Below are 224993 nucleotides of genomic sequence, written 5' to 3' on the forward strand. Positions count from 1 at the left end.
GGAGTTGATCTGGTCGGTCCGCGACGCGGCCTTCGCCTGCGGCGGGGTGAAGGCTGCCTCCTCGTAGAGCCGCGCCGAGAAGCCGTCCGGCAGCGACCCCGGGTCCCAGTGGACGAGCCCGGCGGCGTGCCGGAAGGCGACGGCGCGGTCGTGGTCGTCGGCGACCCGGACCATCCCCTCGGCCAGCTCCAGACGCTCCGGCTCGACCTCGAGCAGGACCGACGCCGCCACCTTGATCGTCTCGGCGATCCGGTCGGCGGCCTCGAGCAGCGCGCTGGTGAGCAGGGGGGCGAAGCGCGAGGAGTAGCTGCCCGAGCTGATCGTCCAGGGCGTGGTCGCGGTGTCGAGCTCGACCCGGGGCCGGACGTGCTCGACCGGGAGACCCAGGTGGGCGGCGACGAGGTCGCGCGCGACGGTGGCGTGACCCTGGCCCTGAGGAACCGTGCCGAGCAGGACCGAGACGATGCCCTGCGGGTCGACGGTGACGCGGACGTGCTCGGTCGACCCCGACTTCCCGCGCCGGGCGGTGCGGTCCTGCACCGGGGTGGCGAGCCCGACGTACCCGATGTTGGTGGCCGACGGGTCGACGATGGTGGCGATGCCGATGCCCATCCACTCGCCGCTCTCCCGCGCGACGGCCTGCTCCTCGCGGAGCCGCTCGTAGTCGGTGTTGGCCAGGGCCAGCTCGAGCGCCCGGTGGTAGTCACCGGAGTCGTAGATGCCGCCGCTGGGCGTGGCGTAGGGGAAGTCGTCGGACCGGACCATGTTGCGACGGCGCACCTCGGCGGGGTCGAGGCCGCGCTCCCGGGCGATGTCGTCGATGAGCCGCTCGAGACCGAAGTAGAGCTGCTGCCCGCCGAAGCCGCGGTTGAGACCGGTCGGCGCCTTGTTGCTGACCACGGCGCGGGCCCGGATGCCGACGGCGTCGATCGCGTAGGCGCCGGTGATGTTGCCGAAGCAGCGGTAGAGCGTGCTCGGCTCGGGGGGTCGCAGGTAGCCGCCCACGTTGTCGACCAGGTCGACGCGCAGGGCGCTGACCACGCCGTCGTCGTCGACGGCCGCCTCGAAGGTCATCAGCCGGTCGGAGCCCGACGAACTGGCGAGGAGGTGCTCGAGCCGGTCCTCGGTCCAGCGGACCGGTCGGCCGGCGTGCTTGCTCGCCAGCGCCATGAGCGAGATGTAGGGGTAGACGGCCGACTTGATGCCGAAGCTGCCGCCGATGTCGGCCGGCACCACCAGCCGCAAGGACGACGTCGGGATCCCCAGCGAGCCGGCGACCACGGGAGCCATCGAGAAGGGGCCGTGGAAGTTGGCGTGCGCCGTGATCTCCGGGCCCTCGACCCCGTCGCGCCAGTCCGCGACGACGACGTAGCACTCCATCGGGGTCGAGGAGTAGCGCGGGAAGGAGTAGCTGCGGCTGACGACGTGGCGGGCGCGGGCGAAGGCCTCGTCGACCTCCCCGAAGACGAAGGTCCGGTCGGTGGCGACGTTGCTCTCGGACTCGTCGTGGAGCAGCGGTGCGTCGGGCTCCATCGCGAGGTCGGTGCGGACGACGGCCGGCAGCGGCTCGTAGTCGATCTCGACCAGCTCGGCCGCGTCCTCGGCGAGGTAGCGGTCGGTCGCGACCACGACGGCCACGGGCTCGCCGACGAAGCGGGTCTTGTCGGTGGCGGTCGGGTAGTAGGGATGCGGCGTCCTCACCGACAGCGGGAAGGGCTTCAGCGTGGCCAGCACCTCCTCGGGGCCGATCACGGCGGCCACGCCGGGCATGCGGCGGGCCCGCTCGAGGTCGGCTCCGCGGATCCGGGCGTGCGCGTGGGGACTGCGCACGACCGCCGCGACCAGGGTGCCGGGCAGCGGGTCCAGGTCGTCGAGGAAGCGGCCCTGACCGGTGAGGAGGGCGGCGTCCTCGACACGAGCGAGATCGGTCATGACGTGGCTCCGTCCTCGGAGTCGGCGAGCACCTCGAACTCGCCGGCCGTCAGGCGGCGGCGCAGGATCTTGCCGACGGCCGACTTGGGGATGTGGTCGACGGCGACGTACCGCTTGGGACGCTTCAGCGAGGGCAGCCCCGCCTCGTCGCGGGCGTAGGCCGCGACCTTGGCCAGGGTCTCCTCGGGGGTGTCGCCGGGCCGGCCGACGACGAAGGCGGTGACGGCGTGGCCCCACCGCTCGTGCGGGCTGCCGGCGACGATGACCTCGTCGAGGTCGGGGCACGCGGCGAGCGCGTGCTCGATCTCCTCGGGGTAGAGGTTCTCCCCGCCGGAGTTGATCATGTCGTCGACGCGACCGGAGACCCACAGGTCGCCGTCCTCGTCGGCCACGGCCAGGTCGTTGGTGTAGTACCAGCCGTCGCGGATCGCCTTGGCGTCGGCGTCGGGACGGTTCCAGTAGCCGGCGAAGGCCTCGGGGCTCCCCAGCGACGCGATCACCTGACCCCGCTCGCCGTCGGCCACGACCTGGTCGGGGGTGGCGTCGGGATCGGGGTCGATCAGCCGGATCCGGGAGAAGATGCCGGCCCGCCCGGCGCACCCGGGCTTGGTGATGTTGTCGGGGCCGATCGTGAAGGTGTAGATCTCCGTGCTCCCGTAGTGGTTGACGAAGCGCTCGGGGTGGATCGCGTCGTTGAGCCGCTGCGCGAGGGTCGGGGTCATGGCGGCACCGGCGTACGCGATGGTGCGCAGCGAGCCGCCGGCCTCCGACAGGCGGCCGGTCTGCAGCAGGGACCAGTAGATCGTCGGGACGAGGTAGAGCGCGCTGATCTGCTCCTCACGGATGAGGTCGAGGGCCTCCTCGGCGTCGAACCGCGGCTGCGGCACCCACACACCGGCCGAGAGCACGCTCGCGAGCAGGCTGCGCAGGCCCATGGTGTGGAAGAGCGGCATCACGCCGAGGGTCGCCTCACCGGGCGCGTGTCCCGTCTGGACCAGGTGGGCCAGCGCCGCGTGGTGCTCGGCGGAGTGGGTCCGCGGGACGCCCTTGGGCTTCCCGGTCGTGCCCGAGGTGTAGAGCATGACGCTGACGTCGTCACCGCTCGGCGCGGCCGGCACGACGGTGCCGGGGGCGCCAGCTGCGGTCCGCGCCACCGACGGCATGGCCGTGGGCCCGAGGTCGGGGTGCCCCGCCCAGACGACCGGAGGGGGCTCCTCCACCAGCGCGATCGCGCGCCTCACGAGGTCGTGGGTGTGCTCGTCGACGGCGATGAGCGCGGGGGCGCAGTCGGCGATGCAGTACGCCAGCTCCTCGGTGCCGAACCGGGTCGACAGCGGCAGCGACGTGACGCGGGCCTTCTGGGCGGCGAGGTGGAGGGTGGCCAGCGGCTCCCCGCCCTGGAGCATGAAGATCGCGCGGCTGCCCTCGTGGGCTCCCAGGGCGTGCAGGGCGTGCGCGTAGCGCTCGGTGCGGGTGTCCCACTCGGCGTACGTCAGAGGGGCAGGTCCGCCGACCGCGCGACGGTGCGGGTACCGCTCGGTCGTCCACCGCAGTGCGCTGGCCAGGTCCATGCCGACTCCTACCATATGATTCAGATCATCTGTTTCAGATGGTGCTGAACCTTACGGTACGCTTCGGACCGTGTCAATCGCACGACTGACCCCGACCTCGTACGTCGTCCTGGGGATGGTCTCGATGCGCGGCCCGTCCACGTCGTACGACCTCAAGCGCGCGGTCGAGAACTCGGTCGGCTACTTCTGGCCCTTCCCCCACGCGCAGCTCTACTCCGAGCCCAAGCGGCTCGTGGAGCTCGGCCTGCTCGAGGTCCAGGCGGAGGAGGACGGCCGGCGTCGGCAGACCTACACCGCCACCGAGGCCGGCCTGGCGGCGCTGAGGTCCTGGCTGGCCGAGCCCACCGAGGAGCAGCTGCAGGTGCGCGACGTCGCCGAGCTCAAGCTCTTCTTCGCGGAGTTCGCCCGGGCCGACGACATCCTCAACCTCGCCCGCGAGCAGATCGAGCAGCACCGCGAGCGCATCGGCGTCTACGAGGCGATGCAGGAGCGCTTCCGCGACCGCGAGGACATCGCCGACCGGCTGGTGCCGCTGCGCCTCGGCCTGGCCATGGAGTACGCCGCGCTCGACTTCTGGGAGAAGCTCGAGAAGGAGCGCAGCTGACCCCGCGGCCCACCGCCGCCCCTGCGCCCGACCCTTGACACCCCTCGGGGACCGCTCTAGGTTTCAATGATCCAAATCAGACGGTCTGAAACAAACCGTGCGCCAGCATCCCCGGAGTGACCCATGAGCACCCCCACCCCCGACCCGACCCGACCGGTCGAGGCCGCGACCGTCACCACCGATCGCGCCCTCGTCGAGACCGGACCCGGCTTCCGGTCGGGGCTCCGCGACCTCCGGCGTCATCTCGGGGTCGCTCCCGTCGCCGCCGGACTCGTCGCCGCGATCTTTGGCTGCACCGGGCCCGCGCTGATCATCATCAACGGCGCCAACGAGGCCGGCCTGCCGCCCGAGGTGACGACCTCGTGGATCTTCGGCATCTACGTCCTCGGCGGGCTGATCTCGCTGCTGCTCGGCCTCTACTACAAGATGCCGATCACCGGCGCCTGGAGCATCCCCGGCGCGGTGCTCGTGGTGGGTGGGCTCACGAGCTTCGAGTTCAGCGACATGGTCGGGGCCTTCCTGGTGGCCGGCCTGCTCGTGCTGGGGCTCGGGCTCACCGGACTGATCAAGCGGGTCGCCGCCTGGCTCCCGGTGCCGATCGTCATGGCGATGATCGCCGGCGCCCTGATCCGGTTCGGCACCGGCGTGGTCGACGCCGGCGTCAGCGCCCCGGTCATCGTCCTGGCCGCGGTCGCGGGCTACCTGGTGCTCACGCGCTTCGTCAGGGCAGTGCCGGGCGTCGTCGGCGCGCTGGTCTTCGGCGTCACCGCCGCCCTCGTCACCGGCGCCTTCGGCTCCGCCGGGGCCGACTTCGCCCTCTCGGCCCCCCAGCTCGTCGCCCCCACCTTCGACGTCAACGCGATCCTCGCCATCGGGCTGCCGCTGGCCGTGCTGGTCATCGGGGCGGAGAACGCCCAGGCGACCGGCGTCCTGATGGCCGAGGGCTACCGACCGCCGGTCAACGCGATGACCCTGATCAGCGGGGTCGGCGGCGTGCTGGCCTCGGTCTTCGGCGGGCACAACGCCAACATCGCCGGACCCATGACGGCGATCTGCTCCGCGCCGGAGGCCGGCGAGGACCGCGAGGGCCGCTACGTCGCCACGCTGGTCAACGGCGTGCTCTTCATGCTCTTCGGCATCTTCGCCGGCGCCGCGGTGGTCCTGGTGTCCACGCTGCCCGCGACGCTGATCGCCGCCGTGGCCGGGCTGGCCATGATCGGGGTCCTCATCTCGGCCTTCCGCGGAGCCTTCGGCGCGACCGGCTTCCAATCCGGTGCGCTGGCCGCGCTGGTCATCGCGATGAGCGGGGTCACGATCCTCGACATCTCCAGCCCCTTCTGGGCGCTGCTCGGCGGCGTGCTGGTCTCGCTCGTCGTCGAGTCGAAGGACTTCAAGACCGACGCGGCGGCGCGCGCAGCTCGCTGACGCGACGTGGCTCAGAGCACCTCCAGGGACTGCGGCTCGCGGGGCGACCCCAGCAGCTCGGCCATGTCGTGCACGTCGAAGTTGCTGACGCCCCAGTGGCGGACCAGGCCCAGCCGGACCAGCTCCTGGATCGCGCGCACCGTCTCCTCGAGCGGCACCGGGCCGCGCCAGTGCAGCAGGTAGAGGTCGAGCCGCTCGGTGCCCAGGCGCCTCAGGCTGCGGCGGCACGCCTCGATGGTGTCGGCGTACGTCGCGTGCGACGGGAGCACCTTGCTGACCAGGAACACCTCGTCGCGGCGTCCGGCGATCGCCTCGCCGACCAGCACCTCGGACGCGCCGTCGCCGTACATCTCGGCGGTGTCGAGCAGCGTGAGCCCGTGGTCGAGGCCTGCGCGCAGGGCGGCGAGCTCCGACTCGCGCCGGGCGGGGTCCTCGCCCAGGTACCAGGTGCCCAGGCCCATCGCGGGGATCGACTCCCCCGCGGGCAGGCGCACCGTCGGGACGGTCTCGAGCGACATCGGGGTGCTCCGTGGTGTCGGGAACGGGTGGCGAGACCGCCACGCTCGCACCTCGCACCGGCCCGCGGCATCCCGTGTCCGTGGGATCCGCGTCGTCCGCGGTGTCCGGGCCCGGAGACGGACGAACCCCCCGCGGACAGGGTCCGCGGGGGGTTCGCACGCTGGTGCGCGAGGGGGGAGTTGAACCCCCACGCCCTTTCGGGCACACGGACCTGAACCGTGCGCGTCTGCCTATTCCGCCACTCGCGCCAGAAGCGGGGCAACGGTATCCCACCCCGACGGCACCGCCCAAACCGGTGCCGCGCCACGCACGGAGCGGCCCGACCCCCCGGTTGTGGACGAGGCGCCCGCTACGATCCTGACAGCGCCAGCAGTGGTGGGCGAGAGCCTGCCGTGGGGCGCTTCCAGGACCGGACAGAGACGTCAGCGAGAGGAGGCGCCGTGAGTGCGTTGCAGCGCTTCGAGAACAAGCTCGAGCAGCTGATCTCCGGTGTCTTCGCGCGCACCTTTCGCAGCGCCGTCCAGCCGGTCGAGATCTCCTCGGCGCTGGCGCGCGAGGCCGACAACTCCGCGCAGGTCCTCAGCCGCGACCGGCGCCTGGTGCCCAACGACTTCCACGTCGAGCTCTCCCCCGGTGACCACGAGCGGCTGGAGGGTCTCGGCCCGCAGCTCAACCGCGAGCTCGTCGAGCTGCTGCGTGAGCACGCCGCCGGCCAGTCCTACGTCTTCACCGGCCCCGTCCACGTGCACCTCGAGCCGAGCGACGACCTGACCACCGGGCGCTTCCGGGTGCGCAGCAAGTCGCAGTCGAGCTCCAGCCTCGCGGGGGGCGATCCCACCGAGACCGCCGTACGCCGTGCCACCGCGGCGCTGGTGGTCGGTGGCGAGGCCCTCCCCCTGAGCCCGCCCGGCATCGTGATCGGCCGCGGCAACGACGCCGACCTGCGCATCGACGACCCCGGCGTGAGCCGGCGCCACGTCGAGATCCGGGTCGAGGAGGCGCAGGCCCCCGGCGACCCGCCCCGGGTCTCGGTGCGCGACCTCGGGTCGACCAACGGCGTCGCCGTCAACGGCAAGCGCGTCGAGGAGGCCCGGCTCTCCGACGGTGCCGAGGTCAAGGTCGGCACCACCGTGATGACCCTGCGGCTGAGGCGAGGCTGACGTGTCCGAGCTGACCCTGGTGCTGATCCGCTTCGCCTACCTGGCGATCCTGTGGATCCTGGTGCTCTCGTGCATCTCGGTGATTCGCTCCGACATGTTCGGCGCCCGGGTGCCGCGCGAGGCCGGCCGCAGCGACCGGCGCAGCGACCGGCGCAGCGAGCGACGCAGCGACAAGCGCAAGCAGGCCAAGGGCGGCCGCCCCAAGCGCGGTGCCCCCACCGCGGTGGCCATCGTCGAGGGCGCCCAGGCCGGCGAGACCGTGTCGCTGGAGCAGGCACCGCTGCTGATCGGCCGCGGCCACGACGCCGCGATCCGCCTCGACGACGACTACGTCTCCACCCGCCACGCCCGCATCGGCGTCTCCGGCGACCAGTGGTACGTCGAGGACCTCGGCTCCACCAACGGCACCTACGTCGGCAGCAGCCGGATCACCCAGCCCACCGCGCTGCAGCTCGGCACCCGGGTCCGCATCGGCAAGACCGTGCTGGAGCTGCGCAAGTGAGCCAGCAGGTGACGGCCCCGTGAGGCTGAGCTACTCCGCGCTCTCCGACGTCGGCCGGGTGCGCCGCGACAACCAGGACTCCGGGTACGCCGGACCCCACCTGCTGGTCATCGCCGACGGCGTCGGCGGCTCCGCGCGCGGCGACGTGGCGAGCAGCCAGACCGTCGAGGTGCTGCGCCGGCTCGACGAGCCGCCCGGCGAGGACCCCGTGGGCAGCCTCGCCGGGGCGATCCACCTGTGCCACGACCGGATCGCCGAGCTGGTCGCGGCCCAGCCCGAGCTCGACGGCACCAGCACCACGGTGACGGCGCTGGTCTTCGACGGCGCCCGCGTGGCCGTCGGCCACGTCGGCGACAGCCGGGGCTACCTGCTGCGCGAGGGCGTGCTCTCGCAGCTGACCACCGACCACACCTTCGTGCAGAGCCTCATCGACGAGGGCCGCATCACCGAGGACGAGGCGCGGGTGCACCCCCACCGCAACCTGATCCTCCGCGCCGTCGACGGCGTGCACGAGCCCGAGCCCGACGTCTTCACCCTCGACGTCGCCGCCGGCGACCGCATCCTGCTGTGCTCCGACGGCGCGTCCGGCGTGCTCTCGCACGACGACCTGGCGCGGCTGCTGGGCGACGGCACCGTCGACCACGCCACGGTCACGCTGGTCAGCTCCGCGCTCGACGCCGGCTCCTCCGACAACGTCACCGTCGTGGTCGCCGACGTCGTGGCCGACGACGGCGCGGCCGACGACGCCGACACCTCCGCGGCTGCCGCGACCGGTGCGATGCTCGTGGGCGCCGCGGCCGAGAGCGCCCGCGGCCGGCTGCCCGGCCTGCCCATCAGCCCCGACACCGGCCAGCTGCCCGCCGTCACCGACGGCGCGCCCGGCCGCGGTGGCCAGGGCGGGTCCGGGGACGCCGACGACCCCGAGGAGCGGCGCTACGCCCCGAGGCCCCCGCGCCGCTTCCTGTGGCTGCGCCGGGTCGCCGTGCTCGTGGTGCTCGCGCTCGCGCTCGGCGTCATCGGCACCGCCGCCTACCGCTGGACCCAGGGCCAGTACTACGTCGGCACCGACGGCGAGGCCGTGGCCGTCTTCCGCGGCGTCGAGGCCGAGGTGCCGGGCCTGACCCTGCGCCACGTGGAGGAGACCAGCGAGCTCCGCGTGCAGGACCTGCCCGAGGCCTACGCCCGTCAGGTCGAGTCGGGCATCGGCGCCAGCAGCCTCGAGGACGCCCGCGACATCGTCACCCGGCTCGAGCGCCGCGTGGAGTGCCCCGAGCCGGAGCCCGAGCCCGAGCCGACCCGCTCGCCCTCCGCCGGGGCCACGCGCTCGCCCTCCGCCGACCCGACCCGCTCGCCCACGACCCGCGGGTCGGCCTCGCCGGAGGCCAGCTCCACCGAGGAGCCGCAGCCCACCGAGACCCCGGCGCTGTGCACGGAGGCCGGATGAGCAGCCAGTCCGCTCCCGCCTCGCGCGGCTTCGTGCACCGGCGCCGGCGCGGCGCCGAGCTCGCGCTGCTCCTGCTGAGCCTGGCCGTCGGCATCGGCGCCTACCTCGCGGTCGGGCTCGGGGTCGACGGCACCGTGCCCGTCGACCTGCTCACCTACGGCGCCTGGCTGGCGCTGCTGGTGATCGCCTGCCACGTGGTGATCCGCCTTGTCGCGCCGTACGCCGACCCGGTGCTGCTCCCGGTGGTCTCCTCCCTCAACGGCCTGGGCCTGGCCGTGATCCACCGCATCGACCTGGCCAACGAGGCCAAGGGCAGCGGCTTCGGGCCCTTCGCCGGCACCCAGCTGACCTGGATGACGCTCGGCGCCGGGCTCTTCGTGGCCGTCCTGCTGCTGCTGCGCGACCACCGCCGGCTGCAGTCGCTTACCTACACCGCCGGCCTGGCCGCCATCGTGCTGCTGCTGATGCCGCTCGTGCCCGGGCTCGGCCGCACCATCAACGGCTCGCGGATCTGGATCGGCGTCGGGCCCTTCAGCTTCCAGCCCGGCGAGGTAGCCAAGGTGCTGCTGGTGGTCGCCTTCGCCGGCTACCTCGTGGTCCACCGCGACGCGCTGGCGCTGGCCGGACGCCGCTTCCTCTTCGTCGACCTGCCGCGCGGGCGCGACCTCGGCCCGATCGTGGCGATGTGGCTGATCTCGCTCGGCATCCTGGTCTTCCAGCGCGACCTTGGCTCCTCGCTGCTCTTCTTCGGCCTCTTCCTGGTGATGCTCTACATCGCCACCGAGCGCCCGGGGTGGCTCGTGGTCGGCGGCGCACTCTTCGTCGGCGGGGCGTACGCCGGCTGGCTCGCGCTCTCCCACGTGCAGGCCCGGGTGGCGGCGTGGCTCGACCCCTTCGGCTCCGACGTCGACGCCTACCAGCTGGTGCAGGGCCTCTACGGCATGGCGTGGGGCGGGCTGGTGGGCCGCGGCCTCGGCCAGGGCCGCCCCGACATCACCCCGCTGAGCTGGTCCGACTTCATCGTCACCGCGATCGGCGAGGAGCTCGGGCTCACCGGCGTCATGGCCGTGATCCTGCTCTACGGCATCCTCGTCGAGCGGGCGCTGCGCACCGCGCTGATCTGCCGCGACAACTTCGGCAAGCTGATGGCCGCGGGCCTCGGCGTGGTCGTGGCGCTGCAGGTCTTCGTGGTGATCGGCGGCGTCACCCGGCTGATCCCCCTCACCGGCCTGACCACCCCCTTCCTCTCCCAGGGCGGCTCGAGCCTGATCGCCAACTGGGTGATCGTGGCGCTGCTGGTGCGCATCTCCGACCAGGCCAGGCGCCCCCCGCCCCAGCTGCTCTCGAGCGACGACGACGACGCCGACGCCACCCAAGTGGTGAGGATGCGGTGATCCTGCGATGAACAAGCCGATCCGCACGATGGCGGTCGTCTGCCTGACCCTGTTCCTGGCGCTGCTGCTCAACGTCACCTACGTGCAGTACTGGCAGGCCGAGAGCCTCAGCTCGCTCTCCGAGCACCCCGACAACGTCCGCGTGCGCGACGCCGAGTTCTCCCGCGAGCGGGGCTCGATCCTGGTGCGCGGCCAGGCCGTCGCCGAGAGCGTGCCCTCCGACGACGCCTACCAGTTCCAGCGGCAGTACCCCCGACCCCTGCAGTTCGCCCACCTCGCGGGCTTCTTCAGCCGCGACTCCGGCCTCGGCGGGGTCGAGGCGTCGCAGAACTCCATCCTCTCCGGGAGCGACTCCCGGCTCTTCGGCTACCGCGTGGTCGACCTCGCCGACAACGAGCAGCCCCGTGGCGGCAGCGTGACGCTGACGATCGACCCGGCCGCGCAGCGGGCGGCGTACGAGGGCCTGGCCGCGCTCGGCGACGACGTGCAGGGCGCCGTGGTGGCGCTGGAGCCGAGCACCGGCAAGGTGCTGGCGATGGTCTCCAGCCCCCGCTTCGACCCCAACCGGCTCTCCAGCCACGACTTCTCCGCCGCCAGCGACTACCGCAACCAGCTGCTCGACGCGCCGCGGCGTCCGCTCGACAACCGCGCCATCGAGGAGGCGCTGCCGCCCGGCTCGGTCTTCAAGCTCGTCACCGCCGCGGCGGCCCTGGAGTCCGGCGACTACGAACCCGACACCCAGGTCGACGGCCGCGCCAGCCTCGACCTGCCCCAGACCAGCACCACGCTGCCCAACCTCGGTGGCGGCAGCTGCGGCGGCGACACCGTCTCGCTGACCCGCGCGCTCGAGGTGTCGTGCAACGTCGCCTTCGGCTCCATCGGGCTCGACCTCGGGGCCGAGGCGCTGCGCGAGCAGTCGCAGAAGTTCGGCTTCGACACCCGCACCTTCGAGGACCTCGACGACGCCCTGACCCGCCAGGCGGTCAGCACCATCGGCGACCCCGACGAGCCGCAGACGGCGCTCTCGGCGATCGGGCAGAGCAACGTCGTGGCCACCCCGCTGCAGATGGCCATGGTCGCCGCCGGCATCGCCAACGACGGCGTCGTGCGCCGCCCCTACCTGGTCGACGAGATCCTCTCGCCCAAGCTGGAGACCCTCGAGCGCACCGACCCCGAGGACATGCCCGACCAGCCGGCGATGAGCCCGGAGAACGCCCGCGACCTGCGCGAGATGATGGTCTCGGTCGTCGACAACGGCACCGGCACCACCGCCCAGATCGACGGCGTCGACGTGGGCGGCAAGACCGGCACCGCGCAGAGCGCGCCCGACCGGCCGCCGTACGCCTGGTTCGTCTCCTTCGCGCCCGCCGACACCCCCTCGGTGGCCGTGGCGGTGCTCGTGCAGGACGCCGGCGTCGAGCGCAACCAGATCTCGGGCAGCGGTCTGGCCGCCCCGATCGCCCGCGCGGTGATGCAGGCGGTGATCGGCTGATGACGACCCAGGAGGGCAGCCCATGAGTGACCCCCACCTGATCGGTGGCCGCTACGAGGTCGGCGAGATGCTCGGCCGCGGCGGCATGGCGGAGGTGCGCAAGGGCCGCGACGTACGCCTCGGACGCACCGTGGCGATCAAGCGGCTGCGCACCGACCTGGCCAGCGACTCCACCTTCCAGGCGCGCTTCCGGCGGGAGGCGCAGTCGGCCGCGTCGCTCAACGACCCCTCGATCGTGTCGGTCTACGACACCGGCGAGGAGATGTCCACCGACGGCAGCAACGTCGCCCAGCCCTACATCGTCATGGAGTACGTCGCCGGGCGCACCCTGCGCGAGGTGCTCCGCGAGGGCGGCGACCGCAAGATCCTGCCCGAGCGGGCCCTGGAGATCACCTCCGGCGTGCTGCGCGCGCTCGACTACAGCCACCGCGCCGGCATCATCCACCGCGACATCAAGCCCGGCAACGTCATGCTCACCCCGGCCGGCAACGTCAAGGTGATGGACTTCGGCATCGCCCGGGCCGTCTCCGACGCCTCGAGCACGATGACCCAGACCGCCGCGGTCGTCGGCACCGCCCAGTACCTCTCCCCCGAGCAGGCCCGCGGCGAGACCGTCGACTCGCGCTCCGACGTCTACTCCACCGGCTGCCTGCTCTACGAGCTGCTCACCGGCCGGCCCCCTTTCGTGGGCGACAGCCCGGTGGCCGTGGCCTACCAGCACGTGCGCGAGGTGCCGCAGCCGCCGTCGAGCCTCGACGAGGACCTCACCCCCGAGATCGACGCCATCGTCATGAAGGCCCTGGCCAAGGACGTCGGCGACCGCTACCCGAGCGCCGCGGCGATGAAGGACGACATCGACCGCTACCTCGCCGGGCGTCCGATCGAGGCGCCCGCGGTCGCGGCGGCGGGTGCGACGGGCGTGCTGCCCGCGGCCGACGCCACCCGGGTCGCGCAGGTCGCCGACACCCCCGGCGACGACGAGGAGGAGCCGCGCAAGAAGCGCTGGCCGCTGCTGCTGCTCCTGCTGCTGCTCCTGGCGGGCGTCGTGGCCGCGCTCGTCTTCGGCCCCCGGCTGCTCGAGCCCGACGCCGAGCCGGTCTCGGTGCCCACCATCACCGGCATGACGCAGGAGGTCGCCGAGCGCACCCTGCAGACCCGTGGTCTCGAGGTCGGCGAGGTCACCGAGGTCGAGAGCGAGCAGGTCGCCGCCGGCCGGGTGGTCTCGCAGAGCCCCGGGGAGGGCGAGTCGCTCGCCCCCGGCAGCGAGGTCGACTTCGAGGTCTCGCTCGGCCCGCCGCAGATCGAGGTCCCCGACCTGGTGGGCGACAACCGCTTCGACGCCGAGTCCGAGCTGCAGGGGCTCGACCTCCGGGTGCGCTTCGAGGAGCGTGCCTCCGACGAGCCGACCGACCAGGTGCTGGAGATGAATCCCGCACCCGGCACCGAGGTGGCCGAGAACGCCCAGATCACGCTGATCTGGTCCTCCGGACCCAACGAGGTGCCCGACGTCGTCGGCGAGACCGAGGAGCGGGCCCGTGAGCTGATCGAGGAGGCCGGCTTCGAGGTCTTCGTCACCGAGGACACCACCACCGAGGCCGAGGCCGGCACGGTGCTGCAGCAGAACCCGGGTGCCGGTCAGCAGCAGGACCAGGGCAGCAGCGTCACGATCGTGGTCTCCCGCTACGAGCCGCCCGAGACCGAGACGCCCACCCCCACGCCCGACCCCGCCGAGCCCACCCAGCCGACGGCCGAGCCGGCCCCGGCGGAGCCCGGCGATCCGCCGGACGACGGCGAGGGCGGGGGTCGCGACTCCGGGCCCGGGAACGGCAACGGCCCGGGGAACGGCAACGGCAACGGCCGCGGGGGGCCGGGCAGCGACTAGCCGCGGTCGGAGTCCTCGGTCAGGACGGGCGTGGCGTGGCGCAGCTCGGCCGCGCCGGAGTAGCCGGGCAGGGTCACCTCGTCCTGCACGCTGACGCGGTAGCCGAGATCGTAGGCCTCGACATAGGTGCGGTAGCCCGCGATGTACTCCGAGTCCTCCAGCGAGTCGAGCAGCCGCGAGGGGTCGCCGACGGCGGTGATGACGTACGGCGGGGCGTAGGGCACGCCGTGGAGCACCACGGTGTTGCCCACGCACTTGATCCCGGTGGTGCTCACGACCCGCTGCTCCTGCAGCGTCATCGCCTCGGCACCGCCCGCCCACAGCGCGTTGGCGACGGCCTGGATGTCCTGCTGGTGCACCACGAGCTGGTCGGCGGTGACCTCGCCGCTGCCGACCGCCTCGTCGATGCGCTCCGAGGGGGCGTCCTCCAGCGTGACGGTGACGGCGGGTCCCCTCACCGCCGCGAAGCCCGCCGGCGCTCGCAGGGTCTCGACCTCCCGGCGCAGCCGGCGCACCTCGGCGTCGCCCACACCCGCGCCGAGCCGGTCGACCTCGGCGTTGAGGGTCTCGACCCGCTGCTGCAGCCCGTCGGTGCGCTCGCGCTCCTGCCGCACCACGGTGTCGAGGTCCGAGACGCTCGAGGCCCGCAGGTCGAGGCCGTCGGCGTCGAGGGAGCTGGTCACGAAGAGCGCGCCCGCGGCCACGAAGACCCCCACCGCGGCGAGCCGCCACGGCGGTGGACCGGAGCGTCGCAGCCGCTGCAGCGGGCTCTCGGGTCGCGGGCTCACGGCTCTCCTCCTCGCACGTCGGCTCGGGTCCGGGCCGGTGCACCACTACGCTAACGGACCAGGTCGCAGCCAGCCGGGCCCCGACCTGCCTTCCCCAGACCGACCGAGGAGCACCGTGGCCAAGCGCAGCGCCCCCGAGCAGAAGATCACCACGAGCGGCTACGAGACCTCCGTGGTCCGCACCACGGTGGCCGTGCTGCTCGTCGTCGCCGGCATCGTGTGGATGGCCGTCTACATCAACCTGGCCAAGGACGCGGCGACGTACGTCGAGATCCCCGGCGCCGAGGGCGACGCACCCGGCAACCCGCTGCCGTGGATGGCGAACCTGGAGCGCTACAACTACCTGATCGGCTTCCTGGCCATCTACGTCGGGCTGATCGTGGCCGCGCACAAGAAGACCCCGCTCGGCCGCGGCCGGGGCGTGGTGGTCGGCATGCTCGGCTGCTTCCTCTTCGGGCTGGTCTGGATCGTGCTCTTCTACTTCATCGGCTCCGGCGGCCCGATCCCCGTCATGAAGGACCTCGACCAGTACAACCTGCTGGTCGGCGTCGGCTTCATGGCCGTGGGCTTCAGCTTCGCCACCAAGTGGGAGTAGCCCCGACCGGCGCCCGCGGTTGTCCACACCTGGGGACAACCCTGTGGAGAACTACACCGGTGTAAGTCCACCCGGCCGGGCCCGGTCTCAGGCCAGGGCGACGATGCGCGCCGCGATGGCGAGCAGCGCGAGCAGCACCACCACGACGACGGCCGACCACTGCACCAGGGCGCGGCGACGGCGGGGGGCGTAGACCATGGCGGCGCCGAGCACGGCACCGACCACGAGACCGCCGAGGTGGCCCTGCCAGGAGATGCCGGGGATCGTGAAGGTGATCACCAGGTTGATGCCGATCCACAGCAGGATCTGCTGCGCCTGGCCCTGCACCTTCAGCGAGAGCACGGCGAGCGCCCCCATCAGGCCGAAGATCGCGCCGGACGCACCGAGGGTCGTGACGTTGGGCGCGGAGAAGAGCATCACCGCGGCCGAGCCGCCCAGCAGCGAGGCGCCGTAGACGGCCAGGAAGCGCGCCCGCCCGAGCACGCTCTCCAGCGTGGGCCCCAGGACGTAGAGCGCGAGCATGTTGAAGCCGATGTGGAGCAGCTGCACGTGGGTGAAGCCCGAGGTGAGCAGCTGCCAGTAGGCGCCGTCGGCCACCCCCTGCACCACCACCGGCAGGCCGTCACGCCCGCGGCTGAGCGCGGAGTCCGGCAGCAGCGCCAGGTAGTCGACCAGCCGGCTCCGGCCGCGGCCGGTGGCCTGGATGGCGAGGAAGACCGCGGCGTTGAGGGCGATCAGCACGAAGCTGGTCAGCCGCGGGTCGGCGACGCGGCGGCCGCCGTACGGCGTGAGGTGCTGGCGGGTCGAGCGGTTGCCCTCGCGCACGCACTCGGGGCACTGGAAGCCCACCGAGGCGGGGTTCATGCAGTCCGGGCAGATCGGCCGCTCGCACCGCTGGCAGCGGATGTACGTCTCGCGGTCCGTGTGCCGGAAGCACACCGGCGGCGCCTGCCGCTGCTCGCGGCTGCCGGCGCCGCCGGGTTCGCTCACGCCCGGTCGACGGTGACCGACTCGATCACCACGGGCTCGACGGGACGGTCGGAGCGGTCGGTGGCCGTCGCGGCGATCGCGTCGACGACGTCGCGGCTGGCCTGGTCGGCCACCTCGCCGAAGATCGTGTGGCGACGGTTGAGGTGGGGCGTGGCACCGACGGTGATGAAGAACTGCGAGCCGTTGGTGCCCGGGCCGGCGTTGGCCATCGCGAGCAGGTAGGGCCGGTCGAAGACGAGCTCGGGGTGGAACTCGTCCTTGAACTTGTAGCCCGGGCCGCCGGTGCCGGTGCCGAGGGGGCACCCGCCCTGGATCATGAAGCCCTCGATGACGCGGTGGAAGACAAGCCCGTCGTAGAACTTCTCCCCGCTGCGCCCGGCGTCGTCGCGGTAGTCCTTGCTCCCCTCGGCCAGGGAGGTGAAGTTCTCCACCGTCGCGGGCGCGTGGTCGGGCAGCAGGTTGAGCACGATGTCGCCGCGGTTGGTCGACAAGGTGGCCTTGAGGTCGGACATGGGTGCCTTTCGCAGGGTGTGGATCGTCGGGACGATCCTGCCACGCGCGTGCGCGCGCGGCGCCGGGAGCGGGTCAGACCCCCGTGCCTGGGTACACGCTCGTGTGGTTGGCTGGACGTGGCTGCGCGCCCGGACCCCGGCCGGCCGACACCGACACGTGCCACCGCAGGAGAGGGAAGATCCCAGAGATGTTCAAGAAGAGCCGCAAGGACAAGATCGTCGAGCAGGCGCAGGAGCTCGCGCAGGACATCTCCGAGGCCCTGGCCCCGCACGTGCAGAAGGTGCGCGACGAGCTCGCCGACGCCCGCGAGGAGCTCGGCCCCAAGCTCGCCGAGGCGCGCGACCAGGCCGCTGCCGCCGCGACCACCGCCGCCTCCGACGCCCGCGGGGCGCTCGCCCCGAAGGTGGCCGAGCTGCGCGACCAGTTCGACAAGGAGGTCGCGCCCCGCCTGGAGAGCACCCGCGACCAGGTCGCCGCCACGGCCACCCAGACGCTGCAGGACGCCCGCAGCCAGGCAGCCGTGCTCGCCGCCGAGGCGCAGAGCCGCGGCGCGGCCGCGACCGCCGCCCTCAAGGGCGAGGAGCCGCAGCCCACCACGAGCCGGAAGAAGAAGCTGCTGCTCGTCGCTGCGCTCGCCGGCGTCGGCGCCCTGGTGGCCCGCAAGCTCGCCGGTGGCAACCAGGACAACTGGCAGTCCTCCTACACCCCCTCGCCTGCGCCGGCCCCCACCCCGGCCCCCACCCCGGCCGCCGCGCCCACGGGCTCGCAGCCCGGCGAGTCGATCGCCGACTCCGCCGAGGAGCCCCACCCCGTCACGACCCCCGACGACCCGGCCGAGACGGTCGCGATCGACGACGACAAGAAGGCCTGAGCCTCCGGCTCAGCCCTGCTGCCGCCGGTGCGCCCGCACCGGCGGCAGGTCGACCGGCCGGTGCTCGGTGATCCAGTCGTCGATGTGGTCCCACCAGCCGTAGAGCCACTCGATCTGCGCCTCGCGGTCGGTCGGGATCTCCTCCCGCGGCACCCGCCACCACGCCATCAGCAGGCGCTTGTCCATCGGCAGCGCCCGCCACACGTCACCGACGGTGTGCACGTGGTCGAGCCCGGTGTGCGCGACGAGCAGCACGTCGGCGTCGGGCGCGCTCTCCAGCGCGGCCAGCACGCCCCCCGGCCGGGGCGCCAGCACGTGGATCATCTCCGCGGCCCGCTCGGCCATCGCGTGCAGTCCCAGGCGGTGCAGCCGGGCGATCGCCCGCTCCCGCCGCTCGGGGGTGAAGTTGCCGCCCTCGGGGAAGATCACGAAGGCGTCGTCGCGGTCGAGGCCGCGCGCCAGCGCCCCGATCTCGGCCTCGACGTCGCGCCCGGGGCCCGGGTTGGCGTCGATGAAGCGGCTGGGCACGCGCCGCAGCAGCACCCCGACCATGGGGTCCCAGGCGATCACCTCCTTGAGGACCACCCGTGGCTCGCGACCGAACCAGTGCATCAGCGCGTACATCAGGGTGAAGGAGTCGCCGGGTCCCGCGTGCCGTGAGAGCACCAGCAGCGGCTCGCCGGGGTGGGCGTCGGGGGTCGGCCCGACCGTGCGGATCTGCAGCCGCAGCACCCGGCGGGCCTCGCGGAAGAAGATCCGCAGGTAGAGCTGGGCGAGGTCGTAGTGCACCCGCTCGAACCACGGTCGGCGCAGCAGCAGACCGAAGCCCGAGGCGATCCACAGCCCGAGCATCTCCACCAGCGCGACCGTCTCGAGGCTCAGGTGCACCACCAGCAGCCACAGCAGACGCAGCGGCCGCAGCCAGCCGTCGGCGAAGGGCGAGAGCAGCGCGGCACCCAGCAGCCACAGCGGCAGGCCCGTCCAGAGCAGCACGGTCAGGCCGACCACCGCGGGCGCGACGACCAGGCGCTGGACCGTCCAGATCACCCAGCGCGGCACGTCACAGTCCCTGCTCGTCGAGGTAGGCCCGGCCCAGGTCGTACGCCGTGCGGATCCGCGACGCGACCGCCCCGGCGTCGCGGTAGGACAGGGGCGAGTCGTCGGCGGCACCGCCGCCGGCCGGCAGCACGTGCGCCTCGACGTGCGGGGGCAGCTCGGCCAGCTCGCGCACGAAGCGGTGACGGCGCGCGATCTCGAAGGAGACCCGCGCGACCTCCCACGGGCGGCGCGGCACGGTGAGGGGCCGGTCGAGCCGCCCGACCTGCAGCACGAAGACCCGCGTGGCGCCGAGCTCGACGGCCTTGCCCAGCGGCACGGAGTTGACGATGCCGCCGTCGAGGAAGTGCTCGCCGCCGACCTCGGCCGGGGGCAGCAGGCCGGGCACGGCGGCGCTCGCCAGCACCGCGGGCACGACCGGGCCGGCGTCGAACCAGTGCTCGGCCGAGCGCTCGATGCACGAGGCCACGCAGCGGAACTCGCAGGCCAGGTCGGCGAAGGTCGTCTCGGCGTACTCCGCCTCCAGGCGCTGGCGCAGCGCGTCGGGCGAGTGCAGGTGGGTGCCGGTGCGGACGGCGCGGCGTACCTGCCGCAGCGCCCCGTCGGCGTAGACCGCGTTGGACTCCGCCACGTCGCGCCAGAGCTCGCGCAGCCGGGTCACCGCCCCCAGGGTCGGGTCGGCGGCCACGACGAGCCCGTTGAGGGCGCCGACGGAGGTGCCGAGCACCAGGTCGGGCACCAGGTCGCGCTCGAGCAGGGCGCGCAGCATGCCGACCTCGGCGGCGCCCAGCAGCCCGCCGCCCCCCAGCACGAAGGCGGTCCTCACGGTCGTCCTCTCAGGACGTGGCCGGCGCCACGGCGTGCTCCTCGAGCACGCGTCGGCTGGCCCGGCGCTCGGCCCAGAAGCTGAGCAGCGGCACCGTGCCGCAGACCAGGGTGACCAGCGTGAAGCCCATCGGCCAGGCGGCACGGCGGGAGAGCCAGAAGGCCATGAAGAGGAAGACCATGTAGAGCCAGCCGTGCGCCACCCCGAGGTACTCCGTGATCAGCTCGCCCCAGTGGTGCGGCGAGCTGCCGACCGTGACCCAGGCCGGCGTGGAGTCGAAGACGCCCCACATGGGGGTGCCGTCGAAGTTGGCCAGCGGCACCCCGACCAGGCAGAGCACGACGAGCAGCACGCCGACGACGTTGGCCATCACCCGGTAGCCGCGGTAGGGGGTCGCGAGGTCGGGGGGAAGCGCAGCTGTCACGCGCCCGAACCTACCGGCTCGTCCTCGGGCTCCTGCCGCGTCTCCGCCCGGGCCGCGGCGTCGGCGACCTCGAGCTGGTCGCGGCACCAGCGCTGCCAGATGTAGACCGCGAAGAGCCCGAAGACCCACCACTGGATCGCGTAGAGCAGGTTCTTCAGCGAGGTGACCGGCGAGACCCGCGGGATCTCCGCAGGCGTGACGGAGGCCAGCCCCGCGGCGCCGTCGCTGCTGCTGGCCACCACGAAGGCGCTGTAGAGGTCGCGGTCGACGTGCTCGGTGACGCTCGCGACCCGCATCTCGGGGATGACGTCGTCGGTGCGGTCGTCGTCGGGGAGGTTGGACCCCTCGGAGGGCTGCAGCCAGCCGACCAGCTCGGTGGTGCCGTCGACCGCAGGCGCCTGCGGCGTCGGTGACCAGCCGCGGACGACGGGCATGGCGCTCCCCGAGCCGTCGACCACCACCGGCGTCATCACCCAGTAGCCGGTCTCACCGTCACGCCGCCGGTCGGCGACGTAGAGCGTGCTCTCGTCGAGCCAGCGGCCGGTCAGGCTCACGGGCTGGCCGACGTACTGCCCGGGGAAGGGGTCGTCGCCCCCCATCACGTCGACCAGCGGCTGGGCGGGCTGCTCGCTGAGGTCCTGCGCCTCGGCGGCTCGCGCCGCCTCCCACGCCGAGAGCTGCCACAGGCCCAGCCAGACCGTCGCCGCCACCGCCGCGACCACGAGCAGGTGCGCACCGAGGGCGCGCGGAGCCACGAGGACGCGGAGGGTGGGCACCACCCCAGGGTACGAAGCGGGCCCTCGTGAGCGGGCTCACGGTGCGCGTCCCCTCGCGCTCGCGTAGGGTGGCCGGAGCCGAGAGGGAGTAGTCCCCAACAGCCGCATCGACACACTGACCCAGCTCCACCGGGTCCGGTGCGGCAGGCCACCTGAGACATCGCGTGGCGGACGAGACTTTCGACCAGTAGTGCCGTTCTGTCTTCCACGAACGCACCTGGTCGAGGGTGCGTCCAGCAGCCGCGAGCCAGGTGCAGAGAGGCCCCACCTCATGTATGCCTTCCTGCTGTCGACCGCGGTGATCTTCGTCGCCGAGCTGGGCGACAAGTCCCAGCTGATGGCGATGACCTTCGCCACGCGCTACCGCACCCGCGACGTGCTCATCGGCATCACCGCCGCCACGGCGATCGTCCACCTCGCCTCCGTCGCCATCGGCTTCTGGATCGGCGACGCCTTCGCCGACTACCAGGGCGCCATCGCGATCGTCGCCGGCCTGGCGTTCCTGGCCTTCGCGGCCTGGACGCTGCGCGGCGACGAGCTCACCGAGGAGGAGGCGAGCAAGGCCAAGAACGCCACCGGCGCCGCGATCCTCGCCGTGGGTGTCGCCTTCTTCCTCGCCGAGCTCGGCGACAAGACGATGCTGGCCACGATCACGCTGGCGGTGCAGGAGAACTGGTTCGGCGTCTGGATCGGCTCGACGCTCGGCATGGTCGCCGCCGACGCCCTGGCCATCGCCGTCGGTGCCGTGCTGGGCAAGAAGCTGCCCGAGAAGACCATCAAGTACGGCGCCGCCGCCCTCTTCGCGCTCTTCGGCGTGCTGCTGATCGCCGAGGGCGCGGGGCTCTTCAGCTCTCCGATCTGACCTCGCGACGCATCCACTGGTGCGGGATGCCGTCCTCGACGTAGCCCTCGCCGACGGACTCGAAGCCGAGGCCGGCGTAGAAGCCGACCAGGTGGGCCTGCCCGCCCAGCTCGACCGCCCGGCCCGGCCACTCCCGCTCGCAGATCGCCAGCGCCTCGGTCATCAGCCGGCGGGCGAGCCCGGCGCCGCGGGCGGCCGGGGCCACCACGACCCGGCCGATCCGCGGGGCGTCGTACGACGCGTCGGGCGGGAGCACCCGGGCGTACGCCGCCAGCGCACCCTCGTCGTCGCGCCCCAGCAGGTGGCGCACCCCGGGGCCGAGGTCGGTGCCGTCGGGGTCGGCGTACGCACACTCCTGCTCGACCACGAAGACCGCCGCCCGCAGCACCAGGGCGTCGTACAGGCTGGCGGCGTCGAGGTCGGCGGCCGCGACGTCGCTCCAGGTGAGCTCCATGGGGTCAGCGTGCCAGGACCTCAGGAGGGTCGGGTCGCAGACCTCGCCCACGCCACCAGCACGGGCTGGCCGAGCAGCCGCAGCGCCCGCTTGCGGTCGGTGTCGAGGCCGAAGCCGTCCTTGCCCTCGCGCCACTGCGCCACGTTGCCGGGGAAGATCGCGACGAAGAAGGCCGCGGCGACCTTGCCGACCCGCCCCCGCGCCGGCTGCCTCCACGTCGTGAGGAGGGCGGCCCCGAGGCCGATCTCGACGACGCCGGAGCCGAGCACGACGAGGTCGTCGTCGAGCGGCACCCAGGAGGGCACCTGGGCCTGGAACTCCTCGCGCGCGACGGTCAGGTGGCCGGTGCCGGCGAGCACGAGCACGGAGCCGAGGCCGATCTGGGCGAGGTCACGGAGACGGGACATGCGAGTCCCGTGCCCCATCGAGGGGTACCCGACCCCCATGGCACTCGTTGACAGCTCCGGCTACGCCCACGTCCGTCTCACGGTCACCGACATCGCGCGCTCCAAGGCGTTCTACGACCAGGTCTTCGGCTGGCCGCTGGCGGTCGACCAGTCCGAGGCCACCGACCCGGAGGTGCGCTCCGACCAGGAGCGCTTCTACGGCGGCTGCGTCTACCAGACCCCGGCGGGCCAGCTCTTCGGCCTCCGTCCGGTCGGCTCCGAGCCCTTCGACCCCGACACCACCGGGCTCGACCACCTGAGCTTCACCGTCGGCTCGCGCGACGACCTCGTGGCGGCGGCGTCCGCCTTCGACGAGGCCGGCATCACCCACGGGGAGATCGTGGATCTCACCGACGCCGGCATCGCCTTCCTGTCCTTCCAGGACCCCGACGACATCAACGTCGAGCTCACCGCCCCGCTCGCCTGAGCGAGCGGCTCAGGCCCGCAGCGGGAGCCAGATCTCGAAGCGGGCACCGGGCCGGTCCTTGGGCGCCAGGCCGACCGAGCCGTGGTGGGCGACCGCGATCGCCTGCACGATCGCGAGGCCCAGCCCGGCGCCGGTGTGGTCACCAGGGGCCTCGAGCCGCTGGAAGCGCTGGAAGATCCGCTCCGCCTCGTTCTCCGGCACCCCCGACCCGGCGTCGTCGACCCACAGGCACGCCCGGCCGTCGCGCCGTGCGACCCCCAGGGCGATGGCGTCGTGGTCGGCGGTGTGCTTGACCGCGTTGTCAGCCAGCTGCAGCAGCGCCTGGGTCAGCCGGTGGCGGTCGGCCAGCACCGGCACGTCGTCGTCCACCTCCAGGACCCACTCGCGGTCGGCGAGCGCCGTGGCCTTGCGGTAGGTCTCCCGCACCACCTCGGCGGCGTCGACGGGCCGCAGCGTGACGAAGTCGGGCTGCTCGGTGCGGGCGAGGGTGAAGAGCCCGTCGACGATGGTCGACATCCGGTCGACCTCGTCGGTGATGAGGGCGACCGTCTCGGCCCGGCCCTCCGGGCTGTCGTCGATCTCGAGCAGCTCGGCGTGGCCCCGCACCACCGTCAGCGGCGTCCGCAGCTCGTGGCTGGCCTCGTCGAGGAAGCGTCGCTGGTTGCCCAGCGCCTGCTCGAGCCGCGTCAGCATGTCGTTGAAGGTGGCGGCGATGCGTGAGGCCTCGTCGCGGCCGGAGACGGGGATGCGGCGTGACAGGTCGGTCTCGGAGATGTCCTGCGCGGTGACGGCCAGGTCCCGCAGCGGCCGCAGCACGCGACCAGCCAGCACCAGCCCGAGCCCGGCCACGACGAGCAGCGTCAGCAGCTCGATCAGCAGCCGCAGCCGCACCGCCTCGTCGATCTCACGAGCCTCGAAGAGCGGGAAGTTGGCGACGACGAAGTGTCCCGGGGTGCCGTCGGCAGCCTCCAGGGGGCGGACGACGTACTGCGCCGTACCCAGTGCCGTCTCGATGCTGCCCGTGCGGTCCTGCTCCAGCGAGAGCCAGTAGGCGATCGGCTCGTCGAGCTCGTCGGCCGCAGCGCCGTCCTGCGCGCGCCGGGAGTCGTGCAGCTCCCCGTCGACGAAGGCCAGCAGGCTCTCCCCCTCGTCGGGCACCTCGCGCGAGAAGTAGACGTCGAAGAGCGACTCGAGGTCGGCGAAGGGCTGCCCGGTGGCCGGGTCGGTGCCGCCCTCGAGCAGCTCGAACTCCGCCGCCTCCTGCTGCAGGTCGGCGATGATCTCCTCGTCCAGCCGGTCGAGCAGCACCGCCCGCAGCAGCAGGCTCGACCCCAGCGTCGAGAGCAGCACCAGCCCGACCACGACGGCCAGGATCCGCACGCGCATGCTGCGCGGCGTCGGGATCGTCGGCCAGCGCTTCATGGTCGCAGCATGACCGACGGTGCCTCGTGGTGGAGCCTAGGGGACTCGAACCCCTAACCCCCTGCTTGCAAAGCAGGTGCGCTACCAATTGCGCCAAGGCCCCTGGTGGGTCTGGTCAGGCCTTCTGGACCGGATCCGTGGCCTCGCGCCAGAGGTCCTGCTCGTGCCTGGTGTCGTCGATCTTCTTCTTCGCCACGACGGCGCCCACAGCGGCGAGCGCGAGCAGCACGATCTTCTTCATCCCTGCCTCCTGCGACGAGTACGACGGCCGAGCCTACCGCCGGCGTCAGGCCACCGGCAGGTCAGGTCGGCACCCGCTCGAGGCTCCACCGCTCCAGGACCGACCACTCGATCCTCGGTGGCGGGGTCGGTGGACGGGGACGGTGGGAGCGGTAGGTGTGGCCGGTCGGCGTCGTGGTGACGACGGACCCGTCGAGCGTCGGGTGCTGCTGCAGCCGGGCATGCTCCTTGGCCTGGTTGCAGGCCTCGCACAGGCCCTGGGCGTTGTCGGCCCGGGTGAGACCGCCGTCGCGAGCGCAGCGCACGTGGTCGACGTGGCGCACGGGGGCGTCGCACCACGGCGTGCGGCACTGCTGGTCGCGCAGCACCAGGAAGCGGCGGAGCGACCCGTCGAAGAGGCGGCTCCGGGAGTCCATCGCCACGAGCTCGCCGGTGGCGGGGTCCTGGTGAAGCCGGCGCAGCCAGACCCGGGCGGCGTCGCGCACGACGCCGCGGGCCTCGTCGGCAGGGACCGTGCCGTGGAGGCCGCTCGCGGAGTGCACCTCGGCGGGACGGTGGTGCTCCTCGGGGTCGTCGCTGCCGAGCAGCGCGGCGTCAGTCATGACCAGGCACACCTCGACGTCGCCCGCCGTGCGAGCGTCGCCGGCTTGGGCGACGACGCGGCCAACCAGCTCGTCGGCCATCACCGCACCCCGCGACCGGTCGTCACCCGACGCCCGGGCGGACTCGGCGGCTCGCTGGAGGGTGGCGTACGTCGCGACCCCTTCGACGAGGGGCAGGGTGGCGCACAGGCGGCTCATCCCGTCGGGGGCGGGTCGCAGCGAGACGCGGCGGGCCTTGGCGGCACGGGAGCGCCGACGTACAGCGCCGGCGGGGTCGAGGCGCTGCCCGATCGCCCGCGAGACCGACTCCGCGGTCCGGTCACCGAGGGCGCCGATGCCGCCCGGTCGGCTGGCGAGCTCGGCGTCGACCGCGGCGCGGTGCTCCAGCGAGAGGTGCGCGGTCTCCTTCGTCACCAGGAAGGCGCGGTACTCGCTCGTCACCCCGTCGGCGAGCGCGTCGTAGGTGTGCGGCAGCTCGCGCAGCGCGTGCGCCATGCCCACGAACCGCCTCGCCCGGGCGGGCGAGGTGCGCATCGCCAGCCCCACCTGGATGGCCACCCCACGCCCCTGCGCCTCGGGTCGGACCCCGCGCGCCGCGTCCGCCGCGCGCTGGCCGTCGTCGAAGGCCGCCACCACCCGGACCTGGGTCGCTGCCACCGCGCCCTTGACCCGCTCGAGCAGGGCAAGCGCGTCGATCTGCGCCTCGGCGTCGAGCGCCTGGGCGTCGAGCGAGGCCAGCCGACGGACCAGACCGTCCAGCTCTGCCGCGCTCACTCCATCGATCATGTGTTCGATTCTAGATGGGGCCTCCGACAACCGCGCGAGAGCGGGCCGCCTCGGTGATCTGGTGCGGACGTCACCTCGGACGGGCAGAATGCTCCTCGTGCCGTCGCCCGACACCCACGCAGCAACGTCCCCACCGGACATCGCGGCCGCCCGCCCGAGTGCCCAGCGCCGGTACGGCCCCACGTTCCTGCTGCCGGTGCTCGCGATCGTGCTCGGCGACGGGATCTGGAGCGACGGGCAGCCAACGGGAGCGACGTACCTGGCGGTCGCGGCGCTCACCGTGGCCGCCGGTGCGGTCTGGCAGCTGCTCGCCCGTCGGGACCTGGTCGACCGGTTGACGCACGTCGCGGCGCTCTACGTCGCTCTCGCCGTCCTGCTCGCGACGTCGTGGGGCTCGGCTGTCTCCGTCAGTGGTTCGGGGGTCGGGCTCGGTGGAGTCCTGACCGGCCTGGTCATTGCCGAGCAATGGCTTCGGCACCGCGACTGGCGTCGAGCCCGTCGATCCTCGGCGAGCGACGCCACCGACGCGCCGAGTACGCGCTGACCCCCGAGCGGCGCACCCAGCCTGGCTAGGCCGGGCTGCAACGCGCTCGGGAGGACCTGGTCCGGGGTGAGGCGCGCGCGGCCCGTGACCGGCTCAGGTCGCTGGTCGATCTCCGACCTGACGACCTGGAGGTGCGAGCACTGCTGGCTCAGGCCTACCGGCAGGACAGGCAGTGGCCGGAGGCCGGGCGCTGGGGGTACCTCGTCGAGTCGGCGGCCTCGCCGCGAGAGCGGGAGATGTTCGAGAAGCACGCCTCCCGAGGCCACCGACGGCTCACGGAGGCACGCCTGCGGCACCTGCTCCGCACGCCGCGGCTCGCGGAGATCGCTGACAACTCTGGACGAGCGCTGCTCCGAGGCCTGCCGGCGCGCACGTATGCGCACAGCCGTGGCGGCCTGGTGATCTGGACGCGGTGTCGCGTGGCAGCCGCGCTCGCGTGGTGGCGGTGGCGGTAGGCCGCTGCGGAATGCACTCAGCCCCCGACCGAGTGGTCAGGGGCTGTGGCGTGCAGCTGCGAGTGTGGGCCTAAGAGGACTTGAACCTCTGACCTCTTCCTTATCAGGGAAGCGCTCTAACCGTCTGAGCTATAGGCCCGAGTGGTCCGGCTGAGGGATCGCCTCGGCTGGACCGACAGGGAAGGTTACCCGACGCCCGACAGCGTCGACAAAACGGCTCAGCTGTCCTCGGCCAGGGTGACCTCGACGCCGCCCAGGAGCGCTGCGGAGAGGTTGTAGAGGAAGGCGCCGAGGGTGGCGATCGCGGTGATCAGGATGACGTCGACGACGGCGACGATCATCGCGAAGCCGAGCACCCGCGAGGTGCCGACGTACTGCGTGACGTCGAAGGCGGGGCCGTCCTCGCTGCCGACCGCCTGCTGCACGATCGAGTTGATCGACTCCCACACGCCGGCGGCGCCCAGCACCGCCCAGATGATGGCGACGGCGACCACCAGCACGATGCCCAGCGCGATGGAGAGCAGGAACGACGTCTTCATCACCGACCAGGCGTCGACCTGCACCAGCCGCAGCTGCGCCTTGCGCGTACGCCGTGGCGCCGCCGTGGCCTTGCCCCGCCCCGACGTCGCAGCCGCCGCCGGCACCGCCGGCTGCTGCGCGGTGCGCTCCGCCGGACGCTCCTGCGAGGCCCGCTCCCGCTCCGCGGCCGCCCGCTCGGCAGCGGCGCGGTCGGCAGCCGCCTTGTCAGCAGCCACCTTCTGGGCCTGCGCTTCCTTCTGGGCGGCCTTCTGCTCCGCCTTCTGGGTGGCCTTGAGGTCTCTGGCCTGCTGCTTCTCCGCCCGGACACGCTCGCGCTCGGCCTCCCGGGCGGCCGCGGCCTCCTCGGCCTGGGTCAGCGCCGCCGGGGGTGGCGGAAGGACCGGTCGGTCGTCGGTGCGGCTCGTCGGCTTCTCGCCCTCGGCCATCAGCCCTCCTCGGGCTCGTCGCCAGCATCGGTCTCGTCGGCGATTGTGTCACCCTGCTCCTCAGCGGCCGGGTCGGCGAGCTCCTCGGCAGCGGGAGCGGCCGACTCCCCAGAGTCGGCCTCGGCCTCGACCGCGGCCTCGACGGCCTCCTCGACCTCGGCGTCGCGCTCGACGCTGCGGGCGACCACGGCCACCTCGTCGCCGGCCTTGGGCGACACGAACTTCACGCCCATGGTGGACCTGCCGGTGGGGCGGAACTGGTCGTCGATCGGGCTGCGGACGACCTGCCCGCCGGAGGTGATCGAGAGGATCTCGTCGCCGTCGACCACGATGAAGGCGCCCACCAGACCACCGCGGTCCTCGTTGCTCAGCGACATCGCCTTGATGCCGAGGCCACCGCGCGACTGGGTGCGGTAGTCGGAGATGCGGCTGCGCTTGGCGAAGCCGCCGTCGGTCATGGTGAAGACGTACTGCGGGTTGAGGTCGGGGTCGCCCTCCTCCGAGCGCACGACCTCGGCGCGGATCACCGACATCGACAGCAGGGAGTCGCCCTCGCGGAACTTCATGCCCGTGACGCCCGAGGTCGCCCGGCCCATCGGCCGCAGCTGGCTGTCGTCGGCGGGGAAGCGGATCGCCTGGCCCTTGCGGGAGACCAGCAGGATCTCGTCGCCCTCGGAGACCAGCTCGGCGCCGATCAGGGCGTCGTCGTCCTCGCGGAAGTTGATCGCGATGACCCCGGCCTGGCGCGGGCTGTTGTAGTCGCCGAGCCGGGTCTTCTTGACCAGGCCGTTGCGGGTCGCGAGCACGAGGTACGGCGCCTGCTCGTAGTCGCGGATCGCCAGGACCTGCGCGATCTCCTCGTCGGGCTGGAAGCTCAGCAGCCCGGCGACGTGACCGCCCCGGGCGTCGCGGGACGCCTCGGGCAGGTTGTAGGCCTTGGTGCGGTAGACCCGCCCGGCGGTGGTGAAGAAGAGCAGCCAGTGGTGGTTGGAGGTCGCCATGAAGTGCTGGACGACGTCGTCGCCGCGCAGCTGCGCCCCGCGCACGCCCTTGCCGCCGCGCCGCTGGGTGCGGTAGTTGCTCGCCAGGGTCCGCTTGGCGTAGCCGCCGCGGGTGATGGTGACGACGAGGTCCTCGTCGGGGATCAGGTCCTCCATCGACATGTCGCCCTCGGCCGCCACGATCTGGCTGCGACGGTCGTCGCCGTACTTGTCGACGATCGCGGCGAGCTCGTCGCCGATGATCTGCCGCTGCCGCTCGGGCTTGGCCAGGATGTCCTCGAGGTCGGCGATGAGCAGCTCGAGCTCGTTCAGCTGGTCGATGATCTTCTGCCGCTCCAGGGCCGCCAGTCGCCGCAGCTGCATGTCGAGGATGGCGTTGGCCTGCAGCTCGTCGATGTCGAGCAGCTCGATCAGGCCCTGGCGGGCGTCGTCGACCTCGGGGCTGCGACGGATCAGCGCGATCACGTCGTCGAGCATGTCGAGCGCCTTGACCAGGCCGCGGAAGATGTGGGCCCGCTCCTCGGCCTGGCGCAGCCGGAAGCGGGTGCGCCGCTGGATGACGTCGACCTGGTGGGCCACCCAGCTGCTGACGAACTGGTCGATGGTCAGGGTGCGCGGCACACCGTCGACCAGCGCGAGCATGTTGGCGCTGAAGTTGGTCTGCAGCTCGGTGTGCTTGAGCAGGTTGTTGAGCACCACCCGCGCCACCGCGTCGCGCTTGAGCACGACCACCAGGCGCTGGCCGGTGCGGCCCGAGGAGTCGTCCTGCACGTTGGCGATGCCCTGCACGCGGCCGGAGTCGGCGAGCTCGGCGATCTTCAGCGCGAGGTTGTCGGGGTTGACCATGTAGGGAAGCTCGGTGATGACCAGGATGGTGCGGCCCGAGCGGTCCTCGTCGACCTCGATCACGGCGCGCTGGGTGATCGACCCGCGGCCGGTGCGGTAGGCCTGCTCGATCCCGGTGTGGCCGACGATGGTCGCGCCGTTGGGGAAGTCCGGGCCCTTGATCCGCTCGACGAGGGCGTCCTGGAGCTCCTCGCGGGAGGCATCGGGATGGTCCAGGGCCCACTGGGCGCCGGCCGCCACCTCGCGCAGGTTGTGCGGCGGGATGTTGGTGGCCATGCCGACCGCGATGCCCGCCGAGCCGTTGACGAGCAGGTTGGGGTAGCGCGACGGCAGCACCGTCGGCTCCTGCGAGCGGCCGTCGTAGTTGGGCTGGAAGTCGACGGTGTCCTGCTCGATGTCGCGCACCATCTCCAGTGCGAGCGGGTCCATGCGGCACTCGGTGTACCGCATCGCCGCGGCGGCGTCGTTGCCCGGCGACCCGAAGTTGCCCTGCCCCTGGATCAGCGGCGCCCGCATCACCCAGGGCTGCGCCAGCCGGACCAGGGTGTCGTAGATCGCGGAGTCGCCGTGGGGGTGGTACTGGCCCATGACGTCGCCGACGACGCGGCTGCACTTGGAGTAGCCGCGGTCGGGGCGGTAGCCGCCGTCGTACATCGCGTAGAGCACCCGGCGGTGCACCGGCTTGAGGCCGTCGCGCACGTCGGGCAGCGCCCGCCCGACGATGACCGCCATCGCGTAGTCGATGTAGGAGCGCTGCATCGAGGTCTGCAGCTCGATGGGCTCGATGCGGCCACCGCCGCCGTCGCCCCCGCCGTCGCCGCCGAGGTTGCTGGTCGTCTCAGTCATGTGGTCTCAGAGGTCCTAGATGTCGAGGAAGCGGACGTCTTTGGCATTGCGCTGGATGAAGCTGCGCCGCTGCTCGACGTCCTCGCCCATGAGGATCGAGAAAATCTCGTCGGCGTGGGCGGCGTCGTCCAGGGTCACCTGGAGCATCAGCCGACCCTCGGGGTTCATCGTGGTCTCCCACAGCTCGTCGGCGTTCATCTCGCCGAGCCCCTTGTAGCGCTGCACGGGGTTCTCCTTGGGCAGCTTCTTGCCCTGGGCGAGGCCGTCGGCCATCAGCGCGTCGCGCTCGGCGTCGGAGTAGACGAACTCGTGCTCGGCCGGCTTGTTCCAGCGCAACCGGTAGAGCGGCGGCTGCGCCATGTAGACGTAGCCGTGCTCGATGAGCGGCTTCATGAAGCGGAACAGCAGGGTGAGCAGCAGCGTGTTGATGTGGTGGCCGTCGACGTCGGCGTCGGCCATCAGCACGATCTTGTGGTAGCGCAGCTTGGCCAGGTCGAATTCCTCGTGCACGCCGGTGCCGAGCGCGGAGATGATCGCCTGGACCTCGGTGTTGGCCAGCACCTTGTCGATGCGGGCCTTCTCGACGTTGAGGATCTTGCCCCGGATCGGCAGGATCGCCTGGATCCGCGGGTCGCGGCCCTGACGGGCGGAGCCACCGGCCGAGTCGCCCTCGACGATGAAGACCTCGCACTCCTCGGGGTTGCGCGACTGGCAGTCGCTCAGCTTGCCGGGGAGGCCGCCGCCGCCGAGCAGGCCCTTGCGGTTGCGGGCGAGGTCGCGGGCCTTGCGCGCCGCCACCCGCGCCTGCGCCGCCGCCTGCGCCTTGCGGACGATGTCCTTGCCCTCGGCGGGGTTCTTCTCCATCCAGTCGCCGAGCTGGTCGTTGACGATGCGCTGGACGAAGCCCTTGGCCTCGGTGTTGCCGAGCTTGGTCTTGGTCTGGCCCTCGAACTGGGGCTCGCCCAGCTTGATCGAGATGATCGCGGTCAGGCCCTCGCGGATGTCGTCACCCTTGACGCGGTCCTCGGGCTTCTTCATCAGGCCCCAGGTCTCGCCCCAGTTGTTGACCAGCGAGGTGAGCGCCGCCCGGAAGCCCTCCTCGTGGGTGCCGCCCTCGTGGGTGTTGATGGTGTTGGCGAAGGTGTGGACGGACTCGTTGTAGGAGGTGTTCCACTGCATCGCGAGCTCGAGGCTCATGTGGTTCTCGGAGGTCTCGGCGGTCTCGGCCTCGAAGCTGATGATGCTGGGCGTGGCCACCTGCTTGCGCCTGTTGAGGTGCTCGACGAAGTCGACGAGGCCGCGCTGGTAGCAGAAGCGACGCTCCATGCCGCCGGCCTCGCTCGCCCGGACCGCGTCGTCCTCGGCCTGGTCGACCTCGTTGTCGACGGTGCCGTCCTGGACCGCCTCCACGATGCTGGCCGCCTCCGGACGCTCGTCGCGGACGACGATCTCGAGGCCCTTGTTGAGGAAGGCGTACTCGCGGATCCGCGCGGTGATCGTCTCCAGCGAGTGCTGCGTCGTCTCGAAGATGTCGGGCGAGGGGTAGTAGGTGATCGTGGTGCCGGTGCTCTCGCCGGGCTCCAGGGCGCGCACCTCCTCCAGCGGCCCCTCGGGCACGCCGACGGCGAAGGACTGGCGCCACAGGTGCCCTCGATTCTTCACCTCGGCGACCAACCGGGACGACAGCGCGTTGACGACCGACACGCCCACGCCGTGCAGGCCGCCGGAGACCTTGTAGCCGCCCCCGCCGAACTTGCCGCCGGCGTGCAGCACCGTCAGCGCGAGGGTCAGGGCCGGCAGCTCCTGCCCGGCCGCGGTGTCGGTCGGGATGCCGCGGCCGTTGTCCTCGACCCTCACGCCGCCGTCGGCGAGCAGGGTGAGCACGATCCGGTCGCAGTGGCCGGCCAGCGCCTCGTCCACCGCGTTGTCGACGATCTCCCAGATCAGGTGGTGCAGGCCGCGCTCGCCCGTCGAGCCGATGTACATGCCGGGTCGCTTGCGTACCGCCTCCAGGCCCTCGAGGACCTGGATGGCGCTGGCGTCGTAGCTGCCGTCGGCGACGGAGTGGCCCTCGATGATCGAGGCCGGGACGACCTCCGGGGCTGCGGGGTGGTCGGCGGGGATCTCGCCGGGCACGGGGGTCGGGTCGACGGGAAGGTCGGACACGGAGGGAGGTCCTCTTCTCTGCTCGAGACAGCACGATGGTCGCCTCACACAGCGGTCGGCGACCTCGTGACAGCCTACCTCCCGGGACGCCCCGGATCACGTCGGAGGAGCCCTGTGGACAGGCTTTCTGGCGCCTGGCGGCTCTCGACGCAAGGTCGGGTACGGCCGTCGGGCTCCCAGTGGCTCCTGGGAGCTTTTCAGCCGTAGGTGTCGCGGGGCCCCCGGCCCTTGACCCGGAGCCGCCCGCGGGTCCAGCTCGGCGAGCGCGGGCCGCGCACGTCGATCACCTCCACGGTGCCGTCGCCCAGCACCTCGTTGAGGCGGCGCACGATGTCGGGGGCGAGCAGGCGCATCTGGGTGGCCCACGCCGTCGACTCGGTGCGGCAGGTGAGCCGGCCGTCGGCGAAGGACTCCGGGCGCACGTGCTGGCCGACCTCCCGGCCGACGATGCCCTCCCACCGGGCGAAGACGCCGTGCACGCGCAGCTCGGTCTCCCAGCCCTGGTCGGAGACGAGCCGGCCGAGCGAGTCATCCAGCGGCTGGGGCTCGCGGTCGTCGGCGGTGGCGCCCTGGCCCTCCGTACGCCGCGCCGACAGCTGGCGGCCCGGGCGCCGCCGCCGCTCCCCGGTGCGTCCCGCCAGGCCGCGCGCCACCTGCTTGGCGAGGTCGAGCCCGGCCTCGTCGTGGGGCTCGTCGTGCGACTCGTCCGGGGTCTCGACAGGCTCGACCGCCGGACGCCCGCGGGGCTCCTCCTCACCCATCGGGCGTCACCTGCCCGTCGGCGACGGTGAGGCGGCGTCCGCGCAGCGCCTCGGGCACGTCGTCGGCCACCGCGGCCGTGACCAGCACCTGCTCGGCGCCGGCCACGAGCTCGGCCAGCTGCTCGCGGCGGGTCGCGTCGAGCTCGGCGAAGACGTCGTCGAGCACCAGGATCGGGTCGTCGCCCGGCTGGCGCAGCAGCTCGTACGACGCCAGTCGCAGCGCCAGCGCGAAGGACCAGCCCTCGCCGTGGCTCGCGTAGCCCTTCACCGGGAGCTCGCCCAGCGTGCAGAGCAGGTCGTCGCGGTGCGGACCCACCAGGGTCACGCCGCGGTCGATCTCGTCCTGCCGCCGCCGCGCGACCTCCGCCAGCAGCGCCTGCTCGACGTCGGCGACCACGGTCAGGTCGGCGATCTCGAAGCTGGGGCGGTAGGTCACGACGGCGTCGTCGCGCCGGGCTCCCCGCGCGACGGCCTCGTAGGCCTTGCCCAGCAGCGGCACCAGCTGCTCGACGGCCGCGGCCCGGGTGACCATGATCTCCGCGCCCAGCGCCGCGAGCCGCTCGTCCCAGACCTCGAGGGTCGCGAGCATCCCCTGGGCGGCGGACCCGCCCCGCGTGCGGGCGGTGCGCAGCAGCGAGCTGCGCTGCTTGAGCACACGGTCGTAGTCGGCGCGGGTGCCGGCGTACCGGGGCGTCAGCAGCACCTGCAGGTCGTCGGCGAAGCGCCGGCGCTCGCTCGGGTCGCCCTTGACCAGGGCGAGGTCGTCGGGGGCGAAGACGACCGTGCGCACCAGGCCGACGAGGTCGCGGGCGCGTGGCAGCGCCGCGCGGTTGACCCGCGCCCGGTTGCTCCGGCCCGGGTTGATCTCCACCTCGAGGGTCGCGCTGCGGCCCTCCCGCGTCACCGCGGCCCGGACGACGGCGCGCTCGGCGCCCTGCCGCACCAGCGGCTGGTCGCCCGAGACGCGGTGCGAGCTCAGCCGGGAGAGGTAGTCGACCGCCTCCACCACGTTGGTCTTGCCCTGGCCGTTGCGGCCGAGCAGGGAGGTGACGCCCGGCTCCAGGCCCAGCTCGAGGGTGTCGTAGGAGCGGAAGTCGTGCAGCGAGAGGTGCGAGACGTGCACGGGCCCGTGTGGCTAGTGGTCGGCCGGCGAGTCGAGGTCGGCGGTGCTCGGAGGCGCCTCCGCCCTCGTGGCGTGACCGCCGAACTGGTTGCGCATCGCGGCCACCGCCTTCATCGCCGGGCTGTCGTCCTGGCGGCTCTGGAAGCGCGCGAAGAGCGACGCGGCGATGACGTGCATCGGCACGGCGTGGTCGATGGCGGCCTCGACGGTCCAGCGACCCTCGCCGGAGTCCTCGGCGTAGCCGCGGATCTGCTCGAGGTGCGTGTCGTCGTGGAGCGCCGCGCACAGCAGGTCGAGCAGCCAGGAGCGGATCACGGTGCCCTCGCGCCAGGAGTCGAAGACGTGCGGGACGTCCTCGACGAGGTCGGTGGCCTCGAGCAGCTCCCAGCCCTCGGCGTAGGCCTGCATCATCGCGTACTCGATGCCGTTGTGGACCATCTTGGCGAAGTGGCCGGCGCCCGGCTTGCGGCCGGCGTGCACCATGCCGTAGTCGCCCTCGGGCTTGAGCGTCAGCAGCGCGGGCTTGACCTTCTCGACGTCGCTCTCGGCGCCGCCGTACATCAGGGCGTAGCCGTTCTCGGCACCCCAGACGCCCCCGGAGACGCCGCAGTCGACGAAGCCGATGCCGTGCTCGGCGAGCAGCTCGGCGTTGACCGCGTCGTCGGTGTACTTCGAGTTGCCCCCGTCGACCACGAGGTCGCCCTCGCCCATCAGCCCGGCCAGCTCGCGGATCGTCTGGCGGGTGGGCTCGCCCGAGGGGACCATCACCCAGACCACGCGGGGCGTCGGCAGCGCCTCGACCATCGCGGTGAGGCTGTCGACGTCGGCCAGGTCGGGGTTGCGGTCGTAGCCGACCACGGTGTGGCCGCCGTCGCGCAGGCGGGCGCGCATGTTGCCGCCCATCCTGCCGAGGCCGATCAGTCCGATGTGCATGCAGGGGCTCCTCGTCTGTCGGTGCGGGGGCGGTGAGGAGGCTCTAGGACAGCAGCCGGCGCGGCATCAGCAGGTAGCGGAAGCTGTCGTCGGCCTGGCCGTCCAGAGAGTCCACGCCCGAGAGTACGACGGGCTTGCTCGACTGGGTGAAGGCCAGCTCCACCACCGGCTGCTCGAGGGCGGTGAGGCCGTCGAGCAGGTAGCCGGGGTTGAAGCCCGTGGTGAGGTCCTCGCCGGTGACGTGGGCCTCGAGCGACTCGCTGGCCATCGCCTCCTCGCCGGACCCGGCGTCGAGGGTGAGCACGCCGTCGGAGAAGGCGAGCTGCACGGCGGTGTTGCGCTCGGCCACGAGGGCCACGCGCTTGACCGAGTCGACCAGGGCGCTGCGGTCGACCCGGGCGACGGTGAGGTGCTCGGTCGGGAAGAGCGACCTGACCTTGGGGAACTCGCCGTCGAGCAACCGCGTCGTCGTACGCCGCGTGCCGCCGGACCCCGCCGACCCCTCGAACCCGATGATGCCCTCCCCGGCACCACCGGAGCCGGGGGACGACAGGGCGATCGAGACCTCGGAGCCGCCGGTCAGCGCCTTGGCGGTGTCGGAGAGCACCTTGGCCGGCACGAGGGCGGCCGCCTCGACGTCGGGGGTGCCCGGCGACCAGGTCAGCTCGCGCTGGGAGAGCCGGAAGCGGTCGGTGGCGAGCATCGCGATCGACTCGCCCTCCAGCTCGACGCGCACGCCGGTGAGCACCGGGAGCATGTCGTCGCGGCCGGCGGCGGTGACGGCCTGGTTGACGGCCTGGGCGAAGACCGTGCTCGGCACGGTGCCGCGGGCCTGCGGCATCTCGGGCAGCGTGGGGTAGTCCTCGACCGGCATCGTCTGCAGGCTGAAGCGCGCCGAGCCGCAGACCAGCGTCACCTTGGCGCCGTCGACGCTCACGTCGACCGGCTTGTCGGGCAGGCTGCGGCAGATGTCGGAGAGCAGCCGCCCGGAGACGAGCACCGTGCCCTCCTCGCCCACCTCGGCCGGCAGCGTCGCCCGGGCGGAGGTCTCGTAGTCGAACGTGGAGAGCCGCAGCCCGTCGCCCTGGTCGTCGTCGAGCGGCCCCGCCTCGATCAGCAGCCCCGCCAGCACGGGCGCACTCGGACGGACGGGCAGCGCACGAGCCGTCCAGGCGACGGCGTCGGCCAGGACGTCACGGGGAACGCGGAACTTCACAGGTGTCCTCGCAGGAGTGCGTCGTTGGTGGTCGGGGGCAGCATCCTGCCACGGCGTCGTCGCGGCCCGGTACGCCTCACCCGCAGTCCACAGCCCAGGGCCGGTCTGACGGTTGGGCTACGAGGGATGCTCTGGATGTCAGTCGTCGTAGTAGGCGCGGTGGATTCTGTGGACGACGCCCGTCGTCGCAGGTCAGCGCCGATGCCCGTCGGTGGACGACGTGTGGACGACGGCGTGGGCGAACCACACGTTCCTGTGGTTCGGCGACGGGCCTGTGCGTCGGGCGACCCGGTTGTCCACAGCCCGTCCGCAACCGGCTCCACGGACGCGCCCGGTGAACCACACATCTTGCAGCGTTGTAGTTCGGCTCCGCGGCCGAGGCCGCCACGGGTGGTCGAGGAGGTTGCGCAGCAACCGTCTCGAGACCCGGTGAGGTGGCCGAGGTCCGTCCCCACGGTCGGCGCTGGGCGTACGGGGTCTCGAGACAGGCGCTGCGCGCCTTCCTCGACCACCCGGGACAGGCGCCGCGCGCCTTCCTCGACCACCCGAGGCGGGGTGGGTGGTCGAGGAGGTTGCGCAGCAACCGTCTCGAGACCCGGTGAGGTCTCCGCGGTACGTGCCCACGGTGGGCGTTCGGCGTACGGGGTCTCGAGACGCGTCACCCGGCTCCTCCTTCGTCGGGTCCGGGTCGACGCTCCTCGACCTTTCGCGCTGCTCGCGGGTTCGTGCCTCACCCGCGGCGCTCAAACTTGTTTTGCCTGCTGCTTGATGCGCGTGGTCAGCTCGGTGACCTGGTGGAAGGTGGTACGCCGCTCGGCGAGGTCCTTGCGGATGCGGCGGTCGGCGTTCATCACCGTGGTGTGGTCGCGGCCACCGAACTGCTGGCCGATCTTGGGCAGCGAGAGCTCGGTGAGCTCGCGGCACAGGTACATTGCGATCTGACGGGCCGTGACCAGGGCGCGGGTGCGGCTGGGGCCGCAGAGGTCCTCGATCGGGAAGCCGAAGTACGACGCCGTCTGGGCGATGATCAGCCCGGCGGTGACCTCGGGCTCGCCGCCCTCGGGGATGAGGTCGCGCAGCACGATCTCGGCCAGTGAGAGGTCGACCTCCTGCTGGTTGATGCTGGCGAAGGCGGTGACGCGGATCAGCGCGCCCTCGAGCTCGCGGATGTTGGTCTGGATCCGCGAGGCGATGAACTCCAGCACGTCGGCCGGCGCGGAGAGCCGGTCGGCGGCGGCCTTCTTGCGCAGGATCGCGATGCGGGTCTCGAGGTCGGGCGGCTGCACGTCGGTGAGCAGGCCCCACTCGAAGCGGTTGCGCAGCCGGTCCTCGAGCTGGATCAGCCGCTTGGGCGGCCGGTCGGAGCTGATGACGATCTGCTTGTTGGCGTTGTGCAGCGTGTTGAAGGTGTGGAAGAACTCCTCCTGCGTCTGCTGCTTGCCCTCGAGGAACTGGATGTCGTCGACCAGGAGCACGTCGACGTCGCGGTAGCGCCGCTGCAGCGCCGCGGTGTTGGCGTCCTTGATGGCGTTGATGACGTCGTTGGTGAAGGCCTCGGAGGAGACGTAGCGGATCTTGGCGCCGGTCCACAGGTTGCGGACGTAGTGCCCGATCGCGTGCAGCAGGTGGGTCTTGCCCAGCCCGGAGTCGCCGTAGACGAGCAGCGGGTTGTAGGCCTTGCCGGGCGCCTCGGCCACCGCCACCGCCGCGGCGTGGGCGAAGCGGTTGGACGACCCGATCACGAAGGTCTCGAAGGAGTAGCGCGGGTTGAGCGGGCTGTCGGGGATCCCCGTGGTGAGCGACGCCGAGCTCCGTGTCGACAAATCGCTAGGTCGAGAAGTCGACTTGTCGGCGTACGGCGAGACGTGGTGGGCGCCGCGGGTCAGCTCGCTGATGGTGCCCGCGCGCTCGGCGTGGTGCTGTTCGTCGGGGGCCGGGGCCGCGGCGCCGTCGCGCGTGCCCGTCGCGCCGTCGGCGGGCGGCGGGGCGGCGACGTCCTGCAGCGCGGTGTCGACGCTGACCACGAGCCGGACCGGGCGCTCGAGCCGGTCGGTGAGCGCGTCCTCGATCCGGGTGCGCAGCCGGCCCTCGAGCTGGTTGCGGGTGAACTCGTTGGGCACCGCGACGACCGCGGTGTTCTCCGCGAGCATCAGCGGGCGGCTCGAGGTGAGCCACATCCGCTGGTTGGGCGGGAGGTTGTCGACGATCCCCGGCCACAGGGAGTGCAGCTGGCCGGTCTGGCTGCCGTCGCTGCCGGCCTCGGTGTCGTGCCCGTCCACGCTTCGCGGTGCTCCGTCCCTTGGTCCGGCCACGGCACGCCGATCTGGGTGCCGATCTGAGTGCCGGTCTGGACGCGGGGTGGAGTTGTCCACACCTTTGTCCACAGCTTGTGCAATGCCGTCGGGCCTGCGCCGGACGCCTCCGGTCCCGCGCTCGGCCCGAAGGGTGGACGCTAACAACCGTCGTCCTCCCGCAGCAACACGCGGTCCACGGGGGTGTACCAGTGGGTCACTCCGGCCAGGAGCGCTCCGAGCCACGGCCGGCTGCGGGGATTTGCCCGTGGCGGAGCCCACCGCGTACCGTTGGGCGGTCGGCCGTGATCGACCGGTGCCGCCTGCCACGCTCGTTGCGTGGCTGCGTCGCACGCGACCCACGAGCCCCGCCCGCAGACCGTACGCCAGCACCCCGAGTGGAGTGACACGAGTTGAGCAAGCGCACCTACCAGCCGAACAACCGCCGCCGGCACAAGACCCACGGATTCCGGCTGCGCATGCGCACGCGTGCCGGCCGCGCGATCCTGTCCTCGCGCCGTCGCAAGGGCCGCAAGAGCCTCGCGGTCTGAGGGCGACCGGACCCAGGAGTTGCTTCCTGCCCCGCATCGCCTGACCACGCCCGTCCAGTTCCGCACCGTCGTGCGGCGCGGTCGTCGGCGGGGTTCGTCGACCCTGGTCGTGCACCTGCTGACCGGTGGCGAGGGGGATGCTCCGCCGCGCGCGGGCTTCGTGGTCTCCAAGGCGGTCGGGGGTGCCGTGGTGCGCAACCGCGTGAAGCGCCGCCTGCGTCACCTGGTGGTGCCGCACCTGGCCGCCCTCCCCGCCGGCACGATGCTGGTGGTCCGGGCGCTTCCCCCCGCGGCCCTGGCCGACTTCTCGCTGCTCGGGCGCGACCTGGAGCGCAGCCTCGAGGCGCTCACGGCGCCCCGCCCCGCCGAGGTCGGCGCGTGAAGCACGTCCTGGTGCTGCTGCTCAAGGGCTACCGGCTGCTCATCAGCCCGCTCTACGGCCAGGTCTGCCGCTTCCACCCCAGCTGCTCGGCCTACGCCTTGGAAGCGGTGCAGACGCACGGCAGTCTGAAGGGGAGCTGGCTCGCCGTACGTCGGCTGAGCCACTGCCACCCCTGGAACTACGGGGGCTATGACCCGGTTCCTCCCAAGAAGTCGGCACGTGCCACCCGTCCCACCATGACGCGAGAGGTCTGACGTGGAGTTCTTCAAGTCGATCGGCGGCTTCATCATGACGCCGCTGTACTTCGTCATCACCGCGGTGCTGCTGGGGTGGCACGAGGTGTGGAGCCTGGTCTTCGACCAGGACTCCGGCTGGGCCTGGGCGCTGTCGATCGTCGGGCTGACCGTGGTGATCCGTGCGCTGCTGATCCCGCTCTTCGTCAAGCAGATCAAGTCCAGCCGCAACATGCAGCTGCTGCAGCCGCAGCTCAAGGCGCTGCGCGAGAAGTACGGCCACGACCGGGAGCGCTTCGCCCAGGAGCAGATGAAGCTCTTCAAGGACACGAAGACCAACCCGCTCTCCTCGTGCCTGCCGATCCTGATCCAGATGCCGATCTTCTTCGCGCTCTTCCGCGTGCTCGACCGGGCCGCCAAGGAGACCGAGGTCACCCGCGGTCTGATGACCGTGCAGGACAACATCGACTTCGGCGAGGCCACCCTGCTCGGGGCCAAGCTCTCCGACACCTTCATCGGCACCGAGGACATCAGCGTCCGGATCCTCGCGGCGGTGCTGGTGCTCACCATGACGGCGACCACCTTCTTGACCCAGCGCCAGCTGATGAGCAAGAACATGCCGGCCGACGCGCTGACCGGCCCTTACGCCCAGCAGCAGAAGCTCCTCCTCTACGTGCTCCCCGTGGTCTTCGCGGTCGGCGGCATCGCCTTCCCGATCGGCGTGATCCTCTACTGGACCACCTCGAACCTGTGGACGATGGGCCAGCAGTTCTACGTGATCCGCAACAACCCCGCGCCCAACACCGAGGCCGCCGCGGCCAAGGAGGAGCGCGACAAGGCCAAGCGGGCCAAGAAGGGCCTCCCCCCGCTCGAGGACGAGAGCCCGACCCGCACCGCCGTGGCCACCGACGAGGCGCCCCGCCCCTCGTCACGGCAGCAGCCGCGGAACGTCTCGCGCGCCCAGCGCAAGAAGCAGGGCGGCAAGCAGCCGCAGCGACCGCGCACCCAGTCCGACCCGCGGCCCGAGAGTGGCACCGGCCCTTCGGGCTCCGGTGACCTCGGTGCCGGCACCACCGACCCAGGAGGCTCCTCGTGAGTGACCAGCTGACCGATCCCCACAACGACGCCGAGCAGCAGACCACGCAGGCTCCCGACGCCACCTCGGCCGACGAGGCTGCGGACGGCGCCGAGGCCCCCGAGAGCCCTTCCAAGCGGGCCCAGAAGCTCGAGCAGGAGGGCGAGATCGCGGCCGACTACCTCGAGGAGCTGCTCGAGATCGCGGACCTCGACGGTGACCTCGACATGGACGTTGAGGGCGACCGCGCCACGGTGTCGATCGTGGGGGCGGAGCTGCCGGAGCTCGTCGGCGAGGACGGCGAGGTGCTGGACGCACTGCAGGAGCTGACCCGGCTCGCGGTCTACCGCGAGACCGGCGAGCGATCCCGGCTGATGCTCGACGTCAGTGGCCACCGTGCCGACCGTCGCGCCGACCTGGAGCGCACCGCGGAGTCGGTCATCGCGCAGGTGCGTGAGTCCGGCGAGCGCGCCGAGCTCGACCCGATGACCCCCTTCGAGCGCAAGGTGGTGCACGACGCCGTCGCCGCCGCCGGGCTCCGCTCGGAGTCCGAGGGGGTCGAGCCGCGCCGTTACGTCGTGGTGCTGCCCGCGTGAGCGACGACGCTCCCGTTTCACGTGAAACACCCCCCGTGCCGGACTCGGCGCGGGGGGTGTTCGCTGACCGGCTCCCCCTCGCGACGGCGTACGCCGAGCTGCTCGCGGTCGAGGCGACGGTCCGGGGGCTGATCGGTCCCCGCGAGGTGCCCCGCCTGTGGGAGCGGCACCTGCTCAACTGCGCCGTGGTCACCGAGCTCGTGCCCGACGGTGCCCGCGTGGTCGACGTCGGCAGTGGGGCCGGGCTGCCCGGTCTGGTGCTGGCGATCCGGCGCCCGGACCTCGAGGTGACGCTGGTCGAGCCGCTGCTGCGCCGCACCACCTTCCTCGAGCTCGCCGTCGAGCAGCTGGGTCTCGCCGGCCAGGTCACGGTGCAGCGGGCACGCGCCGAGCAGGTCGAGGCGACGTACGACGTGGTGACCTCGCGCGCCGTGGCACCGCTCGACCGGCTGGCGCGCTGGTGCCTCCCGCTCGTCGGTCCCGGGGGCACGATGCTGGCGATGAAGGGGTCGTCGGCCCCGGACGAGGTGGCCGAGTCCGCCACGCGCTGGGGCAGGCTCGGATTCGACCAGCCGGTCGTGCACCGGGTCGGGGGCCACCTCGTCGACCCGCCGGTCACCCTGGTCGAGGTACGCCGCGCGCGCTGACCAGGAGGTTATCCACTGGTCGGAAGCGCGCTCCTGAGCGTGAACGGGCTCGGTTGTCCACAGGGACCACCGGCTTTTCCACAGGCAGCCGATGTGAGTTGTCGGTCATCTGGGTGGCCCTGGCGTGTCGGCACGCGCTGTTTCACGTGAAACGCGCACGCTTGGTGCATGAGCCCGTCCGTCCCCCCCACCGCTGCCGACCTCGCCGCCTCGCGGCCCCGCTTCGACGACACCACCCCCATGGCTCGGGCGGTGGAGCGGCAGCTGCTGGTGCGGCAGGGACGGCGCTACGGCGATCCCCTGCCGCGTCCCGACCACACCCGCGTCATGGTCGTGGCCAACCAGAAGGGCGGCGTCGGCAAGACCACGACCGCCGTCAACCTCGCCGCGGCCCTGGCCCAGGGCGGCCTCCGGGTGCTGGTCATCGACCTCGACCCGCAGGGCAACGCCTCCACCGCTCTCGACATCGAGCACACTCGCGGCACGCCGTCGACGTACGACGTGCTGGTCGACGAGGTGCCGCTGGAGCAGGTGGTGCGCCCGCACGCCCGTCTCGACGCGCTCTGGTGCGTGCCCGCGACGATCGACCTCGCCGGTGCCGAGATCGAGCTGGTCTCGGCCGAGGGCCGCGAGCAGCGGCTGCGCCGGGCCCTCGCCGACCACCCGCGGGTGGGCACCGCCGCGGAGGCCGGTGACGAGCGCTTCGACTACGTGCTCATCGACTGCCCGCCCTCGCTGGGACTTCTCACGCTCAACGCCCTGGTGGCCGGCCGCGAGATGCTGATCCCCATCCAGGCGGAGTACTACGCCCTGGAGGGCCTGGGGCAGCTGACCGAGACCATCGAGATGGTGCGTGCGCACCTCAACCACGGCCTCGACGTCAGCACCATCCTGCTCACCATGTACGACGCCCGCACCAACCTCGCGGCCGGCGTGGCCGCCGAGGTGCGTGGCCACTTCGGGTCGCGGGTGCTGCGCACCGCCATCCCGCGCTCGGTGCGGGTCTCCGAGGCTCCGAGCTACGGCCAGAGCGTGATCGCCTACGATCCGGGCTCACCGGGCGCGCTGTCCTACCTGGAGGCGGCTCGCGAGCTCGCCGACCGGGGCGCCGCCCGCCGCGACACGGCGTCGAGCACGTCCACCACCCCCGAGGGAGCACGATGAGCACGCACCAGCCGGTCCGACGAGGCCTCGGACGCGGGCTCGGCTCGCTCATCCCGACCGCGCCGCCGGAGCAGCCCTCGGCGCCGTCCGTCGAGCGGGACCACGGGCACGACCACCGGCCGTCCTCCGCGCCCCCCACGGGCGAGTCGGCTTCGCTGAGCGTGCCGCCGGCCCCCGTGGCGGGCGCCCACTTCGCCGAGCTGCCCGTCACCGCGATCGTCCCCAACCCCCGCCAGCCGCGGCAGGTCTTCGACGAGGACGCCATGGGCGAGCTGGTGCACTCGGTGCGCGAGATCGGGCTGCTCCAGCCCGTCGTCGTGCGCCGCACCGGCGAGGCGTCGTACGAGCTGGTGATGGGCGAGCGTCGCTGGCGGGCCACCCAGGCCGCCGGTCACGACACCATCCCCGCCATCGTGCGCGACACCAGCGACGACGACCTGCTGCGCGACGCCCTGCTGGAGAACCTGCACCGGGCGCAGCTCAACCCGCTGGAGGAGGCGGCGGCGTACCGCCAGCTGCTCGACGACTTCGGCTGCACCCACGACGAGCTCGCCGGCCGGATCGGCCGGAGCCGGCCTCAGATCAGCAACACGCTGCGGCTGCTCAACCTCTCACCCGCGGTGCAGCGCCGCGTCGCAGCCGGCGTGCTGTCGGCCGGTCACGCCCGGGCGCTGCTGGGCGTCGACGACGCCTCGGCGCAGGACCGGCTCGCGGGCCGTGTCGTCGCCGAGGGCATCTCGGTGCGCGGGCTCGAGGAGATGGTCTCGGTCGGGGTCGACGAGGGGGAGTCGGGCCCGGCGGTCCGTGCTGCCCGCCCCACCGCACCCGGTCTCACCGAGATCTCCGACCGGCTCGGCGACCGGCTCGACACCCGTGTCAAGGTCAGCCTGGGCCGGTCGAAGGGCAAGATCACCATCGACTTCGCCTCGCTGGCCGACCTGGAGCGCATCGTCACCGTGATCGACCCCCGCAACCGCCACGACCGCCCCATCTGAGGTCGAGCCTTCTGTCGGTCGAGCCTTCTGTCGGTCGAGCCTTCTGTCGGTCGAGCCTTCTGTCGGTCGAGCTTGTCGAGACCACAAAACGTCATGTCGACAAAGCAACACATCGACCTGACGACACGTCGACTGTTCGACGTGAAACCTCAGCCCTGGTCGCGCGCGGCGCGACGGGCGGCGCGACGGGCCCTCTCCTCCTCGTCGAGCTCGAGGGCTCGCTCGGGGGTGGGGGCGGAGCCGCCCCGGGAGGCGGGCAGCCACCAGCTGCCGGGGGGCTGCTCGTTCGCGGGGTAGGCGTCGATGGCGGCGTCGACCAGGCCCACGACGCGCTCGCGCAGCTCGAGCGTCTCCTTGACGGGGTCCTCTCCGGTGGGGTGCATCGGCTCGCCGACCCGGATGCCGATGGTCTTGCCCCGCGAGAGGTCGCGCGGGTGGTCCTTGGTGAGGATGCGCTGCGTGCCCCACAGCGCGACCGGCACGAGCGGGACGCCGGCCTCCGCGGCGATGCGCACCGCGCCGGTCTTGAACTCCTTGGGCTCGAAGGAGCGCGAGATGGTCGCCTCGGGGAAGATCCCGACGGCCTCGCCCGACTGCAGGTAGCGCAGCGCGTCGTCGAGCGACTGGGCGCCCTCGGCGCGGTCGACCGAGATGTGGTGCATCGAGCGCATCACCGGCCCGCCGACGGGGTGGTCGAAGACCTCGCGCTTGGCCATGAAGCGCACCAGGCGGCGTGAGGGATGGGCGGCGAACCCGCCCAGCACGAAGTCGACGTAGCCGATGTGGTTGAAGGCGAGCAGCACGCCGCCCTCGCGAGGCACGTGCTCGGTGCCGTCGAGCTGGAAGCGCAGGCCCATGGCGCGGAAGAGCGTCTTGGCCGTCACGATGACGGGCGGGTAGGTCAGGTCGCGCATGGCGCGCATCGTCGCACGCCGGGACGCGCGGCCGACAGACACGGCTCGGTCGCGCGACCGGCCGGCGTCACACCTGGAAGACTGGTCCCATGCGCCCGATCGTCCAGAGCCGCAAGCTGCAGCACGTCCGGTACGACGTCCGGGGTCCGATCCTGGTCGAGGCCCAGCGGCTCGAGGCCGAGGGCCACAAGATCCTCAAGCTCAACATCGGCAACCCCGCGCCCTTCGGCTTCGAGGCGCCCGAGGCGATCGTGGCCGACATCGTGCACAACCTGCCCGAGGCGCAGGGTTACTCCGACAGCCGCGGGATCTACTCCGCGCGCACGGCGGTGGCGCAGTACTACCAGGCCCGGGGCCTGCGCGAGACCGCCAACGACGACGTCTACATCGGCAACGGCGTCTCCGAGCTGATCTCGATGGTGCTGCAGGCCTTCCTCGACGACGGCAACGAGGTGCTGGTGCCCGCCCCCGACTACCCGCTGTGGACCGGCGCGGTCTCGCTGTGCGGCGGCACGCCGGTGCACTACCGCTGCGACGAGGACAACGGCTGGGACCCCGACCTGGAGGACATCGAGCGCAAGATCACCCCGGCGACCCAGGCGCTGGTCATCATCAACCCCAACAACCCCACCGGCGCCGTCTACAGCGAGGAGACCGTCAAGGGGCTGGTCGACATCGCGCGGCGCCACGAGCTCGTGGTCTTCAGCGACGAGATCTACGAGAAGATCCTCTTCGACGACGCCGTGCACCACCACACCGCGGCGTACGCCGGCGACGACGTGCTGTGCCTGACCTTCAGCGGGCTCTCCAAGGCCTACCGCGTCTGCGGCTACCGCGCCGGCTGGGTGATGGTCTCGGGACCCAAGCACCTCGCGCAGGACTTCCTCGAGGGCCTCACCCTGCTGGCCAACATGCGGATGTGCGCCAACGTGCCCGCGCAGCACGCGATCCAGACCGCGCTGGGCGGCTACCAGTCGATCGAGGAGTACATCCACCCCGGCGGCCGCTTCTACGAGCAGTCGAAGACCGCCGCGAAGCTGCTCAACGAGATCGAGGGCGTCAGCTGCGTGGAGCCCCGGGGGGCGCTCTACTGCTTCCCCCGGCTCGACCCCGACGTCTACCCGATCAAGGACGACGAGCAGTTCGTGATCGACCTGCTGCGGGCCAAGAAGATCCTGGTCACCCACGGCACCGGCTTCAACTGGTTCGAGCCCGACCACTTCCGGCTGGTGACCCTGCCCGACCTCGACACGCTGACCGAGGCGATCGGCCGGATCAGCGACTTCCTGGCCACCCAGCGCTGAGACCCCGATGAGTGCACCGTGACCCGCCGGACCGAGCGCCTCACCCTCGACCACCTGCCGCTGCTCCCGGCAGGCTCCGACTGCGTCTTCTGGGAGCTCGATCCCGTACGCCGCCGCGAGGTGCGCGGGCACGAGGCCGAGGAGAAGGCGGCGTGGGTCTCCACGGTGCTGCGCGAGTGGGGCTCGTGCGGCCGGGTCCTGCTGGTCGACGGCGAGGTCGTCGGGCACGCGCTGTGGGCGCCCCCGGTGCACGTGCCCGGGGCCGACGGCTTCGCGACCGCGCCCGTGAGCGGCGACGCGGTGGTGCTCACCGAGATGTACGTCGCCCCCGAGCACCGCGGGGGCGGGCTCGGCCGGGTGCTGGTGCAGGGCATGGCCAAGGACCTGGTGCGCTCGGGGACCGTCCGCGCGGTCGAGGCCTTCGGGCACTCCGGGCCCAGCGACCACGACACCTGCACCGTGCCCACCCAGTTCCTGCTCGCGGTGGGCTTCCGCACCCACCGGGCCCACCCGGTGCACCCCCGGATGCGGATGGACCTCAAGACCACGGTCAGCCTGCGGCAGGAGCTCGAGCGCGGGCTCGACCGGCTGCTGGCGCCGGTCAAGCGCCAGCCACGACCGGTCCGCCCGGTGCCGCGCGACGGTGCACAGCGCGGGTCTCGAACACGTTCAACCCGCCCTGACCTGCGGTTCTAGGAGACCGCGGCGACGATCTCAGGGTCGGAGCAGGCGGCCGCAAAGGCCGCTACGCGCGCCCGGATCTCCCGGCCGAGCAGCCAGACGCCGAGGCGGTCGGCGACGGGGGAGAGCCAGCCGGGGCGGGTCGCGAAGGTGTACTTCCACACGGCACGGGTGCCGTCGACCCCCTCCTGCTGCTGGGGCGTGAAGCGCCACCCTCCGCCGAAGGAGGCGAAGAACCACGGCCCCGTCTCCATCGTCATGCCGACCGAGGTGGGCGGCCGGTAGGAGACGTAGCGGCTCACCATCCGCGGCCCCACCCGGGCCCGGGTGTAGGTGCGCACCCCGACGTCGGGAGCGGCGGCGCCGTCGAGGAGGTGCTGCCGGCGGATGAAGGGGTCCCAGCGCAGCCGCAGCTCACCGGTGGTCTGGCTGACGGCGAAGGCCTGCGCCGGCGGCAGGGGGACCCACGCCTCGGCGCTCACCTGGGGCACGGCCACGCCCTCACGGCGTGTAGGCGGCGCGGAGCTCGGAGTAGCTCAGCACGCCGGTGTGCGCGTCGACGTCGGGAGTGAGGTAGAAGCGCTGCACCGCCACCACGAGGGCCTCGGCGAGCTGGTCGCGGAAGTCGGGGTCCTCCAGGCGTGCTCGGTCGCTGGTGTTGGTGAGGTAGCCGGCGTCGAGGCGCACCGCGGGCATCTCGGTGCGGCGCAGCAGCTCGAAGGCCTTGGCGTGGCTGCGCAGGTCGAGCAGGTCGGTGCGCGCGACGATCTCGCGCTGCACCAGGCCGGCGAAGCGCTCCCCGGCGGAGGACCAGGAGGCCGGGTCGGTGCCCCCGAAGAAGTAGGTGGAGCAGCCCTTGGCCTGGGGATTCTCCGAGGTGTCGAGCGCCAGGGAGAGGAAGAGGTCGGCGCGGGTGCGGTTGGCGAAGGCCGCACGCTCCGCGTCGTCGCGGGGGACGGCGCCGCGCGGGGCGGAGAGGTAGGCCTGCACGCCGATGGCCACCAGTCGCCCCTCCACGCGCCCGGCGAGGTCGTGCAGGATCGCGTCGTGCTCGTCGGCGAGGTCGGCGGGCAGGTGGTCGGTGCGGCCCACGTCGACCACCACGGTGCGGCCGGTGAGGTTGGGCCCCACGTCGCGGATGTGCTCCGCGTCGCGCAGGGCCCCCGGTGCCCCGCCGCGCACGATGGGGGCGAGGCGCGCGAGCGCCTTGAGCGTCGCGGGGCCGCAGGTGCCGTCCGGGGGGAGCCCGGTGTTGCGCTGGAACTCCCGCACGGCGTCCTCGGTCTGCGGCCCGAAGTAGCCGTCGACGCGCAGCACGCCGAAGCCCAGGTCGAGCAGTCGGCGCTGCAGCACGGAGACGTCGTCCCCGACCATGAGGTCGCCGGGCAGGTGGGTCAGGATCCGGTCACCGAGGTCCCAGCGAGCCTCCTCGAGGCGCCGGTAGGTGTCGGGACCCACCACCCCGTCGACGCTGAGCCCGCGCTGCTGCTGGAAGTCGCGCACGGCGAGCTCGACACGCTCGTCGAAGCCGTGCGTGACGGCCTCGACCTCGAGCAGCCCGAGACGACCGAGCAGGGCCGTCACCCTCGTGACGGCCGGCCCGGTGTCACCGCGGCGGCAGACGACGTCCATCGCGCCGACCCTAGGGCATCCGGCCCGGAGGCCGGCCACCCCTCAGGGGGCTCAGGCGATGAACTCGTCGAGCTCCTTGAGCAGCGCAGCCTTGGGGCGGGCGCCGACGATCTGCTTGACGACCTCGCCGCCCTGGTAGACGTTGAGCGTCGGGATGCCGGTGACCCGGTAGGTCGACGGCGTCACGGGGTTCTCGTCGACGTTCATCGCGACGAAGGAGATCTTCTCGCCGTGCGCGGCGTTGAGCTCGTCGAGGATCGGGCTCACCTGACGGCACGGACCGCACCACTCGGCCCAGAAGTCGACGAGCACGGGCTTGTCGGACTTCAGCACCTCGGTGTCGAAGGTGTCGTCGGTGACGGCCGGAAGGTTGGACATGTGGTGCTCCTCAGCGGGTTGCGTGGCTGGTGGATGGTGCTGGGGGGTCAACGTCTCGACGCCGCGGGGCTATTCCGTGGCGCACGAGACAATCAGCCCGCGGCGCCGACGGTGGCCGCACCCGCCGGCGTGGTGAGCGCGAAGTCGAGGTCGGCGAGGTAGCGCTCGGCGTCGAGGGCGGCGGCGCAGCCCGTGCCCGCCGCGGTGATCGCCTGGCGGTAGTGGTGGTCGACCAGGTCGCCACAGGCGAAGACGCCCGGCAGGTCGGTCTTCGTCGACGGGTGGTCGACCAGGACGTAGCCCTCCTCGTCGAGCCGCACCTGGCCCTTGACGAGCTCGGAGCGCGGGTCGTGCCCGATGGCGATGAAGAGCCCCGTGGCGTCGAGCTGCCGCTCCTCGCCGGTGACCGTGTCGCGCAGCGTCACGCCCGTGAGCTTGTCGTCGCCGTGGATCTCGGCGACCTCGGAGTTCCACGCGAAGTCGATCTTGTCGTCGGCGAAGGCCCGCTCCTGCATGATCTTGGAGGCGCGGAGCTCGTCACGACGGTGGATCAGGGTCACCTTGGAGCCGAAGCGGGACAAGAAGGTGGCCTCCTCGACCGCGGAGTCGCCGCCGCCGACGACGGCGATGTGCTGCTCGCGGAAGAAGAAGCCGTCGCAGGTCGCGCACCAGCTGACGCCGTGGCCGGAGAGCCGGTCCTCGTCGGGCAGGTCGAGCTTGCGGTAGCCCGAGCCCATGGCCAGGATCACGGCGCGGGCGGTGAACTCGCCCTCGGCGGTGCGGACCACCTTGGTCTCGCCGGTGAGGTCCATGCCGGTGACGTCGTCGGGGACCAGCTCGGCGCCGAAGCGCTCGGCCTGCGCCCGCATCTCGTCCATCAGGGCCGGGCCCTGGATCCCGTCACGGAAGCCCGGGAAGTTCTCGACCTCGGTGGTGTTCATCAGCGCGCCACCGGCGGTGACGGAGCCCTCGAAGATCAGCGGGCGGAGGTTGGCCCGCGCGGCGTAGACCGCGGCGGTGTAGCCCGCCGGGCCGGACCCCACGATGATGAGCTCACGGGTCTCGGACTGGTCGGTCACTGCTGCTCCTGCGGCGGTAGGGATTCTGGTCAGGCGTCTCAACGCATCCTAGGCAGGCGTTGTTCCAGCCGCCGGGGCCAGCCCGGCACGACCATCCCCGACTCAGCCCAGGGCGACCAGGTCCTGCACGTCGTCGGTGGGCAGGTCGCCCTCGACGGTCGCGTCGACGGACATCGAGGTCAGGTCGGCGCGGCCCGACTGCACCGTCAGGAAGGCCGTGTCGGAGGCGTCGCGGCCGGTCGCCACCCGCACCAGGCTCTGCCGCGGCGCCAGCGTCGTCGCGTCGACCACCTGCCAGGCCCCGTCGATGGCGGCCTCGACGACGGCGTGGAAGTCCATCGGGGTGAGCCCCGGGGCGTAGACCGAGACCAGGCGGGCCGGCACGTTGCGCGCCCGCAGCATCGCGATCACCAGGTGGGCGAAGTCGCGGCAGACCCCCTGCCGGGCCAGCAGGGTCTGCGTGGCGCCGTCGGTGGGCCGGCTGGAGCCGCTGACGTAGTAGAGCTGGGTGCCGACCCACGAGCTCACCGCGTCGAGCAGGTCCTTGCCCTCGAGGCGAGCAAACTCCGCCCACGCCGTGGGGCCCAGCTCGTCGGACTCGGCGTAGCGGCTCGGGCGGCGGTAGACGATGTCGTCGACCGGGTCGACCAGCGCGGCCTCGGCGCGCCCGGAGAGCGTCGCGTCGTAGGCCAGCGAGAGCCGTCCGGGAGGAGCGGTGCACACGTGGAGCCGCGCACCGTCGCTCACCACCTGCTCACGCACCTGCACCGGCTCGCCGTCGACGGTCACGGAGAGCACCTCGGACTCGCGGGGCACGCCGTCGGCCACCGCGACCGACCAGACCAGCTCGGCGGTCTCGCGCACGTCGAGCTCGATGCGGGCACGGACGGTACGGCGCGGCGTCGGCGCGGCGGGGTCGGTCACCCCCTCAGTCTCACCGACCGGCGGCGTCGGCTGGCACCTGGCCCCGCGCGACGGTGCTGCCGTCGGCGCAGGCCAGCGCCTCGACGGCGCGCTCGCCACCCTCGACCGGACCGACGAGCAGCACGGCCGGGTCGCCGTCGAGGGCGACGAAGGTGGCGTCGCCGCGTGCCGGGTCGGGCACCACGCAGCCCGAGCCCTGCAGCCGGTCGCGCTCGGCGGCGTCGACCATGGCGTCGCCGGCACCGGCGATCTCACCCGCGGCGAGCAGCTGCTCGGTGTCGGTGGTCAGGCTGCGGGCCGACAGGGCGGGCATCTCGACGACGCGGGTGTCGCCGCTGCTGCCGGAGCCCTCGGACTCCTCGGGCCCGCCGGACTCCTCGGATCCACCGGCGTCGGCCGACGCGGCCGGCTCGCGGGTCTCGTCCTGCGAGGTCTCGTCGGGTGAGGCCGACGGCTGCTGCTGCGCCGTGGATCCCTCGGCCGAGCTCGTGTCAGCGCTGCTCGACGCCCCGCCGGCGGCGCTGTCGCCGTCGCCGTCGCCCGAGGTGAGCGCGGCGGTGCCGAGCCCGCCCACGACCACCACGGCCGCGGCGGCCGCGAGCCACGGGGCCACGCGGCGTCGCAGCGGCACCACGGCGGCCGGGGTCGCGGGTGCCGCGGACCCCGACCCCGACCCCGCCTCGGCGGCCAGGGCAGCGTCAAGGCGGGCCGTGACGTCGGGGGGAGCGGCGGGCGGGTCGACCTGGTCGGTGTGGGCCAGGTCGCGGAGGAGGCGGCGGACGCGCTCCTGCTCACCGGGCGTGCTCACGGTCGGTCGGCCTCCTTCCGGGGCTGGGGGTCACGGGAGTCTGACGTGCCGGGGCGCGTGGTGGTTCCGCCGGGGTGCTCCTCGCCGCCCTCCGAGGCGGGGGAGAGGTCGGCCAGCAGCGTGGCGAGCCTGGCACGCCCCCGGTGGCAGCGGCTCTTCACCGTGCCCGGGGGCACCTCGAGCCGCGCGGCGGCCTCGGCGACCGACCAGCCCTCCAGGTCGACGAGGACCAGGCAGAGCCGCTGCTCCTCCGGCAGCTCGCGCAGCGCGGCGTGGACCCGCTCACGGAGGTCGGCGTCGAGCACCCGCTGCAGCGGCTCGTCGACGTCGGTCGGGTCGGGGAGCAGGTCGTGACGCTCGTCGAGGTCGTCGGGCAGCGGCTCCGCGCGGCGTACCCGGGCGCGCCGCAGCCGGTCGAGACAGGCGTTGACCACGATCCGGTGCAGCCAGGTGGTGACCTGCGCGTCGCCGCGGAAGGACCCGGCGCGACGGTAGGCCGCCACCAGGGCGTCCTGCAGCGCGTCGGCGGCCTCCTCGGGGTGTCCGGTGGTGCGCAGCGCCACGGCCCAGAGCCGGTCGCGGTGGCGCAGGACCAACGCGCCGAAGGCGTCGGGGTCGCCCTCGACGTGGGCGCGCAGCAGCGCGGCGTCGTCGCGCTGCTCACCGGAGGTGGCGGTCACGGGGACAGCATCGCCTACGAGCGCACGTTGACCTCGGCCACCTCGCCGCGGTAGCCGCCGGGAGCGGCCGGGAGCTCGGTGAGCCAGAGCAGCAGGTAGCGCGTCGTGGGCGCGGGGTCGAGCTGCACCGTGGTGCGCCGTGGGGCGCCGTCCTGGCCGCCGACCTCCTGGAGCTGGTCGAGCGAGGTGGGGGCGTCGGCGGTGCCCTCGGGGGCGGCGTACAGCCGGAAGCTGGTGGGTGCGGTGCCGAAGCGCACGGTGACCTCGCCGACCTCCTGGTCCTCGCCGAGGTCGAGCAGCACGCCCACGCCGCTCTTGAGGCCGCCGAGGTCGGGCCGGTTGTAGTAGGTGACCGTCGACCACGTGGTGGCGGGGTCGCCGTCGAAGACGTTGGCGGCCTGGTCGGGGTTCTCGCTCTGGTCGCCCTCGGGGTCGAAGTCGCTGGCGCCGGCGATGGAGAGCGACTGCGGCCGCGGCGAGGCGGTCTCGCTCGGGTCGTCGTCACCACCGCCACCCACCAGGGGGAGGCCGGAGCCGCGGCCGAGGCTGAAGGCCGCGATCATCGCGATGACGGTGGCGAGCAGGACCCCGACGACCACGGCGGTGCGCAGCCAGCCGCGGCCCTCGTGGCCGTTGCCCGGGGCAGCCGGCGGCTCGTCGCCCTCGAAGGGCCAGTACGGCGAGGGCTCCGCGGCGGGGGCCGGTGCCGGAGGGCGGACGGTGGGGCTCGCCTGGGTCGCGGTCGCGGCGCGCGCGGCGGCCGGCACGCGGCGCTCGGTGGTCGCGAAGAGCGGCCGCTCGGGGGAGTCCTCGAAGGGCGGCGGGGGCGGCACGCGGTCGGGGGCGCGCAGCGGCGCCTGCGAGTCGGGGCCTTCCACCGGCTCCCGGTGCAGCGCGGTCGACTCCATGGCCGGCACGGTGGGCAGCGCCCCCATCTCGCCGGTCGCGTCGGGGTCGTCGTCGTGGGTGACGGGCGCGACCGCCTGCGTGGCCTCGACCGCCTGGGCGGCCTCGACCGCCTGGGTGGCCTGGACCGCCTGGGTGGGCTCGACGGGCTCCTCGGGCTGCGAGCGCCGGCGGGCCTCCTCCGCGAGGGCGGCGCGGGAGAGCACGCTCGTCGGCTCGTCGTGCGCCGCGGTCACCGGGAGCGCGCCGTACGCCGGCTCGCCGGTGAAGTCGGCCAGCGCGGCGGCGATCTCCTCGGCGGTCTCGATGGGCAGCTCGTGGCGTGATCCCTCGCGGTGGAGCACCCGCTCGCAGATCGCGTCGAGGGCGCGGGGCACGCCGGCCCGCACCTGGCGCGGCCGCAGCGGCCGGCGACCCTCCAGCGGCGCGGCCGGCACGGAGGACTCCGCGACGCCGGGCCACCGGCCGGTGAGAGCGGCGTAGAGCACGGCGGCGACGTCGATCACGTCGGCCTCGCGGGCGTCGAGCTCGCCGTAGACCGGGCTGACCGGGGGGGCGCGGTGCAGCGAGGCGTCGACGACGTAGCCGATCAGCTTCACCGCCCCGGAGTGGGTGACGAGCACGGCCTCGGGGTTGAGGCGTCCGTGGCTGACGCCGCTGGCGTGGCCGGCCGCGATCGCCTGGGCCACCTCCTTGGCCAGCCAGGCGGCCCGCGACGGCGCCAGCGGACCCCGCTGCAGCATCAGGTCGAGCGAGAGCCCCTCGCCCCACTCCTGGACGACCCAGCAGACGCCGTCGGCGTCGTCGCAGTCGAGCACCCGCAGCAGGTGCTGGTCGTTGACCGTCGCGGAGAGCCGCGCCGCCTCCAGCAGGTCCTCGGCGCGGTCGTCGTCGCTGCGCACGGCGTGCACCGCCACCGAGCGCGCCAGCACCGTGTCGGTGGCGCGCCAGAAGCGGGCGCCGTCGCTGTCGGTGAGCAGGTCCTCGAGCCGGTAGCGACCGGCGAGCAGCGTGCCGGGGCCGATGGGTGCCGACGTCGGGCTGCTCACGGTGCTCCCCTCACGCTCGTCCGCTCTGGTGGGCTGGCCCGCGCCACCCCACCGGCTGGGCGTGCCGGCCCGACGGGGGGTGGGGCGCACTCGGACGTGGGCCACTCTACTGGCCGCTGGTCGGCAGCAGGTCGGATCCGGCGATCGTCCGCGGCGGCGCGAGCCGCTGCGTCAGCGTCCTCGGCGGAGCCGGCCGCCGACGAGTGCGACGACCTCCTGCACCTCGCTCAGCCGCAGCAGCCGCGCCGCCAGCAGGTACGCCGCGGCGAAGCCGGCGCCCACGACGAGCAGCTCGGCCAGCGCCGCCGCCTTGCTCGCGTCGGCGACCCAGGGCAGCGCGTGCAGCCCCGTGCGGAGCCCGAGACCGACGGCTCCCGCGACGGCCACCGCGAGCACCAGGCGCACCCCGAAGCGCAGCAGGGTGCGGCCGGCGAGGTCGCCGACGGTGCGCCGCAGCACGAGCAGCGAGAGCACCGCGCCCACGCCGTAGGCGCTGGCGTAGGCGAGCACCAGGCGGGGCGCGGTCTCGACCGGAGGAGCCCCGAGGACCAGGAGCAGCGCCACGGCGATGTTGGTGGCCGCGACGACGCACTGCACCCAGAAGACCAGCCGGGTCCGCTCCAGGGCGTAGAAGCCCCGCAGCGCGACGTAGTGCGTGGTGAAGAGGACGAGACCGAGGCCGAAGAGCGCCATCGAGGGGGCGAAGCTGGCGTAGCTGTCGGCCCCGCTGCCCCAGCCGAAGGCGAGCTGGGCCACCGCCAGCGAGGTCAGCGCGAGCAGGGTGGCAGCCGGGGCGATCAGCGCCAGCGCCGAGCGGAGCGTGCGGCTGACCTGCCGGCCGAGCGAGCCGAGGTCGCCGTCGGCGGCGTACGACGAGAGCAGCGGCAGCGCCGCCGTGGCCAGCGAGACCGTGACCACCGAGTGGGGGACCATCGTGATCAGGAAGGCGTTGGAGTAGACGGTGTAGCCGGTGCCCTCGGCCTGTCCCGGGGGCACGGCCGTGCCGCTGCTCGCCAGCCGCACCACCACGGTGTAGGCGACCTGGTTGACCACGACGAAGAGCACCGTCCACACGCCGAGCCGCAGGGTGTGGCCGAGTCCGGTGCCGCGGAAGTCGAAGCGCGGGCGGTAGCGCACCCCGGCCGCCCGCAGGTAGGGCAGCAGCACCAGCAGCTGCACCACGATGCCGAAGGTGGAGCCCAGGCCCAGCAGCGCCTCCTGGCCGGGGGTGAAGCCGCCCTCGAGCTCGGGCCCGAGGGCGGGGCCGTGCACCAGCAGGTACGCCGCCAGCACGGCCACGGAGATCACGTTGTTGGCGATGGGGGCCCACATCATCGGCCCGAAGCGCCGGTGGGCGTTGAGGATCTGCCCGACCAGCACGAACATGCCGTAGAAGAAGACCTGCGGCAGGCAGTAGCGCGCGAAGGCGATCACCGAGTCGAGCTGCTCCTCGCGCCCGGGGTCGAAGAAGCCGTCGGCGAGGAAGAGCCGCATCAGCCACGGCGCGCCCACCACGAGCAGCACGGTGACCCCGCCGAGGAAGAGCGCGGCGAGCGTCACGATGCGGTTGGTGTAGGCCTCGCCGCCGTCGGGGTGGTGCTTGATGCCCCGCACCAGCTGCGGCACGAGCACGGCGTTGACCACGCCGCCCACCATGAGGATGTAGAGCATGTTGGGCACGGTGTTGGCGATGGTGAAGATGTCGGCGTGCAGGCCCGCACCCAGCGCGGCCACCAGCATCAGGCCGCGCACGAAGCCGCTCAGGCGCGAGACCACGGTGCCCGCCGCCATCACGGCGCTGCTGCCGAGCAGCGAGCGGTGCTGCTCGTCGTCCCCGCTCACGCGTCGCTCCCCTCGCGCACGGGCTGCCGTCGCGAGCGCCCCTCCCGCCACCGCTGCCGCACCCGGCGCAGCAGCGCGAAGAGGAAGAGCGCGCTGGCCCCGGCCATGACGTACCAGATGGTGCGCCCGACCTGGCTGGTGCGGAGCACGAAGTCGTACGACGCCCCCGCGACGACGCCGGACGACGTGACCGGCACGATCGAGACGTCGTGCACGCCCTCGTCGCTGGTCACCGGCACGGGCAGCGTCACGCGCTGCTCGGGCCCGAGCTCGACCGGCTCGACCGGCTCGACGCGCACCTCGCCGTCGGAGCGGACGTCGAGGCCGACGGTGACCGGCTGCTGCAGGTCGTTGACCACGCTCACCGTCAGGGTGCCGCTGCCGCCGGAGAGCGTGACGAAGTCGGTGCCGAAGACGCCGACCTGCTCGAGGTCGGCGGTCAGGCTGCGGCGCAGGCCGTCGGCCGCGGCCACGCCGTCGCCGGGCCGGTCGCGCACGTGGTACGACACGGCGCCGAGCGCGGCCCCGGTGACCCGGTCGAGCACGTCGTTGACGTTGGCCAGCAGCTCGTCGAGCGCGACCCCCTGGCGGACCAGGCGCCGGGCGGCGACGATGTTGGCCGGCCCGAGCTCGCGCGCCTCAGAGGCCTCCTCGTAGGCCAGCCCGCCCTCCAGCTCACCCACCGCGGGTGGCAGGTCGTCGAGCTGCAGCCAGGGCACCTCGAGGGCGTCGAAGAAGTCGGCCTCGGCCCAGGCGGCCCCGGGGTCCCAGGAGGGCGGCAGCGTGAGCACCACCGGGCGGGGCGACTGCCCGGTGGCGTCGGCCCTGCCGGCCTCCAGCAGCGTCTCGGCCAGCAGCCGCTGCCGCAGCGCCAGCGGGTCGGCGGCACGCACCGGCGCCGGGCCCCCGGCCCCCACACGGGCGTCGCTGAGCACGACGTCGTGCCCCTCGAGCGTCGCGCCGGGCGGGAGCGCGAGCCGCCCGCGGTCGGAGAGCAGCAGGTCGACGTCGTCGGCCAGCTCGTCGAGGAGCGCCGGCTCGACCTGGCCGTCGGGCGGCGAGACCACGGGGTCGGCGTCGAGGTCGCGCGCCTCGAAGGTGGCGCGCGCGAGCCGGAGGGCACGGGCGAGCAGGGTGGGTCGCTCGCGGAGCAGCGCGACGGCGTCGGCGTCGGCGTACGGCAGTCCGAGCACGTCGGCCGACCCGAGCTGCCCGTCGAGCCGCCGCAGCAGCCCGCGGGCGGTCGACGCCTCGGCGGTGTCGGGCACCCCGGCCTCCTCGGGCTCGGGCTCGGCCTCCTCCGACGGCGTGGGTGAGGGCTCGGGCTCCTCCGCGGGCTCGCTCGGCTCGGCGTCCGGGTCGGGCACCCGCTCGGGCGGGCCCAGTGACAGCGGCGGGTTGCCGCGGCCGAGGTCGTCGAGCGCCTCGAGCACGGCCGGGTCGACGAGCCAGGTGAGCGGGCTGTCGCCGGCGGTGAGGGCGAAGCGCGAGATCCGGTCGAGCCGGCCCTCCTCGCCGATCAGGTCGACCCACCCCTCGGGGTCGGCCAGGCTGCCGTCGGCGCCGCGGGTGGTCTCCGCGCGCAGCGGGAGCACCAGGCTCACGGGCACCTCGCTGTCGGGCAGGTCGCCGCGGTCGACGACGGGCACGAAGGTGCGGGCGCGCCCGTCGGCCACCGCGTCGCGACCCTCGGCGTTGGTGCCCAGGGCGTGCACGCCGATCCAGTAGACGCCGGGTGCCGACGCCGGCGGGAGCTCGTCGGCGGGCACCCGCACGGTGAAGCCGGCCCGCTCGCCGGGCTCGAGGTCGCCGAGCCCCTGGAAGGCCCCCGGGGCGTCGATGCGGTCGCCGACGGCGGTCTCCTCCGGGGTGAGCGCCGCGAGGTCGAGCTCGTCGCGCGTGGTCAGGGGCGCGTCACCGAGGAAGGGCAGCACGTTGACGTCGGTCCAGGCCTCCTCGGAGGTGTTGCTCACCGTGCCGGTCATCACGACCGGTCCGCGCCGTGGCACGACCCCGGGGGAGAGCGAGGTCAGCCGCACCTTCAGCGGCGTGGCGACGGCGACCGCCTCCTCCTCGTCGGGCTCGCCCGTGGGGGTGCCCGTCGGAGTGCCCGTGGGGGTGCCCGTGGGGGTGCCCGTGGGCGTGGCGCCGGGCGTCGTCTCGGCGGCGTACGACGGGGCGCCCTGGAGGGCGACACCGAGGGGCGCGACCACCAGCGACAGCAGCAGCCCCGTCGCCCCGGCGCGGGTCCTGCGGCCGGGGCGGGTCACGCCGGGGATGCTACCGAGCAGCCCCGCTGCGACGTCCCTAGACTGTGCTCCCGTGTCCGACGAGCCGCTGCTGATCACCGACGTGCAGGCCCGGGTCAGCGCCGAGCTGGAGCGGCTCTCGCCCGTGCTCGACGAGCTGGGCGCGCGCTTCGCGGCGGCGGGCGAGGAGCTCGCCCTGGTGGGCGGTCCGGTGCGCGACGCGATGCTGGGGCGGCTGCAGCAGGACCTCGACTTCACCACCTCCGCGAGGCCCGAGGTGACGGAGCGGCTGCTGGTCGGCTTCGCCGAGGCGACCTGGGACATCGGCCGTGCCTTCGGCACCATCGGGTGCCGGTGGGGCCAGTGGACCATCGAGATCACGACCTACCGCTCCGAGGCCTACGACCCCACGAGCCGCAAGCCCGAGGTGGCCTACGGCGACTCCCTGGTCGGCGACCTGGCGCGGCGCGACTTCACCGTCAACTCCATGGCGCTCTCGCTGCCCTCCCAGCGGCTCGAGGACCCCTTCGGCGGCGTCGTCGACCTCGCCGAGCGCCGGCTGCGCACCCCGGGCACGCCGGAGGCGTCCTTCTCCGACGACCCGCTGCGGATGCTGCGCGCGGCCCGCTTCGCCGCCCAGCTCGGCTTCACCGTCGACGCCGACGTCGTGGCGGCGATGACCGACATGGCCGAGCGCATCTCGATCGTCTCCGCGGAGCGCGTGCGCGAGGAGCTGGTCAAGCTGCTCATGGCGCCCGACCCGGTGCGCGGCCTGCGGCTGCTCGTCGAGACCGGGCTGGCCGCCCAGGTGCTGCCCGAGCTACCGGCGCTGGCGCTGGAGCGCGACGAGCACCACCGCCACAAGGACGTCTACGAGCACAGCCTGACCGTGCTGGAGCAGTCGATCGACCTCGAGCACCGCCTCGGTGGCCCCGACTTCGTCTCCCGCTTCGCCGCGCTGATGCACGACGTGGGCAAGCCGCGCACCCGCCGCTTCCTCGACGACGGCAGCGTCACCTTCCACCACCACGACGTCGTGGGCGCCAAGCTCACGCGCAAGCGGATGCAGGCGCTGCGCTTCTCCAAGGAGCAGATCCAGGCGGTCACGACCCTGGTCGAGCTGCACCTGCGCTTCCACGGCTACGGCGACGGCGAGTGGACCGACTCTGCCGTACGCCGCTACGTGCGCGACGCCGGCGACCAGCTGGCCCGGCTGCACGTGCTCACCCGGGCCGACTGCACCACCCGCAACCGCCGCAAGGCCGAGCGGCTGCGCCGCGCCTACGACGACCTGGAGACCCGCATCGAGCGGCTCGAGGCCGAGGAGGAGCTCGCCGCGATCCGCCCCGACCTCGACGGCAACCAGATCATGGAGGTGCTCGGGGTGGGGCCGGGCCGCGAGGTGGGCGAGGCCTACCGCTTCCTGCTGGAGCTGCGCCTCGACCGGGGCCCGCTGGAGCACGACGAGGCCGCCGAGGCGCTCCGCACCTGGTGGGCCGCGCGCACGGCCTGACCTGCTCCGACCCGGCTGTGACGGGCGCCACGCCGACGTAACGCGCCGCCGGCCCGCACCGTTGGAGCACCCGTACGCCGCCCACCCACCGAGGAGACCCGCATGACCGAGACCGCCGTCGCCCCGCTCGAGGCCGAGATCGAGATCGCGGCTCCGCCGGCCCGGGTGTGGGAGCTGCTCAGCGACCTGCGGCAGATGCCGCGGTGGAGCGACCAGACCTGGAAGGTCTTCGCGCGCGGCGAGATCACCGAGGGCACCTCGATGCTCAACCTCAACCGGCTGGGCTGGCGGGTGTGGCCGACCAGCGCCCGCGTCGTCGACTTCGAGCCCGAGCGCCGGGTGGCCTTCCGGGTGCGCGAGAACCGCACCGTCTGGTCCTTCGACCTCACCCCCACCGCGTCGGGGACCCGGGTGGTGCACCGTCGGGAGGCGCCCCAGGGCATCTCGGGGATCTCCACCGGCCTGACCAAGGTCGCGCTGGGCGGGGTCCCCGCGTTCACCCGCGCGCTGCAGCAGGGCATGCGGCAGACGCTCTCCCGCGTGAAGGCTGACGCCGAGGGCTGAGCCTCCTAGGCTCGGCCCATGCGCAGCGACCTCTTCGACCAGGGCAACCTCGAGCGGGAGGGGGTCGGCCGCTTCGCGCTGCAGAACCCCCAGCTGCTGCGGGTCGCGCTGGGCGACGACGTGCTCGCGGTCAAGGGCGCGATGGTGGCCTACCAGGGTCGCGTGGAGTTCGTGCACGAGAAGTCCGGCAGCGTCGGGCGGATGCTCAAGAAGATCGTCTCGAGCGAGGACCTGCCGCTGATGCGGGTGCGCGGCGAGGGCGAGGTCTTCTTCGCCCACGAGGCCGGCTACGTCTACCTGATCGCCCTCGACGGCAGCGACGCGCTCTCGGTGGGCTCGGCCAACCTGCTCGCCTTCGACGCGACCCTGCAGTGGGACATCAACCGGGTCAAGGGTGCGGGCGTGATGGCCGGCGGCCTCTTCAACACCACCCTCTCCGGGTCCGGCACCGTCGCGCTGTGCACCGTCGGCTCACCGGTCGTGCTCGACTGCAGCCGGCAGCCGACCTACGTCGACGTCCAGGCCGCCGTCGCCTGGTCCGCGGGCCTGACCCCGCAGGTGGTCTCGAGCATGAAGGTCGGCTCGCTGCTGCGCGGCGGCTCCGGCGAGGCCTTCCAGTACGCCTTCCACGGCGCCGGCTTCGTCGTCGTCCAGCCCTACGAGCACAAGCCCACCTCCTCGGGCTCCGGCAGCGGCGGCATCTCCAGCATGTTCGACGGCTGAGGTCCTCCCCGATCAGGCCTTGGCAGGTGCGACCGGCTGCTGGTGCAGCCGGCGGAAGGTGTAGCCGCCGGCGAGCAGCGCGATCGGCAGCGCGGCGAGCAGGCCCACGCCGCACAGGATCGCCCCGGCGATGACCACCAGGATCACCAGGACGTAGTAGACGAGCGTGTCGCCGAGGTTGCTGGTGACGAAGGAGAAGCTCGCCTTGATCGCCTCCACGGGGGCCATCCCCTGGTCGACGACGAAGTAGAGCGTGAACATCGCGAGGTAGCCGACCACCAGGCCCGGCAGCACGCACAGGGCGGTGCCGATCGAGGTCATCACCGAGACCAGGATCCCGGCGACGGCGATGTCGGCGTACTTCAGCCCGCTCCACATCTGCCCGACCGAGATCGGGCGGCCGTCGACCTGGGCCAGCGACCCCTTGATCAGCCCGGCGTAGAGGATCTGCCCGACGATCCCGACCAGGAGCGAGACCACGAGGTTGTACAGGAAGCCCTCGACCAGGCCGCGCTCGAGCGGGCCGCCGAAGAGGGCGGAGGCGAAGAGGCTGGCCACGATGCCGACGACGAGCGAGACCGCCACGACGATCAGCGCGCCGAGCAGCAGCGGGGTGGGGTTGGCGAAGAAGCTGCTCCAGCCGTAGCCGATGGAGTCCGGAGCGCTGTAGGGCCGGGCGTTGGGGTCGGTGGACCCCGGCGGGGGCGGCGGCGCGGCGGCGTACCCACCCTCGGGCGGCGGCGGCGGCGGTGGTGGCGGGCCGCCGGGGGCTGCGGCGCCGTACGGCGACGACTCGGGTGGCGGCGGCTGCCCGCCGCCGGTGCCCTCGGGCGGTGGGTCCTGCGGCGGGGGGTTCTGGCCGTCGGTCATGGCTTCGAAGGTAGGGACGCCGCCGACGGCTGTCGAGCGTCCCGACCCGCTGGACTACTGCGGGTGCACGACGACGGACGCCCCGCGAGTCCCGCCCGGCCCTGGGGCACGGGTGGGGCTCACGGGGCGCCCGTGGTGCTCAGCTGTCGATGTCGCCGCGGATGAAGGCCTCGACGGAGTCGCGACCGGTGTCGTCGTCGCGCTGCTCCGGCGGGCTCTTCATCAGGTACGACGAGGCGGAGAGCACGGGGCCGCCGATGCCGCGGTCCTTGGCGATCTTGGCCGCGCGCACGGCGTCGATGATGATGCCGGCCGAGTTGGGGGAGTCCCAGACCTCGAGCTTGTACTCCAGGTTGAGCGGCACGTCGCCGAAGGCGCGACCCTCGAGGCGCACGTAGGCCCACTTGCGGTCGTCGAGCCACTGCACGTAGTCGGACGGGCCGATGTGCACGTTCTTGTCGTGCACCTTGCCGGCCAGGCTGCCCTGCAGGTTGGAGGTGACGGCCTGGGTCTTGGAGACCTTCTTGGACTCCAGCCGGTCGCGCTCCAGCATGTTCTTGAAGTCCATGTTGCCGCCGACGTTGAGCTGGTAGGTGCGGTCGAGCGTGACGCCGCGGTCCTCGAACAGCTTGGCCATCACGCGGTGGGTGATGGTGGCGCCCACCTGGCTCTTGATGTCGTCGCCGACGATCGGCACGCCCGCGGCGCGGAACTTCTCGGCCCACTCGGGGTCGGAGGCGATGAAGACCGGCAGCGCGTTGACGAAGGCGACGCCCGCGTCGATGGCGCACTGCGCGTAGAACTTGTCGGCGTCCTCGGAGCCCACCGGCAGGTAGGAGACCATCACGTCGACCTCGGCGTCGCGCAGCGCCTGCACGACGTCGACCGGCTCCTCCGGCGACTCCTCGATGGTCTCGCGGTAGTAGCGGCCGAGCCCGTCGTGGGTCGGGCCGCGGAGCACCGCGACGCCGGTCGGCGGGACGTCGGCGATCTTGATGGTGTTGTTCTCGGAGGTGTTGATCGCCTCGGCCAGGTCGAAGCCGACCTTCTTGGCGTCGACGTCGAACGCCGCGACGAACTCGACGTCGGAGACGTGGTAGTCGCCGAACTTGACGTGCATCAGGCCGGGCACCTTGGCCTCGGGGTCGGCGTCCTTGTAGTACTCGACGCCCTGGACGAGGGAGCTGGCGCAGTTGCCGACTCCGACGATGGCCACGCGGATCTTCGCCATGGGAACTCCTTGCTTGCTCATGCGGTGGGTCGCGGATCGGGGGTGGGGCTGGTCGGGGGTGGGTCGGGGGCCGGTGACGGCTCCGTGTGGCCGACGCTCGGACCCTCGCGGGCGGAGTGCTCGGCCTCGATCAGGTCGGTCAGCCAGCGCAGCTCGCGCTCGACGGACTCGATGGAGTGGCGCCGCAGCTCGTCGACGTAGCGGTCGACGGGCCCGGTGGGCGGCCGGCTGCTGCGGGCGCGGTCGAGCCGCTCCTGCAGCCGGCTGCGGCGGCCCTCCAGCACGCGCAGCCGCACGTCGGCGTCGGTGCGCGAGAAGAACGCGAAGCGGGTGGTGAAGCCCTCGTCGTCCCAGGCGGCGGGGCCGACCTCGGTGATGCGGCCCGCAAAGAACTGCTCACCCGCCGGCGTGAGCCGGTAGACGATGCGCTGGCGGCGGGTGACGGCCGGGTCGAGGTTGGTGGCCTCGGTCACCATGCCGCGGCGGAGCAGCCGCTTGAGCGCGGGGTACAGCGAACCGTAGGAGAGCAGCCGGTTCCAGCCCAGCAGCAGGTTGAGCCGCTTGCGCAGCTCGTAGCCGTGCAGCGGTGACTCGTGGAGCAGGCCCAGCACGGCGAGCTCGAGGGTGGCTGACTTGCTGGTCATCCGCACCTCCTCGCCGCTCGGCTGCTCGTGGGCGTCCCGGGAGAACGCGTTACATCGGTAGAACGTATCGCAATGATATATCCACCGGCCGCGCGGCCCCGGCGTGTCGACTTTCACGCTGGTCCGGCGGCGATCACCCCGTACGCTCGTCGGTCGGGCGCCCGGTGCTGCCCTCCCCCCGCACGACCCCTGTCCTTCCCCCGCCGTCCCGACCGACCCACGCCCAGGAGGCGCCCGTGAGCAAGTCCGCGATGCCGCCCGGAAAGCGCCCCGCCGGGTCGTCCCGCGCCGGCACCGGTCGGTCCGCGGCGGCGAAGAAGGCCCCGGCGAAGAAGGGCCCGGCGGCGAAGGCCCCCGCGGGCAGGGCCACGGCCACGAAGCGTCCGGGTCGGGTACGCCGCGCGATGACGTGGCTGCTGGTGACCGGGCTGGTGCTCGTGCTGGTGGCGACCGGCGTCTTCTACTTCAGCTACCGCAACACCGAGATCCCCACCGCCAACGCGGCCTTCGAGGCGCAGGCGAGCTACGTCTACTACTCCGGCGGCGAGGAGCGGATCGGCACCTTCGCCGAGCAGAACAGGGAGTCGGTGCCGCTGGCGGAGATCCCCCAGTCGATGCAGGACGCCGCGATCGCGGCCGAGGACCGCACCTTCTACAGCAACCGCGGCATCGACCCGCGCGGCATCGTCCGCGCGGCCTTCTCCAACGCCCAGGGCAACGCCACGCAGGGTGCCTCGACGATCACCCAGCAGTACGTGAAGCTGCTCTACCTCAACCAGGAGCGCACCCTGGGCCGCAAGGCCAAGGAGGCCTTCCTCTCGCTCAAGGTGCACGAGGAGACCTCCAAGGAGGAGATCCTCGAGGGCTACCTCAACACCATCTACTTCGGTCGCGGGGCGTACGGCGTCCAGGCGGCGTCGCGGGCCTTCTTCGGGGTGCCGGCCAACCAGCTCAACGTGCGGCAGTCGGCGATGCTCGCGGCCGTGCTCAACAACCCCAGCTCGCTCTCCCCGGACGGCGGTCGCGAGGCACGGCAGCGTCTGCTCGGCCGCTACCAGTACGTGCTCGACGGCATGGTCGAGATGGACGCGCTCGACGCGACCCGGGCCGAGCGCGCCCGCGAGCGGCTGCCCAAGATCGTCCAGCGCAACACCGCCAACAGCTACGGCGAGCAGCGCGGCTTCATGCTGACCATGATCAAGGACGAGCTGGAGAGCCTGGGCTTCGATGAGCAGGACATCGAGTCCGGCGGGCTGCGGGTCGAGACCACGCTCACCAAGCGCGCCATGGCCGCCAACCGCGAGGGCGTCGAGGAGCAGCGGCCCGAGGGGCTCAAGGGACTGCACGTCGCGAGCGCCTCGGTCGACAACCGCACCGGCGCGCTGCTGGGCTTCTTCGCCGGGCAGAACTACCTCGACAGCCAGCTCAACTGGGCGCGGCTCGGCGGGTCGCCGGGCTCGTCCTTCAAGACCTTCGCCCTCGCCGCCGGGCTGCAATCCGGCTTCTCGCTGCGCGACACCTTCGACGGCAACGCGCCCTACACCTTCGACGACGGCGGCGAGGTCGGCAACCAGGGCGAGGGCACCGGCACCAACTTCGGCTCCGCGATCAGCCTGCTGAGCGCGACGCAGAACTCCGTCAACACGGCGTACGCCGACCTCACCGACGCCCTGCCCAACGGGCCGGAGGACGTGCTCGAGATGGCCGTCAAGATGGGCATCCCCCGCAACGCGCCCGGGCTGGAGCCCAACAACGCGATCTCGCTCGGCTCGGCCACCATCAGCCCGATCGCGATGGCCAGCGCCTACTCCACGGTCGCCCGCGGCGGGGTGCACCGCGACGTGCACCTGATCCGCAAGGTGTCGCGCGCGAGCGACGGCAAGGCGCTCTACCAGGTCAACGACACCAGCGAGCGGGCCTTCTCCGAGGACATCGCGGCCGACGTCAGCTACGCCCTGCAGCAGGTGGTCAGCGCGGGCACGGGCTTCAACGCGCTCAACCTGGGTCGGCCGGCGGCGGGCAAGACCGGCACGGCCACCAACGACGACGGCGACGTCTCGTCGTCGTGGTTCGTCGGCTACACCCCGCAGGTGAGCACCGCGGTGATGTACGTGCGCGGCAAGGGCAACCAGGCGCTCAACGGCTTCCTGCCCACCTTCTACGGCGGGGAGTACCCCGCGCGCACCTGGACCGCGATCATGGCGCGGCTGATGGAGGGCCGGGAGGTGGAGTCCTTCCCGCCGCCGGTCTTCCTCGACGGCACCGCGCCCGAGGAGGGTCACGAGCCCTACACCCCGCCGCCGGAGCCGGAGCCCGCACCGCCCGAGGACGACGAGGAGGAGCAGTCGCCCGCGCCCGAGGACTCGGCGTCGGTCGAGCCCGAGCCCGAGCCGGAGCCCGAGCCGTCCGTGGAGCCGACCCAGCCCAGCGAGCCCGCCGAGCCGTCGCAGCCCGAGCCCGAGCCGGGCGGCGACCAGGGCGGCGACCAGGGCGGCAACCAGGGGGGCCGCGGCGACGACGTCCTGCCCGTCGAGCCATGACCCCGGGGGGCGCCCCGGCACCTGAGGGAGCCGTCGCGCCCACGCGCACCGACCCCGTGGCGGTCGCCCTCGCCGACGTCGCGGGCGGGCCCGTCGGCCGGCACGGCCGGCCGCACCGCTGGTGGACGCCGCTGCGCGTGCTCCTCGCGCTCTACACCGTGGTGCTGACCCTGTCGGTGGTGCACCACGTCCCCTGCCTGGCGGGGGGCTGGGGTGACGACCAGGCGCGCTACGGCAAGGGCTGCTACTCCGACGTGCCCTACCTCTACACCGGCCGCGGCCTCGCCGAGGGCTGGTGGCCCTACGCCGACGACGGCGGTCGCTACCAGGCCATGGAGTACCCCGTCGGCATCTCCTACCTGGCGTACGCCGCCGGCGAGCTCACCCGGGCCGTGGCCCACGACGGCCCCGCGGAGGCCGAGCGCCGCGCGGCGGCGCCGGGCGAGGTCTGGGGCCTGCCGGGTATGGCGGAGGAGACCGACAGCTACTTCCTCGTCACCGCGGTGCTGCTCGGCCTGGCCGGCTTCGGGGCGGTGTGGTTCCTCGCCCGGGCGCACCGTCATCGCCCCTGGGACGCGCTGCCCTTCGTGCTGGCCCCCTCGCTGCTGCTGACCGGACTGGTCAACTGGGACCTGCTGGCCGTGCTCTGCGTCGCCGCCACGCTCTGGGCCTGGGAGCGCGGGCGCGGGGTGACGGCCGGGGTGATGGTCGGCCTGGGCACCGCCGCCAAGCTCTACCCGCTCTTCCTGCTCGGACCCATGCTGGTGCTGGCCGTGCGCCGGCGCGACCCGCGCCTCTTCCTGCACCCGCTCGCGGCCGCGGTGGTGACGTGGCTGCTGGTCAACGCGCCGGCGTACCTCGGCTCGGCGCAGCGGTGGGAGGTCTTCTGGACCTTCAACGCCGACCGCGGTGCCGACCTGGGCTCGGTCTGGCTGGCCCTCACGCACGCGGGCGCGAGCTTCACCCCCGAGACCATCAACGCCTGGTCGTGGGTGCTCTTCGGCGGCGCCTGCGTGGCGGTCGCGGTGCTCGGCCTGGTGGCGCCGGAGGAGCCGCGGCTGGCCCAGCTCGGGCTGCTCGTGGTCGCGGCGTTCCTGCTGGTCAACAAGGTCTACTCGCCGCAGTACGTGCTCTGGCTGCTGCCCCTCGCCGTGCTCGCCCACCCCCGGTGGCGCACGCTGCTGGTGTGGCAGGCCGGCGAGGTCCTCTACTTCTGGATGGTGTGGGCCTACCTCGCGGGCTACCTGGAGTCGGGGAGCGGTGGCACGCCGACCTACGACGCCGCCATCTGGGTGCGGCTCGCGGCCCAGCTGGTCCTCGTCGCCGTCGTCGTCCGCGAGGTGCTCCGCCCGGAGCACGACGTGGTGCGCACCGACCCGGTCTGGCCCCCTACCGTGCGCGCGGTGAGCGTCTAGGAGACCTCGACCCGGTCGAAGGCCGTGGTCGTGTAGCGCAGCCGCACGTCGATCTCCTCGCCGACCTCGGGCACCGGGGCGCCGAGCGGCAGGAAGAGCATGCTGACCTGCATGTGGGGCGGCTCGGCGAAGAGCCGGTGCTTGCCGCCGACGACGTACGGCGAGCGCACGAAGCCCGCGGCGTCGAGGCTGCCGCGCGCCAGCGTCGCCGCGCGGGCCTTCAGGGTGCCCTGGCCGGTGGGCGCCTCGAGGCCGACGCCGTGGGAGGTGCCGCCCGAGACCACCAGCACGGTGCCGCGTCGCGGCGCGGAGCGCTGCCGGTAGCCGTAGGTGTCGCCGCGCTGCACGGCGTGGGCGTCGAGCACGGTCGCGGTGACCCGGAGCGCCGTCCGCTCGCCGAGCCACAGCGAGGTGCCGACGCGCGGGCGCCAGCTCAGCCCGGGGTGTCGCAGCGCCAGCGTCTCCAGCTCGGCGTCGTCGAGGTGGGAGACCCAGACGCGGGCACGCTCGGTGGTGGCGAGCACGGCCTGCAGCCCGGGACCGGCGAGCAGCCGCTCGACCTCGTGCACGTGCGACGGCGCCGCGTGCCCCGGACGGGCGGGCGGGAGCGGCAGGTGCAGCGCCACCCCCTCGAGGCGGACGCCGCCCTGCCGCACGGTGGCGGCGGCCTCGGCGAGCTCGTCGTCGGTCATGCCGTGGCGCAGCATCGAGGTGACCCGCTCGAGCACGACCCGCGGGCGGTGGCCGTCGGCGCGGCCGCGCTCGGCGAGGGCGAGGAGGTCGGCGAGCCGGCCGACGGAGTGCACCACGCGGCGCTCGTCGACGCCGAGCCCAGCGGGTGCGGCGGAGTGGGGACGCCACGGCGAGAGCACCAGCAGGTCGCCGTCGAAGCGCTGGTGCACGTGCGGCAGCTCCTCGTAGAGGCCGACCGCGACCGTGTCGACGCCGAGCCACTGGGCGCGCCGGGCGAGCCGGGGGAGCCCGAAGCCGTAGCCGTTGCCCTTGGCCACGGGCACCAGCCCGGGCAGCCGGTCGGCGGTGCCGCGCAGGTGGGCGCGCCAGCGGGGGCCGTCGACGCGCAGCACCAGCGACATCAGCCACGCCTCCGCAGGTAGAGCTCGAAGGCGGCGTACAGCGGCTTGGAGAGGGGCAGGTCCCACTCGCCGGCGTACTCGACGGCCTCGCCGCCCGTGCCGACCTTGAACTGCACCAGCCCGACGTGGCTGTCGTCGGAGGCGAGGGTGTCGGTGATGCCGCGCAGGTCGTAGACGCGGGCGCCGGCGGCGAGCGCGTCGCGGATCATCTGCCACTGCACCGCGTTGGAGCCGCGCACCTCGCGCTTGTGGGTGGAGGAGGCGCCGTAGGAGTACCAGGCGTGGGCGCCGACCCGGATCCACAGCGTGGCGGCGACGAGGTCGCCCTCGTGGCGGGCGAGGTAGAGCCGCAGCCGGTCGGGCTGATCGGCGTTGAGCGCCCCGGCCATGGTGGTGAAGTACGACGCCGCGCGCGGGGTGAAGTGGTCGCGCTCCGCGGTGTGCACGTAGAGCTCGTGGAAGGCGCGCAGCTCGGGGCTGTCGGCCCCGGGCGAGACCACCTCGACCTCGACGCCCTCCTTGGCGGCCTTCTTGATGTTGCGCCGCCACAGCTGGTTCATCCCCTTGAGCACCGACTCCTCGGTGCGCGGGGTGCCGTCGGGCTCGGCGAGCGGGACCTGGAAGTTGTACTGCGGCTGCCCCATCGCGAAGCCGCCCGCCACCGCCTGCGAGCGCCAGCCGAGGGCGCGGAGCTGCTCGACGACGCGGAGCCCGGTCTCGTGGGTGGCGGTCGGGGTGAGGCTGGTCAGCGAGGTGACCTCGGGGTCGGCGATGCCCTCCTTGACCTGCTGGGCGCTCCAGCGGCGGGTCACGACGGGCGGGCCGATCCGCACGCCGAAGGCACCCTGGGCCTTCAGGTGCGCCGCCAGCGGCCCGAGCCACGCCCCGAGGTCGGGCGCCGCCGCGTCCCAGTCGAGCAGCGGGCCCTCGGGGAGGTAGGCCAGGTAGCGCTTGAGCCGGGGCAGCTGCCGGTAGAGCACCAGGGCCGCGCCGCGCAGCTCGCCGCCGTCGAGGAAGCCGACGGACTCCGGTCGCCACTCGGGCTTGACCGCCGCCCAGCCGGGCGTCTGGAGGAAGCTCGCGGCGCCGCCGGCCGCGGTCAGGCGGTCGACGTACGCGCGGTGCTCCTCGGCACCGATCGTCCTGACCTCGACCACCCGTGAACCCTAGGACACGCCTGCGCGGGCCGCCTCACCGAGCAGCCGCTCGACGGTCTGCCACGACGCGGCCCGGGGGCTGACCACGGTGAAGTGGTCGCCGTCGACCTCGACGAGCTCGGCCTGCGCCCCGGCGGCGGTCACGGACCGGACGTAGGAGCGGCTCTGCGAGAGCGGCACCACCTGGTCGGCGACCGCGTGCACCGCCCACACCGGGCAGGCCGGGGGGAGCAGCGCCGGGTCGGCGACGGCGTACGCCGCGGGGACGGTCTCGGGCGTGCCGCCCACGAAGGCCTGCACCGGACTGCTCGAGCCGGGGGCGCCGGCGGCGGCGGTCAGGTCGAGCACGCCGGAGAGCGAGATCGCCCCGGCGAGGGGGAGCCGCGGGGCGCCGCCGGGCAGGTCGCCGCTCCGGGACGCCGCCCAGGCGGCGAGGTGGCCACCGGCGGAGTGGCCGAGCGCGACCAGGGTGTCGGGCACGTCGAGGGGCGCGAGCGCGTCGATCGCCGCGGCGACGTCCTCGAGGGTGGCCGGCACGCCGCCGCCGTCGCCGGTGCGGCGGTACTCGAGGTTGGCGGTGACGTAGCCGCCCTCGGTCAGCAGCTCGGCGACCTCGTCGAGCTGGTCGAGACCGTAGGCGGGCTGCCAGTAGCCACCGTGGATCAGCACCACCGTCGCGGCGGCCTCGCGACCCGCGGCGCCCGAGGGCACCCGCAGGTCGAGCACCTGCGACGGGTCGTCGCCGTACGTGACACGACGGGTGCCGCGCGGCGCCGCGGGGACCTCCGCCTCCCGGGCCTCGTCGCCGCCGCACCCGGCCAGCAGCAGGCCGGCGCCGCCCACGCCACCCGCGAGCAGGGCGCGGCGCGAGAGCCGCGGCCGGCTCAGACGCCGTGCTCGCGCAGCCACGCGAAGTCGGCCCGGTGCTCCTCGGGCCCGCCGGGGGTCTCGCAGACGACGGGCGCGCCCGCCTCGCGCACGATCGCGGCGAACTCGGTCTCGTCGAGCTGCCCGTGGCCGAAGTTGGCGTGCCGGTCGGCCCCGGAGTCGAAGCCGTCACGGCTGTCGTTGGCGTGCACCAGGTCGATCCGGCCGGTGATCGCGCGCACCTTCTCCACCGCGGTGGCCAGCTCGATGCCGCCGGCCCAGGCGTGGCAGGTGTCGAGGCAGAAGCCGACCTGCTCGGCCCCCTCCGCCCGCTGCACGGCGTCCCACACCCCGGCGATCCGGTCGAGCCGCCGCGCCAAGGCGTTGTCGCCGCCCGCGGTGTTCTCGATGAGCAGCGGGATCCGCAGCTCGGTGGCCTCGATGGCCTTGCGCCAGTTGTCGAAGCCCTTGGCCGGGTCGTCGGAGGCGTTGACGTGGCCGCCGTGGACGATCAGCCCCTTCGCGCCGATCTCGGCGGCGGCGTCCATGTGCTGCTGCAGCAGCTTGCGGCTGGGGATCCGGATGCGGTTGTTGGTCGTCGCGACGTTGACGATGTAGGGGGCGTGCACGTAGAGGTCGACGCCGGCCGCCTCGGCCGCCGCGCGCAGCGCCGCGGCGCCTCCCTCGTAGCGGATCTCGGGTCCCTTGTAGCCCTGCGGGTCGCCGAGGAAGAACTGCACCAGCGTGGTGCCGCGCGCCTGGGCCTCCGCGACCGGGTCGGTCTGCTCGACGTGGGCTCCGATGGCGATCTGCGACATGACGCCACCCTACGAGCGCTGGCCGACAGCGGCGCCGCGCGCTAGGGTTTGAACGTGTTCAAAGACAAGCACGGGGACGTGCGGCCATGAGTGCCGAGGAGACCCGCCGGCGGATCGTCGACGCGGCGCTGCGCCTCTTCGAGACGCAGGGGTACGCCGGCACCACGATGCGGGCGGTCGCGGCGGAGGCGGGGGTGGCGCCCAGCCACGCCTACTACTTCTTCGCCGGCAAGGACCAGCTGGTCCAGGAGCTCTACGAGCGCATCCAGCGCGACCACCGGACGCGGGCCGCCGCCGTGCTGGTCCCCGGGGGCTCGCTCGCCGAGCGTCTCCTGGCCGTGGAGCGCGCCTACCTGGAGGTGGTGGCGCCGTACCACTCCTTCGGCCAGGCCTTCGTCAGCACGGCGCTGGTGCCCGGGGCCGCCGCGAGCCCGCTGAGCGAGGAGTCCGGTCCGGCGCGCGAGCTCTCCCGGGCGATCCACGCCGAGGTGGTCGCGGGGGCCGAGCCGCGCGTCCCCCGCCGGCTGGCGGCGGTGCTGCCCGACCTGCTCTGGCTCTCCCACCTGCTGCTGACACTGCACTGGGTGGCCGACGAGACGCCCGGCCAGCGGCGCACCCACCTGCTCGTGGAGCGCTCGGTCGCGCTGCTGGCCCAGGCCGTGCGGGTCTCGCGCCTGCCCGGCGCGGCCGGCCTGGTCGACCGGGTGGCCGGCGTGCTCGACGTGGTGGTGCCGGGGCGGTGAGCGCCGGGTGACGATCGACGACCTCTCCCGGGCCTACCTCGACAGCGCCGTCGCCGCGGTGGTGACCGGTGCGGCGGCGGGGCTGCTCGCGGCGCTCCCGCTGGTCGCCGTCGCGGGACCGCTCGGCGCCGTGGCGGGCCTGGTCGTCGGCGTCTTCTGCGGCCCGCTCGTGGCCCTGCCGCCCCAGCTGCTGGCGCACCTGCTGGCGCACCTGCTGGCCCACCTGCTGGGTCGGCGCGCTCGTGCCCAGGCGTGGCGCGCGCTGCTCGCGGGCCTGCTGGTCGCGGCCGTCGTCGCGCTGCTCCTGGCCGCCACCGGCGCGGACCCGTGGCCGTCGGTGCCCGGGGCCGTCGTCGCGGCGGGAGCGTGCGGGGTGCTCGGCGGCCTGGTGGCTCGCGCCGTGGTGCCGCCCGACGATTTCCACCGCGGGGGACGACCGGGGTAGCCTGGCTCGTCGCGTCCCCGACGGGGGCGCAGTCATGCACCAGCCCTCCTGCCACGGACACGCCGTGGCCGCTTCCAGTCCGAAGGAGGTGACGCACTCCCGTGCGTACCTACGAACTGATGGTCATCCTCGACCCCAACCTCGAGGAGAGGACCGTCCAGCCCTCGCTCGACACCTACCTCAACGTCGTGCGCAACGACGGTGGCAGCGTCGACAACGTCGACGTCTGGGGTCGTCGTCGTCTCGCCTACGAGATCGACAAGTTCGCCGAGGGGATCTACGCCGTCGTCTCGCTGCAGGCCGAGCCCGCCACGGTCAAGGAGCTCGACCGCCAGCTCGGGCTCAACGAGTCGGTGCTGCGCACCAAGGTCCTCCGCCCCGACGCGCACTGAGCCCGGCCGCCGTCCACAGGCCCGGTCACGACCGCTGACACCGTCGGCGTCGTCACCTAGCCTCAGGGCCCAGTCCGAGCACCCGCCCCGTACGTCGTTCCCAGGAGTCCCCCACATGGCAGGCGAGACAGTCATCACCGTCGTCGGCAACCTCGTCGATGACCCCGAGCTCCGGTTCACCCCCTCGGGTGCCGCCGTGGCCAACTTCCGCGTCGCCTCGACGCCGCGCACCTTCGACCGCCAGACCAACGAGTGGAAGGACGGCGAGGCGCTGTTCCTCTCCTGCTCGGTCTGGCGGCAGGCCGCGGAGAACGTCGCGGAGTCGCTGACCAAGGGCATGCGGGTGGTGGTGCAGGGCCGGCTCAAGCAGCGCTCCTACGAGGACCGCGAGGGCCAGCGCCGCACCGTCGTCGAGCTCGAGGTCGAGGAGGTCGGGCCGTCGCTGAAGTACGCCACCGCCAAGGTCGCCCGGGTGCAGCGTGGCGGCGGGGGCGGCGGCTACGGCAGCAGCCAGGCCGCCGACGACCCGTGGGCCAGCAACCCCCAGCAGGGCGGCCAGTCCGCGCCCCAGGGCGGCGGCCAGGGTGGCGGCCAGTCCGCTCCCCAGGGCGGCGGCTGGGGCGGCCAGCAGGGCGGCGGCAACCAGGGCGGCAACCAGGGCGGACAGCAGGCCGACCCCTGGGCCGGCGGCTCCGACGAGCCCCCCTTCTGATCCACCTCTCAACCCATCCATCACCCACCATTCCGGCAGCAGCCGGGCTCTGAACGAAGGAGAGCACCACAATGGCCAAGGCAGTGATGCGCAAGCCGAAGAAGAAGGTTTGCCAGTTCTGCAAGGAGAAGGCGACGTCCGTCGACTACAAGGACACGACCCTGCTCCGCAAGTTCATCTCCGACCGCGGCAAGATCCGCGCGCGTCGGGTCACCGGCAACTGCGTGCAGCACCAGCGGGACGTCGCCACGGCGGTCAAGAACGCTCGTGAGGTCGCCCTGCTGCCCTACACCTCCACGGCTCGCTGAGGAAGGGGCAGACGATGAAGCTGATCCTCACCCAGGAGGTCTCGGGTCTCGGCGCCGCCGGCGACGTGGTCGAGGTCAAGGACGGCTACGGCCGCAACTACCTGATCCCGCGCGGCTTCGGCATCCGCTGGACCCGCGGCGGCCAGAAGACCATCGACTCGATCAAGGCGGCCCGCAAGGCCCGCTCGGTGCGCGACGCCGACCACGCGGTCGAGATCAAGTCGCAGCTCGAGGCAACGACGTACCACGTCAAGGTCCGTGCGGGCGAGGGCGGTCGCCTCTTCGGCGCCGTCACCGCCGCCGACATCGCCGAGGCGATCACCGAGGCCGGTGGCACGGTCGACAAGCGCACGATCGTGGTCACCAACCCGATCAAGTCGCTCGGCGCCCACACCGTCACGGTGCGCGTGCACGACGAGGTCGAGGCGCAGGTCGACCTCAACGTCGTCTCCGCCTGACGCTCCGCACGACCCAGCCGGAGGGCCGCTCCCCGCACGGGGGGCGGCCCTCTGCTGTCTCGACGCGGGCAGCGTCTACGCGGCCGGGGTGCGGGGCACGGCCGGCGCGACCGAGACCAGCAGGAAGCACAGCCAGAGCACGGCCGCGACGGCCGCGAAGGCGAGCGGGCCGACCACTGCGGTCAGGCCGCCGCCCAGCACGACCACGGGCAGCAGGGCGACGACGGCGTTGGTGACGCCGGCGGCGCGGAGGATGCCCTGCTGGTCGGGCAGCAGCGCGGCGAGGCGCAGCGCCAGCAGCACGCAGAAGACGGCCTGGGGCAGCGAGAGCGCCCACGCGAGCGAGGTGTCGTCGACGCGCAGCAGCCCCGGCACCCAGCCGAGGGCGGCGACCACCAGCGACACCGCCGCCGCCACGGCCGGGCCGGAGCCGAGCCGAGCCCGGAGCGCGAGCACCGCGCCGAGGGCGAGCAGCCAGCCGACCCAGTCGGCCAGCACGTCGTAGCCACCCGCGTAGACGTCGAGCACGACCAGCACCAGACCGGCGGCGACCCACTGGAGCGGCAGCACCCGCACAGCCTAGGGTGCGCTCATGGGACGTCCTCTGACGGTCGGGCTCGCGCCTGGGGTGTGGCGCATCCGGCTGATCGGCGACTACACCAACGGCTTCGCCTTCCGCGACGACGACGGCCAGGTGACCCTGCTCGACATGGGCATCGCCCGGTCGGGTCCCAGGGTGATGCGGGCGCTGGAGGAGATCGGGGCCGGTCCCGGTGACGTGACCCGGCTGCTGCTCACCCACTGCCACCCCGACCACGCCGGCGGCACGGCTCATGTGGCGGAGGCCACCGGTCGCGCGGTCGACGTGCACGCCGACGACGCGGCGTACGTGCGCGACGGCACCCAGCCCCTCAACGACGGCTCGTCACGGCTGGGGCGCCTCTTCCGGCGGCTGCCGCAGCCGGCCATGCCCGGCGTCCCGATCGGCGAGGAGCTGCACGACGGGCAGCTGCTCGACGTCGCCGGCGGTCTGCGCGTGGTCCACACACCGGGCCACAGCCCCGGCCACGCGTCGTACCTGCACGAGCCGACCGGCGTGCTGGTCACCGGCGACGCCATCTTCAACGTGCTGGGTCTGCGCTGGCCGCTGCGGATGCTGTGCAGCGACTTCGCGATGACCCAGCGCACCGCGCACCGGCTCGCCGAGCTCGACTACCGGGTCGCGGCCTTCACCCACGGCCCGGAGATCCGGGAGCGGCCCCGGGAGGCCATCCGGCGCTTCCTGGCGCGGCAGGACTGACCGACCGGCGACGCCGAGGGGATGCTCGGCGCGCGCTGGGCACCCCACGGGCATGGAGCTGGACGGAGCCAGGGTGCTGGTGTGCGGGGCGTCGGGCGCGCTGGGCGGGGCGCTGGCGACGGCGCTGCGAGACGAGGGTGCCCGGGTGGTCCCCGCGGGGCGGTCGCCCCAGGACCTGGCGGACCTCGCGGACCGGCTGGGCACCGAGGCGCTGGGCTTCGACGTGGTCGACGTCGCGTCGTGCGGTCGCGTCGTGGCCGGTGCCGTGGAGCAGCTGGGCGGCCTCGACGCACTCGTCGTGACCGTCGGCGTCGCGGGCTTCGGGCGTGCGGTCGAGCTCGACGACGCGGTGGCCGAGGAGCTCTTCGCGGTCAACGCGCTCGGCCCGATGGCGCTGGTGCGGGCCGCCGCGCCGCACCTGGAGGGTGGCGCGGCGGTCGTCGTGAGCGCGGTGCTGGCCGACCTGCCCACCGCGCAGATGGCCGACTACTCGGCCGCCAAGGGCGCGCTGTCGACCTGGCTCGGCGTCGTGCGCCGCGAGGAGCGCCGCCGGATGCGGGTGCTCGACGTGCGTCCTCCCCACCTCGACACCGGGCTGGAGACGCGGGCGCTGGCCGGGGAGCCGCCTCGGCTCCCGGCCCCGGCGTCGTCCGGGGCGGTCGTGAGCGCGGTCGTGGCCGCGATGCGGCAGGACGCCAGGGAGATCGTGGTCGACCCGGGCAGCGGCGAGCTCGTCACCCGCTGAGCGCCTCGGGTCAGGCGCCGAGCCGCATCCAGCGGTCGCCGTGGGCACGGGCGATCAGGGTCACGGCCCGGGTGCCCATGAAGCACACGCCGAAGGCGACCCAGAGCCAGGTGAGTCCGAGCTGCTGCTGGCCGAGCCACCACGCCGTGGGGGCGAAGAGGGCGATCGAGGCCGCCTGGGCCCAGGCGAGGTAGACGGCGTCGCCCGCACCGATGAGCACCCCGTCGAGGACGAAGACGATGCCGGCGACCGGCTGGGTGACCGCGGCCACGAGCAGCACCGGCAGCAGCAGGTCGAGCACGGCGGGGTCGCTGGTGAAGAGGTGCCCCACCACCGGGGCCGCGGCGGCCACGAGCAGCCCCGTCACCAGGCCGCTGCCCCAGCCCCACTGCTCCATGCGCCGGGTCACGGCTCGGGTGCCGTCGACGTCGGCCGCGCCGAGGTAGCGGCCGGTCAGCGCCTGGGCGGCGATGGCCACGGCGTCGAGCACGAAGGCCAGGAAGGTCCACAGGGTCAGCGCGAGCTGCATCGTCGCCAGCTCGGCGTCGCCGGAGCGCGCGGCGGCGTACGTCATCACCAGCAGGGAGGCCCGCAGCAGCAGGGTGCGCACGATGAGCGGTACGCCGGCGCGGCCGGCCTGCACGATGCCGCGCCGGTCCGGTCGCATCGGGGCCTGCTCGAGCCTGGCACTCCGCACCACGACGCCGACCAGGGCGGCGGCGGCGGCGAGCTGGGCCACCAGGGTGCCGACGGCGGAGCCGACCAGGCCGAGACCGTCCCACGCACCGACGCCGTAGACGAGCACCAGGTTGAGCGCCACGTTGAGCAGGTTGGCCGCGACGGCGACCACGAGCGGGGTGCGGGTGTCCTGGAGGCCGCGCAGCACGCCGGTGGCGGCGAGCATCAGCAGCAGCGGCACCGCGCCGAGGAGCGCCACCTGCAGGTAGTCGACGGCCAGGTCCTCCACCTGCGGCCCGGGCCCGAGGAGCCGCACCAGGGGCCGGCACACGGGCACCGTCGCCGCGGTCACCACCACGCCGATGCCGGTCGCGAGCCACAGCCCGTCGACGCCCTGGGTGAGCGCCTCGCGGGTCCTGCCCGCGCCCAGCTGGCGTGCGACCGACGCCGTGGTGCCGTAGGCGAGGAAGACGCACAGGCTCACCAGCGTGCCCATCACGGCCGAGGCGACGCCGACCGCGGCGAGCTCCGGGGTGCCGAGGTGGCCGACGATCGCGGCGTCCGCCAGCAGGAACATCGGCTCCGCGACCAGGCCCAAGAAGGCGGGGACGGCCAGGCGGAGGATCTCCCGGTCCTGCTCCCGGTCCTGCAGTCGCCGCTCCCGGTCCCGCAGGCGGCGTCCCCTCACCGCGTCGACGCTACGCAACGCCGACCGCGGTTAGCACGACCGGGGTGCCCGGCGCCAGACCCGGCGGGGCCAACCTCAAGCTGTGCATAACTCGCCGAACCTGTGGGTTCATCGGCTCCCATCACGCAATGTCGACAAAGTCACGCCGTCGTTCCACATGACGAACAGGTGAACAACTGCTGGCCGACAATTCTTCGTCCACACCCCCATGACCACGGAATCCGCAGGTCAGCGCCCGATCAGGCCGACTCTCCCCGACGTTGTCCACAGCGTCGTCACCAGGCGGTGCACATGCCTGGCGGCGTGTTCCACACGATGCACAGACTTGTCCACAGGTTGCTGTGGATTCCGGGCTTGGCGCGTGGCGCGACCGGAGCCTATGGTCCGACTCTCGGGTCCCGATCGGGACTGGTGGGCGGGCGGCCGAGGGCCGCGAGCCCGAGGTGCCGACGCTCCCACGTCCGGTCGCGCGAGGCTGTCGGTGGGCGGCCCTAGCGTGCGCGTGAGGACACCGGTTCGGCACGGCGTGACGCAGGCAGGAGGGAGCGCGGTGAGCACCACCGAGAGCTGGGAGCGGCAGGACCTCTCGTCCTACTCGGGCTTCGGCGACCCGACCGGTGGGCAGGGCGGCGACCAGGAGCACTGGTCCGGCCGGATGCCCCCGCAGGACCTCGAGGCCGAGCAGAGCGTGCTGGGCTCGATGCTGATGAGCAAGGACGCCATCGGCGACGTCAACGAGGTCGTCAACGGCGCCGACTTCTACAAGCCGGCGCACGAGATGGTCTACGACGCCATCACCGACCTCTACGGCCGGGGCGAGCCCGCCGACCCCGTCACGGTGAAGGCCGAGCTGGAGCGCCGCGGGCAGCTCGAGCGCATCGGCGGGGCGCCGTACCTCTTCACGCTCCACAGCGGCGTGCCGATCGCGGCCAACGCCTCCTTCTACGCCGAGATCGTGCGAGAGAAGTCGATCCTCCGCAAGCTCGTCGACGCCGGCACCCGGATCGCCCAGATGGGCTACGCCGGCGAGGGCGAGGTCGACCACGTGGTCGACGTCGCGCAGCAGGAGGTCTACGCGATCGGCGAGAAGCGGGCCACCGAGGACTACCTGCCGCTCTCGGCGATCATGGAGCCCACGCTCGACGAGATCGAGGCGATCTCCAACCACGACGGCAGCGTCAACGGCGTGCCCACCGGCTTCGCCGACCTCGACGACCTGATCAACGGCTTCCAGCCCGGGCAGATGGTGATCGTCGCGGCCCGTCCCGCCATGGGCAAGTCGACCCTCGGGCTCGACTTCTGCCGCGCCGCGTCGATCCACAACAACATGACCAGCGTCATCTTCAGCCTGGAGATGTCGAAGAGCGAGATCACCATGCGGCTGCTCTCGGCCGAGGCGGCGGTGCCGCTCAACCACCTCCGCAAGGGCCCGATGAGCGACGACGACTGGGCCAAGCTGGGGCCCAAGATGGGGCAGGTGTCGGGGGCGCCGATGTTCATCGACGACAGCCCCAACATGACGATGATGGAGATCCGGGCCAAGGCGCGGCGGCTCAAGCAGCGCCACGGCCTGCGGCTCATCGTCATCGACTACCTGCAGCTGATGACCTCGGGCAAGAAGGTCGAGTCGCGCCAGGTCGAGGTCTCGGAGTTCTCCCGGCAGATCAAGCTGCTCGCCAAGGAGCTCGAGGTGCCGGTGATCGCGCTCTCGCAGCTCAACCGTGGCCCCGAGCAGCGCTCCGACAAGCGGCCGATGATGTCGGACCTGCGCGAGTCCGGCTCGATCGAGCAGGACGCCGACATCGTGATGCTGCTGCACCGCGAGGACGCCTACGAGCGGGAGTCCCCGCGCGCCGGCGAGGCCGACATCATCGTGGCCAAGCACCGCAACGGCCCCACCCGCGACGTCGTCGTCGCCTTCCAGGGCCACCTCTCCCGCTTCGCCGACGTCGCGCACTACTGAGCCCGACGGCCAGGGCGACGGGGATCGTGATGCTGGCGCTGACCGCGGTCGACGGTCGGTCGGCCCTCACCCTGCGGCGCACCGCGCGCTGAGCCCGAGGTGGCCGCACCCCTAGGGTGAGCGCACTCGAGCAGGGAGGTCACCGTGGAGGTCGTCCACACCGCCGTCGCGATCGTGATCGTGGTCGGCCTGATCATCTGGGTCAAGGTCGACCCGGTGATCTCGCTGGTCATCGCGTGCCTCTACCTCGGGCTCGCGGCCGGGGTCGGCTTCGCCGACACGCTGGCGGCGATCACCGGGGGCTTCGGCTCGATCATGGCCGAGGTGGGGCTGCTCATCGGCTTCGGCGTGCTCATCGGCGCGCTGCTGCACTCGCTGGGCACCTTCCGCAAGCTGGTGCGCGCGCTGCTGCGGGTCGTCGGCGCCCACCGGCTGCCCTACGCGCTGACCGCGGCGCTCTCGACGGTCTTCCCCTCGATCTACGTCGACGTGCAGGTGGTGCTGGCCTCGCCGATCGCGCGGTCGTCGGCGCCGCACATGGGCCCGCGCGGCCTGGCGCAGCTCGCCGGCGCCATCGGCACGGGCATCTTCTCCGGCTACGTCTTCGTGATCCCCGGCCTGGCCGCGGTGTCGATCGCCGGCCTGCTCGACGTGCCGCTCGGCACCTGGCTGCTGTACGGCGTGGTGCTCGGCCCGCTGACCGCGCTGGTGACGACCTACCTCTTCACGCTGCTGCTGCGCACCCGCTACTGGGACCCCGCCAAGGACGAGGACCCGGACGACCCGATGCACCTCGAGGAGGCCACTGAGGTGGGGACTGCGGGCACCGGCCCCGGCGAGGCCGCCAACCGCGACGACGTCGACGTGCCCCTGCTGGTCTCGCTGCTGCCGATCCTGGTCCCGCTGCTCATGATCGCCTTCGGTGCCTTCGCCGAGCTGCTCGACTTCTCCAACGGGCTCATCGCCTTCCTTGGCGACGCCAACGTGGCGCTCTTCGTCGGCCTGCTCGGCGCCTACGTGCTCGCCCGCGCCGCGAGCGGTCGCGAGCGCACCGACGACGCCCTGTCCACCGGCTTCCACACCACGGGCGAGATCCTGCTCATCACCGGCATCGGCGGCTCGCTGGGCGCGGTGATCGAGGCCACCGGCATGGACGCCACGCTCGCCGGGCTCTTCTCCGCCAGCGAGGGCGCGGCGGTGGTCACCAGCGTGCTGCTCGCGTGGTTCATCGCCGCGGTGCTGCACCTGGCCATCGGCTCGGTGTCGGTCGCGGCGATCACCGCGGCGGGCATCATCGGACCGGTGCTGGGCTCCATCGACGTGGCACCGATCGCCATCGGCCTGGCGATCGCCTCGGGCGCGATGTTCGCCCTGACGGTCAACAGCAACTTCTTCTGGATGTTCAAGTCGCTGCTCGGCCTGACCACCTCGGGCGCGCTGAAGTCGATGACGATGGTGACCAGCATCGCCTCGGTGGTCTCGCTGCCGATGGTCCTGCTGATCGCCTTCCTTGCCTAGCTCACGGCCTAGCTCGTCGGTCTAGGTGCCCCGGAGGGTGGCGAGGTCGCGACGGGCGTAGCGCAGGTGGTCGACGTGCTCGCGCTGCATCACGCCGAAGCACTGGGCGACCGTCGCAGTCTCCTCGCCCCACACCGGCGGGGCGATCGCGATGGTGCGCGACTCGGCGAGCTGCTCGTCGGTCAGGGACGCGAGCTCGGCGCGGACGTCGTGCTGCCGGCCGCGGAGGACCTCGACCGCCTCCTCCCAGGTCGGGTCGGCGGCGGGGTCGAGGCCGATGGTGGTCCAGTGCTCGGCCGGGAAGTCGGTGGGTGGGATGCCGGCCGGGTGGTAGGCCTGCTCGGTGCCGCGCAGCATCCGCCCGAGCCAGCCGTCGACGGCGAAGACGAGGTGGCGGACCGTCTCGACCAGCGACCACTCGCCGGCCACCCGCGTGCGGCGCACGTCGTCGGGGAGCCGCTCGGCCTCGGCGTAGAGCTCCTCCCACAGCCGCTCGACCGTGGCCCACATCGCCCGGTGGTCGTCGGCGGTGCGCACGGCGCGCAGCTGCACCCGCTCGGGGTGGCGCTGGTCGAGGACGTCGGAGACGAGCTGCCAGACCCCCACCCCCTCGACCACCACCTCGGCGGGGTCCCCGGCGAAGGAGGAGATCTCGATCCGCCCCAGCACGCTCCCGACGATGCGCAGGCCGTCGAGGTAGGACTCCCGGACCGTGACGCCGCGCAGGTCGCTCCCGGTGACGGTGGCGCCGCCGAGGTCGGAGGCGTCGATCGTGGCGCCCTTGAGCTCGGCGCTGCGGTGGAGGTGGCGTGGCTCGCTCATGGCCGCACGCTAGACACCGCCACCGACAGCCCGGTGGCGCGACGTCTGGCGCGGTACAGCACCCTGGTGCGGTGACCACCGCAACCGCACCCGACGTCCGTGCCGCGCGGGACGCCGTCGGCGTGACCTTCTTCCTCAACGGGCTGCTCTTCGCCACCTGGGTCTCGCGCATCCCGCAGGCCCGCGACTCGCTCGAGCTGACCAACTCCCAGCTCGGCGTGCTCCTGCTCGCCCTCGCGGCCGGCTCCATCCTGGCGATGCCCGCGGCCGGCACGGTGATCGCCCGCTTCGGCACCCGTGCGGTCACGCGGGTCTCGGGCCTGGCCCTGCTCGTCGGCCAGGTCGCCGTGGCCTTCGCGATGGTCGCCGAGCAGGTGCCGCTGGCGGCCCTCGCCCTCTTCGTCGCGGGTGCCGGCACCGGCCTCTGGGACGTCGCGATGAACGTCGAGGGCGCGCAGGTCGAGCGCGAGCTGGGCCGCACGGTGATGCCGCGCTTCCACGCCGCCTTCAGCTTCGGCACCGTGGCCGGCTCCGGTCTCGGCGCCGCGGCCATCGCGGTCGGCGTCCCGGTGCTCGGTCACCTGCCGGTGCTGTCGGTGCTCGCCGTGGCGACGCTGCTCTGGGTCACCCGCGCCTTCCTGCCCGACGTGCCCCCCGTGGAGGACGACGGCCCCCGGCCGTCGGCGTGGAGCGCCTGGACCGAGCCCCGCACCCTGCTGATCGGGCTGATGGTGCTGGCCCTGGCCCTCACCGAGGGCACCGCCAACGACTGGCTCGCGCTCGCGCTGGTCGACGGCTACGACGTGGAGCACTGGGTGGGGGTCGCCGGCTTCGCCGTCTTCGTCACCGCGATGACGGCTGGCCGTCTCCTGGGCCCGCTGCTGCTCGACCGCTGGGGCCGGGTGCCGGTGCTGTGGTCGACGATGGCCGCGGCCGGCGGCGGCGTCCTGCTGATCGTGTACGGCGGCCACCCCGCGCTCGTCGTCGCCGGCATCCTGCTCTGGGGCGTGGGCGCCTCGCTGGGCTTCCCGGTCGGCATGAGCGCCGCCGCCGACGACCCCCGCCGGGCCGCGGCCCGGGTCAGCGTCGTCTCCACGATCGGGTACGCCGCCTTCCTCGCGGGCCCGCCGCTGCTGGGGTTCGTCGCCGACCACGTCGGCACGCTGCGGGCGCTGCTCGTCGTCGCGCTGGTGCTGGTCCCGAGCGCGCTGGTCGTGCCGAGCGCCCGCGAGCCGCGGCGTCCCGCCTGAGCGGGCTGGGCCCCGGCTGAGAGGATCGGGCGCGTGACCGACGAGCCCCGCGCCTCCCTGCCCCAGGACCTGGCGCAGTGGGCGGCCGCCACCCTGGTCTTCGGCTCCAACGCGGCGGTGCTCGTGGTGGAGCTGGTGGCGCTGCGGCTGCTGGCGCCCTACCTGGGGCTGACGTTGGAGACCAACACCATCGTGATCGGCACGGCCCTGGCCGCGATCGCGCTCGGCTCCTGGCTGGGCGGCCGCGCGGCCGACGTGGTCGACCCGCGCCGCACGCTGGCGCCGCTGCTCGCGGTCTCGGGAGCGGTGGCCGCGCTGACGCCGATGGCGGTGCGGCTGGCCGGGGCCACCGGCGACGGGTCGGTGCTCTTCCTCGTCGCGGGCCTGACGATCGTGGTGCCGGGCGCGCTGCTCTCGGCCGTCACCCCCATGGTGACCAAGCTGATGCTGAGCAGCCTCGCCGAGACCGGCACGGTGGTTGGCCGGCTCTCCGGACTCGGCACCGCCGGCGCGATCTTCGGCACCGTGGTCACCGGCTTCGTGCTGATCAGCCGGGTGCCGGTCACCGGCATCATGGTCGGGCTCGGCCTGGCGCTGCTGGTCGCGGCCGTGGTCACCGAGCTCGGCATCCGCCGTCGCTTCCCGCTCGCGGCGTCCGCCGTGGTGCTGGGTGCCTCCCTCGTCGGGGTGCTCGCGCCGAGCGACTGCGACGCCGAGACCACCTACCACTGCGCGTCGGTGGTCGCCGACCCCGTGCGGGAGGGCGGGCGCACGCTCGTGCTCGACACGCTGCGCCACTCCTACGTCGACCTCGACGACCCCACCCACCTGGAGTTCTCCTACGTCAAGGCGCTGGCCGGCGTCACCGAGGCGAGCTTCCCGGCGGGCGAGCCGCTGGCGGCGTACCACCTGGGCGGCGGGGGCCTCACCTTCCCGCGCTACCTCGCGACGACCCGGCCCGGCACCACCAGCGTGGTCTCCGAGATCGACGGTGGCGTGGTCGCCGTCGACCGGGAGCGACTCGGGCTGGAGACCGGCCCGGAGCTGGAGGTGCGGGTCGAGGACGGCCGCACCGGCATCGCCGCGGTGGCCACCGACAGCCGTGACCTCGTGGTCGGCGACGCCTTCGGCGGCGTCAGCGTGCCCTGGCACCTGACCACGCGCGAGGCCGTCGGTGAGGTACGCCGCGTGCTCACCGACGACGGCGTCTACGCCGCCAACCTGATCGACTACGACCCCCTCGGCTTCGCCCGTGCCGAGCTCGCGACCCTGCGCCAGGTCTTCGACCACGTGGCGCTGGCGGCCGACCCCTACACCCTCGACCGGGGGCCGGGCGGGGGCGGCAACCTCGTGGCCGTCGCCTCCGACGCGCCGCTCGACCTGGCGGCGGTCGAGGCGGGCTTCGAGGACCAGGGGGTGCCGTGGCGGATCATCGACGGCGAGGCGCTGACGGCGTGGATCGACGGCGCGCAGGTGCTCACCGACGACTACGCCCCGGTCGACCAGCTGCTGACGCCCAGCCCGGCGTGAGCCCGGGGCGGCCCCACCCGTAGGTTGCCCGCGTGGAGACGCGTGCGCTCGTGCTCGGTGGCGGCGGCATCACCGGCATCGCCTGGATGCTCGGCCTGCTCAAGGGACTGCAGGAGGCCGGGGTCGACCTGGTCGGGGCCGACACGGTCGTCGGCACCAGCGCCGGCTCGGTCGTCGGGGCGCAGGTGACCTCGGGGCTGAGCGTCGAGGAGCTGTACGCCGCGCAGCTCGAGCCCGCCGACCGGGAGATCGGGGCGTCGCTCTCGCGGCTGACGCTGCTGCGGATGCTGCCGCCCCTGCTGCTGCCCGGCTCCGGCGCCCGCAAGCGGGCCCGCGTGGGCCGGCTGGCGATGCGGGCGCACCCGCCGGGCGACGACCGCCGGGTCGAGGTGATCCGCTCGCGCATCGGGCTGGGCGACTGGCCCGAGCGCGACCTGCGGGTGACGGCCGTCGACGCCGAGTCGGGGGAGCCGGTCAGCTTCGAGCCCGGCGGCCCGGCCGACCTGGTGCACGCCGTCGCGGCGAGCTGCGCCGTCCCGCTCGTGTGGCCGCCGGTCACCATCGGCGGCCGCCACTACGTCGACGGCGGGGTGCGCTCCACCGCCAACGCCGACCTCGCCAAGGGCGCCGACCGCGTCGTCGTCCTGGCGCCGCTGCCGCAGGCGCTGACCAAGCGCTCCTCGATCCCGGCCCAGCTGGCGCGCACCGGGGCGCGGCACACCGCCGTGGTCAGCCCCGACGCGCAGGCGCTGGCCGACATCGGAAAGAACGTGCTCGACCCGGCGAAGCGCGCGGACGCCGCCCGAGCGGGCCTGCGCCAGGCGGCCGACGAGGTCGACGCCGTGCGTGACGCCTGGGGCTGATCCCGCCCCACCTCCGGGGTCAGCCGAGCTGCTTGCGCCGGCTCCCCGTCAGGGCCTCGGCGGTGCCGACCAGCAGCACCGAGGCGACGACGGCCAGGACGAAGCCGAGGATGTTGAGCTCCCAGATGGACCCGGTGCCGAGCACCCAGGCGATGGTGCCGCCGATGATCGAGCCGACCATCCCCAGCCCCATGGTCGCCAGGATCCCGAGGTCCTGCCTGCCGGACTTGAAGAGCCTCGCGAGCGCTCCGATGACCAGCCCCGCGATGATGAAACCGAACATGGTGACCTCCCTCGTCGTGCTGCCACGCTAGCCGAGCGGTGGTCGCCCCTCGGGCCGCCGCGAGCGGCTTGGAGGACTCCGGAGACTGGCGGCATGCCCGCCCGTCCGCCCGCCCGCCGAGCCGTGCCGGTGCTGCCGGTCGTCGCGGTCGTCCTCGCCGCCGGCCTGGTCGCCGGCCTGCTGGTGGCGCTGCAGCGGCCCGAGCTGCTGAGTCGCGCGGTGCCGGGGGTGCCCGACTGCACGGTGCGCGTCGGCGACACCGAGGTCGGCCTCGACGCCGACCAGGCCGAGCGCGCGGCCTCCGTCGCCGCCCGCTCGATGCGGCTCGACCTGCCGCAGCGCACCACCACGGCCGCCTTCACCGGTGAGCTGGAGCTCGACGAGGACGACGCCGCGGCCGTCGCCGCCGCGCTCAAGGGGGCTCGACCGGGCTCGCTGACCTGCCTGGCCGGCGGGGCCGACGAGCCGGAGCCCGACGGGCTCGACGAGCGCGGCCTGACCGGTCGCGCCGCCGCCGTGCGCGCCGACGTCCTCGAGGCCTTCGGCGACCAGCAGCTCGGCGGCTTCGCGCCCGGCGGGGTCAGCGACGGCCACATGCCGGGCTCCGCGCACTACGACGGCCGTGCCGTCGACATCTTCTACCGCCCCGTCGACGAGGCCAACCTGCGGCGCGGCTGGGCCACCGCGCACTACCTCGTCGCCCACGCCGACCGGCTGGCGGTCGAGACGGTGATCTTCGACGGCCGGATCTGGACCGCCCGCCGCGCGGTGCAGGGCTGGCGCGACTACACCCCCGACACCTCCGGCCGCTCGCCCGAGGTGGCCGCCATCCTGGAGCACCGCGACCACGTGCACGTCGACGTGGCCGACTGAGGCAGCCTCCGCAGCCGGCCCCTCAGCTGGCCCCTCAGCCGCCCCGCAGCCGCGCCAACCGCTCCCGGAGGCGCTCGACGCGGTGGGCGTTGTCGGGCAGGGCGACGTAGTCCTCGCCGTGGGAGAGCAGCAGGGCGTCGTCGAGGCGGCGTACGGCGCCGGGCGGGTAGCGGTAGTCCATCCGGGCGGCGATCTCGTCGTCGTCGACCGAGCGCAGCGTCTCGCCGAGGGTGCTCAGCGAGGTGATGCCCAGGCCGCGCAGCAGGTCGGCCATCCAGGCGTAGTGGTCGGTGCGCGACCAGCCGGCGTCGTCGTACTGGCCGGCGAGGAAGGCGGCGAGCTCGCGGGGCTCGATGCTGTCGGGGTGCGCCGCCGGCGGCGGGGGTACGGCGCGCAGCGTGCGGCGGATGGTGGCGAACTCCTGGTCGGCGAGCTCGAGCAGGCCGGCCGCGAGGGTGAAGCGCCGGTCGAAGTCGCGGGCGTGCTCGGGCGGCACCGTGCCCTTGTAGCGGATGTCGTGCTCGAACTCGGCCCAGGCGTGCTGCAGGACGGTGCGGATCTGCACCTGCGCGATCAGCCCCTCGGTGGCCTCGTCGTCGTCGAAGGCCAGCAGCAGGTGGCGGCTGGCGTAGCCGAAGCGGCCCTCGCCCGCAGTCTCGCGCCCCCAGTCGCGGTCCTCGAGCACCCGCGCCTGGTCGTGCAGCAGCTCGGCGACGGCGGCGACGTCGGCGTGCACGTAGGTGATCACGCGCAGCCCGACCTGGTCGGTGATCCGGGTCATCGGGTCGGGGTAGAGCCGCTCCCCCTCGGGGCCGCGGCGCTGCGCCTTCTCGGCGAAGGACGCCACGGTCTTGGTCCGGCTGGTCACCGAGAGGTAGTTGATGCCGCCGTCGTCGAGCACGTCGGTCACCCGGGCCGCGAGGACCGGCTCGGCGGCCAGCAGCCTGGGTCGGCGCCGGGCGTACTCCGCCACCGCCTCCAGCGGGTCGGTCGGCGAGGAGACCGGCTCGCGGTCGCCGCGGGGCGTCGGCTCGAGGTCCGGGGGGAGCGTCGGCGTCACGATGACGCCGGTGTCGGGCGTGCCGTACGCCGTCACGTCGTCGGGGCGGCGGGTGGCGAAGAGCGCGACGTAGGCGCAGACCACGGCGTCGACCTGGTCCTCGACCACGCGCAGGTCGGCCTTGCGGGTCGCCTGCTCGGCGGCGGTGCGCAGCGCCTGCCAGCCGGTGCCCTGCAGCTGCAGCGCGGGCTCGGCGTCCGAGAGCCCCTCGACGAAGCCCATCAGCGCGAGCAGCTCGCCGCGCAGCAGCTCCAGGTCGCGGCCGGTCTTCTGCTTGTACTTCAGGGTGCGGCCGAGGCCGAAGAGCGCGATCGTGGCGGCGTGGGGGTAGACCTCGAGGGCGTGGCTGGCACCCCGCGCCGGGTCGAGCGAGAGCCCGAGCCGCGCCGCGAGACGACCGCCCCGGGTGCCGTCGGCGAACTCCGGCTTGGCGGTGTTGCTCGGGTGGGCGCCGGCGTCGAAGCGGGCGAAGTCGGCGTTGAGCTCCCGCTCCGCGGGCCGGTTGCCGGTCGGGTTGGTCACGATCAGCGGTGCGTCCACCGCCACGACGCAGGGGCCGCTGGCGTAGGGCGAGACCAGCGCCAGGATCTCCTCGTCGGTGCGCACGGAGGCGACCTCGACGAGCCGCCCGGCGTCGTCGAGGACGGCGACCCCCGTGGGGCGCCGGTAGCCCCAGGCCAGGTCGAGGCCGACGAACCGGGTGCCGTCGCCTGCGGGTGCGCTCATGCCCCCACCATGCCGTGCACGGCCAGGGGGTGGTGCAGCTCGGTCTCCTCGTAGCGCAGGTGCGAGAGCAGCGTGTCGGTGAGGCGGTCGACCTCGCTCGAGAGCGCCTCCAGGGCGGCGGAGGCGTCGCGCGGGGCCGCGGAGACCAGCGCGACCAGCCGCTGGTCGACCCGCTCGAGCACGTCGTGGATCACGTGGTGCTCGGCCTCGAGCCGCTCCACCACCGGCACCGACGCGGGGTCGCGGGAGGCGAGGTGAGGCAGCATCGAGCGGTCCTCCAGGGTGTGGTGGCCGGTCACGATCCGGCAGTAGGACTCGCAGTAGGCACCGAGGGTCCAGTTGTTCTGCCGCATCGTCATGGTGTTGATCGTGGAGCGCGCCTGCCCCACCTGCAGCAGCCCGCGGCGTACCTGGTCGACCACGTCGCGCAGCTGGTCGAGCTCGGCCCGCAGCGCGTCGTGCACCTCGACCAGGTGGCGCGCGGTGGCCAGCCCCTGGGGGGTGTACGTCGCTCCCGGCGGCACCGGGTAGCGCGGCCGCGTCGACTCGTCCCAGGCCCCGTCGTTTGCCCCGTCGTCGGCCGCGGGGCGGGTCTCGACGAGCTCGACCGGCAGTGGTGGCTCGACCGGCGGTGCTGCGGCGCCCGACCGCAGCGCCCGCTCGGCCTCGACCTGCTCGCGGACGGCGGGGGCGACCTCGGTGGCGAAGCGCCGGACGTCGTCGGGGGAGTCGGTGCCGAGCACGAAGGTGCCGATGCCCTCGTCGAGGGCGAGCCCGGCGAGCTGCTCGGCCCAGTCGGCCGGCGTGCCCTGCAGGAAGTCGCGACCGGTGCCGAAGCGGCCGACGACGTTGTACATCCGCCGCACCGCCTGGGGGCCGCGGCCGTTGGCGGTGGCCCGCTCGTCGATGCGTGCGTTGAGGTCGCCGAGCGCCGGCGGGTCGGTGTACCCCATCGAGGGGATCCAGGCGTCGGCGACGTCGGCGGTCACCCGCAGCATCCGTGGGCCGTAGGCCCCGAGCCAGAGGGGAAGCGGGCGCGAGGGCACCGGGCCCGCCCGCAGCCCGCGGACGGCGTAGTGGTCGCCGTCGAGCCGCACGCTGCCCCCCGCCCAGCACGCCCGGATGACCGCGACCGCCTCGACCAGCGCGTCGACCGCCTCGCCGGGGGTGCGCCGCGGTCCGCCCGCGGCGACGATCGCGTCCCAGAAGGCGCCCGCTCCCAGGCCGAGCTCGACCCGGCCGCCGGTCAGCAGGTCGAGCGAGGCGGCCCAGCCGGCGAGCACGACGGGCGGGCGCAGCGGGAGGCTGGCCACGTCGGGCGCCACCGTGATGGTCGTGGTGCGGGCCCCGATGACCGAGAGCAGCGTCAGCGCGTCGAGGTGGGCGGCCTGGTAGGGGTGGTCCTGCACCGCGACGAGGTCGAGGCCGGAGACCTCGGCGAGCTGCGCCAGCTCGAGCACGTGGTCGGGCGCCGAGGCGGCGGGAGTGGGGAAGAGCCCGAAGCGGAGGTCGTGGCCGTAGTCAGGCACGGGGCCACCCTAGGGCGTCCCCGGTGCCGGCGAGCGTGGCAGCATCGCCGCATGCGAGCTCTGGTCGTGACCCGGTTCGGCGAGCCCGACGTCCTGGAGCTGCGCGACCTCCCGGACCCCGCACCCGGGCGGGGTGAGGTGCTGGTCGCCGTCGCCGCGGCCGGGGTCAACTACATCGACGTCTACCAGCGTCGCGGCGTCTACCCGCTCGAGCCCCCCTTCGTCGCCGGCTCGGAGGGCGCGGGCACGGTCGTCGCGGTGGGCGACGACGTCGCGTCGCCCGCGGTCGGCGACCGGGTCGCCTGGCTGATGGTGCCGGGTGCCGGCTACGCCGAGCGCGTCGTGGTGCCCGCGGAGCGCTGCGTGCCGGTGCCCGACGACATCGACGACGAGACCGCGGCCGCGGTGATGCTGCAGGGGATCACCGCGGAGTACCTGACGCACGCGACCCACCGCGTGCAGGCCGGCGACCACGTGCTGGTGCACGCCGCGGCCGGAGGGGTGGGGCAGCTGCTCACCCGCGCCTGCGTCGCGCTCGGCGCCACCGTGATCGGCACCGTCTCGACCGCCGAGAAGGCCGCCGTCGCGCGCGCCGCCGGTGCCCGGCACACCGTCGACTACATCAGGGAGGACGTCGCCGAGACGGTCGCCCGCCTGACCGACGGCCGCGGCGTGCGGGTCGCCTACGACGGGGTCGGGGCCCCGACCCAGCAGGCGAGCCTCGACAGCCTCGGACGACGGGGCACCTACGTCGTCTTCGGCCAGGCCGGGGGCGCGCCGGCGCCGGTGGAGGCCAAGACGCTCAGCGCACGCGGCTCGCTCTTCTTCACCCGACCGACGGTCGTCGACCACGTCGTCGAGCGGGAGGAGCTCCTCGACCGGGCCGGCCGGGTCTTCGGCTGGCTGCGCGACGGGACCCTGTCGGTCGCGATCAGCGCCCGGTACCCCCTCGCCGACGCGGCGCGGGCCCAGGCCGACCTCGAGGGACGCCGGACCGTGGGCAAGCTCCTCGTCATCCCCTGACCCCTGATCCTGAGCCCACCGCTCCTGGCTACGGCGCGACGACGCCGGCCTCCTCGAGCACCGCGTCGCGCAGCGCGAAGGCGGGGTCGCGCTCCTCGGTCTCCTCGACGTTGCACAGCGCCACGACGGTGAGGTCGCGGTCGGGCCAGTGGTTGACCACCGCGCTGACGCCCGGGTCGCCGCCGCCGTGCCCGAAGCGTCCGTCGGGGTGGAGGACCAGCCCGTAGCCGTAGGCGAAGCCGTCGCCGAGGTCGGCGTGACGCTGCAGCGCCGCCGCGGTCAGGTCACCGAGCAGGCTGCCGTCGGCGATCGCCCGGCACAGCCGCACCAGGTCGAGGGCGGGGTGCACGCAGCCCCCGTCGCCGCCGCCGACGACCGGCACGCTGTGCACGTTGGTGCGCCCCGAGGGCAGGTAGTGGAGTGCGGCGTCGGGGCGGGGGTCGTCGGAGCGGTCGAAGCCGCTCGCGGTCGTGCCGGCCCGCCGGAGCACCCGCTCGCTGACCACCTCGGTGCAGGGACGGCCCGTCAGCTGCTCGAGCAGCTCGCCGAGCAGCACGTAGCCGGCGTTGGAGTAGCGCCACGTCTCACCGGGCGGGCCGTACGCCGGGAGGTCGGCGTACAGCGGCAGGAAGTCGACGGGGCGCTCGACGCTGCCGGGTGGGGTGGTGCGCCACAGCGCGCCGTAGTCGGTGCCGGCGTTGGGGAGCTCCTCGTCCTCCTCGAAGTAGTCGGCGATCCCCGAGGTGTGGCTGAGCAGGTGGTGCACGGTGACCCGGCGGTCGAGGTCGCGCGGGGCGCGGTCGGCCGGCACCACCTCGTGCACCGGGGTGTCGAGGCCGACCCGGCCGTGCCCGACCTGGTCGAGCACGGCGGCGGCGGTGAGCATCTTGGTGACCGAGGCGGTCTGGAAGCGGGTGCGGGGGGTGACGGGCAGGCCGTTGGCCCGGTCGGCGAGGCCCAGGCAGTGCTGCACCACCGGGCTCCCGGCCTCCGCGAGCAGCACCGTGCCGGAGACACCGTCGGCGGCGAGCGCCTCGAGACGGTCGCTCAGCCGGGCACGTGCGTCGTCGTCGAGCATGCGACCAGCATGTGGGGGCTACGGCTGGGGCAGCAACGCATTAAGCGCGTCGAGCACGGGCCGCAGCGTCAGGCCGTCGGCGACGGTGACGTCGACCCCGGCGTAGCGCAGCCCCACCAGCGTCGCGGTGATGAGGGCGAGCACCAGCGCGGCAGCCGAGCTGGCCCCACCGGCGACACCGGGGCGGCTGGCCTTGGCCAGGCCCACGACCGAGAGCACCAGCGCGACGCCGCCGAGCAGGACCGCCAGGCCGAGCCCGTCGGTCCAGAGCGTGCTCAGCGCGCTCGTGACGGCGCAGACGAGGCCGAGCGTGGCCGGCACCGTGGTGCGCGCCGGCACCTGCGGGGAGGCCTCGAACAGCTCGGTGATCGCGTCGCGCTCCAGCCCCCGTGTCGTCATGGGAGCAGGCTAGGGACGCACGGGCCCCACGCCCGGACGGCGCGCCGCCGGGCGGGGGGTGTGAGTGGGGCCGGGCGTGGGACCGGTCCGGGGTCAGCCCGCGGGCACCCACTGGTGGCGCACCGGGCGGGGCTCCTTGCCGCGGAAGGTGGCGGCGAACCAGCTCGAGGTCCACGGCACGGCGCGGGTGACGCGCTTGCCGCTGCCGGGGGCGTGCACCATGCGGATCTTGCCGCCGCTGCGGCCCAGGTAGATCGCGGCGTGGTAGACGCGGCCGCCGGAGTGGAAGAACATCACGTCTCCCCGGCGGAGCTTGGACTTGCTGATCTTGCGGGCCGCGCCGGCCTGCGCCGCGGAGGTGCGGGGGATCTTGATGCCGGCCTTGCGGAAGCTGTACTGCAGCAGGCCCGAGCAGTCGAAGGCGTCGGGACCGGTGCCGCCCCACCGGTAGGGGTCGCCCAGCTGCTTGAGAGCCACGCCGGCGGCCCGGTCGGCCGCCCCGCGCTTGGCTGCGTGGGCGTCGCCGACGGGGCTGAGGAGGACGAGGCCGACGGCGAGGAGGAGGACGAGCAGCAGGCGTGCGGGGACGCGGACGTGCGAGGACATGGGTGCCTTTCCCACGCCTGCGAGGTGAGCTGTCGGGTTGGAGCCGGGAAAGTGCTCCGCCGCTGCTCGCGCAGCGACTTCACCCCTAGCGACGCGCGCCCGGAGCTGGCCGGACCTCTGCGTCGCGGTGGAACCGTGGTTCCCCCACTCCTGCCCCGTCGTGTGTCGGACGGACCCCCGGCACCGGCGGGCAGGACTCGGCGTACCGGACGGGGGGGTGCGCTCTGCGCCCGAGAAGCGTAGGCGGTGTCGTCGCAGGGGGTCCAGGGAACCCCGTAACTGGGACATCGCGGGCGCGCACCCTGGTCGTTCGGACAGGTGCGGGTGCTCCGGGGCGCGCCTAGCCTGGGGTCGACCCGGAGGCGCAGGACCGGGGCGAGTTGGCCTGCCCGGCGCTCGACCTGCCTTCTGCCAACCTCCGGTCGCTACTGTGCGCCGGACCAGCGAGAGGACGCCGCCGTGAGCACTCCCACCACCCTGCACCCGGGTGGTGTGGCGCGCCGGCGTGGGTCGCCGGCCGCCGGCGTGCGCCGCGCGACCGCCAGGCGCCTCTCCGAGGTCGTGCCCCCCGTCGCGCCCCCCGTCGTGCCCCTGACCGACGAGCTGGTGCTGGGCGGGCTCCCCGGCGCCGACGACGCGGAGGCCGACCTCACGCTCGCGTCGGTGGTCAAGTTCCACGCCCCCGAGGTCGTCTTCGGCCTGGGCGCGCTCGACGAGGCGGGCTTCGCCGCGGCGCGGCTGGGGGCACGGCGCCCGCTCGTGGTCACCGACCCGGGTCTGCTGGAGGCCGGCTGGGTCTCGGTGCTCCTCGACCGGCTCCACGAGGCCCGGCTGTCGCCGCAGGTGTGGTCGGCGGTGACCCCCAACCCCAAGGACCACGAGGTCCGCGCGGCGTACGACTTCTACGCCGGGCAGGAGTGCGACGTCATCATCGCCATCGGCGGGGGCTCGTGCATCGACGCCGCCAAGGGCGTGGCGATCCTCTCCAGCAACCTCGGCGACATCCTCGACTACGCCGGCGTCGACCAGGTGACCAAGCCGATCCCGCCGCTGCTGATGATCCCGAGCACCTCCGGCACGGGCGCCGACGTCTCGCAGTTCTGCATCGTGACCGACACCGAGCGCTCGGTGAAGATCACCATCATGGGCCGGGCGCTGGTGCCCGACATCTCGCTCACCGACCCCCGGCTGCTCACGACGATGCCCGACGCGCTCAACGCCGCGACCGGCCTCGACGCGCTCACCCACGGCATCGAGTCCTACGTCTCGCTCGCGCACAACCCGCTCGCCGACATCCACGCGCTGAGCTCGGTGCGGCTGGTCTGCGGCCACCTCCGCACCACCATCGACGACCCCACCGAGGAGCGCGCGCGGGCCAAGATGGCGCAGGCCAGCCTGCAGGCGGGGCTCGCCTTCAGCAACGCCATCCTCGGCGCCACCCACGCGATGAGCCACCAGGTGGGCGGCCTGCTCGACGCCCCCCACGGCGTGGTCAACGGGGTGCTGCTGCCCCACGTGATCCGCTACAACGCGCAGGCCACGCCCGACCGCTTCGTCTCGCTGGCCACGGCGGTCGGCCTCGAGGTCGGCGCGATGCCGGGCGCCGAGGCCGCCGAGCTGCTGGCCGACCACGTACGCCGCCTCGCCGACGACGTCGGCGTCCCGCGGGGCCTGCGCGACCTGGGCGTGACGGAGGCCGACGTGCAGCAGATGGCCCACACCACGCTCGACGACGCCTGCCTCACCACCAACCCGCGGGAGGTCGACGAGGCGGACGTGAGGCGGCTCTTCCTGGGCGCCCTGTGAGCGGACCTGTGAGCGGACCTGTGAGCGGACCTGTGCGTGACCCCGGGGGCAGGACACGATGAGCCCGCGCTCCCTCGACCCGCGCCCGGAGCTCGCCCGGCTCACCGGGATCCGGTCGGGCAAGCGCTCCTACTACCGCGCCTACGTCGCCTCCGACGAGCGGATGCAGCGCGCGGTCACGGCGATGGACTCCATCTCGCGGGCGCTGGTGCGCACCGTCGAGGGCCCCCGCGGCCTGCTCGAGGAGGTGGTGCGGGCGGCGTCCGCGCACCTGGAGGCCGACTGGACCCTGCTCGCGCTGGAGGACCGCCAGCTGACCGGCGCCCGCCCGCGCTTCGTCGCCGTCGACCCTGGCGGGCGGGTGCACGACGCGGAGACCTCGCTGCCCGCGTCGGTGCGCCAGGTGCTGGCGGCGGTCCGCTCGGGGCGCCACGCCGAGGTCGCCCGGCCCAGCTGGGTGACGGTCCCGATGATGCTCGAGGGACGCCGCATCGGCAGCCTGGTCGCCCACCACGGCCTCGCCGACGAGCCCGAGCCCGGCGACCTGGCGGTGGTGCGCATCCTGGCCAACCAGGCCGCGGTGTCGCTGCACACCTCCGAGCAGTACCAGGCGGGGCTGTCGCTGCACCGGCGCGCCCAGCGGCTCTACGACGAGGCGACGGCGCAGTCGCACGACCTGGCGGCGCGGACCCGCGAGCTGCGCGAGGTGGAGCAGCGGCTGCAGCTGGCGCACCAGCGCGAGCTGCTCGACGGGGAGCGGCACCGGATCGCCCGCGAGCTGCACGACAGCGTCACGCAGTACGTGCTCTCGGCGGGCATGGCGGTCGAGGTGGCCCGGGGCGACGCCGAGGCGCTCGGGGCGACGTCGGTGGTGCGCGAGCTGGTCACCGCCAAGCAGCTCTCCGGCGAGGCGGTCGAGCAGCTGCGGCGGGCGATCTTCGCGCTGCACCAGCCGCACGGCGACCAGGTCGCCTCGCTGCCCGACCTGGTGCGCGAGGTGGCGGCCCACCACGAGGGCCGGCTCGACGTGCGGGTGCGCCTGCACGGGCGGCCCCGCGCGCTGGCCGACGCCGGTGACCACGAGGTCGCCCGCGCCGTGGGCGAGTCGCTCTTCAACGTCGTGGTCCACGCCGGCGCGAGCCGCGCCTCGGTGCTGCTGCGCTACCGCGACGACGAGCTGCTGGTGAGCATCTCCGACGACGGACGGGGCGACCCCGCCGCGCTGCGCCGCCTGCTCGAGCTCGAGCGTCGCGGCACCGCCGACGGCCGGCACCGCGGCCTGGCCAACATCGAGTCGCGGATCGTCGACCTCGGCGGGGCGGTGGCCTTCCGCCGCGCCCGCCTCGGCGGCGTCCGCGTGGAGCTCCGGCTGCCGCTCGGCGCCGTGTCCGAACCCGTCCCCGACCGGGAGGTCCCGTGATCGACACCCCTGTGCGCCCCCACCGGAGCGCCGACCAGAGCACCGCGCGTCGTCCCGAGGAGGGTGACGGCGGCACCGCGACCATCGACATCATGCTGGTCGACGACCACGCGATCGTGCGGCAGGGACTCTCCAGCATCCTGCAGCGCGAGCCCGACCTGCGGGTCGTGGCGGAGGCCGCGTCGGCGCCCGAGGCGATGACCGAGGTCGAGCGGGCCAGGCCCGACATCGTGCTGATGGACCTCAAGCTCTCGGCCGCCTCCGACAGCGAGGGCATCGACCTGTGCGCCGACCTCACCGCCGCCCATCCGGGCCTGGGCGTGCTGGTGCTGACGACCTTCCTCGACGACCAGCTGGTGCTGCGGGCGATCCGCAGCGGCGCCAAGGGCTACGTCGTCAAGGACGTCGACACCTCCCACCTGGTCCGCGCGATCCGTGACGTCTCGCGCGGCGAGAGCGCCTTCGACGCCCGCTCCGCGGCGGCGATGGTGCGCGGCCTCAACGCGCCCGCCCCCGACCGCAGCGCCCGGCTGACCGCCCGCGAGCTCGAGGTGCTGCGGCTGCTCGCCCACGGCATGTCCAACCGCGACATCGGCAAGGAGCTCTTCGTCTCCGAGACCACCGCGAAGTTCCACGTCGGCAACATCCTGCGCAAGCTCAGTGTGTCCTCGCGCGCCGAGGCGGTCTACGAGGCGTCGAAGCTGGGGTTGCTGACGTAGTGCAGGGTGGGGCGATGGGCACCGACACCATCACCGTCCGACTGGCCTACGGCGAGACCGGCCTCGAGGTCGACCTGCCCGCTGACCGCACCACCGTGGTGGAGCCGACGTACGTCGCCGCGCCCGACGACCAGGTCGGCCTGCTGCGCCGGGCGCTGCGCGAGCCGGTGACCGGCCGGCCGCTGCGCGAGCTGGTCTCGCCCGGGCAGACCGTGGCGATCTCGATGTGCGACGGCACCCGCCCGCAGCCGCGCCACCTGATGATCCCGGCGGTGCTCGAGGAGCTCGACGGCATCGTGCCACTCAGCGACGTGGTGGTGCTCGTGGCCACCGGCACCCACCGCGGCAACAGCGAGGCCGAGCTGCGGCGCATGCTCGGCGACGAGGTCTACGACGCGGTCGAGGTGGTCAACCACGACGCGCGCGACGACGCCTCCCTGGTCTGGCTCGGCCGGCACGGGCGCGACGTGCCCGTCCACCTCAACCGCCGCTGGGTCGAGGCCGACGTGCGCGTCACCACCGGCTTCGTCGAGCCGCACTTCTTCGCCGGCTTCTCCGGCGGGCCCAAGCTGGTCGCGCCGGGTCTCGCGGGCCTCGAGACCGTGCTGACGCTCCACGACGCCGCCCGCATCGGCGACCCCCGGGCCACGTGGGCGATCTGCGAGGGCAACCCGGTGCACGACGACATCCGTGCCGTCGTCGAGGCGGTCGGGCGGGTCGACTTCGCCCTCGACGTCGTGCTCAACCGCGACCAGCAGGTCGTCGAGGCCTTCGGCGGACCCACCTCCGCGATGCACGCCGCGGCCCGGGAGGCCTCGCAGCGCCTGGCGATGCAGCCCGTGCCCACGGCGTACGACGTGGTGGTGACGACCAACTCCGGCTACCCGCTCGACCAGAACCTCTACCAGGCGGTCAAGGGCATGTCGGCCGCGATGACGGTCGTGCGCCAGGGCGGCACCATCGTGTGCGCCGCCGAGTGCCGCGACGGCTTCCCCGACCACGGCTCCTACCGCGAGGTGCTGGCCTCCGAGAGCTCGCCCGAGGCGCTGCTCGCCGCGATCGCCGCCCGCACCGAGACCGTGCCCGACCAGTGGCAGGTGCAGGTGCAGGCCAAGGTGCAGACCCACGCCGACGTGGTGGTGCGCTCCGACCACCTCGACGCCGCCGCGCTCGCCACCGCCCACCTCGGCCACACCGACGACGTCGCCGAGACCGTCCTCCGCGCCCTCCACGACGCCGGCCCCGACTCCCGCGTCTGCGTGCTCCCCGAGGGCCCCCAGACCATCCCGTACGTCGACGCCTGAGGCGGGTGGTGGGGCGGGACGCCTTGTAACGCGGTGTTATCGCATGTGAACAAGGCCTGTGCGGGCGGATCGACGCAGCAGCACCGCGGCAGATGAGGAGATGTGCGTGAGCGCGGCGGACTTCTGGAACGAGCAGGCGGCGGGCTTCGACGACGAGCCCGACCATGGCCTCGCCGACCCCCGCGTACGCCGGGCCTGGCGCGAGCTGCTGCGGGCGCACCTGCCGGCCGCGCCTTCGGACGTCGTCGACCTCGGCTGCGGCACCGGCTCGCTCGCGGTGCTGGTCGCCGAGCTCGGCCACCACGTGCGGGGCCTCGACGTGGCCGACCGCATGGTCGCCGCCGCGCGGCGCAAGGTGGCCGCCGCCGGCGTCGAGGTCGAGCTGGTCGTCGGCGACGCCGCCCGGCCGCCGTACGCCGCCGCCTCGGTCGACGTCGTGCTCTGCCGGCACGTGCTCTGGGCCGTGCCCGACCCCGTCGAGGCGCTGACGAGGTGGGCGGGGCTGCTGCGGCCCGGCGGCCGGATGGTGCTGGTCGAGGGCCGCTGGCACACCGGGGCCGGCCTCGCCGCGGCCGAGGTGAGCCAGGCGCTCACGGCGATCGGGCGCCGTCCCGCGGTGCGGGTGCTCGACGACCCGGCGTACTGGGGTGGCCCGGTCGAGGACGAGCGCTACGTCGTCCTCGCCTGACGCATCTGCCGCGGTGCTGTGCACCGGAGGGGCCTGCACAGCCCTTGTTCACATGCCATGACACCGCGTTACATGCGCGTGCGCCTCAAGCCCGCAGCTACACGTCGAGCACCAGCCAGCCGCCGTGGTGCTCGTGGACGGTGTACGCCGCGCCGCTCGCGGCACCGGCGGCGTGGAGGTCGTCGAGGCCGACGGTGCGGACGTGGCCCCAGGTCTCGTCGGCGACCTCCTCCAGCGGCACGGCGACGATCACGCGGCGGCGGGCCAGGCGGAGGGCCTCGGCGAGGATGCGGTCGCCGGTGGCGGCGTCGACGTGCTCGAGCAGGTGCACCGCCAGCACGGTGTCGGCGGAGCGGTCCGGCGCGGGGAAGCGAGCGGCGTCCGCGGCCACCGTGCGGAGGTCGCGGCCGAGCGCCGGGGCGACCGCGCCGAGCAGCCGCATCGTGGCGGGGGTGACGTCGGAGGCGGTGACGGCGTGACCGTGGCCGGCCAGCCGCAGCGCGAGGAAGCCGAAGCAGCTGCCCAGCTCGAGCACGCTCCCGGGGCCCACGAGCGACTCGGCGTGGCGGTAGACCGGCGCGTAGCCGGCGATGCCGCCGTGACCAGTCACCAGGGAGGGGGCCGGGGAGGGGGCCTGGGAAGGGGACGTCGCCGAGGCGTCGAGGCGCAGCAGGGTGTTGCGGTAGAAGTGCAGCCACCCGACCAGCGGGTCGGGGTGCAGGCTGCGCACCAGGCCGGTGAAGACCCGCTCGAAGAGCTCGGAGCCGCGCAGCCAGCCAGGGCTGAACAGCTCCTCCGCGAGCAGGCCGCCCAGGTCGTCGTCGACCTGGGTGGGGATGAGCCGGTGCTCGACGTGCACCCGGTCGCCCACGTGGCGCAGGTCGAAGTGGCGGGTGCGCACGGTGTCGCGGGTGCGCCGGCCGAGCCCGTCGGAGGCGCGCACGTGCACCAGGGCGTCGACGTACGACGTGCCGACCAGCGGCCCGAGGGGGTCGATCGGCGGTGGGTCCGCCGTCGCCGGGCCCACGGGGTGGGTGGTCACCGCCGGCCCGCCCCGGCGCCCTCGGCCAGCGAGGTGGTGACCCGCTCGAGCCCGTGCAGGTTGCGCACCACCTGCACCCGCGAGCAGTGCTCGGCGTACTGCGGCAGGTCGCAGGAGCCGAGCGTCCAGGAGTAGCGCGGCTCGGGGGTGAGCCAGATGGTGTCGCGGGCGCGGCGGGTGATCTCCTCGAAGACGCCGAGCCGCGGGTCGTGGGTGTTGCCGCGGCCGTCGCCGAGCACCACCACCGTCGTACGCCGGTTGATGGCGGAGCCGAACTGGTCGAGGAACTCGCTGAAGGCGTGGCCGTAGTCGGAGTCGGCGTCGACGTCGAGCACGCCGCCGGCGGGCAGCCCCGACATCACCAGCGACAGCGCCTCGTCGATGCGGTGCTCGCTGAAGAGGTCGGTGATCTCCACGACGTCCTTGACGAAGGCGAAGGTGCGCACCGAGCTGGCCACCGACTGCAGGCTGTGCACCAGGTGGAGGGTGAACTTGGAGGTGGCCCGCACCGAGAGCGACACGTCGCAGAGCACCATCAGCCGCGGCCGGTCCTCGACCTTGCTGACGGTGACGGGGCGGAAGGGCACCCCGTCGTAGCGCATGTTGGAGCGCATCGTGCGGCGGCCGTCGACCACGCCGCGGGAGGCGACCTTGCGGCGGGGTCGCGGGGCGCCGTGCAGCGAGCGCAGCAGCCGGCGCAGGCCCTCCTCGAGCTCGGCGCGGGCCTGCTCGTCGACGACCTCGGCCTGCGCCGCCTGCACCTCGCGGGTCTCCACCTCGCGCTCGAGCTGCAGCAGCCGCTCGAGGTGGTCCTTGAGCCGCTGCGGCAGCTGGTCGAGCCAGGGGGCGAGGGCGGCGCGCAGCCGGGCGAGGTCGTCGGAGGCGTCGCCCTGCGCGGCGTCGTCGTCCTCGTCGGGCAGCTTGTCGTCGAGCCACGCCAGCAGCGCCATCTCCTCGGCCACGGTGAGCTCGGTGTCGAGCTGCAGGCCGGGCGCGGCGACGAGGTCGCCGGGGGCGCCGGGGTTGTGCATCCGCGACGTCGAGATCTGCACCCGCGCGGCCTCGCCCATGCCCGGGTCGCTCTCGTTGGAGAGCACGATCTCGTCGGTCATGCCGGCCATGTCGAGGCGGTTGGCCTCCTGGTGCAGGTTGTACTGCTGCGCCATGTCCTCGGGGTCGAAGTACTGCCGGATGTCCTCCGGCTTGCCGTGGGAGTGGCCCTGCTGGGGGTTGTCGCCGGGGTTCTCCGAGAGCGTGAACTCCTCGAGCCGCCCGTCGTCGGCGAGGTCGTCGTGGGCGTGCGAGTGCCCCTCCTCGACCTGCTCCACCACCGCGCGCAGCCCGAAGAAGCGGTCGAAGACCCGGTCGTAGGTGGCGAGGTCGCGCCGGTCCTTGACCAGGGTCACCGCCAGAGCCGACCTCAGCACCTCGCGGTCGGCCAGCACCCCGGGTTGGGCCGCGGCCTCGAAGGCGTCGACCACCTCGGCCACGCTGACGCGCAGGCCGTGCAGTCGCAGCAGCCGCACGAAGCGGTGCAGCGCGCTCTCCATGCCGCCCTCCCTGCTCCGCGCGCCTCAGACGGGGCGCTTGCGGGCGCCCTTGCCCCGGGCGAAGGAGCGGCTGCCCTGGCTCGGGCTGACCGCCCCGGGCGCCGGTCCCTTGCCCGGGGCGCCGTAGTAGGCGTCGTCGTGACGGCCCGGGGTGTCCTTCGACGCCCGCAGCTCGCGGCCGTCGACGTCGGCGTCGTCGTGGTCGTGACCGCCGTGCCCGTGGCCGTGGCCGTGCCCGTGGCCGTGCCCGCCGAGCGAGGTGGGCACCTGCGCGTTGGGGTCGACCAGGTTGGGCAGGGTCTGCAGCGCGCGCTCGAGGTCGCGCTCGTACTTGATGACGACGTTGAGCGTCGAGGCGAGCACGTCGGCCTTGAGCTCGGAGACGCCGAGCACCGCGAGGGTGCGGGCCCAGTCGATCGTCTCGGAGATGCTCGGCGCCTTGCGCAGCTCGAGCTCGCGCAGCCCTCGCACGATCTCCACCAGCCGCGTGGCGAGCTCCTCGGTCAGGCCGGTGTCCTTGCTGCGCAGGATGTCGAGCTCGCGCTGCGCGGTGGGGTAGTCGAGGAAGAGGTGCAGGCAGCGCCGCTTGAGCGCCGCGGAGAGGTCGCGGGTGTTGTTGGAGGTGAGCACGACGTACGGCAGGTGCTTGGCGCGCACGGTGCCGATCTCCGGGATCGAGATCTGGTATTCCGAGAGCAGCTCCAGCAGCACCGCCTCCAGCGCCTCGTCGGCCCGGTCGACCTCGTCGATCAGCAGCACGACCGGCTCCTCGGAGGTGATCGCCTCCAGCAGCGGCCGGGGCGCCAGGAAGCGGTCGGAGAAGAAGACGCTGTCCTGGGCGGCGATCCGCTCGACGGCCTCGCCGATGGTGGAGGTGTCCTCGACGATCTGCCCGATTTTCTCGCGCAGGATCTGGGTGTAGAGCAGCTGCTTGCCGTAGTCCCACTCGTAGAGCGCCTTGGTCTCGTCCTGGCCCTCGTAGCACTGCAGCCGCAGCAGCCGGCGCCCGGTGACGGCGGCCAGGCTCTGCGCCAGCTGCGTCTTGCCCACCCCCGCCGGCCCCTCCAGCAGCACCGGCTTGTCGAGCCGGGCGAGCAGGAAGACGGTGGTGGCCAGCCGCTCGTCGGTGAGGTACCCGTGGTCGCGGAAGCGCTGTGCCACGTCCTCGACGTCGGCGAAGGCGGACGGGTCGGGCAACGGTTCGTTCACGGCGTGCACCGGGGTTCCTTCCGGGGAGGTGGATGACGGGGCGGTGGATGACGGGGCGGTGGATGACGGGGCGGTGGGTGCCCCAGCTCTGCCTGGGACACCCACCGCCGGGGGGACGGACCTCAGCCGAGCAGGTCGTCCAGGTCGCCGGTCATGCAGTGCTCGACGACGGGGCGGACCGTCTCGAACGTGCACTCCTTGGCGTTGCCCGGGGTGCAGGCGTCGCCGAGGACGTGGTTGGTGATGCGGTCGACGTCGGCGTCGTCGCCCGTGATGACCTTCGCGTTCTCGTAGAAGGCGGTGGGGCCCTGGCCCAGCCGGTTCTTGGAGTAGGTGTCGGCGGTGACGTCGACGAAGCGCTCGGTGATGCCGACGTCGCGCAGCAGCCGGATCGCGGCCTCCAGCGCGGCGTCCGCCGCCTGCACGTCGGTCATGCCGTGGGTGTCGACGCCCATCGCCCGCGCGATGTCGGCGAAGCGCTTGTACTGCGTGGGCATGTTGAAGGCCCACACCCGCGGCAGCGCGATGGCGTTGTTGAGGCCGTGGTGGGTGTCGTAGAAGGCCGACACCGCGTGGCTGATGGAGTGGATGATGCCGAGCCCGCCGGAGTTGAAGGCCTGGGCGGCGATGTACTGCGCGTACATCATCCCCTCGCGACCGGCCAGGTCCTGGCCGTTCCAGACCGCCTGGCGCAGGTGGTCGTTGGTCAGCTTGATCGCGCGGATCGCGTTGCCGAGCGACGGCTCGAAGTTGAGCCGCGAGACGTACGGCTCACTGGCGTGGGCGAGCACGTCGAAGCCGCACTGGGCGGTGTAGTCGACCGGGCAGTCGTAGTAGAGCACCGGGTCGTCGATCGCCAGGGTGGCCACGGACGCGTCGTCGAAGGCGACGTACTTGTGCGGGTTGTCGGGATCGGTCGTGGTGTCGGTGATGACGTAGGCCCACGAGGTCTCCGAGCCGGTGCCGGCGGTGGTGGAGACGGCGATGTGCGGCGGGTTCTTCGGGTTCTCGGACATGTTGAAGCCCTCGAACTCGTTGACGTTGCGGCCGTCGTGCGCCACCGAGACCCGCGCCCCCTTGCAGGCGTCGTGCGAGGAGCCGCCGCCGATGGAGACGAAGGAGTCGCACTGGTTCTCCTGGTAGAGCGCGACGGCGTCCATGACGTTGTAGTCCTTGGGGTTGGACTCCACCTTGTCGTAGACCACGACGTCGAGGCCGTGGTACTTCATCGACTCCGCGACGTTGTTGACGATGTCGGTGCCGCGCAGGCCCGAGGTCATGATGAGCGTCTTCTTGAAGCCGAGCTTGAGGGCCTCGGGACCGATCATCTCGTGCGCCCCCGGGCCCATCAGCGCACGCGGGAACGGGTGGAACTCCTTGATCGGGAAGGGCTTGAGCAGCTGGTCGACCTGCATGGGGCGTGCCTCCTGGTGTGGTGCGCGGGGGTCCGTCCCGGGGGTCGGTCCGGGGCTCTGCCCGCCGTCGTGTCTCTGTCGGTGACGCTAGGGACGGCGTGACCCGGGGCACAGTCCAGACTCCGAAGACCCGCCCTCCGCCCGGTGCCCACCTGCCCGGTCGGGCAGGTGACCGGAGCGTCGTGACTCTGGGTACCGTCCGTCGGTGACGAGTCGGAGCCGCGCGGAGCAGATGCGCTACCTGGGGCGCCGGGTCGACCCGGTGCGCGTGGTCGACCAGGTGCAGATCGTGAAGACCGCCGTGGCCGGCGGGCTGGCGTGGTGGCTGGCGACCGACGTGGGTCACCTCGACCAGGCCTTCCTCGCACCGTGGGCGGCGGTGCTGGTGGTGCACTCGACGGTCTACAAGACCGTCTCGCGCGGCACCCAGCAGGTCGCGGCCACCTTCTTCGCGGTCTTCCTCGCCTTCAGCGCCGGCACCCTCTTCGGCATCGAGCCCTGGAGCCTCGGTCTGGTGATCCTGGTCGGCTTCATGATCGGGCAGCTGCCCTGGGTCAAGGAGGAGGCCGGGACGATCGCCACCACCGGGCTGGTGACGCTGGCCACCGGCTCCACGGACCAGATGGACCTGCTCTCCAGCCGGCTGGTCGACACCGCTGTCGGCGTCCTGGTCGGTCTCGCGGTCAACCTGCTGGTCTGGCCGCCGCTGCGCGACCGGGCCGCCTGGTCGCACGCCGAGCAGCTCCCGCGGCAGCTGGCCAGGGTGCTGCGCGCCATGGCCGACGGCGCGGGCGACGGGCTCACCAGCGAGGAGACCGACGGCTGGGTGCGCGACCTCCGGCGGGTCGACCTGCACATCGACCAGGCGTGGCGGCTGCTGTGGCAGGCGCGCGAGAGCGGCCGCTTCAACCCCCGCCGCTCCCGGCCCACCGGCTGGGGTGAGCTCAAGCAGCTGCTGCACGAGCTCGAGCAGGGGGTGGCCGAGACCCTGAGCATCGCGCGCACGATGCGGCGCAGCGTCGAGGAGCGCACGCCGTGGGACCCCGACTTCCGCGAGCGCTGGTGCCGGCTGGCCGCCGAGGTGGCCGAGCGCTCGGTCGCCGACGACGTCGAGGGTCTGCTGCGGCTCACCGGCGAGCTCGACCAGCTGGCCCACGAGCTGGCGCAGGCCTCGCTCCCGCCCGAGCGCTGGCGGCAGTACGGCGCGCTGGTGATGAACCTGGCCAACGTGCACGAGTCGCTGAGCCGGGCGACCCGGGCGGCCGTGGAGGCGACGCCCGACCGGCGCCGGAGCAGGCGCTACCCGCTCCCGGGCGAGCAGCGGGAGGCCCGGTTGTCGCGCGGTGGCGCGGGTACGGACGGGGCATGAGGCTCGAGCGCACCGTCGAGACGTCCGCACCGCCCGAGAGGGTCTTCGCCTACCTCTCCGACTTCACCAACACGGTGGAGTGGGACCCGGGCACGGTCAGCACGACGCGGCGCAGCGGCGACGGTGGCGTCGGCACGGTCTACGACAACGTCTCGGAGTTCAACGGCCGCGAGACCGAGCTCGTCTACGAGGTGGTGCGGTACGAGCCCCCGCGCCTGGTGCAGCTGCGCGGGGAGAACAAGACCGTCACGGCCGTCGACACCGTCGAGGTGCGTCCGCTCGGCGAGGGGTCGAGCGTCACCTACACCGCCGACTTCACCTTCAAGGGCCTCGCCAGGCTGGCGGTCCCCTTCCTCGGCAGGGCCTTCGCCCGGCTCGGCGACGAGGCCGAGACCGGTCTGCGCGAGGCCCTGGCCAAGCTCTAGGAGCCCGCATGGCCCGGCAGACCACGCGCTGGCTCTTCGGGGACCAGCTCGGCGACCACTTCACCGACGACCACGACGGCGACTTCCTGCTCGTGGAGAGCAAGCGGGTCTTCGCCCGGCGCCGCTTCCACCGGCAGAAGGCGCACCTGGTGCTCTCGGCGATGCGGCACCGCGCCGCCGAGCTGGGCGAGCGCGCGTCGTACCGCCGCGCCGAGACCTACGTCGACGGGCTGGGACGCCGCACCCGCGACCTGCAGGTGGTGCACCCCACGTCGTGGGCGGCGGTGCGCTTCGTGCGCCGGCTCGCCGAGGAGCGGGAGATCGAGCGGCTCCCGGCCCGGGGCTTCGTCACCAGCATGGACGACTTCGCCGCCTGGGCCGGGGGACGGGGCAGCAGGGGCTTGCTGATGGAGGACTTCTACCGCGACGCGCGGCGCCGCCACGAGGTGCTCATGGACGGCGCCGACCCGGTCGGCGGGCGGTGGAACCTCGACCACGACAACCGCGAGCCGCCGCCGAAGGACGCCGACTCGCTGGGGCTCGACCCCCCGCCGTGGCCGGAGGAGGACGAGATCGACGCGGAGGTGCGGCGCGACCTCGACCGCTGGGAGGCCGACGGCGAGGTCTCCTTCCTCGGCCGTGACGGACCCCGGCTCTTCGCCGCCACCCGGGCCGAGGCGCAGGCGGTGCTCGACCACTTCGTGCAGCACCGGCTCCCCGCCTTCGGCCCCCACGAGGACGCCGTGCTGGAGGGCGACGACTGGATGGCGCACTCGCTGCTCTCGGCACCCATGAACCTCGGGCTGCTCGACCCGCTGGAGGTCGTGCGCCGCGCGGAGGCGGCGTACGTCGCCGGCGAGGCGCCGCTCAACAGCGTGGAGGGCTTCTGCCGCCAGGTGATGGGCTGGCGCGACTACGTGTGGCACCTCTACTGGCACCTCGGCGAGGACTACCGCCGCAGCAACAAGCTGCAGCAGCGCCGCTCGATCCCCGACTGGTGGCAGGAGCTCGACGGCTCCGCGACCCGCGCCCGCTGTCTCTCCCACACCCTCGACGGCGTGGCCGAGCACGGCTGGGTGCACCACATCCCGCGGCTGATGGTGCTCGGCTCCTACGCGCTGCAGCGGGGCTGGGCCCCCGACCAGCTGACCGACTGGTTCCACCGCGCCTTCGTCGACGGCTACGACTGGGTGATGGTGCCCAACGTCGTCGGGATGAGCCAGCACGCCGACGGCGGGGTGATGGCGACCAAGCCCTACACCAGCGGCGGCGCGTACCTGAAGAGGATGACCGACCACTGCGGCTCCTGCGAGCTGCGGCCGGACGTCCGGGTGGGCGAGGACGCCTGCCCCTTCACCGCGGGCTACTGGTGGTTCCTGCACCGCCAGCGCGAGCGGCTGCAGGGCAACCACCGCATGGGGCGCCCGCTGCAGGGGCTCGACCGGCTCTCCGACCTCGCCGCCCTCGTCGAGCAGGAGGAGTCGCGGGGCTCCGACCCGCCCTGAGCGGGCCCGGGTGACTCAGAAGGCGGCGACGTCGCGGCGCACCGGGCTGTGCGCGACACGATTGAGCGCGAGCGGGGCTAGCAGCGCCACCGTCGCGGCCGCCAGGGCCGCGATCGCGACCAGGTCGGAGGGCGGCTCGTCGGCGAGGCGGCCGTAGGCGATCCAGCCGAGGCCCCACGCGAGGGCGGCGGCCACCGAGAGCCGGGCGCCGAGCCGGTAGGCGTAGAGCACCGACACCGCCGCCACGACCGCGAGGACCGCGACGGCGGCCGCGGGGCCGGGGGCGCTGCCGCTGTCGGTCGCCGCGGCGAAGACGTTGGCGCAGGTGGCCACGCTGACCCAGCCGAGGTAGAGCCCGAAGGTGCCGTCGAGGACCACCCGCTCGACCACGCCGCGAGGGCCGACGCCGGTGAGGCGGCGCACCAGCTCGACGAGCGTCGCCAGCAGGGCGACGATCACCACGACGCTGCCCCAGATCCAGCCCTGCTGGGTCACCAGCAGCCAGGTGGCGTTGAGCACCATCGAGGCGGCGGCCAGCCAGCCCGTCGACCGCACCCGCGGGTCGGTGGCGCGGGAGGGCAGCCACTGCCACACCGTGTACGCCGCCAGGCCGGCGTACACGACCGACCAGATGGAGAAAGCCGGACCGGCGGGGGCCAGCAACGTGGCGTCGGCCGCCAGCGCACCGCCCGAGGTGCGGTCGACCTCGGTGCCCAGCACGCCCACCCCGACCAGCGTGCCGATGACGCAGAAGACCTCGGCCACGGTGACGGTGACCTGGCGCACCCGGTCGGTGGTGGTGGCGGACATGCCCCAGGGGTACCACGGAGCCATGAGCCCACTCCCCGTGCCGCTGGCCCGCGGCCTCGACACCCTGCTCGACCGGGCGGTCGTCCCCGGTTTCACCCGGATCGGCCCCGCCGTCCGCCGCCGGCTGCCGACCTGGCCCGCCGACCCGGTGCCGGGCGCGCTGGCCGGCCGCACCGCGGCCGTGACCGGGGCCAGCTCGGGGCTCGGCATCGCGGCGGCGGAGGGGATGGCCAGGCTCGGCGCCTCGCTGCTGCTCGTGGTGCGCGACACCGAGAAGGGCGAGCGCGTGCGTCGCGAGCTGCTCGCGCGGGTGCCGGGCGCCGACGCCACGGTGCTGCGCTGCGACGTCGGCGACCTCGACGACGTGCGCCGCTTCGCCGCCGAGCTCCCGGTCGAGCGCCTCGACGTGCTGGTGCACAACGCCGGGGCGCTGCCCGCCGAGCGCACCGAGTCGGCCCAGGGGCACGAGCTGACCATGGCGCTGCACGTGCTCGGACCGGTGCTGATGACCGACCTGCTGCTGCCGCGGCTCTCCGGCCACGACGCCCGGGTGGTCTTCGTGACCAGCGGCGGCATGTACGGCCAGCGGCTGCGGCCCGACGACCCGGAGTACCGGCGCGGCGACTACTCCGGCACCACGGCGTACGCCCGGAGCAAGCGAGCCCAGGTCGAGCTGATGCCGTTGCTCGACGCGCGGTGGGCGCCGCACCGGCTGGGCGTCTACGCCACCCACCCGGGCTGGGCGGACACCCCAGGGGTCGCCGACTCGCTGCCCGGCTTCGACAAGGTCATGGGACCGCTGCTGCGCACCCCGGACTCGGGGGCAGAGACCACCGTCTGGCTGGCCGCCGTCGACCCGCGCCCGGCCTCGGGCGGGCTGTGGCACGACCGCCGCGAGCGGCCCGAGCACCTGCTGCGCCGGACGCGCTCCCGCCCGGGTGACCCCGAGCGGATGCTGCAGTGGGTGCGCGAGCAGACCGGGCTCGAGTGACGCCCTGACCGGCCGGCGTCAGACCTCGACGCCGTGCGGGCGGCCTGGGTCGTCGTCGGCGGGCTCGGGGCGCCCGGCGCGGATCGCCTCGAGCTGGGCGCAGACGGCGGCGCCGTAGAAGAGGGCGATCGCCGACATCAGCGACCACACCAGCAGCGCCACGACCCCGGCGAGCGGGCCGTAGACGTCGCCGAAGGCGGGGCTGGCGCGCACGTAGATCGTCAGTCCGGCCGTGGCGAGCGCCGAGAGCACCACGGCGAGGCCGGCGCCGAGAGCGAGCCAGCTCAAGCCCGGCTGCCGCCGGCGCGGCGCGTGGTCGAGCACCACGGAGATCGCCGTGACCAGCAGCGCGACGCCGACCGGCCAGCGCAGCACCTCGAACCACCTCACCGTGGAGCGCTCCCAGCCATAGAGCTCGACCAGCCCGTCGGCGACCGCACCGCCGCCGACCAGGAGCACGAAGCCGACCCCCACGGGCACGGCGAGCACCACGGTCATCACGGCGGCCCGGCCGTACTTCCACAGGGCCGGGCGGTCCCGACGGATGCCGTAGATTCGGTTGGTGCCCCGCTCGATCTGTGCCACGGCGGTGGTCATCGAGGCCAGGGCCAGGGCGAGGCCGAGGGCCAGGGCGATCTCCCCCGCGTCCTCGCTGCCCTCGCCGCCGGAGTCGAGCGCCGAGGCCAGTGCGTCGCCGTCGCCCGAGCCCGGCGAGAGCGCGTCGACGACCAGCGCCAGCATCCGCGCGGGCTTCTCGGCGTCGAGGTCGAAGGCCAGGCCGGTGAGCGCGAGCACGAAGGGCAGCACCGAGAGGCAGCCCTGGATCGCCAGCGCCCGCGAGCTGGAGAAGCCGTCGCCGTAGCGGAAGCGCACGAAGGAGTCGACCAGCAGCTGACGCAGCCCCACGCGGCGTACGACGTGCCAGGCGTCCTCGGCGTCGAGCTCCTCGCCGTCCATCTCGGTGGTCACCGGGACGAGACGGGCGGTGGTCACGGCGTGAGCATAGGCAACCCCGGACGGTGGGCGTCGGCGGTCGCGGCCTCGGCCTACTTGACCGGTACAGCAGTGTCTGACACTGTACCGGTACAGCCCACATCCACCGGAGGAACCCATGACCGGCTTCGACCCCCTCGCCGCCGCCCTCGCCAAGGAGGTGAGCGGCGACCTCGCCCTCAGCGCGCTGCCGGACGCCCCCGTGGTGCCCGACCGCCTCCCCCGGGTACGCCGGGTGCCCCGCGCGCGGCTGCGCCTCGCCGCGGCGCTGCACCGCGTGGCCACGGCCGTGGAGCCAGCCCCGCCGGCGCCGCGGTGCCGCCCGGCGCACTGACCACACCGGCCGCCCGGCCCGGACCCGGCGCTATCGTCGGCGACGACACGGTGGGTCCCGGAGGTCCAGGCACGAGCGGCGTGGGAGGTGCGGTGGCGCGGGTCACGTTGCAGACGATCGCCGACCGCGTCGGCGTCAGCCGGATGACCGTGTCCAACGCCTTCTCGCGACCCGACCAGCTCTCCGCCGAGCTGCGGGCGCGGGTGCTCGCCGCTGCCGAGGAGCTCGGCTACACCGGCCCCGACCCCCGCGCCCGCTCGCTGGCCACCGGCAGCAGCGGCTCGATCGGGGTGCTCCTCTTCGACTCGCTGCGCGTCGCCTTCACCGACGACGTGGCCATCGCCTTCATCGGCGCCATCGCCGACGGCCTCAACGACACCGGCCGCGCGCTCACGCTGCTCACCTCGACCGACGTCGACCGGGCTCCCGGCGCCGGCATCCCCGCCCGCGACGTCCCCCTCGACGCCGCGATCGTCTACTCCTGCGACCCCGACGCCCCCGGCACGCACTGGCTGCTCAAGCGGCGGCTGCCGCTGGTGATGGTCGACCAGGTGCACCGCGAGGGCCACGCGCACGTCAACATCGACGACCGTGGCGGGGCGCGGGCCGCCGCGCAGCACCTGGTCGACCTCGGGCACCGCCGCATCGCGTTGGTCTCCTTCGCCGTGACGGGCGAGGGCGGGCCGCGCGACGTCGCCGAGCTCTCCGCGGGCTACGTCTCGCGCGAGCGCGTGCTGGGCTGGACCGACGCCCTGACACCCGCCGGCATCGACCCGCTCGTCGTCCAGCACCTCGAGCGGGGTCCGGTCCTCGAGGAGGGGCTGGTGCCCGCGCTGCTCGACCGGGACGACCCGCCGACCGCCGTGCTCTGCTACTCCGACGCGGTCGCCGCCGCGCTGGTGACGGCCCTGGCCGACCGCGGCGTCCGCGTGCCCGACGACGTCTCCGTCGTGGGCTACGACGACAGCCCGCTCGCCGTGCGCGTGCGCCCGGCGCTGACCACCGTGCGGCAGGACGTCGTCGCCAAGGGCCGCGCGGCCGTCGCCGCCCTGCTGGCCCAGCTCGACGACCCCGACTCCCTGCCCGCCGACGTGGTGCTCCCCACCGAGCTCGTCGTCCGCGACAGCACCGCACCGCCACCGCGCTGACCCCCTGGCGTGCGCGGAGGGCCGAGTCGGGTCAGGCGACCTTGCGGGCGACGACCTCGCTGACGCGGTAGCGCACGAAGGCGGGGAAGGCGACGGCGGCGGTGACGGTCAGCAGCACCACGAGCACGCCACCCCCGCCGGCCGCGACCGCGGTGCCGACGGAGACCGCGACCGCGCCGTGGAGCACGTCGGCCACCCGTGGTCCGCCCACGACCACCACGGTGAAGACGCCCTGCAGCCGCCCGCGCACGGCGTCGGCGGCCGCGGTCTGCAGCATCGAGGTGCGGAAGGCGGCGGAGACCATGTCGGCGGCCCCGCCGACGACGAGCATCAGCACGGCGAGGGTGAGCATCGCCGCGGGTGCGACCGGGGCGAGCAGCACGGCGAGACCGAAGCCGGTCATCGCGAGCCCCCAGACCACGATCGCGCTGATCACCGCCAGGCCGTGGCGGTCGACCCGCGAGACCCAGCCGGAGAAGACCCCGCCGAGGACCGCACCGATCGGGATCCCGGCGAAGAGCAGCGCGAAGGCCAGCCCGCCGCTCTCGGGACCGCCGAAGTCGACGTGCGCGATCTCGGGGAAGAGCGCCCGCGGCATGCCGAAGACCATCGCGATGATGTCGACGACGAAGCTCATCAGGAGCACGGGCTGGGAGCGCAGGTAGCCGAACCCGTCGATGACCCCCTTGAGCCCGATGCTGCCGACCTGCCCCTCGATGGGGAGGGCGGGCAGGGCGACCACGGCCAGCAGCGTGGGCAGCAGCGAGACCGTGTCGATCAGGTAGAGCCAGGCGAAGCCGGTGAAGGGGATCAGCACGCCCGCCACGAGCGGCCCGGCGATGGCGCCAGCCTGCATCACGGTCATGCTCAGCGCGTTGGCCGAGGGCAGCAGCTCGGCCGGCAGCAGCCGGGGGAGCACGGCCGCCCTGGTCGGCTGGTTGACCGCGAAGAAGGCCTGCTGCACCGAGAAGAGCGAGAGCAGCAGCCACACGTTCTGCGAGCCCGTCACCGCGAAGACCCAGAAGAGCGCCGCGGTCACGATCAGGCCGAGCGTGGTGACCACCAGCAGGGTGCGGCGGTCGAGCACGTCGGCCAGTGCGCCGCCCCAGAGGCCGAAGACGACGAGCGGCACCAGGCCGAAGACGCCGGTCAGCCCGACGTACGCCGAGGAGCCGGTGAGCTGGTAGATCTGCGCCGGCACCGCGACGACGGTGAGCTGCGCGCCGACGACGGTGACGATGTTGGCCAGCCAGAGCCGCCGGAAGTGGCGCTCGCGCAGCGGCCGGGTGTCGGCCAGGAACGACCTCACGCGGTCGGCTCAGTGCCCATCGAGGAGCGCCCTCACCTGCTCGACGCTGCCGCAGCCCTCGTCGAGCAGCCGGGCCCGCTCGGCGAGCCAGGCCTCGCCCAGCCGGGCGCGGTCGGCGTCGCCGACGTCGGAGCGCGCGGGGTTGAGGATGTCGCGCTCCTCCTCGTCGAGGTGGTGCAGCAGGGTCTCGGAGAGCTCGTGGACGAGGTGGCTGAAGTCGTCGTCGTAGAGCTCGGTGGCCTCCAGCAGCGGCAGCAGCGCCTGGTAGATGTCGCGGTGCTCCTCCTCGCCGTGCTCGGCCTCGTCCTCGTCGATGGCGTCCTTGCGCTCCAGCTGCGGGTAGACGCGGGCCTCCTCGGCCTCGCCGTGGGCGACGAGCACCTCCGAGAGCAGCGCGCGCAGCGCGTCGCGGTCGTTCTGGTCGTTGCGCCGCTCGCGCAGGATCTCTTCGAAGAGGCGGTGGTCGGCCAGGATCAGCTCGACCACGTCGCCCTGGTCGGGACGCGGGATCTCGGGAAGCACGCTCACGAGCCTAGGGTTCCCCGTCGGTCCGGCGCTCACCCCTCCCGTCGACTCCGCTCACTGAGGCGCACCTGCGGGCAGAGATCACGGATCGGACCGCACCTGCGGATCGGTGCGCTACCGTACGCCGCATGCCGACGTACCCGGTCCGACAGGCGGCGGAGCTGCTCGGCGTCAGCGACGACACCGTGAGGCGCTGGGCCGACGGCGGCCGGCTGGCCACGAGCCGCAACGACGCGGGCCGCCAGGTGGTCGACGGTGTGGCGCTGGCCGAGCTGGCGCAGGAGCTCGCGGCCACGGGCGAGCAGCCGGAGCCGGGGCCGATCGTGCGGGCCTCGGCCCGCAACCGGCTGGTCGGCCTGGTGACCCGGGTGGTGCGCGACACCGTGATGGCGCAGGTGGAGATCCAGGCCGGCCCCTTCCGGATCGTGTCCCTGATGAGCCGCGAGGCGGCCGACGACCTGGCGCTGGAGCCGGGGGTCCTGGCGGTCGCGAGCGTGAAGAGCACCAACGTCGTCGTCGAGGTCCCGGAGGCGTGATGCGTCGAGCACTGGCCGTCCTGTCCCTGTCCCTGTCGCTGCTGCTGCCGCTCGCCGCCTGCGCGTCGGCCGGGTCGCAGGACGAGCAGACCCTGCGGGTCTTCGCGGCGGCGTCGCTGACCGAGTCCTTCGAGAGCCTCGCGGAGTCCTTCGAGGCCGAGCACGACGGCGTCACCGTGGAGCTCAACCTCGGCCCCAGCTCCGGGCTCGCCGAGCAGATCGCGAGCGGGGCCCCGGCCGACGTCTTCGCCTCGGCCTCGCCGACCAACATGCAGGACCTGCGGGACGACGGGCTGGTCACCGAGGCGGTCGACTTCGCCACCAACAGCCTCGAGATCGCGGTGCCGCCCGGCAACCCCGGCGGGGTCGCCTCCGTGGAGGACCTCGCCGACCCCGAGGTCAAGGTCGCCGTGTGCGAGGCCGACGTGCCCTGCGGCGTCGTCGCCGCGGAGGTGCTCGACCAGGCCGGGCTCGACGTGGCGCCCGTGACCGAGGAGGTCGACGTGAAGTCGGTGCTGACCAAGGTCACCCTCGACGAGGTCGACGCCGGCCTGGTCTACGTCAGCGACGTGGTCGCGGCCGGCGACGACGTCGAGGGCGTCGAGATCCCCGCGGAGCTCAACAGCGCCACGACCTACCCGATCGCCGCGCTCGAGGACGCCGCCGACCCCGACCTGGCGCGGGAGTGGGTCGACCTGGTCACCTCCGAGCAGGGGCAGCGGGTGCTGCGCGACGCCGGCTTCGGGGCCCCGTGAGCCTGTCGAGCCGCGCGTGAGCCCGCGCACCCCGTGGGCGCTGCGCGTGCCCGCGACCCTCGCCGTCCTGCTCCTGCTGCTGCCGCTGTCCGGCCTGCTGCTGCGGGCGCCGTGGCGCGACCTCCCGGCCATCCTGGCCGGCGACCAGGTGCGCGACGCCCTGTGGCTCTCCCTGGTCTGCGCCACGCAGGCGATGCTGCTCTCGGTGGTGCTCGGCGTGCCGCTCGCCTGGGTCCTGGCGCGCTCGGAGGCGCGAGGGGTGCGGCTGCTGCGGGCGCTGGTGACGCTGCCGCTGGTGCTGCCCCCGGTCGTCGGCGGCATCGCGCTGCTGCTGGCCTTCGGGCGCAACGGCGTGGTCGGGCGCTATCTGGAGGCGTGGTTCGGCCTGTCCATCCCCTACACCACCACGGCGGTCGTGCTCTCCGGCACCTTCGTCGCCATGCCCTTCCTGGTGGTGGCGGTGGAGGGTGCCTTCCGCTCCGCGGACCGGGGGTACGACGAGGCCGCCGCGACACTCGGCGCCGACCGCCTCACCACGCTGCGGCGGGTCACGCTGCCGCTGCTGCGACCGGCCCTGGTGGCGGGCGCGGTGCTCTGCTGGGCGCGTGCGCTGGGGGAGTTCGGCGCCACCATCACCTTCGCGGGCAGCATCCAGGGCACCACCCGCACGATGCCGCTGGAGATCTACCAGGAGTTCCAGAGCGACCCCGACACCGCGATCGTGCTATCGCTGGTGCTGCTCACGGTCTCGGTCGCGGTGCTCTTCGCGCTGCGCGGACGCTGGGTGGGGGGCTCGGCATGAGCGCCGCGGTGGGGGGCCTGCGCCTGGCCGGCAGCTGCCGCCGCGGCTCCTTCGAGCTGGCGCTCGAGGTCGAGGTCGCGCCCGGCGAGGTGCTCGGCGTGCTCGGCCCCAACGGCGCCGGCAAGTCGACACTGCTGCGGGCCGTCGCGGGGCTCGAGGAGCTGGCCGCGGGTGAGGTCGCGGTCGGCGGCGAGACCTGGCAGCGCGACCGCGAGGTCCGCCCGGCCCACGAGCGGCGGGCCGGCGTGGTCTTCCAGGACTACCGGCTCTTCCCGCACCTCAGCGTGCTCGACAACGTCGGCTTCGGCATCGCCGGGCGGCGTGCGGCCGCGCGGCAGCACGCCGCGGCGTGGCTCGAGCGACTCGGCCTCGCGCCCCTCGCGGGTCGGCGTCCCGCGCAGCTCTCGGGGGGCCAGGCGCAGCGGGTCGCCCTCGCGCGGGCGCTCGCCCGCGACCCGCAGGTGCTGCTCCTCGACGAGCCGATGGCGGCGCTCGACGCGGGCGCCCGGCTCGACGTCCGCGGCTTCCTGGGCACCCACCTCGCCGACTTCGCGGGTCCGACCGTGCTGGTGACCCACGACCCGCTCGAGGCGATGGTGCTGGCCGACCGGATGCTCGTGGTCGAGCAGGGCCGCCTGGTGCAGGTCGGCACGCCGCACGAGGTCGCCGCCCGGCCCGTGTCGGCGTACGTCGCCCGGCTGATGGGCCTGAACCTCTGGCGGGGCCACCACGATGCCGGGCGCGTGGCGCTCGCGGGCGGCGGCAGCCTCGTGGTCGCCCCCGAGGCGCCGCTGCCACCCGGGGCGGTGCTGGTCTCGGCCCGCCCCAGCAGCATCGGCCTGCACCGCCAGCGACCCGACCTGGGCAGCGCCCGCAACGTGTGGCCCGGGCGGGTCGCGACGATGGAGCGGCTGGGGGAGCGGGTGCGGCTGCAGCTGACCGGGTCTCCCGAGGCCCTGGTCGACCTGACCGCCGCCGCGGTCGCCGAGCTGCGCCTGGCGCCCGGGGAGCAGGTGTGGCTCTCGGTGAAAGCGACCGAGCTGACGGCCTACCCGGACGCCGCGGGCTGACGGCGGGTGGACCCCGCGGTCGTTGCCGCCGACCACCGAACGGGCGCGGCGTCCGGGTGTCGTGTCAAGATGCCCCCTGCTGTCGCATCGAGAGCCCGGTACGACCGCTCCTGAAGCGTTGAGGAGGGGAGCCACCATGTCGACACCGTTCGCACCGGAGCTGCTGACCACGTTCCGCACGCTCGCCGAGGTCGTCTACTCCGGCGACTCGCACACCAGCGTGCAGGAGTCGCTGTGCCACGCCGCGGTCGAGCTCGTCGAGGGCTGCGACCACGCCTCGCTGATGGTGAGCCGCCACGGGCGGGTGCGCACCGCGGCGGCCTCCGACGACGTGGCGCTGGCCGCCGACGCCCTGGAGCTGGAGCTCGGGGAGGGTCCCTGCCTCGACGCCATCGACGACGACGAGCCCGACGCGCACTTCTGCAACGACCTGCGGGACGGCTGCCGCTGGCCCGGCCTGGCCCACCGCCTGCGCGCGGACCTCGGTCTCGAGGGCATGGCGGGCTTCCGGATCCGCCAGGACGGCCAGAAGGTCGGGGCCCTCAACATCTTCAGCGACACCGTCGGCGGGCTGCGCCCGATCTCGCTCGACCAGGCCTCGCTGCTCTCCTCCTTCGCCTCCGTCGCCCTCTCCGCGGCCGATCGAGGCAAGGAGGCCAGCACGCTGCGCCTGGGGCTGGAGAGCAACCGCGAGATCGGCAAGGCCGTGGGCCTGCTGATGGCGATGCACGAGGTCGACGCCGACGAGGCCTTCGGGCTGCTCGCCAAGGTCTCCCAGGAGATGAACCTCAAGGTCGCCGACGTCGCGGCCCAGCTGATCTCCAAGCACCAGCCGCAGTCGCGCTGAGACTCCAGCGACCGCTCTGCGGACACCCGGTGTCAGGCGGTGCGACCGGGGGTACGTGCCGGATGGTCGAGCAGCCGGCCCCTCGAGACCTGTGTCGCGCCGGCCGCCCTTCCGCCGTCGGTCGGTCGGCGTGACACAGACCATCGCACCCCGACGGGGGCTTCCCGGGTGTCGCCGACGTGGTCGAATCCCTCCATGTCCCCCCACACCGCCCTCCGTCGCCCGACGGTCGTCCACACCGGCGCCCTCGCCGGTGCCGTCCTGCTGGTGACCGGTGTGCTGGGCGGCTGCACCGCGCCCTGGGACGACACCGACGAGGTGCGCGCCGCCGCCGAGCAGGCGGCGGCGGCCTTCAGCGCCGGCACCGCCGAGGAGGCGCCGCTGACCGACCGCGAGGCGTCGGCGGCGGCGTACGACGAGGTGGTGGCGGGCCTCGGCGCCGATCCCTCGGTCTCGGTCACCGACGCCGAGAGCGTCGACGACGGCGGCCGCGCCACGCTGCGCTGGAGCTGGGACCTCGGCGCCGGCACCTGGCAGTACGACGCCGAGGTCGACCTGGCCCAGGCGGGCGACGCCTGGCAGGTCACGTGGGACCCCGCGCTGGTCGCCCCCGACCTCGAGGCCGGGGACCGCCTGGTGGCCACCCGCGAGGCCGCCGCCCGCGGCGACGTGCTGGGTGCGGACGACGAGGTGCTGGTGGAGCCGCGCCCGGTGGTGCGGGTCGGGGTCAGCAAGGAGGGGCTGCGGCCGCGCCAGGCCGTGGCCGCGGCGCGCGAGGTGGCCGGGCTCGTCGACGTCGACGCGGCGGCGTACGCCGAGCGGGTGCGCCGGGCCGGCGACCGTGCCTTCGTGGAGGCCGTCGTGCTCCGTGCGGGCGACCTCGACGACGCGCAGCGCGACCGGCTCGACGCCGTCGAGGGCGCTCTGCTGGTCACCGACACGCTGCCGCTCGCGCCCAGCCGCGACTTCGCGGCCGCGCTGCTCGGCTCGGTGGGCGAGGCGACCGCCGAGATCGTGGAGGAGAGCGACGGGCGGGTGCGGGCGGGCGACGAGGTGGGCGTCTCCGGGCTGCAGCGGCGCTACGACGAGCAGCTCGCCGGCACCGCCGGGGTCACGGTCGAGCGGGTCCCGGAGGAGGGCGAGGCCGAGCGGCTCTGGGCGGTCGAGCCCGTGGCGGGCACACCGCTGCGCACCTCGCTCGACCGCGGCCTGCAGGCCCGGGCGCAGCAGGTGCTGGCCGACGTGGGCCCGGCCAGCGGCCTGGTCGCGCTGCGCCCGAGCACGGGTGAGGTGCTGGCCGCGGCCAGCGGGCCCGGCTCCGAGGGCTACAACACCGCGACCTTCGGGCAGTACGCGCCCGGCTCGACCTTCAAGGTGGTCAGCAGCCTGGCGCTGCTGCGCGACGGCCTCACGCCGCAGAGCACGGTGCCGTGCCCGGCGACGACCTCGGTCGACGGCCGCACCTTCGAGAACTACGACGACTACCCCGCCTCCGGGATCGGCGAGATCACCCTGGAGACCGCGGTGGCCAACTCGTGCAACACCGCCTTCATCTCCCAGGCGGAGCGGCTCGGCGACGACGACCTCGCGCAGGCGGCGGCCGCCCTCGGGGTCGGCGTCGACCAGGAGGTCGGCTTCCCGGCGTACTTCGGCCAGGTGCCGACCGCCGAGACCGCCACCGGGGCGGCGGCCGACATGATCGGCCAGGGCACCGTGCTGGCCTCGCCGCTGGCCATGGCCACCGTGGTCGCCTCGGTCGCCGCCGGCGAGACGGTGCTCCCGCGGCTGCTGCCGGAGGTCGAGGTGACCCCGACGCGGCCGGAGCAGCCCCTGACCGCGCCCGAGGCGCGCGGGCTGCAGCGGATGCTGGCCGCCGTGGTCGAGCGGGGCAGCGGCACCGCGCTGCAGGGACTGGCGACCTACGCCAAGACCGGCACGGCGGAGTACGGCGAGGAGCAGCCACCCCAGACCCACGCCTGGATGATCGCCGCCCGCGACGACCTCGCCGTCGCCGTCTTCGTGGAGACCGGCGACTCCGGCTCCGCCACGGCCGGGCCCCTCCTGCGCGGCTTCCTCGCCGCTCCCTGACCCCCCGCCGCCCCCTGAGGCCGGGTCGGCGGAGGGGTGTCGCGACGACGTTGACAGCAGTACTGTCATCGTCATGCCGCGCTTCGTGCCCCGCCGCCACTGGGCGCGCCGGAGCATGCGGCTGGACCCGGTGGACGACGCGCGCGAGATCCTGCTGGGGGTGGCCGCGCACGACTACCCGTGGGACACGGTGCAGGCGCTGTCGTTCGCGCTCTTCCGGACCTACGCCGTGCCGTCGATCGGTGGGCTGCTCGCCCGCACCGGCGAGTTCACCGAGCGGGTGCAGAAGCGCTACGACGACACCGGGCTGCTCCTCGAGGAGGTGCAGCGGCACGGGCTCGACCACGGCCGGGGTCGCCAGGCCGTCCGGCGGGTCAACCAGATGCACGCGCGCTACGACATCTCCGACGACGACATGCGCTACGTGCTGGCGACCTTCGTCGTGGTGCCGAAGCGGTGGATCGACGCGTGGGGCTTCCGGCCGCTGACCGAGCACGAGGTCGCTGCCAGCGTGCACTACTACCGCGAGCTCGGCCGCCACATGGCGATCCGCGACCTGCCGGAGGACTTCGACGGCTTCGCGCGCCTGCTCGACGACCACGAGGCCGCGCACTTCGCCCACGACCCGGGCGCCCGTCGCGTGGCCGACTCGACGCTGCGGCTGATGACGACCTTCCCGCCCGGCTCCTGGCTCCCCGCACCCGTCGTACGCCGCTTCGCCTTCGCGCTGATGGACGAGCCGCTGCTGCGGGCGCTCGGCTACCCGCTGCCCGCGCCCTGGGAGCGCCTCGTCGTACGCCGGGCGATGCGGGCGCGCGCGCTGGTGCTGCGGCTGCTGCCCAGCCGGGGCCGGCCCAAGTGGGCCAGCGACTTCGGCTGGTTCCGCAGCTACCCCCAGGGCTACGACGTCGACCGGCTCGGCACCTTCGCGCCGGTGAGCCCGGTCGGGGCCGCCTCGTCGGAGGCGCCCGCCTGACCTCCTGGTCTGGACCAAGCCGTCGGCGATCCGTCAGGCACGTGTGGGGGCCTGGCGGCTGGGAGATACTCGCACTCTATGGACGCCTCTGACGTGGCCGACGTGGCCGTGGTCGGTGCCGGCGTCGCAGGTCTCGCATGTGCCCGGCTGCTCGACGAGGCCGGCCTGGCCGTGCGGGTCCTGGAGCGCTCCGGCCGCGTCGGGGGCCGGGTCGGCACCGACGTCGTCGACGGCTTCCGCTGCGACCGCGGGCTGGCGTGGATCGACGCCGCCCACCCGGTGCTGCGCGACGTCCTCGACGTGGCCGCGCTCAACCCGCGTCCGATCGAGCGGGGCCTGGTCATCGCCCACCCCGAGGGCTACCGGATCCTGCAGGGCTCCCACGCCGCCCTCGTGCACAGCATCCGCGGCGGGCTCGGGCAGCCGCAGGACATCGCCCGGCTGCTGCGGTGGAGCGAGCCGATGCGGCGCGCGCCGGAGCGCATCGCGGCCGGCGCCGACATGACGCTGGAGGAGTCGCTCGACCGGCACGGGCTCGAGGGCCGGCTCCGCGAGGAGGTGCTCCGCCCCGCCTTCCGGCTGCTCTTCGGCGACGAGGACCTGCGCACCTCCTACCAGTACGCGATGACCACGCTCCAGCGGCTGCGCGACGGCCGCCCCTCGCTGCCGGCCCTCGGGATGCAGTCGCTGCCCGACCAGCTCGCGCTGGCGCTGAGCGTGCGGGTCGAGGTGGGGGTGACGGTGCACGGCGTACGCCGCGACGACGGCGACGGCGTCACGCTCACCACCGACGCCGGCGAGCTGCGCGCCCGCACCGTCGTCGTCGCCACCGAGCCGCTGGTGGCCTCGCAGCTGCTGGGGATCGGCGCCCCGGCGATGCGGGCGGTGGCGACGTGGTGGTTCGCCATGCCCACGCCGCCCACGACGCTCAAGACGGCCTTCGTCAACCCGCTCGGCGCGACGGGCGGACCGCTCTCGCACGCGCTCGTGGTCTCCAACGTCGCCCCCCGCTACGCGCCGCCCCAGCAGGCCCTGGTCGCCGCGACGTCGGTGCCGCTGCCCGACCACGAGGCGGGGGCCGAGACCGAGGACGCCGTCCGTCGGCAGCTCGGCGAGCTCTTCCACGCCGACACCTCCTCGTGGCAGCTGGTGACCCGGCACGCCCACCAGGCGGCGTGGCCGGCGGCGCGCCCGCCCTACATCGCCGGCCGCGAGGTCGACCTGGGCGACGGCGTCTTCGTCGCCGGCGACCATCGCGAGCACCCCGGCATCGCCGGGGCCCTGACCAGCGGCCTCCGCGCCGCCCGCGCCGTCCGCGACAGCCTGGTCGGACCCGCCGGGGCGGTGTAGCCCCTCAGCCGGGCGACGGCCGTGCGAGGTCGAGCGCGCGGCGGGCGGCGGGCCGGAGCGCCTCGGCGTCCGCCGCCACCAGCCCCACCCGGGTACGCCGCTCGAGCAGGTCCTCGACCGAGCGGGCCGCCTCGTGGGTGACGCCGAAGACCAGCTCGGCCAGCGTCACCGCGGTGCCGGGCGCCGCGGGCCCGGTCAGCTCCGCGAGCGGGAGGCCGGTGGTCGTGGCGGCCGACGCCACGACGTCGGCGGCCTCGCTGCCGAAGCGACGGACCAGCCGCGCGGTCGCGCCGGTCGGCCCGGTGGCCGGCGCGGCCCCGACCAGGGGCAGCGCGCGGGTGCGGCACGGCGCCGCGGTCAGTCCGGCCACCCGGACGGCGGTGTCGACCGCGTCCTGCGCCATCCGCCGGTAGGTGGTGAGCTTGCCGCCGACGACGGTGACGACGCCGCCGTGGGTGAGCACGGCGTGCCGCCGGGAGAGGTCGGCGCTCGCCCCCCCGCCGCCGAGCAGTGGTCGGAGCCCGGCGAAGGCGCCCACCACGTCGTCGTGGGTGGGCGGGCGCTCGAGCACGGGGCCGAGCACGCGCAGCAGGAAGTCGACGTCGGCCTCGGGCACGGCGGGCACGTCCTCGACGGCGTCGACGGGCTCGTCGGTGAGGCCGGCGTACACCAGGCCGTCGGGCTGGGGGAGCGCGAAGACGAAGCGGCTGCGGGAGCCCGGCACCGGCGCCATCACCGCGCTCGTGCCGGGCACGGCGCCGGCCCGCAGCACCACGTGCGTGCCCCGGCTCGGTCGCAGGCTCGCGCCCGGCACCAGTCCGCCGGCCCACACGCCGGTGGCGTTGACCACCACGCGGGCGCGCACCCGCAGCGTGTCCCCGGTGCGGGCGTCGGTCAGGGTGGCGCCGGTCGCGTCGAGCGCGTCGGCGCGCACGCCGGTGCGCACCACGGCCCCCTCGCGCACGGCGGTCCGGGCGACGGCGAGCACCAGCCGCGCGTCGTCCTCGAGCTGGCCGTCCCACGAGAGCAGCGACCCCCGCAGGCCGTCACGGCGTACGCCGGGGGCGAGCGCCGTCGTCTCGGCGACGCCGAGGCGTCGCGGTCGCGGGAGCGTCGAGCGTCGTGTGCCGGCGGCCAGGCGCAGCAGGTCGCCCGCGCGCAGGCCGCTGGCGGTGAGCAGGGCGTCGGCGCGCCCGACCCGGTCGTGCAGCGGCAGGACCATCGGCAGCGCCCGGACCAGGTGCGGCGCGGTGCGCTCCATCAGCACCCCGCGCTCGACCGCGCTCTCGTGGGCGACGCCGACCTGGCCGTGGGCGAGGTAGCGCAGGCCGCCGTGCACGAGCTTGGAGCTCCACCGGCTGGTGCCGAAGGCGACGTCGTGGGCGTCGACCGCCAGCACGCGCAGCCCGCGCGCGGCGGCGTCGAGGGCGACCCCGGCGCCGGTGATGCCGAGGCCGACGACCAGCACGTCGGTGTCGTCGGCCAGGTGGTCGGGCAGGTCGTCGAGGCCGCTCCCGAGGGCGGGGAGGCTCACGAGAGGTAGCCCCGCACCAGCGCGCGCAGCTGCTCGTCGTACGCCGTCACGTCGGCGTCGCGCCCACCTGGGCCCGTCTCCGGCGCCGCCATCGTGTGCGCGGAGAGCAGGAAGCCCTGGCTCGCCAGCAGCAGGGAGCGCGCGAGCAGGGCGGGGTCGCCCGGCCGGACCGCGCCGGTGCGCTGCGCGCCGGCGATCGTGTCGGCGAGCAGGCCGGCGAGCAGCTCCTGGCTGCGACCGCGGCGGTCGAGCAGGTAGGGCAGCAGCGTCTCGGGGTCGACGTCGACGATCCGGCGCAGCAGCGGGTCGGCCCGCAGCGCCGCGACGACGGCGACCACCGCGTCGGCGACCTCCTCGGCGCTCCCGGCCGACGTGCCGTCGAGGGCCCGCTCGACCGTGCGCGCCCACTCGCGCGTCATCAGGTCGGCGAGCAGCGTGCCGGTGTCGGGCCAGCGCCGGTAGAGCGTCATCCGGCTGACGCCGGCACGGCGGGCGACGTCGGTGAGGGTGGTGCGGCTCCAGCCCACCGCGAGGATGGCCTCGCGGGCCGCGTCGAGGTAGCGGTCCTCGGGCGACACGGTGTGACGGATGGACGTCATGTGTCACACTGTAACGCATGACGCCCGAGCGCCCCGCCACCACCGCCCCCGAGATGCACTGGTCGCGCTGGGGCGTGCCCGAGCGCGAGGCGCCGCTGCCCGAGGCGGCCCACGCCCTCGTCGACGCCTTCCTCGGCACCCGCGACACCCCGGCCGTCGCCGAGGAGGCCGTCGCGCTGAGCGTGCCGCTCGCCGGGGCCCTGCTCGACGGGCTGCGGGAGCTCGTGGGAGCCGAGCACGTGCACGTCGACCCGGCCACGAGGCTGCGACGCACCCGCGGCAAGTCGACGCCCGACCTGCTGCGGCTGCGCGCCGGCGACGGCACCGACTCGCCCGACGCCGTCGTCCGGCCGGGCTCGCACGACGAGGTCGCCGCCGTCCTGGCCTGGGCGGCCGAGCACCGCGTGGCGGTCGTGCCCTTCGGGGGCGGCACCTCGGTGGTCGGCGGCCTGCAGGCCCGGCGCGAGGGCTACGCCGGCGTGGTCAGCCTCGACCTGCTGCGGCTCGACCGCCTGCTCGCGGTCGACGACGTCTCGATGACCGCGACCCTCGAGCCGGGCCTGCGCGGCCCGCAGGCCGAGGCGCTGCTCGCGGCGCACGGACTGACGCTCGGTCACTTCCCCCAGAGCTTCGAGCACGCCACGATCGGGGGCTTCGCCGCCACGCGCTCCTCCGGCCAGGCCTCCAGCGGCTACGGCCGCTTCGACGCGCTGGTGCTCGGGCTGCGGGTCGCGACCCCCGTGGGCGAGCTGGTGCTCGACCGCGGTCCGGCCACGGCCGCCGGGCCCGACCTGCGCCAGGTGCTGCTCGGCTCCGAGGGCGCGCTCGGCGTCATCACCTCCGTCACCGTGCGCGTGCGCCCCGTGCCCGACACCCGGCTGCACGAGCGCTGGCGCTTCGGCTCCTTCGCCGAGGGCACGGCGGCGCTGCGGGCGCTCGCGCAGTCCGGCACGACCCCGACCGTGCTGCGGCTCAGCGACGAGACCGAGACCGCGGTCAACCTCGCCACCCCCGACCAGGTCGGCGGCGAGTCCGCCGGCGGCTGCCTGGTGGTCGTGGGCCACGAGGGCACCCTGGCCGCCGTCGCCGCGCGGCGTACGGCGTGCGCGGCGGTGCTCGCCGAGGCCGGCGGCACCCTGCTCGGCGAGGACCACGCCTGGGAGCGCGGGCGCTACGACGGCCCCTACCTGCGCGACGCGCTGCTCGACGTCGGCGTGCTGGTGGAGACCCTCGAGACGGTCACCTGGTGGTCGCGGCTGCACGAGGTGTACGACGCGGTGCGCGCCGCCCTCACCGGCTCGCTCGGCGAGGCGGCGCTGGTGCTCTGCCACGTCTCCCACGTCTACGAGACCGGCGCCTCGCTCTACTTCACCGTCGCGAGCGCCCGGGGCGACGACCCGCTGGCGCGGTGGCAGGAGGCCAAGCGGGCGGCGTCCGACGCGATGCTCGCCCACGGCGGCTCCATCACCCACCACCACGCCGTGGGTCGCGACCACCGCCCCTGGCTCGAGCAGGAGGTCGGCCCCGTCGGCGTCCGCATGCTCCGCGCCCTCAAGGCCGAGCTCGACCCCGCCGGCGTGCTCAACCCCGGCATCCTCGTCCCCTGACCCCCGACCCGCCTGAAATGCGCGCCGACCCGCCCCAGATGTACGCCGACCCGCCTGAGATGTACGCCGACCCGCCTGATCTTCCGGCATCCGAGGCGGATGGGTGCTAGGCGAAGGACCAGACGAGCGCCTGGCAGGGGCCGACGCCGGTGATGGTGCGGCCGCCCTCGTCGAGGAGCCGGGCGGCGTCGCCGTCGACGAGCCGGCGCTCGCCGAGCATGAGCCCGTCGGAGGGGCCGGTCGCGACCACGAAGAGGTGCAGCCGTGGCGCGTCGGGCAGCTCGAGGCGTACGCCGTCGGCGAGCGCCGCGACGTGCAGCGCGGCGTCCCCGGCGCCCAGGGGGAGCGCGCCACCGGGGCCGGCGAGGCAGGTCCAGGCCGGGCCGGCGTCGACGGCGGCGGTGGCCCAGCGCGGGGGCGTGCCGGGCTCCGAGGGGCGCACCCAGGTCTGCACGAAGCGGGTCGGGGGGCCGTCGGCGACCTCGCTGTGCACCACGCCGGACCCGGCCGAGAGCAGCTGGGCGGTCCCGGCGCCGAGCACGCCCGAGCCCACGGTCGAGCTGTGGCGCAGCGCGCCCTCGACCACCCAGCTGACGATCTCGGTGTCGGCGTGGGGGTGGTCGGCGTAGCCGGTGCCCGGGGGGAGGTGCTCGTCGTTGTGCGCGACGAGCGAGGCGAAGCCGACGTTGCGCGGGTCGTAGTGCGCACCGAAGGAGAAGGAGTGCCGGGTCTCGCGGCCCTCGGCGAGCGTGCTGTACCGCGAGCCCGCCTCGCGCACCTCGATCACGCCACCCATGGTCGCAGCCGCCCGGGAGCGGTTGAATGCCCAGCATGACCAGCTACCCCGCGCTGCCGGCCGGCTTCTCCTTCGGCACCAGCACCGCGTCGTTCCAGATCGAGGGCGCCTGGGACGAGGACGGCAAGGGACCCAGCATCTGGGACACCTTCTGCGCCGAGCCCGGGCGGATCGCCGACGGCAGCGACGGCACCGTCGCCTGCGACCACTACCACCGCTACGCCGAGGACGTCGCCCTGATGCGACGCCTCGGCAGCGACACCTACCGGCTCTCGATCGCGTGGCCGCGGGTGCAGCCCACCGGCACCGGCGCGGTCAACGCCGCCGGGCTCGACTTCTACGACCGGCTGGTCGACGAGCTCGTCGGCGCCGGCATCGCGCCCTTCGTCACGCTCTACCACTGGGACCTGCCGCAGACGCTGCAGGACGCTGGGGGTTGGCAGGCGCGCGAGACCGCCGAGCACTTCGCGGCGTACGCCGCCGCCTGCGTCGAGCGGCTCGGCGACCGCGTCGCGATGTGGGCGCCGGTCAACGAGCCCAACGTCGTCACGCTGCTCGGCCACGCCCGGGGCGAGCACGCCCCCGGCCTCGAGCTCGGCCTCGGCGCGCTGCCGGTGGCCCACCACCTCAACCTCGCCCACGGCCTGGCGGTGCAGGCGCTCCGCGCGGGCGGCGCGCGCCAGGTCGGCACCGCGACCAACCACCACCCGGTGTGGGCGGCGTCCGAGGAGCAGGGCGACCGCGACGCCGCCGAGCTCTTCGACTGCCTGTGGAACAGGAACTACGCCGACCCGGTGCTGCTGGGCCGCTACCCCGAGCTGCTCGCCGACGCCGTGCCGGTGCGCGACGGCGACCTCGAGGTGATCAGCGCCCCGCTCGACTTCTACGGCTTCAACTACTACAACCCGATGCTCGTCGGCGCCGCCCCCGACGGGGCGGCGATGCCCTTCGAGCTGCGCGACCTCGAGGGCTACCCGACCACCGACTTCGGCTGGCCCGTGGTGCCCGACGGGCTGCGCGAGGTCATCGGCCAGCTCGTGGAGCGCTACCCCGGCATCCCGCCGCTGCACGTCACCGAGAACGGCTGCTCCTACGCCGTGGGCCCCGACGCCGACGGCGTCGTCGACGACCAGCGCCGGATCGACTACTACGACGCCCACCTGCGCGCGGTCGCCGACGCGATCGACGACGGCGCCGACGTGCGCGGCTACTACGCCTGGTCCCTGCTCGACAACTTCGAGTGGGCCGAGGGCTACACCCAGCGCTTCGGCCTCGTGCACGTCGACTTCGAGACCCTGGTGCGCACCCCCAAGCGCTCCTTCGAGTGGTACGCCGCCGCGATCGCCGCGCAGCCCGGGCGGTCGCCCCGCTGAGCCACCCCCCTCGCGACCCCCGCGCATCATCGGCGAGGAGCGGGGTACGGGCCCGAGCACCTGTGTCCGGGACCGGAACCCCTGGGCGGTGAGAGGGGGATCCGGACGTGTGGCAGTTCTTCCTGGACCGGCAACCGCAGTTCTGGGCGCTCGCCTACGGCCATGCGCTGCTCGTGCTGCTGGCGGTGGTGATCGGCACGGTGATCGGCGTCGCCGTCGCCGTGGTCGTCACGCGCCAGCCGCGCCTGGCGCCGGTGGCCAACGCGATCAGCTCGATCGGCCTGACGCTGCCGTCCTTCGCGCTGGTGGGGCTGCTGCTGCCCCTCACGGGCATCGGGCCGATCAGCGCCCTGATCTGCGTGACCTTCTACGCGATCTTCCCGGTGATGCGCAACGCCGTCGTGGGCCTGCAGGGCGTCGACGCCACGCTCGTGGAGTCGGCGCGCGGCATGGGCATGGGCCAGGTCGCGGTGCTGCGCAAGGTGCAGCTGCCGCTGGCGTGGCCGGTCATCCTGGCCGGGATCCGCGTCTCCACCCAGATGTCCATCGGCGTCGCCGCCATCGCGGCGTACGTGCTGGGGCCGGGCTTCGGCGCCTGGATCTTCACCGGGCTCACCCAGATCGGCGGTGTCAACGCCGAGGCCTACGTGCTCATCGGCACGCTGGCCGCCGTCGTCATCGCCCTCGTCTTCGACCTCGTCCTGCTGGCGCTCGGGCGCGTCACCATCCCGAAGGGAATCCGCGCATGACCGTCACCGACGACCCCACCTCGAGCTCCACCTCCGGCTCGGGCAGCGAGATCAGCGGCGCCGAGATCCGGCTGGAGGAGGTCACCAAGACCTACCCCGGGCAGGAGGTCTCAGCGGTGAAGTCGCTGAGCCTGACCATCCCGGCGGGCGAGATCGTCATGTTCGTCGGGCCCTCGGGCTGCGGCAAGACCACCTCGCTGAAGATGATCAACCGGCTCATCGAGCCGACCTCGGGCACCATCACCATCGGTGGCGACGACGTGCGCTCCCGCAGCGCCGACGAGCTGCGCCGCACCATCGGCTACGTCATCCAGGGCGGCAGCCTCTTCCCCCACATGACGGTGGCCAAGAACATCGCGATCGTCCCCAAGATGCTCGGCTGGGACGCCGACCGGATCCGGCAGCGCACCGACGAGCTGCTCGAGCTGGTCAGCCTCGACCCGGCCCGCTACCGCGACCGCTACCCGCGCGAGCTCTCCGGCGGGCAGCAGCAGCGCGTGGGCGTGGCCCGCGGTCTCGCGGCCGACCCGCCCGTGATCCTGATGGACGAGCCCTTCGGTGCCGTCGACCCGATCACCCGGCAGCGGCTGCAGGACGAGCTGCTCTCCATCCAGCGCGAGCTGCGCAAGACGATCGTCTGCGTCACCCACGACATCGACGAGGCGATCAAGCTCGGCGACCGCATCCTGATCCTGCAGGAGGGTGCCGAGGTGGCGCAGTACGACGCCCCGGAGGCCGTGCTGGCGAGCCCGGCCAACGACTTCGTGGCCGACTTCGTGGGGGCGGGGTCCTCGCTCAAGCAGCTCTCGCTGACCCGCATCGCCGAGCTCGACCTCTCCGAGGTCCCGACGGCCCGGGTGGGCGAGCCGACCGCCGAGGCGCGCGCCCGGGCCCAGGCCGCCGGTCACGACCACCTGATCGTGCTCGACGACCACGACCGGCCCACCGCCTGGCCGTGGCTGCGCCAGCTCAAGGGCGAGACCATCCACCGCGGCGAGGAGGACCTGGTCAACCTCGACCACCGGGCCACCCTCAACGACGCGCTCGACACCATGCTCACCAGCAGCCACGGCGCTGCCGTCGTCACCGGCGACCGCGACCGCTACCTCGGCGTGGTCTGGTTCGACACCGTCACCTCCTTCATGCGGCAGCAGCAGGAGGCCCTCGCCGAGGAGGGGAGCGGCGCGTGAGCGCCGAGGCCGCCGCGCCCGACGCCGCCACCTCCGACCGCGCGGGCTGGCGCGACCGCATCACCGCCGAGGCGCTGATCGTGCTCTTCGCGATCCCCGTGATCGTGGTGGTCGGCTTCGCCTCCTACGCCGTCTACGTGCAGACCTCCTCGACGTACGCCGACGACGTGGTGGTCAACAACGCGCTCGGCTACGGCACGATCGTCGCCCAGACCGGCGAGCACCTGCTGCTCACCTTCGTCGCGGCACTGCTCGTGGTGGCGATCGCGGTGCCGCTCGGCGTGGTGCTCACCCGCCCCCGCACCCGCTTCCTCGCGCCGCCGGTCGTGGGCGTGGCCAACGCCGGCCAGGCGGCGCCGTCGGTGGGCCTCATCGTGCTGGCCGCCATCTGGTTCGGCTTCGGCTTCTGGACCGCGGTGGGGGCGCTGACCGTCTACGCGATCCTGCCGGTGCTCGCCAACACGATCGTCGGGCTCCAGGGCGTCGACCGCACGCTGGTCGAGGCCGGCCGCGGGCTCGGCATGTCGTCGTGGTCGGTGCTGCTGCGCATCGAGCTGCCGCTCGCGCTCCCGGTGATCATGACCGGCGTGCGCACCGCGCTGGTGCTGCTCGTCGGCACCGCCACGCTGGCGACCTTCATCGGCGCCGGTGGCCTGGGCGGCACATTGCAGACCGGCATCTCGCTGCTGCGCTACCCCGTCATCGTGTGGGGCGCGATCCTCGTCGCGCTGCTCGCCCTGCTCATCGAGTGGCTCGGGCGCGTGCTCGAGCTCGTCGCCCGACCCAAGGGAGTGTGACCCCGTGCGCCGCCGTACCTCCGTCCTGACCGGCCTCGCGCTGTCGCTCTCGGCGCTCGTCTCCGGCTGCGGGCTGCCCACCGCCGGCGGCTTCGTGCCGACCGGGCAGCTGGTGGGCGACGTCGCCGACGTGGAGTCGCTGGAGGGCGCCTCGATCGCCGTGGGCTCCAAGAACTTCAGCGAGAACATCCTGCTCGGCAAGATGGCGATCATCATGATGCAGTCGGCGGGCGCCGACGTCACCGACCTGACCAACATCCCCGGCAGCGCCTCCGCGCGCCAGGCGATGCTCGACGGCCAGATCGACGCCATGTGGGAGTACACCGGCACCGGCTGGATCACCTACCTCGGCGAGCAGGAGCCGATCCCGGACGAGCAGGAGCAGTACGAGGCCGTCCGCGACCGCGACCTGGAGGAGAACGACCTCGCCTGGCTGCCGCCGGCGCCGATGAACAACACCTACGGCTTCGCCGTGACCGAGGAGACCGACGAGCGTCTCGGCGGGATCGACCGGCTCTCGCAGCTGGCCGACGTGCCGGTCGAGGAGCGCACGATGTGCGTGGAGTCCGAGCTGCTCAACCGCCCCGACGGCCTGCCCGGCATGCTCGAGACCTACGACGTCCCGCTCGGCGAGCGCGACGGCGTGCCGCGCGACAACCTGCTGGTGCTCCAGACCGGGGCCATCTACGACGCCACGGCCGGCGGCGACTGCAGCTTCGGCGAGGTCTTCACCACCGACGGGCGCATCCTGGCCCTCGACCTGAAGGTGCTCGAGGACGACCGCGAGTTCTTCCCGAAGTACAACGTCTCGATGGTGCTGCGCGACGAGGTCTACCAGGAGTACCCGCAGATCGAGGACCTGTTGGCGCCGGTCACCGAGGAGCTCACCGACGAGGTGCTCATCGAGCTCAACGCCCAGATCGACGTCGACGGTCGCGAGCCCGCCGAGGTCGCCTACGACTGGCTGAAGTCGGAGGGCTTCGTCGAGGACGAGTGACCCGGCAGGTTGAGTAGAAGTGCTCATGGCGTCCCCGCCCTCGGCTGGTCCACCATCAGCACATGAGCACCGCACCCGCACCCGCGGCGGCCCCGAGGGCCACCCCGTCGACCGCCCCGGCCGACCACGTCGTCGACGCCCTGGTCGACGCCCGGCTCCTCGATCCCGCCGTCCGGGAGCGCGCCCGCGACGTGGTCGTCGCGGCGCTGCGGCACCCGGGCGAGCGCCGAACGGCGCAGGGCACGTCGTCCCTCATCGAGGTGGTCGCCTACCTCGGCACGGCGCTCGTGCTGGCCGCCGGGGGTCTCTTCGGGCTGACCTTCTGGGGTGACCTCTCCTTCGGCGCGCAGGTGACGCTGCTCGCCGTCGCCGGCCTCGCGCTGGCCGCGGGCGGGATCGGCCTGGTCGTCGCCGGCACCGGGCACGACGGTCGCCGCCGGCTGGCCGGCACGCTGCTCACGGGCGCCGCCATGGCGATCGCGGGCCTGGTCGGCCTGGTGGTCGACCGCGCCGGCGGCACCCCCGACTGGCAGGACCCCGGCCTCGACCTCACCACGCTGAGCGCGGCCCTCGCGGGCCTCGTCGTCGTGGTGGTGGGCTACCGGCTCGCCCCCACCGCCCTCGGCCTGCTCGGCACGGGCGCGGCGGTGACCACGGTCGCGGCCACGTTGGTCGGACCGGTCCCGAGCGACGTCGAGGCGCCCGCGCTGGCGCTCGCGCTGCTGGTGACCGCCCTCGGCTGGCTCGCGCTGGCCGAGCGGGGCACCTTCGGCGAGCCGGTTGTCGCCCGGGTGCTCGGCGTCGCCCTCGCCCTGGTCGCCGCCCAGGTCCCGGTCTTCGACTCCGACTGGTCCTGGCTGGCCTACCTGCTCACCGCGGGCGTCGTCGTCGGCGGGATGCTCGCCTACGTCACCCGGCACTCCTGGCCCTACCTCGCGGTCGCCGTCGTCGCCGTCACGGTCGTCGTCCCCGAGGCCGTCACCGACTGGACCGACGGCGGGCTCGGTGCCGTCGGCGCCGTCCTGCTCACCGGCGTCACCCTGCTGCTCGCCTCGCTGCTCGGGGCCTGGCTCCGCGCGCGGCGCACCCCCTGAGGGGGGCTCAGCGGGAGGCGGCCAGGCGCAGGCCCTGGTCGATGGCGCGCTTGGCGTCGAGCTCGGCCGCGAGGTCGGCCCCGCCGATCAGGTGCACCGTGCGGCCGGCCTCGCGGCCCGCGGCGAGCAGGTCGTCGTAGAGGTCGCGCACCGACTCCTGGCCCGCACAGACGACGACGTCGTCGACCTCGAGCAGCTGCGGCACGTCGTCGACGCGCAGGTGCAGGCCCCGCTCGTCGACCAGGTCGTACGTCGCGCCGCGCACCTGCCGCACGCCCGACTGCTTGAGCACGGCGCGGTGGGCCCAGCCCGAGGTCTTGCCGAGCCCGACGCCGATCGGGGTGGTCTTGCGCTGCACCAGCCAGACCTCCCGGGCCGACTCCCGCGGCTTGGGCTCGGTCAGGCCGCCGCGGTGCAGCGACGGGTCGCCGACGCCCCAGTGCGCCAGCCACTCGTCGGTGGTCTCGGGCACGTGGGTGAGCCAGTGGGCGACGTCGACGCCGATGCCGCCCGCGCCGATCACCGCGACGCGGGGGCCGAGCTCGCGCGCGCCGAGCAGCGCGTCGGCGTACGGCACCGCACGCTCGATGCCGGGGATGTCGGGGATCCGCGGCTCGACGCCGGTGGCGACCACGACCTCGTCGTACGCCGCCAGCTCCTCGAGGTCGGCGCGCGTGCCGAGGCGGACGTCGACGCCCAGCACCTCGAGCCGGCGGGTGAAGTAGCGCAGCGTCTCGGCGAACTCCTCCTTGCCGGGGATCCGCATCGCCAGGCGGAACTGGCCGCCGATCTCGGCGTCGGCCTCCAGCAGCGTCACCGCGCAGCCGCGCTCGGCGTAGGAGCAGGCGGCGGAGAGCCCCGCGGGACCGGCACCCACGACGGCGACCGAGCGCCGCCGGGCGGCGGGCAGCGGCAGCAGCACGACCTCGGTCTCGTGGCAGGCACGCGGGTTGACCAGGCAGGAGGCGCGCACGTTGTCGAAGACGTGGTCGAGGCAGGCCTGGTTGCAGGCGATGCAGGTGTTGATCTCGTCGGCACGCCCCTGCGCCGCCTTGGCGACGAACTCGGGGTCGGCCAGGAGCGGCCGGGCCATCGAGACCAGGTCGGCCGTGCCGTCGGCGAGCAGCTGCTCGGCCAGCTCGGGGGTGTTGATGCGGTTGGAGGCGCAGACCGGGATGGTGAGCTCCTCGCGGAGCCGGCGCGTCGTCCACGACCAGGCGCCGCGCGGCACCTGGGTGATGATCGTGGGCACCCGGGCCTCGTGCCAGCCGATGCCGGTGTTGATCACCGACGCGCCGGCGTCCTCCAGCAGCAGCGCGAGCTCGACGGTCTCCTCCCAGGTCTGCCCGTCCTCGACGAGGTCGAGCAGCGAGAGGCGGTAGACGATCGGGAAGTCGTCGCCGACCAGCTCGCGGGTGCGGCGCACCACCTCGACGGGGAAGCGCATCCGCCGGGTCGCGGTGCCGCCCCAGGCGTCGTCGCGGTGGTTGGTGCGCGCGGCGAGGAACTGGTTGATCAGGTAGCCCTCGGAGCCCATCACCTCGACCGCGTCGTAGCCGGCCTTCTGCGCGAGCCGAGCCGACTCCGCGAAGGCCGTCGCCGTGCGGTCGACCTGCTTGCTGCTCATCGCCCGCGCGGTGAAGGGCGTGATCGGCGACCTGCCCGCGCTCGCGGACTCCGAGATCGGCGTGTAGCCGTAGCGGCCGGCGTGCAGCAGCTGCAGCGCGATCGCCCCGCCCTCGTCGTGCACCGCGCCGGTCACCTGGCGGTGACGGGCGGCGTCCATCCGGGAGGTCATCTCGCCGGCGAAGGGCTTGAGCCAGCCGCGCTTGGAGACCGCGAAGCCGCCCGTCACGATGAGCCCGACCTGGCCCCGTGCGCGCTCGGCGGCGTACGCCGCGAGCTTGGGCAGGTCCCAGGCGTGGTCCTCCAGCCCGGTGTGCATCGAGCCCATCACCACGCGGTTGCGCAGGGTCAGCCCGCCGATGGTCAGGGGGGCGAGCAGGTGCGGGTAGGGCTGGCCGGGCTGGGTGGGCTGGGTCATCGGGCGTCTCCTCCGGGGGCGGTCGCGTCGGTCGAGGCCCACGCCTCGAGGTAGTCGGTGAGCCAGTCGATCCAGTAGCGCTCCTGCCGGATGCCGCCGCGCAGCACCAGCCACACGTCGCGCGCGTGGTCGGTGGCGGGGGGAGCGTCGGGGAACTGCTCGCGCTCGAGCTGCTCGTAGTGCGCCAGCCGGGCCTGGTGCTCCAGGCGCAGGCCGCGCAGCTGGTCGAGCAGCGCCGCGCGGTCGCCGTACGCCGCCCCGCGCATCTTCACCGCGACCTCCGAGCGCAGCGGCTCGACCCCGGTGGGCGAGGCGACCCAGCGGGCGAGCTCGGCCCGGCCCGCGTCGGTGAGGTCGTAGCACCTCTCGGTCGAGCGTCCCTCGCCGGCGGTGGTGGCCAGCCACCCGTCGCCCTCCATGCGTCGGAGCACGCGGTAGATCTGCTGGTGGGTGGCCTGCCAGAAGAAGCCGACCGTGCGGTCGAAGCGGCGGGCGAGCTCGATGCCGGTGCCCGGACGCTCGCGCAGCGAGACCAGCAGCGCGTGCTCGAGCGACATGGCGGCAGTGTGCCCGCTGTGCAACGAGTTGCACAAGGTGGTGCGGACCACCCGTCTCACGGACGGGACGCGGCCGGTGGCACACCCCGCGAGTCCTACGATCTCGCCATGCGCCTGCTCCGCCGCCCCGTCGCCGTCCTCGCCCCCCTCCTGCTCGTGGTCGCCGTGGGCTGCGGCTCGCCGCCGGAGACCGACAGCGAGGGCGCGGCCGACGACGCCAGCGAGAGCGCCGAGGCGAGCGACTGCGCACCGGAGAGCCTCGACCTGCTCGAGGACGGCGTGCTGACGATCGCCACCGACACCCCGGCGTACGAGCCGTGGTTCTCCGGCGACGACCCCAACAACGGGGAGGGCTTCGAGTCGGCCGTGGCGTACGCCGTCGCGGAGCAGCTCGGCTTCGGCGAGGACGAGGTCACCTGGGTCGAGCAGCCCTTCAACACCTCCTACGCGCCGGGCCCGAAGAAGTTCGACTTCGACATCAACCAGATCTCGATCACGCCGGAGCGCGAGCGCGTCGTCGACTTCTCCGAGGGCTACTACTCCGCCTCGCAGGCGGTCGTCGCGCTGGAGGACTCCGGCGTCGAGCCCGGGTCGATCGAGGACCTCAAGGGCCTGCGGCTCGGGGCGCAGACGGGCACCACCAGCCTCACGGCGCTGCGCGAGGTCGTGCAGCCCGACGCGGAGCCGGTGGTGCTGCAGAACACCAACATCGCCAAGCAGCAGCTGCTCAACGGCCAGCTCGACGCGATCGTCGCCGACCTGTCGACGGCCTTCTACATCACCGGCGCCGAGATCGAGGGCTCGGCGGTGGTCGGCCAGTTCGAGCAGCCCGAGGGCGAGACCGAGGAGTTCGGCCTGCTGCTCGAGAAGGACTCGCCGCTGACGCCGTGCGTCGACGAGGCGGTCTCGGCGCTGCGCGACGACGGCACCCTCGCCGAGCTCGAGCAGGAGTGGCTCTCCGAGACCGTCGACGTGCCCGTGCTGCAGTGACCCTGCCGGCGCCGACCTGGACGCCGAGCGCCCGTGAGCTCGAGCGGCGTCGCGTCCGGCGCCGCGACCGCCGGCGGCGCGGGACGGTCGCGGCGGCCGTCACGGTCGCGGTGGTCGCGGTGGCGACCTGGCTGGTGGTCACCTCGCCGGGGTGGCCGCGGGTGCGCGACCTCTTCTTCTCGCCGTACCACGCGTGGGAGTCCTTCCCGCTGGTGCTCGAGGGCTTCGCGCTCAACGTCGCGAGCTTCCTGATCGCCGAGCCGCTGATCCTGGCGCTCGGCGTGCTCGTCGCCGTGCTGCGCACCACGGTCTCGCCGTGGCTGACGCCGCTGCGGCTGCTCGCCGTCGTCTACACCGACGTCTTCCGCGGCATCCCGACGCTGCTGGTGGTGCTGCTCCTCGGGATCGGGGTGCCGGCGCTGCAGTTCGCCGGTGTCACGACCAGCGTCTTCTGGCTCGGCACCACCGCCCTGGTGCTGTCGTACGGCGCCTACGTCGCCGAGGTGGTGCGCGCGGGCATCGACGCCGTGCATCCCTCGCAGCTGGCCTCGGCCGAGGCCCTGGCGCTGAGCCGGACCCAGACGATGCGCCACGTCGTGCTGCCGCAGGCGCTGCGACGCCAGGCGCCCCCGCTGCTCAACGACTTCGTCTCGCTGCAGAAGGACACCGCGCTGCTCGCCGTGCTCGGCGTCTTCGAGGCCGTCTTCCGGGCGCAGGACTACGGCAACTACAACTTCAACTTCACCCCGATGGTGGTCGCCGCCTGCCTCTTCCTGGCCCTGACGATCCCGCTGGCGCGCTTCACCGACTGGCTCGGCCGGCGGGCGATGCGACGGGAGCGCGGCCGGTGACCGCGCCGGTGCTCTCGGCGCGCGGCCTGCGCAAGGCCTACGGCGACCGCGTCGTCCTCGACGGCATCGACCTCGACGTGCACCCGCACGACGTGGTGTGCCTGATCGGCGCCTCGGGCTCGGGCAAGTCGACGCTGCTGCGCTGCCTCGACCTGCTCGAGGAGGTCGACGACGGCGAGATCCTGCTCGACGGGCGCGAGGTCTCCGACCCGCGGGTCGACGCGCGCGAGGCGCGCCAGAGCGGACTGGGCATGGTCTTCCAGGCCTACAACCTCTTCCCCCACCTCTCGGTCCTCGCCAACTGCACGCTCGCCCCGGTGCGGGTGCACGGCGTCACGCGCGCCGAGGCCGAGGCCCGCGCCCACGCCCTGCTCGAGCGGTTCGGGCTCGCCGAGAAGGCCGCGGCCCACCCCGACGCCCTCTCCGGCGGACAGCAGCAGCGCGTGGCGCTGGTCCGGGCGCTGTGCACGCAGCCGCGGGTGCTGCTGCTCGACGAGATCACGGCCGCGCTCGACCCCGAGCTGGTCGGCGAGGTCCTGGCCGTCGTCCGCGCCGAGGCCGAGCGCGGCATGACGATGGTGCTGGCCACCCACGAGATGGCCTTCGCCCGCGAGGTCGCCACCACGGTCTGCTTCCTCGACGGCGGCCGGATCCTCGAGCAGGGCCCGCCCTCGCAGGTCCTCGTCGACCCCCGCGAGCCCCGCACCCGCGCCTTCCTGCGCCGCGTCCTCCCCGACGCCGCGGCCCCCTGAGCGACGTACGCCCACCCCGGTCTGCCGCCGGGGCCCGCTGCGCGCGACCGTGACAGTGAACCTGTCATGATCGCGCGCATGGGTGAGATCGAGCTGGGACAGGGGACCGGGCCGCTGCGCGGGGTGCGGGTGGTCGAGATCGCCGGCATCGGGCCGGGGCCGCACGCGTGCATGCTGCTGGCCGACCTCGGCGCCGACGTCGTCCGCGTCGAGCGGCCGGGCGGCAGCCTCATGACCGGGGGTGCGACCGACCTGCTCAACCGGGGTCGGCCCAGCGTCGCGCTCGACCTCAAGCACCCCGAGGCCGCGGGCGTGGTGCTCGACCTGGTCGCCGACGCCGACCTCCTCGTCGAGGGGTTGCGCCCGGGGACGACGGAGCGGCTGGGCATCGGTCCCGAGGAGTGCCTGGCCCGCAACCCGCGACTGGTCTATGGCCGGATGACCGGGTGGGGCCAGGACGGCCCGCTCGCGCGCGCCGCCGGCCACGACGTCAACTACGTCGCCCTCACCGGCGCGCTCTTCGGCCTGGGCCAGGACCCGCGGCGCCCGCACTTCCCCGCCAACCTGGTCGGCGACTTCGGCGGCGGCTCGACCTACCTCGTGGTCGGCCTGCTCGCGGCGCTCTGGGAGGCGCGGGCCAGCGGGGAGGGCCAGGTCGTGGACGCCGCGATCGTCGACGGCACCGCGCACCTCAACGCGATGACCTCCGGCTTCGTCGCGGCCGGGCACCACCGCGAGGAGCGCGCGGTCAACCTGCTCGAGGGCGGGGCGCCCTTCTACGACCTCTACGAGACCTCCGACGGCCGGCACGTCAGCGTCGGCGCGCTGGAGCCGCAGTTCTGGGCCGAGCTGGTGCGCCTGCTGGAGCTCACCGACGTGCCCGACCGCGACGACCCCGCCACGTGGCCGGCGCTGCGTGAGCTGCTCGCCGACACCTTCGCCCGCCGCACGCTCGCGGAGTGGACCGCGCTCTTCGACGGCACCGACGCCTGCGTCGCCCCGGTGCTGACGATGAGCGAGGCGCCGCAGCACCCCCACGTGGCGGCTCGCGGCACCTTCGTCGACCACGGGGGGCTGACCCAGCCGGCCCCCGCGCCGCGCTTCTCCCGCACGCCGGCCTCGCTCACCCGCCCGCCCGCCCCGGTGGCCGGCGCCGACACCCGCGCGGCGCTCACCGCGTGGGGCGTCACCGACGTCGCGGGGCTGCTCGAGCGGGGGGTGGCGGTCCAGCCGGACTGAGCCCGGATCCGGGCCTGGAGCCGCGCGGGGCCGGCTCAGTCCTCGACGCGCACCATGCCGGTGCGGGCGTCGACGAGCACCTCGGCGCCGCTGCTCAGCTCGATCTCCCACGCGGCCACGCCGTCGTCCTCGTCGAGCTTGGCCGACTCCAGGCGCGCCCCCGGCTGCGTGCGCAGCGCGGCGCGCACGGCGCGGGCCATCCCGACGCGGGCGGAGGCCACGAGCTGCCGGTCCTCCGCGTCGTCGTCGTCGTCGACCGAGACGACCGGGCCGCCCTGCACCTGCGCGGGATCCCCGGCGACCGCGACCACGACCTCGCGGCCCTCGGCGTCGACGACCGTGAACTCCCAGCTCGGCCCGTCGTCCACCCGCTCGACCGCGACCGGCGTGCCACGGCCCGCCGTCGCGGCCACCCGGGCGGCCGCCACGGCCGGTGGCTCAGCAGCGGACGCCGTCGCGCTCGGCGACGGCGCTCCCGTCGCGCTCGCGTCGCCGGAGGGCCGGGGCGACGAGGAGGGCGGGGCGGTCGAGGAGGGCGCGGTGCTGTCGACCCGGATCGGCTCGCGAGTCGTCAGGTCGGGCGGCTCGTAGCCGCCGCAGGCCGAGAGCGTGGCTACGAGCGCGAGGCAGGCCGCGCCCGCGGTGCGCTGCAGGGTCCCGCGCACCGCGCGGGACGAGCGCCCGTCCATGCCCCTACCTCCTGCTCCTGCCGACGTCCCGAGGCTCCCAGCCTCACATGAGGGCGAGATGAGAGCACGCTAGGCGTGCGGGAGCCGGCGTACGGCGGTGCGCCAGGGGTCGGCGCCCTGCAGCGGCACCAGCCGCCACTGCAGGTCGGCCGCCCAGCCGGTGGCGGTGCGGCGTACGTCGACGGTGAAGCGGTGGGGCGTCTCGACCAGCAGCACCACGGCGCGGTAGTGGTCGGCGCCCACCCAGCCCCCGCTCGCGGCTACCGGCAGCGAGCGCGCGCCCGAGGTCAGCGTGGTCTCGCGCCAGCCGCCGTCGCCCACGTCGAGGACGTGGGAGCCGGCGGTGCCGTGCAGCGTGAGGGTGCTCCCGCGCAGCTGCACCCGGTCGTAGCCGCCGACCGCGAGGCGCCCGGAGCCCGAGGCCGGGGCCGACACCTCCTCGCCGGCGCCGCCGCCGGCGGCGGGGATCCGGGCCCGGGCCAGGCGTCGCGCCAGCTCGCGGTCGCGGGCGGGCGAGGTGCGCCCGTCGAGCGCCGGCACGAGGTGGGTCCAGAGCGCGTCGAGGGTCTCCTGCATCCGGTCGTTCTCGGCCGTGGTGGCGACCACCGCGTCGTGCTCGGGCAGCACCACGAGGAACTGCCCGAAGGCGCCGTCGCCGCGGTAGCCGTGGCGCTGCTGCCAGAAGGAGTAGCCGTAGCCGCGGCGCCAGTCGGGGCCTGCGTCGGGCTCGGTGTTGAGGGGCCCGAAGCCGCGGGTGGCCTCGGTGACCCAGCCCGGGTCGAGCAGCTGCCGGCCCTGCCACCGGCCGCCGTCGAGGTGGAGCTGGGCGAGGCAGGCGATCGTCTCGGTCGTCACGTGCGCCCCACTGAAGCCCAGCTCGTGACCCTGCCGGTCGTGGTGCCACGGCGGCGTCGGCAGCCCGAGGGGGCCCAGCAGCCGGGTCGCCAGCACCGCGGAGAGCTCCTGGCCGGTGGTGTGCCGCACGACCCGCGCGAGCAGGTAGGTCGCCACCTGGTTGTAGGCGAAGTGCACCCCGGGTGGGTGGTCGAGGGGGAGCGCCAGCGCCCCCGGCAGCAGGTCGCCGTCGAGCGGCCGCACCCGCGGCCAGGCCTCGGTGTCGTGCCCGACGGTCATCGAGAGGCAGTGGCGCAGCCGCACCTCCTCCCAGCCCGGGGCGTGCGGGAGCGGGGGCAGCCGGCTGAGGACCGGGTCGTCGAGCTCGAGCAGGCCCTCGCCGACCAGCAGGCCGACCGCGGTCGCGGTGAAGGTCTTCGACAGCGAGTAGGCCAGGTGCGGTCGCGCGGCGGCGTACGGCGCCCACCACCCCTCCGCGACCACGTGGCCGTGGCGCAGCACCATCAGGCTGTGCAGCCCGAGCCCGTCGCCGTGGTCGGGGCGCTCGGCCCGGTCGAGCAGGTCGAGCAGGCCGGCCGAGTCGACGCCCTGCGCCGCGGGGCTGCTGCGGGGGAGGACCACGCGACGACCGTACGCCGCGGCGCCACGGGTGACCTTGCCCACACGGCTCCCCGTTGACGATGACAGAAGTGCTGTCACACTGAACGGGACGTACTGGCGGGTAGCATCGCCGATCCTGGACGGAAGTGGGGAAGTCACATGGCCGAGGCCTTCGTGTACGACGCGCTGCGCACGCCGCGCGGCAAGGGGAAGAAGGACGGCAGCCTCCACGAGGTCAAGCCCATCGACCTGGTCGTCGGACTGCTCGACGCCGTCAAGGAGCGCAACCCCTCGCTCGACCCGGCCCGGGTCGACGACGTGGTGCTCGGCGTCGTGACGCCGGTCGGCGACCAGGGCGCCGACATCGCCAAGACCGCGGCGCTCGCCGCCGGCTACCCCGACACCGTCGCCGGCGTGCAGCTCAACCGCTTCTGCGCCTCCGGTCTCGAGGCCGTCAACCAGGCGGCCTCGCGGGTGCGCGGCGGCTTCGACGACCTCGTCCTCGCCGGCGGCGTCGAGTCGATGAGCCGGGTCCCGATGGCCAGCGACGGCGGCGCGTGGGCGATGGACCCCGCCACCGCCTTCGACACCTCCTTCGTCCCGCAGGGGATTGGCGCCGACCTCATCGCCACCCTCGGTGGCTGGACCCGCGAGGACGTCGACACCTTCGCCGTGGAGTCCAACCACCGTGCCGCCAAGGCCTGGGCCGACGGCCGCTTCACGGGCAGCGTCGTCCCGGTCACCGACCGCAACGGCGTGACGGTGCTCGACCACGACGAGTTCATCAAGCCCGAGTCGACCGTCGAGGGCCTCGCGAGGCTGCGGCCGTCCTTCGCCGCGATCGGCGACCAGGCCGGCTTCGACGCCGTCGCGCTGGAGAAGTACCACTGGGTCGAGCGCATCGACCACGTGCACCACGCCGGCAACAGCTCCGGCATCGTCGACGGCGCCGCGCTCGTCGCGATAGGCAACGAGCAGGTCGGCAGCGACCTCGGCCTCACCCCGCGGGCCCGCATCGTCGGTGCGGCCGTCTCGGGCGCCGACCCGACGATCATGCTGACCGGTCCGGCCCCCGCGGCCCGCAAGGCGCTGGCGAAGGCCGGCCTCGGGGTCGACGACATCGACCTGTGGGAGATCAACGAGGCGTTCGCGGCTGTCGCCATGCGCTTCATGCGCGACATGGGCATCGACCACGAGGTCACCAACGTCAACGGCGGCTCCATCGCGATGGGCCACCCGCTGGGCGCCACGGGCGCGATGATCCTCGGCACCCTCGTCGACGAGCTCGAGCGCCGCGACCTGCGCCGCGGCCTGGCCACCCTCTGCGTCGGCGGCGGCATGGGCATCGCCACTGTCGTCGAGCTGGTCTGAGCGACGCGAAGACCAGCTCATCGGTGGTCGAGCAGCGCGCACGAGCGAGGCACGAGCTCGTGACCGCGCGTGTCGAGACCCGGTGAGACGACCGACAACCGCACCTCAGCGCCGTACACCCGAAGGAACCAGATGAGCACCGAGCACTCCGCCGTCCGCTACGACCGCGACGCCGACGGGATCGTCACCCTCACCCTCGACGACCCGCAGGCCAGCGCCAACACCATGAACGAGCGGTACGCCGCCGCGATGCACGACGCCGTGGAGCGGCTGCACGCCGAGAAGGACGACCTCGTGGGCGTCGTCGTCACCTCGGCGAAGCGGACCTTCTTCGCCGGCGGCGACCTCAAGGGCATGCTGCAGACCGGCCCGGACGACGCCGAGGCGGTCTTCCACCAGGTCGAGTCGGTCAAGCGCGACCTGCGCCGGCTCGAGACCCTCGGCCGTCCCGTCGTGGCGGCGATCAACGGCGCCGCGCTCGGCGGCGGGCTCGAGATCGCGCTCGCCTGCCACCACCGCGTGGCCGCCGAGGGCCGCTACGAGATCGGGCTGCCCGAGGCGACCCTCGGCCTCCTGCCCGGCGGCGGCGGCGTGACCCGCACCGTGCGGATGTTCGGCATCCAGACCGCGCTCATGGACGTCCTGCTGCAGGGCCCGCGCATGAAGCCCGCGCAGGCGCAGGAGAAGGGCCTCGTCGACGAGGTCGTCCCCGCCGAGGAGCTGCTCGACCGCGCCCGCGCCTGGGTGCGCGAGCACGCCGACGACGCCGAGGCCGCGACCCAGCCGTGGGACCGCGACGGCTACCGGATGCCGGGCGGCACGCCGAGCTCGCCCAAGCTCGCGCAGTTCCTGCCCGCCTTCCCCGCGATGCTGCGCAAGCAGCTCAGGGGCGCCGACTACCCGGCGCAGCGGGCGATCATGTCGGCCGCGATCGAGGGTGCCCAGGTCGACGTCGAGACCGCCTCGCGGATCGAGTCGCGCTACCTCGCCGGTCTCATCACCGGCTCCAACAGCAAGAACATGATCCAGGCCTTCTTCCTCGACCTGCAGGCCATCAACGGCGGGTCGCTGCGGCCCGAGGGCGTGCCGGCGTACACCGCCCGCAAGGTCGGCGTCCTCGGCGCCGGGATGATGGGCGCCGGGATCGCCTACGTCTGCGCCAAGGCCGGCATGGAGGTCGTGCTCAAGGACGTCTCCGACGAGGCGGCCGCGCGGGGCAAGGCCTACAGCGAGAAGATCCTGGCCAAGGCCGTCGAGCGCGGCCGCTCCACCCAGGAGCAGGCCGACGAGGTGCTCGCCCGGATCACCCCGGCCACGCAGCCCGACGCCCTCGCCGGCGCCGACCTGCTGATCGAGGCCGTCTTCGAGGACCCGTCGCTCAAGGCCAAGGTGTACGCCGAGGTGCTGCCGGTGCTCGCCCCCGACGCGCTGCTGTGCTCCAACACCTCGACGCTGCCGATCACCGGCCTGGCCGAGCACGTCGACCGCCCCGCCGACTTCGTCGGTCTGCACTTCTTCAGCCCGGTCGACAAGATGCCGCTGGTCGAGATCATCCGCGGCGAGCAGACCTCCGACGAGGCCGTCGCCAAGGCGCTCGACGTCGTCCAGCAGATCCGCAAGACCCCGATCGTGGTCAACGACAGCCGCGGCTTCTACACCAGCCGCGTCATCGGCACGATGGTCAACGAGGGCCTCGCGATGCTCGCCGAGGGCGTCCACCCGATGTCGGTCGAGCGCGCCGCGCTGCAGGCGGGCTACCCCGTCGGCACGCTGCAGCTCTCCGACGAGCTCAACCTCGAGCTGATGGCCAAGATCGCCAAGGCGACCGCCGACGCCGCGGGGCCGTCGTACGTCGAGCACCCGGGCACCGCCGTGGTGCAGCGGATGCTCGGGGCCGGCCGCCCCGGCAAGCTGCGCGGCGCCGGCTTCTACGACTACGCCGACGGCCGCCGCGGCTCGCTGTGGCCGGGTCTCGCCGAGCTCTTCCCCTCGCGGGAGGAGCCGGCCGACCTCGACGACCTCAAGGACCGCTACCTCTTCATCGAGGCCCTCGAGACCGCGCGGTGCTTCGAGGAGGGCGTCATCGAGTCGGCCGCCGCCGCCAACATCGGCTCGATCATGGGCATCGGCTACCCGCCCCCCACCGGCGGCACGGTGCAGTTCATGCAGGGCTACGACGGCCCCACCGGCCGCGGCCTCCCCGGCTTCGTCGAGCGCGCCGACCAGCTCACCAAGCTCTACGGCGACCGCTTCGCCCCCACCCCCCGCCTCCGCGAGATGGCCGAGCGGGGCGAGCGCTTCCCGGCGTAGGCGGCCCGAGGAGGCGAAGTCACTGGTTCACCAGTGACTTCGCCGCTTCGCCAAGGAGATCTTCTTGGCGAAGTGGAAGTCTCACTGGTTGACCAGTGACTTTGCGGCCGAGCCGACCTGCCCAAACCACCCACGAAGTCCGTTTTGTCCGTCACCATGGGCGGGTGAGTACGCCGGGGGTCGAGGTGCGGGGGCTGTGGGTGCGCTTCGGCGAGGTCGCGGCGGTGCAGGGGGTCGACCTCGAGGTCGGCGCCGGGCACGCGACGGCGCTGCTCGGGCGCAACGGCGCGGGCAAGTCGACCACGATGCGGGTGCTCGCCGGCGTGGTGCCGCCCACGGCCGGGGAGGTGTACGTCGGGGGCACGGACGTGGCGCGCGACCCGATGTCGGTCAAGCTGCGCACGGGCTACTGCCCCGACGTCGGCGGGCTGGTGCCGCGCGCGACGCCGTGGGAGCACCTGCAGCTCGCGGCGCGGCTCCGGCGCATGACGGCCTGGGAGCCGCGGGCGAGGGACCTGCTCGAGCGCTTCGCCCTCGGAGACGTCGCCCACCGCGTGACCTCCGGCTTCAGCCACGGCATGTCGCGCCGGCTGTCGGTGGTGCTGGCGGCCTTCCACGAGCCGGAGGTGCTGCTGCTCGACGAGCCCTTCGACGGCGTCGACCCGCTCGGTGTCGAGGCCACGATGGAGGCGATCGGCGACGCCTGCGCCCGCGGCGCGACGGTGGTCGTCTCGACGCACCTGCGCGAGCTGGCGATGGCCGCGTGCGAGGTGGCCCTGGTGCTCCGTGGCGGGGCCCAGGTCGCCGCGCTGCCGGCCGCGGAGCTGGCGGGCGAGGAGGGGGCGGGTGTCTACCGCGCGCTCCTCGGCTGAGCGCGGCCCGGTCGGGGGCGCCCGTGCGGCGGTCGCCGACGTGCGGGCGCTGCTGCAGCTCCGTCGTGCCGGGCTGCCGGAGCGGGGTCGCCGTCGGCTCCGCTGGGCGGCACTGCTCGTCGGCGCGCTGACCGTCGGCGCCGCGGCCGGACCGGCGTACCTCGGTGGTCCCATGCCCCGGGCGGACGCCGGCAACGTGCTCGCCCTGCTCCCCTCGATGGCCCTGGCCTTCCTCGTCCTCGCCGTCGTGGCGGTGGTCGCGGCGGCCGGCGGCCGCGAGCTGCTGCCGCGCGAGGAGGCGGTGGCCTTCCCGGTCTCCACCACCGCCGACCACCTCGGTGCCCTGCTGCTCGCCCCGCTCAACGTCGCCTGGCTGCTGCAGTCGTGGCTGCTCCTGGGCGCCACGTCGTACGCCGTGGGGCCCGACCGGCTCCCGGCGGCGCTGCTGCCCGTCGTGCTGTGGGTGCTGCTCGCGACGGCGCTCGCACAGGCGGTCGGCTGGTGCGTCGAGGGCGTGCGCCGCGGCCCGCGCGGCGCGCGCCGCTTCCGGATCGCGCTCGCCCTGATGGTCGCTGCGGCCGCCGGCGTCGTCGCGACCGGGCAGCAGACGGCGCTGCTCGACCGCGCCCCGACCGGTGTGGTGCTCGACGCCGTCCTCGCGGGCGCCGGCGGCCTCTGGTGGCCCTGGGCGGCGTACGTCGTCGCGCTCGCCGCCGGCTGCCTGGCCGCGGTGTCCGTCGGGGTGCTCCCGGCGCGCTGGGCGCTGCACCGGCCGATGCGCGCGGAGCTCGGCCTCGAGGCGGGCCGCCACCCGGCGCGCAGCGATGCCCGCTCCGACCTGGCGGCGCTGGTGCGCGTCGACCGGGCCTCGGTGTGGCGCTCGGTGCCGCTGCGGCGCGGCATCGCCGTGCTCGCCGTGCTGCCCGGGCTGGTCGCGATGGCCGGGGGGACGCCCTGGCACCTCGCCACGGTGCTCCCCGGGCTGGTGGCCGCCGGCGGTGCGCTGCTCTTCGGCGTCAACGCCTGGTGCCTCGACGCGCGGGGGGCGCTGTGGCGCGAGAGCCTGCCGGTGGCGCCGCGCACCGTCTTCGTCGCGCGCAGCCTGGTGCTGCTCGAGCTGCTGCTCGGGGCCGGGCTCGTGACCGTGCTGCTGGTGGCCGTGGGCTCGGGCCTGCCGTCCCCGCCCGAGGCGGTCGCGGTGACGGCGTGCCTGGCCGTGGTCTGCGTGCAGGTCGTGGCGGCGGGCCTGCGCTGGAGCCAGGCCCGGCCGTACGCCGTCGACCTGCGCAGCGCCCGCGCCACCCCGGCGCCGCCGGTGGTCATGGTCGGCTACAGCGCGCGGCTGGCCCTGTGCACGACCACCACCGCGCTCGTCTTCACAGGCCTGGCGTGGATCGGCTCGGTGCCGCTCGTGCTCGCGATCGCCGTCGCGATGCTGGCCTGGTCGGGCCGGCGGTGGGAGCGCACCGCGCTCGCCTGGGCCGACCCGGTCTCCCGCGCCCGGGTCGTGGCTTGCGTCAGCGGCTGACCTGGTGCGACCCCTTGGTCCGGATCACGGTGTTTGGGCCTGTGCAAGTCGGGCAGCATGACACGAGTCGGCCGGTCTAGTCGGGTGGGCGGCGGTCTCCCCCCGCGGTGCCGTGGCCCCCGGGCCCGTGTCATGCTGACGCCGCAGCGGTGCACTGCCGCGTTTCCTAACGGGGAGTTTTGATGAAGAAGATCCTTGCCGGCCTCGGCATCGCCCTGGTCGTGGCCATGATGTCGCTCGGGTTCGTCGGCACGGCTCACGCCGCCGACGGCTACGGGGGCGACAACCCCTCCGACGAGAACGTCAACCCCGGCACCCTCGACTCCGGCACCCAGGCCGGCTCGAGCCCCAGCAGCGGTGTGCTGCCCTCCACCGGTGGCCCCGAGACCGTGCTGCTCGTCGGCGGCGCGGCGCTCCTCGCCGTCGGTGGCGTCGCCCTCGTGGCCTCGCGTCGCCGCGCCCGCGTCTGACCCCAACGGTTGTCTCCTGCCGCTGACCGGGACGAGTCCGTCCCGGTCAGGTCAGGTCGGCGTCGCCGTGTCCTGACGCGGCTCGTCGTCGTCGCGCTCGTCGTGGCCATCGGCGTGCTCGCCTACCAGGTCGTGCGCACCGGGCTCAGCCTGCGCACCGCCGAGACGGCGTCCGCGCGGCTGCAGACGCAGCTGACCGAGGGTGACGTCGACGGCGCCGGGCAGTCCGCCCGCGAGCTGCAGCGCAGCGCCGGCACCGCCCACCGCCACTCCGACGGCCTGCTCTGGCACGCGGCCACGTGGCTCCCGTGGCTCGGCGACGACGCCGCGGCCGTGCGTGACCTCAGTGCCGCGCTCGACCAGGTCGCCGTGGTCGCGCCCGACGGCATCGAGGTGCTCGCGGCAGTGGCCGACGGGCGGCTGCGCACCGCCGACGGTGCCGTCGACCTCGAGGTCGTCGCCTCGCTCCAGGCTCCGCTCTCGCGGCTCGCCGAGGCGTCGGAGCGGGCCTCGGCCACCGTCGCCGACGTCGAGCCCGCCCAGCTGGTCGGGGAGCTGTCCGGTCGCGCCGAGGGTTTCCTCGACCGCCTCGACGCCCTCACCAGCGGCTCGCGCGGGGCGGCCACCGCGGTCGATGTCCTGCCCGGGCTGCTCGGCGCCGACGGCGCCCGCAGCTACCTGCTCGTGGTGCAGAACAACGCCGAGATCCGCAGCACGGGGGGTCTCCCGGGCTCGGTGGCCGTGCTCGAGGCCGAGGACGGGCGGGTGAGCCTCGGCTTCCAGGGCGCGGCGAAGGACTTCCAGGGGCCGCCCGGCTCCTACGCCGATCTGCTCCCGGGCGAGCGCGAGGTCTTCGGGCCGCTGCTGGTGCGCGACTTCCGCGACGCGGGCTTCAGCCCGGACTTCCCGCGTGCCGCCTCGCTCTGGGTGCGTCACGCGGAGGCGGCCCGCGACCGGTCCTTCGACGGCGTGCTCTCCCTCGACCCCGTCACCCTGGCCCAGGTGCTGCGCGCGACCGGCCCGATCGAGGCCGCTGGTGAGCAGCTGCGACCCGACACCGCCGTGCGCCAGCTGCTCTTCGAGCCCTATGCCCGCTTCGAGGACCCCGCCCGGCAGGACCTCTTCTTCCAGGCCGCCGCGAGCGGCATCCTCGACGCGCTGCTCCAGGCGCGCGGGGACCAGGCCGAGCTGGTGCGGGTGCTGGCCGAGTCGACCTCGCAGCGGCGGTTGCAGTTCTGGACCCCCGACGGCGCGGTGCAGGACCGGCTCGACGGCTTCGCGGTCGCCGGTGCGCTGCCGAGCAGCGAGGAGCGGCCGGAGGTCGGCTTCTACCTCGACGACGCCACCGAGGCCAAGATCCAGTTCTTCTCCCGCCACGACGCCGAGGTCACCTCGCGGGGTTGCGTCGACGGGCGACAGCTCGTGGAGGCGCGGATGAGCGTGGAGTCCCGGGTGCCGGTGGCGGTCGACGAGCTGCCGCCGTACGTCACCGGCAACGGCAGCAAGGCGCCGCGCGGCGACAGCCGGATGCTGCTGCGCATGTTCGCCCCCGAGGGGGGCGAGCTCACCGGCCTGGAGATCGACGGCGAGCCGACCCGGGTGTCCGAGGGACGCGTCTACGACCGCCAGGTCTCGCAGCGGACGATCCAGCTCGAGCCCGGTCAGCGGATGGAGGTCGTCGCGCAGTTCACCGGCGCCCCTGGGCAGACCGGTGACCCCCGGCTGCAGTGGACGCCGAGCGTGGCGTGGGGACCCACCCAGGACGTGGCCAACTCCCGGTGTGAGTAGGGTCCCCGGCATGGCGAGGGTCCTGGTCACCGGCGGCGCCGCCGGTCTCGGAGCGGCCCTGGCCGACGCCTTCGCCGCGCGGGGCGACGAGGTCGTCGTCGCCGACCGGCGCGAGGTCTCCGGCCCCCACGACGCGCTCCGGCTCGACGTCACCTCCGAGGCCGACTGGGTCGCCGCGCTCGACTGGGTGGAGCGCACCTGGGGCGGCCTCGACGTGCTGGTCAACAACGCCGGCGTCGCGGGGGGCGGTCGTCTCGAGGTGTGCTCGGCGCAGGAGTGGCGCGACGTCCTCGAGGTCAACCTCATGGGGGCCGTGCTCGGCACCCGCACCTTCACCCCGCTGCTCAAGCGGCAGCGCGCCGGCCTGGTGGTCAACGTCGCCTCGCTCGCGGGGCTGGTGCACCCCGCCGGCATGGCCGCCTACAACGCCGGCAAGGCGGCGGTCGTCGCGCTGAGCGAGACCACCGGGCACGAGCTGGCGGCGTACGGCGTGCGCTGCGCGGTGGTCTGCCCGTCGTACTTCCGCACCGGCCTGGTCGACGACCTGCAGGTCACCGACGCCGCGCTGGGCGGCGTGATGCGGCAGCTGGTCGCCGAGGCGCCGCTCGGGCCCGACGAGATCGCGGCCGCCGTGCTCGAGGGGCTCGACCGCGGCGACGAGCTGATCCTCCCCGACCCGGCCGCGCGGGCGGCGTACGAGCTCAAGCTGCGCGACCGCGCGGCGTACGACGAGACCATGCGGCGCCAGGCCGCGCGGCTGCACGCCCTCGGAGGTGACCCCGCGTGACGCCGTCTGACCCCGGGGCGGATCCCGTGGCGGACACCGGCGCGGTGCGGGACGAGGACGCCTTCGACCTCGACGCCGTACGCCGCTGGCTCGCCGACCGCGGCGTCGCGCTGGCCGACGACGTCGAGGTGAGGCAGTTCGGCGGCGGGGCGTCCAACCTGACCTTCTCGCTGCGCGACGGAGCTCACGACCTGGTGCTCCGCAAGCCCCCGTCGGGCCAGAAGGCCAAGGGCGCCCACGACATGGGCCGGGAGTTCCGGGTGCAGCAGGGGCTGGCGGAGGTCTTCCCGCTGGTGCCGGCGATGGTCGCGCACTGCGACGACGAGTCGGTGATCGGCACGGAGTTCTACGTCATGGAGCGCGTCGACGGCGTGATCCCGCGGCGCGACTTCCCGCCGGAGGTGTCGCTGTCGCCCGGGCAGACCCGCGAGCTCTGCCTCCACGCCCTCGACGTGCTGGTGCGGCTGCACTCGGTCGACGTCGCGGCCACCCCGCTGGCGGCCATGGACCGGGGCGACGGCTACGTCGCGCGCCAGGTCGGCGGCTGGTCGCGCCGGCTGCGCGACGCCCTCACCGACGACGTCGGCCCGGAGTCGCGCGAGGCGGGGGAGCGGGTGATGTCCTGGCTGGACGCCGAGCAGCCCGCCGACGTCGGTCACTGCCTGATCCACAACGACTTCCGCTTCGACAACCTGGTCCTCGACCGCGACGACCCGACGCACGTCGTGGGCGTGCTCGACTGGGAGATGGCCACCGTCGGCGACCCGCTGATGGACCTCGGCGGGACCCTCGCCTACTGGGTGCAGGCCGACGACGACGACTTCATGCTCGGCTTCCGCCGCCAGCCCACCACCGCGCCCGGCATGCTGACCCGCGCCGAGGTGGTCGACCACTACCGGGCGGCCACCGGTCGCTCCTTCACCGACGCGCAGTGGCGCTTCTACGAGGTCTTCGGGCTCTTCCGCCTCGGCGTCATCGCCCAGCAGATCCACTACCGCTACTTCCACGGCCAGACCTCCAACGAGACCTACGCCCAGTTCGGGCCGGCCGCGCGCTACCTCGAGCAGCGCTGCCTGCGGATCATCGACGCCTGATGGGTGTGCTGCTGCTGGTGCGGCACGGCCAGGCGTCGTGGGCCGCCGACGACTACGACGTGCTCTCGCCCACCGGGTGGGAGCAGGGCCGCGCGCTCGGCGGGGCCTGGGCCTCCCGAGGGCTGCGCCCCGACGCGGTGGTGCGGGGTGGCCTGCGGCGTCACCGCGAGACCACCGAGGCGCTCGCGGCGTCGCTGGACGTGCCGGAGTCCCGGGTCGACGCCGGCTGGGACGAGTTCGACCACGTCGCCGTGCTCGCGGGGATGCCGGACCCGCCGGCCGGTCCTCCCACCGACAAGCGCGCCTACCAGGCGGTGCTGGAGCAGGCGATCGACGCCTGGATGGGTGGCGGCGACGCCTACGACGAGCCGTTCGCGGCCTTCACGGCCCGGGTCGGCGAGGCGCTGCGGCGTACGCCGGGGGACGGCACGACCGTCGTCGTCACCTCGGGAGGGGCCATCGCGTGGGTGGCCGCGAGCCTCCTCGCCGACGGTGACGCGACCCTCGCGGCGTCGCTGTGGCGACGGCTCAACGTGGTGTGCGTCAACACCGGTGTCACCAAGGTCGTGGTGGGCCGGCGCGGCAGCACCCTGGTCTCCTTCAACGACCACGGCCACCTCGAGGGCACCGACCTGCTCACCTACCGCTGACCCCTCGGCGGGCCGCCCGGCAGGATGGGCCCATGGCGACGACGCGGCAGCGCATCCTCATCACCGGCGCGAGCAGTGGGCTGGGGGCCGAGATGGCCCGCCAGCTCGCGGCGAAGGGGCGCGACCTGGCGCTGTGCGCGCGGCGCACCGACAAGCTGGAGGCCCTGCGCGAGGAGATCCTGGCGGCCACGCCGCAGGCCCGCGTGCTGGTGCGCGCGATGGACGTGACCGACGACGCGCAGGTCTTCGAGGTGACGCGGGCCTTCGCCGCCGACCTCGGCGGGCTCGACCGGGTGGTCGTCAACGCCGGTCTCGGCAAGGGGGCGGCGCTCGGCACCGGGCGCCACGACGTCAACCGCGAGACCGCGGTGACCAACTTCCTCGGCGCGCTCGCGCAGACCGAGGCGGCGATGGAGGTCTTCCGGGCGCAGGGTCACGGCCACCTCGTGATGGTCAGCTCGATGTCGGCGATGCGCGGACTGCCGCGGTCGATGACGACGTACGCCGCCACCAAGGCCGCGGTGGCCCACCTGGTCGAGGGGCTCCGGCTCGAGCTCCTGGGCGAGCCCTACGCCTTCACCGTGCTCTACCCCGGCTACATCGCCTCGGAGATGAACGACGCCACCGACAGCGCCCGCAAGCCCGGCCTGGTCTCCACCGAGAAGGGCGTCCACGCCATGGTCGAGGCGATGGAGAAGGAGAAGGCGGAGGCCTGCGTGCCGCCGCTCCCGTGGGCGCCCCTCAGCGTGGTGATGCGGCACGCGCCGCTGCCGGTGCTGAAGCGGATGGTGTGAGGAGACTTCCCGGCTCCGTGAACTGACCCACCAGCCGCCGGTCGGCGCGCAGCGCCAGGGCGGCGGCCGTGGCGAGGGGCAGGTCGGGCACGTCGTAGGACTGCGAGCCCGCGGCCGTGGTGGCGACCAGCGTCGCGACCCCCTGGCGGCGCTGGAAGAAGGTCTGCGTGACGTGCCAGCCGATCACGCCGTCGAGGTCGAGGGCGACGTGGCGCCCGGCCAGGGTGCCGGAGCGCACCACGAGGTGCCCGTCGACCAGGGCGTGCCCGAGCCGGCGGTAGCGGTCGACGGCGAGCCACCAGGCCAGCGGCAGCAGCGCGAGCCCGGGCAGCAGCACCCACCACGCGAGCACCTCGAGCAGCACGACGGCCACGGCGAGACCGGCGAGCAGCAGGACGGTCGGGACCAGCGCCCGGAAGAGCCGTCGCCGGCGGGCGACGGGACCGTGCTCGGTGAGCGGCGCGGCGAGGGCCGAGGCAGAGCCCAGCACGCGCTCGGCGGCGGCCACGGCGACGGGGCGGGGGCAGTTGGGCGCGATCGTGGTGGTGCCGCCCTCGGACAGCGAGGCCCCGACGACCATCGCCTTGAGCCGGGCGGCCCCCAGCAGCCGCAGTCCGAGGGGCTCGGCGAGCGTGACGCCCCGGACGCGCCGGCTCTCCAGCGAGGTCTCCGTGGTCGTGACCAGCCCGCGCCTGACGTGCAGGGAGCTGCCGTCGGGCCGCCGGGTGAGCAGGAAGCCCCAGTTGCTCACCAGGTAGCCCAGCACGCCGAAGACGGCTCCGAGCACGACCAGCAGCGCCACCACCGCGAGCACGAGCGGGACCACGGCCGCGCTGCCCAGCCGTCCGAGGAAGCCCAGGTCGACGACCTCGGGCCCGAGCGCGTCGGCCAGCTGGCCGAGCGCCGCGAGCACGCCGGCGGCGATCACGTTGCCCGAGGAGGTGAAGGGGGCGTAGCGGGCCCACCGGGGGTCCAGCTCGAGGAGCACCTCGTCGCCGGGGGGCGCCACGGGCTCGCCCTGCTCGCTCACCGCCGGTGCGGGCTCGCCCAGGCGCAGCAGCTGGGTGCGCAGCGTGCGGGCCTCCTGCTGACCCAGCGCGTCGAGCTCGAAGCCGCTGTCGTCGGTGATGGTGGCCGCGGACCCGGTGCCGATGCGCACCTTGGCCAGCCCCAGCAGGCGGTGCATCAGGCTGGAGGAGAGCTCCACCGAGCGCACCCGGTCGAGCCGGGCGGTGAGGACCTTCTGCGAGAGCAGGCCGCGGCGCAGCTCCACGTGGGTCTCGGTGATGCGGAAGCTGGTCGTCACGTAGCGCCACAGCCCCCACACCACGGGGATCGCGAGGCCGAGCAGCTGCCAGCCGCCCGAGTCGCGGCCCACCACGACGATGCCGACCAGCACCGGCAGGAACTTCGCGGCCTCGTTGACCGGGTGCACCAGCAGCATCCGGCGGTCGAGTCGGCGCCAGGGCACGACCGGCGGCGGCGCGACCGGGGGCTCCGACTGGGGCACCGACTGGGACTCCGGCTGGGGCTCCTGCGAGGGCGGCTGGGGTGCGTCGCTCACGTGGCGTCCCCCGCCTCGCTCTCGGTGCGACGCGTCAGGTCGGCGACGAGCCGGTCGGCGACCGGCTTGTCGATGCCGGTGATGGTGAGCGGCCCGGCGGCCGAGGCGGTGGTCACGGTGACGGTGGCGAGCCCGAGGGCCCGCGCCACGGGGGACTGCTCGAGGTCGACGGTCTGCACCTTCGACATCGGTGCGATCCGGCGCTCGCGCGAGAGCCAGCCCACCTGGGTGTAGACGGCCGTCTCGGTGCTCTCCCAGCGGTGCACCCGGTAGCGCACGAGCGGCATCAGGGCGGCGTACGCCACCAGCGCCGGCACCAGCAGCGCCCAGCCCCACCACGGCAGCGCCCACCAGTCGAGCAGGTCGGCCGCGACCAGGGCCGCGACCAGCACCAGGCCGCGGACCACCGCGCCCACCGCCCACAGCGCTCGGGCCGTGGGCGAGACCTGGTGGGCCGGCTCGCGGAGCGCGGCGTGCACGTCGACGTCCCCGGCGGGGGGTACCGGCGGCGGGACGGCGGGGGTGCTCACGGCTCCACCCTCCCAGACCGGCCCCGCCCGCCCACGCGGCCCGGCGCGGTGTCGCCGCCCCCGACTAGGGTCTCCGGCGACACCCGCCGTCGATCCCGAGGACCTCCGTGCCGCTGATCCTGCACCGTGCGACGCGGGCCGACGCGCTCGTCGACGGGCTGGCCGAGCTGCTCGCGACGCCCCTGGCCGATCCCTTCGCCCAGGAGCTGGTGCTGGTGCCGGCCAAGGGCGTCGAGAGGTGGGTCTCCCAGCGGCTCTCCCACCGGCTCGGCGCCGCTCCCGGCGAGGGCGACGGCGTCTGCGCCGGCGTGCGGCTGCGCAACCCCGCGAGCCTGGTCGGCGAGCTCCTCGGCACCCGGGCCGGCGACGCCGCCGACCCGGGAGCCGGCGCGGTCGACGACCCCTGGTCGCCCGACGCCATGGTCTGGCCGCTGCTCGAGGTCGTCGACGCCGGCGCCGGCGAGGCCTGGGCGCGACCGCTCTCGCTCCACCTCGGTGCCGGCGAGGAGGGGGAGGCCGGCGAGCTGCGCCGCGGCCGGCGCTACGCCGTCGCGCGTCGGCTGGCCCGGCTCTTCGCCGCCTACGCCGTGCAGCGACCGGCCCTGCTCGCCGGCTGGGAGGCCGGCGGCGGGGGCGACGGCACCGGACACCCGCTCGACCCCGACCTGGCGTGGCAGCCGGAGCTGTGGCGGCGCCTGCTCGAGCGGGTCGCGGCGCCGTCCCCGGTCGAGCGGCACGACGCGGTGCGCGCGTCCCTGCGCGCCGGCGAGGTGCCCGCCGACGTCCCGGAGCGGCTCTCGCTCTTCGGTCACACCCGGCTGCCCTCGACCGAGGTCGAGCTGCTCGCGGCGCTGGGCGAGCACCGCGAGGTGCACCTGTGGCTGCCCCACGCCTCGCCCGTCCTCTGGGAGTCGCTGCGCGACCTCGCCGGCGCCGTGCCACGCGACGACGACCCCGCGACCCGCCGGGTGTGCCACCCGCTGCTCGCCTCGTTGGGTCGCGACCAGCGCGAGCTGCAGCGGGCGCTGCAGGCCGTGCCCCACCACGACGCGGGCCCGCTCGACGCCCCGCCGGGCACGACCTCCACCCTGCTCGCCCGGCTCCAGGCCGACCTGGCCGCCGACGCGCCCCCCTCCGCCCAGCCGCCGGCCGTCGACGACGCGTCCGTGCAGGTGCACGCGTGCCACGGCCCGGCGCGGCAGGTCGAGGTGCTGCGGGAGGTCGTGCTCGGGCTGCTGCAGGCCGACAACACCCTCGAGCCGCGCGACGTGGTCGTGATGTGCCCCGACATCGAGGCCTACGCACCGCTCGTCGCCGCGGCCTTCGGCATGGGCGAGATCGGCGACCACCCGGGTCACGCGCTGCGGGTGCGGCTGGCCGACCGGTCCCTGACGCAGACCAACCCCCTGCTCGAGGTCGTCCGTCGCCTGCTCGACCTCGCGGGCGGCCGCGCGGAGGCCAGCGCCGTCCTCGACCTGCTCGGCACCGCGCCGGTCCGGCGGCGCTTCGGCCTCAGCGACGACGACCTCGAGACCGTGACCACCTGGGTGCAGGAGGCCGGCGTGCGCTGGGCCTTCGACGCCGAGCACCGCGACGCCTTCGGACTGGCCGACTACGTGCAGAACACCTGGCGCTTCGGGCTCGACCGGGTGCTGGCCGGGGTGGCGGTCAGCGACGACGCGGGCCGCTACTTCGGCACCACGCTGCCGCTCGACGACGTCGGCTCCACGAGCATCGACCTCGCCGGCCGGCTCGCCGAGGCCCTGGAGCGGGTGCAGCGCGTGACCGACGACCTCGGCGGGGCGCGGCCGGTGGCGCACTGGCTCGACGTGCTCGGCGACGCCGTCGGCGCGCTCACCGCCCCGGCCCGCGGCGAGGAGTGGCAGACCGCGCAGGTGCACCGCGAGCTGGCCACCACCCTCGTCGCCAGTGCCGGCGCGGGCACCGAGCTGCGCCTGCCCGACGTGCGCGCCCTCATGGCCGAGCGGCTCGCCGGGCGGCCGACGCGGGCCAACTTCCGCACCGGCACGCTGACGGTCTGCACCATGACGCCGATGCGCTCGGTGCCGCACCGCGTGGTCTGCCTGCTGGGCCTCGACGACGGGGTCTACCCCCGCACCGGGGCCACCGACGGCGACGACGCCCTCGCGCGCCGGCCCGTCACCGGCGAGCGCGACCTGCGCAGCGAGGACCGCCAGCTGCTGCTCGACTCGGTGCTGGCCGCCACCGAGCACCTCGTCGTCACCTACACCGGCGCCAACGAGACGACCGGACGACCGCGGCCCCCCGCCGTACCGCTGGGGGAGCTGCTCGACACCCTCGCGGCCATGGGGCCCGGCGTCCGGGAGCAGGTGGTGCGCCACCACCCGCTGCAGGCCTTCGACGCGCGCAACTTCGCCGCCACGGCGCCCGCGTCGTTCGACCGCGCCGCCCTGGCCGCTGCGCGTGCCGCGGCGGGGGAGCGTCACGACCCGCCCCGGCTCGCCGACCTCGAGCTGCCCCCGCTGGAGAACGACGTCGAGCTCGACGACCTGGTGCGCTTCCTGCGCCACCCCGTGCGCGAGCTGTGGCGCCGCCGGCTCGAGGTCGCGCTGCCCCGCGAGCTCGACGAGATCAGCGACGGGCTGCCCGTCGACCTCGACGGCCTCGGCCAGTGGCAGGTCGGCGAGCGGCTGCTGGCCGACCTGCTGCTCGGCCGCACCCTCGCGCAGGCCCGCGACAAGGAGTGGCGCCGGGGCGTGCTGCCCCCCGGTCGGCTGGGATGGCAGGTGGCCAAGCGGCTCGGCGAGCAGGCCGAGCCGGTCGCCGAGATGGTCGACACCATCCGGGCGGGTGAGCGCGCCGGCGCGCTCGACGTCGACGTCGACCTCGGCGGGGGACGTCGGCTGCGTGGCACCGTCACCGACCTCTACGGCACCCGGCTGGTCCGCCACAGCTTCAGCAGGCTCGGGCCCAAGCACTACCTCGAGGCCTGGGTGCCGCTGCTCGCGCTCTGCGCCGCCCACCCCGGGCGCGGCTGGTCGGCCGGCTCGGTGGGCCGCGGCCGCTACCGCAACCAGCCCACGGCACGCGCGGCCTTCGCCTCGGTCGACGACGCCGGCGAGCTGCTGCGCGACCTGGTCGCCGTCCACGACGCCGGTATGCGCGGCCCGCTCCCGCTGCCGCTGAAGACCGCGCACGCCTGGGCGAGCCACCGGCCCGCCGCCCGCCGGGCCAAGGCCGAGCAGGAGTGGGCGCGCGACCGCTTCAACCCCGAGCGCGACGACGAGGCGCACCGCCGGGTCTGGGGCCCCGACGCCGACCTCGCCGTGCTGCTGGGCCCGCCCCGTGAGGGCGAGGCGGTCGGCCATGGCGCGGGCGAGGACACCCGGCTCGGTGCCCTCGCCCTGCGGGTCTGGGCGCCGATCCTGCAGCGGGCCCGCGGATGAGCGCGCCCGAGGCCTTCGACCCGCTCGGCGAGCTGCCCACCGGCACCACCGTGCTCGAGGCGAGCGCCGGCACCGGCAAGACCTGGGCGGTCGGCGCGCTCGTCACCCGCTACGTGGCCGAGGGGCACGCCCGGCTCGAGGAGCTGCTGGTCATCACCTTCGGCCGCGCCGCCAGCCAGGAGCTGCGCGAGCGGGTCCGCGAGCAGCTGGTCCGTGCCGAGCAGGGCCTGCGCGAGGCGGCCGGCGCGGACGCGGAGCCCGTCGAGCCGCTGGTGGCGCTGCTGCGCGACGCCCCCGACGAGGAGGTCGCGCGGCGCCGCGACCGGCTGCGCCAGGCGCTCGCCGACTTCGACGCCGCCACCATCGCCACCACCCACCAGTTCTGCCAGCAGGTGCTGCGCTCCCTCGGGGTGGCCGGCGACACCGAGCCGGGGGCCGAGCTGGTCGACGAGTCCAGCCTCGACGACCTCGTGGTCGAGGTCGTCGACGACCTCTTCCTGGCGCGCTTCGGCGGTCTCTCGACCCCACCCTTCTCCCGCGACGTCGCGCTGCTGGTCTCGCGGGAGGCGGTGCGTGACCCGCAGTCGCGCCTCGTGGCCGGGGGCGAGCCCGGCGGCACGGGCGAGCAGCGGCTGGCCTTCGCCGAGGCGGTGCGCGCCGAGGTCGACCGGCGCAAGCGCCGCCGCGGCGTCCTCTCCTACGACGACCTGCTGACGCGCCTGCGCGACGCGCTGCGCCGGCCCGACTCGCCGGCGGCGGCCCGGATGCGGCAGCGGTGGCGCTTCGTGCTGGTCGACGAGTTCCAGGACACCGACCCGGTGCAGTGGGAGGTGCTCGACCTCGCCTTCTCCGGCGTCGCCACGATGGTGCTGATCGGCGACCCCAAGCAAGCGATCTACGCCTTCCGAGGCGGCGACGTGGCGGCCTACCTCGAGGCCAGCGGCACCGCCGGCACCCACCGCACGCTGGCGACCAACTGGCGCAGCGACCAGGTGCTCGTCGACGCGCTGCAGTGCGTGCTCGGGGGTGCCGAGCTGGGCGACCCCCGCATCACCGTGCTCCCGGTGCAGGCCCAGCACCAGGGTTCGCGGCTCGCCGGCGTACCCCGGCCGGAGCCGCTGCGGCTGCGGCTGGTCGACGACCGCGGCGAGTCGCTGGGCGTCGACGTCGCCCGCGAGCACATCGCCCGCGACCTCGCCGCCGAGGTGGCCGGGCTGCTCGGCTCCGGCGCGACGTACGCCGGGCGCCCGCTGCGGGCCGAGGACGTCGCGGTGCTGCTCTACAGCCTGCGCCACGTCGAGCTCTTCCAGCGGGCGCTGCTCGACCACGGCATCCCCTCGGTGGTCCACGGCGGCGCGAGCGTGCTGCTCACCGCCGCGGGCGACGAGTGGCTCACCCTGCTGGAGGCGCTCGAGCAGCCCCACCGCGCGGCGCGGGTGCGCGCCGTGGCGCTGACCAGCTTCGTCGGGCTCACCGCCGAGGAGCTCGACGCGGGCGGCGAGGCGCTCACCGACGAGGTCGGCGAGCGGGTCCGCCGGTGGCTCGACCTCGTGCGCGCCCGCGGCATCGCGGCGGTGCACGAGGCCGTCGTCGCCGACGGCCTGGGCGCCCGCGTGCTGCGCCGCACCGGGGGCGAGCGGCTGCTCACCGACCTCCAGCACCTCGGTCAGGTGCTGCACGAGGTCGCGCTGCACGACCGGCTCGGTCTGCCGGGCCTCCTGGAGTGGCTGCGCCGCGAGCGCGAGGCGGTGGCGCGCAGCGGCGCCCGCACCCGCCGTCTCGACACCGACGCCCGCGCCGTGCAGTTCGTCACGATCCACGCCAGCAAGGGCCTGCAGTACCCCGTGGTGATGCTGCCGCTGGCCTTCAACAAGTGGCTGCCCGAGGAGCGGGTCCCGCTCTTCCACGACGACGAGCACCGTCGCGCGCGCGACGTCGGGGGGGTGCTCGACCGCTCGGCCGCCCGCGCGGCGGCCGAGGCCGCCGGCGAGGAGCTGCGACTGACCTACGTGGCCCTCACGCGGGCCCAGTGCCAGGTGGTGGCGTGGTGGGCCCCGACCCGCGACAGCGTGCACGGCGGGCTGTCGCGACTGCTCCTCGGGCGTGACCCGGGTGCCGTCGCCACGCCACGGTCGCTGCCCGAGACGCCCGCGCCTGCCGGAGCCCGGGAGCGGCTGCGTCCGTGGGTCGAGGCGGGGGGACTCGCCGTGGAGTCCGCCGACGTCGCCGGCGCCCGCCCCCTCGCCGCCGCCGAATCGCCGGCGCGCCTGGCCAGCCGGGGCTTCACCCGCGACCTCGACACCGACTGGCGGCGCACCTCCTACTCCGGGCTCATCCGGGTCGAGGAGCAGGCGGCCCGGGTGGCGCTGGAGAGCGAGCCCGAGGTCGCGGGCACCGTCGACGAGGAGGCCGCCGCCGACGAGCCCGGGGTGGCCGCGGCGCCGCGGGATCGCGGCCGCGAGCTGCCCTCGCCGATGGACGCCCTGCCGGCCGGCGCCACGCTCGGGTCGCTGGTGCACGGCGTCCTCGAGCACGCCGACCCCGACGCCCCCGACCTCCTGGCCGAGCTCACCGCCCGGGTCGAGGAGCAGCGGCGCTGGTGGTCGGTGCCGACGACGAGCGAGGAGCTCGCCGCCGCGCTGCTGCCCTCGCAGCACACGCCGCTCGGTCCCCTCGCCGACGACCTGACGCTGGCCCGGATCCCGCTGCGCGACCGGCTGCGCGAGCTCGACTTCGAGATCCCGCTGGCGGGCGGCGAGCAGGCGGGCGCCCGGGTGCGGCTCGACGCCCTCGCGCCGCTGCTGCGCCGTCACCTCGCCGCCACCGACCCGATGCGCGCGTACGCCGACCGGCTGGAGGCCCCGGCGCTCGGGGAGCAGCTGCTGCGGGGCTACCTCAGTGGCTCGGTCGACGTGGTGCTGCGGGTCGGCTCCGCGGCGCGGTCGCGCTTCGTCGTCGTCGACTACAAGACCAACCGGCTCGGCACCGTGGGGGAGCCGCTGACGGCCGACGACTACGCCGCGCCCGAGCTGGCCGAGGCGATGCTGCACTCCCACTACCCGCTCCAGGCGCTGCTCTACTCCGCCGTGCTGCACCGCTACCTGCGCTGGCGGGTGGCGGACTACGACCCCGAGCGCCACCTGGGCGGCGTCCTCTACCTCTACCTGCGCGGCATGTGCGGGCCCGCGACGCCGCGCACCGAGGACGTGCCGCACGGTGTCTTCAGCTGGCGCCCGCCCGCGGCGATGGTCGTGGAGCTCTCCGAGCTGCTGGCAGGAGGTGCCCGATGAGCCCCGAGCCGACGACGGTCGACCCCGCTCCCGTGACCTGGGTCGATCCCGACGACCGGCAGCACGTGCGCTCGGCCACCGGCCTGCTCGGCGGCTTCAACCACCCCGAGGTGCTCGCCGCCGCCGACGTCCACGTCGCCCGGCGCCTCGGCGGCCTGGTCGACGAGCGCGACGAGCGGGTGCTGCTCGCGGCGGCGCTCGCGGTGCGCGCCGTACGTCTCGGGTCGGTCTGCCTCGACCTGGCGGAGGTGCCTGCGCTGACGCCGCCCGACGGCGGCACACCTCCCTGGCCGGAGGCCGGCCCGTGGCGCGCCGCCGTGGCCGCGAGCCCGCTGGTGGCCGAGCAGCTGCTGCGGCTGGAGGGCGACCGCCTCTACCTCGACCGCTACTGGCGCGAGGAGGTGCAGGTCAGCGACGACCTCGTGGCCCGGGTACGCCGCCGCGCCCCGGAGCCCGACCTGCCGGTGCTCGAGCGGGGGCTGCAGCGGGTCTTCGTCGACGACGCCGACCATGACTTCGCCGAGCAGCGCGCAGCCGCCCGCGGTGCCGCCGCCCGCTGGACCACGGTGCTCACCGGTGGGCCGGGCACCGGCAAGACCACCACGGTGGCGGGGGTGCTGGCGCTGCTGGCCGAGCAGCACGAGCTCGCCACGGGCCGGCTGCCCCGGATGGCGCTGGCGGCGCCCACCGGCAAGGCCTCCGCCCGGCTGCAGCAGGCGGTCGAGGAGGCCACCGCCCGGCTCGACGAGGTCGACCGCGCCCGGCTGGGCGACCTCCGCGCCGCCACCCTCCACCGGCTGCTGGGGTGGCGGCCCGACAGCCGGGTGCGCTTCCGGCACCACCGCGGCAACCGGTTGCCCCACGACGTCGTGGTCGTCGACGAGACCTCCATGGTCTCGCTCACGATGATGGCCCGGCTGCTCGAGGCGCTGCGCCCCGACACCCGGCTGCTCCTCGTCGGCGACCCCGACCAGCTCGCCTCGGTCGAGGCGGGCGCGGTGCTCGCCGACCTCGTCGCCGGCTTCGAGGGCCACCCCGACTCCCCGGTCGCCGCGCTGCGGCAGCGCCACCGCTTCGGCGAGCGCATCGGCGCCCTGGCCGACGCCCTGCGTGACGGCCGGGTCGACGACGCGTTGGCGGCGCTGCGCGACGGCGGCGCGGAGGTCGAGCTGGTCGACGCCGCCGACCACGAGGCCTCCCAGGCCTTCCGCGACGACGTCGCCGACGTGGCCGTGCGGCTGCGCCTGGCCGGCGATGCCGGCGACCGACCCTCGGCCCTCGCCACGCTCGCCGAGCACCGGCTGCTCTGCGCCCATCGCGAGGGCCCCTACGGCGTCGGTGGCTGGAACCGCCTGGTCGAGCGTCTCGTCGGAGAGCGCCTCGGGCCGACGTACGACGAGTGGTACTCCGGCCGTCCCGTCCTGGTCACGGCCAACGACTACGACCAGCTGCTGCACAACGGCGACATGGGGGTCGCGGTGCGCGACGCGCAGGGCGACGACGCCGGCCGGCTGCGCGTGGTCGTCGACCTGCCCGGCGGCCCCCGCGAGTTCGCCACCAGCCGGCTCTCCGGGGTCGAGACCGTGCATGCGATGACGGTGCACAAGTCGCAGGGCTCGCAGGCCGCGACCGTCAGCGTGGTGCTGCCGGAGCCCGAGTCGAGGCTGCTCACCCGCGAGCTCTTCTACACCGCGGTCACCCGGGCCCAGCGGCGCGTGCGCGTAGTCGGCACCGAGGCCGCCGTGCGCGCGGGCATCGAGCGCCGGGTGCAGCGTGCCAGCGGCCTGGCCGAGCGCCTCCGGGCGACGCTGGCACGCTTGCCGGTGGCGCCGGAATAGCGCCGTACCGCACACTGTTGAAGCGACAACTACTTCTCAGCGGAGGCGAGAGTTTCATGGAGTTCGGGATCTTCAGCGTCGGTGACGTCACGACCGACCCGACCACGGGCAGGACGCCGACCGAGCACGAGCGCATCAGGGCGCAGGTCGCGATCGCCAAGAAGGCCGAGGAGGTCGGTCTCGACGTCGTCGCGGTGGGCCAGCACCACAACCCGCCCTTCGTCGCGAGCTCGCCGACCACCACGATGGCCTACATCGGGGCGCAGACCGAGCGGATCAAGCTCTCCACCAGCACCACGCTGATCACCACGACCGACCCGGTGCGCATCGCCGAGGACTACGCGACGCTGCAGCACCTGCTCGACGGCCGCATGGACCTGATGCTCGGCCGCGGCAACACCGGCCCGGTCTACCCGTGGTTCGGCAAGGACATCCGCGACGGCATCCCGCTGGCGGTCGAGAACTACGCGCTCCTGCACCGCCTCTGGCGCGAGGAGGAGGTCGACTGGGAGGGGCGCTTCCGCACCCCGCTGCAGGGCTTCACCTCGACGCCGCGTCCCCTCGACGGCCGGCCGCCCTTCGTCTGGCACGGCTCGATCCGCAGCCCCGAGATCGCCGAGCAGGCGGCCTACTACGGCGACGGCTTCTTCCACAACCACATCTTCTGGCCGGCCTCGCACACCAAGCGCATGGTCGACTTCTACCGGCAGCGCTTCGAGCACCACGGCCACGGCCGGGCCGAGGACGCGGTCGTCGGTCTGGGCGGCCAGGTCTACATCGCGGAGACCCGCGAGCAGGCCTTCCGCGAGTTCCGTCCCTACTTCGACGTCGCGCCGGTCTACGGCCACGGTCCGTCGCTGGAGGAGTTCAGCTCGGCGACGCCGCTGACCGTCGGCACCGTCGACGACGTCGTGGAGCGCACCCTCGGCTTCCGGGAGTACGCCGGCGACTACCAGCGCCAGCTCTTCCTGGTCGACCACGCCGGGCTGCCGCTGCCCACCGTGCTGCGCCAGCTCGACCACCTCGGTGAGGTCGTGCGCCGGCTGCGCACGGAGCTGGGCCAGGTGGCGGCATGAGCCACCTCCACCCCGTCCCGTCGGGCCCGAGCGCCCGGCACCTGGTCGTGGTCAGCGCCGGCCTCTCGGAGCAGTCGAGCAGCACCCTGCTCGCCGGCATGCTGACCGAGGCCGCGGTCGCCGCGCACGACGGTGCCCTCGAGGCCCGCACCACCCACGTCGAGCTGCGGCCGCTGGCCCACGCGTTGACCGACGCCCTGCTCACCGGCTTCGCGAGTGGCGAGCTGGCCGAGGCGCTGGCCGCCGTCGCCGGGGCCGATGCCGTGATCGCGGTGACGCCGGTGCACTCCGCGTCGTACTCCGCGCTCTTCAAGGCCTTCTTCGACGTGCTCGACGCCGGGGCGCTGGAGGGCACCCCCGTCCTCGTCGCGGCGACCGCCGGCACCGCCCGGCACAGCCTGGTGCTCGACCACGCGCTGCGGCCGCTCTTCGGCTACCTGCGCGCACTGGTCGTGCCCACCGGTGTCTTCGCCGCCAGCGAGGACTGGGCCGGGGGCAGCGGCGAGACCGCGCTGCGCCAGCGGGTCACCCGGGCCGCGGAGCAGCTGGTCGCGCTCGTGACCGCGCGCCCCCGCGAGGAGCGGCTCGACGCCTTCGACCGCGACGTCGCGGCGATGGGCTCCTTCGAGGACCTGCTCCGTCGCTCCTGACCCCGGCTAGTACGACGACGAGCCGGGCAGCACGACGCTGCCCAGGCGCGTGACCCGGCGCTCGACCGTGCACGCGCCCGAGGGCAACCGGCAGCGGGCGAGCACGCCACGGGTGTCGTCGGGCTCGTCCGGCGGCACGAAGGACTGCAGGCCGTCACCGTCGGTGGCCAGCACCCAGAACTCGTCGGGGTCCTCGGTCCAGCCCGCGAAGCGCCGCTCCCGCGCGGGGTAGTCCGGTGTCACGCGCGCGCCGGAGCGGCACGCGGTGACCGGCAGCGGCCCGAAGGCGCCGTCGCCGAGGCACCACCGGCCGTCGGCGGAGACGAAGCCGAGCACGCCCTCGCCGCCCGGCGAGGGTCTGCCGTCCTCGCCCAGGCCGGTCCGCAGACCGGTCGCCGGGTCGAGCACCCGCGTGCGCAGCACCCGCTCCGCGTCGTCCTGGACCACCTCGACCTCGCCGCTGGCCAGGTCGAGGCGCCGCACCCGGGTGCCGTCGTCGTCCGCCTCGGCGGTCTCCCAGTAGGCGGCGCCGTCGGCGTCGAAGCCGAGGAAGGTCGCCCACTGGTTGCCGTAGAGGTCCTGGTCGAACCAGCCGCCCATGTCGTCGTGGTCGCGGAGCACCTCCTCGCCCGTCGCCAGGTCGACCACGACCGCCTCGGCCAGCCGGTAGCCGACCCGCCGCGGCCCGTGGTGGTCGATCCAGCCCACGTGGCGCCCGTCGGGCGAGACCCGCGCCCCGGAGGGGTCACCGTGCACCACCTCGGGGTCGCCGCCGTCGACCAGCACCAGCCGCGAGGGCGCGTCGACGTCGGGACCGGTGCGGTGCCGCACCAGGTAGCCGTACGCCGTGGGCGCCAGCTCCTCGACGTACGACGGCAGCGGCAGCTCCTGCTCGCCGCGGTGCAGTGTCGCGCGGTCGTCGTCCTGGGAGACCCAGGTCAGCTCTCCGTCGGCGTACGCCGCCCGCTCGCCGCCCCGGGGCAGTCCACCAGCGTCACCGCACCCCACGAGGAGCAGCAGCGCGGCCAGGGTGGCGAGGGGCCGTCGCGCCGTGGTCACCACGCTGCACCCGCCTCGCCGGTGGCGCCCAGCAGGGAGGCCGTGCGGTCGACCCGCGCGACCTCGCTGCAGGCTCCGGCGGGCAGCTCGCACCGTGCGACCACCCCGGTGGTCGTGTCCTCCGCGCCCTCCTCGACGGGCGTCTCTCCCTGCCACACCAGCACGGTGAGAGCGTCGGGTCCGGCCCAGCCGAGGAAGCGGACCTGTCCCGGAGGATAGTCCGGTGTCGCGGGCTCGCCCGCCTCGCAGGAGTCGACCTCGAGCCGTCCCGGATCGCCGTCAGTGACGCACCAGCGGCCGTCGACGGAGGCGAAGCCGGAGAGGCCGTCCCGCGTCGGCAGCTCCTGCGCCGGGCCCCAGTCGGGACGTTGCGGGATGCCGCCGACGTCGGCCAGCCGGACGGGCGGACCGGAGAGCCCGTCTCCGACAGGCGCGCTGCCTGCGGAGACCTCGCCCGTGGCGAGGTCGACGCGGAGCATGTCGGGCTCGCCGGTGGGCGGGTTCCAGTAGCCGTGCTCCGCGTCGAAGCCGGCGAACGACGGCGGCAGCTCGGCGTAGAGCTCGGTCAGCATCTCGAGCTGGTCCTGGCCCATCATCCGGTCGTCGCGCACCACCTCGCGACCGGTGCGCAGATCGGTGACCACGGCCTGCGCGACGCCGTCGCCGTCGACCACCCGGCGCTGGTCGATCCAGCCGGCGTAGCGGCCGTCGGGCGAGATCTCGAGCGAGGCCGGTGAGCCGGGCAGCGCCACGGTGACGTCGCCGTCGAAGAGCACGTAGCGACTGTCGCGGCTGTCCTCCAGCGCCAGCACCACGCCGTACGTCGTGCGCCAAGCCCGCTCGGCCTCGGGCACCTCGAAGCTCTGCCGACCGTAGTGGAGCGTGGTGTCCTGCACCCAGGTGGGGCGCGGCTCCGCGAAGCGCGGCTCGCGCGGCGAGGTCGTGGCGGGAGCGTCGTCACCACAGCCGCCCAGTGCCACGCCCAGCGCCAGGGCCGAGACCACCAGGCCGACCACTCGTCGTCGCATCGCTACCCCCTGGGGGCGAGTGAACACCCGCGCGGGCGCGCGTGGGGCCTCCTGCACACGACCTGCACGGGATCGTGACCTGCCGGTGACCCGGCCCCCGCCCGCGGCGTCAGCCTCCGGTGAGGCTGAAGTGGTGCCGGTCCTGCGCCGTGCGCCAGGTGCCACCCCAGGTCCAGCCGATCTCGGCGAAGGCCCGCACCACCACGCTGTCGGCGTCGTACATGCCCGGCCGCCGGCGGTCGCGGTCGAGGTAGCTCGAGGCCAGCTCGGGGAGCACCACGTCGCCCTTGGTGTAGGGGTTCTGGAAGGGGTTGAGGTCGACGGCCAGGCCGTAGGCGTGCTGGCTGTACGTCGTCCCCCCGACGACGGGGCGGCAGACGAAGCCGCCGCTGTTGTTGCCGTCGCCCGTGGGGGGCGCGTCGAGCTCGTCGCGCCGGGTGATGCGCAGCTCCTCGAGCGGGAAGTCGGCGCGCCAGAGCCGGTCGAAGACCTGCACCACGTCGGCGGCGACGCCGCGGTCGAGCAGCAGCTCACCGGTGTGGCGCCGGCCGTCGAAGCCCCGGAAGGCAGCACGGACCCAGGCCAGCCGGTCGCGGCCGACCGGGCAGGCCGGCTGCCAGGTCGAGCGGGCGACCACGCGCTGCGGCGCGGGGGCGACGACGTCGCTGGCGAAGCCGTCGCCCGGGAGCGGCTCGACGGTGTCGGGCAGGGTGAAGGCCCGCTCCCGCAGCGCCGGGGGCGTGCGGCGCGCCTCCCCGAAGCCGTTGGCGGCCAGGGGCAGCTCGCGCGTGCCAAGCCAGGGGGGCGGGGTCGGGGTCTCGACGGGCTCGACCGGCGAGGACGGCTCGACCGGCGGGGAGGACTCGACCGGCGAGGACGGCGCGACGGAGGGAGTAGTCTCGACGGACGCGTCGGGCGAGCTCGCCGGGGTCTCGACCGGGGCAGCGTTCGGCGTACGCCCGCAGCCCGCGAGGAGCAGCGCGACGGCGAGCGGCGTCGTGACCCACGAGACACGCATCCCGCCAGTGTGCCGGGAAGGTCCATGGCGGCCGTGCCGTTGTCCCCGGGTGCGCGGTCCGCAGACCGCGCACCATAGTCTAGTCACTCGCTTTACTTTGTCTCTCGCGCAAGGAGCTCCACCGTGGCCACCTCCACCCCCGCAGGCGCCGAGCGCCGCCGCAAGATCCCCCAGGTGCCCTTCTGGGCGCAGATCTTCCTCGGGCTCGCGCTCGGGGCGGTGCTCGGCTGGGTCGCCCGCGCCTACGACGTGAGCGGCCTGGTCACCTTCCTCGACCTGCTGGGCGGCAGCTTCGTCTCGCTGCTCTTCACCGTCGTGGTGCCGCTGGTCTTCCTCGCGATCGTCGTGAGCATCACGAGGCTGCGCGAGGTCACGAACGCCGCCCGGCTGGCGACGCAGACGCTGATCTGGTTCGCGATCACCTCGGCCATCGCCGTGGTCATCGGCATCACGCTGGGCCTGCTGACCAACCCCGGCCTGCGCACGAGCGTCGACGCCTCGCAGGCGGCCGAGCCCAGCACGCAGGGCTCCTGGCTCGACTTCATCAGCGGCATCGTGCCGAGCAACATCCTCGGGCTCTCGGGCAGCGTCGGCGACGACGGCTCCGTGGGCATGGACTTCAACATCCTGCAGATCATCGTGATCGCCCTGCTCGTCGGCGCCGCGGTGCTCAAGACCGGCGAGAAGGCCGAGCCCTTCCGCCAGTTCGCCGAGTCCTTCCTCTCCGTGGTGCAGACCGTGCTGTGGTGGATCATCCGGCTCAGCCCGATCGGCACGCTCGGCCTGATCGGCTCGGCCGTGGCGACCTACGGCTGGGACCTCGTCGGCCCCCTCGCGGTCTTCACCATCGACGTCTACGTCGGCTGCGCGATCGTGCTGCTCGTGGTCTACCCGGTGCTGCTGCGGGCCCACGGCCTCTCGCCGCTGAAGTTCTACGGCGGCGCCTGGCCGGCGCTGCAGCTGGCCTTCGTCTCACGCTCGTCGGTCGGCACGATGCCGCTCACGCAGTACGTCACCGTGCGCAACCTCGGCGTCTCCCGCGACTACGCGTCGTTCTCGGTGCCGCTCGGCGCCACCACCAAGATGGACGGCTGCGCGGCCATCTACCCGGCGCTGGCGGCGATCTTCGTCGCGCAGTTCTTCGGGGTCGAGCTGGGGGTCACCGACTACCTGCTGATCGCCTTCGTCTCGGTGGTCGGCTCCGCGGCCACTGCCGGGCTCACCGGCGCCACGGTGATGCTCACGCTGACGCTGACCACGCTCGGCCTGCCCCTCGAGGGCGTCGGCCTGCTGCTCGCCGTCGACCCGATCCTCGACATGATGCGCACCATGACCAACGTCGCCGGCCAGGCGCTGGTGCCGACGATCGTGGCCAAGCGCGAGGGCATCCTCGACGAGGCGACGTACAACGGCTCCAACTCCTCCGACCCGATCGGTGACCGGGCCATGGCCGCCTGACACCGCGCTGCTTCGCCATGAAGCCTGCCGCTTCGCCACGGACACAACCCTGGCGAAGCGGCAGAGTCACTGGTTGACCAGTGACTCTGCCAGCACCAGGCGACCTACGCGAGCAGGGCGGCGGTGCCGGGGGGCAGCGTGAGGACGCCGTCGGCGAGGGTCGCGGCGGTGGGGGTGGTGAAGGCGAGCGAGCCGTCGGCGGGCAGCTCGGCAGGGGCGTCGCCGAGGTTGACGGCCAGCAGCGTGCCGCCGCGACGACGCACGGTCAGCACCCGGGCGTCCTCGTCGACGTCGCAAGAGACCGAGCCGAAGGACGGGTCGGTGAGGTCGGGCAGCTCGCGGCGCAGGGCGCCGAGGCGTCGGTAGGCGTCGAGCACGACGGCGTGGCGGCCCTCGGTCAGCTCCGACCAGTCCAGCTTGGAGCGCTCGAAGGTGGCGGGGTCCTGCGGGTCGGGGACCTCCTGCTCGCCCCAGCCGTGCGAGGCGAACTCCGCCCGGCGCCCCTGGCGCACGGCCTCCGCCAGCTCCTCCTCGGGGTGGCTGGTGAAGAACTGGAAGGGCGAGGACGCCGCCCACTCCTCGCCCTGGAAGAGCATCGGGGTGTAGGGGCCGGCGAGGGTCAGCAGCGCGGCGATCACCAGCCGGTCGTCGTCGAGCGTGGCGGCGAGGCGGTCACCGGTGGCGCGGTTGCCGACCTGGTCGTGGTTCTGGTTGCACACGACCAGCCGCCAGGTGGGCATCGCCGCGGTGTCGACGGGACGGCCGTGGCGCCGCCCGCGGAAGGAGCTCCAGGTGCCGTCGTGCAGGAAGCCGCGCTCGAGCACCTTGGCCAGGGTCGAGAGCGGCGCGAAGTCGCCGTAGTAGCCGCTGGTCTCACCGGTGAGCGCGACGTGCACGGCGTGGTGGAAGTCGTCGCTCCACTGCGCGTGCACGCCCGTGCCCCCGGCCTCGCGCGGGGTGACCATGCGGGCGTCGTTGAGGTCGCTCTCCGCGATCAGCGTCAGCGGCCGCCGCAGGTGGGCCGACAGGGCGTCGACCTCGATCGCCATCTGCTCGAGCAGGTGGGTCGCGGAGGTGTCGGCGAGCGCGTGCACGGCGTCGAGCCGCAGCGCGTCGACGTGGTAGTCCTCCAGCCACATCCGCACGTTGTCGAGGATGTAGCGGCGCACCTGGTCGCTGTGCGGGCCGTCGAGGTTGAGCCCGGCGCCCCAGGGGTTGTGGCCGGTGGCGTGGAGGTAGGGCCCGAAGAGCGGCAGGTAGTTGCCGCTCGGCCCGAGGTGGTTGTAGACGACGTCCTGCACCACGCCGAGGCCGTGCGCGTGGCACGCGTCGACGAAGCGCTGGTACGCCGCGGGCCCGCCGTACGGCGCGTGGACGGCGTACCAGAGCACGCCGTCGTAGCCCCAGTTGTGGGTGCCGTTGACGGCGTTGACCGGCAGCAGCTCGACGAGGTCGACGCCGAGGTCGACCAGGTGGGGGAGCCGCTCGATCGCGGAGTCGAGGGTGCCGCCCGGGGTGAAGGTCCCGACGTGGAGCTCGTAGACCACGGACCCGGCGAGCTGCTTGCCGGTCCAGGCCTGGTCGGTCCAGGCGAAGTCGTGGGGGTCGAAGGTGCGCGAGAGCTCGTGCACCGTGCCCGGCTGCCAGCGGGAGCGCGGGTCGGGCCGGGGGGTCTCGTCGTCGTCGAGCAGGTAGCCGTAGTCGACGACCTCGTCGAGCACCGGCTCCTCCGGCAGCCACCAGCCGTCGGCGGAGCGCTTCATCGCGACCGTGCGCCCGTCGCCGAGCCTCAGCCGCACCCGCTCGGCGTCCGGCGCCCAGACGTCGAAGCGTCCACCCGTCATGCGTCCTCCCTCACGAGCAGCGCGACCGGCAGGTCGCGGAGCAGGTCGGCCACGGCGACCGAGCCGCTGGCCGTGGTGCCACCGAGCGCGTCCCTCCAGTGTCCCTCGGGCAGCGGCAGCTCGGTGTCGCCCCAGCCGGTGGCGGCCAGCCCGAGGGGCAGCCGCGTCACGACGGCGACGACGCCACCGCGGTCGAAGGCCAGCACGTGGTCGGCGGAGTCGCCAGTCGCCTCGAGCGCGGCGTACGTCGTGAGGAGGTCGGGGCGGTCGCGCCGGAGCCGCAGCGCCGTCGCGGTGACCCGCTGCTTGGCGTTGTCGCCCGCCGCGAGCGAGGTGGCGGCGGCCGCGAAGTCGACGGGCCTGCGGTTGTCGGGGTCGACGAGCGAGCGGTCGCCGAGCTCGCTGCCCTGGTAGACGTCGGGCACGCCCGGCATCACGAGCGAGAGCAGCTTGGCCGCCAGCACGTTGGCCTCGCCGGCGCCGCCCAGGCGCGCGTCGAGGTCGGTGAGCACCTCGCGCACGGCCGGGTCGTCGTACGCCGCGTCGACGCACGCGTGCACCGCGGCCTCGTAGGCGTCGTCGTTGTCGGTCCAGGTGGTGTGCTCGCCGGCCTCGCGCATCGCCTTCTCGGCGTAGGCGTGGAGCCGCTCGCGCGAGAGGCCCCAGGCGCCGTACGCCGCCTGCCACAGCAGGTTGCCGAAGCCGCCGTCGGGCGTCGCGGGCAGCCGCGAGAGCGCCTGCTCCCACAGCGCGGGCGCCTCGGCCAGCACCGCGAGGCGGGCGCGCACGTCCTCGCTGCGCTTGGTGTCGTGGGTCGAGAGGGTGGTCATCGCGTCGGGCCAGGAGGCCTGCCGCTGCGCCATCCGCTTGTGGAACTCCGTCGGCGTCACCGCGAAGTGCGCCGGGTCGCCGCCCACCTCGTTGAGCGAGGTCAGCGCCGACCAGCGGTAGAAGGCGTTGTCCTCGACGCCCTTGGCCATCACCATGCCGCTGGTCTGCTGCAGCCGCAGCGCGGCCGGCTGCGCGGGGTCGCGCAGGATCGGGGCCAGGTCGTTGAAGGCGTCGGCCAGGTCGGGGCGGCGCTGGTGCGCGGTGCCGAGCGCGCGGTCGAGCTCGGCGGCGCCCTGGGGCAGGTAGGAGCGGTAGACCGGGAAGCACGCGAGCACCTCGGCCACGGCGTCGGCCATGCCCGGCTGGGCGCCGACGAGGTCGGGCAGCTCGCGCACGATCCGCCGGGTCTCGGCCAGCAGCACGCCGTCGGCGACCGCGCGCTTGCGGTCGTGCACCAGCTGCTCCCAGTCGGCCGCGCCTCGCAGCCGGCCGTCGAGCGCGGTCAGCGGCTCCTCGCCGGAGGCGTCGGTGAGCACGCGGTCGACGAGCGCGAGGGCGTCGTAGCCGGTGGTGCCGGCGGTCGCCCACGTGGCCGGGAGCGGCTCCTCGCCCTCGAGGATCTTCTCCACCAGCACGTACGCCGACCCGGTCAGGTCGGCGAGCCGGTCGAGGTAGCCCCCGGGGTCGCGCAGGCCGTCGGGGTGGTCGACGCGGAGACCGTCGACCAGGTCCTTGGCGAACCAGCGACCCACCTCGCGGTGGGCGGCGTCGAAGACGTCGGGCTCCTCCACGCGCACCCCCGCGAGCGTGGTGATGGTGAAGAAGCGCCGGTAGTTGAGCTCGCTGTCGCCGCGTCGCCAGCTCACCAGGCGGTAGTGCTGCTCCTCGAGCGCGCTCGTGCCGGGTGCCATCGGGAAGCGGTGGTCGTGGTAGCGCACCTCGCCGTCGACGACGACCACGGCGTCCTCGTCGTCGTCGCCCACGACGGGGACGAGGAGCTGCCCGTTGCCGGCCTCCCAGTCGACGTCGAAGAAGTGCGCGTAGGCCGAGCCGGGCCCGTGGCTCAGCACGTCCCACCACCACGGGTTGGCCGACGGCGTCGCGACGCCCACGTGGTTGGGCACGATGTCGACGAGCACGCCCATGCCGAGGTGTCGAGCCGCGGCGCTGAGGGCCGCCAGGCCCGCCTCGCCGCCGCGCTCGTCGTCGACCCGGGTGGGGTCGACGACGTCGTAGCCGTGGGTGCTGCCCGGCTCGGCGGCGAGCACGGGGCTGAGGTAGACCCAGTCGACGCCGAGGTCGTGCAGGTAGGGCAGCACGTCGGCGGCGTCGTGCAGGGTGAAGTCGGCCGTCAGCTGCAGCCGGTAGGTCGACGCCGGCGTACGGCGACCGACCACCTCACCCGCCGCTCCCTCAGCCACGCGCACGCCCCCGGGTGCTCTCGGCGTACGCCGCCACGGAGGCGGCGACCGAGTGGTCCGGCTCGGCCTCGGGGGCCGAGTGCTCGCGCAGCACCAGCATCGCGTGCGTCGCGAGGTCGAAGGTCTGCCCGGCCTGGAGCACGTCGCTGTCGTCGGCGTTGCCGCCGGTGTTGATGACGACGTCCCAGGCGGCGGAGAACTCCTCGGGCGGCAGCGTCAGGGTCAGCGGCCCGTCGGCGTTGCAGTAGATGAGGAAGTGGTCGTCGACGATGGTCTCGCCGCGGGCACCCTTGCCGGCGATGCCGTGGCCGTTGAGCCACATGCCGATGGCGTGGCCCGCCTGCTCCCAGTCGTCGGACTCCATCGCGTGGCCCTCGGCGTCGAGCCAGACGATGTCGTTGAGGCGGTCGTCCTCGCCGCCGGTGCGCACGGTGGTGCCGGTGAAGAAGCGCTTGCGGCGGAAGGTCGGGTGGTTCGCGCGGAGCCGCGACACGGCGCGGGTGAACTCCATCAGCGGCAGGTCGACGTCGTCCCAGTCGATCCAGCTGAGCTCGGAGTCCTGGGCGTAGGTGTTGTTGTTGCCCTGCTGCGTGCGGCCGAGCTCGTCACCGTGCAGGATCATCGGCACGCCCTGGCTGAGCAGCAGCGTGGCCAGGAAGTTGCGCTGCCCGCGGGCCCGCAGGGCGAGCACCTCGGGGTCGTCGGTCGGCCCCTCGACGCCGCGGTTCCACGACCGGTTGTGGCTCTCGCCGTCGTTGTTGTCCTCGCCGTTGGCCTCGTTGTGCTTCTCGTTGTAGGAGACGAGGTCGCGCAGCGTGAAGCCGTCGTGGGCGGTGACGAAGTTGATGCTCGCCACGGGGCGGCGTCCGGAGTGCTCGTAGTAGTCCGAGGAGCCGGACAGGCGGCTGGCGAACTCGCCGAGGCTCGGCTCGCCGCGCCAGAAGTCGCGCACGGTGTCGCGGTAGGCGCCGTTCCACTCCGTCCACTGGGGCGGGAAGTTGCCGACCTGGTAGCCGCCGGGGCCGATGTCCCACGGCTCGGCGATCAGCTTGACCTGGCTGACCACCGGGTCCTGCTGCACGAGCTCGAAGAAGGTCGAGAGCTTGTCGACGTCGTAGAACTCGCGGGCCAGGGTCGAGGCGAGGTCGAAGCGGAAGCCGTCGACGTGCATCTCGGTCACCCAGTAGCGCAGCGAGTCCATGATCAGCTGCAGCGAGTGCGGGTGGCGCACGTTGAGGCTGTTGCCGGTGCCCGTGTAGTCCATGTAGAACTTCTGGTCGTCCTCGACGAGGCGGTAGTAGGCCGCGTTGTCGATGCCGCGGAAGCTCAGCGTCGGGCCGAGGTGGTTGCCCTCGGCGGTGTGGTTGTAGACCACGTCGAGGATGACCTCGATGCCGGCGGCGTGCATCGCCTTGACCATCGACTTGAACTCCTGCACCTGCTGGCCGAGGCTCTGCTCGCTCTGCGCGATGGAGGAGTACTCGGCGTGCGGCGCCAGGAAGGCCAGGGTGTTGTAGCCCCAGTAGTTGCGCAGGCCCTTCTCCAGCAGCGTGCTGTCCTGCACGAACTGGTGCACCGGCATCAGCTCGATCGCCGTGATGCCGAGCTTGGTGAGGTGGTCGGTGATCGCCGGGTGCGCGAGGCCGGCGTAGGTGCCGCGCTGGGCCTCCGGCACGTCGGGGTGGGTCTGGGTGAGGCCCTTGACGTGCGCCTCGTAGATGACCGTCTCGTCGTACGGCGTGTCCGGCCGGCGGTCGCCCTCCCAGTCGAAGAAGGGGTTGATGACCACGCCGTGGGTCATGTGCGGCGCGGAGTCCTCGTCGTTGCGCGAGTCCTCGTCGCCGAAGGTGTAGCCGAAGAGCGACTGGTCCCAGTCGATCTCGCCGGCGGTGGCCTTCGCGTAGGGGTCGAGCAGCAGCTTGTTGGGGTTGCAGCGCTGGCCCGCCTCGGGGTCCCACGGACCGTGCACGCGGTAGCCGTAGCGCTGCCCCGGCTGCACCTGGGGGAGGTAGGCGTGCCACACGTAGGCGTCGACCTCGGTCAGCTCGACCTTGGTCTCGGTGACCTTGCCGCGCCGTCCCACCTCGAAGAGGCAGAGCTCGACCTTGTCGGCCACCTCGCTGAAGATCGCGAAGTTGGTGCCGCTCCCGTCGAAGGTGGCCCCGAGGGGATAGGGCTTGCCGGGCCAGACGTCCACGAAGGGCTCCTCAGTACTGCGATTGGAACGATCAAACTACCGGAAGGTCGCCCGCGTCGTACCCGGATGATGCCTCGCCTCACGGCCGGGAGACGTCGATCACGCCGGGACGCCGTACGCCGCCCGGGCCCGCCGCCGTCGCAGACGCGCGGGCACAAGTCAGCCCTGACGGATGTTTCGTCACGATATGTCATGACAGTGCGCGGACTTCTGCCCGCGCGTCTGCGACGGTCGGGGCGGCACACTGGAGCCCGTGACCAGGATGTTCGTCGCCGTGCTGCCACCGCTGGAGGTGGTCGAGGACCTCGAGGAGCTGGTCGCGCCGCGGCGGGAGGCGCCGGTGGCGGGGAGGCCGCTGCGCTGGAGCCCGCCCGAGCAGTGGCACGTCACCCTCGCCTTCGCCGCCGAGGTCCCGGCGCGCGCCGAGGAGCCGCTGGTCACGCTGCTGGCGGACGCCGCCGCACGCAAGGCGCCCTTCGCCACGCAGCTGGTGGGCGGCGGTGCCTTCCCCGACGTCGCCACCGGCCGGGTGCTGTGGGCGGGCGTGGCCGATCCGGCGCCGTACGACGCGCTCTCGGTGGTCGCCCGGCACGCCGTCACCAGGGCGGGGGCCGAGGTCGACGGGCAGCGCTTCCGGCCCCACGTCACCCTGGCGCGGAGCAACCGCCCGGTGGAGATGGCCCGCTGGCTGCGGGTGCTGGAGCCCTACCGCTCACCGACCTGGACGGTCGACCACCTCGCGCTGGTGGCCTCCCACCTCGGGGAGGGCCCCCGTGGTCGACCCCGTCACGAGGTGGTGGCCGAGCTGCCGCTCGGCGACGGTCACCGGCCCCGCTCGTAGCGCTCGAGGGCCCGCTTGCGCTCCTCGGCGTGGTCGACGATCCGCCGGGGGTAGTCGTGGTCGTAGCCGTCGTCGTGATCCCACGGCTGGTGCGCCGCCTTGCCCTCCAGGTGGCGCAGCTCGGGCACCCAGCGGCGCACGTAGTCGCCCGAGGGGTCGAACTTCGTGCCCTGGGTGATCGGGTTGAAGACGCGGAAGTACGGCGAGGCGTCGGTGCCGGTGCCGGCGACCCACTGCCAGCCGTGGTTGTTGCTCGCGAGGTCGCCGTCGACGAGGTGGTCCAGGAAGTGCCGGGCGCCGACCGGCCACCACACGTGCAGGTCCTTGGTGAGGAAGCTGGCGGTGATCATCCGCACCCGGTTGTGCATCCAGCCCTCGTGGAGCAGCTGCCGCATCCCGGCGTCGACGACGGGGAAGCCGGTGCGCCCCTGCTTCCACGCCTCGATCGCGTCCTCCGGGTCGTCGTAGCGCAGCCCCTTGACCGGGTTGAGGTCCTCCCACGCGCTGGCGGGCTTGTGGTGCAGCACGTCGGCGTAGAAGTCGCGCCACGCCAGCTCGGTCTCGTAGGTCGTCGCGCCGGTGCTGCGCCGCCCGGCGGTCTCGGCGAGCAGCTGGCGCGGGTGCACCACGCCGTACTTGAGGTAGGGGGAGAGCCGCGAGGTGCGGTCGGCGCCGGGGTCGTCGCGGGCCTCGTCGTAGTCGGCGACGTCGTCGTCGAGGAAGGCCTGGAAGCGGCGCCAGGCGGCGTCCTCGCCCGGGGTGGGCATCGTCTCCGGCGCCTCCTCCAGCGCCTTGTCGAGCATCGCCGCGACCCGCTTGTCGCTGTCGTGGGCGACCCACTCGATGCCGCGGGGGGCGGGCTGGGGGTCGTCCCAGCCGTGGTCGCGCCAGGCGCGGGAGAAGGGCGTGAAGACCTTGTAGGGGTCGCCCGACCCGTTGCGCACCGTGCCGGGGTCGACGGCGTACGGCGACCCGGTGGCGACGCCCTCCACGCCATCGGGCAGCGCCTCGACGACGGCGCGGTCGCGCCGCACGCCGTACGGCGCGTAGTCGCGGCTGACGTGCACCTGGGTGGCGCCGACCTCGCGGGCGAGGGTGGGGACGAGCGACTCGGGACGTCCCATCCGGATGCACAGCCGGCCGCCGGTCGACTCGTCGAGCGCGCGCAGCGAGGCCGCCAGCCAGGCGCGGCGGGCGTGGCCGGCGCCGCGCCACAGCGCGGGGTCGAGCACGAAGAGCGCCAGCACGGGGCCCTCGGCGTGCGCCGCCCGGAGCGCCGGGTGGTCGCGCAGGCGCAGGTCGCGACGGAACCACATGATCGAGGTCATGCCTGGTAGGTAACCACCGGCGGGCGACTCGAACCGGTGACTCGAACCGGGCCACCTGGGCACCCCTACGGTTGTGCCCATGCGTCAGGTCAGCCGGCTCCGGGCCGGGCTGCGCTCGTACCTGAGGTCGAGCCTGTGGGAGATGACCCCGCGCGACCACCGCCAGAGCGACCGCGAGTTCCGTCGCCGCCAGCTGGTCAGCGCGGTCGTCGTGGTCATCGGTGCCGTGGTGCTCGGCTTCACGCTGCGCTTCATCGACCCCGAGGACTTCGGCCGCTTCTACGCCGCCACCGCGCTGCTCGCCGGCGTGTGGGCGGTCGGGGCCTTCGCGTCCGGCCCGCTCCACCTCGGGCGCATCGGCAACCCCGCCGAGCCCGACCTGGTGGCCCCCCGGCCGGTGCTGCAGCCGCTGCTGCTCGGCGCGGCCCTCGCCCTGGTCTTCGTGGCCGGCGCCTACCTCATCACCGAGGTGCCCTTCCTCGACCGCAACCTGACGCCCTTCATCGCCTCGGTGCTGGAGCACACCCAGCAGGGCAGCGCGGTGGTCCTGCTGCTGGTGACCGTGGTCAACGGCATCGCCGAGGAGCTCTTCTTCCGCGGGGCGATGTACGCCGCGATCCGGCGCCACCAGGTCGCCTGGACCACGCTCGCCTACACCATCGCCACGCTGGCCACCGGCAACGTGATGCTCGGCTTCGCGGCCGTCGTCGTCGGCGCGATCGTCGGGCTGCAGCGCCGGGCCAGCGGCGGCATCCTGGCGCCGATCATCACCCACCTCACCTGGTCGGTGACGATGCTCTACGCGCTCCCCGCCGTCTTCCTCTAGTCCCGGGGGCCGCTCACCGCCCGGCGTCGGCCCTGCGGTCCTCGAGCGCCTTGCGCACCATCTCGGCGTACGACATCGGCGTGCCGGGCACGACCTGCTGGATGCTGTGGTCCTTGACGACGACCGGCACGCCCATCGAGTCGACCAGGTTGCGGCCGGTGGTGACGTCGACGTCGGTGATCAGGGCCAGCCAGCGCGACGAGAGGCCGGGGCTCAGCACGGGCACTGTCACGATCGGGACCGGACGGCCCTTGATCAGCCGGCCGGCCGTGCGCAGCATCTCCAGGTAGGAGAGCTGGTCGGTGCCGCCCACCTCGTAGGTGCGTCCCAGCGCCTCCTCGCGGTCGGCCACGCCGACGAGGTAGCGCACCACGTCGTCGAGCGAGATCGGCTGCGTGCGGGTCTTGGCCCAGCGGGGCACCACCATGGCCGGCAGGTTCTGCGCGAGCTGGCGGGTGATCTCCCAGCTGATGCCGCCGTGGCCGACCACGATGGCGGCCCGCAGCGTCGTCACGGGCACGCCGGTGCTGCCGAGCAGCCCCTCCACCTCGCGGCGCGAGCGCAAGTGCGCCGAGAGCTCCTCGTCGTCGTCTCCGAGACCACCCATGTAGACGATCTGGCGTACGCCGGCCTCCGCGGCGGCGGCCGCGAAGGCTCGCGCGGCCTCGGCGTCCTTGCGCTCGAAGTCCTCGTCGTCGAGGGAGTGGACCAGGTAGTAGGCCACCTCGACGCCGGTGAGCGGCTCCTTGAGGGAGTCGGCGTCGCCGACGTCGCCGGCCACGGGCGTGCCCGGGCCGTCGTACTCCTCGGGGCGGCGGGTCATCGCGCGCACGTCGTGCCCGTCGGAGGCGAGCGAGGCGACGAGCGGTCGGCCGATGAAGCCGGTGGCGCCGGTGACGAGGATGCGGGTCATGCTGCGTGGGGTACCCCCAGGCGGCCGTGGGTCACGGGAGGTGGGTCACCGGCGGTCTCCACAGGTCACCACGACGAAACGTGCTGGCGATAGCCTCCTGTCATGTCCTACCTGCTGCGCGTCGCTCTGCCCGACGTGCCCGGGTCGCTGGGTCGGCTGGCCTCCGCCATCGGCTCGGCGGGCGGCAACATCGACGCCATCGAGATCGTCGAGCGCACCGACGGCCGCGCCGTCGACGACGTCTTCCTCGCCGCCGAGCCGGGCGTGATGCCCGACAGCATCATCTCGGCGTGCACCCAGCTCGACGGCGTCGACGTGCTGTGGATCTCCCGCTACGGCGCCGGCTCCAACCTGACCCGCGACCTCGAGGTCGTCGAGGCGATGACCTCGCAGCCCGACAGCGCCCGTGACGTGTTGGTCGACCTCGCCCCGGCCACCTTCGTGGTCGACTGGGCGGTCCGCCTGCGTCGTGACGGTGACGGGGTCGCGCTGGCCCACGGGTCGCCCGCGGCCCCGAGCGAGGTCCCCGACGACCTGCGCTGGCCCGACGCCGCGAGCATGGAGCGCGGGCGTCGCTTCGAGCTCCCCGAGCGCCTCTCCGACCTGCTGGTCGCCGGCTGCAGCTTCGACGCCGACGAGATGGTCGTGGTGGCCCGTCGCGGCGGCCCACCGATCCTCGACTCCGAGATCGCCCGGTTGCGGCACCTCGCCGCCCTGGCGCAGTCGATCGACCGCTGATCCGGCAGGGGCTGGGACGGCTCAGCGCCGGCCGACGACGTACGTCGCCGTGTGCGGCCCGGCCTCGAGTCGCCGCACCAGCTCCTGGCGACGCAGCAGGCGCGCGTCGCTGAGGGGAGCGGTGCGGCGCGGCAGCCGGTCGAGCAGCGGCAGTGAGGCGACCAGGGCGCCGACGAGCGCCAGCGCGACCACCAGGGCGACCAGGAGCACGCCGTCGCCGCTGCGCAGCAGACGGCTCAGAGCGAGCGCCGCGAGGACCATGAGCACGAGCGAGCCGGCCGCGCGCGCTCGACGGCCGTGTCGTCCCTCGTCGTGCCGTCGCATCGCGCCCCCCGCGGGCCCTGACCACGGCTGGGCCCGCGGTCGAGTCCACGACGTTAAGTCCGATTCAGGCGTATTGCAACGATAGTTGCGGTTTGAACCAGTGGGGGGACCGCTCCGTCAGTCGACGGGGGTGAGCTTGAAGAGCGGGATCTGCCGGTCCGTCTTCTCCTGGTACGACGCGTAGGTGTCCCAGGTGCTCACGGCGAGCTCCCACAGGTCGGCGCGCTCCTCGCCCTCCACGAGCTCGGCGCGGTAGGTCTTCTTGACCGCCCCGTCCTGCAGCTCGACCTCGGGGTGCGCCACGAAGTTGTGGTACCAGACCGGGTGCTCGGGCGCCCCTCCCTTCGAGGCGACGGCGACGTAGACGCCGTCGCGCTCCACCCGCATCAGCGGGGTCTTGCGGACCTTGCCGCTCTTGGCGCCCCGGTTGGTGATGACCACGATCGGGTCGTTCGTGCCGGGGAGCGTGTTGGCCTCCTGGCCGTTGCTCGCCTCGAACTGCTCGACCTGGTCGCGCACCCACTTCGCGGGGCTGGGCTCGTACTCGCCTTCGATCGCCATGACCCCACCCTCCCACCGCCGTCCACCCCCCGCCCTACAGTCCGCACCATGAGCGCGATCGACGGTGTCAGCGAGACCTTCGACCCGGAGCGGTGGGAGGAGGTGCCCGGATTCGAGGACCTCACCGACCTGACCTACCACCGGGCCCGAGAGCACGGCACGGTGCGCGTGGCCTTCGACCGCCCCGACGTGCTCAACGCCTTCCGGCCCCACACCGTCGACGAGCTGCTGCGCGTGCTGGACCACGCACGCACGACCTCCGACGTCGGCTGCGTGCTGCTCACCGGCAACGGCCCGGCCGAGCGGCACGGCAAGTGGGCCTTCTGCACCGGCGGCGACCAGCGCATCCGCGGCCGCTCGGGCTACCAGTACGAGGACGGCACCGGCGGCGACCAAGAGGACGCACGCACCCCCGCCGACAAGGCCCGTCTCGGGCGGCTGCACATCCTGGAGGTGCAGCGGCTGATCCGCTTCATGCCCAAGGTCGTCATCTGCCTGGTGCCCGGCTGGACGGCCGGGGGCGGCCACTCCCTGCACGTGGTGTGCGACCTGACCCTGGCCAGCGCCGAGCACGCCCGCTTCAAGCAGACCGACGCCGACGTCGGCAGCTTCGACGCCGGATTCGGCTCGGCGTACCTCGCCCGCCAGGTGGGCCAGAAGCGCGCCCGCGAGATCTTCTTCCTCGGCCAGACCTACGACGCCGCCGAGGGCGTGGCGATGGGCACCGTCAACCGCGCCGTCCCTCACGCCGAGCTCGAGGAGGTCGGGCTGGAGTGGGGCCGGCTGGTCAACGGCAAGAGCCCGACGGCCCAGCGGATGCTCAAGTACGCCTTCAACGCCATCGACGACGGCCTGGTCGGCCAGCAGCTCTTCGCCGGCGAGACCACCCGGCTGGCCTACATGACCGACGAGGCCGCCGAGGGCCGCGACCAGTTCCTGGAGAAGCGCGACCCCGACTGGTCGCCGTACCCCTGGTACTACTGATCTGGCGGGTTTGCGCAGGTCGGGACGGGGTTGAGGCTCAGAGGTCCGCGTCTGGTCCTCGATGAGCCCTCAAGGAGTCGACGGCTTTCCACGGCGTGACCTCTTCCAGTAGACGGAACTTGTAGCCACGGGTACTTTGGTACCTGAGGTTCAACCCGGTACCTCAGGTCAAGGAGCTTCCCTGCCATGGCTACCGCCCCGATCAAGGTCGACGCTGCGACCGACGAGCTCGTCTCGCACGCAGCGCACTTCATGTCCCGCTCGAAGAAGGACATCGTCGACGCTGCCGTGCGCGAGTTCATCGACGCGCACCGCGACGAGATCAACGCGGGCGTCAAGGCTGCCCTTGGAAAGCTGAACTGCACCGACGCGGCTGCTGTCGCCATGATGACCGGCCTGAGCGCGGAGGAGCTCGACGAGCTCGGCGGAGTGCCGAAGTAGTCGCTCCGACCCGCGCGCGCCGACTTCGTCGGACCCGGCCACTAGGTTCGGAGCATGGCCGCGGATCCGATCAGCGTGCGTCCGACCAAGCGCTGCATCGACGATCTCGGCGTCGACCTGCCGGATCTCGGTCTGCCGCTCAACGAGATCGCGCACTCGGTCATCGCCAGCGCGCAGTCCCTGCCCGAGCAGAGGGACGCCGGCGGTGCCGAGCGGGTGGTGTCGCTGTCTGACCGCGTCTGGTTCAAGGTCAAGACGTCGGACCACCGAGCAGCTGCCACCGAGCTCGGTTCCGGTGAGGTCCCCGACTGGACACCTCCGACCAGGGGCGCTTGGTGGATCTGAGCTGCAGGTCGGCGGCAGGACGACAGCCCTCAGCGCGACTTCTATGCCGCGCTGAAGCGCGAGTGCACGTCTGGCAAGTCGGTCTCCACCGACCACCTGCTCCCCGGTGACTGGGATTGGAAGCGCTTGAGCGCAGAGCAGGCCGTGGCCTGGCGGCGCGCCATGAAGCGGATGGTCATCGGTCTGATCGCGACCTCGCTCAAGACCGGACACACGGCCGTCGCCGAGTTCCGTACTCATCGGATCATGGCGCTCGTGCGGGCCAGCAACGGCCACGAGGCGTATCTTGCCATCGTCGCCGAGGGTGTTCCCGACCCACAGGTCATCGCGCTGCTGCTGGACTGCGTGCCCGGCGTGGACCGGGACGACTGGCAGGCCGAGCCTTCGGCTGTCGCCGGACTGAACCCTGGGCCAGGCGAGGTCATCTGGTCGACTCTGTTTCCATCAGAGATCGCCAGCGCGATCCTCGACCTCGACGACGAGTGACCTGACCGCCTGCTGCAGGTCGCCGGCTGCCGCGCGGGTCCGGTCCTCCGCCGCGGCCGACCGAAACCCGACAGTTGGCTTCCCTGGTACTACTGAGCGGATGACGCGACACGTCCCGGCTGCTCCGCGCCCGGGCTCTGTCCCCGACTGGGACTCGCTGGTGGCAGCTCTCGCGGAGCTGGGCGTCGTCGAGCCCGACCACCGCGGGCTGGCCGTGAGCTTCACCGACGCCCGCGGCGACGAGCGGCGGGTGGTCGTGATGATCACGCCGGACGAGTGGATCGACCTTCTCGACTTCGGCGGCATCGCCGAGACCGACGCCGCGGCCGAGGTGGTCCAGATGCTTCGGGAGAGCGACCCGGAGGTCCAGGCGCTGATCGCCACCCACGACTACAACGTGGTCCTGGCCCCCTACCTGCCACCCACGCGACCCTGACGTCTCGGACCCGATCTCGCCGGGTGGTCTGCGAGGTCGGGTGGTCGAGCAGGGCGCGCAGCGCCAGTCTCGAGACTCACCGACCACCGCGAGTGCGCGGAGTACGGCAGGATCGCCGGGTGCGGGTGGTGGTGCTGACGGGTGCGGGGATCTCGGCCGAGAGCGGGCTGCGCACCTTCCGTGACTCCGGCGGGCTGTGGGAGGGCCACGACCCGATGCAGGTCGCGACCCACGAGGCGTACGACGCCGACCCCGACCTGGTGCAGCGCTTCTACGACGAGCGCCGCGCGGCGCTGCTGCGCGCGGAGCCGAACGCCGCGCACGTCGCGCTCGCGCGGCTCGAGGAGCACCTCGGCGACGACCTCCACCTGGTCACGCAGAACATCGACGACCTGCACGAGCGCGGCGGGTCGCGGCAGGTCCATCACATGCACGGTCGGCTCCGCGCCGCCTGGTGCGTCGCCTGCGACCGCCGGCACGACTGGGACGGCACGCTCGTCGACCGGCCGGCGTGCCCGGCGTGCGGCGTCCGGGCCCTGCGGCCCGACGTGGTCTGGTTCGGCGAGGTGCCCTACGACATGGAGACGGTGCAGCAGGCGCTCTTCGACTGCGACCTCTTCGTGTCGATCGGCACCTCGGGCCTGGTCTACCCGGCCGCGGCCTTCGTCCACTTCGCGATCGGCAACGGCGCCGACACCCTCGAGCTCGACCTCGACCCGCCCCGCGTCTCCGACTTCGCCACGAGCATCGCCGGCCCGGCGACCCAGACCGTGCCCCGGTGGGTCGACTCGTTGCTCTCCGACTGAGGCGTCCCGCTCGAGCAGGGGAGCCTCGCCTTCGTTGCAGGTCAGCCGCGTACGACGCACCCTGGAGACGTGAGCGCGCCCACCCCCGCCCTGCACCCGCACGAGCCGCACGACGACGGGCTGCACGGCCGGCTCAACGCGCTGCGTGCGGCCGTGCTCGGTGCCAACGACGGCATCGTCTCCGTCGCGGGGCTGGTGATGGGCGTCGCGGGCGCCACGACCGACCGCGGCGTGATCGCGGTGGCCGGGGTCGCGGGCCTGGTCTCGGGCGCGCTCAGCATGGCGGCGGGGGAGTACGTCTCGGTCAGCACCCAGCGCGACACCGAGGGCGCCCTGGTCGAGAAGGAGCGCCGAGAGCTCGCCGAGGAGCCCGAGGACGAGCTGGCCGAGCTGACGCAGCTCTACGTCGACAAGGGGCTCTCGCCCGGGCTGGCCGGGCAGGTCGCCACCGAGCTGACCGCCGGCGACGCGCTGCGCGCCCACCTCGACGTCGAGCTCGGCATCGACCCCGACGCCCTGGTCAGCCCGTGGCAGGCGGCGTGGGCCTCGATGCTCTCCTTCACGGTCGGGGCGCTGCTGCCGCTGCTCACGATCCTCGCCTTCCCGGCGGGGCTCCGCGCGTGGGTGACGGTCGCCGCGGTCGCCCTCGCGCTCGCGCTCACGGGCTGGCTCAGCGCGCGGGCCGGCGACGCCCCGGTCGCCCCCGCCGTACGCCGCGTCGTCCTCGGCGGCACGCTCGCGATGGCGGTCACCTACGGCATCGGCTCGCTGCTGGGCGTCGGACTCGCCTGATCCGGCAGCTCGCCGTGTGACAGGCCGCACAGATCCCGGCGACGCGGCGCGACTCCCCTAGGGTGCGGCCATGAGGCTCGCCGTCGTCCGAGAGACCCGCCCGGGCGAGACCCGGGTCGCACTGGTGCCCGAGCTGGTCGGCAAGCTGACCGGGCTCGGCTTCGAGGTGGGCGTGGAGCCCGGCGCGGGGGAGCAGGCCGGCTTCGCCGACGAGGAGTACGCCGAGGCGGGTGCGACGCTCGTCGACCACCTCCTCCCCGGCGCCGACGTCGTCGTCGCGGTCAATGCGCTCGACCCCGATCGGGCGCTCTCCCTGCGACCGGGTGCGACGACCGTGTCCTTCCTCCCGGTCACCACCTCCCACGACCTCGTCGCCCAGCTGCGCGACGCGCAGGTGACCAGCTTCGCGATGGAGCTGGTGCCGCGGATCAGCCGCGCGCAGTCGATGGACGCCCTCTCCTCGCAGGCGCTGGTCGCGGGCTACCGCTGCGCCATCGTCGCGGCCGGGCTGCTGCGCCGCTTCTTCCCGCTCAACATGACCGCCGCCGGCACGGTGCAGCCCGCGCAGGTCGTCGTGCTCGGCGCCGGGGTCGCCGGGCTGCAGGCGATCGCGACCGCCAAGCGGCTCGGCGCGGTGGTGCAGGCCTACGACGTCCGCGCCGCGGCGGCCGAGGAGATCCGCTCGATGGGCGCCAAGGCGATCGAGCTGGAGCTGGAGACCCTCGAGGGCGCCGGCGGCTACGCCCGCGAGATGACCGAGGACCGCGCAGCCCGCCAGAAGGAGCTGCTCGCGCCCTACATCGCCGCCGCCGACGCGCTGATCACGACCGCGGCCGTGCCGGGGCGGCAGGCGCCGCTGCTCGTTACGCGCGAGATGGTCGAGGCGATGGGGCCGGGCTCGGTGGTGGTCGACCTCGCCGCCGAGACGGGTGGCAACGTCGAGGGCTCGGTCGCCGGCGAGATGGTGCGGGTCGGCCACGCGCAGGTGTGGGGCGGGCTCAACGTGCCCGCGCAGATGCCCGGACCCGCCTCGCGGCTCTACGCCCAGAACGTCGTCAACCTGCTCACCCTGATGACCCGCGACGAGGCCTTCGACCCCGACTTCGACGACGAGGTGGTCGCCGGTGCGTGCGTCACGCACGCCGGCCGGATCCACCACGACCCGACCCGTGAGGCGATCGAGGGGCCCGACCAGCCGGAGCCCGAGCGCGAGCCCGAGTCCCCGCCGGAGCCGACCGCCGACGCCCAGCCCGCTCCCGACCAGGAGCTCTTCGACCAGGAGGAGAAGCCGTGAACGACGCCGTCGTCTGGTTGACGATCTTCGTGCTCAGCGTCTTCGTGGGGATCGAGGTGATCTCCAAGGTCTCTTCGACGCTCCACACGCCGCTGATGTCGGGCGCCAACGCCATCCACGGGATCATCCTGCTCGGCGCGATCCTCGTCACCGGCACCAGCGACAACGCCGTGGCGGTCACCGTCGGCCTGGTCGCGGTCGTGCTCGCCGCCATCAACATGGTCGGTGGCTTCGTGGTGACCGACCGGATGCTCCAGATGTTCACCCGACGTCGCAAGCCGGCCAAGGAGGTCGCGCGATGACCGCCACGCCGGTCTGGGTGCAGCTGGTCTACCTCGCCTGCGCCGTCTGCTTCATCCTCGCCCTCAAGGGGCTCTCCGGGCCGCGTACGGCGCGCACCGGCAACCTCGTGGGCGCCGGTGCCGCCGTGGTCGCCTGCGCGGTGCCCTTCTTCTACCTCGACCTCGACCACGTCGTGCCGATCCTGGTCGCGATCGCGGTGGGCACGGTCGCCGGCGCCGTGGGGGCGCGGCGTGTCCAGATGACCCAGATGCCGCAGATGGTGGCGCTCTTCAACGGGGTCGGCGGTGGCGCCGCCGCCCTGGTGGCGCTGCTGGAGCTGCGGGAGCTGCTGCCCGGGGCGGGTCACGCCGACGCGAGCTGGTTCATCCTCGTGGCCACCGCCTTCACCATCTTCGTCGGCTCGGTCTCCTTCGCCGGCTCGGTGGTCACCTTCGCCAAGCTGCAGGGGCTGATGACCTCGGCGCCGGTCGTCTTCCCGGGCCTCGCCGTCGTCTTCGGCGCCGGCCTGGTCGGCGGCGTCGGGCTCTCCACCCAGCTGGTGCTCTCGCCGGCCATGTGGGTCGGCATCGTGCTCGGGCTGGTCGGGCTGGTCTTCGGCGTGCTGCTCGTCCTGCCCGTCGGCGGCGCCGACGTGCCGATCGTGATCTCGCTGCTCAACGCCTTCACCGGGCTCACGGTCGCGGCGGGCGGCTACGTGCTCGACAACGTGGTGCTCCTCGTCGCCGGCACGCTCGTCGGGGCCTCCGGCACCTTCCTCACGCTGCTGATGGCCCGCGCGATGGGTCGCTCCGTGGCCAACATCCTCTTCGGCGCGCTCAAGGGCGGCTCCACGCTCGGGGGCGGCGAGGTCTCCGACCGGCCGGTCAAGAGCGCCGGCCCCGAGGACGTCGCCATCATGCTGGGGTACGCCGACCGCGTCATCATCGTGCCCGGCTACGGCCTGGCCGTCGCCCAGGCCCAGCACACGCTGCGCGAGCTGGTCGACGTGCTGAGCGAGCGCGGCGCCCAGGTCGACTACGCGATCCACCCGGTGGCCGGCCGCATGCCCGGCCACATGAACGTGCTGCTCGCCGAGGCCCAGGTGCCCTACGAGCAGCTCAAGGAGATGGACGACATCAACGGCGACTTCAAGGACGCCGACGTCGTGCTGGTCGTGGGCGCCAACGACGTGGTCAACCCGGCGGCCAAGACGACCCCCGGCGCCCCCATCTACGGCATGCCGATCCTCAACGCCGACGAGGCCAAGCAGGTCGTCTTCATGAAGCGCTCGATGCGTCCGGGCTTCGCCGGGATCGAGAACGAGCTGCTCTTCGAGGACAACACCACGCTGCTCTTCGGCGACGCCAAGGACTCGATGAGCAAGCTGCTCAACGCCGTCAAGGCACTGTGAGGCCCGACCGGCACCTGGGCCACCCGGTGGTGGTCCAGCGCGACGGGGATCCCCAATAAGCCGGACATAGCGCACGAATCTCTCTCATACTCCTCCTACCGACACGAGTCGTGGCCGACGGGGAGATCAGCACAGTGCACGCACACCATGCCGCAGCAGCGCCTGCGCCCTGGGGTCTGCCGGTGCGCGCCCGTGCCGTGCGACTGGCCCGGTACGGCGTGCTCCCGCCGGCGCTGCTCGTCCTGACCGTCGCGCTCGCCCTGGTGCTCGTGCCGGCCCCCGGCGCCGCGGCGCAGATGCCGATCGCGTGGGTCCCGGCGGCGCTGGGCGTCGCCCTGCTCCTGCTGGTGCCCACCCGCTGGAGCGCCGCCGTGGTCGCGGTGCTCGCCGGCGTCACGCTGCTGGCGTGGGCCGAGCGCGGGCACGGCTGGGACGTCTCGGCCGGCCTCGCGCTGGGGTACGCCGCCGCCAGCACCACGACGTGGCAGCTGCTGCGGCGCGGCCGTGAGCAGGTCGCGATGCAGGACGAGGGCGACGTGTCGCGCCTGATCGGCGCCGCAGCGGCGGGATCCGCCGTCGCCACCGTGGGCGTCTCGGCGACCTCCACCGTCACGGGCCTCGAGGTCGGCACGGCAGCCCTCGTCAGCACCTTCTGCGGCACGGCGGCGGCGATGGTCGTGCTGCTGCCGCTCTTCGTGCCGCACAACCGCTTCCGGCCACTGGCCGGGCTCGGCGAGCGGGTCGGCTCCGCCGTCGTCACCCTCGGGGTGGGCGCGGTCGTGCTCAGCGACCTGGTGCCCGCGCCGGTCGTCTTCGCGGTGATGCCGATGTTCGCCTGGCACGCCTTCCGCGGCACGCTGCGCGACGCCTCGCTCGTGCTGGTCGGCCTCAGCGTGCTGGCCGGGCTGATGACCCTGCTCGGCGTCGGGCCGATCGCCGCCCTGGAGGGCCGGTGGGGCCTGCCGCCCGACGGCGTCAACGCGGTGCTCCAGCTCTTCCTGCTCGACTGCGGCCTGATCCTGCTGCCCATCTCGGTCGTGGTCACCCAGCAGCGGCGGGCCGCGGCCAAGTCGGCCGCCGAGCGGGCCACGCTGGAGCGGCTGATCTTCTCCGCTGCCGGCTCCGCCATCGTGGCCACCGGACCCGACGGCCGCATCTCGGTCTTCAACCCGGCCGCCGAGGAGCTGTGGGGCTACCGCGCGGAGCAGGTCATCGGCGAGGTGCCCGACGTGCTCTGGAGCGACCAGGAGCTGCGCCGGATGGCCGAGCAGCTCGGCACCGCGCCGGTCGTCGCCGACCTCTGGCAGGCCAGCGTGGAGCAGGGGCGCACCACCGAGCTGTGGCACTCGCGCCGCTTCGACGGCACCCAGCACGTGGCGCAGATCGTCGTCTCGCCCGTGCTCGACGAGCACGGCGACGCGGCCGGCTACATGCTCACCGCCGTCGACGTGACCGAGCGCGAGCTGGCCCAGCAGGCGCTGCTGGAGACCCTCGAGCACCAGCGGGCCGCCAACGAGCGGCTGCAGGACCTCGAGCGGGTCAAGGGTGACTTCGTCGCCACGGTCAGCCACGAGCTGCGCACGCCCATTACGAGCATCATCGGCTACACCGAGGTGCTCGAGGAGGGCATGGCCGGCGAGCTGAGCGTCGACCAGCTCGACGTGGTCGACCGGGTCGACCGCAACAGCCGACGGCTGCTCAGCCTGGTGGAGGACCTGCTCACGCTCTCCGAGATCGAGACCTCGCGCCTGGAGATCGAGCCGGAGGCCGTCGACCTGCGCGACGTCGCCCGCTGCGCCCACGACGAGCTGACGCCCGCGCTGCGCAACCGGAGCCTGGAGGTGCGCCTGACGCTGCCAGCACGGCCCGTGGTGCACGACGCCGACCCGGCGCAGCTGCGTCGGATGCTGGGCAAGCTGCTCGGCAACGCCGTGAAGTTCACCCCCGACGGCGGGGAGGTCTCGCTCGCGGTGCGCGTCACCGACGACGGCGCCGAGCTCGTCGTCACCGACACCGGCCCGGGCATCCCGGCATCGGAGCAGGACCGGCTCTACGACCGCTTCTTCCGCTCCCAGAGCGCGACCGAGCAGGCGGTGCAGGGCACCGGTCTCGGGCTCACGATCGTGCAGGCCATCGCGGCGCTGCACGGCGGCCACGTCGGCATCCGCTCAGCGGAGGGGCACGGGACCGAGGTCACGGTCTGGCTCCCGGCCCGCCGTCCCACCCCCGAGCCGCTGCTGCCGGTGCAGGGCGGGTCCGCCGGCCGCTGAGCCGCGCCGTTCCTCGGGCTACTCAGCCAGGCCGTAGAGCCGGTCGCCCGCGTCGCCGAGCCCCGGCACGATGTAGCCCTTCTCGTTGAGTCGCTCGTCCTGCGCCGCCGTCACCACGGCGACGGGCACGTCGACCCCCGCCAGGCCGGCCTCGAGGTTGGCGACGCCCTCGGGCGCCACCAGCAGGCAGATGGCGGTGATGTGGTCGGCGCCCCGGTCGGTGAGGAAGTTGATGGCCGCGGCGAGGGTGCCGCCGGTCGCGAGCATCGGGTCGAGCACGTAGCACTGCCGGCCCGACAGGTCGGCGGGCAGGCGCTCGGCGTACGTCGAGGCCTCGAGCGTCTCCTCGTTGCGCACCATGCCGAGGAAGCCGACCTCCGCGGTCGGCACCAGCCGCATCATCCCCTCGAGCATCCCGAGGCCGGCCCGCAGGATCGGCACGACCAGGGGGCGCGGACGGCTCAGCGAGACGCCCTCGGTGGGCGAGACCGGGGTGGTGATCGAGCTCGGCTCCACCCGCACGTCGCGGGTGGCCTCGTAGGCCAGCAGGGTGACCAGCTCCTCGGTGAGCCGCCGGAACTCCGGCGACGCCGTGCGCTGGTCGCGCAGCGCGGTGAGCTTGTGGGCGACGAGCGGGTGGTCGACGACGTGCAGGCGCATGGGAGCACCGTAGAGGTTGCCCGGGAGGTCACGCCTCGGCGCGGTGGTCGCGGCGGTCCGGTTCTGACACGATCGTCGTGGCGTGCCGGCCACAGCCGACGGGAGCGGGCGATGACGGAGCTCGATGGTGCCGAGGTCGACGAGGTCGACCTCGCCGTCGTGGCCTACCTCGACGACGGCGAGTGGCAGCTCGACGACCTGCCCGACCGCGCGCTCGGCGACGTGGTGGCGGTGGCCGAGGAGCTGCGCCGCTACCCCGACCCCGACGCCCTGGCGCTGATCTCGGTGGGCGACGACTTCGCGCTGCTCGTGCGCAGCGACGAGGGCCGCACCCAGGTGGTGCTCTCCGACGTCACCGCGGCCCTGGAGTGGGACCTCGCCCGCTCGGTCGCCGACCTGCTGGGCGTGGAGGTCGACGAGGACGAGGAGCCGGGCCCCGCGGGCGACCTCAGCCTGCTCGTCGACGCCGGCGTCAGCGCGCCCGACCTCGCTGCCCTGATCGACGACGAGCCCGTGCCCGAGGAGCTGCTCGCCGCCATCGCCGACGAGCTCGGCTTCGGCGACGACTTCGAGGAGTACCTCGACGACAGCCCCCGGGAGCCGGTCGAGGTCCCCGACGAGGACGACGACGACCTCGACGACCGCGATCGCGGGGTCGACCGGGACGACCGGGCGTGACGCCGGCGCTCGACGCCTGGCGCGGCCCCATGCGCGAGGCGCTCGACCTGGCGGCGTCCGCCGCCGCGTGGGGCGACGTGCCGATCGGGGCGGTGGTCGTCGGTCCCGAGGGCGACGTGGTCGGCCGCGGGGCCAACGTGCGCGAGCGCGACCACGACCCCGCCGGCCACGCCGAGGTCGTGGCCCTGCGCGCGGCCGCGCTCGCCCGCGGGGAGTGGCGGCTCACCGGCTGCACGCTCGTGGTGACGCTCGAGCCGTGCACCATGTGCGCCGGCGCGGCGGTGCTCGCCCGCGTCGACCGCGTCGTCTTCGCGGCGTACGACGACAAGGCCGGCGCCGTCGGCTCGCTGTGGGACGTCGTCCGCGACCGCCGCCTCAACCACCGCCCCGAGGTGCTCGGCGGCGTGCTGGCCGAGGAGTCGACCGCCCTGCTCGACGACTTCTTCACCCACCACCGCTCCTGACCTGCAGGTCGTGAGTCCCAGGACGCGCCCCAGCGCGTCGCCGGACCCACGACCGCGATTGGAGCGGCCGGCGCGCCGTCCGGTAGCCTCTCCGGCGGTGGCGTGTCCGAGCGGCCTAAGGAGAACGCCTCGAAAGCGTTTGTGGGTGCAAGCCCACCGAGGGTTCAAATCCCTCCGCCACCGCCGCAACCAGACCCCGTCCGGGCACGTCCCAGGCGGGGTCTGCTGCGTCCGGGCGTACGCCGCCCGGTCCGGAACGGGGATTCGGGAGCGCAGCTCCGCGGGCGCACCTACGGTGTCGACCGTGAGCGGGCGGGGGCCGACGCGGGCGAAGGCCCTTGACGAGACGAAGGTCGGTGCGGGCGCGTCTCACGCCAACAAGGAGGTGGGGACCTCGTGAAGGGGAAGCGGCGCAAGAGCCGCCGAGTGCCGCTCGCGGGGCCAGACCGCAAGGGGCAGGTGGCCGGGGAAAGCCACCAGCGCGTCCTCAGCATCACCTGCGTCGACCTGCCCGGGCGCAGGAGGGCTCTCGTCGACGGCCCGGACAACTCCTGCATGCAGGCCGCGATCTCCGGCACGTTGGGGTTCGGACCCGAGATCGGGGGCTACCGGTACCTCTCGCTGCTGGGCAGGAGCAGCGCCACCGTCGTGCTCCTCCCGCACCGCTCGAGCGTGGTCGCTGCCGACGACGGAGGCGTCGACGTCACCGTCTTCGGTGTCGAGCTCGCGCTCGGCGAGGAGATCCGCGGGGGCGGCGGAGGCGTCGACCTGTCGGAGGAGCCGCTGCCGCCCGGGGTCGACCTGACGGGGGAGGACTTCATCGAGGCGCTGCAGAGCCTGACGGTGGGGGATCGCGAGCTGACCTTCCTGGACGTCGGCCCGGGCTGAGGGCGTCCCCGCCGCAGGTGCAGGCAACCGCAGAGGGGTCGGCGCGCGAAGTGAGGACACCCCGCCGACGGCGTGGTCCTGTCCGCACACTCCGAGAGGTTCCGATGAAGCTCACGATCCCCCGCCTGCTGGCGGCGCTGCCCCTCGCGCTCGCCTCCGTCGCCCTCGCCGCACCCGCCCAGGCGGTCGACTCGGGCGGTGACGCCCAGGTCTCGGTGCTGCACGCCATCCCCGACGCCACGGTCGACGTCTACGCCAACGGCGAGCCGCTGCTCACCGACTTCGAGCCCGGCACGCTCACCGACCCGGTGGCGCTGCCCGCCGGCTCCTACGACCTGAAGGTCACCGAGGCCGGGGCGGGTGCCGACGCCGACGCCGTCGTCGAGGCCTCCGGGGTCGAGGTGCCGGCCGGCGCCAACATCACGGTGACGGCCAACCTCGACGCCGAGGGCAACCCGGCGCTGACGCCCTTCGTCAACGACACCTCCGCGGTCGCCGCCGGTCAGGCCCGGGTCACCGTCCGTCACACCGCCGCCGCCCCCGCGGTCGACGTGCGTGCCGACGGTGCCCCGGTCTTCACCGACCTGACCAACCCCAACGAGGACAGCACCGAGGTCCCGGCCGGCACCATCAGCGCCGACGTCGTCCTGGCCGGCACCGACACCGTCGCGATCGGTCCGGCCGACCTCGACCTCGCCGAGGGCACCAGCACCATCGTCTACGCGTGGGGCAGCGCCGAGGCCGACAACCTGCAGCTCGCCGTGCAGACCATCTCGGGCGTGCACTCCGCGCCCGGCGGTGTGGCCGCCGGCAGCGGTGGGCAGGCGGCGGACCTGTACGCCGGCGGCGTGACGGGCTGGTGGATGGCCCTGGGCGCGCTCGTCGCGGGCTCGGTCGCCCTGGCCGTGGTGCGACCGCAGCGGAGCGCCGCTCGCCGGTGACGCGGCTGGACACCTCCGGGAGGGCTGTCGTCGTCGTGACGGCAGCCCTCCTGGGCGCGCTCGTGACCGCCTGGCTGGTCGGCGACGGTACGCCGCCGCGCGAGGTCGCGAGCACTGCGCAGGCGCGCGCCGCGGAGCCGACGGCGTCGCCCGCGCGGCCGCCGCGCGCCGTGCGGACCGAGAAGTCGCCTCCCGAGGCGCGGGAGCCGCGCCCGCCGACGGGGCTGCGGGTGCCCGCGCTCGACCTCCAGCTGCCGGTGCGTGCGCTCGGGGTCGACGACCGCGGGGGGATGGCGCTGCCGGAGACGCCCTTCGCGGCCGCCTGGTACCGCTTCGGCCCGGGTCCGCTCGACCCGCGGGGCGCCACCGTGGTCGCCGGCCACGTCGACACCGCTGAGGAGGGGATCGGGCCGCTCGCGGGGATCACGGCGCTGCGGCCGGGCCAGGACGTCGTCCTCGACGTCGGCGAGGAGACCGTGCGCTACCGCGTCGAGGAGGTGCGCCAGGTCGACAAGGCCGTGGTCGACCTCGACGCGCTCTTCTCCCGCGAGGGCCCGCCGCGGCTGCACCTGGTCACCTGCGGCGGCCCCTACCTGCCGGAGGCGGGCGGCTACCAGGCCAACGTCGTCGTGGTCGCCAGCCGGACCTGAGCCCGAGGTGGGCCGCCCAGTCGGCGACGGAGGCAACCGGAGGCGGTGCCGGCGACGAAGCACCGTCGTGGACCCGGGGCAGGCGCTCGGCGTGAGGCTGGCGGAGCAGGACGAGGCTGCTCTCGAGGAGGCCTACGCCCTCTACGGGCCGTCGCTGCTGAGCTACCTGCGCCGCTTCGTCGGACCCGACGAGGCCGAGGACGTGCTGCAGCGCACCTTCCTCGACGTCTGGCGCCACGCGGGGCGCTACCAGCCGGAGCAGCGCTTCAGCAGCTGGCTCTTCACCATCGCCCACCACCGGGCCGTCGACACCGTACGGCGCCGCCGCGACCGGGTGGTCGACGTCGACAGCGTGCGCGGACTGGTGGGGGAGGACGGCCGTGAGACCGCCGCGACGTACGCCGACGCGGCGCTCGTGCGCGCCGCCCTCGACCGGCTCCCCGCGCACGAGAGGGAGGTGCTGGACTTGGCGTACTACGCCGACCTGACCCAACGCGAGATCGCCGACCGGCTCGACGTGCCCCTCGGCACCGTCAAGGCGCGGGCGGCCCGCGGCACCCGGCGACTGGCCGGGATCATCCGTGACGAGCACCTGGGGGACGACTCGTGAGCAGCGACATGGAGCACCCGGACCTCGCGGGCCTGCTCACCGGCGACCTCGACAGCGCCGAGGCGGTCGCCGCGGGCGCTCACCTGGAGACCTGCGAGCAGTGCCGCGCCGAGCTCGTGGAGGTGGCGGTCGGGCACGCGCTGCTGCGGCGCAGCGCCCGCACCCTCGGCGACCCCGGCCGGCCCCAGGACCTGCCGTCGCTGCCGCCACCGCCGCAGGCGCCACGGCGGCCCGGACGTCGCCGGGCCCTGGCGATGGCGGCCGCCGCAGCCGTCGTGGGCGTGCTCGTCGGAGGCGCGGTGACCGCGGTCGTCACCCAGCGCGAGGAGCCGCCGTCGGCCTCGCCGTCGCCGGCGCCCGCGCCGGTCGCGGTCGCCCCGCTTGAGGCGTACGGCGAGGTCGACCCCGCGGTCGGCGGCGAGGTCGAGCTGTACGCCGCGGAGCCCGGCCACACCCAGGTACGGATCCGCACCGGCGACCTCTCCCCGGCCGGCGGCACCCGCTTCTACTACGCGTGGCTGCTCGACCCGGCGACCAACAAGATGCTGCCGCTGGGCCAGGTCGGCCCCGAGGGCGGCTCTTTCGACGTCGCCGACTCGATCCTGGCCTCCTACAGCGCGGTCGACATCAGCCTCGAGGACGACGACGGCGACCCGGGCCACTCGGTCACCTCGGTGCTGCGCGGAGACCTCTGAGGCGACCTGTGAGGCGATCGGCCGAGACGTGCATCCGCTCGGGCGAGAGCCCGCGAAGTACCTCCCGACGGCCGGACCCGCCGGCCGACCTGGGAGGGAGAAACAGATGAAGCGAGCACTGGCAGCGGTGGTGGCGGCCCTGGTGGCGGCGACCGGTCTGGTCGTCGGCACCTCGGCGCCCGCCTCGGCTCACGGCAAGCACAACCCGCGCGCCCACGCGAAGGTGGGCTTCACGCAGGTGACCGTGGCCCCACCGGTCTACGAGCTGATCGCCTCAGCGGGCATCACGCCCGCACCGCTGGCCGGCGCGACGGCGTTCCCCACCAGGGGCACGCTGGCCGCGCGCTTCCCGATCACCGACATCCGCCTGAGCAAGCTGCAGATCCGGCACTCCGGCGGGCTCTCGCTGACGGCCGGCGCGGCCACCATCGCGCTCTCCCACTTCACCATCGACCTGCGGCGCCACCGGGTCAGCGGCGTCGTCGCGGGCAGCATCGGCGACGTCGGCCGGGTCGACCTCTTCAAGATCCGTCGCTCCGACCGGCGTGACCTCGGCGCGCTGCGGCTGACGCTCACCGACACCGCCGCCGGTGCCCTCGACGCCACCTTCGGCGTCGAGGCCTTCGCCGAGGACGCGACCTTCGGCTACGCCACGCCGCGTCCCTTCGGCCGCCTCTGAACGGAGGCCCGCCGGACCCGGCGGTGCCGTGCCCCCCGTCCCCTGGTCACGGCCCCGCCGGGTCACCACCCCTGCTGAGAGACTGGAGCCATGGTGCGCAGGATCGAGCCCGGACCGGGGCAGGAGTCGGTGTGGGACTACCCCCGCCCGCCGGCGCTGGTGCCCTCCGACCGCCACGTCGTCGTACGCCGCGGCGAGACGCTCGTGGCCGAGACCCGGGCGGCGTACCGCGTGCTCGAGACCAGCCACCCGCCGACCTGGTACCTCCCGCCCGACTCCGTCGTCGCCGACGTGCTGCGGCCCGCGAGCGGCAGCAGCGTCTGCGAGTGGAAGGGCGTGGCGAGGTACGCCGACGTGCTCGACGTGCCGCGCGCGGCGTGGGCCTACGACGACCCCACCCCCGGCTTCGTGCCGATCGCGGGCTACTACGCCTTCCACCCCGCCCAGGTCGCGTGCTTCGTCGACGGCGAGCGGGTGCGGCCGCAGGAGGGCGGCTTCTACGCCGGGTGGATCACCGACGACGTCGTCGGTCCCTTCAAGGGGGCTCCCGGCACGCTGGGCTGGTGAGCCGCTCGGCTCAGCAGCGCGCTCAGTGACGCTCCTCCAGGCCGACCGCCTCGCGCAGCTTGCTGGTGGCCTCGGAGAGCGCGGGGTCGTCGGCGGCGCGCGAGTCCATCAGCTCGGCGAGCCCCTCGGCGATCAGGTTGAGCTTCTCCTGGGCCGCCTCCTCGGCGCGGCGGCCGGAGTTCTCCAGCAGCGCCAGCAGCAGCAGCGTCACCACCGAGGCGGTCGTGTGGATGACGTACTGCCACTCCTTGAGGTTGGGCCACAGCGGCGCGCTCAGCGCCCACCCGACGACCACGACCAGGCACAGGGTGAAGAAGGGCGCCGAGCTGGCCTGCCGGTGGCCCCACTCCACGAAGCGCTCGAAGGCGTTGCGACCATCGGCGCGGTGGCGGTCCTCGGCGGCGTCTCGCTGCATGAAGCGCAATCTAGGCCGGGGCGCGCCGAGATGTGAGACGCGCCGCGTGAGGCTCAAAACAAGATAAAGTCGATCCAGTTACGTTTTATACCTGGGGAGACGACCATGACGTCCGCCGTCGACGTGCACCAGCACCTCTGGCCCGAGGAGCTGGTCGACCGGCTGCGCGCCCGCACGCGGGCGCCGTACCTGCGCGGCTGGACGCTGCACCTCGAGGGGGAGGCGCCGTACGACGTGGTGCCCGACGCCCACGACCCCGCCGCGCGCGCCGCCGCCGACCGTGACGACGGGGTGGCGCTGGCCTGCGTGAGCCTGTCGGCGCCGCTCGGGATCGAGCAGCTGCTGCCCCCGGTGGCGCGGCCGCTGCTGGCCGCGTGGCACCGCGGCGTGCGCGCGCTGCCCGAGCACTTCCGCGGCTGGGCCTCGGTCGCCTCGCTCGAGCCCGACCTGGCCGAGCTGGACGCGCTGCTCGGCGACCCTCGCTTCGTCGGGGTGCAGCTGCCAGCCACCGACCTGCTGACCCCGGGGGCCTGGCAGCGCGCGGCCCCGGTCCTCGCGGTCGCGGAGGAGCGGGGTGCGGCCGTGCTGGTGCACCCCGGGCCGGCGCACGCCGTCTCGGGGGAGCAGGCGCTGCCCGGCTGGTGGGCGCCCGTCGTGGGCTACTCCGCGCAGCTCCAGGCGGCCTGGTGGGCCTGGCACGCCTTCGACGCCCGCTCGTGGTTCCCCGACCTGCGGGTGGTCTTCGGCGCGGGCGCCGGGCTCGCGCCGCTGCTCACCGAGCGCCACGGGCTGCGCGGCGGCGAGCGCACCGCCGTCGACCCGGAGGTCTACGTCGACACCTCCGGCCACGGCGCCCGCACCCTCGAGGCGCTGGTCCGCGTGCTGGGCGTCGACCCGCTCGTGCTCGGCAGCGACCGGCCGTACGCCGCCCCGCTCGCCCACCTGCTCGGCGACGCCGCCACCCACGCGGTCCGCGTCGCCAACCCTCGTCGGCTGCTGGGCCTGTCTCCCGTGACAGGCCCGGCGACCGCCTTCCCCAACGCACGACCCGAAGGAGCACCGACATGGACCAGCACCAGCCTGGCGGGGTGAGCACCCTCGCGCCGCCCACGGCGGAGCGCGCGACGGGAGTGCCGGCGGAGGCCGCCGCGCCGCTCTCGTCGTACGACGCGACGCTGCGGCTCACCGACCTGCCCGACCGCGACCGCGACCTCGAGCCCGCCGAGCTCGAGGCGCTGGCGGCCGCCGTCGCGCAGCAGCCGGAGACCTGGGAGCACCTGGTCGGCTTCGACGGGGAGCAGCGGGTCTACGCCTCGCTGCACCGCGACACCCACGTCGACCTCTGGCTGCTGTGCTGGGTGCCCGAGAACGACACCGGCTGGCACGACCACGACGTCTCCTCCGGGGCCGTCGCCGTGGTGCGCGGCGAGCTCGTCGAGAGCAACCTGACCCTGCTCGCGGGCGCTCGCGAGACCTCCGTCGCCGCCGGCTCGGTCTTCTCCTTCGGCCCCGACCACATCCACCGCCTCAACGGCGCCCGGCACGGCTCGGTCAGCGTGCACGCCTACAGCCCGCCGCTGTGGCGGATGGGGCAGTACGCCGTCGACGACGCCGGCCTGCTGCGCCGGGTGTCGCTGTCGTACGCCGACGAGCTGCGCCCGATCGACTGAGCGGGTCCGGACCCGGCCCTACGATGCGGCCATGAGCCGACCGCCCCGCGACGCCTCGGCTCGGCGCGCTCCGTCGATGGCCGACGTGGCCGCGCTCGCCGGGGTCTCGCACCAGACGGTCTCGCGCGTGCTCAACGAGCAGTCGCTGGTCCGGCCCGAGACGCGCGAGCGGGTGCAGCGGGCGATGGCCGACCTGGGCTACCGCCGCAACCACGCGGCCCGTGCCCTGGTGACCAACCGCTCCGGGCTGATCGGGCTGGTCGCCACCCACCTGGGCTTCTACGGCCCGGGCATGATCGCGACCGCGGTGCAGGACGCCGCCCACGACGCGGGCTACGAGGTCGCGCAGGTCGGGCTCCCGGAGATCTCGCCGCAGGCGCTGCGCAGCACCGTCGACCGGCTGCTCGACCGCGCGGTGGAGGCCGTGGTGGTCGAGGTGACCCGCCGCGACGCCCTCGACGCGGTGGCCGCCCTGCGGCTGCCCGTGCCCGTGGTCCTGGTGCAGGGCGTCTCGCCCGGTCAGCCCCTGGCCGCGGGCATCGACCAGGCGCTCGGGGGCGAGCTGGCGACCCGGCACCTGCTCGAGGTGGCCCGGCCGGGCACGGTCGTGCACGTGACCGGTCCCCTCGACTGGGTGGAGGCGCAGATGCGGCGCGACGGCTGGCGCGCGGCGCTCCTGCGGCACGGGGCCGAGGGCCGCGAGCTGGTGGGCGACTGGACCTCCCGGAGCGGCTACGAGGCGGGCCGCGAGCTGGCCGCCGACCCCTCGGTGCGCGCCGTCTTCGCCGGCAACGACGCCATGGCGCTCGGGGTGCTGCGGGCGCTGCACGAGGCCGGGCGCGACGTGCCCGGCGACGTGGCGGTCGTCGGCTTCGACGACACGCCCGACTCCGCGAACTTCTGGCCCCCGCTCTCGACCGTGCGCCAGGACTTCGGCGCGCTCGGCCGCCGGGCGGTCGAGCTCACCCTGCGGGCCCTCGCCGGCGAGGTGGCACCGGAGGCGGAGCTCGTCGCGCCCCAGCTCGTCGTGCGGGCGTCGACGACCCGCTGAGTAGCCTCCCGGGCATGCCCGTCGACGACTTCGGTCCCTCCTCCCTCGGTCCGGTACGCCGCGTGGTGCTGGGCCGCGCCCCGGGGCCGGTGCTCGAGCTGCTCGACCTCGGCGCCACGGTGCACCGGCTCTGGGTCACCGGGGGCGACGGCGTACGCCGCGACGTCGCCCTCGGCCACCCCGACCCCGAGGCGATGCTCGCGGGCACCGACTACCTCGGCGGCACCATCGGCCGCTACGCCAACCGGATCGCCCACGGTCGCTTCGCCCTCGACGGCGAGGAGGTGCAGGTGGGTCTGGTGGACCGCGGCCACCACCTCCACGGGGGGCCGGACGGCTTCGACCGGAGGATCTGGACGCTGGCCGCGCACGACGCCTCCCGTGCGGTGCTCCGGCTCACCAGCCCCGACGGGGACCAGGGCTTCCCCGGCCGTCTGGAGGTCACGGCGCGCTTCGAGGTCGGCGACGACCGGGTGGTGCTCGACCTGGAGGCCACCACGGACGCCCTCACCGTGGTCAACCTGACCAGCCACCTCTACCTCAACCTCGAGGGGGAGGGCAGCGGCACGGTCGACCACCACCGGCTGCGGGTCGCCGCCTCCTCCTTCCTCCCCACCGACGAGACCGGCATCCCGCTGCCCGGCCCCCCGGCCCCGGTCGCCGGCACGCCCTTCGACCTGCGCGAGGCGCGGGCCGTGGGCGAGGTGGTGCGGCAGGACCACCCGCAGCTGCTCGCCTGCCGCGGCATCGACCACGACTACGTGCTCGACGGGCCCAGCGAGCCCGACGCCGCAGGTGGCGCCGTGCGTCCGGTGGCGTGGCTCGAGGCGCCGCGGGTGGCCACGGGCGTCGAGCTGAGCACCGACCAGCCCGGCCTGCAGGTCTACACGGGCAACGGCCTCGACGGCACCGTGCCGAGCACGACCGGTGGGCGGCACCGGCAGGGCGACGGCGTGGCCCTGGAGCCCCAGCGGCACCCCGACACCCCCAACCGCGCCGACCTCGGGGACGCGCGGCTGCGGCCGGGGGAGACCTACCGCTGCCGGGTGCAGTGGCGCTTCCACGCCCTCTGAGCCTCCGCCCACCCCGCGAGCACGTCCGATTCGTCCGCGTGTATGCGTGAGCGCTCACAATTCGTCGAACGCAGTTGTCCTTGCAGGTCAGAAAGTCGAACGAGCCCCCTTGACGTCGTCGAATGTTAGCGCTCACACGTATCGAACGTGACAAGCGTCACAGGGGCGACGCGGCCCCCGATCGAGAGGACCACCACTGTGTTGAGGAAAAGCCTGATCGCCGCAGCGGCGATGACTCTGGGTGCTGCCTCGCTCTCCGCCTGCGGCAGCTCGGACTCCGGCGGCGACAGCGGCTCGGGCGGCTCCGGCGGCGACGAGACGATCACCATGGGCTTCGCCCAGGTGGGCGCGGAGAGCGGCTGGCGCACCGCCAACACCACGTCGATCCAGGACACGGCCGAGGCCGAGGGGATCGACCTGAAGTTCTCCGACGCCCAGCAGAAGCAGGAGAACCAGATCAAGGCCATCCGCTCCTACATCCAGCAGAAGGTCGACGTGATCGCCTTCAGCCCGGTCGTCGAGACCGGGTGGGACACCGTGCTGCAGGAGGCCAAGCGGGCCAACATCCCGGTGATCCTCACCGACCGCTCGGTCGACTCCGAGGACGACTCGCTCTACGCCACCTTCCTCGGCTCCGACTTCGTCGAGGAGGGCGAGAAGGCCGGGCAGTGGCTGGTCGACAACGCCTCCGACATGGACGTCGACGGTGACGGCTCGGTGAAGGTCGTGCAGCTCGAGGGCACCACCGGCTCCGCCCCGGCCATCGACCGCGAGGAGGGCTTCAACAGCGTCATCGGCTCCGACGACGCGATCGAGGTGATCGCCTCGCAGACCGGTGACTTCACCCGCGACGGCGGCAAGAAGGTGATGGAGACCTTCCTCAGCTCCGAGGACGGCATCGACGTCGTCTACGCCCACAACGACGACATGGGTCTCGGCGCCATCGAGGCGATCAAGGCCGAGGGCCTGACGCCGGGCGAGGACATCAAGATCATCACCGTCGACGCGGTCAAGGACGGCATGACCGCCCTGGCCAACGGCGAGATCAACTTCATCGTCGAGTGCAACCCGCTGCTCGGCCCCCAGCTGATGGACCTCGCCAAGCAGGTCGTCGCCGGCGAGGAAGTCGAGAAGCGCGTGGTCACCGAGGAGACCACCTTCACCCAGGAGCAGGCCAAGGAGGCCCTGCCCGACCGGCAGTACTGAGCGCCACCGGCGCCACCACCGCCACCCGACGTCGGTCGGGGCCCGATCCCAGAGGGCCCCGACCGGCCTGCCACGCAGCCCGACGAGACGCGAGGGAGCCCCCCATGTCGCAGGCGAGGACCGAGCCGCTGCCCGAGACCGCCCGCCGCCCGGGCGACGCCGCGCCCGTGGTGGAGCTGCGCGGCCTGAGCATCGCCTTCGGCGGCGTGCCGGCGCTGCACGACGTGGCCCTGCGGCTCTACCCCGGCGAGGTGCACGCCCTGATGGGCGAGAACGGCGCCGGCAAGTCGACGCTGATCAAGGCGCTCACCGGGGTCTACGCCCCCGACGCCGGGACCGTCGTGGTCGACGGCCAGGAGCGGAGCTTCGCCTCGCCCGCCGACTCGCAGGCCGCCGGCATCAGCACCGTCTACCAGGAGGTCAACCTCTGCGCCAACCTCACGGTGGCGGAGAACATGCTGCTCGGCCGGGAGCCGCGCTTCCTCGGGGGCATCGGCGTGCGGGCCATGCGACGCCGGGCGCGGCAGACCCTCGAGCGGCTCGGCCTCGACGTCGACCCGGCCTCGGTGCTCGGCCAGCACCCGATCGCCGTGCAGCAGCTGGTGGCGATCGCCCGGGCGGTCGACGTCGACGCCCGCGTGCTGATCCTCGACGAGCCGACCTCGAGCCTCGACGCCGACGAGGTCGCCCGGCTCTTCGAGGTGGTGCGCACGCTGCGTGACCAGGGCACCGCGATCGTCTTCGTCTCCCACTTCCTCGACCAGGTCTTCGAGATCGCCGACCGGCTCACGGTGCTGCGCAACGGCCGCCTCGTCGGCGAGCGGCTGGTGAGCGAGACCTCGCAGCTCGAGCTGGTGCGCCTGATGCTGGGCCGTGAGCTGGAGACGCTCGACCGGCTCGACCGGCAGGAGGCCCCGCCGGTCGACCGCGACCGCACCCCGGTCGTCAAGGTCCTGGGCCTGGGCCGCAAGGGCGCGCTCGAGGCGACCGACCTCGAGGTGCACGAGGGCGAGGTGGTCGGCCTCGCCGGCCTGCTGGGATCCGGGCGCACCGAGCTCGCCCGGCTGCTCTTCGGCGCCGACGCCGCCGACACCGGCGAGGTCGAGGTGCACGGACGCCGTGCGCGGGTGCGGACCCCGCGCCAGGCGATCGACCGGAGGCTGGCCTTCGCCAGCGAGGACCGGCGCGCCGAGGGCGTCATCGGCGACCTCACCGTCGCCGACAACATGCTGCTCGCCCTGCAGGCCTCACGAGGCTGGCTGCGCCCGATCCCACCCGCCCAGCGGACCACGCTGGTGGCGCGCTACCTCGAGGCGCTCGACGTACGACCCGCCGACCCGCACGCGCTGATGCGCAACCTCTCGGGCGGCAACCAGCAGAAGGTGCTCCTCGCGCGCTGGCTGCTCACCGAGCCGGAGCTGCTGCTGCTCGACGAGCCGACCCGCGGCATCGACGTGGGCGCCAAGGCCCAGATCCAGCAGCTGGTCGCCGAGCTCGCCGGCCGCGGGATGGCGGTCGTCTTCATCTCCGCGGAGCTGGAGGAGGTGCTGCGCCTCTCCGACCGGGTGGTGGTGATGCGGGAGCGGCGCAAGATCGCCGAGCGCGAGGGCGGCGACCTGACCGTCGGCGAGGTGCTCGAGACCATCGCCGCCGAGGCCACCCACACGCACTTGACGGAGACGACCGACGGGGAGGCCCCGCGATGACCGACACGCTCACCCCGCCCGACCTGCCCGAGGCCACCGAGCCCGAGCGCCGGGCCAGCAGGCTGGAGACCGCGCGGCGCAGCCCGCTGGTGTGGCCGGTGCTGGCGCTCGTGCTGCTGCTGGCGGTCAACACCGTGGCGACGCCGACCTTCCTCCTCGTCGACCTCTCCGGTGACCGGCTCAGCGGGCCGCTGGTCAACATCGCCCGCAACGCCGCGCCGCTGGTCCTCATCGGGCTCGGCATGACCCTGGTCATCGCCACGCGGGGCATCGACCTCTCCGTCGGCGCGGTGGCCGCCATCGCGGGCGCGGTGGCCTGCGTCCACATCGCCGGGTCGCCGGACCCCGGGGCGGCGAGCACCGCCGTCGTGGCGATGTCCCTCGCGCTGGCGTGCTGCGTGGCACTGGGGCTGTGGAACGGCTTCCTGGTCTCGGTGCTCGGCATCCAGCCGATCATCGCCACCCTGGTGCTGATGACGGCCGGGCGCGGCCTGGCGATGCTGGTCACCGACGGCCAGATCACCACGGTGACCAACGGCGTCCTCTCGGGCCTGGCCGTCGGCCACGTCGCCAAGGTCCCCGTGGCGGTGCTCGTGGCGCTGGCCGTCCTGGGGCTGACCGCCTTCGTCGTGCGCCGGACCGCGCTCGGCATGCTCGTCGAGGCCGTGGGCATCAACCCGGAGGCGAGCCGGCTGGCGGGCGTCCGCTCCCGCACGATCATCTGGACCGTCTACGTCTTCGTCGCGCTTTGCGCCGGCCTGGCCGGCCTGATGATCGCCGGCAACACCAACGCCGCCGACGCCAACAACGCCGGGCTCTGGATCGAGCTCGACGCCATCCTCGCCGTCGTCATCGGCGGTACGTCGCTGGCCGGCGGGCGCTTCTCGCTGGCCGGCACCGTGGTGGGCGCCCTCTTCATCACCACGCTGGCCGTGACCATCACCAACCTCGGCATCCCCTCCCAGACCAACTACGTCTTCAAGGCGATCGCGGTCATCGCGGTCTGCCTGATCCAGTCGCCGCAGGTGCGCCACGCACTCCGTCGGCGACGTACGCCGGCCCGCACGGTGGCGGGAGGTGCGGCATGAGCGCCGCCACCGACACCCCGGTCGGCAGCAGCGTCGTCCCCTCGACGTGGGACCGGGTGCGGTCGTGGTCGCCGGGGCAGCGCTACCTGCCGGTGATCGCCACCGTCGTGGTCTTCCTCTCGCTCTTCTCCGCCGGCGGGATCCGCTACGAGGGCTTCGCCGACCCGCAGGTCTTCCTGAGCCTCTTCCTCGACAACGCCTTCCTGATCGTGCTGGCCGTCGGCATGACCTTCGTGATCCTCACCGGAGGGATCGACCTCTCGGTGGGGTCGGTGGTGGCGCTCTCCACCGTGATCGCCGCCAGGACGCTGGAGGCCGGCTGGGCGGCACCCGCCGCCATCGCCGCCGTGCTGCTCGTGGGCACCGTCATCGGGCTGCTGCACGGCGTGCTGATCCAGTACCTCGGCATCCAGCCCTTCATCGCCACGCTGGCGGGCATGTTCCTGGCGCGGGGGCTGTGCTTCCTGCTGGCCGAGCGGTCGATCCCCATCGACGACGAGACCTTCTCCACGATCGCGTTCGCCACCATCACGCTGCCCGGCGGCTACTACACGACCTGGACCGCCGTGGTGGCGCTGGCGACGGTGGTCGTGGCGGCGTACGTGCTGGCCCGCAGGCGCTTCGGGCGCACCGTCTACGCCGTGGGCGGCAGCGAGGCCTCCGCGCTGCTGATGGGGCTGCGGGTGGCGCGCACCAAGGTCGCGGTCTACGCCGTCAGCGGCTTCTGCGCCGCGCTCGGCGGCCTGCTCTTCAGCCTCTACATGCTCTCCGGCAACAGCCTGCACGCCGTCGGCATGGAGCTCGACGCCATCGCGGCGGTGGTCATCGGCGGCACCCTGCTGACCGGTGGCCGCGGCCTGGTGGTCGGCTCGCTGGTCGGCGTGCTCGTGCTCGGGACCATCCAGACCTTCATCTCCTTCGACGGCACGCTCAGCTCGTGGTGGACCAAGATCACCATCGGCGTGCTGCTGCTCGCCTTCGTGATGGTGCAGCGGCTCGCCACGCGGAGGCAGCCGTGAGCGTCGTGCGGCAGGGCGACCGGACGCCGGTGATGGCCGACGTCGCGCGCCTGGCGGGGGTCTCGCTGCAGACCGTCTCGCGCGTCGTCAACGGCGCGCCCCACCTGCGACCCGCCACCCGGGCCAAGGTCGAGGAGGCCATCGCCCAGCTCGGCTACCGGCCCAACCCGGCGGCCCGCTCGCTGGTGACCCGGCGGTCCGGCACGATCGGTCTGATCGCCACCAAGAGCGAGTTCTACGGGCCGTCCACGATCCACCGGGCGGTGCAGGGCGCGGCGCGCGACGCCGGCTACTTCGTCAGCGCCGTCGACCTCGCCGAGGTCACGCGCGGCAGCCTCGCCGAGGCCGTGGAGCACCTGCGCGACCAGCGCGTCGAGGCGATCGTGATGAACGCCGCCAACGACGAGTCGATCGAGATCGCCCGCCGCCAGGAGACCGGCGGCGTCCCCGTGGTCGTCGTCGAGGGCGACCTCTCCCGCGCCGGGCTCACCGTCGGCGTCGACCAGCGCGCGGGCGCCCTGCTGGCCGCCGAGCACCTGCTCGGGCTCGGTCACACCCGGATCGCCCACGTCGCCGGTCCGCAGGAGTGGACCGAGGCCCGGGCGCGGCTCGACGGCTGGCGCACCGCGCTGCACGTCGCCGGCCTGCGCCCCCCGGAGCCGCTGACCGGTGACTGGACGGTCGCCAGCGGGTACGCCGCCGGCCGCCGCCTGGCCGCCGACCTCGGCGTCACGGCCGTCTTCGTGGCCAACGACCACATGGCGATCGGGGTGCTGCACGCGCTCCACGAGGCCGGCCGCGCCGTGCCCGACGACCTCAGCGTCGTCGGCTTCGACGACCTGCCCGAGTCGGCCTACCTGCTGCCCGCGCTGACCACCGTGCGGCAGGACTTCGCCGCCGTGGGCAGGCGGGCCATCGAGCTGCTGCAGGCCGCCCTCGGCCCGGGCGGACCCGCCCCCGGGGGGCGGCTGCTGCGACCCGAGCTGGTGCGCCGGGCCAGCACCGCGCCCGTCCCTGACTCCCCGCGCGACCCCAGGAGGACCCCGTGAGCGAGACCTACGTCGTCGGCGTCGACTTCGGCACCCTGTCGGGCCGCGCCCTGGTGGTGCGCGTCGGCGACGGCGCCGAGCTCGGCACCGCCGTCACGCCGTACCCGCACGAGGTGCTCGAGCGGGCGCTGCCGGCCTCGCTCGCCGGCCGCGAGGTGCCGCTGCCGCCCGACTGGGCGCTGCAGGTGCCCGAGGACTACCGCCACGTGCTGCGCACCGCCGTCCCCAAGGCGCTCGCCGCGGCCGGGATCGATCCGGGCGACGTGGTCGGCATCGCCACCGACTTCACCGCCTGCACCATGGTGCCGACCCTCGCCGACGGCACCCCGCTCAACGAGCTGCCCGACCTCGCCGACCGGCCGCACGCCTACACCAGGCTCTGGAAGCACCACGCCGCCCAGCCGCAGGCCGACCGGGTCAACGCCCTCGCCGAGCAGCGGGGGGAGAGCTGGCTCTCCCGCTACGGCGGGCTGATCTCCTCCGAGTGGGAGCTGGCCAAGGGGCTGCAGCTCTACGAGGAGGACCGGGAGGTCTACGACCGCACCGAGCGCTGGGTCGAGGCGGCCGACTGGATCGTCTGGCAGCTGTGCGGGCGCTACGTGCGCAACGCCTGCAGCGCCGGCTACAAGGGCGTGCTGCAGGACGGCGCCTACCCCTCCCACGACTTCCTCGAGGCGCTGGCGCCCGGCTTCGGAGGCTTCGTCGACGACAAGGTCGCGCAGCCGCTGGGCCGGCTCGGGGACCGCGCGGGCGGGCTCAGCGCCGAGGCCGCCGGCTGGACCGGGCTGCCGGAGGGCATCGCGGTGGCCGTCGGCAACGTCGACGCCCACGTCACGGCGCCGGCCGCCCAGGCCACCGGACCGGGCGAGATGGTCGCGATCATGGGCACCTCGACCTGCCACGTCATGAGCGCCGAGGTGCTGCGCGAGGTCCCGGGCATGTGCGGGGTCGTCGACGGCGGCATCGTCGCCGGCTCCTGGGGCTACGAGGCCGGGCAGAGCGGCGTGGGCGACATCTTCGGGTGGTTCGTCGAGACCCAGGTGCCCGCGACGTACGCCGCCGCGGCCGCCGCGGCCGGGGAGGACCTGCACGAGCACCTGACCCGGCTCGCCGCCGACCAGCCGGTCGGCGCGCACGGACTGGTCGCGCTCGACTGGCACAGCGGCAACCGCTCGGTGCTCGTCGACCACGAGCTCTCCGGGCTCGTGGTGGGTCAGACCCTCGGCACCCGCCCGGAGGACACCTACCGCGCCCTGCTCGAGGCCACGGCCTTCGGCACCCGCGTCATCGTGGAGACCTTCCGCGAGGCCGGGGTGCCCGTCGAGCACTTCGTCGTGGCCGGGGGCCTGGCCAAGAACGCCCTCTTGATGCAGGTCTACGCCGACGTGCTGCGGCTCCCGCTGTCGCTCGCCGGCTCCAGCCAGGGCCCGGCGCTGGGGTCGGCCATCCACGCGGCGGTGGCGGCCGGGTGCTACCCCGACGTGGCGGCCGCGGCCGCCCGGATGGGCCGCGTGGTCCGCGACGCCTACCTGCCCGACGAGGGCCGCGCGGCGGCGTACGACCGGCTCTTCGCGGAGTACCGGCTGCTGCACGACGCCTTCGGTCGCGACCCCGGCACGATGCGACGGCTGCGGGCGCTGCGGCGCGAGGCGGTGGCCCGGTGACCGCGGTGGCCGCCGCGCGGGCGACCGTGGCGACGCTGCGGCAGGAGGTCGCGGCGCTGCACGCCGAGCTCACCCGCTACCAGCTCGTCGTCTGGACCGCCGGCAACGTCTCCGCGCGGGTGCCGGGTCACGACCTCATGGTGATCAAGCCGAGCGGCGTCGCCTACGGCGACCTCACGCCGGAGTCGATGGTCGTCTGCGACCTGCACGGCCGCGTGGTGGAGGGGGAGCACGCGCCGTCGTCCGACACCGAGGCGCAGGCCTACGTCTACCGCCACCTGCCCGAGGTGGGCGGGGTGGTGCACACCCACTCGCCGTACGCCACGGCCTGGGCGGCGCGGGGGGAGCCGGTGCCGTGCGTGCTGACGATGGGCGCCGACGAGTTCGGCGGCGAGATCCCGGTCGGCCCCTTCGCGGTCATAGGCGACGACTCCATCGGGCGCGGCATCGTCGAGACGCTCCGCAGCAGCCGCTCGCCCGCGGTGCTGATGCAGAACCACGGCCCCTTCACCGTCGGGCCGACCGCCCGGGCGGCGGTCAAGGCCGCGGTGATGTGCGAGGACGTCGCCCGCACCGTGCACCTGGCGCGGCAGCTCGGCACCCCCGTCCCGATCCCCCAGGACCGCATCGACCACCTCCACGACCGCTACCAGCACGTCTACGGCCAGCGCTGAGCCCGGCCGGCCGACCCTCCCCGAATCGAGGCAGCATGACCACGTCCGCCACCCCCCGCCAGGTGTGGTTCCTCACCGGCTCCCAGGCGCTCTACGGCCAGGAGACCCTCGACCAGGTCGCCGCGCAGTCGCGCGCCGTGGCCGCCGAGCTGGCCGACGGGCTCGGCGCCGACCTCCCCGTCGAGGTCGTGTGGCAGCCGGTGCTGCTCGACGCCGTGGCCATCCACCGCCAGGTGCTCGAGGCCAACGCCGACCCGTCCTGCCTGGGCGTCGTGGTGTGGATGCACACCTTCTCGCCGGCCAAGATGTGGATCGCCGGCCTCGACGCGCTCGCCAAGCCGCTGCTCCACCTGCACACGCAGGCCGGCATGGCGCTGCCCTGGTCGACCATCGACATGGACTTCATGAACCTCAACCAGGCCGCCCACGGCGACCGCGAGGTCGGCCACGTCGAGTCGCGGCTCGGGGTGCCGCGCAAGGTCGTGGCGGGCCACGTCGCCACGCCCGAGGTACGCCGCCGCGTGGCCAGCTGGGTGCGGGCGGCGCTGGGGCGCGCCGAGCTGCGGCAGCTGCGCCTGGCCCGCTTCGGCGACAACATGCGCGACGTCGCGGTGACCGAGGGCGACAAGGTCGAGGCCCAGCGGGTCCTCGGGGTCTCGGTCAACACCTACGGCGTCAACGACCTCGTCGCGGTCGTCGACGCCATGGCCGACGACGACGTCGACAAGCTGGTCGTGGAGTACGCCGACCGCTACGCCGTGGCGCCCGAGCTGCTCCCGGGCGGCGAGCGGCACGAGTCGCTGCGCTACGGCGCACGCATCGAGCTCGGCCTGCGGGCCTTCCTGACCGACGGGGGCTTCGGCGCCTTCTGCACCAACTTCCAGGACCTCGGCGGGCTGCGACAGCTGCCGGGGCTGGCGGTGCAGCGGCTGATGGCCGACGGCTACGGCTTCGGCGGCGAGGGCGACTGGAAGACCGCCGTGCTGCTGCGCGGCATGAAGACGATGGCCGCCGGGCTCCCGGGGGGCACGTCCTTCATGGAGGACTACACCTACCACCTGGTCCCGGGCGAGGAGAAGGTCCTCGGCGCCCACATGCTCGAGGTCTGCCCGTCGCTCACGTCCGCCCGGCCGTCGCTGGAGATCCACCCGCTCTCCATCGGCGACCGCGAGGACCCGGTGCGGCTGCGCTTCACCGCCGACCCGGGGGCCGCCGTCGTCGTCGGCCTCTCCGACACCGGCGACCGCTTCCGCCTCACCCTCAACGAGGTCGACGTCGTCGAGCCCGACGAGGCGCTGCCGCGGCTCCCGGTCGCCTGCGCGGTCTGGCGCCCCCACCCCTCGCTCGCGACCTCCGCCGAGGCCTGGCTCACCGCCGGCGCCCCCCACCACACGGTCCTCTCCACCGCCCTCGACACCGAGACCGTCGACGACTTCGCCGAGATGACCCGCACCGAGCTCGTCGTCATCGACGCCGCCACCACCCCCCGGCGCTTCGCCCGCGAGCTGCGCTGGTCCGCGGCGTACCACCGGCTGGCCCGGGGGCTGTGAGGGCGGTCGTTGCGGTTTCACCAGTTAACTTGTGAAGCCCGCACTTCCCCACCGAAGTTTCCGTAGGCCAGTGCCAGTTTCCCAAGTTGACTGGTGAAACCGGCACGCCCGCACCCCACCCACGAGAGGACCCCCCATGGAGCACCGCACCCTCGGCCGTACGGCGCGCGAGGTCTCGGCCGTCGGGCTCGGCACCTGGCAGCTCGGCGCCGACTGGGGCGAGGTCAGCGAGAGCGACGCCCGTGAGGTGCTGGAGGCCTCGGCCGAGGCGGGGGTGACCTTCTACGACACCGCTGACGTGTACGGCGACGGTCACAGCGAGCAGGTGGTCGGGCGCTTCCTGGCGGCGCACCCCGACGCCGGCTTCACCGTGGCCACCAAGATGGGCCGCCGGGTCGAGCAGCGGCCCGAGCTCTACACCCCCGAGGCCTTCCGCGAGTGGACCGACCGCTCGCGTCGCAACCTGGGCGTCGACACCCTCGACCTGGTGCAGCTGCACTGCCCCCCGACCGCCGTCATCGACGACGACCGGACCTACGACGCGCTCGACGCGCTGGTCGCCGACGGCGCGATCGCGGCGTACGGCGTGAGCGTCGAGACCTGCGACCAGGCCCTCGCGGCGATCGCGCGGCCCGGGGTGGCGAGCGTGCAGATCATCGTCAACCCGCTGCGGCTCAAGCCGCTCGACCAGGTGCTGCCGGCCGCGGCCGACGCCGGTGTCGGCATCGTCGTGCGGGTGCCGCTGGCCAGCGGCCTGCTCTCCGGGAAGTACGACGAGGCCACCACCTTCGCCGACGACGACCACCGCAGCTACAACCGCGACGGCAGCGCCTTCGATGTCGGCGAGACCTTCTCCGGCGTGCCGTACGACGTCGGCCTGGCCGCCGCGCGCGACTTCGCCGAGCTGGTCGGCAGCACCGCGCCGGGCATCACCTCGGCGCAGGCCGCGATCGCGTGGGCCTGGCAGCAGCCGGGCGTCACCACGGTGATCCCGGGCGCCCGGAGCCCCGAGCAGGCCCGCGCCAACGCCGCCGCCGGCGACGTCCCCCCGCTGCCCGGCGACCTCTTCGCCGGCGTCCGCGCGCTGTACGACGCCCGCGTCCGCGAGCTGGTGCACGACCGCTGGTGACGCCGCGGCCGTCCATGTAACGCGCCGTTGCACCGCGCGTACACCGCCGGAGAAGGGCACTCAGGCGCTGTAACGGAGCGTTACATGCCCGCGCGCCCGCCCCGCCCCCGCCACCACCACGTGCCGGCGCCGACCAGGGCGACGGCGAGCAGGGCGGCGAGGGGCCAGCCCCAGCCGCCGCCGAGCCAGGAGTGGACGACGGCCATGCCCACGGTGGCGTAGACGAGCGCCCAGAGCAGCGCGCCGGCGAGCAGGCCCGGCAGGTAGCGGCGCAGCGGCATCCGCAGCGCCCCCGCGGAGGCGTTGACGGCCGACTGCACGCCGATCGTCAGGAACGACAGCGTGACGACGGGCGCGCCCCAGCGCGCCACCAGCTCCTGCGCACGGCGTACGCCGGGGCGGTCGAGCCACCGCTGCGCCCGGGCGCTGTGCTCGCCGCCCCGCCGCGCCACCCGGCCCAGGGCGTACGTCGCCCCGCCGCGGCAGCACGCCACCACGACCAGGAAGGCGTACGCCGCGGCGAACGGGAGGTCCTCGACCACGGCCCGATCGTCCCGCACCCGGGCGGTGACAGACTCACCAGGTGACCTGGTTCGAGTCCCCCGCGGAGACCGAGAAGCGCCTGGCCGAGGCGGGCTACCTCGCCGACACGGCGACCGCCACGACGACCTACCTCGCGGCCGCCCTCGGCAAGCCGCTGCTCGTCGAGGGTCCGGCCGGCGTCGGCAAGACCGAGCTGGCGAAGGCGGTCTCCCGGGCGACGGGCGCCGAGCTGGTGCGGCTGCAGTGCTACGAGGGGCTCGACGAGGCACGGGCGCTCTACGAGTGGAACTACAAGAAGCAGCTGCTGCGCATCCAGGCCTCCCAGGGCCAGGCGTGGGACGAGACCCACGACCAGATCTTCACCGAGGAGTTCCTGCTCACCCGGCCGCTGCTCACCGCGATCCGCAACGAGCACCCCACCGTGCTGCTCGTCGACGAGGTCGACAAGACCGACGTCGAGGTCGAGGGGCTGCTGCTGGAGGTGCTCTCCGACTTCCAGGTCAGCATCCCCGAGCTCGGCACCGTCGGCGCCGTGCGCCGTCCGCTCGTGGTGCTCACCTCCAACGCCACCCGCGAGCTGTCGGAGGCGCTGAAGCGACGCTGCCTCTTCCTCCACGTCGACCACCCCGACAAGGAGCGCGAGCGCGCGATCGTGGTCTCGCAGGTGCCGGAGGTCGAGGAGGCGCTGGCCGGGCAGGTGGTCGACGCGGTCGCCGCCCTGCGGCAGCTCGAGCTGCGCAAGTCGCCCTCCATCGCCGAGACCGTCGACTGGGCGCGCACGCTCGTCGCGTTGCAGGTCGGCACCCTCGACGACGACGTCGTCGCCCGCACCCTCGGCGTGGTCCTCAAGCACGCCAGCGACCACGACCGGGCGCTGGCCGCGCTCGCGGGGGAGCGCCGGCGGCGGTGACGCTCCTCGACCGCCACACCGACTTCCTGCACGCGCTGCGCGCGGCGGGGATCCCGGTCTCGCTGGCCGAGGGGCTCGACGCCGTCCGCGCCGTCGACGCCCTCGGGCTCGGGGAGCGCGAGACGCTGCGCGCGGCCTACGCCGCCACCCTGCTCAAGCGGCAGGCCCACCGCCCGGGCTTCGACCAGGTCTTCGACCTCTACTGGCCGGCCCTGGTGGGTGATGGGGTGGGCGACGGGGTGGGCGACGGGGTGGGCGACGCTACGGACCCCGAGGAGGCCGTGGGTCCCTCGGACGGTCCGGCCGAGCTCGCCGACCTGCGCGAGCGCGTCGAGCAGGCGCTGGCAGCCGACGGGGCAGCGGACGGCGCCGACGCCGGCGACCTGACGGCGCTCGCCCGCGAGGCGGTGGCCCGCTTCGGCCGGATCCGCGGGCGCGGCCCGGGGGAGCAGCGGTGGTCGGCGTACAACACGCTCAACCGGGTGGCCGCCGACGACCTCGGGGGCCGGGCCGCCGTGCGCCGCTTCGAGGAGCTCGTCGAGACCGAGGTACGCCGCCGCGCGGCCGAGGTCCGCGGCCCCGACCACGTGGCGCGCCACGCGGTGCGCACGGCCGTCGACCAGCTCGACTTCTCCAGGGCGTCGCGGGCCGAGCTGGACCGGATGCGCCACGAGATCCAGCCGCTGGCGCGTCGGCTGGCCAGCCGGCTCCACCGCGAGCAGCGGGACCGGCGCCGGGGGCCGCTGGACTTCCGGCGCACCGTGCGCGCCTCGATGAGCAGCGGGGGCGTGCCGCTGACCACCCACCACCGCCCGCGTCGTCCCGGCCGGCCCGATCTCGTCGTGCTCTGCGACGTCAGCGGCTCGGTCGCGGGCTTCGCCGGCTTCACCCTGATGCTGGTCTTCGCGCTGCGCGAGCAGTTCGACCGGGTGCGCGCCTTCACCTTCGTCGACGACGTGCACGAGGTGACCGACGACTTCACCCGAGGCGCCGACCCCGCCGACGCGCTCGCCCGGCTCTCCGCGAGCGCGGCCCACGCCAGCCGCTTCGGCCGCACGCAGTACGGCCGCGCCTTCACCCGCTTCGCCGAGCAGCACCGCGACGCGCTGACGCCCCGCACCCACCTGCTCGTGCTGGGTGACGCGCGCTCCAACTACGGCGACCTCGCCCTGCCGGTCGTCGCCGACCTGGTGCACGCCGCCCGCCGCAGCTGGTGGCTCAACCCCGAGCACCCGCGCCACTGGGGCACCGGCGACTCCGAGGCGCCCGAGTACGCCGCGCTGCTGCCGATGGTCGAGTGCCGCAACCTCACCCAGCTCGGGGAGTTCGTGCACGACCTGGCCTGAGGGCGCCGCGGTCCGATCTGCGGTCGCCGCCACGCGCGGGCCGGCGCGGGAGTAGAGTGGCGAGTTCCGTTTTTTCCCCGGGAGGACCCGCGTTGAACGAAGACGTGGCCGCGCGCGAGGTCGCGCGCGAGCAGGCGTACGTCGACACCGTCTACACGCATCTCGAGCGTGCCGCAGCCTTCACCCAGGAGCTCGCCAAGGAGGGCCTGGAGCGAGGACGCATCGGCAACGAGGGCGGTCTGGTCGAGCGCGACGCGATGGTCTACCAGGCGGCCCGCCGCCTGGCGACGCTCGACGCGGCGCACGAGGGGCTGGTCTTCGGCCGGCTCGACATGCACCCCGACCTCGACGTGCCGCCGCGCTACATCGGCCGCATCGGGCTGCGCGACGAGTCCTACGACACGCTGCTGGTCGACTGGCGCGCGCCCGCGGCCGCGAAGTTCTACCAGGCCACGCAGGCCGACCCGCAGGGCGTCGTACGCCGCCGCGTGCTGCGCAGCAAGGGCGTCGAGGTGCTCGGCGTCGAGGACGACCTGCTCGACGCGGAGGCCGACACCGACCTCCCCGTGGTCGGCGAGGGCGCGCTGATGGCGCAGCTCTCGCGCGCCCGCGACCGCTCGATGCACTCGATCGTCGCGACCATCCAGGCCGAGCAGGACCGCGCGATCCGGGCGCCCGAGAAGGGCGTCGTGGTGATCAGCGGCGGCCCCGGCACCGGCAAGACGGTCGTGGCGCTGCACCGCGCGGCGTACCTGCTCTACGCCGACCGGCGTCGCTACGAGACCGGCGGCGTGCTCGTCGTCGGCCCGTCGGGCGTCTTCATGCGCTACATCGAGCGGGTGCTGCCGTCGCTGGGCGAGACGGCGGTGGCGCTGCGCTCGCTGGGCGAGGTCGTCGACGGCGTCCGCGCCACCCGGCGCGACGAGCCCGCGGTGGCCGAGGTCAAGGGCTCCGCCGCGATGGCCGAGGTGCTGCGGCGCGCGGCGCGCCAGGCCGTGCCCGACGCTCCCACGAGCTTCCGCTACTTCTACCGCGACGACGTAATCGAGCTGCGCGGACGCGAGCTGGGAGCGCTGCGGCGCCAGCTGCTGTCGCACGGCAAGCGCAACCGCACCGCCACCCGGGTCGCCTCCACGCTCATCGACGCGATGTGGCGGCAGGTGCGGGGCGACCGGGCGCGCGAGCGCACCAAGGAGGACTTCGCCGAGGAGGTCCGTCACGACGACGCCTTCCTGGAGTTCGCCGCCGCGTGGTGGCCCGTGCTCGACGCACCCACGGTGCTCGGCTGGCTGCGCGACCCCGAGCTGCTCGCGCGGATCAGCGAGGGCGTGCTCGGCGACGAGGCCGTGCGGCTGCTGGCGAAGTCGTGGGGCCCGGCCGACGCCGAGCTCTCCGTCGACGACGTGCCGCTGCTCGACGAGCTGCGCTACCTGCTCGGCGACCCGCCGCCGGTCGCCACCGGCTCGGTCGACGACGAGTGGCTCTCCGTCGAGGACCGGGCGCTGGTGGAGCAGCGCGAGGTCGTCACCGCCTCCGACCGCGAGTACGCCGGTCGCCCCGGGTGGACGCCGCCGAGCAACCGCACCGAGGACGACCACTACGCCCACGTGCTGGTCGACGAGGCCCAGGACCTCACCCCGATGCAGTGGCGCATGGTCGGCCGCCGCGGCCGCACCGCCACGTGGACCATCGTCGGCGACGCCGCCCAGTCGTCCTGGCCGGTGCCGGCCGAGGCCGCGGCCGCCCGCGCCGAGGCGCTGCTCTCGCCGTCGGGCCGGGAGAAGCCGCTGCACGACTTCCACCTCTCCACCAACTACCGCAACTCCGCGGAGATCTACGCCTACGCCGCGGCGTACGCCGAGCGGGTCGGCCTCGACGCCGACCTCCCGCACGCCGTCCGCTCCACCGGCGTCGAGCCCGACGAGCGGCAGGTCGACGACCTCGAGCAGGGCGTCCGCGCGGCGCTCGGCGAGCTCGCCGGCGCGCTGGAGGGCACCGTCGGGGTCGTCGTCCCCGCGGCCCGGGTCGGGGAGGTCTCCCGCTGGCTGGCCTCGTGGCCCGAGCACGCCGACGAGTCCGGCTCGCCCGACTCGCGCCTCGTCGTCCTCACCGGCCTGGAGACCAAGGGCCTGGAGTTCGACGGCATCGTGGTGGTGCAGCCGCAGGAGATCGAGGACGAGTCGCCCACCGGCCGCGCCACCCTCTACGTCGTCTACACCCGCGCCACCCAGCGCATGATCACCGTCAGCGGCTGACCCGGGCGCAGCGGTCGGGTCGCCGGGTCTCGAGGCCCTCGCCCGGGGGCTCGGGCACCTCGACCACCCGTGGCTGGGGTGGTCGAGGTGTGAGGCGCGCCAGCGCCGAGCCTCGAGGCCCGGTGAGGCGCGTGTGGTCGGTCGGTTGCCGGGTCTCGAGGCCCTCGCCCGGGGGCTCGGGCACCTCGACCATCCGTGGCTGGGGGTGGTCGAGGTGTGAGGCGCGCCAGCGCCGAGCCTCGAGACCCGGTGAGGTGGGCGCGGGTCGCCCGGGTGCGACGTCCGCCCGGGGGCTGGCCGGGCTCAGTCGTCGTCCGGTGGCGTGCGCGCGGTGGGCCGGGAGGCCAGGTCGGGCAGCGCTGCGAAGTCGCCGCGCGCCAGCGCCTCCCGCTTGGCCCGGCTCCATCCCTGCAGCTGCTTCTCGAAGGCGAAGGCCTCGGGGGCGGTCTCGAACTCCCCGCTCCACAGCAACCGGACTGGTCGTCGACGCCGCGGACGGGTGTACGCCGCCCCCTCGCCGATCTGGTGCTGGTGGAGCCGGGCGGCGAGGTCGACGGTGCTGCCGACGTAGTAGCTGCCGTCGCGGCACTCGAGGAGGTACGTCCACGCCATGGGAGCAGGGTGGTGGATGTCGCCGCCCGCGACACGCCTGCGCTGCCGTCCTGTGGATGACCGACCTCGTGGTGGTGGCTGTGGACGTGAGGTGGTCGGGCGGGTCGCCGGGTCTCGAGGCCCTCGCCCGGGGGCTCGGGCACCTCGACCACCACGGTCGATGGGGTGGTCGAGGTGTGAGGCGCGCCAGCGCCGAGCCTCGAGACCCGGTGAGGTGGGTGTGGTGGGGCGCCGGGTCTCGAGGACCTCGCCCGGGGGCTCGGGCACCTCGACCACCCGGTCGCTGGGGTGGCCGAGCCTCGAGACCCGGTGAGGTGCGGCGCGGGCGTGCGGAGCGGGGGTGGGGCGCGCGCGGGTAGCGTTCTCCCGTGACCGAGACCCCCGATGCCCGCGCCGCGCTCGAGGAGCTGCTGGGGCAGGAGGCGTGGGCGGTGGTGCGGCTGCGCGACAGCGCGACGGTGACCCTGGTCGGTGGGCCGGTGAGCCACGTCGAGCGGCTCACCGACGTGCCGCTGGAGGAGGGGGTGCCGCCGGAGGGCAAGCGCTTCGACCGGCTGGTCGCCGTGCCCTTCCGCCAGGTGCGCGAGCGCGGCTTCCACGCGCACGACGACGGCGCGCCGCTCGCGGTGGTCGAGCTGACCACCGAGCGCGAGGTGCCGCTGGAGGAGCTGCTCGCGGCGCTGCCCGACCTCGAGGCGGCCTACGACGACAAGGGCGGCTTCGAGACCTCCGACGACGACTACGCCGAGGTGGTCGACCGCATCATCCGCGACGAGATCGGCCGCGGCGAGGGCGCCAACCTCGTGGTCGGCCGGCACTACCGCGCGCAGCTGCGCGACTGGGGGCCGCACGCGGCGCTCGGTGTGCTCAAGCGGCTGCTCACGGGCGAGCGCGGCGCCTACTGGACCTACTGCTTCTGGACCGGCGAGCGCTTCCTGATCGGCGCCTCGCCCGAGCGCCACGTCAGCGTGCACGGCGGCGACGTGCGGATGAACCCCATCTCCGGCACCTTCCGGCTGCGCGGCCTCGACGACGAGGTGCGCAAGCCGCGGCTGCTGGAGTTCCTGGCCGACGAGAAGGAGATCTTCGAGCTCTTCATGGTCGTCGACGAGGAGCTGAAGATGATGTGCGACATCTGCCACGAGGGCGGCCAGGTGCTCGGGCCCTTCCTCAAGCCGATGACCCACCTCGTCCACACCGAGTACCTGCTCGCCGGCCGCACCCGCAGCGACGTCCGCGAGGTGCTGCGCGACACCATGTTCGCCGCCACCGTCACCGGTGCCCCGGTGGAGAACGCCTGCCGGCTGATCGAGCAGTACGAGGAGGGCGGCCGCGGCTACTACGCCGGTGCGCTCGCGCTGCTCGGGCGCGACGCCGAGGGCGCTCCCACCGCCGACAGCCCGATCGTGATCCGGACGGCGCAGGTCACCGCCGACGGCGCCCTCACGGTCACGGCGGGCGCGACGCTGGTGCGCGACTCCGACCCGCACTACGAAGTGGCCGAGACGCAGGCCAAGGCCAGCGGCATCCTCGCGGCCTTCGGCCTCGCGCCGGCGGCCACGGGCGAGCCGGCGGCCGTGGCCGACCTGATGCAGGACGAGGACGTGCTGATCGCGCTCGGCTCGCGCAACCAGCGGCTCGCGAAGTTCTGGCTCACCGACCAGGCCGGCGCGGCCCCGGCGGCACCGAGCCTGGAGGGCAGGCGGATCGGCATCCTCCACGGCGAGGACGACTTCGTGAACATGCTGGCCCACGTCTTCTCCGTGCTCGGCATGAGCTCGACGGTGGTGCGGCACGAGGACTACGCCGCCGGCTGCTTCGACGACGTCGACCTCGTCGTCGTCGGCCCCGGCCCCGGCGACCCGCAGCAGCACGACCACCCCAAGATCGCGGCGTACCGGCGCGCGGTCGGCGACCTGCTCGCCAGCGAGCGGCCCTTCCTCGCCGTGTGCCTGGGCCACCAGGTGCTCTGCGACCTGGTGGGCCTCGAGCTGGGGATGAAGGACATCGTCTTCCAGGGCACCCAGAGCCGGGTCGGGCTCGGGGGTCGCACCGAGGCGGTCGGCTTCTACAACACCTTCGTGGCCCGGGTCTCGCCGGACGCGACCGGCGAGTGGGTGCTGCCCGACGGCGTCACCGTCGAGGCCGACGCGGAGACCGGCGACGTGCACCAGGTGGCGGGACCGCACTACCGGGGCGTGCAGTTCCACGCGGAGTCGATCCTCACCGAGAACGGCTTCGCCCTGCTCCGTGGCCTGCTCCTGGAGCTCCTGGGGTGAGAGGGCGCCGCCCTGAGGAGCCGAGGGACGAGGCCTCACGAAGGGTGCTGGTGGTGGACCACTACGACTCCTACACCTGGAGCCTGGTCCACCTGCTGGCCTCGGTCACCGGCGTGCTGCCGGAGGTCGTCGAGCACGACCAGCCGGGCGTCCTGGAGCGGGCGCGCGCCGCCACCCACGTCGTGCTCTCGCCCGGCCCCGGGCACCCCGAGGAGCCCCGCGACTTCGCCCTGGGCCACGCGGTCTTCGACCTCGGCGTGCCCGTGCTCGGTGTCTGCCTCGGCATGCAGGCGCTCGTGACGGCGTACGGCGGCACCGTCGCGCGGGTCGAGCCCGCCCACGGCGAGGTCGCCCTGGTCGACCACGACGGGACCGGGCTCTTCGCGGCCATCGACGGCCCCTTCGAGGCCGTGCGCTACCACTCGCTCGCGGCGACGCGGGTGCCCGAGGTGCTCCGCGTGACCGCGACCGACCGCGTCAGCGGGCTGCCGATGGCGGTCGCGCACACGACGCTCCCGCAGGCCGGCGTGCAGTTCCACCCCGAGTCGGTGCTCTCGCAGCACGGCGCGGCCCTCGTCGCGGCGTTCCTCTCGTGAGCGAGCCCGCAGCAGCGCCGGTGGTCGACGCCGTGCGGGCCGGGCTGGCGCGCAGCGACCGGGTCTTCTGGCTCGACGGCGGAGGGGCACGCGGCTGGTCGGGTCGCCGCTCGCTGGTCGGCGTGCTCGGCGACGACGACGTCTCGCTCTCCTACGACGCCGGGCGCCGCGAGGTGACCCGTCACGCCGGCGGCGCCGACGAGGTCGTCGGCGACGACGTCTTCACGGTCCTGGAGTCCGAGCTCGCGCGCGACGCCGGCGACCCGGGCGTGCACTGGGTCGGCTGCCTGGGGTACGCCGCCCGCCCCGACCTCCCCGCCCGGCCGTGGGGCCGCGGTCCCGACGCTGTGTGGCTGCGCTGCACCGACGTGCGCTTCTTCCGCCACGACGGGTCTCGACAGGCTCGACCAGCGGGAGGGGCTCGACCGGCAGCAGGGGCTCGACCAGCAGAGCCGGTCGAGCCTGTCGAGACCCCGCCCCCCTGGTACGCCGCCGCCTTCGCCCGGGTGCAGGAGCAGCTGCGGGCCGGCAACTCCTACGAGGTCAACCTCACCTACCGGGAGCAGGTGCCTGGGGCCGACGACCTGCTCGGCGCCTACCTGCGGCTCCGGGCGGCCAACCCGGCGCCGTACGCCGGCCTGCTCACGCACCGCGGCACCCACTTGCTCAGCAGCAGCCCCGAGCGCTTCGCGACGATCGACGCCGACCGGTGGCTGGAGACCAGGCCGATCAAGGGCACGACGCCGCGGGGCGCCGACGCGGTCACCGACGCGCGGCTGGCCGAGCGGCTCGCGACCGACCCGAAGTTCCGCGCCGAGAACCTGATGATCGTCGACCTGCTCCGCCACGACCTGGCCTCGGTCTGCGACGTGGGCACGGTCTCGGTGCCCCACCTGATGGAGGTGGAGTCGTACGCCGCCGTGCACCAGCTGGTCAGCACCGTGCGCGGGCGGCTGCGCGAGGAGGTCGGCACGGTGGCGGCGCTGCGCGCGCTCTTCCCCGCGGGCTCGATGACGGGCGCACCGAAGCGGCGCACCATGGAGGTGGTCGACGCCGTGGAGCAGGACGCGCGCGGCCTCTACGCCGGGGCCTTCGGGTGGGTCTGTGCCGACGGCCGGGCCGACCTCGGCGTGGTCATCCGCTCGCTGCTCGGGGCGCCCGACGGCAGCTGGTGGCTGGGCACCGGTGGCGGCATCACGGTGCGCTCGGACGTGGCCGAGGAGTGGGCCGAGACGCGGTGGAAGGCCGAGCGGCTGCTGGGCGCACTGGGCGCCCCGCCGTCCTGACGGACGCGCGAGGGCGCCGTACCCCCCGGCTCTCGGGTTCCGGGAGGTACGGCGCGTGGGGCCGCGGGCCGGCGGGGAGACCGCCCCGCCCGCGGGGTCA

General features: G+C 73.9%; 214 protein-coding genes, 4 tRNA genes and 1 pseudogene (2 of these 219 only partly in view). 134 read left to right on the plus strand and 85 right to left on the minus strand.

Going from position 1 to position 224993, the window contains the following annotated elements; genetic code table 11:
- Together IG63_RS0106675 and IG63_RS0106680 are read right to left on the minus strand one after the other, a co-directional pair.
- Nucleotides 1–1932: the 5' portion of a xanthine dehydrogenase family protein molybdopterin-binding subunit gene (locus IG63_RS0106675; protein ID WP_030483601.1), read on the minus strand. Its footprint begins 471 nt before the window's first position; only the first 1932 of its 2403 coding nucleotides appear in the window; it begins with the start codon at nucleotides 1930–1932; its stop codon lies beyond the left edge, outside the window.
- Complete coding sequence (locus IG63_RS0106680; RefSeq protein ID WP_036194651.1) at nucleotides 1929–3503, minus strand: class I adenylate-forming enzyme family protein; 1575 nt, start codon at nucleotides 3501–3503, stop codon at nucleotides 1929–1931. The genes IG63_RS0106675 and IG63_RS0106680 overlap by 4 nt, the downstream gene beginning before the upstream one ends.
- A 70-nt stretch (nucleotides 3504–3573) precedes the next feature.
- Here IG63_RS0106680 and IG63_RS0106685 point away from each other — a divergent pair, with 70 nt between their 5' ends.
- Complete coding sequence (locus tag IG63_RS0106685) at nucleotides 3574–4107, plus strand: PadR family transcriptional regulator (protein ID WP_030483603.1); 534 nt, start codon at nucleotides 3574–3576, stop codon at nucleotides 4105–4107.
- Between the two features lie 123 nt (nucleotides 4108–4230).
- On the plus strand, nucleotides 4231–5532 hold the full coding sequence (locus IG63_RS0106690) for a benzoate/H(+) symporter BenE family transporter (protein ID WP_051706310.1): 1302 nt from the start codon (nucleotides 4231–4233) through the stop codon (nucleotides 5530–5532).
- 11 nt (nucleotides 5533–5543) lie between these two features.
- On the opposite strand, the gene IG63_RS0106695 is transcribed toward IG63_RS0106690, so the two are convergent.
- Together IG63_RS0106695 and IG63_RS0106700 are read right to left on the minus strand one after the other, a co-directional pair.
- On the minus strand, nucleotides 5544–6050 hold the full coding sequence (locus IG63_RS0106695) for an aldo/keto reductase (RefSeq protein WP_030483605.1): 507 nt from the start codon (nucleotides 6048–6050) through the stop codon (nucleotides 5544–5546).
- Nucleotides 6051–6212: 162 nt separating this feature from the next.
- Nucleotides 6213–6299 (minus strand) — tRNA-Leu (locus tag IG63_RS0106700).
- A 192-nt stretch (nucleotides 6300–6491) separates the two neighbouring features.
- Here IG63_RS0106700 and IG63_RS0106705 point away from each other — a divergent pair.
- The 6 genes from IG63_RS0106705 to pknB are packed head-to-tail and all read left to right on the plus strand — an operon-like array spanning nucleotide 6492 to nucleotide 13925.
- Complete coding sequence (locus tag IG63_RS0106705; protein WP_030483606.1) at nucleotides 6492–7211, plus strand: FHA domain-containing protein; 720 nt, start codon at nucleotides 6492–6494, stop codon at nucleotides 7209–7211.
- 1 nt (nucleotide 7212) lies between these two features.
- Nucleotides 7213–7713 carry an FHA domain-containing protein FhaB/FipA gene (locus IG63_RS0106710; protein WP_030483607.1) on the plus strand — a complete coding sequence of 167 codons (501 nt, stop codon included), beginning with the start codon at nucleotides 7213–7215 and terminating at the stop codon, nucleotides 7711–7713.
- A gap of 19 nt (nucleotides 7714–7732) precedes the next feature.
- Nucleotides 7733–9157, plus strand: a complete 1425-nt coding sequence (locus IG63_RS0106715) for a PP2C family protein-serine/threonine phosphatase (RefSeq protein ID WP_030483608.1) — start codon at nucleotides 7733–7735, stop codon at nucleotides 9155–9157.
- Entirely contained in the window at nucleotides 9154–10551 is a 1398-nt protein-coding gene (locus IG63_RS0106720; RefSeq protein ID WP_030483609.1) for an FtsW/RodA/SpoVE family cell cycle protein, read from the plus strand. Before IG63_RS0106715 ends, IG63_RS0106720 begins: the two co-directional genes overlap by 4 nt.
- Before the next feature lie 7 nt (nucleotides 10552–10558).
- The gene (locus IG63_RS0106725) at nucleotides 10559–12043 is read left to right on the plus strand and encodes a peptidoglycan D,D-transpeptidase FtsI family protein (RefSeq protein ID WP_030483610.1); all 1485 of its coding nucleotides are present in this window, start codon (nucleotides 10559–10561) and stop codon (nucleotides 12041–12043) included.
- Between the two features lie 22 nt (nucleotides 12044–12065).
- Nucleotides 12066–13925: a Stk1 family PASTA domain-containing Ser/Thr kinase gene (gene pknB, locus IG63_RS0106730; RefSeq protein WP_036194653.1), complete on the plus strand. Its 1860-nt coding sequence runs from the start codon at nucleotides 12066–12068 to the stop codon at nucleotides 13923–13925.
- On the opposite strand, the gene IG63_RS23240 is transcribed toward pknB, so the two are convergent.
- Nucleotides 13922–14713 (minus strand): DUF881 domain-containing protein, encoded by a 792-nt coding sequence (locus IG63_RS23240; RefSeq protein ID WP_036194655.1) that lies wholly within the window; start codon nucleotides 14711–14713, stop codon nucleotides 13922–13924. The two genes, pknB and IG63_RS23240, sit on opposite strands and share 4 nt — an antisense overlap.
- A 115-nt stretch (nucleotides 14714–14828) precedes the next feature.
- Here IG63_RS23240 and IG63_RS23245 point away from each other — a divergent pair, with 115 nt between their 5' ends.
- Nucleotides 14829–15308, plus strand: coding sequence for a cell division protein CrgA (locus IG63_RS23245; RefSeq protein ID WP_245604355.1), 480 nt, complete (start codon nucleotides 14829–14831; stop codon nucleotides 15306–15308).
- Nucleotides 15309–15395: 87 nt separating this feature from the next.
- Here the strand turns inward: IG63_RS23245 and IG63_RS0106745 are convergent, their stop codons facing one another.
- Nucleotides 15396–16298, minus strand: a complete 903-nt coding sequence (locus tag IG63_RS0106745; protein WP_030483614.1) for a rhomboid family intramembrane serine protease — start codon at nucleotides 16296–16298, stop codon at nucleotides 15396–15398.
- Nucleotides 16295–16810 carry a peptidylprolyl isomerase gene (locus IG63_RS0106750; RefSeq protein WP_030483615.1) on the minus strand — a complete coding sequence of 172 codons (516 nt, stop codon included), beginning with the start codon at nucleotides 16808–16810 and terminating at the stop codon, nucleotides 16295–16297. The genes IG63_RS0106745 and IG63_RS0106750 overlap by 4 nt, the downstream gene beginning before the upstream one ends.
- Before the next feature lie 188 nt (nucleotides 16811–16998).
- Between IG63_RS0106750 and IG63_RS0106755 the strand changes: the two genes are divergently transcribed.
- Nucleotides 16999–17682, plus strand: coding sequence for a DLW-39 family protein (locus IG63_RS0106755; protein ID WP_030483616.1), 684 nt, complete (start codon nucleotides 16999–17001; stop codon nucleotides 17680–17682).
- 9 nt (nucleotides 17683–17691) lie between these two features.
- Here the strand turns inward: IG63_RS0106755 and IG63_RS0106760 are convergent, their stop codons facing one another.
- The 4 genes from IG63_RS0106760 to IG63_RS0106775 are packed head-to-tail and all read right to left on the minus strand — an operon-like array spanning nucleotide 17692 to nucleotide 20764.
- Complete coding sequence (locus IG63_RS0106760) at nucleotides 17692–18741, minus strand: 1-acyl-sn-glycerol-3-phosphate acyltransferase (RefSeq protein ID WP_051706312.1); 1050 nt, start codon at nucleotides 18739–18741, stop codon at nucleotides 17692–17694.
- Between the two features lies 1 nt (nucleotide 18742).
- Complete coding sequence (locus IG63_RS0106765) at nucleotides 18743–19564, minus strand: patatin-like phospholipase family protein (RefSeq protein ID WP_030483618.1); 822 nt, start codon at nucleotides 19562–19564, stop codon at nucleotides 18743–18745.
- A gap of 10 nt (nucleotides 19565–19574) precedes the next feature.
- The gene (locus IG63_RS0106770) at nucleotides 19575–19988 is read right to left on the minus strand and encodes a DUF3817 domain-containing protein (protein ID WP_051706314.1); all 414 of its coding nucleotides are present in this window, start codon (nucleotides 19986–19988) and stop codon (nucleotides 19575–19577) included.
- The gene (locus IG63_RS0106775) at nucleotides 19985–20764 is read right to left on the minus strand and encodes an SURF1 family protein (protein ID WP_169741770.1); all 780 of its coding nucleotides are present in this window, start codon (nucleotides 20762–20764) and stop codon (nucleotides 19985–19987) included. Before IG63_RS0106775 ends, IG63_RS0106770 begins: the two co-directional genes overlap by 4 nt.
- Before the next feature lie 271 nt (nucleotides 20765–21035).
- Here IG63_RS0106775 and IG63_RS0106780 point away from each other — a divergent pair, with 271 nt between their 5' ends.
- Nucleotides 21036–21626, plus strand: coding sequence for a TMEM165/GDT1 family protein (locus tag IG63_RS0106780; RefSeq protein WP_030483621.1), 591 nt, complete (start codon nucleotides 21036–21038; stop codon nucleotides 21624–21626).
- Here IG63_RS0106780 and IG63_RS0106785 read toward each other — a convergent pair.
- Both IG63_RS0106785 and IG63_RS0106790 read right to left on the minus strand, forming a co-directional pair.
- Nucleotides 21610–22080, minus strand: a complete 471-nt coding sequence (locus IG63_RS0106785; protein ID WP_030483622.1) for a GNAT family N-acetyltransferase — start codon at nucleotides 22078–22080, stop codon at nucleotides 21610–21612. The two genes, IG63_RS0106780 and IG63_RS0106785, sit on opposite strands and share 17 nt — an antisense overlap.
- A 20-nt stretch (nucleotides 22081–22100) precedes the next feature.
- The gene (locus IG63_RS0106790) at nucleotides 22101–22487 is read right to left on the minus strand and encodes a DoxX family protein (protein ID WP_030483623.1); all 387 of its coding nucleotides are present in this window, start codon (nucleotides 22485–22487) and stop codon (nucleotides 22101–22103) included.
- A gap of 37 nt (nucleotides 22488–22524) precedes the next feature.
- Here IG63_RS0106790 and IG63_RS0106795 point away from each other — a divergent pair, with 37 nt between their 5' ends.
- Entirely contained in the window at nucleotides 22525–22953 is a 429-nt protein-coding gene (locus IG63_RS0106795; protein WP_030483624.1) for a VOC family protein, read from the plus strand.
- A gap of 9 nt (nucleotides 22954–22962) precedes the next feature.
- On the opposite strand, the gene IG63_RS0106800 is transcribed toward IG63_RS0106795, so the two are convergent.
- From IG63_RS0106800 to IG63_RS0106815, 4 genes are all read right to left on the minus strand, one after another.
- Nucleotides 22963–24375 (minus strand): sensor histidine kinase, encoded by a 1413-nt coding sequence (locus tag IG63_RS0106800; protein WP_030483625.1) that lies wholly within the window; start codon nucleotides 24373–24375, stop codon nucleotides 22963–22965.
- A gap of 27 nt (nucleotides 24376–24402) precedes the next feature.
- A tRNA-Ala gene (locus tag IG63_RS0106805) sits at nucleotides 24403–24478 on the minus strand.
- A gap of 12 nt (nucleotides 24479–24490) precedes the next feature.
- Entirely contained in the window at nucleotides 24491–24616 is a 126-nt protein-coding gene (locus IG63_RS23250; RefSeq protein ID WP_211249242.1) for a DLW-39 family protein, read from the minus strand.
- Nucleotides 24617–24677: 61 nt separating this feature from the next.
- Nucleotides 24678–26003, minus strand: coding sequence for an HNH endonuclease (locus IG63_RS0106815; RefSeq protein ID WP_169741771.1), 1326 nt, complete (start codon nucleotides 26001–26003; stop codon nucleotides 24678–24680).
- A 97-nt stretch (nucleotides 26004–26100) separates the two neighbouring features.
- Between IG63_RS0106815 and IG63_RS0106820 the strand changes: the two genes are divergently transcribed.
- Both IG63_RS0106820 and IG63_RS23955 read left to right on the plus strand, forming a co-directional pair.
- Nucleotides 26101–26547, plus strand: a complete 447-nt coding sequence (locus tag IG63_RS0106820) for a hypothetical protein (RefSeq protein WP_157210060.1) — start codon at nucleotides 26101–26103, stop codon at nucleotides 26545–26547.
- Nucleotides 26548–26582: 35 nt separating this feature from the next.
- On the plus strand, nucleotides 26583–27002 hold the full coding sequence (locus IG63_RS23955; RefSeq protein WP_425411775.1) for a DUF6584 family protein: 420 nt from the start codon (nucleotides 26583–26585) through the stop codon (nucleotides 27000–27002).
- A gap of 65 nt (nucleotides 27003–27067) precedes the next feature.
- Here the strand turns inward: IG63_RS23955 and IG63_RS0106830 are convergent.
- The 9 genes from IG63_RS0106830 to dnaA all read right to left on the minus strand — a co-directional run bounded on the left by IG63_RS0106830 (nucleotide 27068) and on the right by dnaA (nucleotide 39138).
- Nucleotides 27068–27141 (minus strand) — tRNA-Ile (locus IG63_RS0106830).
- A gap of 79 nt (nucleotides 27142–27220) precedes the next feature.
- Nucleotides 27221–27967, minus strand: coding sequence for a DUF3566 domain-containing protein (locus IG63_RS20495; protein ID WP_084596781.1), 747 nt, complete (start codon nucleotides 27965–27967; stop codon nucleotides 27221–27223).
- Entirely contained in the window at nucleotides 27967–30660 is a 2694-nt protein-coding gene (gene gyrA / locus IG63_RS0106845; protein ID WP_084596783.1) for a DNA gyrase subunit A, read from the minus strand. The genes IG63_RS20495 and gyrA overlap by 1 nt, the downstream gene beginning before the upstream one ends.
- Nucleotides 30661–30675: 15 nt before the next feature.
- Nucleotides 30676–32826 (minus strand): DNA topoisomerase (ATP-hydrolyzing) subunit B, encoded by a 2151-nt coding sequence (gyrB, locus tag IG63_RS0106850; protein ID WP_425411772.1) that lies wholly within the window; start codon nucleotides 32824–32826, stop codon nucleotides 30676–30678.
- Between the two features lie 197 nt (nucleotides 32827–33023).
- Nucleotides 33024–33587, minus strand: coding sequence for a DciA family protein (locus IG63_RS0106855; RefSeq protein WP_030483631.1), 564 nt, complete (start codon nucleotides 33585–33587; stop codon nucleotides 33024–33026).
- A complete protein-coding gene (recF, locus tag IG63_RS0106860; RefSeq protein ID WP_030483632.1) occupies nucleotides 33580–34710 on the minus strand; it encodes a DNA replication/repair protein RecF in 1131 nt (376 codons plus the stop codon). Before recF ends, IG63_RS0106855 begins: the two co-directional genes overlap by 8 nt.
- A 12-nt stretch (nucleotides 34711–34722) precedes the next feature.
- Nucleotides 34723–35643, minus strand: coding sequence for a phosphogluconate dehydrogenase (NAD(+)-dependent, decarboxylating) (gnd, locus tag IG63_RS0106865; protein ID WP_030483633.1), 921 nt, complete (start codon nucleotides 35641–35643; stop codon nucleotides 34723–34725).
- Nucleotides 35644–35686: 43 nt separating this feature from the next.
- The gene (dnaN, locus tag IG63_RS0106870; RefSeq protein ID WP_030483634.1) at nucleotides 35687–36859 is read right to left on the minus strand and encodes a DNA polymerase III subunit beta; all 1173 of its coding nucleotides are present in this window, start codon (nucleotides 36857–36859) and stop codon (nucleotides 35687–35689) included.
- Nucleotides 36860–37602: 743 nt separating this feature from the next.
- Nucleotides 37603–39138: a chromosomal replication initiator protein DnaA gene (dnaA, locus tag IG63_RS0106875; protein WP_030483635.1), complete on the minus strand. Its 1536-nt coding sequence runs from the start codon at nucleotides 39136–39138 to the stop codon at nucleotides 37603–37605.
- A gap of 425 nt (nucleotides 39139–39563) precedes the next feature.
- On the opposite strand from dnaA, the gene rpmH reads away from it, so the two are divergent.
- The 8 genes from rpmH to IG63_RS0106915 all read left to right on the plus strand — a co-directional run bounded on the left by rpmH (nucleotide 39564) and on the right by IG63_RS0106915 (nucleotide 44793).
- Complete coding sequence (rpmH, locus tag IG63_RS0106880) at nucleotides 39564–39701, plus strand: 50S ribosomal protein L34 (RefSeq protein WP_030483636.1); 138 nt, start codon at nucleotides 39564–39566, stop codon at nucleotides 39699–39701.
- The gene (gene rnpA, locus IG63_RS0106885) at nucleotides 39640–40083 is read left to right on the plus strand and encodes a ribonuclease P protein component (protein ID WP_281174273.1); all 444 of its coding nucleotides are present in this window, start codon (nucleotides 39640–39642) and stop codon (nucleotides 40081–40083) included. The genes rpmH and rnpA overlap by 62 nt, the downstream gene beginning before the upstream one ends.
- Nucleotides 40080–40337: a membrane protein insertion efficiency factor YidD gene (gene yidD / locus IG63_RS0106890; RefSeq protein ID WP_030483638.1), complete on the plus strand. Its 258-nt coding sequence runs from the start codon at nucleotides 40080–40082 to the stop codon at nucleotides 40335–40337. Before rnpA ends, yidD begins: the two co-directional genes overlap by 4 nt.
- Before the next feature lies 1 nt (nucleotide 40338).
- Nucleotides 40339–41412, plus strand: coding sequence for a membrane protein insertase YidC (gene yidC, locus IG63_RS0106895; protein WP_281174274.1), 1074 nt, complete (start codon nucleotides 40339–40341; stop codon nucleotides 41410–41412).
- The gene (locus IG63_RS0106900) at nucleotides 41409–41987 is read left to right on the plus strand and encodes a Jag family protein (RefSeq protein WP_051706317.1); all 579 of its coding nucleotides are present in this window, start codon (nucleotides 41409–41411) and stop codon (nucleotides 41985–41987) included. The genes yidC and IG63_RS0106900 overlap by 4 nt, the downstream gene beginning before the upstream one ends.
- A 56-nt stretch (nucleotides 41988–42043) precedes the next feature.
- Nucleotides 42044–42634 carry a 16S rRNA (guanine(527)-N(7))-methyltransferase RsmG gene (rsmG, locus tag IG63_RS0106905; RefSeq protein ID WP_245604356.1) on the plus strand — a complete coding sequence of 197 codons (591 nt, stop codon included), beginning with the start codon at nucleotides 42044–42046 and terminating at the stop codon, nucleotides 42632–42634.
- A gap of 168 nt (nucleotides 42635–42802) precedes the next feature.
- Nucleotides 42803–43798: a ParA family protein gene (locus tag IG63_RS0106910; protein WP_051706319.1), complete on the plus strand. Its 996-nt coding sequence runs from the start codon at nucleotides 42803–42805 to the stop codon at nucleotides 43796–43798.
- Nucleotides 43795–44793 carry a ParB/RepB/Spo0J family partition protein gene (locus IG63_RS0106915; RefSeq protein ID WP_030483643.1) on the plus strand — a complete coding sequence of 333 codons (999 nt, stop codon included), beginning with the start codon at nucleotides 43795–43797 and terminating at the stop codon, nucleotides 44791–44793. Before IG63_RS0106910 ends, IG63_RS0106915 begins: the two co-directional genes overlap by 4 nt.
- Before the next feature lie 149 nt (nucleotides 44794–44942).
- Here the strand turns inward: IG63_RS0106915 and IG63_RS0106920 are convergent, their stop codons facing one another.
- Nucleotides 44943–45707 (minus strand): lysophospholipid acyltransferase family protein, encoded by a 765-nt coding sequence (locus IG63_RS0106920; protein WP_030483644.1) that lies wholly within the window; start codon nucleotides 45705–45707, stop codon nucleotides 44943–44945.
- Nucleotides 45708–45796: 89 nt separating this feature from the next.
- Between IG63_RS0106920 and IG63_RS0106925 the strand changes: the two genes are divergently transcribed.
- Both IG63_RS0106925 and IG63_RS0106930 read left to right on the plus strand, forming a co-directional pair.
- Complete coding sequence (locus IG63_RS0106925) at nucleotides 45797–47011, plus strand: pyridoxal phosphate-dependent aminotransferase (RefSeq protein WP_030483645.1); 1215 nt, start codon at nucleotides 45797–45799, stop codon at nucleotides 47009–47011.
- An 18-nt stretch (nucleotides 47012–47029) separates the two neighbouring features.
- Nucleotides 47030–47707, plus strand: a complete 678-nt coding sequence (locus IG63_RS0106930; protein ID WP_051706320.1) for a GNAT family N-acetyltransferase — start codon at nucleotides 47030–47032, stop codon at nucleotides 47705–47707.
- On the opposite strand, the gene IG63_RS0106935 is transcribed toward IG63_RS0106930, so the two are convergent.
- From IG63_RS0106935 to IG63_RS0106980, 10 genes are all read right to left on the minus strand, one after another.
- Complete coding sequence (locus tag IG63_RS0106935) at nucleotides 47704–48183, minus strand: SRPBCC family protein (RefSeq protein WP_030483647.1); 480 nt, start codon at nucleotides 48181–48183, stop codon at nucleotides 47704–47706. The two genes, IG63_RS0106930 and IG63_RS0106935, sit on opposite strands and share 4 nt — an antisense overlap.
- Before the next feature lie 10 nt (nucleotides 48184–48193).
- Complete coding sequence (locus IG63_RS0106940) at nucleotides 48194–49324, minus strand: N-acetylmuramoyl-L-alanine amidase (protein WP_030483648.1); 1131 nt, start codon at nucleotides 49322–49324, stop codon at nucleotides 48194–48196.
- A gap of 51 nt (nucleotides 49325–49375) precedes the next feature.
- A complete protein-coding gene (gene trxA, locus IG63_RS0106945; RefSeq protein ID WP_030483649.1) occupies nucleotides 49376–49702 on the minus strand; it encodes a thioredoxin in 327 nt (108 codons plus the stop codon).
- A 92-nt stretch (nucleotides 49703–49794) separates the two neighbouring features.
- Nucleotides 49795–50805 carry a thioredoxin-disulfide reductase gene (trxB, locus tag IG63_RS0106950; protein WP_425411776.1) on the minus strand — a complete coding sequence of 337 codons (1011 nt, stop codon included), beginning with the start codon at nucleotides 50803–50805 and terminating at the stop codon, nucleotides 49795–49797.
- A gap of 78 nt (nucleotides 50806–50883) precedes the next feature.
- On the minus strand, nucleotides 50884–51705 hold the full coding sequence (locus tag IG63_RS0106955; RefSeq protein WP_030483651.1) for a transglutaminase-like domain-containing protein: 822 nt from the start codon (nucleotides 51703–51705) through the stop codon (nucleotides 50884–50886).
- Nucleotides 51706–51715: 10 nt separating this feature from the next.
- Nucleotides 51716–52513, minus strand: a complete 798-nt coding sequence (locus IG63_RS0106960) for a hypothetical protein (RefSeq protein ID WP_030483652.1) — start codon at nucleotides 52511–52513, stop codon at nucleotides 51716–51718.
- Nucleotides 52510–53193, minus strand: a complete 684-nt coding sequence (sigM, locus tag IG63_RS0106965) for an RNA polymerase sigma factor SigM (protein ID WP_030483653.1) — start codon at nucleotides 53191–53193, stop codon at nucleotides 52510–52512. Before sigM ends, IG63_RS0106960 begins: the two co-directional genes overlap by 4 nt.
- 14 nt (nucleotides 53194–53207) lie before the next feature.
- On the minus strand, nucleotides 53208–55148 hold the full coding sequence (locus IG63_RS20500; protein ID WP_036194659.1) for a protein kinase family protein: 1941 nt from the start codon (nucleotides 55146–55148) through the stop codon (nucleotides 53208–53210).
- Nucleotides 55149–55319: 171 nt separating this feature from the next.
- The gene (gene murJ, locus IG63_RS0106975) at nucleotides 55320–56990 is read right to left on the minus strand and encodes a murein biosynthesis integral membrane protein MurJ (RefSeq protein ID WP_030483655.1); all 1671 of its coding nucleotides are present in this window, start codon (nucleotides 56988–56990) and stop codon (nucleotides 55320–55322) included.
- Nucleotides 56987–59260, minus strand: coding sequence for a DUF6049 family protein (locus IG63_RS0106980; protein WP_030483656.1), 2274 nt, complete (start codon nucleotides 59258–59260; stop codon nucleotides 56987–56989). The genes murJ and IG63_RS0106980 overlap by 4 nt, the downstream gene beginning before the upstream one ends.
- A gap of 7 nt (nucleotides 59261–59267) precedes the next feature.
- Between IG63_RS0106980 and IG63_RS0106985 the strand changes: the two genes are divergently transcribed.
- From IG63_RS0106985 to IG63_RS0106995, 3 genes are all read left to right on the plus strand, one after another.
- On the plus strand, nucleotides 59268–60752 hold the full coding sequence (locus IG63_RS0106985) for a CCA tRNA nucleotidyltransferase (RefSeq protein WP_036194670.1): 1485 nt from the start codon (nucleotides 59268–59270) through the stop codon (nucleotides 60750–60752).
- A gap of 102 nt (nucleotides 60753–60854) precedes the next feature.
- Complete coding sequence (locus IG63_RS0106990) at nucleotides 60855–61316, plus strand: SRPBCC family protein (RefSeq protein ID WP_030483658.1); 462 nt, start codon at nucleotides 60855–60857, stop codon at nucleotides 61314–61316.
- An 18-nt stretch (nucleotides 61317–61334) separates the two neighbouring features.
- Nucleotides 61335–62039: an AIM24 family protein gene (locus IG63_RS0106995; protein WP_030483659.1), complete on the plus strand. Its 705-nt coding sequence runs from the start codon at nucleotides 61335–61337 to the stop codon at nucleotides 62037–62039.
- Nucleotides 62040–62051: 12 nt separating this feature from the next.
- Here IG63_RS0106995 and IG63_RS0107000 read toward each other — a convergent pair whose 3' ends face one another.
- The 3 genes from IG63_RS0107000 to IG63_RS0107010 all read right to left on the minus strand — a co-directional run bounded on the left by IG63_RS0107000 (nucleotide 62052) and on the right by IG63_RS0107010 (nucleotide 64784).
- Complete coding sequence (locus IG63_RS0107000) at nucleotides 62052–62909, minus strand: hypothetical protein (RefSeq protein ID WP_030483660.1); 858 nt, start codon at nucleotides 62907–62909, stop codon at nucleotides 62052–62054.
- A 139-nt stretch (nucleotides 62910–63048) separates the two neighbouring features.
- Nucleotides 63049–64140 carry an inositol-3-phosphate synthase gene (locus IG63_RS0107005; protein ID WP_030483661.1) on the minus strand — a complete coding sequence of 364 codons (1092 nt, stop codon included), beginning with the start codon at nucleotides 64138–64140 and terminating at the stop codon, nucleotides 63049–63051.
- 17 nt (nucleotides 64141–64157) lie between these two features.
- On the minus strand, nucleotides 64158–64784 hold the full coding sequence (locus IG63_RS0107010) for a PadR family transcriptional regulator (protein ID WP_051706321.1): 627 nt from the start codon (nucleotides 64782–64784) through the stop codon (nucleotides 64158–64160).
- A 236-nt stretch (nucleotides 64785–65020) separates the two neighbouring features.
- Between IG63_RS0107010 and IG63_RS0107015 the strand changes: the two genes are divergently transcribed.
- Both IG63_RS0107015 and IG63_RS0107020 read left to right on the plus strand, forming a co-directional pair.
- Nucleotides 65021–67324 (plus strand): transglycosylase domain-containing protein, encoded by a 2304-nt coding sequence (locus tag IG63_RS0107015; RefSeq protein ID WP_084596786.1) that lies wholly within the window; start codon nucleotides 65021–65023, stop codon nucleotides 67322–67324.
- Nucleotides 67321–68739, plus strand: coding sequence for a glycosyltransferase family 87 protein (locus IG63_RS0107020; protein ID WP_051706326.1), 1419 nt, complete (start codon nucleotides 67321–67323; stop codon nucleotides 68737–68739). Before IG63_RS0107015 ends, IG63_RS0107020 begins: the two co-directional genes overlap by 4 nt.
- Here IG63_RS0107020 and IG63_RS0107025 read toward each other — a convergent pair.
- Genes IG63_RS0107025 through IG63_RS0107040 form a run of 4 tightly spaced genes read right to left on the minus strand, consistent with a single transcriptional unit; the run spans nucleotide 68736 to nucleotide 72675 of the window.
- Nucleotides 68736–69833: an alanine racemase gene (locus IG63_RS0107025; protein ID WP_030483665.1), complete on the minus strand. Its 1098-nt coding sequence runs from the start codon at nucleotides 69831–69833 to the stop codon at nucleotides 68736–68738. The two genes, IG63_RS0107020 and IG63_RS0107025, sit on opposite strands and share 4 nt — an antisense overlap.
- Nucleotides 69833–70990, minus strand: coding sequence for a lipid II:glycine glycyltransferase FemX (locus tag IG63_RS22590; RefSeq protein ID WP_030483666.1), 1158 nt, complete (start codon nucleotides 70988–70990; stop codon nucleotides 69833–69835). Before IG63_RS22590 ends, IG63_RS0107025 begins: the two co-directional genes overlap by 1 nt.
- Nucleotides 70991–70999: 9 nt before the next feature.
- Nucleotides 71000–71899, minus strand: coding sequence for an alpha/beta hydrolase (locus IG63_RS22595; protein ID WP_051706327.1), 900 nt, complete (start codon nucleotides 71897–71899; stop codon nucleotides 71000–71002).
- Nucleotides 71875–72675, minus strand: a complete 801-nt coding sequence (locus IG63_RS0107040; RefSeq protein ID WP_030483668.1) for a deoxyribonuclease IV — start codon at nucleotides 72673–72675, stop codon at nucleotides 71875–71877. The genes IG63_RS22595 and IG63_RS0107040 overlap by 25 nt, the downstream gene beginning before the upstream one ends.
- Nucleotides 72676–72761: 86 nt before the next feature.
- On the opposite strand from IG63_RS0107040, the gene IG63_RS0107045 reads away from it, so the two are divergent.
- The 6 genes from IG63_RS0107045 to rplI all read left to right on the plus strand — a co-directional run bounded on the left by IG63_RS0107045 (nucleotide 72762) and on the right by rplI (nucleotide 75733).
- Nucleotides 72762–73418, plus strand: a complete 657-nt coding sequence (locus tag IG63_RS0107045) for a TetR/AcrR family transcriptional regulator (RefSeq protein ID WP_030483669.1) — start codon at nucleotides 72762–72764, stop codon at nucleotides 73416–73418.
- 7 nt (nucleotides 73419–73425) lie between these two features.
- Nucleotides 73426–73863 (plus strand): hypothetical protein, encoded by a 438-nt coding sequence (locus tag IG63_RS0107050; RefSeq protein ID WP_030483670.1) that lies wholly within the window; start codon nucleotides 73426–73428, stop codon nucleotides 73861–73863.
- Between the two features lie 101 nt (nucleotides 73864–73964).
- Nucleotides 73965–74255, plus strand: coding sequence for a 30S ribosomal protein S6 (rpsF, locus tag IG63_RS0107055; protein ID WP_030483671.1), 291 nt, complete (start codon nucleotides 73965–73967; stop codon nucleotides 74253–74255).
- A 115-nt stretch (nucleotides 74256–74370) separates the two neighbouring features.
- Nucleotides 74371–74967, plus strand: a complete 597-nt coding sequence (locus IG63_RS0107060) for a single-stranded DNA-binding protein (RefSeq protein ID WP_030483672.1) — start codon at nucleotides 74371–74373, stop codon at nucleotides 74965–74967.
- Nucleotides 74968–75038: 71 nt separating this feature from the next.
- Nucleotides 75039–75275, plus strand: a complete 237-nt coding sequence (gene rpsR / locus IG63_RS0107065; protein ID WP_030483673.1) for a 30S ribosomal protein S18 — start codon at nucleotides 75039–75041, stop codon at nucleotides 75273–75275.
- A gap of 14 nt (nucleotides 75276–75289) precedes the next feature.
- Complete coding sequence (gene rplI / locus IG63_RS0107070) at nucleotides 75290–75733, plus strand: 50S ribosomal protein L9 (protein WP_030483674.1); 444 nt, start codon at nucleotides 75290–75292, stop codon at nucleotides 75731–75733.
- Between the two features lie 75 nt (nucleotides 75734–75808).
- Here the strand turns inward: rplI and IG63_RS0107075 are convergent, their stop codons facing one another.
- The gene (locus tag IG63_RS0107075; protein ID WP_157210061.1) at nucleotides 75809–76303 is read right to left on the minus strand and encodes a hypothetical protein; all 495 of its coding nucleotides are present in this window, start codon (nucleotides 76301–76303) and stop codon (nucleotides 75809–75811) included.
- A gap of 22 nt (nucleotides 76304–76325) precedes the next feature.
- On the opposite strand from IG63_RS0107075, the gene IG63_RS0107080 reads away from it, so the two are divergent.
- Together IG63_RS0107080 and IG63_RS0107085 are read left to right on the plus strand one after the other, a co-directional pair.
- Nucleotides 76326–77033 (plus strand): MBL fold metallo-hydrolase, encoded by a 708-nt coding sequence (locus tag IG63_RS0107080; protein ID WP_030483676.1) that lies wholly within the window; start codon nucleotides 76326–76328, stop codon nucleotides 77031–77033.
- Between the two features lie 52 nt (nucleotides 77034–77085).
- Nucleotides 77086–77778, plus strand: coding sequence for an SDR family NAD(P)-dependent oxidoreductase (locus IG63_RS0107085; RefSeq protein WP_030483677.1), 693 nt, complete (start codon nucleotides 77086–77088; stop codon nucleotides 77776–77778).
- Between the two features lie 10 nt (nucleotides 77779–77788).
- Here IG63_RS0107085 and IG63_RS0107090 read toward each other — a convergent pair whose 3' ends face one another.
- Nucleotides 77789–79144: an MATE family efflux transporter gene (locus IG63_RS0107090; RefSeq protein ID WP_030483678.1), complete on the minus strand. Its 1356-nt coding sequence runs from the start codon at nucleotides 79142–79144 to the stop codon at nucleotides 77789–77791.
- A gap of 550 nt (nucleotides 79145–79694) precedes the next feature.
- On the opposite strand from IG63_RS0107090, the gene dnaB reads away from it, so the two are divergent.
- Together dnaB and IG63_RS0107100 are read left to right on the plus strand one after the other, a co-directional pair.
- A complete protein-coding gene (gene dnaB, locus IG63_RS0107095; RefSeq protein ID WP_051706329.1) occupies nucleotides 79695–81107 on the plus strand; it encodes a replicative DNA helicase in 1413 nt (470 codons plus the stop codon).
- Nucleotides 81108–81251: 144 nt separating this feature from the next.
- Complete coding sequence (locus tag IG63_RS0107100; RefSeq protein ID WP_030483680.1) at nucleotides 81252–82625, plus strand: GntP family permease; 1374 nt, start codon at nucleotides 81252–81254, stop codon at nucleotides 82623–82625.
- Between the two features lie 21 nt (nucleotides 82626–82646).
- On the opposite strand, the gene IG63_RS0107105 is transcribed toward IG63_RS0107100, so the two are convergent.
- Nucleotides 82647–83447, minus strand: a complete 801-nt coding sequence (locus tag IG63_RS0107105) for a DinB family protein (protein WP_051706331.1) — start codon at nucleotides 83445–83447, stop codon at nucleotides 82647–82649.
- 71 nt (nucleotides 83448–83518) lie between these two features.
- On the opposite strand from IG63_RS0107105, the gene IG63_RS0107110 reads away from it, so the two are divergent.
- From IG63_RS0107110 to IG63_RS0107120, 3 genes are read left to right on the plus strand one after another with little or no spacing between them, the layout of a single operon-like run.
- On the plus strand, nucleotides 83519–84697 hold the full coding sequence (locus IG63_RS0107110) for an MFS transporter (protein ID WP_030483682.1): 1179 nt from the start codon (nucleotides 83519–83521) through the stop codon (nucleotides 84695–84697).
- 33 nt (nucleotides 84698–84730) lie between these two features.
- On the plus strand, nucleotides 84731–86227 hold the full coding sequence (locus IG63_RS0107115) for a fused MFS/spermidine synthase (RefSeq protein WP_030483683.1): 1497 nt from the start codon (nucleotides 84731–84733) through the stop codon (nucleotides 86225–86227).
- 32 nt (nucleotides 86228–86259) lie between these two features.
- Nucleotides 86260–87090 carry a patatin-like phospholipase family protein gene (locus tag IG63_RS0107120; protein ID WP_030483684.1) on the plus strand — a complete coding sequence of 277 codons (831 nt, stop codon included), beginning with the start codon at nucleotides 86260–86262 and terminating at the stop codon, nucleotides 87088–87090.
- A 19-nt stretch (nucleotides 87091–87109) separates the two neighbouring features.
- Here IG63_RS0107120 and IG63_RS0107125 read toward each other — a convergent pair whose 3' ends face one another.
- The gene (locus IG63_RS0107125) at nucleotides 87110–87373 is read right to left on the minus strand and encodes a GlsB/YeaQ/YmgE family stress response membrane protein (RefSeq protein ID WP_030483685.1); all 264 of its coding nucleotides are present in this window, start codon (nucleotides 87371–87373) and stop codon (nucleotides 87110–87112) included.
- 93 nt (nucleotides 87374–87466) lie between these two features.
- Between IG63_RS0107125 and IG63_RS0107130 the strand changes: the two genes are divergently transcribed.
- Complete coding sequence (locus tag IG63_RS0107130; RefSeq protein ID WP_084596794.1) at nucleotides 87467–88246, plus strand: VldE C-terminal domain-containing protein; 780 nt, start codon at nucleotides 87467–87469, stop codon at nucleotides 88244–88246.
- 34 nt (nucleotides 88247–88280) lie between these two features.
- Here the strand turns inward: IG63_RS0107130 and IG63_RS0107135 are convergent, their stop codons facing one another.
- Together IG63_RS0107135 and IG63_RS0107140 are read right to left on the minus strand one after the other, a co-directional pair.
- Nucleotides 88281–90032 (minus strand): DUF429 domain-containing protein, encoded by a 1752-nt coding sequence (locus IG63_RS0107135; protein ID WP_030483687.1) that lies wholly within the window; start codon nucleotides 90030–90032, stop codon nucleotides 88281–88283.
- A complete protein-coding gene (locus tag IG63_RS0107140; RefSeq protein WP_030483688.1) occupies nucleotides 90029–91561 on the minus strand; it encodes an LLM class flavin-dependent oxidoreductase in 1533 nt (510 codons plus the stop codon). Before IG63_RS0107140 ends, IG63_RS0107135 begins: the two co-directional genes overlap by 4 nt.
- Before the next feature lie 51 nt (nucleotides 91562–91612).
- Here IG63_RS0107140 and IG63_RS0107145 point away from each other — a divergent pair, with 51 nt between their 5' ends.
- On the plus strand, nucleotides 91613–92584 hold the full coding sequence (locus tag IG63_RS0107145; protein ID WP_030483689.1) for a quinone oxidoreductase family protein: 972 nt from the start codon (nucleotides 91613–91615) through the stop codon (nucleotides 92582–92584).
- Between the two features lie 28 nt (nucleotides 92585–92612).
- On the opposite strand, the gene IG63_RS0107150 is transcribed toward IG63_RS0107145, so the two are convergent.
- From IG63_RS0107150 to IG63_RS0107160, 3 genes are all read right to left on the minus strand, one after another.
- Entirely contained in the window at nucleotides 92613–93662 is a 1050-nt protein-coding gene (locus IG63_RS0107150) for a serine hydrolase domain-containing protein (protein ID WP_051706332.1), read from the minus strand.
- A gap of 18 nt (nucleotides 93663–93680) precedes the next feature.
- Nucleotides 93681–94061: a hypothetical protein gene (locus IG63_RS0107155; protein ID WP_030483691.1), complete on the minus strand. Its 381-nt coding sequence runs from the start codon at nucleotides 94059–94061 to the stop codon at nucleotides 93681–93683.
- A 93-nt stretch (nucleotides 94062–94154) separates the two neighbouring features.
- Nucleotides 94155–94667: a C40 family peptidase gene (locus tag IG63_RS0107160; RefSeq protein ID WP_084596796.1), complete on the minus strand. Its 513-nt coding sequence runs from the start codon at nucleotides 94665–94667 to the stop codon at nucleotides 94155–94157.
- 459 nt (nucleotides 94668–95126) lie between these two features.
- On the opposite strand from IG63_RS0107160, the gene IG63_RS0107165 reads away from it, so the two are divergent.
- The 5 genes from IG63_RS0107165 (at nucleotide 95127) to IG63_RS0107185 (ending at nucleotide 100604) form a co-directional block, all read left to right on the plus strand.
- Complete coding sequence (locus IG63_RS0107165) at nucleotides 95127–96473, plus strand: iron-containing alcohol dehydrogenase (protein WP_245604357.1); 1347 nt, start codon at nucleotides 95127–95129, stop codon at nucleotides 96471–96473.
- Nucleotides 96474–96531: 58 nt separating this feature from the next.
- Entirely contained in the window at nucleotides 96532–97893 is a 1362-nt protein-coding gene (locus tag IG63_RS0107170) for a MadS family sensor histidine kinase (RefSeq protein ID WP_030483694.1), read from the plus strand.
- Nucleotides 97890–98612, plus strand: coding sequence for a MadR family response regulator transcription factor (locus IG63_RS0107175; RefSeq protein ID WP_281174275.1), 723 nt, complete (start codon nucleotides 97890–97892; stop codon nucleotides 98610–98612). Before IG63_RS0107170 ends, IG63_RS0107175 begins: the two co-directional genes overlap by 4 nt.
- Nucleotides 98613–98626: 14 nt before the next feature.
- Nucleotides 98627–99916, plus strand: a complete 1290-nt coding sequence (larA, locus tag IG63_RS0107180; protein WP_030483696.1) for a nickel-dependent lactate racemase — start codon at nucleotides 98627–98629, stop codon at nucleotides 99914–99916.
- 106 nt (nucleotides 99917–100022) lie between these two features.
- On the plus strand, nucleotides 100023–100604 hold the full coding sequence (locus IG63_RS0107185) for a class I SAM-dependent methyltransferase (RefSeq protein ID WP_211249244.1): 582 nt from the start codon (nucleotides 100023–100025) through the stop codon (nucleotides 100602–100604).
- A 97-nt stretch (nucleotides 100605–100701) separates the two neighbouring features.
- Here IG63_RS0107185 and mftM read toward each other — a convergent pair whose 3' ends face one another.
- From mftM to mdo, 4 genes are all read right to left on the minus strand, one after another.
- A complete protein-coding gene (gene mftM, locus IG63_RS0107190) occupies nucleotides 100702–101646 on the minus strand; it encodes a mycofactocin oligosaccharide methyltransferase MftM (RefSeq protein ID WP_084596798.1) in 945 nt (314 codons plus the stop codon).
- Nucleotides 101643–103196, minus strand: coding sequence for a VWA domain-containing protein (locus IG63_RS0107195; protein WP_030483699.1), 1554 nt, complete (start codon nucleotides 103194–103196; stop codon nucleotides 101643–101645). The genes mftM and IG63_RS0107195 overlap by 4 nt, the downstream gene beginning before the upstream one ends.
- Nucleotides 103197–103220: 24 nt before the next feature.
- On the minus strand, nucleotides 103221–104414 hold the full coding sequence (locus IG63_RS0107200) for an AAA family ATPase (RefSeq protein ID WP_051706334.1): 1194 nt from the start codon (nucleotides 104412–104414) through the stop codon (nucleotides 103221–103223).
- A 113-nt stretch (nucleotides 104415–104527) separates the two neighbouring features.
- A complete protein-coding gene (mdo, locus tag IG63_RS0107205; protein ID WP_030483701.1) occupies nucleotides 104528–105820 on the minus strand; it encodes an NDMA-dependent methanol dehydrogenase in 1293 nt (430 codons plus the stop codon).
- 205 nt (nucleotides 105821–106025) lie between these two features.
- Here mdo and IG63_RS0107210 point away from each other — a divergent pair, with 205 nt between their 5' ends.
- From IG63_RS0107210 to IG63_RS0107220, 3 genes are read left to right on the plus strand one after another with little or no spacing between them, the layout of a single operon-like run.
- Nucleotides 106026–107189 (plus strand): FUSC family protein, encoded by a 1164-nt coding sequence (locus IG63_RS0107210; RefSeq protein WP_157210063.1) that lies wholly within the window; start codon nucleotides 106026–106028, stop codon nucleotides 107187–107189.
- Complete coding sequence (locus IG63_RS0107215) at nucleotides 107186–107614, plus strand: SRPBCC family protein (protein ID WP_030483703.1); 429 nt, start codon at nucleotides 107186–107188, stop codon at nucleotides 107612–107614. The genes IG63_RS0107210 and IG63_RS0107215 overlap by 4 nt, the downstream gene beginning before the upstream one ends.
- Before the next feature lie 8 nt (nucleotides 107615–107622).
- Nucleotides 107623–109119: a cryptochrome/photolyase family protein gene (locus IG63_RS0107220; RefSeq protein WP_030483704.1), complete on the plus strand. Its 1497-nt coding sequence runs from the start codon at nucleotides 107623–107625 to the stop codon at nucleotides 109117–109119.
- A 15-nt stretch (nucleotides 109120–109134) separates the two neighbouring features.
- On the opposite strand, the gene IG63_RS0107225 is transcribed toward IG63_RS0107220, so the two are convergent.
- Nucleotides 109135–109929, minus strand: a complete 795-nt coding sequence (locus IG63_RS0107225) for a TspO/MBR family protein (RefSeq protein ID WP_030483705.1) — start codon at nucleotides 109927–109929, stop codon at nucleotides 109135–109137.
- A 22-nt stretch (nucleotides 109930–109951) separates the two neighbouring features.
- Between IG63_RS0107225 and IG63_RS0107230 the strand changes: the two genes are divergently transcribed.
- On the plus strand, nucleotides 109952–110920 hold the full coding sequence (locus IG63_RS0107230) for an SDR family NAD(P)-dependent oxidoreductase (RefSeq protein WP_030483706.1): 969 nt from the start codon (nucleotides 109952–109954) through the stop codon (nucleotides 110918–110920).
- A gap of 18 nt (nucleotides 110921–110938) precedes the next feature.
- On the opposite strand, the gene IG63_RS0107235 is transcribed toward IG63_RS0107230, so the two are convergent.
- Nucleotides 110939–111913, minus strand: coding sequence for a YihY/virulence factor BrkB family protein (locus IG63_RS0107235; protein WP_036194673.1), 975 nt, complete (start codon nucleotides 111911–111913; stop codon nucleotides 110939–110941).
- Between the two features lie 118 nt (nucleotides 111914–112031).
- On the opposite strand from IG63_RS0107235, the gene IG63_RS0107240 reads away from it, so the two are divergent.
- Nucleotides 112032–112247 (plus strand): hypothetical protein, encoded by a 216-nt coding sequence (locus tag IG63_RS0107240; RefSeq protein WP_030483708.1) that lies wholly within the window; start codon nucleotides 112032–112034, stop codon nucleotides 112245–112247.
- Between the two features lie 92 nt (nucleotides 112248–112339).
- The gene (locus IG63_RS0107245; RefSeq protein ID WP_030483709.1) at nucleotides 112340–113395 is read left to right on the plus strand and encodes a LacI family DNA-binding transcriptional regulator; all 1056 of its coding nucleotides are present in this window, start codon (nucleotides 112340–112342) and stop codon (nucleotides 113393–113395) included.
- Between the two features lie 31 nt (nucleotides 113396–113426).
- On the opposite strand, the gene IG63_RS0107250 is transcribed toward IG63_RS0107245, so the two are convergent.
- Nucleotides 113427–114704, minus strand: coding sequence for an MFS transporter (locus IG63_RS0107250; RefSeq protein ID WP_030483710.1), 1278 nt, complete (start codon nucleotides 114702–114704; stop codon nucleotides 113427–113429).
- Nucleotides 114705–114713: 9 nt separating this feature from the next.
- Nucleotides 114714–115232: a hemerythrin domain-containing protein gene (locus IG63_RS0107260; protein WP_245604358.1), complete on the minus strand. Its 519-nt coding sequence runs from the start codon at nucleotides 115230–115232 to the stop codon at nucleotides 114714–114716.
- A gap of 125 nt (nucleotides 115233–115357) precedes the next feature.
- On the opposite strand from IG63_RS0107260, the gene IG63_RS0107265 reads away from it, so the two are divergent.
- The 9 genes and pseudogenes from IG63_RS0107265 (at nucleotide 115358) to IG63_RS0107300 (ending at nucleotide 123653) form a co-directional block, all read left to right on the plus strand.
- The gene (locus IG63_RS0107265) at nucleotides 115358–115765 is read left to right on the plus strand and encodes a TOBE domain-containing protein (RefSeq protein ID WP_030483712.1); all 408 of its coding nucleotides are present in this window, start codon (nucleotides 115358–115360) and stop codon (nucleotides 115763–115765) included.
- A complete protein-coding gene (modA, locus tag IG63_RS0107270) occupies nucleotides 115765–116520 on the plus strand; it encodes a molybdate ABC transporter substrate-binding protein (protein WP_036194812.1) in 756 nt (251 codons plus the stop codon). The genes IG63_RS0107265 and modA overlap by 1 nt, the downstream gene beginning before the upstream one ends.
- 16 nt (nucleotides 116521–116536) lie before the next feature.
- Complete coding sequence (locus tag IG63_RS0107275) at nucleotides 116537–117322, plus strand: ABC transporter permease (protein ID WP_036194674.1); 786 nt, start codon at nucleotides 116537–116539, stop codon at nucleotides 117320–117322.
- 74 nt (nucleotides 117323–117396) lie between these two features.
- Nucleotides 117397–117798: pseudogene (locus IG63_RS23960) on the plus strand (ATP-binding cassette domain-containing protein); the annotation flags it as partial.
- A gap of 225 nt (nucleotides 117799–118023) precedes the next feature.
- The gene (locus tag IG63_RS23965; RefSeq protein WP_425411777.1) at nucleotides 118024–118392 is read left to right on the plus strand and encodes a TOBE domain-containing protein; all 369 of its coding nucleotides are present in this window, start codon (nucleotides 118024–118026) and stop codon (nucleotides 118390–118392) included.
- Nucleotides 118393–118528: 136 nt separating this feature from the next.
- Nucleotides 118529–119239 carry a GAF and ANTAR domain-containing protein gene (locus IG63_RS0107285; protein ID WP_036194677.1) on the plus strand — a complete coding sequence of 237 codons (711 nt, stop codon included), beginning with the start codon at nucleotides 118529–118531 and terminating at the stop codon, nucleotides 119237–119239.
- Nucleotides 119240–119434: 195 nt separating this feature from the next.
- Nucleotides 119435–121327: a penicillin-binding transpeptidase domain-containing protein gene (locus tag IG63_RS0107290; RefSeq protein ID WP_030483717.1), complete on the plus strand. Its 1893-nt coding sequence runs from the start codon at nucleotides 119435–119437 to the stop codon at nucleotides 121325–121327.
- Nucleotides 121328–121400: 73 nt separating this feature from the next.
- Entirely contained in the window at nucleotides 121401–122303 is a 903-nt protein-coding gene (locus IG63_RS0107295) for an oxygenase MpaB family protein (protein ID WP_030483718.1), read from the plus strand.
- Between the two features lie 51 nt (nucleotides 122304–122354).
- A complete protein-coding gene (locus tag IG63_RS0107300) occupies nucleotides 122355–123653 on the plus strand; it encodes an NAD(P)/FAD-dependent oxidoreductase (protein WP_281174279.1) in 1299 nt (432 codons plus the stop codon).
- A gap of 4 nt (nucleotides 123654–123657) precedes the next feature.
- Here IG63_RS0107300 and IG63_RS0107305 read toward each other — a convergent pair whose 3' ends face one another.
- Both IG63_RS0107305 and IG63_RS23255 read right to left on the minus strand, forming a co-directional pair.
- Complete coding sequence (locus IG63_RS0107305; protein WP_211249245.1) at nucleotides 123658–125187, minus strand: glycerol-3-phosphate dehydrogenase/oxidase; 1530 nt, start codon at nucleotides 125185–125187, stop codon at nucleotides 123658–123660.
- The gene (locus IG63_RS23255; protein WP_030483721.1) at nucleotides 125184–125786 is read right to left on the minus strand and encodes a TetR/AcrR family transcriptional regulator; all 603 of its coding nucleotides are present in this window, start codon (nucleotides 125784–125786) and stop codon (nucleotides 125184–125186) included. The genes IG63_RS0107305 and IG63_RS23255 overlap by 4 nt, the downstream gene beginning before the upstream one ends.
- A gap of 17 nt (nucleotides 125787–125803) precedes the next feature.
- On the opposite strand from IG63_RS23255, the gene IG63_RS0107315 reads away from it, so the two are divergent.
- Nucleotides 125804–127393: an FAD-binding oxidoreductase gene (locus IG63_RS0107315; protein WP_245604359.1), complete on the plus strand. Its 1590-nt coding sequence runs from the start codon at nucleotides 125804–125806 to the stop codon at nucleotides 127391–127393.
- 106 nt (nucleotides 127394–127499) lie between these two features.
- On the opposite strand, the gene IG63_RS0107320 is transcribed toward IG63_RS0107315, so the two are convergent.
- Entirely contained in the window at nucleotides 127500–128180 is a 681-nt protein-coding gene (locus IG63_RS0107320) for a pirin family protein (protein WP_169741772.1), read from the minus strand.
- 44 nt (nucleotides 128181–128224) lie between these two features.
- Between IG63_RS0107320 and IG63_RS0107325 the strand changes: the two genes are divergently transcribed.
- From IG63_RS0107325 to IG63_RS0107350, 6 genes are all read left to right on the plus strand, one after another.
- Entirely contained in the window at nucleotides 128225–129562 is a 1338-nt protein-coding gene (locus IG63_RS0107325; protein WP_030483724.1) for a GH1 family beta-glucosidase, read from the plus strand.
- A 107-nt stretch (nucleotides 129563–129669) separates the two neighbouring features.
- The gene (locus IG63_RS0107330) at nucleotides 129670–130311 is read left to right on the plus strand and encodes an ABC transporter permease (protein ID WP_051706337.1); all 642 of its coding nucleotides are present in this window, start codon (nucleotides 129670–129672) and stop codon (nucleotides 130309–130311) included.
- Nucleotides 130308–131501, plus strand: coding sequence for an ABC transporter ATP-binding protein (locus IG63_RS0107335; RefSeq protein ID WP_030483726.1), 1194 nt, complete (start codon nucleotides 130308–130310; stop codon nucleotides 131499–131501). The genes IG63_RS0107330 and IG63_RS0107335 overlap by 4 nt, the downstream gene beginning before the upstream one ends.
- The gene (locus IG63_RS0107340; protein ID WP_211249246.1) at nucleotides 131498–132298 is read left to right on the plus strand and encodes an ABC transporter permease; all 801 of its coding nucleotides are present in this window, start codon (nucleotides 131498–131500) and stop codon (nucleotides 132296–132298) included. Before IG63_RS0107335 ends, IG63_RS0107340 begins: the two co-directional genes overlap by 4 nt.
- A 4-nt stretch (nucleotides 132299–132302) precedes the next feature.
- Nucleotides 132303–133295 (plus strand): glycine betaine ABC transporter substrate-binding protein, encoded by a 993-nt coding sequence (locus IG63_RS0107345; RefSeq protein WP_030483728.1) that lies wholly within the window; start codon nucleotides 132303–132305, stop codon nucleotides 133293–133295.
- Between the two features lie 62 nt (nucleotides 133296–133357).
- Nucleotides 133358–134389 carry a hypothetical protein gene (locus IG63_RS0107350; RefSeq protein WP_030483729.1) on the plus strand — a complete coding sequence of 344 codons (1032 nt, stop codon included), beginning with the start codon at nucleotides 133358–133360 and terminating at the stop codon, nucleotides 134387–134389.
- A 7-nt stretch (nucleotides 134390–134396) separates the two neighbouring features.
- Here the strand turns inward: IG63_RS0107350 and IG63_RS0107355 are convergent, their stop codons facing one another.
- Together IG63_RS0107355 and IG63_RS0107360 are read right to left on the minus strand one after the other, a co-directional pair.
- The gene (locus IG63_RS0107355) at nucleotides 134397–136433 is read right to left on the minus strand and encodes an NADPH-dependent 2,4-dienoyl-CoA reductase (protein ID WP_030483730.1); all 2037 of its coding nucleotides are present in this window, start codon (nucleotides 136431–136433) and stop codon (nucleotides 134397–134399) included.
- Complete coding sequence (locus IG63_RS0107360) at nucleotides 136430–136990, minus strand: PadR family transcriptional regulator (RefSeq protein ID WP_030483731.1); 561 nt, start codon at nucleotides 136988–136990, stop codon at nucleotides 136430–136432. Before IG63_RS0107360 ends, IG63_RS0107355 begins: the two co-directional genes overlap by 4 nt.
- Nucleotides 136991–137098: 108 nt before the next feature.
- Between IG63_RS0107360 and IG63_RS0107365 the strand changes: the two genes are divergently transcribed.
- The 4 genes from IG63_RS0107365 (at nucleotide 137099) to IG63_RS0107380 (ending at nucleotide 140822) form a co-directional block, all read left to right on the plus strand.
- Nucleotides 137099–137980 carry an ABC transporter substrate-binding protein gene (locus tag IG63_RS0107365; RefSeq protein WP_030483732.1) on the plus strand — a complete coding sequence of 294 codons (882 nt, stop codon included), beginning with the start codon at nucleotides 137099–137101 and terminating at the stop codon, nucleotides 137978–137980.
- Entirely contained in the window at nucleotides 137977–138831 is an 855-nt protein-coding gene (locus IG63_RS0107370; RefSeq protein ID WP_030483733.1) for an amino acid ABC transporter permease, read from the plus strand. The genes IG63_RS0107365 and IG63_RS0107370 overlap by 4 nt, the downstream gene beginning before the upstream one ends.
- Nucleotides 138828–139583 carry an amino acid ABC transporter ATP-binding protein gene (locus tag IG63_RS0107375; protein ID WP_030483734.1) on the plus strand — a complete coding sequence of 252 codons (756 nt, stop codon included), beginning with the start codon at nucleotides 138828–138830 and terminating at the stop codon, nucleotides 139581–139583. Before IG63_RS0107370 ends, IG63_RS0107375 begins: the two co-directional genes overlap by 4 nt.
- A gap of 78 nt (nucleotides 139584–139661) precedes the next feature.
- The gene (locus IG63_RS0107380) at nucleotides 139662–140822 is read left to right on the plus strand and encodes a CaiB/BaiF CoA transferase family protein (RefSeq protein WP_030483735.1); all 1161 of its coding nucleotides are present in this window, start codon (nucleotides 139662–139664) and stop codon (nucleotides 140820–140822) included.
- A gap of 35 nt (nucleotides 140823–140857) precedes the next feature.
- Here IG63_RS0107380 and IG63_RS21385 read toward each other — a convergent pair whose 3' ends face one another.
- Together IG63_RS21385 and IG63_RS0107390 are read right to left on the minus strand one after the other, a co-directional pair.
- Entirely contained in the window at nucleotides 140858–141511 is a 654-nt protein-coding gene (locus IG63_RS21385) for a PepSY domain-containing protein (protein WP_030483736.1), read from the minus strand.
- 69 nt (nucleotides 141512–141580) lie between these two features.
- Complete coding sequence (locus IG63_RS0107390) at nucleotides 141581–142987, minus strand: serine hydrolase domain-containing protein (RefSeq protein ID WP_084596869.1); 1407 nt, start codon at nucleotides 142985–142987, stop codon at nucleotides 141581–141583.
- 138 nt (nucleotides 142988–143125) lie between these two features.
- Here IG63_RS0107390 and IG63_RS0107395 point away from each other — a divergent pair, with 138 nt between their 5' ends.
- The 10 genes from IG63_RS0107395 (at nucleotide 143126) to IG63_RS0107440 (ending at nucleotide 154630) form a co-directional block, all read left to right on the plus strand.
- Nucleotides 143126–144337, plus strand: a complete 1212-nt coding sequence (locus IG63_RS0107395; protein WP_030483738.1) for an acetyl-CoA C-acetyltransferase — start codon at nucleotides 143126–143128, stop codon at nucleotides 144335–144337.
- A 132-nt stretch (nucleotides 144338–144469) separates the two neighbouring features.
- A complete protein-coding gene (locus IG63_RS0107400; protein ID WP_030483739.1) occupies nucleotides 144470–146647 on the plus strand; it encodes a 3-hydroxyacyl-CoA dehydrogenase NAD-binding domain-containing protein in 2178 nt (725 codons plus the stop codon).
- Nucleotides 146648–146811: 164 nt separating this feature from the next.
- Nucleotides 146812–147519: an ABC transporter ATP-binding protein gene (locus IG63_RS0107405; protein WP_036194685.1), complete on the plus strand. Its 708-nt coding sequence runs from the start codon at nucleotides 146812–146814 to the stop codon at nucleotides 147517–147519.
- Nucleotides 147494–149047, plus strand: a complete 1554-nt coding sequence (locus IG63_RS0107410) for a hypothetical protein (RefSeq protein ID WP_030483741.1) — start codon at nucleotides 147494–147496, stop codon at nucleotides 149045–149047. The genes IG63_RS0107405 and IG63_RS0107410 overlap by 26 nt, the downstream gene beginning before the upstream one ends.
- 182 nt (nucleotides 149048–149229) lie before the next feature.
- Nucleotides 149230–149517 (plus strand): LPXTG cell wall anchor domain-containing protein, encoded by a 288-nt coding sequence (locus tag IG63_RS0107415; protein ID WP_030483742.1) that lies wholly within the window; start codon nucleotides 149230–149232, stop codon nucleotides 149515–149517.
- A 102-nt stretch (nucleotides 149518–149619) separates the two neighbouring features.
- Nucleotides 149620–151305, plus strand: a complete 1686-nt coding sequence (locus IG63_RS0107420) for a DUF4012 domain-containing protein (protein WP_030483743.1) — start codon at nucleotides 149620–149622, stop codon at nucleotides 151303–151305.
- Nucleotides 151306–151315: 10 nt separating this feature from the next.
- On the plus strand, nucleotides 151316–152092 hold the full coding sequence (locus tag IG63_RS0107425; RefSeq protein ID WP_036194691.1) for an SDR family NAD(P)-dependent oxidoreductase: 777 nt from the start codon (nucleotides 151316–151318) through the stop codon (nucleotides 152090–152092).
- Nucleotides 152089–153186 carry a phosphotransferase family protein gene (locus IG63_RS0107430; protein ID WP_084596802.1) on the plus strand — a complete coding sequence of 366 codons (1098 nt, stop codon included), beginning with the start codon at nucleotides 152089–152091 and terminating at the stop codon, nucleotides 153184–153186. The genes IG63_RS0107425 and IG63_RS0107430 overlap by 4 nt, the downstream gene beginning before the upstream one ends.
- Nucleotides 153186–153836, plus strand: a complete 651-nt coding sequence (locus IG63_RS0107435) for a histidine phosphatase family protein (RefSeq protein WP_030483746.1) — start codon at nucleotides 153186–153188, stop codon at nucleotides 153834–153836. Before IG63_RS0107430 ends, IG63_RS0107435 begins: the two co-directional genes overlap by 1 nt.
- 32 nt (nucleotides 153837–153868) lie before the next feature.
- Entirely contained in the window at nucleotides 153869–154630 is a 762-nt protein-coding gene (locus IG63_RS0107440) for an SDR family oxidoreductase (RefSeq protein WP_030483747.1), read from the plus strand.
- Here IG63_RS0107440 and IG63_RS0107445 read toward each other — a convergent pair.
- Entirely contained in the window at nucleotides 154578–156194 is a 1617-nt protein-coding gene (locus IG63_RS0107445) for a PH domain-containing protein (protein ID WP_051706341.1), read from the minus strand. The genes IG63_RS0107440 and IG63_RS0107445 overlap by 53 nt on opposite strands.
- Complete coding sequence (locus tag IG63_RS0107450) at nucleotides 156191–156724, minus strand: PH domain-containing protein (RefSeq protein WP_036194693.1); 534 nt, start codon at nucleotides 156722–156724, stop codon at nucleotides 156191–156193. The genes IG63_RS0107445 and IG63_RS0107450 overlap by 4 nt, the downstream gene beginning before the upstream one ends.
- Nucleotides 156725–156831: 107 nt before the next feature.
- On the opposite strand from IG63_RS0107450, the gene recC reads away from it, so the two are divergent.
- From recC to IG63_RS0107475, 5 genes are read left to right on the plus strand one after another with little or no spacing between them, the layout of a single operon-like run.
- On the plus strand, nucleotides 156832–160152 hold the full coding sequence (gene recC, locus IG63_RS0107455) for an exodeoxyribonuclease V subunit gamma (protein ID WP_030483750.1): 3321 nt from the start codon (nucleotides 156832–156834) through the stop codon (nucleotides 160150–160152).
- Nucleotides 160149–163442, plus strand: a complete 3294-nt coding sequence (locus IG63_RS0107460) for a UvrD-helicase domain-containing protein (protein ID WP_030483751.1) — start codon at nucleotides 160149–160151, stop codon at nucleotides 163440–163442. The genes recC and IG63_RS0107460 overlap by 4 nt, the downstream gene beginning before the upstream one ends.
- On the plus strand, nucleotides 163439–165280 hold the full coding sequence (recD, locus tag IG63_RS0107465; protein ID WP_084596804.1) for an exodeoxyribonuclease V subunit alpha: 1842 nt from the start codon (nucleotides 163439–163441) through the stop codon (nucleotides 165278–165280). The genes IG63_RS0107460 and recD overlap by 4 nt, the downstream gene beginning before the upstream one ends.
- Before the next feature lie 56 nt (nucleotides 165281–165336).
- Nucleotides 165337–166356, plus strand: a complete 1020-nt coding sequence (locus IG63_RS0107470) for a CE1758 family FMN-dependent luciferase-like monooxygenase (RefSeq protein ID WP_084596806.1) — start codon at nucleotides 165337–165339, stop codon at nucleotides 166354–166356.
- Nucleotides 166353–167006, plus strand: coding sequence for a CE1759 family FMN reductase (locus IG63_RS0107475; RefSeq protein WP_030483754.1), 654 nt, complete (start codon nucleotides 166353–166355; stop codon nucleotides 167004–167006). Before IG63_RS0107470 ends, IG63_RS0107475 begins: the two co-directional genes overlap by 4 nt.
- Nucleotides 167007–167012: 6 nt before the next feature.
- Here IG63_RS0107475 and IG63_RS0107480 read toward each other — a convergent pair whose 3' ends face one another.
- From IG63_RS0107480 to IG63_RS0107490, 3 genes are all read right to left on the minus strand, one after another.
- Nucleotides 167013–168065: a hypothetical protein gene (locus IG63_RS0107480; RefSeq protein ID WP_157210065.1), complete on the minus strand. Its 1053-nt coding sequence runs from the start codon at nucleotides 168063–168065 to the stop codon at nucleotides 167013–167015.
- Nucleotides 168062–169093: a hypothetical protein gene (locus IG63_RS0107485; protein ID WP_157210066.1), complete on the minus strand. Its 1032-nt coding sequence runs from the start codon at nucleotides 169091–169093 to the stop codon at nucleotides 168062–168064. The genes IG63_RS0107480 and IG63_RS0107485 overlap by 4 nt, the downstream gene beginning before the upstream one ends.
- Nucleotides 169094–169202: 109 nt before the next feature.
- Entirely contained in the window at nucleotides 169203–170111 is a 909-nt protein-coding gene (locus IG63_RS0107490; protein ID WP_084596807.1) for a M15 family metallopeptidase, read from the minus strand.
- A gap of 123 nt (nucleotides 170112–170234) precedes the next feature.
- Between IG63_RS0107490 and IG63_RS0107495 the strand changes: the two genes are divergently transcribed.
- Nucleotides 170235–171569 carry a dicarboxylate/amino acid:cation symporter gene (locus tag IG63_RS0107495; RefSeq protein WP_036194696.1) on the plus strand — a complete coding sequence of 445 codons (1335 nt, stop codon included), beginning with the start codon at nucleotides 170235–170237 and terminating at the stop codon, nucleotides 171567–171569.
- Nucleotides 171570–171673: 104 nt separating this feature from the next.
- Here IG63_RS0107495 and treZ read toward each other — a convergent pair whose 3' ends face one another.
- Genes treZ through glgX form a run of 3 tightly spaced genes read right to left on the minus strand, consistent with a single transcriptional unit; the run spans nucleotide 171674 to nucleotide 177862 of the window.
- Nucleotides 171674–173413 carry a malto-oligosyltrehalose trehalohydrolase gene (treZ, locus tag IG63_RS0107500; RefSeq protein ID WP_030483759.1) on the minus strand — a complete coding sequence of 580 codons (1740 nt, stop codon included), beginning with the start codon at nucleotides 173411–173413 and terminating at the stop codon, nucleotides 171674–171676.
- A complete protein-coding gene (gene treY, locus IG63_RS0107505) occupies nucleotides 173410–175665 on the minus strand; it encodes a malto-oligosyltrehalose synthase (protein ID WP_245604360.1) in 2256 nt (751 codons plus the stop codon). The genes treZ and treY overlap by 4 nt, the downstream gene beginning before the upstream one ends.
- Nucleotides 175658–177862, minus strand: a complete 2205-nt coding sequence (gene glgX / locus IG63_RS0107510) for a glycogen debranching protein GlgX (RefSeq protein ID WP_030483761.1) — start codon at nucleotides 177860–177862, stop codon at nucleotides 175658–175660. The genes treY and glgX overlap by 8 nt, the downstream gene beginning before the upstream one ends.
- A 262-nt stretch (nucleotides 177863–178124) precedes the next feature.
- Here glgX and thpR point away from each other — a divergent pair, with 262 nt between their 5' ends.
- A complete protein-coding gene (gene thpR, locus IG63_RS0107515) occupies nucleotides 178125–178703 on the plus strand; it encodes an RNA 2',3'-cyclic phosphodiesterase (protein ID WP_036194699.1) in 579 nt (192 codons plus the stop codon).
- Here thpR and IG63_RS0107520 read toward each other — a convergent pair.
- On the minus strand, nucleotides 178685–180031 hold the full coding sequence (locus tag IG63_RS0107520; RefSeq protein ID WP_030483763.1) for a cryptochrome/photolyase family protein: 1347 nt from the start codon (nucleotides 180029–180031) through the stop codon (nucleotides 178685–178687). The two genes, thpR and IG63_RS0107520, sit on opposite strands and share 19 nt — an antisense overlap.
- Before the next feature lie 79 nt (nucleotides 180032–180110).
- On the opposite strand from IG63_RS0107520, the gene IG63_RS0107525 reads away from it, so the two are divergent.
- A complete protein-coding gene (locus IG63_RS0107525; RefSeq protein ID WP_030483764.1) occupies nucleotides 180111–180857 on the plus strand; it encodes a CPBP family intramembrane glutamic endopeptidase in 747 nt (248 codons plus the stop codon).
- A 13-nt stretch (nucleotides 180858–180870) separates the two neighbouring features.
- Here the strand turns inward: IG63_RS0107525 and IG63_RS0107530 are convergent, their stop codons facing one another.
- Nucleotides 180871–181770, minus strand: coding sequence for an NAD(P)H-binding protein (locus IG63_RS0107530; RefSeq protein ID WP_030483765.1), 900 nt, complete (start codon nucleotides 181768–181770; stop codon nucleotides 180871–180873).
- A 102-nt stretch (nucleotides 181771–181872) separates the two neighbouring features.
- Here IG63_RS0107530 and IG63_RS0107535 point away from each other — a divergent pair, with 102 nt between their 5' ends.
- Nucleotides 181873–182508 (plus strand): ACT domain-containing protein, encoded by a 636-nt coding sequence (locus tag IG63_RS0107535; RefSeq protein ID WP_030483766.1) that lies wholly within the window; start codon nucleotides 181873–181875, stop codon nucleotides 182506–182508.
- 21 nt (nucleotides 182509–182529) lie between these two features.
- Here the strand turns inward: IG63_RS0107535 and IG63_RS0107540 are convergent, their stop codons facing one another.
- A complete protein-coding gene (locus IG63_RS0107540; protein WP_030483767.1) occupies nucleotides 182530–182832 on the minus strand; it encodes a hypothetical protein in 303 nt (100 codons plus the stop codon).
- A gap of 117 nt (nucleotides 182833–182949) precedes the next feature.
- The gene (locus IG63_RS0107545) at nucleotides 182950–183393 is read right to left on the minus strand and encodes a nitroreductase family deazaflavin-dependent oxidoreductase (RefSeq protein ID WP_030483768.1); all 444 of its coding nucleotides are present in this window, start codon (nucleotides 183391–183393) and stop codon (nucleotides 182950–182952) included.
- A gap of 48 nt (nucleotides 183394–183441) precedes the next feature.
- On the opposite strand from IG63_RS0107545, the gene IG63_RS0107550 reads away from it, so the two are divergent.
- The 11 genes from IG63_RS0107550 to IG63_RS20515 all read left to right on the plus strand — a co-directional run bounded on the left by IG63_RS0107550 (nucleotide 183442) and on the right by IG63_RS20515 (nucleotide 192940).
- Entirely contained in the window at nucleotides 183442–184377 is a 936-nt protein-coding gene (locus IG63_RS0107550; protein WP_030483769.1) for a 1,4-dihydroxy-2-naphthoyl-CoA synthase, read from the plus strand.
- Between the two features lie 186 nt (nucleotides 184378–184563).
- Nucleotides 184564–184818 (plus strand): hypothetical protein, encoded by a 255-nt coding sequence (locus IG63_RS0107555; RefSeq protein ID WP_030483770.1) that lies wholly within the window; start codon nucleotides 184564–184566, stop codon nucleotides 184816–184818.
- Nucleotides 184819–184872: 54 nt separating this feature from the next.
- On the plus strand, nucleotides 184873–185163 hold the full coding sequence (locus IG63_RS23260; protein WP_211249247.1) for a hypothetical protein: 291 nt from the start codon (nucleotides 184873–184875) through the stop codon (nucleotides 185161–185163).
- A 126-nt stretch (nucleotides 185164–185289) separates the two neighbouring features.
- A complete protein-coding gene (locus IG63_RS23265; protein ID WP_211249248.1) occupies nucleotides 185290–185649 on the plus strand; it encodes a hypothetical protein in 360 nt (119 codons plus the stop codon).
- A 160-nt stretch (nucleotides 185650–185809) separates the two neighbouring features.
- Nucleotides 185810–186085, plus strand: coding sequence for a hypothetical protein (locus IG63_RS0107565; protein WP_030483771.1), 276 nt, complete (start codon nucleotides 185810–185812; stop codon nucleotides 186083–186085).
- Nucleotides 186086–186204: 119 nt separating this feature from the next.
- A complete protein-coding gene (locus IG63_RS0107570; protein WP_030483772.1) occupies nucleotides 186205–186891 on the plus strand; it encodes an NAD-dependent deacylase in 687 nt (228 codons plus the stop codon).
- A 69-nt stretch (nucleotides 186892–186960) separates the two neighbouring features.
- Complete coding sequence (locus IG63_RS0107575; protein WP_030483773.1) at nucleotides 186961–187683, plus strand: VIT1/CCC1 transporter family protein; 723 nt, start codon at nucleotides 186961–186963, stop codon at nucleotides 187681–187683.
- A 70-nt stretch (nucleotides 187684–187753) separates the two neighbouring features.
- Entirely contained in the window at nucleotides 187754–188977 is a 1224-nt protein-coding gene (locus tag IG63_RS0107580) for a Re/Si-specific NAD(P)(+) transhydrogenase subunit alpha (protein WP_084596809.1), read from the plus strand.
- Nucleotides 188974–189279 (plus strand): NAD(P) transhydrogenase subunit alpha part 2, encoded by a 306-nt coding sequence (locus IG63_RS0107585; RefSeq protein WP_030483775.1) that lies wholly within the window; start codon nucleotides 188974–188976, stop codon nucleotides 189277–189279. The genes IG63_RS0107580 and IG63_RS0107585 overlap by 4 nt, the downstream gene beginning before the upstream one ends.
- The gene (locus IG63_RS0107590) at nucleotides 189276–190670 is read left to right on the plus strand and encodes an NAD(P)(+) transhydrogenase (Re/Si-specific) subunit beta (RefSeq protein WP_030483776.1); all 1395 of its coding nucleotides are present in this window, start codon (nucleotides 189276–189278) and stop codon (nucleotides 190668–190670) included. The genes IG63_RS0107585 and IG63_RS0107590 overlap by 4 nt, the downstream gene beginning before the upstream one ends.
- A gap of 182 nt (nucleotides 190671–190852) precedes the next feature.
- A complete protein-coding gene (locus tag IG63_RS20515; protein WP_036194706.1) occupies nucleotides 190853–192940 on the plus strand; it encodes a sensor histidine kinase in 2088 nt (695 codons plus the stop codon).
- An 18-nt stretch (nucleotides 192941–192958) separates the two neighbouring features.
- Here the strand turns inward: IG63_RS20515 and upp are convergent, their stop codons facing one another.
- Complete coding sequence (upp, locus tag IG63_RS0107600; RefSeq protein WP_030483778.1) at nucleotides 192959–193600, minus strand: uracil phosphoribosyltransferase; 642 nt, start codon at nucleotides 193598–193600, stop codon at nucleotides 192959–192961.
- 111 nt (nucleotides 193601–193711) lie between these two features.
- Between upp and IG63_RS0107605 the strand changes: the two genes are divergently transcribed.
- The 10 genes from IG63_RS0107605 to IG63_RS0107650 all read left to right on the plus strand — a co-directional run bounded on the left by IG63_RS0107605 (nucleotide 193712) and on the right by IG63_RS0107650 (nucleotide 199772).
- Nucleotides 193712–194278 carry a tRNA adenosine deaminase-associated protein gene (locus IG63_RS0107605; RefSeq protein WP_051706342.1) on the plus strand — a complete coding sequence of 189 codons (567 nt, stop codon included), beginning with the start codon at nucleotides 193712–193714 and terminating at the stop codon, nucleotides 194276–194278.
- A 29-nt stretch (nucleotides 194279–194307) separates the two neighbouring features.
- Nucleotides 194308–194742, plus strand: coding sequence for a nucleoside deaminase (locus IG63_RS0107610; RefSeq protein WP_030483780.1), 435 nt, complete (start codon nucleotides 194308–194310; stop codon nucleotides 194740–194742).
- 96 nt (nucleotides 194743–194838) lie between these two features.
- Nucleotides 194839–194925 (plus strand) — tRNA-Ser (locus IG63_RS0107615).
- A gap of 213 nt (nucleotides 194926–195138) precedes the next feature.
- Nucleotides 195139–195630 (plus strand): hypothetical protein, encoded by a 492-nt coding sequence (locus tag IG63_RS0107620; protein WP_157210067.1) that lies wholly within the window; start codon nucleotides 195139–195141, stop codon nucleotides 195628–195630.
- A 104-nt stretch (nucleotides 195631–195734) separates the two neighbouring features.
- Complete coding sequence (locus tag IG63_RS0107625) at nucleotides 195735–196571, plus strand: DUF4397 domain-containing protein (protein WP_036194708.1); 837 nt, start codon at nucleotides 195735–195737, stop codon at nucleotides 196569–196571.
- 35 nt (nucleotides 196572–196606) lie between these two features.
- Nucleotides 196607–197221 carry a class F sortase gene (locus tag IG63_RS0107630; protein ID WP_157210068.1) on the plus strand — a complete coding sequence of 205 codons (615 nt, stop codon included), beginning with the start codon at nucleotides 196607–196609 and terminating at the stop codon, nucleotides 197219–197221.
- A gap of 67 nt (nucleotides 197222–197288) precedes the next feature.
- On the plus strand, nucleotides 197289–197831 hold the full coding sequence (locus tag IG63_RS0107635; RefSeq protein ID WP_036194710.1) for an RNA polymerase sigma factor: 543 nt from the start codon (nucleotides 197289–197291) through the stop codon (nucleotides 197829–197831).
- On the plus strand, nucleotides 197828–198526 hold the full coding sequence (locus IG63_RS0107640; protein WP_030483785.1) for an anti-sigma factor domain-containing protein: 699 nt from the start codon (nucleotides 197828–197830) through the stop codon (nucleotides 198524–198526). The genes IG63_RS0107635 and IG63_RS0107640 overlap by 4 nt, the downstream gene beginning before the upstream one ends.
- A 106-nt stretch (nucleotides 198527–198632) precedes the next feature.
- Nucleotides 198633–199205, plus strand: coding sequence for a hypothetical protein (locus tag IG63_RS0107645; protein ID WP_157210069.1), 573 nt, complete (start codon nucleotides 198633–198635; stop codon nucleotides 199203–199205).
- A gap of 90 nt (nucleotides 199206–199295) precedes the next feature.
- A complete protein-coding gene (locus tag IG63_RS0107650) occupies nucleotides 199296–199772 on the plus strand; it encodes a DUF427 domain-containing protein (RefSeq protein WP_030483787.1) in 477 nt (158 codons plus the stop codon).
- A gap of 22 nt (nucleotides 199773–199794) precedes the next feature.
- Here the strand turns inward: IG63_RS0107650 and IG63_RS0107655 are convergent, their stop codons facing one another.
- On the minus strand, nucleotides 199795–200187 hold the full coding sequence (locus tag IG63_RS0107655; RefSeq protein ID WP_030483788.1) for a low affinity iron permease family protein: 393 nt from the start codon (nucleotides 200185–200187) through the stop codon (nucleotides 199795–199797).
- A gap of 105 nt (nucleotides 200188–200292) precedes the next feature.
- Here IG63_RS0107655 and IG63_RS0107660 point away from each other — a divergent pair, with 105 nt between their 5' ends.
- The 13 genes from IG63_RS0107660 (at nucleotide 200293) to IG63_RS0107720 (ending at nucleotide 215066) form a co-directional block, all read left to right on the plus strand.
- Nucleotides 200293–201279, plus strand: coding sequence for an amidohydrolase family protein (locus IG63_RS0107660; protein WP_157210070.1), 987 nt, complete (start codon nucleotides 200293–200295; stop codon nucleotides 201277–201279).
- Complete coding sequence (locus tag IG63_RS0107665) at nucleotides 201276–201857, plus strand: cysteine dioxygenase (protein ID WP_036194842.1); 582 nt, start codon at nucleotides 201276–201278, stop codon at nucleotides 201855–201857. The genes IG63_RS0107660 and IG63_RS0107665 overlap by 4 nt, the downstream gene beginning before the upstream one ends.
- A 31-nt stretch (nucleotides 201858–201888) precedes the next feature.
- Nucleotides 201889–202908 (plus strand): LacI family DNA-binding transcriptional regulator, encoded by a 1020-nt coding sequence (locus IG63_RS0107670; protein WP_030483791.1) that lies wholly within the window; start codon nucleotides 201889–201891, stop codon nucleotides 202906–202908.
- A 14-nt stretch (nucleotides 202909–202922) separates the two neighbouring features.
- The gene (locus IG63_RS0107675; protein ID WP_030483792.1) at nucleotides 202923–203981 is read left to right on the plus strand and encodes an aldose epimerase family protein; all 1059 of its coding nucleotides are present in this window, start codon (nucleotides 202923–202925) and stop codon (nucleotides 203979–203981) included.
- A gap of 231 nt (nucleotides 203982–204212) precedes the next feature.
- Nucleotides 204213–205187, plus strand: coding sequence for an ABC transporter substrate-binding protein (locus tag IG63_RS0107680; RefSeq protein WP_245604361.1), 975 nt, complete (start codon nucleotides 204213–204215; stop codon nucleotides 205185–205187).
- 104 nt (nucleotides 205188–205291) lie between these two features.
- Nucleotides 205292–206893, plus strand: a complete 1602-nt coding sequence (locus IG63_RS0107685; RefSeq protein ID WP_051706347.1) for a sugar ABC transporter ATP-binding protein — start codon at nucleotides 205292–205294, stop codon at nucleotides 206891–206893.
- Nucleotides 206890–207981 carry an ABC transporter permease gene (locus IG63_RS0107690; protein ID WP_084596815.1) on the plus strand — a complete coding sequence of 364 codons (1092 nt, stop codon included), beginning with the start codon at nucleotides 206890–206892 and terminating at the stop codon, nucleotides 207979–207981. Before IG63_RS0107685 ends, IG63_RS0107690 begins: the two co-directional genes overlap by 4 nt.
- Nucleotides 207978–209000, plus strand: coding sequence for a galactofuranose ABC transporter, permease protein YjfF (yjfF, locus tag IG63_RS0107695; protein WP_030483796.1), 1023 nt, complete (start codon nucleotides 207978–207980; stop codon nucleotides 208998–209000). The genes IG63_RS0107690 and yjfF overlap by 4 nt, the downstream gene beginning before the upstream one ends.
- Entirely contained in the window at nucleotides 208997–210049 is a 1053-nt protein-coding gene (locus IG63_RS0107700; RefSeq protein WP_211249249.1) for a LacI family DNA-binding transcriptional regulator, read from the plus strand. The genes yjfF and IG63_RS0107700 overlap by 4 nt, the downstream gene beginning before the upstream one ends.
- Nucleotides 210046–211713 carry a ribulokinase gene (gene araB, locus IG63_RS0107705; RefSeq protein WP_030483798.1) on the plus strand — a complete coding sequence of 556 codons (1668 nt, stop codon included), beginning with the start codon at nucleotides 210046–210048 and terminating at the stop codon, nucleotides 211711–211713. The genes IG63_RS0107700 and araB overlap by 4 nt, the downstream gene beginning before the upstream one ends.
- The gene (locus tag IG63_RS0107710) at nucleotides 211710–212387 is read left to right on the plus strand and encodes an L-ribulose-5-phosphate 4-epimerase (RefSeq protein ID WP_030483799.1); all 678 of its coding nucleotides are present in this window, start codon (nucleotides 211710–211712) and stop codon (nucleotides 212385–212387) included. Before araB ends, IG63_RS0107710 begins: the two co-directional genes overlap by 4 nt.
- Nucleotides 212388–212422: 35 nt before the next feature.
- Nucleotides 212423–213937: an L-arabinose isomerase gene (araA, locus tag IG63_RS0107715; RefSeq protein WP_030483800.1), complete on the plus strand. Its 1515-nt coding sequence runs from the start codon at nucleotides 212423–212425 to the stop codon at nucleotides 213935–213937.
- Nucleotides 213938–214073: 136 nt separating this feature from the next.
- On the plus strand, nucleotides 214074–215066 hold the full coding sequence (locus IG63_RS0107720; protein WP_030483801.1) for an aldo/keto reductase: 993 nt from the start codon (nucleotides 214074–214076) through the stop codon (nucleotides 215064–215066).
- A gap of 80 nt (nucleotides 215067–215146) precedes the next feature.
- Here IG63_RS0107720 and IG63_RS0107725 read toward each other — a convergent pair whose 3' ends face one another.
- A complete protein-coding gene (locus tag IG63_RS0107725) occupies nucleotides 215147–215608 on the minus strand; it encodes a VTT domain-containing protein (protein ID WP_084596817.1) in 462 nt (153 codons plus the stop codon).
- 41 nt (nucleotides 215609–215649) lie between these two features.
- Here IG63_RS0107725 and IG63_RS0107730 point away from each other — a divergent pair, with 41 nt between their 5' ends.
- The 3 genes from IG63_RS0107730 (at nucleotide 215650) to IG63_RS0107740 (ending at nucleotide 220120) form a co-directional block, all read left to right on the plus strand.
- Nucleotides 215650–216519, plus strand: a complete 870-nt coding sequence (locus IG63_RS0107730) for an AAA family ATPase (RefSeq protein ID WP_030483803.1) — start codon at nucleotides 215650–215652, stop codon at nucleotides 216517–216519.
- Nucleotides 216516–217865: a VWA domain-containing protein gene (locus IG63_RS0107735; protein ID WP_030483804.1), complete on the plus strand. Its 1350-nt coding sequence runs from the start codon at nucleotides 216516–216518 to the stop codon at nucleotides 217863–217865. Before IG63_RS0107730 ends, IG63_RS0107735 begins: the two co-directional genes overlap by 4 nt.
- A gap of 92 nt (nucleotides 217866–217957) precedes the next feature.
- Nucleotides 217958–220120 (plus strand): HelD family protein, encoded by a 2163-nt coding sequence (locus tag IG63_RS0107740; protein WP_030483805.1) that lies wholly within the window; start codon nucleotides 217958–217960, stop codon nucleotides 220118–220120.
- Nucleotides 220121–220423: 303 nt separating this feature from the next.
- Here the strand turns inward: IG63_RS0107740 and IG63_RS0107750 are convergent, their stop codons facing one another.
- Nucleotides 220424–220732 carry a GIY-YIG nuclease family protein gene (locus IG63_RS0107750; RefSeq protein ID WP_030483807.1) on the minus strand — a complete coding sequence of 103 codons (309 nt, stop codon included), beginning with the start codon at nucleotides 220730–220732 and terminating at the stop codon, nucleotides 220424–220426.
- Nucleotides 220733–221100: 368 nt separating this feature from the next.
- Here IG63_RS0107750 and IG63_RS0107755 point away from each other — a divergent pair, with 368 nt between their 5' ends.
- The 3 genes from IG63_RS0107755 to IG63_RS0107765 are packed head-to-tail and all read left to right on the plus strand — an operon-like array spanning nucleotide 221101 to nucleotide 224893.
- Nucleotides 221101–223011 carry a chorismate-binding protein gene (locus IG63_RS0107755; protein ID WP_030483808.1) on the plus strand — a complete coding sequence of 637 codons (1911 nt, stop codon included), beginning with the start codon at nucleotides 221101–221103 and terminating at the stop codon, nucleotides 223009–223011.
- A 53-nt stretch (nucleotides 223012–223064) separates the two neighbouring features.
- Complete coding sequence (locus IG63_RS0107760; protein WP_245604362.1) at nucleotides 223065–223607, plus strand: anthranilate synthase component II; 543 nt, start codon at nucleotides 223065–223067, stop codon at nucleotides 223605–223607.
- Nucleotides 223604–224893 (plus strand): anthranilate synthase component I family protein, encoded by a 1290-nt coding sequence (locus IG63_RS0107765; RefSeq protein WP_030483810.1) that lies wholly within the window; start codon nucleotides 223604–223606, stop codon nucleotides 224891–224893. The genes IG63_RS0107760 and IG63_RS0107765 overlap by 4 nt, the downstream gene beginning before the upstream one ends.
- A gap of 97 nt (nucleotides 224894–224990) precedes the next feature.
- On the opposite strand, the gene IG63_RS20520 is transcribed toward IG63_RS0107765, so the two are convergent.
- Nucleotides 224991–224993, minus strand: partial view of a S1C family serine protease gene (locus IG63_RS20520; protein WP_084596871.1) — the end only. The gene runs 1437 nt beyond the window's last position; only the last 3 of its 1440 coding nucleotides appear in the window; the start codon falls outside the window, past its right edge; its stop codon occupies nucleotides 224991–224993.

The sequence above is a fragment of the Nocardioides aequoreus genome (assembly GCF_000720335.1).
Classification (GTDB): Bacteria; Actinomycetota; Actinomycetes; order Propionibacteriales; family Nocardioidaceae; genus Marmoricola; species Marmoricola aequoreus.

What these genes read in the sequence shown, in the direction of transcription:
- IG63_RS0106680 (WP_036194651.1), bottom strand. Translation starts at nt 3,503, where the DNA reads ATGGACCTGGCCAGCGCACTGCGGTGGACGACCGAGCGGTACCCGCAC.
- IG63_RS0106690 (WP_051706310.1), top strand. Translation starts at nt 4,231, where the DNA reads ATGAGCACCCCCACCCCCGACCCGACCCGACCGGTCGAGGCCGCGACC.
- IG63_RS0106695 (WP_030483605.1), bottom strand. Translation starts at nt 6,050, where the DNA reads ATGTCGCTCGAGACCGTCCCGACGGTGCGCCTGCCCGCGGGGGAGTCG.
- IG63_RS0106720 (WP_030483609.1), top strand. Translation starts at nt 9,154, where the DNA reads ATGAGCAGCCAGTCCGCTCCCGCCTCGCGCGGCTTCGTGCACCGGCGC.
- IG63_RS0106725 (WP_030483610.1), top strand. Translation starts at nt 10,559, where the DNA reads ATGAACAAGCCGATCCGCACGATGGCGGTCGTCTGCCTGACCCTGTTC.
- pknB (WP_036194653.1), top strand. Translation starts at nt 12,066, where the DNA reads ATGAGTGACCCCCACCTGATCGGTGGCCGCTACGAGGTCGGCGAGATG.
- IG63_RS0106750 (WP_030483615.1), bottom strand. Translation starts at nt 16,810, where the DNA reads ATGTCCGACCTCAAGGCCACCTTGTCGACCAACCGCGGCGACATCGTG.
- IG63_RS0106755 (WP_030483616.1), top strand. Translation starts at nt 16,999, where the DNA reads ATGTTCAAGAAGAGCCGCAAGGACAAGATCGTCGAGCAGGCGCAGGAG.
- IG63_RS0106780 (WP_030483621.1), top strand. Translation starts at nt 21,036, where the DNA reads ATGTATGCCTTCCTGCTGTCGACCGCGGTGATCTTCGTCGCCGAGCTG.
- IG63_RS0106785 (WP_030483622.1), bottom strand. Translation starts at nt 22,080, where the DNA reads ATGGAGCTCACCTGGAGCGACGTCGCGGCCGCCGACCTCGACGCCGCC.
- IG63_RS0106790 (WP_030483623.1), bottom strand. Translation starts at nt 22,487, where the DNA reads ATGTCCCGTCTCCGTGACCTCGCCCAGATCGGCCTCGGCTCCGTGCTC.
- IG63_RS0106795 (WP_030483624.1), top strand. Translation starts at nt 22,525, where the DNA reads ATGGCACTCGTTGACAGCTCCGGCTACGCCCACGTCCGTCTCACGGTC.
- IG63_RS0106800 (WP_030483625.1), bottom strand. Translation starts at nt 24,375, where the DNA reads ATGAAGCGCTGGCCGACGATCCCGACGCCGCGCAGCATGCGCGTGCGG.
- IG63_RS23250 (WP_211249242.1), bottom strand. Translation starts at nt 24,616, where the DNA reads ATGAAGAAGATCGTGCTGCTCGCGCTCGCCGCTGTGGGCGCCGTCGTG.
- IG63_RS0106815 (WP_169741771.1), bottom strand. Translation starts at nt 26,003, where the DNA reads ATGATCGATGGAGTGAGCGCGGCAGAGCTGGACGGTCTGGTCCGTCGG.
- IG63_RS20495 (WP_084596781.1), bottom strand. Translation starts at nt 27,967, where the DNA reads ATGGCCGAGGGCGAGAAGCCGACGAGCCGCACCGACGACCGACCGGTC.
- gyrA (WP_084596783.1), bottom strand. Translation starts at nt 30,660, where the DNA reads ATGACTGAGACGACCAGCAACCTCGGCGGCGACGGCGGGGGCGACGGC.
- IG63_RS0106855 (WP_030483631.1), bottom strand. Translation starts at nt 33,587, where the DNA reads ATGGGTGAGGAGGAGCCCCGCGGGCGTCCGGCGGTCGAGCCTGTCGAG.
- gnd (WP_030483633.1), bottom strand. Translation starts at nt 35,643, where the DNA reads ATGCACATCGGACTGATCGGCCTCGGCAGGATGGGCGGCAACATGCGC.
- IG63_RS0106910 (WP_051706319.1), top strand. Translation starts at nt 42,803, where the DNA reads ATGAGCCCGTCCGTCCCCCCCACCGCTGCCGACCTCGCCGCCTCGCGG.
- IG63_RS0106915 (WP_030483643.1), top strand. Translation starts at nt 43,795, where the DNA reads ATGAGCACGCACCAGCCGGTCCGACGAGGCCTCGGACGCGGGCTCGGC.
- IG63_RS0106920 (WP_030483644.1), bottom strand. Translation starts at nt 45,707, where the DNA reads ATGCGCGACCTGACCTACCCGCCCGTCATCGTGACGGCCAAGACGCTC.
- IG63_RS0106925 (WP_030483645.1), top strand. Translation starts at nt 45,797, where the DNA reads ATGCGCCCGATCGTCCAGAGCCGCAAGCTGCAGCACGTCCGGTACGAC.
- IG63_RS0106940 (WP_030483648.1), bottom strand. Translation starts at nt 49,324, where the DNA reads ATGGACGTCGTCTGCCGCCGCGGTGACACCGGGCCGGCCGTCACGAGG.
- trxA (WP_030483649.1), bottom strand. Translation starts at nt 49,702, where the DNA reads ATGTCCAACCTTCCGGCCGTCACCGACGACACCTTCGACACCGAGGTG.
- IG63_RS0106985 (WP_036194670.1), top strand. Translation starts at nt 59,268, where the DNA reads ATGCTACCGAGCAGCCCCGCTGCGACGTCCCTAGACTGTGCTCCCGTG.
- IG63_RS0106990 (WP_030483658.1), top strand. Translation starts at nt 60,855, where the DNA reads ATGACCGAGACCGCCGTCGCCCCGCTCGAGGCCGAGATCGAGATCGCG.
- IG63_RS0106995 (WP_030483659.1), top strand. Translation starts at nt 61,335, where the DNA reads ATGCGCAGCGACCTCTTCGACCAGGGCAACCTCGAGCGGGAGGGGGTC.
- IG63_RS0107000 (WP_030483660.1), bottom strand. Translation starts at nt 62,909, where the DNA reads ATGACCGACGGCCAGAACCCCCCGCCGCAGGACCCACCGCCCGAGGGC.
- IG63_RS0107005 (WP_030483661.1), bottom strand. Translation starts at nt 64,140, where the DNA reads ATGGCGAAGATCCGCGTGGCCATCGTCGGAGTCGGCAACTGCGCCAGC.
- IG63_RS0107010 (WP_051706321.1), bottom strand. Translation starts at nt 64,784, where the DNA reads ATGACCAGCAAGTCAGCCACCCTCGAGCTCGCCGTGCTGGGCCTGCTC.
- IG63_RS0107020 (WP_051706326.1), top strand. Translation starts at nt 67,321, where the DNA reads ATGACCCCGGGGGGCGCCCCGGCACCTGAGGGAGCCGTCGCGCCCACG.
- IG63_RS0107025 (WP_030483665.1), bottom strand. Translation starts at nt 69,833, where the DNA reads ATGTCGCTGGTGCTGCGCGTCGACGGCCCCCGCTGGCGCGCCCACCTG.
- IG63_RS0107040 (WP_030483668.1), bottom strand. Translation starts at nt 72,675, where the DNA reads ATGTCGCAGATCGCCATCGGAGCCCACGTCGAGCAGACCGACCCGGTC.
- IG63_RS0107045 (WP_030483669.1), top strand. Translation starts at nt 72,762, where the DNA reads ATGAGTGCCGAGGAGACCCGCCGGCGGATCGTCGACGCGGCGCTGCGC.
- IG63_RS0107060 (WP_030483672.1), top strand. Translation starts at nt 74,371, where the DNA reads ATGGCAGGCGAGACAGTCATCACCGTCGTCGGCAACCTCGTCGATGAC.
- rpsR (WP_030483673.1), top strand. Translation starts at nt 75,039, where the DNA reads ATGGCCAAGGCAGTGATGCGCAAGCCGAAGAAGAAGGTTTGCCAGTTC.
- rplI (WP_030483674.1), top strand. Translation starts at nt 75,290, where the DNA reads ATGAAGCTGATCCTCACCCAGGAGGTCTCGGGTCTCGGCGCCGCCGGC.
- IG63_RS0107080 (WP_030483676.1), top strand. Translation starts at nt 76,326, where the DNA reads ATGGGACGTCCTCTGACGGTCGGGCTCGCGCCTGGGGTGTGGCGCATC.
- IG63_RS0107085 (WP_030483677.1), top strand. Translation starts at nt 77,086, where the DNA reads ATGGAGCTGGACGGAGCCAGGGTGCTGGTGTGCGGGGCGTCGGGCGCG.
- IG63_RS0107105 (WP_051706331.1), bottom strand. Translation starts at nt 83,447, where the DNA reads ATGAGCGAGCCACGCCACCTCCACCGCAGCGCCGAGCTCAAGGGCGCC.
- IG63_RS0107125 (WP_030483685.1), bottom strand. Translation starts at nt 87,373, where the DNA reads ATGTTCGGTTTCATCATCGCGGGGCTGGTCATCGGAGCGCTCGCGAGG.
- IG63_RS0107130 (WP_084596794.1), top strand. Translation starts at nt 87,467, where the DNA reads ATGCCCGCCCGTCCGCCCGCCCGCCGAGCCGTGCCGGTGCTGCCGGTC.
- IG63_RS0107135 (WP_030483687.1), bottom strand. Translation starts at nt 90,032, where the DNA reads ATGAGCGCACCCGCAGGCGACGGCACCCGGTTCGTCGGCCTCGACCTG.
- IG63_RS0107145 (WP_030483689.1), top strand. Translation starts at nt 91,613, where the DNA reads ATGCGAGCTCTGGTCGTGACCCGGTTCGGCGAGCCCGACGTCCTGGAG.
- IG63_RS0107150 (WP_051706332.1), bottom strand. Translation starts at nt 93,662, where the DNA reads ATGCTCGACGACGACGCACGTGCCCGGCTGAGCGACCGTCTCGAGGCG.
- IG63_RS0107155 (WP_030483691.1), bottom strand. Translation starts at nt 94,061, where the DNA reads ATGACGACACGGGGGCTGGAGCGCGACGCGATCACCGAGCTGTTCGAG.
- IG63_RS0107160 (WP_084596796.1), bottom strand. Translation starts at nt 94,667, where the DNA reads ATGTCCTCGCACGTCCGCGTCCCCGCACGCCTGCTGCTCGTCCTCCTC.
- IG63_RS0107170 (WP_030483694.1), top strand. Translation starts at nt 96,532, where the DNA reads ATGAGCCCGCGCTCCCTCGACCCGCGCCCGGAGCTCGCCCGGCTCACC.
- larA (WP_030483696.1), top strand. Translation starts at nt 98,627, where the DNA reads ATGGGCACCGACACCATCACCGTCCGACTGGCCTACGGCGAGACCGGC.
- IG63_RS0107195 (WP_030483699.1), bottom strand. Translation starts at nt 103,196, where the DNA reads ATGGAGAGCGCGCTGCACCGCTTCGTGCGGCTGCTGCGACTGCACGGC.
- mdo (WP_030483701.1), bottom strand. Translation starts at nt 105,820, where the DNA reads ATGCAGGTCGACCAGCTGCTCAAGCCCTTCCCGATCAAGGAGTTCCAC.
- IG63_RS0107215 (WP_030483703.1), top strand. Translation starts at nt 107,186, where the DNA reads ATGAGGCTCGAGCGCACCGTCGAGACGTCCGCACCGCCCGAGAGGGTC.
- IG63_RS0107220 (WP_030483704.1), top strand. Translation starts at nt 107,623, where the DNA reads ATGGCCCGGCAGACCACGCGCTGGCTCTTCGGGGACCAGCTCGGCGAC.
- IG63_RS0107225 (WP_030483705.1), bottom strand. Translation starts at nt 109,929, where the DNA reads ATGTCCGCCACCACCACCGACCGGGTGCGCCAGGTCACCGTCACCGTG.
- IG63_RS0107230 (WP_030483706.1), top strand. Translation starts at nt 109,952, where the DNA reads ATGAGCCCACTCCCCGTGCCGCTGGCCCGCGGCCTCGACACCCTGCTC.
- IG63_RS0107240 (WP_030483708.1), top strand. Translation starts at nt 112,032, where the DNA reads ATGACCGGCTTCGACCCCCTCGCCGCCGCCCTCGCCAAGGAGGTGAGC.
- IG63_RS0107265 (WP_030483712.1), top strand. Translation starts at nt 115,358, where the DNA reads ATGCCGACGTACCCGGTCCGACAGGCGGCGGAGCTGCTCGGCGTCAGC.
- modA (WP_036194812.1), top strand. Translation starts at nt 115,765, where the DNA reads ATGCGTCGAGCACTGGCCGTCCTGTCCCTGTCCCTGTCGCTGCTGCTG.
- IG63_RS23965 (WP_425411777.1), top strand. Translation starts at nt 118,024, where the DNA reads ATGGGCCTGAACCTCTGGCGGGGCCACCACGATGCCGGGCGCGTGGCG.
- IG63_RS0107285 (WP_036194677.1), top strand. Translation starts at nt 118,529, where the DNA reads ATGTCGACACCGTTCGCACCGGAGCTGCTGACCACGTTCCGCACGCTC.
- IG63_RS0107290 (WP_030483717.1), top strand. Translation starts at nt 119,435, where the DNA reads ATGTCCCCCCACACCGCCCTCCGTCGCCCGACGGTCGTCCACACCGGC.
- IG63_RS0107295 (WP_030483718.1), top strand. Translation starts at nt 121,401, where the DNA reads ATGCCGCGCTTCGTGCCCCGCCGCCACTGGGCGCGCCGGAGCATGCGG.
- IG63_RS23255 (WP_030483721.1), bottom strand. Translation starts at nt 125,786, where the DNA reads ATGACGTCCATCCGTCACACCGTGTCGCCCGAGGACCGCTACCTCGAC.
- IG63_RS0107315 (WP_245604359.1), top strand. Translation starts at nt 125,804, where the DNA reads ATGACGCCCGAGCGCCCCGCCACCACCGCCCCCGAGATGCACTGGTCG.
- IG63_RS0107325 (WP_030483724.1), top strand. Translation starts at nt 128,225, where the DNA reads ATGACCAGCTACCCCGCGCTGCCGGCCGGCTTCTCCTTCGGCACCAGC.
- IG63_RS0107335 (WP_030483726.1), top strand. Translation starts at nt 130,308, where the DNA reads ATGACCGTCACCGACGACCCCACCTCGAGCTCCACCTCCGGCTCGGGC.
- IG63_RS0107350 (WP_030483729.1), top strand. Translation starts at nt 133,358, where the DNA reads ATGAGCACCGCACCCGCACCCGCGGCGGCCCCGAGGGCCACCCCGTCG.
- IG63_RS0107355 (WP_030483730.1), bottom strand. Translation starts at nt 136,433, where the DNA reads ATGACCCAGCCCACCCAGCCCGGCCAGCCCTACCCGCACCTGCTCGCC.
- IG63_RS0107360 (WP_030483731.1), bottom strand. Translation starts at nt 136,990, where the DNA reads ATGTCGCTCGAGCACGCGCTGCTGGTCTCGCTGCGCGAGCGTCCGGGC.
- IG63_RS0107365 (WP_030483732.1), top strand. Translation starts at nt 137,099, where the DNA reads ATGCGCCTGCTCCGCCGCCCCGTCGCCGTCCTCGCCCCCCTCCTGCTC.
- IG63_RS0107380 (WP_030483735.1), top strand. Translation starts at nt 139,662, where the DNA reads ATGGGTGAGATCGAGCTGGGACAGGGGACCGGGCCGCTGCGCGGGGTG.
- IG63_RS21385 (WP_030483736.1), bottom strand. Translation starts at nt 141,511, where the DNA reads ATGGACGGGCGCTCGTCCCGCGCGGTGCGCGGGACCCTGCAGCGCACC.
- IG63_RS0107395 (WP_030483738.1), top strand. Translation starts at nt 143,126, where the DNA reads ATGGCCGAGGCCTTCGTGTACGACGCGCTGCGCACGCCGCGCGGCAAG.
- IG63_RS0107400 (WP_030483739.1), top strand. Translation starts at nt 144,470, where the DNA reads ATGAGCACCGAGCACTCCGCCGTCCGCTACGACCGCGACGCCGACGGG.
- IG63_RS0107415 (WP_030483742.1), top strand. Translation starts at nt 149,230, where the DNA reads ATGAAGAAGATCCTTGCCGGCCTCGGCATCGCCCTGGTCGTGGCCATG.
- IG63_RS0107425 (WP_036194691.1), top strand. Translation starts at nt 151,316, where the DNA reads ATGGCGAGGGTCCTGGTCACCGGCGGCGCCGCCGGTCTCGGAGCGGCC.
- IG63_RS0107435 (WP_030483746.1), top strand. Translation starts at nt 153,186, where the DNA reads ATGGGTGTGCTGCTGCTGGTGCGGCACGGCCAGGCGTCGTGGGCCGCC.
- IG63_RS0107440 (WP_030483747.1), top strand. Translation starts at nt 153,869, where the DNA reads ATGGCGACGACGCGGCAGCGCATCCTCATCACCGGCGCGAGCAGTGGG.
- IG63_RS0107460 (WP_030483751.1), top strand. Translation starts at nt 160,149, where the DNA reads ATGAGCGCGCCCGAGGCCTTCGACCCGCTCGGCGAGCTGCCCACCGGC.
- recD (WP_084596804.1), top strand. Translation starts at nt 163,439, where the DNA reads ATGAGCCCCGAGCCGACGACGGTCGACCCCGCTCCCGTGACCTGGGTC.
- IG63_RS0107470 (WP_084596806.1), top strand. Translation starts at nt 165,337, where the DNA reads ATGGAGTTCGGGATCTTCAGCGTCGGTGACGTCACGACCGACCCGACC.
- IG63_RS0107475 (WP_030483754.1), top strand. Translation starts at nt 166,353, where the DNA reads ATGAGCCACCTCCACCCCGTCCCGTCGGGCCCGAGCGCCCGGCACCTG.
- IG63_RS0107485 (WP_157210066.1), bottom strand. Translation starts at nt 169,093, where the DNA reads ATGCGACGACGAGTGGTCGGCCTGGTGGTCTCGGCCCTGGCGCTGGGC.
- IG63_RS0107490 (WP_084596807.1), bottom strand. Translation starts at nt 170,111, where the DNA reads ATGCGTGTCTCGTGGGTCACGACGCCGCTCGCCGTCGCGCTGCTCCTC.
- treZ (WP_030483759.1), bottom strand. Translation starts at nt 173,413, where the DNA reads ATGACGGGTGGACGCTTCGACGTCTGGGCGCCGGACGCCGAGCGGGTG.
- thpR (WP_036194699.1), top strand. Translation starts at nt 178,125, where the DNA reads ATGTTCGTCGCCGTGCTGCCACCGCTGGAGGTGGTCGAGGACCTCGAG.
- IG63_RS0107520 (WP_030483763.1), bottom strand. Translation starts at nt 180,031, where the DNA reads ATGACCTCGATCATGTGGTTCCGTCGCGACCTGCGCCTGCGCGACCAC.
- IG63_RS0107525 (WP_030483764.1), top strand. Translation starts at nt 180,111, where the DNA reads ATGCGTCAGGTCAGCCGGCTCCGGGCCGGGCTGCGCTCGTACCTGAGG.
- IG63_RS0107530 (WP_030483765.1), bottom strand. Translation starts at nt 181,770, where the DNA reads ATGACCCGCATCCTCGTCACCGGCGCCACCGGCTTCATCGGCCGACCG.
- IG63_RS0107535 (WP_030483766.1), top strand. Translation starts at nt 181,873, where the DNA reads ATGTCCTACCTGCTGCGCGTCGCTCTGCCCGACGTGCCCGGGTCGCTG.
- IG63_RS0107540 (WP_030483767.1), bottom strand. Translation starts at nt 182,832, where the DNA reads ATGCGACGGCACGACGAGGGACGACACGGCCGTCGAGCGCGCGCGGCC.
- IG63_RS0107545 (WP_030483768.1), bottom strand. Translation starts at nt 183,393, where the DNA reads ATGGCGATCGAAGGCGAGTACGAGCCCAGCCCCGCGAAGTGGGTGCGC.
- IG63_RS0107550 (WP_030483769.1), top strand. Translation starts at nt 183,442, where the DNA reads ATGAGCGCGATCGACGGTGTCAGCGAGACCTTCGACCCGGAGCGGTGG.
- IG63_RS0107555 (WP_030483770.1), top strand. Translation starts at nt 184,564, where the DNA reads ATGGCTACCGCCCCGATCAAGGTCGACGCTGCGACCGACGAGCTCGTC.
- IG63_RS23260 (WP_211249247.1), top strand. Translation starts at nt 184,873, where the DNA reads ATGGCCGCGGATCCGATCAGCGTGCGTCCGACCAAGCGCTGCATCGAC.
- IG63_RS0107580 (WP_084596809.1), top strand. Translation starts at nt 187,754, where the DNA reads ATGAGGCTCGCCGTCGTCCGAGAGACCCGCCCGGGCGAGACCCGGGTC.
- IG63_RS0107590 (WP_030483776.1), top strand. Translation starts at nt 189,276, where the DNA reads ATGACCGCCACGCCGGTCTGGGTGCAGCTGGTCTACCTCGCCTGCGCC.
- upp (WP_030483778.1), bottom strand. Translation starts at nt 193,600, where the DNA reads ATGCGCCTGCACGTCGTCGACCACCCGCTCGTCGCCCACAAGCTCACC.
- IG63_RS0107605 (WP_051706342.1), top strand. Translation starts at nt 193,712, where the DNA reads ATGACGGAGCTCGATGGTGCCGAGGTCGACGAGGTCGACCTCGCCGTC.
- IG63_RS0107610 (WP_030483780.1), top strand. Translation starts at nt 194,308, where the DNA reads ATGCGCGAGGCGCTCGACCTGGCGGCGTCCGCCGCCGCGTGGGGCGAC.
- IG63_RS0107625 (WP_036194708.1), top strand. Translation starts at nt 195,735, where the DNA reads ATGAAGCTCACGATCCCCCGCCTGCTGGCGGCGCTGCCCCTCGCGCTC.
- IG63_RS0107645 (WP_157210069.1), top strand. Translation starts at nt 198,633, where the DNA reads ATGAAGCGAGCACTGGCAGCGGTGGTGGCGGCCCTGGTGGCGGCGACC.
- IG63_RS0107650 (WP_030483787.1), top strand. Translation starts at nt 199,296, where the DNA reads ATGGTGCGCAGGATCGAGCCCGGACCGGGGCAGGAGTCGGTGTGGGAC.
- IG63_RS0107655 (WP_030483788.1), bottom strand. Translation starts at nt 200,187, where the DNA reads ATGCAGCGAGACGCCGCCGAGGACCGCCACCGCGCCGATGGTCGCAAC.
- IG63_RS0107660 (WP_157210070.1), top strand. Translation starts at nt 200,293, where the DNA reads ATGACGTCCGCCGTCGACGTGCACCAGCACCTCTGGCCCGAGGAGCTG.
- IG63_RS0107670 (WP_030483791.1), top strand. Translation starts at nt 201,889, where the DNA reads ATGAGCCGACCGCCCCGCGACGCCTCGGCTCGGCGCGCTCCGTCGATG.
- IG63_RS0107675 (WP_030483792.1), top strand. Translation starts at nt 202,923, where the DNA reads ATGCCCGTCGACGACTTCGGTCCCTCCTCCCTCGGTCCGGTACGCCGC.
- IG63_RS0107680 (WP_245604361.1), top strand. Translation starts at nt 204,213, where the DNA reads ATGACTCTGGGTGCTGCCTCGCTCTCCGCCTGCGGCAGCTCGGACTCC.
- IG63_RS0107685 (WP_051706347.1), top strand. Translation starts at nt 205,292, where the DNA reads ATGTCGCAGGCGAGGACCGAGCCGCTGCCCGAGACCGCCCGCCGCCCG.
- IG63_RS0107690 (WP_084596815.1), top strand. Translation starts at nt 206,890, where the DNA reads ATGACCGACACGCTCACCCCGCCCGACCTGCCCGAGGCCACCGAGCCC.
- yjfF (WP_030483796.1), top strand. Translation starts at nt 207,978, where the DNA reads ATGAGCGCCGCCACCGACACCCCGGTCGGCAGCAGCGTCGTCCCCTCG.
- araA (WP_030483800.1), top strand. Translation starts at nt 212,423, where the DNA reads ATGACCACGTCCGCCACCCCCCGCCAGGTGTGGTTCCTCACCGGCTCC.
- IG63_RS0107720 (WP_030483801.1), top strand. Translation starts at nt 214,074, where the DNA reads ATGGAGCACCGCACCCTCGGCCGTACGGCGCGCGAGGTCTCGGCCGTC.
- IG63_RS0107750 (WP_030483807.1), bottom strand. Translation starts at nt 220,732, where the DNA reads ATGGCGTGGACGTACCTCCTCGAGTGCCGCGACGGCAGCTACTACGTC.